This is a genomic window from Henriciella litoralis (assembly GCF_002088935.1).
Taxonomy (GTDB): domain Bacteria; phylum Pseudomonadota; class Alphaproteobacteria; order Caulobacterales; family Hyphomonadaceae; genus Henriciella; species Henriciella litoralis.
The window spans coordinates 172324-403009 of record NZ_NCSS01000004.1 but is presented as its reverse complement, the minus strand read 5'-3'; the positions used below and the strand labels follow the sequence as shown (position 1 = coordinate 403009).

At 60.5% G+C, this 230686-nt stretch carries 213 protein-coding genes, 2 tRNA genes, 1 pseudogene and 1 riboswitch (2 of these 217 running past the window's edge); of the genes and pseudogenes, 107 read left to right on the top strand and 109 right to left on the bottom strand.

Going from position 1 to position 230686, the window contains the following annotated elements; translation table 11 throughout:
- Both arsB and B8783_RS01905 read left to right on the top strand, forming a co-directional pair.
- A protein-coding gene (gene arsB, locus B8783_RS01910) for an ACR3 family arsenite efflux transporter (protein ID WP_084418081.1) crosses the window boundary here: on the top strand, positions 1–886 show its 3' portion. 146 nt of this gene lie to the left of the window's left edge; 886 of the gene's 1032 nt are visible here — the last part of the coding sequence; its start codon lies off the left edge, out of view; the stop codon is at positions 884–886.
- Complete coding sequence (locus B8783_RS01905) at positions 883–1299, top strand: arsenate reductase family protein (RefSeq protein WP_084418080.1); 417 nt, start codon at positions 883–885, stop codon at positions 1297–1299. Before arsB ends, B8783_RS01905 begins: the two co-directional genes overlap by 4 nt.
- Positions 1300–1362: 63 nt before the next feature.
- Here B8783_RS01905 and B8783_RS01900 read toward each other — a convergent pair whose 3' ends face one another.
- The 7 genes from B8783_RS01900 to B8783_RS01870 all read right to left on the bottom strand — a co-directional run bounded on the left by B8783_RS01900 (position 1363) and on the right by B8783_RS01870 (position 10983).
- Positions 1363–1746, bottom strand: coding sequence for a hypothetical protein (locus B8783_RS01900; protein WP_084418079.1), 384 nt, complete (start codon positions 1744–1746; stop codon positions 1363–1365).
- A gap of 48 nt (positions 1747–1794) precedes the next feature.
- On the bottom strand, positions 1795–3135 hold the full coding sequence (locus B8783_RS01895; RefSeq protein WP_084418078.1) for a reverse transcriptase domain-containing protein: 1341 nt from the start codon (positions 3133–3135) through the stop codon (positions 1795–1797).
- Between the two features lie 629 nt (positions 3136–3764).
- Positions 3765–5804, bottom strand: coding sequence for a hypothetical protein (locus tag B8783_RS01890; RefSeq protein WP_084418077.1), 2040 nt, complete (start codon positions 5802–5804; stop codon positions 3765–3767).
- Positions 5801–8680, bottom strand: coding sequence for a DUF4159 domain-containing protein (locus B8783_RS01885; RefSeq protein ID WP_084418076.1), 2880 nt, complete (start codon positions 8678–8680; stop codon positions 5801–5803). The genes B8783_RS01890 and B8783_RS01885 overlap by 4 nt, the downstream gene beginning before the upstream one ends.
- Positions 8677–9543 carry a DUF58 domain-containing protein gene (locus B8783_RS01880; protein ID WP_233355639.1) on the bottom strand — a complete coding sequence of 289 codons (867 nt, stop codon included), beginning with the start codon at positions 9541–9543 and terminating at the stop codon, positions 8677–8679. Before B8783_RS01880 ends, B8783_RS01885 begins: the two co-directional genes overlap by 4 nt.
- A complete protein-coding gene (locus tag B8783_RS01875; RefSeq protein WP_084418075.1) occupies positions 9540–9992 on the bottom strand; it encodes a hypothetical protein in 453 nt (150 codons plus the stop codon). Before B8783_RS01875 ends, B8783_RS01880 begins: the two co-directional genes overlap by 4 nt.
- A 1-nt stretch (position 9993) precedes the next feature.
- The gene (locus tag B8783_RS01870; RefSeq protein WP_084418074.1) at positions 9994–10983 is read right to left on the bottom strand and encodes an AAA family ATPase; all 990 of its coding nucleotides are present in this window, start codon (positions 10981–10983) and stop codon (positions 9994–9996) included.
- A gap of 109 nt (positions 10984–11092) precedes the next feature.
- On the opposite strand from B8783_RS01870, the gene B8783_RS01865 reads away from it, so the two are divergent.
- The 4 genes from B8783_RS01865 to B8783_RS01850 are packed head-to-tail and all read left to right on the top strand — an operon-like array spanning position 11093 to position 13969.
- Positions 11093–11698: a DUF1285 domain-containing protein gene (locus tag B8783_RS01865; RefSeq protein WP_084418073.1), complete on the top strand. Its 606-nt coding sequence runs from the start codon at positions 11093–11095 to the stop codon at positions 11696–11698.
- A 4-nt stretch (positions 11699–11702) separates the two neighbouring features.
- Positions 11703–12338 (top strand): CoA pyrophosphatase, encoded by a 636-nt coding sequence (locus B8783_RS01860; RefSeq protein WP_084418072.1) that lies wholly within the window; start codon positions 11703–11705, stop codon positions 12336–12338.
- On the top strand, positions 12335–12778 hold the full coding sequence (locus B8783_RS01855; protein WP_084418071.1) for a hypothetical protein: 444 nt from the start codon (positions 12335–12337) through the stop codon (positions 12776–12778). Before B8783_RS01860 ends, B8783_RS01855 begins: the two co-directional genes overlap by 4 nt.
- Positions 12779–13969, top strand: coding sequence for a CCA tRNA nucleotidyltransferase (locus B8783_RS01850; RefSeq protein WP_084418070.1), 1191 nt, complete (start codon positions 12779–12781; stop codon positions 13967–13969).
- Here the strand turns inward: B8783_RS01850 and B8783_RS01845 are convergent.
- Positions 13966–14451, bottom strand: a complete 486-nt coding sequence (locus B8783_RS01845; RefSeq protein WP_084418069.1) for a TspO/MBR family protein — start codon at positions 14449–14451, stop codon at positions 13966–13968. The genes B8783_RS01850 and B8783_RS01845 overlap by 4 nt on opposite strands.
- Before the next feature lie 32 nt (positions 14452–14483).
- Positions 14484–15368 (bottom strand): oxygen-dependent coproporphyrinogen oxidase, encoded by an 885-nt coding sequence (gene hemF / locus B8783_RS01840; RefSeq protein ID WP_139792209.1) that lies wholly within the window; start codon positions 15366–15368, stop codon positions 14484–14486.
- Between the two features lie 278 nt (positions 15369–15646).
- Here hemF and petA point away from each other — a divergent pair, with 278 nt between their 5' ends.
- The gene (gene petA, locus B8783_RS01835; RefSeq protein ID WP_084418333.1) at positions 15647–16216 is read left to right on the top strand and encodes a ubiquinol-cytochrome c reductase iron-sulfur subunit; all 570 of its coding nucleotides are present in this window, start codon (positions 15647–15649) and stop codon (positions 16214–16216) included.
- 18 nt (positions 16217–16234) lie between these two features.
- Positions 16235–17692, top strand: a complete 1458-nt coding sequence (locus B8783_RS01830; protein ID WP_084418067.1) for a cytochrome b — start codon at positions 16235–16237, stop codon at positions 17690–17692.
- A 71-nt stretch (positions 17693–17763) separates the two neighbouring features.
- Here the strand turns inward: B8783_RS01830 and B8783_RS18805 are convergent.
- Positions 17764–17844 (bottom strand): annotated as a pseudogene (locus B8783_RS18805) (hypothetical protein); the annotation flags it as partial.
- Here B8783_RS18805 and B8783_RS01825 point away from each other — a divergent pair.
- Entirely contained in the window at positions 17843–18877 is a 1035-nt protein-coding gene (locus tag B8783_RS01825; protein ID WP_407646313.1) for a cytochrome c1, read from the top strand. The pseudogene B8783_RS18805 and the gene B8783_RS01825 sit on opposite strands and share 2 nt — an antisense overlap.
- 67 nt (positions 18878–18944) lie before the next feature.
- Positions 18945–19409 (top strand): hypothetical protein, encoded by a 465-nt coding sequence (locus B8783_RS01820; RefSeq protein WP_084418065.1) that lies wholly within the window; start codon positions 18945–18947, stop codon positions 19407–19409.
- A 3-nt stretch (positions 19410–19412) separates the two neighbouring features.
- Here the strand turns inward: B8783_RS01820 and B8783_RS01815 are convergent, their stop codons facing one another.
- Positions 19413–20213, bottom strand: coding sequence for a DUF1206 domain-containing protein (locus B8783_RS01815; protein WP_084418064.1), 801 nt, complete (start codon positions 20211–20213; stop codon positions 19413–19415).
- A gap of 113 nt (positions 20214–20326) precedes the next feature.
- Between B8783_RS01815 and B8783_RS01810 the strand changes: the two genes are divergently transcribed.
- The 4 genes from B8783_RS01810 (at position 20327) to B8783_RS01795 (ending at position 24716) form a co-directional block, all read left to right on the top strand.
- Entirely contained in the window at positions 20327–21202 is an 876-nt protein-coding gene (locus B8783_RS01810) for an S-methyl-5'-thioadenosine phosphorylase (protein WP_084418063.1), read from the top strand.
- Positions 21203–21464: 262 nt separating this feature from the next.
- The gene (locus B8783_RS01805; protein WP_084418062.1) at positions 21465–21992 is read left to right on the top strand and encodes an adenine phosphoribosyltransferase; all 528 of its coding nucleotides are present in this window, start codon (positions 21465–21467) and stop codon (positions 21990–21992) included.
- A 21-nt stretch (positions 21993–22013) separates the two neighbouring features.
- A complete protein-coding gene (locus tag B8783_RS01800) occupies positions 22014–24053 on the top strand; it encodes a hypothetical protein (RefSeq protein ID WP_084418061.1) in 2040 nt (679 codons plus the stop codon).
- Positions 24054–24125: 72 nt separating this feature from the next.
- The gene (locus B8783_RS01795) at positions 24126–24716 is read left to right on the top strand and encodes an ATP-dependent Clp protease proteolytic subunit (protein WP_084418060.1); all 591 of its coding nucleotides are present in this window, start codon (positions 24126–24128) and stop codon (positions 24714–24716) included.
- 356 nt (positions 24717–25072) lie between these two features.
- Here the strand turns inward: B8783_RS01795 and B8783_RS01790 are convergent.
- The 3 genes from B8783_RS01790 to B8783_RS01780 all read right to left on the bottom strand — a co-directional run bounded on the left by B8783_RS01790 (position 25073) and on the right by B8783_RS01780 (position 27459).
- Positions 25073–25149: transfer RNA gene (locus tag B8783_RS01790), tRNA-Met, on the bottom strand.
- Between the two features lie 50 nt (positions 25150–25199).
- Positions 25200–26312, bottom strand: coding sequence for an NAD(P)/FAD-dependent oxidoreductase (locus B8783_RS01785; RefSeq protein ID WP_084418059.1), 1113 nt, complete (start codon positions 26310–26312; stop codon positions 25200–25202).
- A 7-nt stretch (positions 26313–26319) separates the two neighbouring features.
- Complete coding sequence (locus tag B8783_RS01780; RefSeq protein ID WP_084418058.1) at positions 26320–27459, bottom strand: serine hydrolase domain-containing protein; 1140 nt, start codon at positions 27457–27459, stop codon at positions 26320–26322.
- A 140-nt stretch (positions 27460–27599) separates the two neighbouring features.
- Here B8783_RS01780 and B8783_RS01775 point away from each other — a divergent pair, with 140 nt between their 5' ends.
- Positions 27600–28337 (top strand): hypothetical protein, encoded by a 738-nt coding sequence (locus tag B8783_RS01775; RefSeq protein WP_139792207.1) that lies wholly within the window; start codon positions 27600–27602, stop codon positions 28335–28337.
- Between the two features lie 15 nt (positions 28338–28352).
- On the opposite strand, the gene trxB is transcribed toward B8783_RS01775, so the two are convergent.
- The 9 genes from trxB to B8783_RS01730 form a co-directional block, all read right to left on the bottom strand.
- Complete coding sequence (gene trxB / locus B8783_RS01770; protein WP_084418056.1) at positions 28353–29321, bottom strand: thioredoxin-disulfide reductase; 969 nt, start codon at positions 29319–29321, stop codon at positions 28353–28355.
- 101 nt (positions 29322–29422) lie between these two features.
- Positions 29423–30340: a cation diffusion facilitator family transporter gene (locus tag B8783_RS01765; protein WP_084418055.1), complete on the bottom strand. Its 918-nt coding sequence runs from the start codon at positions 30338–30340 to the stop codon at positions 29423–29425.
- A 77-nt stretch (positions 30341–30417) separates the two neighbouring features.
- Positions 30418–31521 carry a mitochondrial fission ELM1 family protein gene (locus B8783_RS01760; RefSeq protein ID WP_084418054.1) on the bottom strand — a complete coding sequence of 368 codons (1104 nt, stop codon included), beginning with the start codon at positions 31519–31521 and terminating at the stop codon, positions 30418–30420.
- Positions 31522–31677: 156 nt separating this feature from the next.
- Positions 31678–32151: a transcription elongation factor GreA gene (gene greA / locus B8783_RS01755; protein ID WP_084418053.1), complete on the bottom strand. Its 474-nt coding sequence runs from the start codon at positions 32149–32151 to the stop codon at positions 31678–31680.
- A gap of 70 nt (positions 32152–32221) precedes the next feature.
- Positions 32222–35500: a carbamoyl-phosphate synthase large subunit gene (carB, locus tag B8783_RS01750; protein ID WP_084418052.1), complete on the bottom strand. Its 3279-nt coding sequence runs from the start codon at positions 35498–35500 to the stop codon at positions 32222–32224.
- A 276-nt stretch (positions 35501–35776) separates the two neighbouring features.
- A complete protein-coding gene (locus tag B8783_RS01745) occupies positions 35777–36115 on the bottom strand; it encodes a glycine zipper domain-containing protein (protein WP_084418051.1) in 339 nt (112 codons plus the stop codon).
- A gap of 142 nt (positions 36116–36257) precedes the next feature.
- A complete protein-coding gene (locus B8783_RS01740; RefSeq protein WP_084418050.1) occupies positions 36258–37526 on the bottom strand; it encodes a TadE/TadG family type IV pilus assembly protein in 1269 nt (422 codons plus the stop codon).
- A gap of 84 nt (positions 37527–37610) precedes the next feature.
- Complete coding sequence (locus tag B8783_RS01735) at positions 37611–38810, bottom strand: acyl-CoA dehydrogenase family protein (RefSeq protein WP_084418049.1); 1200 nt, start codon at positions 38808–38810, stop codon at positions 37611–37613.
- 63 nt (positions 38811–38873) lie between these two features.
- Complete coding sequence (locus B8783_RS01730; RefSeq protein WP_084418048.1) at positions 38874–39269, bottom strand: hypothetical protein; 396 nt, start codon at positions 39267–39269, stop codon at positions 38874–38876.
- A 109-nt stretch (positions 39270–39378) separates the two neighbouring features.
- Between B8783_RS01730 and B8783_RS18435 the strand changes: the two genes are divergently transcribed.
- Both B8783_RS18435 and B8783_RS01725 read left to right on the top strand, forming a co-directional pair.
- Entirely contained in the window at positions 39379–39756 is a 378-nt protein-coding gene (locus tag B8783_RS18435) for a hypothetical protein (RefSeq protein ID WP_169711675.1), read from the top strand.
- 34 nt (positions 39757–39790) lie between these two features.
- A complete protein-coding gene (locus B8783_RS01725; protein ID WP_169711674.1) occupies positions 39791–40309 on the top strand; it encodes a Gmad2 immunoglobulin-like domain-containing protein in 519 nt (172 codons plus the stop codon).
- Here the strand turns inward: B8783_RS01725 and B8783_RS01720 are convergent, their stop codons facing one another.
- Together B8783_RS01720 and B8783_RS01715 are read right to left on the bottom strand one after the other, a co-directional pair.
- Positions 40310–41047 carry an MBL fold metallo-hydrolase gene (locus B8783_RS01720; RefSeq protein ID WP_084418046.1) on the bottom strand — a complete coding sequence of 246 codons (738 nt, stop codon included), beginning with the start codon at positions 41045–41047 and terminating at the stop codon, positions 40310–40312. It abuts the gene before it with no gap.
- Positions 41048–41052: 5 nt separating this feature from the next.
- Positions 41053–41580, bottom strand: a complete 528-nt coding sequence (locus B8783_RS01715) for a paraquat-inducible protein A (RefSeq protein ID WP_084418332.1) — start codon at positions 41578–41580, stop codon at positions 41053–41055.
- Between the two features lie 109 nt (positions 41581–41689).
- On the opposite strand from B8783_RS01715, the gene B8783_RS01710 reads away from it, so the two are divergent.
- A complete protein-coding gene (locus B8783_RS01710) occupies positions 41690–42595 on the top strand; it encodes a M48 family metallopeptidase (RefSeq protein ID WP_084418045.1) in 906 nt (301 codons plus the stop codon).
- Here the strand turns inward: B8783_RS01710 and B8783_RS01705 are convergent.
- On the bottom strand, positions 42592–43056 hold the full coding sequence (locus tag B8783_RS01705; RefSeq protein ID WP_084418044.1) for a GFA family protein: 465 nt from the start codon (positions 43054–43056) through the stop codon (positions 42592–42594). The two genes, B8783_RS01710 and B8783_RS01705, sit on opposite strands and share 4 nt — an antisense overlap.
- An 88-nt stretch (positions 43057–43144) precedes the next feature.
- On the opposite strand from B8783_RS01705, the gene B8783_RS01700 reads away from it, so the two are divergent.
- The 3 genes from B8783_RS01700 to B8783_RS01690 all read left to right on the top strand — a co-directional run bounded on the left by B8783_RS01700 (position 43145) and on the right by B8783_RS01690 (position 45796).
- A complete protein-coding gene (locus tag B8783_RS01700) occupies positions 43145–43648 on the top strand; it encodes a hypothetical protein (RefSeq protein WP_084418043.1) in 504 nt (167 codons plus the stop codon).
- A gap of 68 nt (positions 43649–43716) precedes the next feature.
- Positions 43717–44649: an alpha/beta hydrolase gene (locus tag B8783_RS01695; RefSeq protein WP_233355637.1), complete on the top strand. Its 933-nt coding sequence runs from the start codon at positions 43717–43719 to the stop codon at positions 44647–44649.
- Between the two features lie 97 nt (positions 44650–44746).
- Positions 44747–45796 carry an SPASM domain-containing protein gene (locus tag B8783_RS01690; RefSeq protein ID WP_084418042.1) on the top strand — a complete coding sequence of 350 codons (1050 nt, stop codon included), beginning with the start codon at positions 44747–44749 and terminating at the stop codon, positions 45794–45796.
- On the opposite strand, the gene B8783_RS01685 is transcribed toward B8783_RS01690, so the two are convergent.
- From B8783_RS01685 to carA, 3 genes are all read right to left on the bottom strand, one after another.
- Positions 45793–46284: a MarR family winged helix-turn-helix transcriptional regulator gene (locus B8783_RS01685; protein ID WP_084418041.1), complete on the bottom strand. Its 492-nt coding sequence runs from the start codon at positions 46282–46284 to the stop codon at positions 45793–45795. The two genes, B8783_RS01690 and B8783_RS01685, sit on opposite strands and share 4 nt — an antisense overlap.
- Positions 46285–46377: 93 nt before the next feature.
- On the bottom strand, positions 46378–46947 hold the full coding sequence (locus tag B8783_RS01680) for a 2OG-Fe(II) oxygenase (protein ID WP_233355636.1): 570 nt from the start codon (positions 46945–46947) through the stop codon (positions 46378–46380).
- 89 nt (positions 46948–47036) lie between these two features.
- Positions 47037–48212 (bottom strand): glutamine-hydrolyzing carbamoyl-phosphate synthase small subunit, encoded by a 1176-nt coding sequence (gene carA / locus B8783_RS01675; protein WP_084418039.1) that lies wholly within the window; start codon positions 48210–48212, stop codon positions 47037–47039.
- 132 nt (positions 48213–48344) lie between these two features.
- Here carA and B8783_RS01670 point away from each other — a divergent pair, with 132 nt between their 5' ends.
- The 12 genes from B8783_RS01670 to B8783_RS01615 all read left to right on the top strand — a co-directional run bounded on the left by B8783_RS01670 (position 48345) and on the right by B8783_RS01615 (position 59543).
- Positions 48345–48833 (top strand): GatB/YqeY domain-containing protein, encoded by a 489-nt coding sequence (locus B8783_RS01670; protein ID WP_084418038.1) that lies wholly within the window; start codon positions 48345–48347, stop codon positions 48831–48833.
- A gap of 143 nt (positions 48834–48976) precedes the next feature.
- Positions 48977–49399 carry a helix-turn-helix domain-containing protein gene (locus tag B8783_RS01665; protein WP_084418037.1) on the top strand — a complete coding sequence of 141 codons (423 nt, stop codon included), beginning with the start codon at positions 48977–48979 and terminating at the stop codon, positions 49397–49399.
- Positions 49399–50277: an alpha/beta fold hydrolase gene (locus tag B8783_RS01660; RefSeq protein WP_233355635.1), complete on the top strand. Its 879-nt coding sequence runs from the start codon at positions 49399–49401 to the stop codon at positions 50275–50277. The genes B8783_RS01665 and B8783_RS01660 overlap by 1 nt, the downstream gene beginning before the upstream one ends.
- Positions 50274–50642, top strand: coding sequence for a DUF4180 domain-containing protein (locus B8783_RS01655; protein WP_139792206.1), 369 nt, complete (start codon positions 50274–50276; stop codon positions 50640–50642). Before B8783_RS01660 ends, B8783_RS01655 begins: the two co-directional genes overlap by 4 nt.
- Before the next feature lie 49 nt (positions 50643–50691).
- Complete coding sequence (gene dnaG / locus B8783_RS01650; RefSeq protein WP_084418035.1) at positions 50692–52509, top strand: DNA primase; 1818 nt, start codon at positions 50692–50694, stop codon at positions 52507–52509.
- Positions 52510–52571: 62 nt separating this feature from the next.
- Positions 52572–54533, top strand: coding sequence for an RNA polymerase sigma factor RpoD (rpoD, locus tag B8783_RS01645; RefSeq protein ID WP_084418034.1), 1962 nt, complete (start codon positions 52572–52574; stop codon positions 54531–54533).
- Positions 54534–54535: 2 nt separating this feature from the next.
- On the top strand, positions 54536–55285 hold the full coding sequence (locus B8783_RS01640) for a hypothetical protein (protein ID WP_084418033.1): 750 nt from the start codon (positions 54536–54538) through the stop codon (positions 55283–55285).
- Positions 55286–55336: 51 nt separating this feature from the next.
- Positions 55337–55567, top strand: a complete 231-nt coding sequence (locus tag B8783_RS01635; RefSeq protein ID WP_084418032.1) for a type II toxin-antitoxin system ParD family antitoxin — start codon at positions 55337–55339, stop codon at positions 55565–55567.
- A 144-nt stretch (positions 55568–55711) separates the two neighbouring features.
- Positions 55712–56617, top strand: a complete 906-nt coding sequence (locus B8783_RS01630; RefSeq protein WP_139792205.1) for a hypothetical protein — start codon at positions 55712–55714, stop codon at positions 56615–56617.
- A gap of 94 nt (positions 56618–56711) precedes the next feature.
- Positions 56712–57629 (top strand): hypothetical protein, encoded by a 918-nt coding sequence (locus B8783_RS01625; RefSeq protein ID WP_139792204.1) that lies wholly within the window; start codon positions 56712–56714, stop codon positions 57627–57629.
- Entirely contained in the window at positions 57626–58543 is a 918-nt protein-coding gene (locus tag B8783_RS01620) for a hypothetical protein (protein WP_084418029.1), read from the top strand. The genes B8783_RS01625 and B8783_RS01620 overlap by 4 nt, the downstream gene beginning before the upstream one ends.
- A 196-nt stretch (positions 58544–58739) precedes the next feature.
- On the top strand, positions 58740–59543 hold the full coding sequence (locus B8783_RS01615; RefSeq protein WP_084418028.1) for a transglutaminase-like domain-containing protein: 804 nt from the start codon (positions 58740–58742) through the stop codon (positions 59541–59543).
- Here B8783_RS01615 and B8783_RS01610 read toward each other — a convergent pair whose 3' ends face one another.
- On the bottom strand, positions 59544–60191 hold the full coding sequence (locus B8783_RS01610) for a helix-turn-helix transcriptional regulator (RefSeq protein ID WP_084418027.1): 648 nt from the start codon (positions 60189–60191) through the stop codon (positions 59544–59546).
- Positions 60192–60270: 79 nt separating this feature from the next.
- On the opposite strand from B8783_RS01610, the gene B8783_RS01605 reads away from it, so the two are divergent.
- Positions 60271–60690: a VOC family protein gene (locus tag B8783_RS01605; protein WP_084418026.1), complete on the top strand. Its 420-nt coding sequence runs from the start codon at positions 60271–60273 to the stop codon at positions 60688–60690.
- 13 nt (positions 60691–60703) lie between these two features.
- Here B8783_RS01605 and ypfJ read toward each other — a convergent pair whose 3' ends face one another.
- Positions 60704–61549, bottom strand: a complete 846-nt coding sequence (ypfJ, locus tag B8783_RS01600) for a KPN_02809 family neutral zinc metallopeptidase (RefSeq protein WP_084418025.1) — start codon at positions 61547–61549, stop codon at positions 60704–60706.
- A gap of 213 nt (positions 61550–61762) precedes the next feature.
- Here ypfJ and pepF point away from each other — a divergent pair, with 213 nt between their 5' ends.
- Positions 61763–63685: an oligoendopeptidase F gene (gene pepF / locus B8783_RS01595; protein WP_084418024.1), complete on the top strand. Its 1923-nt coding sequence runs from the start codon at positions 61763–61765 to the stop codon at positions 63683–63685.
- Between the two features lie 31 nt (positions 63686–63716).
- On the opposite strand, the gene B8783_RS01590 is transcribed toward pepF, so the two are convergent.
- From B8783_RS01590 to B8783_RS01580, 3 genes are all read right to left on the bottom strand, one after another.
- Positions 63717–64187, bottom strand: coding sequence for a MarR family winged helix-turn-helix transcriptional regulator (locus B8783_RS01590; protein ID WP_084418023.1), 471 nt, complete (start codon positions 64185–64187; stop codon positions 63717–63719).
- Positions 64188–64199: 12 nt separating this feature from the next.
- Positions 64200–64625, bottom strand: coding sequence for an organic hydroperoxide resistance protein (locus B8783_RS01585; protein ID WP_084418022.1), 426 nt, complete (start codon positions 64623–64625; stop codon positions 64200–64202).
- A gap of 215 nt (positions 64626–64840) precedes the next feature.
- A complete protein-coding gene (locus B8783_RS01580; RefSeq protein ID WP_084418021.1) occupies positions 64841–66130 on the bottom strand; it encodes an O-acetylhomoserine aminocarboxypropyltransferase/cysteine synthase family protein in 1290 nt (429 codons plus the stop codon).
- A 184-nt stretch (positions 66131–66314) separates the two neighbouring features.
- On the opposite strand from B8783_RS01580, the gene B8783_RS01575 reads away from it, so the two are divergent.
- The 3 genes from B8783_RS01575 (at position 66315) to B8783_RS01565 (ending at position 68228) form a co-directional block, all read left to right on the top strand.
- Positions 66315–66737, top strand: coding sequence for a secondary thiamine-phosphate synthase enzyme YjbQ (locus B8783_RS01575; RefSeq protein WP_084418020.1), 423 nt, complete (start codon positions 66315–66317; stop codon positions 66735–66737).
- A 4-nt stretch (positions 66738–66741) separates the two neighbouring features.
- Positions 66742–67146 carry a VOC family protein gene (locus B8783_RS01570; RefSeq protein WP_084418019.1) on the top strand — a complete coding sequence of 135 codons (405 nt, stop codon included), beginning with the start codon at positions 66742–66744 and terminating at the stop codon, positions 67144–67146.
- A gap of 74 nt (positions 67147–67220) precedes the next feature.
- Positions 67221–68228 (top strand): zinc-dependent alcohol dehydrogenase family protein, encoded by a 1008-nt coding sequence (locus tag B8783_RS01565; RefSeq protein ID WP_084418018.1) that lies wholly within the window; start codon positions 67221–67223, stop codon positions 68226–68228.
- A gap of 10 nt (positions 68229–68238) precedes the next feature.
- Here B8783_RS01565 and B8783_RS01560 read toward each other — a convergent pair whose 3' ends face one another.
- A complete protein-coding gene (locus B8783_RS01560; RefSeq protein WP_169711673.1) occupies positions 68239–70014 on the bottom strand; it encodes an SLC13 family permease in 1776 nt (591 codons plus the stop codon).
- Positions 70015–70268: 254 nt separating this feature from the next.
- Here B8783_RS01560 and panD point away from each other — a divergent pair, with 254 nt between their 5' ends.
- Positions 70269–70634: an aspartate 1-decarboxylase gene (gene panD, locus B8783_RS01555; RefSeq protein ID WP_084418016.1), complete on the top strand. Its 366-nt coding sequence runs from the start codon at positions 70269–70271 to the stop codon at positions 70632–70634.
- A 94-nt stretch (positions 70635–70728) separates the two neighbouring features.
- On the opposite strand, the gene B8783_RS01550 is transcribed toward panD, so the two are convergent.
- The gene (locus B8783_RS01550; protein WP_084418015.1) at positions 70729–71496 is read right to left on the bottom strand and encodes an SIMPL domain-containing protein; all 768 of its coding nucleotides are present in this window, start codon (positions 71494–71496) and stop codon (positions 70729–70731) included.
- Positions 71497–71602: 106 nt separating this feature from the next.
- On the opposite strand from B8783_RS01550, the gene B8783_RS01545 reads away from it, so the two are divergent.
- Positions 71603–71679: transfer RNA gene (locus B8783_RS01545), tRNA-Ile, on the top strand.
- Between the two features lie 62 nt (positions 71680–71741).
- On the opposite strand, the gene B8783_RS01540 is transcribed toward B8783_RS01545, so the two are convergent.
- Positions 71742–73823 carry a VWD domain-containing protein gene (locus B8783_RS01540; RefSeq protein WP_084418014.1) on the bottom strand — a complete coding sequence of 694 codons (2082 nt, stop codon included), beginning with the start codon at positions 73821–73823 and terminating at the stop codon, positions 71742–71744.
- On the bottom strand, positions 73820–74755 hold the full coding sequence (locus B8783_RS01535) for a hypothetical protein (RefSeq protein WP_139792202.1): 936 nt from the start codon (positions 74753–74755) through the stop codon (positions 73820–73822). The genes B8783_RS01540 and B8783_RS01535 overlap by 4 nt, the downstream gene beginning before the upstream one ends.
- 102 nt (positions 74756–74857) lie before the next feature.
- On the opposite strand from B8783_RS01535, the gene B8783_RS01530 reads away from it, so the two are divergent.
- The 9 genes from B8783_RS01530 to B8783_RS01490 all read left to right on the top strand — a co-directional run bounded on the left by B8783_RS01530 (position 74858) and on the right by B8783_RS01490 (position 86382).
- Positions 74858–75736, top strand: a complete 879-nt coding sequence (locus B8783_RS01530) for a hypothetical protein (RefSeq protein ID WP_139792201.1) — start codon at positions 74858–74860, stop codon at positions 75734–75736.
- Positions 75737–75792: 56 nt separating this feature from the next.
- Positions 75793–76797 carry a hypothetical protein gene (locus B8783_RS01525; RefSeq protein WP_139792200.1) on the top strand — a complete coding sequence of 335 codons (1005 nt, stop codon included), beginning with the start codon at positions 75793–75795 and terminating at the stop codon, positions 76795–76797.
- Positions 76798–76908: 111 nt separating this feature from the next.
- Positions 76909–77358, top strand: coding sequence for a hypothetical protein (locus B8783_RS01520; RefSeq protein WP_084418010.1), 450 nt, complete (start codon positions 76909–76911; stop codon positions 77356–77358).
- A 40-nt stretch (positions 77359–77398) separates the two neighbouring features.
- On the top strand, positions 77399–77875 hold the full coding sequence (locus B8783_RS01515) for a hypothetical protein (protein ID WP_139792199.1): 477 nt from the start codon (positions 77399–77401) through the stop codon (positions 77873–77875).
- 91 nt (positions 77876–77966) lie between these two features.
- Entirely contained in the window at positions 77967–78530 is a 564-nt protein-coding gene (locus tag B8783_RS01510) for an ECF-type sigma factor (protein WP_139792198.1), read from the top strand.
- A gap of 189 nt (positions 78531–78719) precedes the next feature.
- A complete protein-coding gene (locus B8783_RS01505) occupies positions 78720–81209 on the top strand; it encodes a serine/threonine-protein kinase (protein WP_084418007.1) in 2490 nt (829 codons plus the stop codon).
- A gap of 189 nt (positions 81210–81398) precedes the next feature.
- On the top strand, positions 81399–82667 hold the full coding sequence (locus B8783_RS01500) for a helix-turn-helix domain-containing protein (RefSeq protein ID WP_084418006.1): 1269 nt from the start codon (positions 81399–81401) through the stop codon (positions 82665–82667).
- 122 nt (positions 82668–82789) lie between these two features.
- A complete protein-coding gene (locus B8783_RS01495; protein ID WP_139792197.1) occupies positions 82790–84850 on the top strand; it encodes a TonB-dependent receptor plug domain-containing protein in 2061 nt (686 codons plus the stop codon).
- 65 nt (positions 84851–84915) lie between these two features.
- On the top strand, positions 84916–86382 hold the full coding sequence (locus tag B8783_RS01490; RefSeq protein WP_169711672.1) for a PepSY domain-containing protein: 1467 nt from the start codon (positions 84916–84918) through the stop codon (positions 86380–86382).
- Between the two features lie 91 nt (positions 86383–86473).
- On the opposite strand, the gene rtcA is transcribed toward B8783_RS01490, so the two are convergent.
- Both rtcA and B8783_RS01480 read right to left on the bottom strand, forming a co-directional pair.
- On the bottom strand, positions 86474–87487 hold the full coding sequence (gene rtcA / locus B8783_RS01485; protein ID WP_084418004.1) for an RNA 3'-terminal phosphate cyclase: 1014 nt from the start codon (positions 87485–87487) through the stop codon (positions 86474–86476).
- Between the two features lie 4 nt (positions 87488–87491).
- Positions 87492–88715: an RtcB family protein gene (locus tag B8783_RS01480; protein WP_084418003.1), complete on the bottom strand. Its 1224-nt coding sequence runs from the start codon at positions 88713–88715 to the stop codon at positions 87492–87494.
- A gap of 301 nt (positions 88716–89016) precedes the next feature.
- On the opposite strand from B8783_RS01480, the gene rtcR reads away from it, so the two are divergent.
- Positions 89017–90603: an RNA repair transcriptional activator RtcR gene (gene rtcR / locus B8783_RS01475; RefSeq protein WP_084418002.1), complete on the top strand. Its 1587-nt coding sequence runs from the start codon at positions 89017–89019 to the stop codon at positions 90601–90603.
- Between the two features lie 58 nt (positions 90604–90661).
- On the opposite strand, the gene B8783_RS01470 is transcribed toward rtcR, so the two are convergent.
- The 8 genes from B8783_RS01470 to B8783_RS01435 all read right to left on the bottom strand — a co-directional run bounded on the left by B8783_RS01470 (position 90662) and on the right by B8783_RS01435 (position 99783).
- Entirely contained in the window at positions 90662–92860 is a 2199-nt protein-coding gene (locus tag B8783_RS01470; protein ID WP_084418001.1) for a S46 family peptidase, read from the bottom strand.
- A 126-nt stretch (positions 92861–92986) separates the two neighbouring features.
- Positions 92987–93934: an RDD family protein gene (locus B8783_RS01465; protein WP_084418000.1), complete on the bottom strand. Its 948-nt coding sequence runs from the start codon at positions 93932–93934 to the stop codon at positions 92987–92989.
- Positions 93934–94929 carry a stage II sporulation protein M gene (locus tag B8783_RS01460; RefSeq protein ID WP_139792196.1) on the bottom strand — a complete coding sequence of 332 codons (996 nt, stop codon included), beginning with the start codon at positions 94927–94929 and terminating at the stop codon, positions 93934–93936. The genes B8783_RS01465 and B8783_RS01460 overlap by 1 nt, the downstream gene beginning before the upstream one ends.
- Positions 94926–96239 carry a DUF58 domain-containing protein gene (locus B8783_RS01455; protein WP_084417998.1) on the bottom strand — a complete coding sequence of 438 codons (1314 nt, stop codon included), beginning with the start codon at positions 96237–96239 and terminating at the stop codon, positions 94926–94928. The genes B8783_RS01460 and B8783_RS01455 overlap by 4 nt, the downstream gene beginning before the upstream one ends.
- Before the next feature lie 135 nt (positions 96240–96374).
- A complete protein-coding gene (locus B8783_RS01450; protein WP_084417997.1) occupies positions 96375–96725 on the bottom strand; it encodes an endonuclease domain-containing protein in 351 nt (116 codons plus the stop codon).
- Between the two features lie 163 nt (positions 96726–96888).
- On the bottom strand, positions 96889–97845 hold the full coding sequence (locus B8783_RS01445; RefSeq protein WP_084417996.1) for an AAA family ATPase: 957 nt from the start codon (positions 97843–97845) through the stop codon (positions 96889–96891).
- Positions 97835–99040, bottom strand: coding sequence for a hypothetical protein (locus B8783_RS01440; protein ID WP_084417995.1), 1206 nt, complete (start codon positions 99038–99040; stop codon positions 97835–97837). Before B8783_RS01440 ends, B8783_RS01445 begins: the two co-directional genes overlap by 11 nt.
- Positions 99037–99783, bottom strand: a complete 747-nt coding sequence (locus tag B8783_RS01435) for a hypothetical protein (RefSeq protein WP_139792195.1) — start codon at positions 99781–99783, stop codon at positions 99037–99039. Before B8783_RS01435 ends, B8783_RS01440 begins: the two co-directional genes overlap by 4 nt.
- Positions 99784–99933: 150 nt before the next feature.
- Here B8783_RS01435 and B8783_RS01430 point away from each other — a divergent pair, with 150 nt between their 5' ends.
- A complete protein-coding gene (locus tag B8783_RS01430) occupies positions 99934–100401 on the top strand; it encodes a GAF domain-containing protein (RefSeq protein ID WP_084417993.1) in 468 nt (155 codons plus the stop codon).
- 83 nt (positions 100402–100484) lie between these two features.
- On the opposite strand, the gene B8783_RS01425 is transcribed toward B8783_RS01430, so the two are convergent.
- The 7 genes from B8783_RS01425 to B8783_RS01395 all read right to left on the bottom strand — a co-directional run bounded on the left by B8783_RS01425 (position 100485) and on the right by B8783_RS01395 (position 108949).
- On the bottom strand, positions 100485–101219 hold the full coding sequence (locus tag B8783_RS01425) for an HAD family acid phosphatase (RefSeq protein ID WP_084417992.1): 735 nt from the start codon (positions 101217–101219) through the stop codon (positions 100485–100487).
- A gap of 25 nt (positions 101220–101244) precedes the next feature.
- Positions 101245–101667 (bottom strand): DUF1330 domain-containing protein, encoded by a 423-nt coding sequence (locus tag B8783_RS01420; RefSeq protein ID WP_084417991.1) that lies wholly within the window; start codon positions 101665–101667, stop codon positions 101245–101247.
- 42 nt (positions 101668–101709) lie between these two features.
- Positions 101710–103479, bottom strand: a complete 1770-nt coding sequence (locus tag B8783_RS01415) for a glycoside hydrolase family 15 protein (protein ID WP_084417990.1) — start codon at positions 103477–103479, stop codon at positions 101710–101712.
- Positions 103476–104204: a trehalose-phosphatase gene (gene otsB / locus B8783_RS01410; RefSeq protein WP_084417989.1), complete on the bottom strand. Its 729-nt coding sequence runs from the start codon at positions 104202–104204 to the stop codon at positions 103476–103478. The genes B8783_RS01415 and otsB overlap by 4 nt, the downstream gene beginning before the upstream one ends.
- Positions 104204–105571, bottom strand: coding sequence for an alpha,alpha-trehalose-phosphate synthase (UDP-forming) (locus B8783_RS01405; RefSeq protein WP_084417988.1), 1368 nt, complete (start codon positions 105569–105571; stop codon positions 104204–104206). Before B8783_RS01405 ends, otsB begins: the two co-directional genes overlap by 1 nt.
- Positions 105572–105693: 122 nt before the next feature.
- Positions 105694–108087: a S9 family peptidase gene (locus B8783_RS01400; protein WP_233355634.1), complete on the bottom strand. Its 2394-nt coding sequence runs from the start codon at positions 108085–108087 to the stop codon at positions 105694–105696.
- 67 nt (positions 108088–108154) lie between these two features.
- Positions 108155–108949, bottom strand: a complete 795-nt coding sequence (locus tag B8783_RS01395) for a hypothetical protein (RefSeq protein ID WP_084417987.1) — start codon at positions 108947–108949, stop codon at positions 108155–108157.
- 193 nt (positions 108950–109142) lie between these two features.
- Between B8783_RS01395 and B8783_RS01390 the strand changes: the two genes are divergently transcribed.
- The 5 genes from B8783_RS01390 (at position 109143) to B8783_RS01370 (ending at position 114739) form a co-directional block, all read left to right on the top strand.
- Positions 109143–109859 carry a hypothetical protein gene (locus B8783_RS01390; protein ID WP_084417986.1) on the top strand — a complete coding sequence of 239 codons (717 nt, stop codon included), beginning with the start codon at positions 109143–109145 and terminating at the stop codon, positions 109857–109859.
- Positions 109860–110016: 157 nt separating this feature from the next.
- Positions 110017–111684 (top strand): energy-dependent translational throttle protein EttA, encoded by a 1668-nt coding sequence (gene ettA, locus B8783_RS01385; protein ID WP_084417985.1) that lies wholly within the window; start codon positions 110017–110019, stop codon positions 111682–111684.
- A 9-nt stretch (positions 111685–111693) separates the two neighbouring features.
- On the top strand, positions 111694–112734 hold the full coding sequence (locus tag B8783_RS01380; protein WP_084417984.1) for an NUDIX domain-containing protein: 1041 nt from the start codon (positions 111694–111696) through the stop codon (positions 112732–112734).
- Complete coding sequence (locus B8783_RS01375) at positions 112734–113510, top strand: phosphatase PAP2 family protein (protein WP_084417983.1); 777 nt, start codon at positions 112734–112736, stop codon at positions 113508–113510. The genes B8783_RS01380 and B8783_RS01375 overlap by 1 nt, the downstream gene beginning before the upstream one ends.
- A 146-nt stretch (positions 113511–113656) precedes the next feature.
- Positions 113657–114739, top strand: coding sequence for a GGDEF domain-containing protein (locus B8783_RS01370; protein WP_084417982.1), 1083 nt, complete (start codon positions 113657–113659; stop codon positions 114737–114739).
- A 3-nt stretch (positions 114740–114742) separates the two neighbouring features.
- On the opposite strand, the gene B8783_RS01365 is transcribed toward B8783_RS01370, so the two are convergent.
- The 3 genes from B8783_RS01365 to B8783_RS01355 all read right to left on the bottom strand — a co-directional run bounded on the left by B8783_RS01365 (position 114743) and on the right by B8783_RS01355 (position 116819).
- Complete coding sequence (locus B8783_RS01365; RefSeq protein ID WP_084417981.1) at positions 114743–115117, bottom strand: hypothetical protein; 375 nt, start codon at positions 115115–115117, stop codon at positions 114743–114745.
- Between the two features lie 92 nt (positions 115118–115209).
- A complete protein-coding gene (locus B8783_RS01360; RefSeq protein WP_084417980.1) occupies positions 115210–115947 on the bottom strand; it encodes a VOC family protein in 738 nt (245 codons plus the stop codon).
- A 182-nt stretch (positions 115948–116129) separates the two neighbouring features.
- Entirely contained in the window at positions 116130–116819 is a 690-nt protein-coding gene (locus B8783_RS01355) for a hypothetical protein (protein ID WP_084417979.1), read from the bottom strand.
- Between the two features lie 624 nt (positions 116820–117443).
- On the opposite strand from B8783_RS01355, the gene B8783_RS01350 reads away from it, so the two are divergent.
- Entirely contained in the window at positions 117444–118592 is a 1149-nt protein-coding gene (locus B8783_RS01350; RefSeq protein ID WP_084417978.1) for a serine hydrolase domain-containing protein, read from the top strand.
- A 19-nt stretch (positions 118593–118611) separates the two neighbouring features.
- Here the strand turns inward: B8783_RS01350 and B8783_RS01345 are convergent, their stop codons facing one another.
- The 3 genes from B8783_RS01345 to B8783_RS18695 form a co-directional block, all read right to left on the bottom strand.
- Entirely contained in the window at positions 118612–119865 is a 1254-nt protein-coding gene (locus tag B8783_RS01345; protein ID WP_084417977.1) for a S41 family peptidase, read from the bottom strand.
- 63 nt (positions 119866–119928) lie between these two features.
- Positions 119929–120423, bottom strand: a complete 495-nt coding sequence (locus tag B8783_RS01340) for a MarR family winged helix-turn-helix transcriptional regulator (RefSeq protein ID WP_084417976.1) — start codon at positions 120421–120423, stop codon at positions 119929–119931.
- 222 nt (positions 120424–120645) lie between these two features.
- Positions 120646–120771, bottom strand: a complete 126-nt coding sequence (locus tag B8783_RS18695; RefSeq protein ID WP_267889638.1) for a hypothetical protein — start codon at positions 120769–120771, stop codon at positions 120646–120648.
- Between the two features lie 314 nt (positions 120772–121085).
- Here B8783_RS18695 and B8783_RS01335 point away from each other — a divergent pair, with 314 nt between their 5' ends.
- Positions 121086–121502: a c-type cytochrome gene (locus B8783_RS01335; RefSeq protein ID WP_084417975.1), complete on the top strand. Its 417-nt coding sequence runs from the start codon at positions 121086–121088 to the stop codon at positions 121500–121502.
- 15 nt (positions 121503–121517) lie between these two features.
- Here B8783_RS01335 and B8783_RS01330 read toward each other — a convergent pair whose 3' ends face one another.
- From B8783_RS01330 to B8783_RS01305, 5 genes are all read right to left on the bottom strand, one after another.
- Positions 121518–122411, bottom strand: coding sequence for a hypothetical protein (locus B8783_RS01330; RefSeq protein WP_139792193.1), 894 nt, complete (start codon positions 122409–122411; stop codon positions 121518–121520).
- A 735-nt stretch (positions 122412–123146) separates the two neighbouring features.
- On the bottom strand, positions 123147–124424 hold the full coding sequence (locus B8783_RS01320) for a hypothetical protein (RefSeq protein WP_139792192.1): 1278 nt from the start codon (positions 124422–124424) through the stop codon (positions 123147–123149).
- A 383-nt stretch (positions 124425–124807) separates the two neighbouring features.
- Positions 124808–127600, bottom strand: a complete 2793-nt coding sequence (gene polA / locus B8783_RS01315) for a DNA polymerase I (protein ID WP_084417971.1) — start codon at positions 127598–127600, stop codon at positions 124808–124810.
- Between the two features lie 59 nt (positions 127601–127659).
- Positions 127660–128205, bottom strand: coding sequence for a hypothetical protein (locus B8783_RS01310; RefSeq protein WP_084417970.1), 546 nt, complete (start codon positions 128203–128205; stop codon positions 127660–127662).
- Between the two features lie 106 nt (positions 128206–128311).
- The gene (locus B8783_RS01305; RefSeq protein ID WP_084417969.1) at positions 128312–128890 is read right to left on the bottom strand and encodes an EF-hand domain-containing protein; all 579 of its coding nucleotides are present in this window, start codon (positions 128888–128890) and stop codon (positions 128312–128314) included.
- 245 nt (positions 128891–129135) lie between these two features.
- Here B8783_RS01305 and ahcY point away from each other — a divergent pair, with 245 nt between their 5' ends.
- The 11 genes from ahcY to B8783_RS01250 all read left to right on the top strand — a co-directional run bounded on the left by ahcY (position 129136) and on the right by B8783_RS01250 (position 142303).
- A complete protein-coding gene (gene ahcY, locus B8783_RS01300; RefSeq protein ID WP_084417968.1) occupies positions 129136–130530 on the top strand; it encodes an adenosylhomocysteinase in 1395 nt (464 codons plus the stop codon).
- A gap of 93 nt (positions 130531–130623) precedes the next feature.
- Entirely contained in the window at positions 130624–131646 is a 1023-nt protein-coding gene (locus tag B8783_RS01295) for a hypothetical protein (RefSeq protein WP_084417967.1), read from the top strand.
- Positions 131647–132006: 360 nt separating this feature from the next.
- The gene (locus tag B8783_RS01290; RefSeq protein WP_084417966.1) at positions 132007–132276 is read left to right on the top strand and encodes a DksA/TraR family C4-type zinc finger protein; all 270 of its coding nucleotides are present in this window, start codon (positions 132007–132009) and stop codon (positions 132274–132276) included.
- A 96-nt stretch (positions 132277–132372) separates the two neighbouring features.
- A complete protein-coding gene (locus B8783_RS01285) occupies positions 132373–133662 on the top strand; it encodes a parallel beta-helix domain-containing protein (protein WP_084418327.1) in 1290 nt (429 codons plus the stop codon).
- Positions 133659–134759: an SO2930 family diheme c-type cytochrome gene (locus B8783_RS01280; RefSeq protein ID WP_084417965.1), complete on the top strand. Its 1101-nt coding sequence runs from the start codon at positions 133659–133661 to the stop codon at positions 134757–134759. Before B8783_RS01285 ends, B8783_RS01280 begins: the two co-directional genes overlap by 4 nt.
- A 291-nt stretch (positions 134760–135050) precedes the next feature.
- Positions 135051–136928 carry a DUF2785 domain-containing protein gene (locus B8783_RS01275; protein ID WP_084417964.1) on the top strand — a complete coding sequence of 626 codons (1878 nt, stop codon included), beginning with the start codon at positions 135051–135053 and terminating at the stop codon, positions 136926–136928.
- 104 nt (positions 136929–137032) lie between these two features.
- A complete protein-coding gene (locus B8783_RS01270; protein WP_084417963.1) occupies positions 137033–139474 on the top strand; it encodes a PAS domain-containing sensor histidine kinase in 2442 nt (813 codons plus the stop codon).
- A 168-nt stretch (positions 139475–139642) separates the two neighbouring features.
- Positions 139643–140644, top strand: coding sequence for a biotin synthase BioB (bioB, locus tag B8783_RS01265; protein ID WP_084417962.1), 1002 nt, complete (start codon positions 139643–139645; stop codon positions 140642–140644).
- 112 nt (positions 140645–140756) lie between these two features.
- Positions 140757–141410, top strand: coding sequence for an HAD-IA family hydrolase (locus tag B8783_RS01260; protein WP_084417961.1), 654 nt, complete (start codon positions 140757–140759; stop codon positions 141408–141410).
- Entirely contained in the window at positions 141392–142006 is a 615-nt protein-coding gene (locus B8783_RS01255) for a hypothetical protein (protein ID WP_084417960.1), read from the top strand. Before B8783_RS01260 ends, B8783_RS01255 begins: the two co-directional genes overlap by 19 nt.
- 3 nt (positions 142007–142009) lie before the next feature.
- Positions 142010–142303: a 4a-hydroxytetrahydrobiopterin dehydratase gene (locus B8783_RS01250; RefSeq protein WP_084417959.1), complete on the top strand. Its 294-nt coding sequence runs from the start codon at positions 142010–142012 to the stop codon at positions 142301–142303.
- Here B8783_RS01250 and B8783_RS01245 read toward each other — a convergent pair.
- Positions 142300–143970 carry a response regulator gene (locus B8783_RS01245; protein WP_169711671.1) on the bottom strand — a complete coding sequence of 557 codons (1671 nt, stop codon included), beginning with the start codon at positions 143968–143970 and terminating at the stop codon, positions 142300–142302. The genes B8783_RS01250 and B8783_RS01245 overlap by 4 nt on opposite strands.
- A 158-nt stretch (positions 143971–144128) precedes the next feature.
- On the opposite strand from B8783_RS01245, the gene B8783_RS01240 reads away from it, so the two are divergent.
- The 3 genes from B8783_RS01240 to B8783_RS01230 all read left to right on the top strand — a co-directional run bounded on the left by B8783_RS01240 (position 144129) and on the right by B8783_RS01230 (position 146155).
- Positions 144129–144905 carry an SDR family oxidoreductase gene (locus B8783_RS01240; protein ID WP_084418326.1) on the top strand — a complete coding sequence of 259 codons (777 nt, stop codon included), beginning with the start codon at positions 144129–144131 and terminating at the stop codon, positions 144903–144905.
- A gap of 22 nt (positions 144906–144927) precedes the next feature.
- On the top strand, positions 144928–145707 hold the full coding sequence (locus tag B8783_RS01235) for a hypothetical protein (protein ID WP_139792191.1): 780 nt from the start codon (positions 144928–144930) through the stop codon (positions 145705–145707).
- A 76-nt stretch (positions 145708–145783) separates the two neighbouring features.
- On the top strand, positions 145784–146155 hold the full coding sequence (locus B8783_RS01230) for a VOC family protein (RefSeq protein ID WP_084418325.1): 372 nt from the start codon (positions 145784–145786) through the stop codon (positions 146153–146155).
- Between the two features lie 9 nt (positions 146156–146164).
- On the opposite strand, the gene B8783_RS01225 is transcribed toward B8783_RS01230, so the two are convergent.
- Together B8783_RS01225 and B8783_RS01220 are read right to left on the bottom strand one after the other, a co-directional pair.
- The gene (locus B8783_RS01225) at positions 146165–146641 is read right to left on the bottom strand and encodes a hypothetical protein (RefSeq protein ID WP_084417956.1); all 477 of its coding nucleotides are present in this window, start codon (positions 146639–146641) and stop codon (positions 146165–146167) included.
- Positions 146642–146724: 83 nt separating this feature from the next.
- A complete protein-coding gene (locus B8783_RS01220) occupies positions 146725–147951 on the bottom strand; it encodes an MFS transporter (RefSeq protein WP_084417955.1) in 1227 nt (408 codons plus the stop codon).
- Positions 147952–148114: 163 nt separating this feature from the next.
- Here B8783_RS01220 and B8783_RS01215 point away from each other — a divergent pair, with 163 nt between their 5' ends.
- From B8783_RS01215 to B8783_RS01200, 4 genes are all read left to right on the top strand, one after another.
- Positions 148115–148423, top strand: coding sequence for a YggT family protein (locus tag B8783_RS01215; protein WP_084417954.1), 309 nt, complete (start codon positions 148115–148117; stop codon positions 148421–148423).
- Positions 148423–148710: a DUF167 domain-containing protein gene (locus B8783_RS01210; protein ID WP_084417953.1), complete on the top strand. Its 288-nt coding sequence runs from the start codon at positions 148423–148425 to the stop codon at positions 148708–148710. The genes B8783_RS01215 and B8783_RS01210 overlap by 1 nt, the downstream gene beginning before the upstream one ends.
- Entirely contained in the window at positions 148703–149587 is an 885-nt protein-coding gene (folD, locus tag B8783_RS01205; protein WP_084417952.1) for a bifunctional methylenetetrahydrofolate dehydrogenase/methenyltetrahydrofolate cyclohydrolase FolD, read from the top strand. Before B8783_RS01210 ends, folD begins: the two co-directional genes overlap by 8 nt.
- Before the next feature lie 72 nt (positions 149588–149659).
- Positions 149660–149839, top strand: coding sequence for a hypothetical protein (locus tag B8783_RS01200; protein WP_084417951.1), 180 nt, complete (start codon positions 149660–149662; stop codon positions 149837–149839).
- On the opposite strand, the gene B8783_RS01195 is transcribed toward B8783_RS01200, so the two are convergent.
- Complete coding sequence (locus tag B8783_RS01195) at positions 149836–151038, bottom strand: hypothetical protein (RefSeq protein ID WP_139792190.1); 1203 nt, start codon at positions 151036–151038, stop codon at positions 149836–149838. The two genes, B8783_RS01200 and B8783_RS01195, sit on opposite strands and share 4 nt — an antisense overlap.
- An 86-nt stretch (positions 151039–151124) precedes the next feature.
- Here B8783_RS01195 and B8783_RS01190 point away from each other — a divergent pair, with 86 nt between their 5' ends.
- Positions 151125–151403, top strand: coding sequence for an HNH endonuclease (locus B8783_RS01190; protein ID WP_084417949.1), 279 nt, complete (start codon positions 151125–151127; stop codon positions 151401–151403).
- Here the strand turns inward: B8783_RS01190 and B8783_RS01185 are convergent.
- The 3 genes from B8783_RS01185 to B8783_RS01175 form a co-directional block, all read right to left on the bottom strand.
- Positions 151370–151726, bottom strand: coding sequence for a YbaN family protein (locus B8783_RS01185; RefSeq protein WP_084417948.1), 357 nt, complete (start codon positions 151724–151726; stop codon positions 151370–151372). The two genes, B8783_RS01190 and B8783_RS01185, sit on opposite strands and share 34 nt — an antisense overlap.
- Positions 151727–151846: 120 nt before the next feature.
- Positions 151847–153373: a catalase gene (locus B8783_RS01180; protein ID WP_084417947.1), complete on the bottom strand. Its 1527-nt coding sequence runs from the start codon at positions 153371–153373 to the stop codon at positions 151847–151849.
- Positions 153374–153469: 96 nt separating this feature from the next.
- Positions 153470–154663, bottom strand: coding sequence for a BaiN/RdsA family NAD(P)/FAD-dependent oxidoreductase (locus B8783_RS01175; protein WP_084417946.1), 1194 nt, complete (start codon positions 154661–154663; stop codon positions 153470–153472).
- A 92-nt stretch (positions 154664–154755) separates the two neighbouring features.
- Here B8783_RS01175 and B8783_RS01170 point away from each other — a divergent pair, with 92 nt between their 5' ends.
- Together B8783_RS01170 and pbpC are read left to right on the top strand one after the other, a co-directional pair.
- Entirely contained in the window at positions 154756–159714 is a 4959-nt protein-coding gene (locus B8783_RS01170; protein ID WP_084417945.1) for an alpha-2-macroglobulin family protein, read from the top strand.
- Positions 159711–161771, top strand: coding sequence for a penicillin-binding protein 1C (gene pbpC, locus B8783_RS01165; RefSeq protein ID WP_084417944.1), 2061 nt, complete (start codon positions 159711–159713; stop codon positions 161769–161771). Before B8783_RS01170 ends, pbpC begins: the two co-directional genes overlap by 4 nt.
- Positions 161772–161801: 30 nt before the next feature.
- On the opposite strand, the gene B8783_RS01160 is transcribed toward pbpC, so the two are convergent.
- Both B8783_RS01160 and B8783_RS01155 read right to left on the bottom strand, forming a co-directional pair.
- Entirely contained in the window at positions 161802–164036 is a 2235-nt protein-coding gene (locus B8783_RS01160; protein WP_084417943.1) for a TonB-dependent receptor, read from the bottom strand.
- 173 nt (positions 164037–164209) lie between these two features.
- Positions 164210–165706, bottom strand: a complete 1497-nt coding sequence (locus B8783_RS01155) for a hypothetical protein (RefSeq protein WP_084417942.1) — start codon at positions 165704–165706, stop codon at positions 164210–164212.
- Between the two features lie 183 nt (positions 165707–165889).
- Here B8783_RS01155 and B8783_RS01150 point away from each other — a divergent pair, with 183 nt between their 5' ends.
- Positions 165890–166681, top strand: a complete 792-nt coding sequence (locus tag B8783_RS01150; protein WP_084417941.1) for a sterol desaturase family protein — start codon at positions 165890–165892, stop codon at positions 166679–166681.
- On the opposite strand, the gene B8783_RS01145 is transcribed toward B8783_RS01150, so the two are convergent.
- Together B8783_RS01145 and B8783_RS01140 are read right to left on the bottom strand one after the other, a co-directional pair.
- Positions 166678–167331 carry a TlpA family protein disulfide reductase gene (locus tag B8783_RS01145; protein ID WP_084417940.1) on the bottom strand — a complete coding sequence of 218 codons (654 nt, stop codon included), beginning with the start codon at positions 167329–167331 and terminating at the stop codon, positions 166678–166680. The genes B8783_RS01150 and B8783_RS01145 overlap by 4 nt on opposite strands.
- Positions 167332–167451: 120 nt before the next feature.
- Entirely contained in the window at positions 167452–168660 is a 1209-nt protein-coding gene (locus tag B8783_RS01140) for an acetyl-CoA C-acyltransferase (RefSeq protein ID WP_084418324.1), read from the bottom strand.
- A 158-nt stretch (positions 168661–168818) separates the two neighbouring features.
- Between B8783_RS01140 and B8783_RS01135 the strand changes: the two genes are divergently transcribed.
- Together B8783_RS01135 and B8783_RS01130 are read left to right on the top strand one after the other, a co-directional pair.
- Positions 168819–169187 (top strand): DUF4112 domain-containing protein, encoded by a 369-nt coding sequence (locus B8783_RS01135; protein WP_084417939.1) that lies wholly within the window; start codon positions 168819–168821, stop codon positions 169185–169187.
- A 93-nt stretch (positions 169188–169280) separates the two neighbouring features.
- The gene (locus tag B8783_RS01130) at positions 169281–169673 is read left to right on the top strand and encodes a VOC family protein (RefSeq protein WP_084418323.1); all 393 of its coding nucleotides are present in this window, start codon (positions 169281–169283) and stop codon (positions 169671–169673) included.
- Between the two features lie 166 nt (positions 169674–169839).
- Here B8783_RS01130 and B8783_RS01125 read toward each other — a convergent pair whose 3' ends face one another.
- Positions 169840–171285, bottom strand: coding sequence for a carboxylesterase/lipase family protein (locus tag B8783_RS01125; RefSeq protein WP_139792189.1), 1446 nt, complete (start codon positions 171283–171285; stop codon positions 169840–169842).
- Between the two features lie 198 nt (positions 171286–171483).
- Positions 171484–171786 carry a CC_3452 family protein gene (locus tag B8783_RS01120; RefSeq protein WP_084417938.1) on the bottom strand — a complete coding sequence of 101 codons (303 nt, stop codon included), beginning with the start codon at positions 171784–171786 and terminating at the stop codon, positions 171484–171486.
- Between the two features lie 233 nt (positions 171787–172019).
- On the opposite strand from B8783_RS01120, the gene B8783_RS01115 reads away from it, so the two are divergent.
- The 7 genes from B8783_RS01115 to gcvPB all read left to right on the top strand — a co-directional run bounded on the left by B8783_RS01115 (position 172020) and on the right by gcvPB (position 180409).
- Complete coding sequence (locus tag B8783_RS01115; protein ID WP_084417937.1) at positions 172020–173330, top strand: acyl-CoA dehydrogenase family protein; 1311 nt, start codon at positions 172020–172022, stop codon at positions 173328–173330.
- Positions 173331–173450: 120 nt separating this feature from the next.
- Complete coding sequence (locus B8783_RS01110) at positions 173451–174650, top strand: TadE/TadG family type IV pilus assembly protein (RefSeq protein ID WP_084417936.1); 1200 nt, start codon at positions 173451–173453, stop codon at positions 174648–174650.
- An 88-nt stretch (positions 174651–174738) separates the two neighbouring features.
- Positions 174739–174830: riboswitch (glycine riboswitch) on the top strand.
- Between the two features lie 172 nt (positions 174831–175002).
- The gene (gene gcvT, locus B8783_RS01105) at positions 175003–176157 is read left to right on the top strand and encodes a glycine cleavage system aminomethyltransferase GcvT (RefSeq protein WP_084417935.1); all 1155 of its coding nucleotides are present in this window, start codon (positions 175003–175005) and stop codon (positions 176155–176157) included.
- A 12-nt stretch (positions 176158–176169) separates the two neighbouring features.
- On the top strand, positions 176170–176562 hold the full coding sequence (gene gcvH, locus B8783_RS01100; protein ID WP_084417934.1) for a glycine cleavage system protein GcvH: 393 nt from the start codon (positions 176170–176172) through the stop codon (positions 176560–176562).
- Between the two features lie 2 nt (positions 176563–176564).
- Positions 176565–177908 carry an aminomethyl-transferring glycine dehydrogenase subunit GcvPA gene (gene gcvPA / locus B8783_RS01095; protein WP_084417933.1) on the top strand — a complete coding sequence of 448 codons (1344 nt, stop codon included), beginning with the start codon at positions 176565–176567 and terminating at the stop codon, positions 177906–177908.
- Between the two features lie 90 nt (positions 177909–177998).
- Entirely contained in the window at positions 177999–178850 is an 852-nt protein-coding gene (locus tag B8783_RS01090; protein WP_233355633.1) for an alpha/beta hydrolase, read from the top strand.
- On the top strand, positions 178847–180409 hold the full coding sequence (gene gcvPB, locus B8783_RS01085) for an aminomethyl-transferring glycine dehydrogenase subunit GcvPB (protein WP_084417931.1): 1563 nt from the start codon (positions 178847–178849) through the stop codon (positions 180407–180409). The genes B8783_RS01090 and gcvPB overlap by 4 nt, the downstream gene beginning before the upstream one ends.
- A 7-nt stretch (positions 180410–180416) precedes the next feature.
- Here the strand turns inward: gcvPB and B8783_RS01080 are convergent, their stop codons facing one another.
- Both B8783_RS01080 and B8783_RS01075 read right to left on the bottom strand, forming a co-directional pair.
- On the bottom strand, positions 180417–181559 hold the full coding sequence (locus tag B8783_RS01080) for an acyltransferase family protein (protein WP_084417930.1): 1143 nt from the start codon (positions 181557–181559) through the stop codon (positions 180417–180419).
- Between the two features lie 90 nt (positions 181560–181649).
- Complete coding sequence (locus B8783_RS01075) at positions 181650–182846, bottom strand: acyltransferase family protein (RefSeq protein WP_169711670.1); 1197 nt, start codon at positions 182844–182846, stop codon at positions 181650–181652.
- 219 nt (positions 182847–183065) lie between these two features.
- Between B8783_RS01075 and B8783_RS01070 the strand changes: the two genes are divergently transcribed.
- Entirely contained in the window at positions 183066–183413 is a 348-nt protein-coding gene (locus B8783_RS01070; protein WP_084417928.1) for a hypothetical protein, read from the top strand.
- A 97-nt stretch (positions 183414–183510) separates the two neighbouring features.
- Here B8783_RS01070 and B8783_RS01065 read toward each other — a convergent pair whose 3' ends face one another.
- The 8 genes from B8783_RS01065 to B8783_RS01030 all read right to left on the bottom strand — a co-directional run bounded on the left by B8783_RS01065 (position 183511) and on the right by B8783_RS01030 (position 191271).
- Positions 183511–184119 carry a F0F1 ATP synthase subunit B family protein gene (locus B8783_RS01065; RefSeq protein ID WP_084417927.1) on the bottom strand — a complete coding sequence of 203 codons (609 nt, stop codon included), beginning with the start codon at positions 184117–184119 and terminating at the stop codon, positions 183511–183513.
- A gap of 4 nt (positions 184120–184123) precedes the next feature.
- On the bottom strand, positions 184124–184672 hold the full coding sequence (locus B8783_RS01060) for a F0F1 ATP synthase subunit B family protein (protein ID WP_084417926.1): 549 nt from the start codon (positions 184670–184672) through the stop codon (positions 184124–184126).
- An 82-nt stretch (positions 184673–184754) separates the two neighbouring features.
- Entirely contained in the window at positions 184755–184991 is a 237-nt protein-coding gene (locus B8783_RS01055) for a F0F1 ATP synthase subunit C (RefSeq protein WP_084417925.1), read from the bottom strand.
- Positions 184992–185099: 108 nt separating this feature from the next.
- On the bottom strand, positions 185100–185879 hold the full coding sequence (locus B8783_RS01050; RefSeq protein ID WP_233355631.1) for a F0F1 ATP synthase subunit A: 780 nt from the start codon (positions 185877–185879) through the stop codon (positions 185100–185102).
- Entirely contained in the window at positions 185879–186238 is a 360-nt protein-coding gene (locus B8783_RS01045) for an AtpZ/AtpI family protein (protein ID WP_084417924.1), read from the bottom strand. The genes B8783_RS01050 and B8783_RS01045 overlap by 1 nt, the downstream gene beginning before the upstream one ends.
- Positions 186239–186401: 163 nt before the next feature.
- Positions 186402–189863: a chromosome segregation protein SMC gene (gene smc, locus B8783_RS01040; protein WP_084417923.1), complete on the bottom strand. Its 3462-nt coding sequence runs from the start codon at positions 189861–189863 to the stop codon at positions 186402–186404.
- 27 nt (positions 189864–189890) lie between these two features.
- Positions 189891–190655 carry a DsbA family protein gene (locus B8783_RS01035; protein ID WP_169711669.1) on the bottom strand — a complete coding sequence of 255 codons (765 nt, stop codon included), beginning with the start codon at positions 190653–190655 and terminating at the stop codon, positions 189891–189893.
- 55 nt (positions 190656–190710) lie between these two features.
- A complete protein-coding gene (locus B8783_RS01030) occupies positions 190711–191271 on the bottom strand; it encodes a DUF721 domain-containing protein (RefSeq protein ID WP_169711668.1) in 561 nt (186 codons plus the stop codon).
- Positions 191272–191290: 19 nt separating this feature from the next.
- Here B8783_RS01030 and B8783_RS01025 point away from each other — a divergent pair, with 19 nt between their 5' ends.
- A complete protein-coding gene (locus B8783_RS01025; RefSeq protein WP_084417920.1) occupies positions 191291–192352 on the top strand; it encodes an A/G-specific adenine glycosylase in 1062 nt (353 codons plus the stop codon).
- Here the strand turns inward: B8783_RS01025 and B8783_RS01020 are convergent.
- The 6 genes from B8783_RS01020 to B8783_RS00995 all read right to left on the bottom strand — a co-directional run bounded on the left by B8783_RS01020 (position 192349) and on the right by B8783_RS00995 (position 198638).
- Complete coding sequence (locus B8783_RS01020; protein ID WP_084417919.1) at positions 192349–194091, bottom strand: cation:proton antiporter domain-containing protein; 1743 nt, start codon at positions 194089–194091, stop codon at positions 192349–192351. The two genes, B8783_RS01025 and B8783_RS01020, sit on opposite strands and share 4 nt — an antisense overlap.
- 128 nt (positions 194092–194219) lie before the next feature.
- The gene (locus B8783_RS01015; protein WP_084417918.1) at positions 194220–195305 is read right to left on the bottom strand and encodes a site-specific DNA-methyltransferase; all 1086 of its coding nucleotides are present in this window, start codon (positions 195303–195305) and stop codon (positions 194220–194222) included.
- Between the two features lie 190 nt (positions 195306–195495).
- Complete coding sequence (locus B8783_RS01010; RefSeq protein ID WP_084417917.1) at positions 195496–196629, bottom strand: PA0069 family radical SAM protein; 1134 nt, start codon at positions 196627–196629, stop codon at positions 195496–195498.
- Positions 196630–196713: 84 nt separating this feature from the next.
- Positions 196714–197127, bottom strand: coding sequence for a BLUF domain-containing protein (locus tag B8783_RS01005; RefSeq protein ID WP_084417916.1), 414 nt, complete (start codon positions 197125–197127; stop codon positions 196714–196716).
- A gap of 76 nt (positions 197128–197203) precedes the next feature.
- Complete coding sequence (locus B8783_RS01000) at positions 197204–197815, bottom strand: TIGR04282 family arsenosugar biosynthesis glycosyltransferase (RefSeq protein WP_084417915.1); 612 nt, start codon at positions 197813–197815, stop codon at positions 197204–197206.
- Between the two features lie 139 nt (positions 197816–197954).
- A complete protein-coding gene (locus B8783_RS00995; protein WP_084417914.1) occupies positions 197955–198638 on the bottom strand; it encodes a TIGR04283 family arsenosugar biosynthesis glycosyltransferase in 684 nt (227 codons plus the stop codon).
- 115 nt (positions 198639–198753) lie between these two features.
- Between B8783_RS00995 and B8783_RS00990 the strand changes: the two genes are divergently transcribed.
- Positions 198754–199230, top strand: a complete 477-nt coding sequence (locus tag B8783_RS00990) for a hemerythrin domain-containing protein (protein WP_084417913.1) — start codon at positions 198754–198756, stop codon at positions 199228–199230.
- A gap of 153 nt (positions 199231–199383) precedes the next feature.
- Here the strand turns inward: B8783_RS00990 and B8783_RS00985 are convergent, their stop codons facing one another.
- Together B8783_RS00985 and B8783_RS00980 are read right to left on the bottom strand one after the other, a co-directional pair.
- A complete protein-coding gene (locus B8783_RS00985; protein ID WP_139792187.1) occupies positions 199384–199683 on the bottom strand; it encodes a hypothetical protein in 300 nt (99 codons plus the stop codon).
- Positions 199680–200480, bottom strand: coding sequence for a uracil-DNA glycosylase (locus B8783_RS00980; RefSeq protein WP_084417911.1), 801 nt, complete (start codon positions 200478–200480; stop codon positions 199680–199682). Before B8783_RS00980 ends, B8783_RS00985 begins: the two co-directional genes overlap by 4 nt.
- A gap of 98 nt (positions 200481–200578) precedes the next feature.
- Between B8783_RS00980 and B8783_RS00975 the strand changes: the two genes are divergently transcribed.
- Together B8783_RS00975 and B8783_RS00970 are read left to right on the top strand one after the other, a co-directional pair.
- Positions 200579–202261 carry an electron transfer flavoprotein-ubiquinone oxidoreductase gene (locus B8783_RS00975; protein WP_084417910.1) on the top strand — a complete coding sequence of 561 codons (1683 nt, stop codon included), beginning with the start codon at positions 200579–200581 and terminating at the stop codon, positions 202259–202261.
- 23 nt (positions 202262–202284) lie between these two features.
- Entirely contained in the window at positions 202285–202860 is a 576-nt protein-coding gene (locus B8783_RS00970; protein ID WP_139792186.1) for a hypothetical protein, read from the top strand.
- On the opposite strand, the gene B8783_RS00965 is transcribed toward B8783_RS00970, so the two are convergent.
- From B8783_RS00965 to B8783_RS00945, 5 genes are all read right to left on the bottom strand, one after another.
- Complete coding sequence (locus B8783_RS00965) at positions 202813–203850, bottom strand: glycosyltransferase family 4 protein (protein ID WP_084417908.1); 1038 nt, start codon at positions 203848–203850, stop codon at positions 202813–202815. The two genes, B8783_RS00970 and B8783_RS00965, sit on opposite strands and share 48 nt — an antisense overlap.
- A 7-nt stretch (positions 203851–203857) precedes the next feature.
- A complete protein-coding gene (locus tag B8783_RS00960; protein WP_084417907.1) occupies positions 203858–204718 on the bottom strand; it encodes a 4-(cytidine 5'-diphospho)-2-C-methyl-D-erythritol kinase in 861 nt (286 codons plus the stop codon).
- Positions 204718–206520 carry a tetratricopeptide repeat protein gene (locus B8783_RS00955; RefSeq protein ID WP_139792185.1) on the bottom strand — a complete coding sequence of 601 codons (1803 nt, stop codon included), beginning with the start codon at positions 206518–206520 and terminating at the stop codon, positions 204718–204720. Before B8783_RS00955 ends, B8783_RS00960 begins: the two co-directional genes overlap by 1 nt.
- 72 nt (positions 206521–206592) lie before the next feature.
- The gene (locus B8783_RS00950) at positions 206593–208527 is read right to left on the bottom strand and encodes a tetratricopeptide repeat protein (RefSeq protein ID WP_084417905.1); all 1935 of its coding nucleotides are present in this window, start codon (positions 208525–208527) and stop codon (positions 206593–206595) included.
- A 144-nt stretch (positions 208528–208671) separates the two neighbouring features.
- On the bottom strand, positions 208672–209619 hold the full coding sequence (locus B8783_RS00945) for a polyprenyl synthetase family protein (RefSeq protein WP_169711686.1): 948 nt from the start codon (positions 209617–209619) through the stop codon (positions 208672–208674).
- Between the two features lie 167 nt (positions 209620–209786).
- On the opposite strand from B8783_RS00945, the gene B8783_RS00940 reads away from it, so the two are divergent.
- The 10 genes from B8783_RS00940 (at position 209787) to B8783_RS00895 (ending at position 220322) form a co-directional block, all read left to right on the top strand.
- Complete coding sequence (locus B8783_RS00940) at positions 209787–209996, top strand: putative signal transducing protein (protein WP_084417903.1); 210 nt, start codon at positions 209787–209789, stop codon at positions 209994–209996.
- Positions 209989–210732 (top strand): tRNA1(Val) (adenine(37)-N6)-methyltransferase, encoded by a 744-nt coding sequence (locus B8783_RS00935; protein WP_084417902.1) that lies wholly within the window; start codon positions 209989–209991, stop codon positions 210730–210732. The genes B8783_RS00940 and B8783_RS00935 overlap by 8 nt, the downstream gene beginning before the upstream one ends.
- 105 nt (positions 210733–210837) lie before the next feature.
- Positions 210838–211737, top strand: a complete 900-nt coding sequence (locus tag B8783_RS00930) for a glycine--tRNA ligase subunit alpha (RefSeq protein WP_139792184.1) — start codon at positions 210838–210840, stop codon at positions 211735–211737.
- Positions 211734–212207 carry a hypothetical protein gene (locus B8783_RS00925; protein ID WP_084417901.1) on the top strand — a complete coding sequence of 158 codons (474 nt, stop codon included), beginning with the start codon at positions 211734–211736 and terminating at the stop codon, positions 212205–212207. The genes B8783_RS00930 and B8783_RS00925 overlap by 4 nt, the downstream gene beginning before the upstream one ends.
- Position 212208: 1 nt before the next feature.
- A complete protein-coding gene (locus B8783_RS00920) occupies positions 212209–212766 on the top strand; it encodes a hypothetical protein (RefSeq protein ID WP_084417900.1) in 558 nt (185 codons plus the stop codon).
- A gap of 42 nt (positions 212767–212808) precedes the next feature.
- Complete coding sequence (gene glyS, locus B8783_RS00915) at positions 212809–215181, top strand: glycine--tRNA ligase subunit beta (protein ID WP_084417899.1); 2373 nt, start codon at positions 212809–212811, stop codon at positions 215179–215181.
- Between the two features lie 21 nt (positions 215182–215202).
- Positions 215203–215610, top strand: a complete 408-nt coding sequence (locus B8783_RS00910; protein ID WP_084417898.1) for a hypothetical protein — start codon at positions 215203–215205, stop codon at positions 215608–215610.
- The gene (gene ppdK / locus B8783_RS00905) at positions 215603–218296 is read left to right on the top strand and encodes a pyruvate, phosphate dikinase (RefSeq protein ID WP_084417897.1); all 2694 of its coding nucleotides are present in this window, start codon (positions 215603–215605) and stop codon (positions 218294–218296) included. The genes B8783_RS00910 and ppdK overlap by 8 nt, the downstream gene beginning before the upstream one ends.
- A gap of 367 nt (positions 218297–218663) precedes the next feature.
- Positions 218664–219653, top strand: coding sequence for a cell wall hydrolase (locus tag B8783_RS00900; protein ID WP_084417896.1), 990 nt, complete (start codon positions 218664–218666; stop codon positions 219651–219653).
- Between the two features lie 9 nt (positions 219654–219662).
- On the top strand, positions 219663–220322 hold the full coding sequence (locus tag B8783_RS00895; protein WP_084417895.1) for an O-methyltransferase: 660 nt from the start codon (positions 219663–219665) through the stop codon (positions 220320–220322).
- Here B8783_RS00895 and B8783_RS00890 read toward each other — a convergent pair.
- The 6 genes from B8783_RS00890 to nadA form a co-directional block, all read right to left on the bottom strand.
- Positions 220319–221128 (bottom strand): SDR family oxidoreductase, encoded by an 810-nt coding sequence (locus tag B8783_RS00890; protein ID WP_084417894.1) that lies wholly within the window; start codon positions 221126–221128, stop codon positions 220319–220321. The genes B8783_RS00895 and B8783_RS00890 overlap by 4 nt on opposite strands.
- 60 nt (positions 221129–221188) lie before the next feature.
- Positions 221189–222040 (bottom strand): carboxylating nicotinate-nucleotide diphosphorylase, encoded by an 852-nt coding sequence (nadC, locus tag B8783_RS00885; RefSeq protein WP_084417893.1) that lies wholly within the window; start codon positions 222038–222040, stop codon positions 221189–221191.
- Positions 222040–223584 (bottom strand): L-aspartate oxidase, encoded by a 1545-nt coding sequence (locus B8783_RS00880; RefSeq protein WP_084417892.1) that lies wholly within the window; start codon positions 223582–223584, stop codon positions 222040–222042. Before B8783_RS00880 ends, nadC begins: the two co-directional genes overlap by 1 nt.
- A 22-nt stretch (positions 223585–223606) precedes the next feature.
- Positions 223607–224053 (bottom strand): hypothetical protein, encoded by a 447-nt coding sequence (locus B8783_RS00875; protein ID WP_139792183.1) that lies wholly within the window; start codon positions 224051–224053, stop codon positions 223607–223609.
- A complete protein-coding gene (locus tag B8783_RS00870) occupies positions 224053–224511 on the bottom strand; it encodes a hypothetical protein (RefSeq protein ID WP_084417890.1) in 459 nt (152 codons plus the stop codon). The genes B8783_RS00875 and B8783_RS00870 overlap by 1 nt, the downstream gene beginning before the upstream one ends.
- Positions 224512–224583: 72 nt before the next feature.
- The gene (gene nadA, locus B8783_RS00865) at positions 224584–225732 is read right to left on the bottom strand and encodes a quinolinate synthase NadA (protein WP_084417889.1); all 1149 of its coding nucleotides are present in this window, start codon (positions 225730–225732) and stop codon (positions 224584–224586) included.
- Positions 225733–226016: 284 nt separating this feature from the next.
- On the opposite strand from nadA, the gene B8783_RS00860 reads away from it, so the two are divergent.
- Positions 226017–226379: a hypothetical protein gene (locus B8783_RS00860; RefSeq protein ID WP_084417888.1), complete on the top strand. Its 363-nt coding sequence runs from the start codon at positions 226017–226019 to the stop codon at positions 226377–226379.
- A 7-nt stretch (positions 226380–226386) separates the two neighbouring features.
- Here the strand turns inward: B8783_RS00860 and B8783_RS00855 are convergent, their stop codons facing one another.
- Complete coding sequence (locus tag B8783_RS00855) at positions 226387–228255, bottom strand: DUF885 domain-containing protein (protein WP_169711665.1); 1869 nt, start codon at positions 228253–228255, stop codon at positions 226387–226389.
- Between the two features lie 120 nt (positions 228256–228375).
- Between B8783_RS00855 and B8783_RS00850 the strand changes: the two genes are divergently transcribed.
- Both B8783_RS00850 and B8783_RS00845 read left to right on the top strand, forming a co-directional pair.
- Complete coding sequence (locus B8783_RS00850; protein WP_233355629.1) at positions 228376–229200, top strand: SapC family protein; 825 nt, start codon at positions 228376–228378, stop codon at positions 229198–229200.
- A 154-nt stretch (positions 229201–229354) separates the two neighbouring features.
- A protein-coding gene (locus B8783_RS00845; RefSeq protein WP_169711664.1) for a protein-disulfide reductase DsbD family protein crosses the window boundary here: on the top strand, positions 229355–230686 show its 5' portion. Its footprint extends 789 nt past the window's final position; the window shows 1332 of its 2121 coding nt (coding positions 1–1332); it begins with the start codon at positions 229355–229357; its stop codon lies beyond the right edge, outside the window.

Genomic DNA, 230686 nt, shown 5'->3' with positions numbered 1-230686 from the left:
CTGGGCCATGGTGTGGCCGATGATGATCGGGGTGGATTTTGCGAGCTTGAAACGGGTTGGCGAGAAGCCGAAGGGCCTGCTGATCACGCTGGTGGTCAACTGGCTGATCAAGCCGTTCACCATGGCGGCGCTGGGTGTTCTGTTCTTTCGGTATGTGTTTGCGGGCCTCATCCCCGAGAGCGATGCGGACGGGTATATTGCCGGGCTGATCCTGCTGGGCGCGGCGCCCTGTACGGCGATGGTGTTTATCTGGTCGCAGCTGACGCGGGGCGACCCGAATTACACGCTCGTCCAGGTCAGCGTGAATGATGCGATCATGGTGTTTGCGTTTGCGCCGATCGTGGCCCTGCTGCTCGGCATGACCGACATTGTGGTGCCGTGGGAGACGCTGCTCCTGTCGGTCGCGCTCTATGTGGTGGTGCCGCTGGTGGCCGGGGTGGCGGCGCGGCAGATGCTGAAGGCGCGGGGCGGGGATGCAGCGGTGGACGGGTTTATCGAGCGGGTGAAGCCGGCCTCTGTGCTGGGCCTGTTGCTGACCGTGGTGTTGCTGTTTGGCTTTCAGGGCGAGGTGATCCTTGAGCGGCCGCTGATCATTGCGCTGATTGCGGTGCCGATCCTGATCCAGTCCTATGGCATGTTCGCGGTGGCGTATGGGGCGGCCTGGGTGCTGAAAGTGCCGCACACTATCGCCGCGCCCTGCGCGCTGATCGGGACGTCAAATTTCTTTGAGCTTGCTGTGGCGGTCGCGATCTCGCTGTTTGGGCTGAATTCCGGCGCGGCGCTCGCGACGGTGGTGGGTGTGCTGGTCGAGGTGCCGGTGATGCTGTCGCTGGTGGCGCTCGCGAACCGTACGAGGGGCGCGTTTCGGGAGGATGCTGGGGAATGATCGTTATCCATCACAATCCGGACTGCGGCACCTCGCGCAATGTGCTGCGCCTGATTGAGGCGTCGGGCGAGCCGTTTGAGGTGGTCGAGTATCTGAAAGAGGGGTGGACGCGGCCGCAGCTGCTCGGCCTGTTTGCCGCGGCCGGGCTGACGCCGCGCGAGGCGCTGCGGGAGACGAAGTCGCCTGCTGCAGAGCTCGGCCTGCTGGAGGCGGGCGTGGATGACGCGCAGATCATCGCGGCGATGCTGGAGCATCCTGTGCTCGTGAACCGCCCGCTTGTGTGTTCGCCGCTGGGCGTACGGCTCTGCCGCCCCAGCCCAAGCGTGATTGACCTGCTGCCGGTACTCCCGCGCGAAGCTGTGCTGGACGAAAAGGGTGAGGTGTTGTTCGCGCCTCAAGGTTATTCAAGCTAACAACAGCGGCCGCGGACTCCGGGTTTTGGAGCGCGGCGGGACGTTTTCTGTTCAGGGGAAGGCTCAGGGCGGCTTGAGCGGGGTGGGGGCCGGGGGCACGAGCGGCGCAGGGACTGTCCAGACATGGTCCAGAAACAGTGCAACTTCGGATAAAGCGGACAGCGGAGGAGCGACCGCGTCGAGCGCGAGGGCCGGGCGCAGCCACGGCGTGCGGTCAAAGCCGTCCGGCAGGGCGCAGCGCCCTTTTTGCTCGGCTTCGGTCAGGCCCCATTCGGAAATCCAGATGACGCCATCCTCGCGCAAGTGCCAGTTCACATAGGCGCGGCCATCCGCCTTCGCCTCGGCAAAGCTCGCCTCGAGCCGGCGAAGATAATGAAACAGCGTCCGCCAGTGCCGCACCGGCACGCGCATCAGACAGCTCCATATGATCGCCCAGGTCAGTTCCATACGGCAGGGTTATAGACGGAGGCTGCGGGGAGGGGGAAAGATTCTGGACTATTTGATCTTCGAGCGCCGATCCATATCCGCTTCTTGAAGTGACGCAGTTGAAGGTATGCCTAAAGCGCGCATTCTCGTTGAAGCGGGGGCTGCAACAAGCAAGCGTTGCGTTATCCGGTCGTACCTACCAACCTGCCTAGAGATATCATCGTCCAAGTGCCGAAATGTTTGAGCATCAGTGCAAAAAGAAAATGACTTCTGCCAACCAAACAATCTTCGTCCCAAATTATCGAGGGTTGCACTTCGAGATTTTCGAGGGTCGAAGTTTGGATCGCCTTTTACGAATGTGTCGATTGCTTTGCGGGATGAATTCAACATCTCACGCGCTTCGGATTTCATCTTATCAACCGAAGCCTTGCTGGGAACGCATCGGTTAGGCTGAATGGTGCAACCTAAAAGATTAAAAGAATCCGTGCAAATACCGCGATTGGCCTTGGTAGACCCCTTTACAGGCGGGTACAATTCAAACTGCCACTTCTGAAGTTGTGTCTCGGCAAATTGAATAGCCAAATTCAAATTGCGATCGGTTTCACCGATAATGAACAGGTCATCGATGTACCGCACCGCCGTAACTTCAAGACCGTTCAGTTCATGGTCAAAGTCATACAGAAGTATGTTGCCGGCCAAGGCTGAAAGTGAGGAACCTTGAGCGACGCCGATGCCACCTTTTGGAAATAGGGAGGCATAAGTGTCTAGTTCGGCCTTGTTTGCTAGATTCACTTCTAAGGCAGAGGCAAACAGAGCACTTAGATCATCGTCCTGCGTTTGAGCGCGGACGATATCTATGACTTCCTTAGTAGGTATTTTTGTGAAAAAGGCTTTGATATCTGACTGATAAAATACGCGACCACCATTTTCCATCGCAATAAGGACACGCTTAATGGCAGGTTGTACTCCACCATAAGGCTTCATAAGTCCGCCTACGCCGAACTTTGATCGATTGATGTCGTTTAAAACACCAAGTCGAGCATCATGCTTGGGTAAGTATTTCGAATTGGGATTGGACGGGTCTTCGACTGCACGTGGTTGAAGAACTTGAAGAATTGCTCGTTGAACAACTCGGTTGGTCATTGTCCCGATTGCAATCGGGCGAGGATTCTTGCCTGCAGCTATCCTAGTTTTCTTATCTTTGAGCACTCCTTGGACAGCGTCGAATCCAAAGCGGCGCTCTCGGAGTTGCGTTTGAATTCTTTTTAAGTGCCGATGGCTTTCGTGCTCAAACTCTGAAGCTTGCCCCCGAATTTGACCGTTCTTCGACTGAAGCGCGCTTCGACGCACATGGCGCCAGGCCAGATGCAGGTTTTCGGTTTTTCGAACGTCATCGAATAATGTAGTCACCTCAGTCTCCGCTCGGGCCCTTCGTTCATACAATCCCGACCGTTGACGGGGGACCATCCACTGCGCACGATCTTGTCGTGACAACAGACAACTCAGCCGCCGAAGCAACTTCGATGATACCGCCTTGGCCCTTGCGCCTTGCCGATTGCTCATGCGCAGCGGTCAGTGCCAGGACGATAATGGATGCCGCGGACAAGATGATGGTCACCTTGCCGGATATCCAACCCCGAAGGGTCAGTTTTTGTGGGCTCGAATGCGCATTTCCTCAGTCTCCAACCTAACAGGTTTTTGTCAAAGTCAAGCGCTTTGCCGCCCGGCCCGGCCCGCCTGCAAATTTGTCTATCAGCTGCCGAAAGGCCACCTTGGGGTAGTGTACTCACAGCTTCATGAACAACGGTCAGGTCCGGTCCATCCACTGCGCACGATCTTGTCGTGACAACAGACAACTCAGCCGCCGAAGCAACTTCGATGATACCGCCTTGGCCCTTGCGCCTTGCCGATTGCTCATGCGCAGCGGTCAGTGCCAGGACGATAATGGACCTTGGACAGATGGTGATCAGATAGAGTGGTTCAAGACGTAATCTACAACATCGTGCTCCACTTGAGAGTGAGTACAGAATTGAAGAGCCCTACCGCCCCTCGCGTCTCCAGGCGAGCAGCAGGAAGAGGATGATGAGGCCTGCGCCGAGGAGGCCGGGCAGGAGGGGGAGGCTGGTCGAGCTGCGCACGGCATAGGCGCCGCGTTCGCGGAGGCCCAGCCAGTCTGAGCCTTCGGCATTGGCGTTTCGGGCGACGCGGCGGATGTCGGGGGCGAAGTCACCCGGGCGGTCCATGGTGAAGACGCCGCCGCCTGTACGTGTCGCGACAGGTCTGAGCACGTCCGGTGTCGCTTCGAGGGCGGCGTATTCCTTTGGATTGGCGGGGCCGTTTAGGGTCACCGCTTCAAGCCCGCCCGAGCGCGCGCGGAAAAGGCCGAGCCGGTCAATCGGGGCTTCGGCGGCGAACTCGCCGGGGCCGACGGCCTGCCAGCGCGGCTCCATGGTCTGGCCGTCAGGGGTTTCGATGGTCAGCGGCGGGGCATTGTTGGAGAGGGTGCGCAGTGTGGCGCGGACCGTGTCGCCCTGAGCTTCAAGGCGAAGCTGGCGCTCTTCAAGCTCTGGCTCTTTCATCAGCCAGTGGACCATGCGGCGGATAAGCTCTGCGAACGGGCCGCCGCCATCATAGCCGCGCGCCCAAAGCCAGATCTGGCCGGACATGATCTGCGCGACGCGGCCTTCGCCGACCCGGTCAACGATAAGGAGCGGGTCACCGTTGCGGGCCGTCATCAGGACGTCGCCTGCTTCGGCCGTGGCGCCGACATAGCGCACCCAGCTGCCCCAGCTATCTCCGTCGAGGGTCTGGGTGATGGTGTGGCGGCGCCCGGTATCGGAAAGCTCGGGTTTGAATTCGCCGACCTCAATGGCGCCCGTGGGCAGGGCCGGCAGGACGCCCGCCAGCGGCGTGTTGGCGAGCGAGGCGGGGCCGGCAAAGTCCTCCCCGGCGGCAATCAGCAGCGCGCCGCCATCGGCGACATAGCGCGCCATATTGCCGAGATAGGACATGGTGATGACGGTGCGGCGCTCATACTGGTCGAAGATGATGAGGTCGAACTCATCGAGCTTGCCTTCGAAGAGCTCTTCGGTGGGGAAGGCGATCAGCGCCATCTCTTCCAGCGGGGTCACGTCCTGTTTGAAGGGCGGGCGCAGGATGGTGAAGTGGACAAGGTCCACCGACGGGTCTGATTTCAGAAGGTCACGCCAGACCCGGCCGGCAGCATTGGGCTTACCGGTGATGAGGAGGACGCGCAGGCGGTCTCGCACGCCTGACAGGGTGGCGGCGGTGCGGTTGTTCGCCATGGTGAGCTCCTGCTCACCCTCGGGGGTTTCGACGACGACGATATTATCACCGCGACGCTCAATCTCGATGGGGAGCGGGGTGTCGACGCCGGTCTGCACGGTGATGCGTTCGGGCGTGCCGCCATTGATCGAGACAGAGACGCTGGCGCTCTCGGCGACCGGGTCATCCACGCGGACGATGAATTGCGCTTCCTCACCGACAATGCCGAAATCGGGCGACTGGACGAGGGAGATGCGGCGATCGCCGCTATCAGGGTCACCGGTGATGATTGAGTGGATGGAGCCAAGCTCTGCGAGGCGGCCAAGGTCTTCGGGCACGTCATGGACCTGCCCGTCGGTGATCATGATGGCGCCGGCGACGCGGTCACGCGGGACATCCGACATCAGCCCTTCAAGGGAGGCGACGAGATTGGTGCCGTCGGCGCTGGAATCGGTCTCGATGAGGCGAAGTTCAAGCGATGGGTCAGCCTCGATTGTGGCGCGGACTTCGGCGAGGGCGGCGTCGGCGATGTCTGTGCGCTGGCCAAAGCTCATGCTTTCGGAGCGGTCGACGACGACGGCCGCGACGGATGGCAGAGGTTCGCGTTCCTCGCGGACATAGGCCGGGTTGGCGAGGGCGGCGGCGAGTACGGTCAGCGCCGCGGCGCGGGTGAGCCAGGCGCGGCCACGCCAGCGCACATAGGCGGCAAAGGCCAGCAGGCAGACGGCCAGCAGGGCCCAGAGGACGGGCCAGCCGAGCAGCGGGTCAAGACTTATGCGGCCTGCTTCGGTCATTGTGGTGGCTCCCCACGGCGGCGGAGGATGTCTTCAAGGTCAATCTGGTCGTTCGGCGCGCCTTCTTCGCCCATCGGGAGGCCCTCATCCTCGCCGCCTTCACCGAGGCGTTCCAGAAGGGCCGGGATGTGGACCTGGTCTTCCTTATAATTGCCGGTGAGGACGTACATGATGAGATTGATGCCGAAGCGGCGGGCCATTTCGCGCTGCTGGTCGCCGCCATCGACGCTGAGCAAGGGGCGCCCGCGCTCATCGATGGCCCAGGCGGCGAGATAGTCGGCATCGCCGATAATCAGGTGAGAAACGCCATCGCCGCGCCGGTCGGCCTGATCGCCAATGCCGGAGGATTCAATCCAGAGCCTGCGGTTTGAATAGCGGCCGGGAAAGCCGTCGAGCAGGTAGAAGCTGCGCGTCATCACATGGTCATTCGGCACAGGCTGGAGCGGCGGCGTATCGAGGCCGGGCAGGACGCGTTCCAGATCATCGAAGCTATTGGCCCCGACCGCATCGCCCTTGCGCGTGTCAATGAAGAGCGCGCCGCCATTGCGCAGATATGCGTTCAGCCGCTCGACTGCGAGCGAACTGAGCGGGGTCGCGTTTTCAGGCAGAGAGAGGAAGATGACGGGGTAGACGTCCAGCGCATCTGTTTCAGGGTCTACTGCATGCGTTTCGGCAGGCTCAACGGAGGTACGGCGGAACAGGATGAGGGCGAGGCCGTCGAGCCCGGCGCGGGTGATGCGGTCCGCGGCGGCGTCGCCCGTCTCGATATAGGCCAGGCGCATGTCGAGGGCGGCCTCTGTGGCCTTGTCGAGCTCACCCGTGACGTTCACCCGCGATCCATAGCTGGGCGAGACGCCATAGCTGTACGGGTCTGGCCGGATCTGGCGTTGCTGCGCGTCCGCGCCTTGCGGGGTTGCGACAACGAACAGGCCGATGACAAGCGCGCTGGCGGCTGTGCGTGTGCGCGTTCCAAAGTGGGGGAAGCGGCCTGCAATGAAGAGCGCGACCAGAAGGTCGATGGCGATGAGCAGAGCGGCAAGGCCTAGCAGTGGGCCACCGAGCTTGTTGGTTTTGGCTTCGGCATCGCCGAGCAGTTCGGTGCCGGCAGGCCAGCTGGTCATCAGGTCTGGTGTAGCAGCATGGGCGGCGTTGATCGCGCGTGTGCCGGCCGGGCCGCGATAGAGGCCGGGGGGATGGGCTTCGGATGGGACGATGTCGGCAAACTCACTCGCGCTGACCGGGCTTGCACTGGAGTCGGGGCTGACGAGACGGCCATAACCGTTGAGGACGATGTCCGGGGCATAGGTGCCTTCGCCATCAGCGACGGTTTCGCCGCGGCCGGCGGCAATCGCGCGGCGGAGCATTTCAACGAAGGTGCCGGAATAGGGCAGGTCTGACCAGTCCGGCCCGGCGGTGACGTGGAAGAGGATCAGCATGCCCTGACCGCGCGGCGCGGCGGTGACGAGGGGTGAGCCATCTTTCAGGCGCGCCCATGTGCGGTTGACCAGCTCTGGCGCAGGGCGGGCGAGCACTTGCTGGCGGACTTTGAGGTCTTCTGAGGCTGAAAGGCCAGCGAAGGGTGAGGCATCCGGGAAGCTGCCGATGGATTGCGGTTCTTCCCATGTGAGGGCGCCGCCAATGGCGCGGGAGGAGCGGCGTAGCGGTGTCGGCACGAGGCTGTCGGCTTGCGCGGCCATGCGCGGGCCTGCGAAACGGATGAGGGCGCCGCCACTTTCGACCCAGGCGGCGACACGGGTTTCAAGCTCTGGCGCGAGCTGGCCGATATCCGTCATGATGATGGCGTCAGGGTCTGCGGCGATCAGGTCTTCGATGGAGCCTTCGGAAATCGTCGCGAAAGGCTCAAGCGCCTTGCGGACATAGTGGGTGTCGGCGAGCAGGGGCTGCGCGGTAGAATCGCCGGAAACCAGACCGACGCGGCGCGAGCGGGCGCTGGAATCCCAGAGCCAGACGCTGCCTGCGCCTTCGATCCCGGTGATCGCGAAGCGCGAGACACGGGCGAGGGCGGCTGCTGGAATGTCAAACCGCGCCATGCCTTCGGCAGAGCCCGCTTCAAATGAGGCCGTGCCGGTTGCGAGCGCTGCGCCATCAAGTGTCAGGGCGGAGACGTAGACGTCGGAGGCGTCGCCCGTGTTCACGCGGCGAAGGCGCACATTCACGCCGTCTGCATCTGAGGCGAGGCCTGTAATGGCGAAGGGGCCGCGGGGCGGGGCAGCATAAACGCTGAGCGGGGCGATGGCGGCGAGGCTTTCGGCAAATTCGGTCGCGGTCTCGCTGTCAGTGCCGTCTGTCACATAGAAGATGCGGCCGGGTGTGAAGCCAGACGCTTCGAGGCGCTCCAGCGCGTCGGCGCGGTCGACGCCCCATGGGAGCGGGTCGAGCGAATTGACGCGGGAGGAGAGTTCCGTGCGCGCAAAGGCTTCGGACGGGTCAGGATCGAGGGAGCGCGGGGCGGTGAGCAAGAGGTGCGCGGCGGTATCGCGGGCCTCACCGTCGAGGGCGGCGCTGGCGGCGGCGCGCATCTCGCTCCAGCGCGGGGCGCTGACCCAGCCATCATCAAGCACGATCAGGACAGGACCGCTGGCTTCACCGGATGGGCTTGCGCCGGGAGCGTAGATCGGCTGCGACAGGCCGATGATCGCCGCGGCGGCGGCCAGCATGCGAAGGAGCAGGATCCACCAAGGCGTGCGGGCCGGTGTTTCGTCTTGTGGTGTGACATCATCCAGCACGCGAAGTGAGGGCAGGGCGACGTCCTTGGGTGCGGGCGGGGTTGCGCGCAGGATGATCCAGATCACCGGCAGTGCGACAAGGCCAAGCAACGCCAGCGGCGCGCCAAAGAGGAACGGCCCCAGCATCATAGCCGGGCCCCGAACGTCTCTAGGGCGCGTTTGAGGGCTGCGGCGCCGTGCTGGAGCGGTGTGCCGGTGGAGTGGCGCACGAACTGCCAGCCAAAGCTCGCGGCGAGGTCTTCGATGCGCGCGATGTGGGCGGCGTAGCGTTCAAGATAGGTCTCGCGGATGCTTTCGGCGCGGCCGAAGATGCGGAAGAGCTGGGCGCCCGGACGGGAAAACTTCACCCGGCCCCGCCACGGAAATTCTTCTTCTATGGGGTCTGAGACCGACAGAAGTACGCCTTCCTTTGAGCGGGTCGCAATACCGGCCAGCCGTTCGCGCCAGACATCAACCGGATCATAGAAGTCACTCGCGACCACGAAAATGGCCTGCGATTTTGGTGGCGGCGGAAAGCTCAAGGCCTGGCGGGTGAGAAGGTCTTCGCCGAGGCGGTCCCCGGAGGCTTTGCCGAACCCGGCCGAGCGGCCACTGCCGAGGACGCCGACGCGCTCGCCTGATTTTGCGAGCAACAGGCCAGCGGCCAGCATCATGATGCGTGCAGCATCGGCCTTGGTGAGGCGTCCGGCTTGTCCGGCCCAGTCAAAGCCTTCATGGCGGTCACACCAGAAAAGGATGGTACGGGCGGTCTCAAGCTCTGTTTCGCGGACATAGAGATCATCGCCGCGGGCAGACCGGCGCCAGTCGACGCGCTGGGCCGCGTCTTCCTCGGCATAGTGGCGGTATTGCCAGAACTGTTCGCCGGTGCCGGCGCGCTTGCGGCCAGCCGCGCCGAGATGGGCGGCATCGGCGGCGCGTGCCTTGAGGCTGAGCCCCGGCAGGGCCCGAGCAATGACTTCGGCTTCGGCGCGCAGGGCCGACAGGTCCATCATTTCGCGACCTCTTCGGTGCAGTCGAGTGCGGCGTCGTAATAGCTGCGCCACGCGGATGGATCGGCCGAGGCTTCGGCAATGGTGTCCATCAGATCCTGCTGATTGATGCCGGCTTCAATGTTTACGCCGTCCAGAAAGGCCTGCGCGCGCGGGCTCTCTTCTGTGAAGTCATCGGTGAGCTTCAATTCGACGCCTTCACGCCTCGCCCAGGCCTGCAGGACTTTGGTGGAGGCGTCTTTCAGTTCGTTCTGGGCCGTGCGAATTTCAGAGGCGCTCAGCTCCTCACTATAACGCACCCGCAAATTGGCGATCTGAATGGAGCGGTAGCACTCGGTTAGCTGCTCGGTAGAGGGCTTTGCCGTTGCCTTGCCGGTGCAGGCTGACACAGCCAGCATTGCGGCAAGCAGGCCAGTGGCCAGCAAACGGTGCGGGAGGCCAACGTCGCGCATATCAGGCAGAGGCCCTCGCCAGATCGCCGATAAGGTCACTCAGGCGCGGGGCCTGTCCGGTCGGGTCATAGCGCATCGCCATACGGTGGCTGAGGCACGGTTCTGCCAGCGCTTCGACATCTTCGAGCGATGGCGCGAGGCGGCCACGCAGCAAAGCGCGGGACCGGCAGGCAAGCATCAGGGCCTGACCAGCACGCGGGCTAGGGCCCCAGTCGACAAAGCGTTTCACGCGATCATCGCCGGTCTGTTCAGGGCGGGCTTCGCGCACGACGGCCAGAATGGCGGCGAGGACTTTCTCGCCGACCGGCATCTGGCGCACGAGCGCCTGGAGTTTCTGCAATTGCGCGTCGGTGATGGCGGCCTCGACGGTGGCATCATCAACACCGGTGGTCTCGATCAGGATTTTGCGCTCAGTATCGACGTCTGGATAAGACACATCGATTTTTAGGAGGAAGCGGTCAAGCTGGGCTTCGGGTAGTGGATAGGTGCCTTCCTGCTCGATCGGGTTCTGGGTCGCGAGGACATGGAACGGGGCAGGCAGATCATGGCGCACGCCGGCCACGGTGACATGACGCTCCTGCATGGCCTGCAGCAGGGCAGACTGGGTCCGCGGGGAGGCGCGGTTGATCTCGTCGGCCATCAGGAGCTGGGTGAAGATCGGGCCCTTGATAAAGCGGAAGCTACGCTCGCCACTGGCGCTTTCGTCCAGCACTTCGGAGCCGAGAATGTCAGATGGCATCAGGTCTGGCGTGAACTGGATGCGCGCGGAGTTGAGGCCAAGCGCCGTTCCCATCGCTTCGACCAGTCTGGTCTTGGCAAGGCCGGGCGCGCCGATCAGAAGGGCGTGGCCGCCAGCGAGGATGGCGGATAGCGCGAGCTCAATCACCCGGTCCTGTCCGAACACCGCCTTGGCGATCTCGGATTTTACCTTTTCCAGCGTTTCACCGGCCGCTTCTGCATCTGCAACCAAAGCCTTATTATCGTCTGCCATGAGGTCTCCGTCTTCACTCCCGGGTACAACAGACCTAGGTCTGGGGTCTATACGCCAAAGATGGCGCCGCTGATTGTGGCTCAACAATGGAATATGAACCCTAGGCAAAATGATGGCGAAGCGCGACGTGAAATCCAATGAAAACACTGCAATCAGCCTCGAAGAGCTGTTGAAAGCGATCTCACCGGACAAATCGGCGCGCAAATTGCCGCCTGTCGACAGCTGGCAACCGGAGCGGTCCACCGACATCGACATGGAAATCCGCGCCAATGGCAGCTGGTGGCATGAGGGCGGGCGGATCAATCGCGAGAAGCTGGTGAAGCTGTTTTCCACCATCCTGCGCAAGGATGAGGATGGTTCTTTCTGGCTGGTCACGCCTTATGAGAAAGTCGTGGTTCATGTTGAGGACGCGCCGTTCATGGCGGTGCGGGTCGACCGGGCAGGCGAAGGCGAAACCCAGTCGCTGGCCTTTGTGACGAATGTCGGCGATGTGGTTGTGGCGGGCAAAGACCATCCGATCCGCATCGAGACAGACCCTGACACGCTGGAGCCATCGCCGTACTTGCTGGTGCGCGGACGGCTGGAGGCGAAGCTGTCCCGCCCGGCATTTTATGAACTTGCGGGCATGGCGGTTGAGACCCCGAGTGATGGGGGCCGTACGCTGGGTGTCTGGTCAGACGGGGAATTTTTCCCTATCGGACCGGCAGAAGGCTGAACCTATGGCATTTGTTGACCTTGAAGACTTTCTCGCGCGCGCTCGTTTGCGGCTCGATAGCGTTGAGGGCGCAGAAAAACTGTCTGAAGGCGGCGATGTGGAGCTGCTTGATAGCGATGGCATTGCGAGCATCCGCCGCGCAGCCGTGCTTGTGTCGATTATTCGCAGACCGGAAGGGCCGACAACGCTGCTGACCCATCGCCCCGATACGATGCCGACGCATGCCGGGCAGGTCGCGTTTCCGGGCGGCAAGGTTGACCCTGTCGATGCCGATGAAGTCGAAGCGGCGCTGCGCGAGGCGCATGAGGAAGTGGGCGTGGAGCCAGATAGCGTCGAGCTGGTGGCGCGGTGTGCGCCCTATATCACCGGCACCGGCTTCCGGATCGTGCCGGTGATCGGAATTTTGCCGGATGATTTTGTGCCCAAGCCAGACCCGACAGAAGTTGAGAGCGTGTTCGAGACACCGCTCTCTTTTCTCATGAACGGGAAGAACCATCATGAGCGCTCGGCTCAGTGGAATGGGCAGCGGCGCTATTATTACGAGATGCCATATCAGGGCCACCGCATCTGGGGCGTGACGGCAGGGATCATACGCGCTTTATATGAGCGCCTGTACGATCTGGGCGAGGAAGCTGCATGACCTATAGAGTAATTTTTGAGCTGGTCCTGTTCAGCCTGCCCTTTTTGGCTTTCGGTATCTGGCGGCTCGCCCGTCAGGAAGCACTGGAAGAAGGGCGCAAGCCCTGGCCGATAACAATCCTGTTCGCAGCTGGCGCCGGCCTTGCTGTGCTGGCCTGGGTCGTCCTCATCCTGATCGACCGGGGCGGCGGCGAAACCTGTATTCAGCGCGCCTATTTCGAAGATGGGAAAATCGTCCCGGCACGCGAAGTCCCCTGCGATAAGCTGAAGGACCAGATCGGTCAGCCGGCAAGCCGCGATCCGGGGGGCCAGGCGCATGGACTTGGCGAGACTGACCCGGCCGGGCCGAATGTGGCGCCGGGGCCACTGACCCCGGAGCAGCGCCTCGATCAGTTCGACCCGGAAGATGGAGAGCTGCAGAATGAGATCGACGCCCCTTAAATGACCGATTTGAGCAAGACTGACTGGATCGGCGCGCCTGAAACCCGCGCCGTCATGGCAGCGCTTAATGGCGCTGGGGCGGGCGAGTCGCGCTTTGTTGGCGGCTGCGTGCGCAATTCGCTGATGGGCCGCCCGGTCGATGATGTCGACATTGCGACCCAGCTGACGCCCGATGCGGTGCTCTATGCGCTGAAAGAAGCGGGTATCCGGGCGATCCCGACGGGGATTGATCACGGGACGGTCACAGCGATCGTCGATGGCAAGCCGTATGAGATTACCACGCTGCGCCGCGATGTCGAAACCGATGGCCGGCGCGCTGTTGTCGCGTTCACAGAGGACTGGGCGGAGGATGCCGCGCGCCGCGATTTCCGGCTGAATGCGATCTATGCCGACATATCTGGCAAACTGTTTGACCCGACGGGCGGTGGTATTGCCGATGCTGCTGACGGCCGGATCATCTTTATCGGGGATGCCGATACGCGCCTTCGCGAAGACTATCTGCGCATCCTGCGATTCTTCCGCTTCAATGCCTGGTATGGCGCCGAGATGGACGCCGAAGGGCTGGCCGCCTGCGAGCGGCAGAAAGCCGGGCTGGCGAAGATCGCGGCAGAGCGGATCTGGAAGGAGCTGCACAAGATGCTGGCCGCGCCGGAGCCGGTTCAAGCGGTGACGGCGATGGCTGAATGCGGTGTTCTGGAGCAGATTTTGCCTGTGACTGACGGCGTTGATGGTCTGCATGATCTTGTCGTCAGCGAGAGATTATGCGGGGTGTTGCCTGACCCGGTGCTGCGCCTGATGTCACTTCTGCCGCGCACGGCGCAGGCGGTGATCGATACCAGCAAGGCGTTACGGCTCTCGAATGCCGATACGGCGAGGCTGGTGGCCTGGGCGGCGGACAACCTCACCGATGTGACGAAGTTCAATGGCCGGGCGCTGCGCTATGCGCTCTATTTCCATGGCAAGCAGGCTGTGGTGGACCGGGCGCTGCTATCTGGCGCGGATGTCCGCGACTTGCTCGCGGCGACGCGGGCCTGGAAGCGACCCGAATTTCCCATCGGGGGCGATGATGCGCTGGCCGCGGGCCTTGAAGGCAAGGCGATTGGTGAGGCGCTGCGTGCGCTGGAGCTGTGGTGGATGGAAGAGGACTTCCTGCCAGAGCGCGACGCCCTGCTCGCGCGCCTCAAAGCCTAATTCGAGAAGACGATATAGGCGTTGAGATAGGCCGCAAAGCTGACCCAGAGCAGATACGGGACCTGTAGGATCGCGGCCGCCTTCGAGTAACGCGCAAACGCGCGAATCATCAAGGCGATGAGTAGCCACAAAATACCGATAATGATCAGCGCGATGAGTGGCGTCTGAAACGCAAAGAACAGCCAGCTCCAGGAGAGGTTGACGGCAAGCTGGGTGAAATAAATACCAAGCGCGGCGCTGGCGAGCGCGAATGTGCCTGCCTTCAGGCGGACAAGAATCGCACCGATCGCCATCAGCGTATAAAGTATCGGCCAGACAATGCCGAAGGTGATGTCGGGCGGATTGAGCGGCGCTTTGTTTAGCGCGGCATACCATGGGTCATCACTGCCGCCTGAGACGACGGCGCCGAGGCCGGCGACGGCGACCGTCAGCAGGATGATCAGCAAGATCGAGACGAGCGGATTGTGTTTGCCGTTTTTCATCTGATTGAACCTACATCACCTACGACGGTTGGCTATGGCCATTTCACCACAGGCGGCATGGAGGACAGGATGGAGTTCACATTGCCACCGGTTTTCAGGCCAAATGTGGTGCCACGGTCGTAAAGCAAGTTGAACTCGACATAGCGCCCACGGCGGATGAGCTGTTCTTCGCGCTCTTCCGGGGTCCAGCTTTCAGCCATCCGGCGGCGGACGATCTTCGGGTAGATATCGGCAAAGGCGCGGCCGACATCCTGGGTGAAGGCGAAGTCTGCATCCCAGTCGCCCGTATTATGGCGGTCATAGAAAATGCCGCCGGTGCCGCGCGGTTCATTGCGGTGGGCAAGGAAGAAGTATTCGTCGCAATGGTCGCGGAAGGTTGGGTAGTAGCTCGGGTCGTGCGCGTCGCAGGCTGTCTTCAGGGCGGCGTGAAACTCAGCCGAATCAGGCGCGTCCTGCGTGCGCTGTGTGTCGAGCAGGGGGGTGAGGTCTGCGCCGCCACCGAACCAGCTTTCCGAGGTGACCAGCATCCGCGTATTCATATGCACGGCCGGAATGCGCGGATTATGCAGGTGGGCGATCAGCGAGATGCCGGAAGCCCAGAACCGGCCACCGGACTTGTCAGCGCCGGGGATCTGCGCGCGGAACGCTTCTGAGAAATCGCCATAGACGCAGGAAACATGCACGCCGACTTTCTCAAAAAGCTTGCCCTTCATGATCGCCATGGTGCCGCCGCCGAGGTCCTCTGACCCGTCGCCGCGCGTCCACTCTGTTTTCTCGAAAGTGCCGGGCGCGCCCTTATAGAGCGGCGGCTCGGCCTCACGCTCAAGCTGTTCGAAGCGGGCAATGATTTCGCCCTGTAGTGATTCGAACCAGGCTTTCGCTTTGGCCTTCTGTGATTCCAGTTGCGCGTCTGACATCAAAATCTCTCCTTCAAGCCGCTGCCTTAGCCCAGCCCAGCCCGCGCGCAAACACCTTCATCGGCTTAACAGCCGCCGCAGGCGTGTGGTGGCAGACCCATGTCAGTGGCGTCGTAGCGCCGCAGGCACACATGCGTCGCTTGCAATGCGTGGATAGTCGCGCTAACCGCAGCGCAGACATGTATGGGGAGCTGGATTTTGCGGCGTTGCGCCGCAATGATTTCTTGTCCCGATATAGTATGCATCTCGGAGCAATCCTTGGCCAGAGGACCGTAAGTGTGAGCAACGCGCAGAATACGACCACCGAAGCGATCGACGAAGATCGCCGTGATTTCATCCATATAGCAGCGGCCGCGACGGCTGCGGCGGGCGCTGGAGCGCTTGCCTATATGTTCATCGACCAGATGAACGCTGCTAGTGACACCAAGGCGGCATCCAGCCTTGAAGTCGACATTTCGAAAGTGCCCTTGGGCGGCGAGATTCGTGTGCTGATTGGCGGCAAGCCTTTCTTCATCCGTCACCGCACCCAGGTCGAGATCAACGAGGCCGAGAATGTTGATGTCTCCAGCCTTCGTGATCCTCAGACCGATGATGAGCGCCTTCGCCCACTCCCGGATGGCGAGCTTAACCGCGCCATTCTCGTGACCTCAGGCAGCTGTACCCACCTTGGCTGTGTCCCGGTTGGCCCTTCGCAGGGCAACACTGGCGACTTCGGCGGCTGGTACTGCCCTTGCCACGGCTCCCACTACGATACGTCCGGCCGCATTCGGCGCGGTCCAGCCCCGGCAAACCTGCCGGTGCCGGACTACCGCTATGTCAGCCCGACCGTCATTAACATTTCGCTTTAGGAAGAGGACGGAAAAGCCATGAGCGGACACCCCTCGACATATGAGCCGAAGACCGGCTTTACCAAATGGCTCGATTCGCGCCTGCCCATCGTGCGGCTGGCCTATGACAGCTTTGTCGATTTTCCGACCCCGAAGAATCTGAATTACTGGTGGACGTTCGGCGGCATTCTCGCTGTCTGTCTTGCCACGCAGATCATCACCGGTGTCGTACTGGCCATGCACTATACGGCCTCGGTCGACGGGGCGTTTGCCTCGGTTGAACGGATTATGCGGGACGTGCCGTTCGGCTGGCTGATCCGCTACATCCACGCCAATGGCGCTTCGATGTTCTTCCTCGCGGTCTATATCCACATGTTCCGCGGCCTTTATTACGGCTCTTACAAGGCGCCGCGCGAGATCCTCTGGATCCTCGGCTGCGTGATCTTCCTTCTGATGACCGGTACGGCGTTCCTCGGTTACGTGCTGCCATGGGGCCAGATGTCCTATCACGGCGCGAACGTGATCACCGGCCTGATCGGTGCGGTGCCTGTCGTTGGCGACAGCATCAAAGCCTGGCTGATGGGCGGACCGTCGATTGGTAACCAGACGATCCAGCGCTTCTTCTCGCTGCACTATCTGCTGCCATTCATGATTGCTGGTGTCGTTATCCTGCACATCTGGGCGCTGCACGTTCCAGGCAACAACAACCCGGCAGGCGTTGAAGCCCGCAAGGACAAGGAAGGCCTGAAGCAGGACACCGTCCCATTCCACCCTTACTACACGGTGAAGGATGGCTTCGCGATCGTCGTCTTCCTGATCATCTTTGCGGCTTTCGTCTTCTACATGCCGAACGTTCTCGGCCATGCTGACAACTATATCGAAGCCAACCCGCTGGTGACGCCGGCCCACATCGTGCCGGAGTGGTATCTGCTGCCATTCTACGCCATCCTGCGTGCCATCACGTTCAATATCGGTCCGATCGACGCGAAACTGCTGGGTGTTCTGGCCATGTTTGGCTCCATCGCCATCCTGTTCGTGGTGCCATGGCTGGATACGTCCAAGGTTCGCTCGATGCGGTACCGCCCGGTGGCCCGTCAGTTCTTCATCGGCTTCGTGATTGCAGGTCTTCTGCTCGGCTGGTGTGGTGCGTCGAACCCGGATGATCCGATCATTCCGATGGGCTCCGACAAGCTGGTCGTCAGCTACATGGATGCCAACGGCAATGAAGCGACCCAGACCTATGAAGAGTATGAGGCCGCTGCCACGTTCCGTGACCAGAAGATCGGTGATGGTGTTGAGGCGACGATGTCCGTGCAGAAGGCGCCTGCCTTCCGCTTCGTGCACCTGTCGCAAATCCTGACGCTGTACTATTTCGCCTACTTCCTCGTCATCCTGCCGCTGCTCGGCCTTCGCGAAAAACCGAAGGATGAGCCAGCCTCAATCCACAAGTCAGTGCTCGGGTCGCATGACCGTGCTGCTCCGGCTCCAGCCGAATAAGAGGTCAAGGACATGAATTTCCTGCGTTTCATTTCTGTTGGACTCAGCGCGGCAGCCATGGCTGCCACCGCCCACGCCGCTGGCGGCGCGCTGCATCCGCATGAGCCTGAAGAAGGCTGGGCATTTGAAGGCCCTGTCGGCGAGCTCGATATGGCCAGCGTCCAGCGCGGTTATCAGGTTTACCGCGAGGTCTGCTCGTCGTGTCACTCGATGCGTCTGATGCACTACCGCAACCTCGGCGAGCCGGGTGGCCCGTTCTACGATCCGGAATATCCGAATGCGAACGACAACCCGCTCGTAAAGGCATTCGCGGCCCAGGATGAGATCCTGAGCACCGAGCCTAACGAAGTCGGCGATTATGATTATCGTCCGGCGCGGACGTCTGACCCGTTCAAGTCGCCTTATCCAAACGCTGCTGCCGCACGCGCAGCCAATGGCGGGGCGCTTCCACCGGATCTGTCCGTTATCACCAAGGCGCGCCATGGCGGCGCGAGCTATGTCTACAGCCTCCTGTCCGGTTATCCGGAAGAAGATGCGTTCAGCACGCGTGAAGTCGCCGCTGACCCGGTCGCTGAAGGCCAGGCAGAAGCCGAGCAGGCTGCACAAGCTGAAGCAGATCAAGCTGCAGCGACCCAGCCAGAGCAAGGCCCTGCTGAAAGCGAAGCGGAAACGAATGCGGACGATGCCGTGCTCGCCGCTGACGGGAATGTCCCGGCTGAAGGTGAGATGGCCGACGCGGCTGACACCGAAGTTGATGCGCCGGCCCCTGCTGTCGCAGCTGCACCGCAGACTGAAACCGTCATCGACGTGGCACAGGTCCACTCGCTGTCCCATGGCGGCGACCACTATGAAGGCCTGCTCGTCCAGCCGACCGGTCAGTACTACAACCCGTTCATGTCGGGCGACACGACGGCCCAGTGGCGCGGTGATCCACGTCACGCACCTCCAGGCGGCTTCCTTGCGATGCCACCGCAGCTGTCAGATGGCCGCGTAAGCTATCTCGATGGTACGGAAGCCACGGTTGATCAGATGGCCCATGACGTTGCGAACTTCCTGCAATGGGCTGGTGAGCCAAAGCAAAGCCAGCGTAAGCAGACCGGCCTTGCCGTGATGATCTATCTCCTCATCCTGGCCGCACTGCTCTGGTTCTCCTTCCACCGCATCTGGCGGAAAGTCGAGCACTAGGCGCAAGCTTGAACTTTAAAGCGAAATGCCGTCCCTTGGGGCGGCATTTTGTTTTTGGAGCACGCAAATGCTGAGACTGCTGAGCCTACCTGTTCTCGCTGCGGCTTTTGCGCTGCCAAGTTATGGCGAGTTGCTGTCGGCCAATGAAATCATCCTTGCGATAGAAGGGCGTTGGGCGCTTGCGTATGAAGATGACCCTGATCCTGAGAACAGGTTCAGATGCGATGACCTTGCCATACATATCCAGATCGATGAGATCGACGGTGATCTGGTCTATCGTTCGCAGCACGAAGGGCAGGAGGCATATGACACAAGTCCGGTCCTGACGGACGTGTTGAACAACGGCCAAACAGCCCCCTGGATCAGACTGCATTATGAGAGCGAAGATCGCCTGACAGAGGAGGGTGAGCCCGTGGAGTGGCGCCTGATCATGCCAGATGAAAATACGTTCTTCTGGGCCCGGACGGACTGGGAATGGGGGTTCACAACCAAACCGAGGCGCCGTTGTCTGACGCAGGCTCCAGGAATGTAGGGCTCAGCAATTCGGAAAGCGGTATCTGACCGACTGGACAGCCGAATAGATACCATAGACGCCAATCGCGAGCGCAGAGGCGATGAACAGCCACAAGCCGTAGGGTTGGGTTCTGATCCAGCCGAGGGTGGCGGCGAGGCCCTTGATGTCGTCCGGGTCAGCGGTCCAGCCGCCGAGGACGAGAAAGCCGCCGACAATGGCAAACAGGACGCCGCGTCCGGCAATGCCGCCTGCAATCACGTCGGTGAGCTTTCCGGCCCAGCCGCTAAGATCGATATGGTTTTTCCATTGGCCGGTCTTTGCGCGCCAGACCTGCGCGCCGCCGATGCCGATGAGGGCGAGGCCACCAAGAACGACCACCCACTCGCCGAAAGGCTGCTCCATTAGCCACTTGGCGGTCTGTTCTGTCTTGCCGCCATCGCCGCTACTATTGCTGCCGAAGGTGACCGAGACCGCAGCGACCCCGATCAGGAGATAGCTCGTGCCCGACGAGGCCATGCCAAGGCGCGAAAAGATACCCTTTGCGTCACTCCCATTGTCTTCAGGGTCGAGAATGGCCTGGTAATAGCGCCAGAGCGCATAGAGCGCGAGACCAATGGCCAGGAAGATAAGAAGGTAGCGTCCGCCAGCTTCGTTCTCCACGGCGCGGAAAGCGTCGCCGGGGCTGACGCCATTGTCTGGCTTGGCTGAGATGGCCGCGTCGATCAAAAGGCCGGAGACGGCAAAGTAGACCAAAGCCCGCGCCCCGAGACCGATCCGCGCAACGATTGCGGCGACCGGCGCCGGGATGGGAGTGTCTGTCATACAGAACAAGACGCGGCGTGAAGCGGTCTGGTTCCGTCTTTGCGGTCACGGCGACTTGATTTCAGGTAAGGAGCCTGCTTGTGCAAAGTGGCGTACAGCGAAGGAGAGTATGAATGAGCGGATGGACACTGGGCATTATCGGCGGCTCCGGCCTCTACGAGATTGATGGTCTTGAGGGGACTGAAGAGATCGCTGTCGAGACGCCCTGGGGCGCGCCATCTGACAAGCTTGTGCGCGGACATATCGGCGATGTTTCGCTTGTCTTCCTGCCGCGGCACGGCAAAGGCCACCGGCTGACGCCATCGACGGTGCCGTACCGGGCCAATATCGATGCGCTGAAGCGGCTGGGCTGCACCGATGTTCTGTCCATCTCGGCCTGCGGCTCCTTGCAGGAAGCCTACGCGCCCGGTGATTTTGTGATGCCGGACCAGTTCATTGATCGGACGGTCAGCCGCGACAACAGTTTCTTCGGCCCTGGCATGGTGGCGCATGTGTCGATGGCTGACCCGATATGTGAGCGCCTGTCGGCTATGGCTGGCGATGCAGCCGAAGCGGCCGGGGTTAAGGTGCATCGCGGCGGGACCTATCTGGTCATCGACGGGCCTCAGTTTTCCTCCCGCGCCGAGAGCTTTCTCTATCGTCAGTGGGGATGCGACATCATCGGCATGACGAACATGCCGGAAGCCAAGCTCGCCCGCGAAGCGGAGCTGCCTTACGCAACGATGGCGATGGTGACTGATTATGATTGCTGGCGGGAAGAGACCGATGCGGTGTCCGTCACCAATGTGCTGGAGGTCATGCAGAAGAATGCCAACGCGGCAAAGCAGGCCATTGCCGGGATTGTGAAGACGTTGCAGGGCGTTGAGCGCACCGGCTCGCCGCAGGGGATCGAGACATGTCTGGATTATGCGATGATCACGGCGCCAGATGCCCGCGACCCGGCTATGCTGGCGAAGCTTGATGCGGTGGCTGGGCGGCTGCTCGTATAGTTAGCAGCATCTTGCGCAAGTCTCCACGAATTGCACATTCGGCATCACAATTCGTAGATTCAATAGGTCTAGTGCGGTTGAATATTTGGGCAGGGCGAAATGTGCTGTAATATTCAGCTCGCTAAGGAGAGATGACGATGGTCTATGGGTTTGTTCGACTGACAGACCAATGTCGCCGACACGCCGGACCCTGCTGCCCGATTGGCTTGACTGTACCGGGATCCGGACGCCGCCAGCGCGCTAGATTGGCGGCCAGGACCTGATGGACTACAAGTCAAGAATTCGCACAATTCCGAACTATCCATCCAAAGGCATCATGTTTCGTGATGTCTCAACACTTATGGCTGACGCCCGGACGTTCAGTGCTGCGATTGAAGCGCTGTGTGCGCCGTTCGATCATTTCGATATCTCAAAAGTAGCGGGCATCGATGCCCGCGGCTTTATTCTGGGCGGAGCAATGGCGACACGCCTGAAGGCGGGGTTTCTACCGCTTCGCAAACCCGGAAAGCTGCCCGCCCGCACCTGGCGCGAGACCTACGACCTCGAATACGGCTCGGATGAGCTGCATATGCATGTCGACGGCGTCGAGGCCGGTGAGCGTGTGCTGCTCGTCGATGATCTGATCGCGACTGGCGGCACAGCCGAAGCAGGCGTTAAGCTCTTGCGACGGGGCCGAGCTGATATCGTGGCGGCTGTTTTCCTCGTCGAGCTACCGGATCTTGGCGGAACGCGAAAAATCAGGAGTATGGGCGTTGAAGTGAACGCACTTGTAGCGTTTGATGGCCACTAGGCTTTTTGGGGACAGTTAAAGATGAAATCGCTCAAGTGGATCGCTGCTCTTGCAGTTTCGTTCGGTATTGCGGCATGCGGAAAGAATGAGCCGCCACCGCTTCCCGATGTAGCAGGCTTCGAGGGTGGTACACCTGAAGCTGCTGATGGCATGCCCGACTGGGCCGCCACGATGGACAGTTTCGAGTCTTTCGCGGACGAGCTGTTTACAGTGAGAGATGGCCGCGAGGCTGAGCTGGCCGACATTCAGGATGCGCTGCCTGATCTGGTGAGCCTCAGCTGGGATGAGAAATCATTCAATGAGGACAATGGTGCCACCCGGCTCGAAAATCTCCGGATTACCATAAACACAGAGCCGGCCTTTGGTCTCGCAATTGCCGAAGCCGACATCTGGGGGCTCAATTCCGATTTCATCGCGGCCCGTTTGCGCGGCGAGCGTCTTGATGAGCAAGGCGACATGTTCGAGCGCGTTGTGGCGCGCGATCTTAGCTATTTTGGTGCCGCTGATGCGCTGAATTCCCTGTTCCAGACACTGGAAGACGAAATCCAGACCGATGATGCGGAATTCGCAGAGTTTGGGGTGCGCCAGCTAGACGGCACGACAGAGCGTCTGGCGATGAGCGGGGGCAAGCTGCGCCCGTTCGAATACGTGCCGCTGAGTGAGGCGCAGTATGCAGCCCTCGACGAGATGTTTAACGACAGCAGCGATTGGGACAGCGATGCCTATCCTGAAGCCGATGACCCAATGGACCTGCCCGCTGAAGACGCCGTCGATGAGGTTGCGGAAGTTGATGAGGGGCTGAAGACCCTTCGCCTTGCCCAGCAAGTCATCGCCGTGTTGCGCACTATCGAAATAGAAAAGGGCGCGGTGAGCGGGACTGAGGTGCAGTTCGACATGGGCTCAGACGCGTTCAGCCAGGTCTTCTACGTCTCCATCGATTTCTCCGGTTATGAGGGCTATCGCGGCTTTGATATCGACCGCCTCGTCTATGCGGGCATCCGACAGGGGCAGGAAGTGAAGGTCTCTGCCGACGATGATGAGATGGTAGCGGCCGCCTATCCCAGCGGCCTGAACTACGCACAGGTCGAGAGTGTGGCTTTCAGCTCCTATGAGGGGCTGGAGCTCGACAAGCTTGCTGGTTTCCTCGCGCGCAGCGAGTTCCCGGGGATTCGTGAGCGCGACCTGATGAGTCTCGGCACATGGTCTGGGCAGGACTATGTGCAGACAATCAACGGCAATGAGACCTTTAGCGCGCGTAGCCTGCAGTTCATGGGCGATGACTTTGTCTGGCTCCTTCCGCGTAGCCTGGAGGGCCGTATCAGCGGCGCGATGATCCATCCCGGCGAGTATGGACGTTTTGTGATGCAGCTGATCCCGTCAGCTTCCGACGATGCAGAGACGGAAGCAGAGATGAAGGAGATCCGCGAAAATCTGGACACAGCAATTGGCCTTCTGGATGAAAACGGGCTGGCTGTCATTCCTTTCAATTTCCGCGGCGTGGCAAACTGGAACGAGAATACCGGCCGTACATCCTTCAGCCTCGCCTCAGAGGCCGACGGGTTTGGCGAAACTGCATTCACGCTGGATATCAACCTGCCTGACTATGGAGACATTCGCGCGGCCTATGAAGCGGATGAAGGCTGGTCGGAAGCGATAACGCCCGTCCTCGAAGACAAGCTGGCCTTCGTTAGCATGCGCTATTTCGACAGGGACAATGGCGGATATGACAAGCTGTTCGGCTATCTCAATGAGCTGGGCAAGGTGTATTCGAATGAGGGGTGGGGCGCGACGCTCTCGACCATGCCGCCAAAGCAGATGCGCGCCAATATCGCGACCATGGTTCGCAGTGCCAAGGCCGCTGCAAAAGCGGAATATCCACCCGCCGAGGCGTGGCTGGAGTCGATTGCGGCGTATTATCAGACGCCAGGTGGCAGCCTCGAAATCCGCGTGAAGCCGGACAAACCGCTTGGGCAGGCGCAATTTGATGCCATGGCAGAGAGCGAAGATCCGGCCGCTGAAATCAAGCGGATGGGGATTAGTGTGACCCACACGCCAGAATAGGTGAGCGCGGCGCTTGACCGGGGCGCTGGCGCGCCTCACCTATGACAACAGATTGAATGCACGGGAGTGACCATGAACCGCCTCGATGACGAGACCGAAAACAAGCCGATGAGCGAGCCGAACGCCTTTCTTGAGGAGGCGCTGTTCGATGCCCGGACAATCCTTCTGACGGGCGGCGTAGACGACAAGCTGGCGCGCCGCGTCTGTGAGCGTCTGCTGGCGCTGGACGCCAAGAGTGACAAGCCGATCCTGCTGGTGATTTCCTCGCCCGGCGGCCATGTCGAATCCGGCGACATGATCCATGACATGATCAAATTCGTCGCCGCGCCTGTGAAAGTGCTCGGCTCGGGCTGGGTCGCGTCTGCCGGCGCGCTGATCTATTCAGCCGCGCAGAAGGAAAACCGCTACGCGCTGCCGAATACGCGCTTCCTGCTTCATGAACCACGTGGTGGATTTGGGGGTCAGGCGTCCGACGTTGAGATCCAGGTCCGTGAGATCGTCCGGATGCGTGAACGCCTGAACAAGATTTTCGCGAAAGCCACCGGCCAGACGCTCGAAAAGATCAAGGCCGATACCGACCGCGATCACTGGATGAGCGCAGAAGAAGCGGTTGAATACGGCCTCGTCAGCAAGATCGTGACGAGCCGCCGCGAAGTCAGCTAGACGCGCTTTTTTCAAAAACAAATCTTACAAGCGGCAGCCTGCGGGCTGCCGTTTTTTTGTCTGGGGGAGGGGAATGCGGCAGGGAATGGAGAAGCCGACAGCGACTTTATTTCGCGCAAAGAAAAAGGGAGACCAAATTGGTCCCCCTAAGACACTCTACATATATACTCTACTAGCGCCTATCCTATACACGTTCCGGTGCAAAAAGGCCACCCTTTTTGTATCTGCGCCGAAATGATCCCCTGTTACGAAACAGTAATGTTCGTGGATAAACTACAAGCCAGTTGTGAATAGAAGAATTGGGATCGCTCTGTCGCAGCAATTATTGCGCAATATCAGGCAGGCGGTGCGCGGAATGGTGGTTCGGGGGAGACTTGAACTCCCGACCTCGCGATTATGAGTCGCGCGCTCTAACCAGCTGAGCTACCGAACCGATCCGGGCAAGCGGGCTGAATACACAGTCTGTGCGGGGTCTGCAACCGCCTATTCCAGCATCCCGGCGACGTGATCTGCAATCGCGAGCGAAGATGTCAGTCCCGGGCTTTCAATGCCGACCAGATGGATGAGGCCGGGCGCGGCGTCGATGATCATGAAGTCGCCCGAGGGCTGGCCCTTGCTGACGATCTTTGGGCGCACGCCGGCATAGTCGGGCGCAAGGGCGCCATCCGGCAGGCCCGGCCAGTAACGGCGGGCGGAGGCATAGAAATGCGGCGCGCGGGCCGGGTCGACGCGGTAATCGAAGGGCGGGGCGGCGTCCTCAGGCAGCCATTCCGCATCCGGGCCAAGCTTGCCGCGCCCGGCGAGATCTACGGTGAGGTGAAGCCCAAGGCTCGAGCGGCCCGGCATGGGATAGATCAGCCGCGAGAAAGGCGTCTTGCCGGTGATGCTGAAATAGCTGCCTTTGACGTAATGCGGCTCAGGCAGGCCGTCTGCGCCGCCTTCAATATGTTTTGCAAGCTGGATGGCGGTATGGCCGGCGGCATTGATGACGGTGCGCGCAATGACCGTGGCGGGCATGGCGCCGCCTGTGACGAGCTCAACGCCGCCGCCTGGCAGGACGCTGCCGCGCTCCACCGGCGTGCCAAAGGCGATCATGCCGCCATGGTCCTCAATCTCGCCCTGCAGCGCAAGGAAATAGCCATGGCTGTCAAATATACCGGAGACGGGCGAATGGATGGCATCCGTTATGCTCTCGGCCAAAGCTGGCTCAAGGCGGCGGGCCTCGACGCCGGGGATGATTGAGAGGTCTTCAACGCCATTGTCGCGGGCGCGGGCTAAGATGCCTTCGAGGTCCGGTGCTTCGTCCGCATGGGCAACGACAAGCTTGCCGCAATTCTTGTAGGTGATGCCTCTGGTTTCGAGATAGTCGTAAAGCTTGCGGCGGCCTTCGACGCAGAACCGGGCCTTCAGCGACCCCTTGGCGTAATAAAGCCCAGCATGGATGACTTCTGAGTTGCGCGAGGATGTATGCACAGCGATGGCGTCCTCGGCCTCCAGCACGATGACATCGCGGCCAGCCAGGGCGCAGGCGCGCGCGATGGCGAGACCAATGACGCCCGCGCCGATCACAACAAGGTCTGCTTCGAGTTTTTCCATGAGACGCCTAGGCAGCGGCGAGAACTTGCCAGGTGGCGGCGGCAAGTCCGATGGCGCGCATATCGCCAGTGGTTGTACCTGCCATCCGGTTCATGGCGTAGGCGATTGTCGTGCGGGCGGCCATGTCGATGAGGACAATTGAGCCGCCATATCCGCCCCAGAACATAGCTTCTTCGTGAAGGACAGGCGACATCGGGCCGGAAAGACCGAAACCCATGCCGAAGCGTACCGGCATGCTGAGGACCAGGTCCGTTCCCTCTATCTGACATTCTAGCGCCTTGCGGCAACCGGCGTCTGAAAGGAAACGCTTGCCGCCGAACGTGCCGCCATTGGCGAGAATGGTATGAATTTGAGCCACAGAACGGGCATTGCCGGTACCACCCGCTGCCGGAATCTCGGCACCTCGCCAAGCGCGGGTTCGGGTTTCTGATACGTCGATCGGAGGCCGCGTAAAGGCAGCTTTCTTTATGGCGCTGTCGTAGGACAGGCCGCCGCGCACACCCGGCGGTGGCGTCAGGTCTGCGACCCGATGATCTTCTGAGGCCGGTAGCCCTATATGGAAGTCCAGACCCAGCGGATCGGCAAAGTCCTCGCGAAGAACGGTTCCGACAGTGCGGCCACAGGCCCGCCGAATGACTTCACCGACCAGATAGCCTTGCGAGAGCGCGTGATAGCCGGAGGCTGAGCCCGGCTCCCACATCGGCGCCTGTTCGGCCAGAAGGCTGGTCGCGCGATCCCAGTCGTACAAAACTTCCTTGTCCACAGGCTCTGCCCAGCCTGGTAGGCCTGCCGAATGGCTCATCAGGTGCGAGACTTTGACCGCCTGCTTTCCATTGGCAGCAAACTCCGGCCAGTAGTCTGCGACCGGCGCATCGAAGTCGATAAGGCCTTTGTCCGCAATATAGAGCGCTACGAGCGCGGTGACCGTCTTGGTGGTTGAGTAGACATTGACGATTGTGTCTCTTTCCCAAGGCCGGGTTTTCGCCTCATCCGCAAAACCGCCCCAGAGATCGACGACCGTTTCACCATCCTTCGTCACACAGAAGGACGCTCCAATGTCGGCTCCATTCCTGAGATTGTTTTCGAACTGTTCGCGGACGGCGCCAAATCGCTCATCTGCAATACCGTGGGCGATTACATCCGTCATATTCGTGGTGCTCCCTGTTCAGAACTTAAGTCGGGCAGGGGCACGTTGCAACTGCATACCGGGGGTGCGATTGGGTGAAGCGCGAATACAGATTGGGCACGGCTTTGAAACGCGCTAATGTCGTCTACATGCGAACGATTTTGAGCCTGATAGCCCTTTTTGTCCTGCCGTTCCTCGCCACGGCGAAAACGCCGGAGGATGCATTTGCGGCCGGCCAGTACAGCGAGGCCGCGGGGCTGGCGGAGAAAGATGGCAGTGCCGACAGCCTGGCGCTTGCCGCGCGGTCCCTCCTCGCAGAGCAGGTCGTCAACGGGACGCTGGACAAGGTTCAGCTCGACAAGGCCGAGAGCCTCGCCCGGCAGGCGATTGCGCAGGACGCTGACCATATTGAGGGACGTCTACAGCTGGCGATCGCCCTGGCGATGAAGGCGCGCTCGATGAGTACGCGGGCGGTGCTTGATTCCGGCTATGGCAAACAGGGACGGGAACTCGCCGAGAGCGTCATCGAGGATGACCCTGACAATGCCTATGCGCACGGCTTTCTGGCCGTCTGGCATGTCGAGGTTGTCGGGAAGGGCGGGGCGCTTGGCTCTGCGATCATGGGCGCCAGCATGGATGATGCAGAGGCTCACTTTAAGGCGGCAGTTGCGGCGACCCCGGATGATCCGGCGCTCTATTGGCAATATGCACGCGCGCTGGCGGCCAGCAATCTTCGCCGGTATCGCGATGAGGTGTACGCCAATCTCGACCTCAGCCTGAAAGCGACCGCGAAGACATCGCTGGAAAAGCTGATGCAGCAGCGCGCGAGAGCTTACTGGAATTATACGGTCGATCACAATTTGCGCGAGAGCGAGGCCCGCGCGGACGCATTGCTTTAGGCAAGAGCGCTCGCTCTATTCGGCCGCGACAGCGTCCTCGATGGCGACCTGTTCTTCCAGCCAGTGTTCCGCTTCCAAAGCAGCCATACAGCCCATGCCAGCGGCTGTGACGGCCTGACGATAGGTCTCGTCCGTGACATCGCCCGCCGCATAGACGCCGGGCACATTGGTCTTCGTCGTGCCAGCTTCGGTGATCAGATAGCCATTGGCTTTCATGTCCAGCTTGCCCTTGAAGAGCTCTGTCGAGGGGGCGTGGCCGATGGCGATGAACACGCCGTGCGCATCGCGGGTGAACTCCTCACCGGTCTTTACGTTTTTCAACTTCGCACCGGTGACGCCGAGCGGGTTTTCGTCGCCGATGACTTCTTCCAGAACCGTGTCCCAGAGGATTTCGACCTTTGGATGTTTGAACAGGCGGTCCTGCAGGATCTTCTCTGCGCGGAAGCTGTCGCGGCGGTGCACAACGGTGACCTTGGAGGCGAAGTTTGTAAGGAACAGCGCTTCTTCAACGGCCGTATTGCCGCCGCCAATGACGAGGACTTCTTTCCCGCGATAGAAGAAGCCGTCGCATGTCGCGCAGGCCGAGACGCCAAAGCCCTGGAATTTCTGCTCCGATGGCAGGCCAAGCCATTTGGCTTGCGCGCCGGTGCAGACGATCATCGCGTCGCCTGTATAGGTGACGCCGCTTTCGCCGACGGCCTTGAAGGGACGGCTTTCGAGATCGACTTCGCTGATATGATCTTCGGAAATGTGCGTGCCCATCTTCTCGGCATGCTCACGCATCTTCTCCATCAGCTCAGGGCCCTGGATTTCGGAGAAGCCCGGATAGTTCTCGACCTCGGTCGTGATGGTTAGCTGGCCGCCCGGCTGTAGACCGGCAACAACGCGGGTCTCACGCATGGCGCGCGCCGCATAGATGGCGGCTGTCCAGCCAGCAGGTCCGGACCCGATGATCAGGATTTCGGAATGGATTGTCTCACTCATCGCCCAAGGCTCCGGTCTTTTATTCTCGGTAGCCCCTAGGTATGGGGATTCTTCGGCGTTGAATAAACCCCCGGGCCTGCTCAACCGCGCGTGTAGCAGAACTATTGCACAGGCTTGCGCACTTCGACCGTGGCGTGGCTGACCCCGAATTTTTCGTCCATTCGCTGCTTTACGGCGACGCGCAACGTGTCGAGGCATGCGCCTTCGCGAGCGACCACTTCCAGCGTGACGAGGGGCTTTTGCTCATTCAATGCCCAGGCGTGGACATGCGTCACCTCAGCGGCGTTCTCAAGATGGCTCTCAAGGTCCGTCTTGATGTCGGCTGGCGTCATACCGGCCGGAACGCCCTCAATCAGGATGTGGGCAGACTTCATTGTGATGCGGACCCCGCCAATGACGATCAACAGCGCGACGAGGACGGACAGGATCGGGTCGATCGGCATCCAGCCCGTGAAGATGATGATCAGGGCCGCCGCGATGGCAGCAACCGAGCCGAGAAGATCGCCCGCGACATGCCAGAGGGCGCCCTGCAGATTGAGGTCTTCGCTGTCGCCGCCGTGCATGAGGGTGAAGGCGATGATGTTGACCAGAAGCCCTGCAATCGCGACGCCCATCAGCACGTGGCCCATCACTGGTTCCGGCGCCATCAGGCGATGGATGGCCTCGAAGACAATCCAGGCGGCCAGCACCAGAAGTGCGAGGCCATTGACGAAGGCGGCGAGAATCTTGAAGCGCGCCCAGCCGAAGCTGCGATGCTGATCAGCGGGACGCTCGGCAAGCTTGAAGCCGAGCCAGGCGAGCGCGAGGGAGCCGGCATCGGTCAGCATGTGCGCAGCATCAGCCAGCAGGGCGAGCGAGCCTGAAATGACCCCGCCAATCACCTCGGCAAACATGAAGCCGAAGGTCAGGAAGGCGGCAATGGCGACCCGGCGGCGCGCGTCGGCGCTGTCGGTAATCACATGGTCATGTGAATGGCCGTGTCCGGCGTGCGAATGGCTATGATCGTGAGAGTGGCCCATGAGCCCTATCTCGGATGACTCCGGGCGCGAGTCAATAAAAATAGATAAAAAACAACAGCTTAGAATGTTATTCCATATCAATCGTTGAGCCAGTCAGGGAGTACAACCTGCTGATCTTCAACGGATTTCATGGCAGGTTGAGGGTGCCGCTCAATGAGGTGACGGACGATTTCATCGGCCACGCGGTCTGCTTCTCGCAAGGGCGGATAGGTCCAGTCGGCGAGGTCCCCATCAAACCATCGGGCGCAGCCACGCTCGATCAGGCTTTCGTGCAGACGGTCAAATTTCGGCGATGAGCCTTCCAGACGCGCGATATGGATGGGCAGGCCGTGCCAGGCGGCATCTGACAGCATATTGGCGCTGTCTTCGGTGACGATGGCGGCATCTGAATAGATGAGCCATGCGAGATACGGGTTTGGCCCGTCCTGCGGTCCGGCCCAGAAGCGCGCGCCGACCTTGTCTGCCAGAGCGCGCATGCGTGCGATGACGGGTAGGGGCGTGCGCCGCGATGTGGTGATGCGAAGACGCCAGCCGGCCTGCGCAAGGGCTTCGAGTTGACCTGCCAGCGTTTCAGCCGCCGCTTCGGTGAATTTGTGCGCCTTGGAGTCGCCGCCCAGAATGACGATGCAGGATTTACCCGCCCCATCGGCAAGGTCCGCAAAGACCTGACCGGCTGTTTCGATGTTTTCTGGCGCAAAATAGGAGGGTGACCCAACCGTTGAGATGACATTGTCGCCGCTAAGGCCGTCATGGCGCGGGGTGACGACAAGGTCGTAGCGGGAAAGGTCTGTCTTCGGATCGAGGATCTGGACGCAGAACGTCTTGCCGCCCGACAGCTCTTTCACCAGCGCGGTGTAGGGCGCGCTACGTCGGCCGGCCGCGATGAAGACATCGGGCCAGGGCGGGGTGAAGAGTTTGCGTTGTTCTGGTGGCAGCGCTTTCAGGGGCGCCGGCCATTTGCCGCCCGGAAGCCACGTCCAGGGCGCGCGAGGCGAGAGGACGATTGGGTCGCTGCGGTGGCCCTCACCCTGAATATGGCCAAGCTGCATCCACCGCCCGGCACTGGAGAGGGCCTGCACAATCGCGCGCACCTGCGCCGCATTGCCTGCGCGGCCATCCGAGACCGCCCAGATGGATGGGCCGTTTGGTGTGTCGTCTTGCGTGTCGGGCTGGCGGACCATGCGAGCAGGGGACCTTTCTGGAGAACTGATCAGAGCAGGGTGGCAGAATTTGCTGACAGTTGCATGACCCTAGCCACAGATGCCCATAGCAAACGACAGCTCACCGGCCGGTAAGCTGTCGCTTCATGTGCAAATTTTGCGATGGGGCAAGCGAGCCTATTTGAACTCGACTTCCTCAATCTCGTAGACGCGGGCACCGCCAGGCGCGGCGACTTCGGCTTCGTCGCCAACCGTCTTGCCAATCAGCGCGCGCGCAATTGGGGACGTAATCGAGACCTTGCCCTTGGAGATATCGGCTTCGTCTTCACCGACGATGCGGTAAGTGGCCTGCTTCTCGGTGTCGACATCAGTCAGCGTGACGGTCGCGCCAAAGACGATCTTGTCGCCTTTCAGCTTGGTCACGTCGATGACTTCGGCCCGGGCAAGCTTGTCCTCGAGTTCCGCAACGCGGCCTTCGATGAAGCTCTGCTTTTCCTTGGCAGCATGATATTCGGCGTTTTCTGAAAGATCGCCGTGCTCGCGGGCTTCTGAAATAGCCGCGATCACAGCCGGACGTTCAACCGACTTCAAATGCTTGAGTTCTGCGTCGAGGGCGGCGTGCCCTTCGGCGGTCATAGGTGTTCTTTGCATATTCTGGGTAACCGTCTTTAGAAGCGAGCTAGCGTCTGACTAAACGCATTTTTCGTCAAGTGGTGTTGGTTCAGGCCTGCTGCAAGGGCTTAACCGTAAGTTCGCGCTCGCGAAGCGTCCGGATAGCCTCAACAGAAGCCCGCGATGCGGCGAGCGTCGTAAAATAGGGGATCTTGCGCGTCAATGCCGTCTTGCGGATGGAGGCGGAGTCCTTGAGCGACTGGGCGCCCTCCGTCGTGTTGAAGACCAGCTGGATATTTCCATTGATCATCTTGTCGACAATGTGGGGCTGACCGTCGATCACCTTGTTGATGGACGACACGGTCAGTCCCTGCTCGCGCAGGAAGGCAGCCGTTCCGCTGGTCGCGAAGATGTTGAAGCCCATGGAGAGCAGCTCACGCGCCGGCTCCAGAACGCCGTCCTTGTCACCGTCCTTGACCGATATGAAGACATTGCCTTCGGCTGGCAGGTGCACATCGACAGCGATTTGCGACTTCAGGAAGGCGGCGCCGAAATCATCATCCCAGCCCATGACTTCGCCGGTGGAGCGCATTTCCGGGCCAAGCACCGGGTCAACGCCCGGGAAACGGGCAAACGGGAAGACAGCCTCTTTCACGGCGACGCGGCGTGGGCGCGCATGGGTGAGGTCAAAATCGGTCAGCATCGAACCGGCCATTACCTTGGCGGCGATGCGGGCAATCGGCGCGCCGACCGCCTTGGCCACGAATGGTACGGTACGCGAGGCGCGTGGGTTGGCCTCCAGCACGTAGATCTCGTCGCCTTTGACCGCGAACTGGATGTTGATCAACCCGCGAACCTTGAGGGCCTTGGCGAGCGCGATGGCTTGCTCTGACAGACGGCCGACCATGGCAGGCGACAGCGTGTAAGGCGGCAGGGCGCAGGCAGAGTCGCCAGAATGGACGCCGGCTTCCTCGATATGCTCCATCACGCCAGCGACATGCACATTCACGCCGTCGCAGAGGGCGTCGACATCGACTTCCTTCGCGTCTGACAGATAGCGGTCGAGGAAGAGCGACTGGTCGCCGGAGACTTTCATCGCTTCCTTTGCAAAGGATTTGATGTCGGCGTCGTCGCGGCAGATTTCCATCGCGCGGCCCCCGAGCACAAAGCTTGGGCGCAGCATGATCGGATAGCCAAGCTCGCGCGCTTTCTCGAGCGCTTCTTCTTCAGAGCGGGCGGTGGCCGATGGGGCTTGCTGAATGCCGAGCTGGTCGAGCAGGGCAGCAAACTGCTGACGGTCTTCGGCAAGGTCGATGCTAACCGGGCTGGTGCCGAGGATAGGGACGCCGGCATTGTGCAGCGGTGTCGCGAGCTTCAGCGGCGTCTGGCCGCCAAACTGGACGATCACACCGGCAAGCTCGCCTGCGGACTGTTCCTTGGCGATGATTTCAGAGACGTGCTCTTCGGTCAGCGGTTCGAAATAGAGACGGTCCGAGGTGTCATAGTCGGTCGAGACGGTTTCCGGGTTGCAGTTGACCATGATCGACTCGATGCCGACCTCTTCCATCGCGAAAGCGGCGTGGCAGCAGCAATAGTCAAACTCGATACCCTGGCCGATGCGGTTTGGTCCGCCGCCAAGGATGATGGCTTTCTTGCGGTCCGAGACGCCTGCCTCATCATCGGCCTGGTCCTGCCCATAGGCGGGGTGTTCATAGGTCGAGTAGAGGTAGGGGGTCCGCGCTGCGAACTCGGCCGCGCAGGTGTCGATACGTTTGTAGACAGGGCGCACGCCGATATCGTGGCGCTTGGCGCGCACGTCGGTTTCGGTTGAGCCGGTAAGTTCAGCCAGGCGCGCATCTGAAAAGCCCATGGCCTTGATGTCTGTCATCTGGCGCTTGCCGGTTGGCAGGCCGTCGCGGCGAAGGTCCGCTTCGGTTTCGATCAGCGCAGCAATCTGGCGCAGGAACCAGTGGTCAATCGAGGTGATGGCGTAGACATCTTCCACCGTGAAGCCCTGACGGAAGGCCTGGGCGACATGGCGGAGGCGATCTGGCGTTGGGCGCGCAAGGGCAGAGCGTAGCTCGTCTTCGGTCGTCTCTTCGGTCTCGTTGAGACCGGTGAGGCCGGTTTCGAGTGAGCAGAGGGCCTTTTGCAGGCTTTCCTGGAAGTTGCGGCCAATGGCCATGGCTTCGCCGACGGACTTCATGGCTGTCGTCAGCAGGGGCTCAGCGCCTTTGTACTTCTCAAAGGCAAAGCGCGGGATCTTGGTGACGACATAATCAATCGTCGGCTCAAAGCTCGCCGGGGTAGAGCCGGTGATGTCGTTCGTCAGCTCATCCAGCGTATAGCCGATGGCAAGTTTTGCGGCGATCTTGGCAATCGGGAAGCCTGTGGCTTTGGAGGCCAGCGCCGAGGAGCGCGAGACGCGCGGGTTCATCTCGATCACGACGAGACGGCCATTTTCAGGATTCACGGCGAATTGGACGTTCGAGCCGCCCGTCTCAACGCCGATTTCACGCAGCACCGCAATCGAGGCGTTGCGCATGATCTGGTATTCCTTGTCCGTCAGCGTGAGGGCAGGGGCGACCGTGATCGAGTCGCCGGTATGCACACCCATCGGGTCAATATTCTCGATCGCGCAGATGATGATGCAATTGTCCGCCTTGTCGCGGACGACTTCCATCTCGAACTCTTTCCAGCCGAGCAGGCTTTCATCGACGAGGACCTGGCCCACAGGCGAGGCTGCGAGACCTGAACGCACGATCTCTTCATATTCCTCGACATTGTAGGCCACGCCGCCGCCTGTGCCGCCCAGCGTATAGGCAGGGCGGATAATGGCGGGCAGGCCGACCTCTTCGAGGACTTCCATGGCCAGGCGCAGGCCTTCAATCCGGTCATAGCGGACAATCTTGCCCTCATCATTGCGGATTTCCGGGGCGGCGATAATCGCGGCTTTCGGGTTTTCCAGACCGATCCGGTCCATCGCTTCGCGGAAGAGCTTGCGGTCTTCGGCCATTTCGATAGCGTCGGCGCGCGCACCGATGAGCTCAACGCCGTATTTGTCCAGCGTGCCAGCTTTGTAGAGGTCGAGCGCGCAGTTCAGCGCCGTCTGTCCGCCCATGGTGGGCAGAAGGGCATCTGGCTTTTCGATCTGGATGATCTTCTCGACGAAATCTGGCGTGATCGGCTCGACATAGGTCGCGTCGGCCATGTCCGGATCGGTCATGATGGTGGCCGGGTTCGAGTTCACCAGAATGACCCGGTAGCCCTCTGATTTCAGGGCCTTGATGGCTTGTACGCCGGAATAATCGAACTCGCAGGCCTGGCCGATGATGATGGGACCGGCTCCAATGACGAGAATTGATTTCAGATCGGTGCGTTTTGGCATCTCGTTTCCTCGTCATTTATGACCATTGGTCAAACGGGTGCGCTATAGCGGTGAGTCAGGGGAGGATGCAAGGTCACGGACCGGCAAAACTGCGGCTCGATCCCGATTTTATCACGCATATATTTCTGTGATGCGGAGAGGGACGCCAGACTCGCAGGCTTGGCGTCGCTGTCATCACCGGGCCTTCGTGTTTAAACCTCAAAAGAAAAGCCTCCACGCGATTGGGCGTGGAGGCTTCACTGTCAGCCCGATCTGACCGGGCCTTTTATTTGGGCGCTACCAGGAGCGCGCGTCGTATGGATAGCGGTCATATGCGTCGGCATAGCCGTCACCGTCGCTGTCCTTCTCGTCTGGCTGGTCTTTCACGCCGGGCGTGTCGCAGTCAGCAGCTTCCGTACAACCCTTGGCTGCACCGGCAAGGCCACCGAGCGCCGCGCCAATCGCTGCACCGCGTCCAGCATCGCCGTCGCCTGTATTGTTACCGATCACGGCGCCAGCAACGGCACCACCAGCAGCGCCAATCGCGGCGTTACGTTCGGTGTAGCCCGACTGGGTACAGGCGGCCATCATCAGGCCTGTTGCAGCAAGAGCGGTCGTTTTCAAAAGTGTCTTCATGGGATCATCCCCTTTCATCGTGTGGTGCGACAATAACGAGGGGTGTTCGAGACGGTTCCAGACGAAAAGCGCCTGAATCGCTCTTTTCTCATTACACTTGTGTTAGTCTCGACTGTATTCGGGGAATACTATGAACAGCTGTTCATTCCAGCAGTCGGGCCTGCTTTTCCGGCGCAATCACCATCGGCAGGTCAGTGGCGCTCATATCGAAGTCGATGTCGAGACTGCCCCGGCCAGAAATCTCTACACTGTTGGCAACAACCTGCAGATAGGGGGACTTGGTCGTGCCGCCCCCGAACTTTCTGACACTGACGTCGTATGACGGCATATAGACCACGCCTTCGACGTTCACTTGCCCGTCAATTTTGAAATTTTTTGTGTGTTTGAAGGGGCCTTTGAGCTCAACGAAGGCCATGCCTGCTGTGGGGCCTGTGCTTGGCGCAACAACATTAAGCCCGGAATTGCCTTTGATATCGATATTGCCGACTTCGTTGTCTAAAATAAAAGTGACGCCCTGGGCCTCAAGTGCGCCGCGGGCAATGATTTTCAGGCCGCCGCCACGGATGTGATAGATGCCAGGGTCCATCGTCACATTGCGCGCATGAATGATCAGCCCGCCACAATAGATGCCCGGCTGTAACCGGGTTGACCCAATTCTTTTGATGTTGGCGTTCGTGCTATCGCAGATGCCGCTGAGCGGTATCGAATAGCCTTTCAGCGGATCCGGCAGTTGCTGGCATCCGGTTTCCGGTAAGGGCGAAACACTGGCTTTTGCATCGCGCCGATAGCCGCCATGCGCGCAGAAAGCTTTTGCGTCTGCGCTTCCCCCGTCAAATTTCATCGCCTCACCGGCGCTCGAATTGGACCAGACGATGCAGCCCTTCGCGCTTAATCTGCCATAGTCTCTAATTCTTATACCGGGATTATTTTCATCAAGTGTCAGCACGCAAAGCGGAAAGCCCCAGGTGGCAGACGCGACGGCGCGGCGACGGACGGGGGCGGTGGCGGACCCGCCTGCAATCTTGGCGAAATAGTTGACCGGCTTGAATTCCAGTTCGACTTCAATCCTGGTGTGCTGGCCATAGGCGTCTTCACTGACGGCGCCGATGTCCATGTCGGCGAGCTCGTAATCGGAGTTTTGCCGCGCCAGAGCGCTCGCCTGTACGCGCGCGGCCGCGAGTCTGACCTCGGCTTTGGGCGAATCCGTGTTGAGGAAGGCGGTCGCGCCGCCGAGGGCGGAGGCGTCGGCAGCCTGCTGCAAGGCGTGGCCGGAGCGCGAGTCCATGCCGAGCGCAATCGTCGCCCCCACCAAAGACAGGATCGCCATCAGCGAAATCGCGAATATCGGCATGGTGCTGCCACCAGTGGCCTTCGCGAACCGCTTGGAAAGGATGTGAAACTGCGCGCCCATCACCACAGCTTATGGCATGAGCATCTTTAAGAGATGTCTATGTACATGAATGAAATTTCACGGATTTCTGCGCTTGCCGGCCATTTATAGCTCCAGCACCCGTTTGGCGATGATATTGTGCTGAATTTCATTGGTGCCGCCATAGATCGATTGCGCACGCGTGCCGAGATAGGTGGAGACACCCGGCGCGGCATGTTGCGTGGCCAATCCGCCTTCCAGCCAGGCGGGGCTGACAGAGTCGGCAAAACCCCGATTGGCGTTGAGGCCTGCCGTATCGAGGTAGAGCGTCGTGATCTGCTGGGCGGCCTCGGTGGCGAGGATCTTGATGATCGAGGCTTCCTTGCCTGGCGCGCCGCCATCCTTCACCGCCGAAAGAACCCGAAGAACGGTCATTTCCAGTGCATCCACCGCGAGATTGGCCTCGGCCAGCTTGCGGGCAAAGGCATCATCATCGATGAGGCGGGAATTGCCGCCATCCGGCACCGCGCTTGCAATGGCGCGGATATGAGCAAGCTGTTTGCGCTTGCCGCCAATGCGCGCATAGGAGGTGCGCTCATGGCCGAGCAGGAACTGGCTATAGGTCCAGCCCTTGCCCTCTTCGCCGATGCGGTAATCGGCCGGCACGCGGACATTGTCGAAGGTGACCTGGTTCAGCGCATGCTTGCCATCGATCGTGATGATCGGGCGGAGCGTAACACCCGGCCGGTCCATCTCGGAGATGATGAAGGTGATGCCTTCCTGCTTCTTGCCGGAATTATCGGTCCGCGCGAGGCAGAAGATCCAGTCGGCATGCTGGGCGGCGGACGTCCAGATCTTGGTGCCATTCAGGACGTATTCGTCGCCATCGCGAACAGCGGAGAATTGCAGGGAGGCGAGGTCTGAGCCGGCTTCAGGTTCGGAATAGCCCTGCGCCCAGCCTTCACGCCCTTCGCGGATGCCCGGCAGCCAGCGGGCTTTCTGCTCATCGGTGCCGAAGGTGTAGAGGATCGGGCCGACATAGACGACGCCCATCGGCGTGACGGTCGGTACGCCCGCGCGCTCCAGCTCCTCATCGAAGATGTATTGTTCTTTCAGCGACCAGCCCGGCCCGCCATGCTCCTCAGGCCAGGCCGCAGCGAGCCAGCCCTTTCGCCCCAGCGCGCTTTCGGATTTGCGGATTTCTGCCGTCGTCAGCGAGGCGCCGCGCGCGGTCTTTTCCAGAATGTCCTGTGGGAAGTCATTGGCGAAGAAGGCGCGCACATCGGCGCGGAACTCTTCGAGCTTCGGGTCTGTTTTGAGGTCCATGGAAGAAGGTTAGCGCAAGCGGATGGAGAGGTCAGCCAGTGACGCAAGGGGAAGTCCGGGGGCTCAGCGTTTTTGAGCTATTAATCGCCAGAACATCTGCAGAATGGCCAAAGCAAAAACGAAGGTTGCGAGCATGACCATTCCAATGATGATGTACACGAGGATCATCAGCCAGACGGGAAATCCATCAATTACGAGCGGGGCTTGCATGTGGTGGAATGCGAAAGGTAGAGCGATCAGAGGCGAAATCAGAACGATCACCATCAACACTCTCCAGAACGAACCGTCATTGCCGGGTTTGAAGCTGACCTCACTGTATTCAGCCCAGCTTTTCTGGACCGTGCCCGGATTGGCTCGCGATTTGTTTGCGCGGGCGCGGTGCCGAAGGATGAAGCGGATGCTCTCGCGGCGTTTGGCCTCTTCAGGCGTCAGGGCTTCATCAGGGTCAATGTTCGACATCTCAGGTTCAATCTAAGGCATCAAATCATGGAGCGCCAGAAAATTCGGACTGAACGAAAGAGTGTGCTATTCTGCGCGCAGGACGCAATTCAGACGATGTGGGGACATCATGAAACTATTGATCGCCAGTGCGGCGGCAACCCTTTGCCTGTCGGCCTGTGCGGCAGACCTTGCACAAGGCTATCGCTCAACGCCGGACTATCCAGCCTATGCGAACGCGCGCGATGGGCATCTCGATGCGGTCGATTGTGCGACGACGCTGGGACTGATGGGGTATGCCGCCTCGACGGCCAATGACATCTCTCGCCAGACCGGGATTGATATTGACAGTGGAAATCCGAACCGCAGCGACTGGATCAGTGGCATGGTCATGTCGCTCGTCTTCGCCATCGCGGAGATGCGTGAGTATACTGTGGCTGATGCTTGCGCAGGCGCGGCGGCGGCCGACTCGTCAGCGAACCGGCGGCAGGGCTATTTACCCTATTGAATGCGGCGCCTTCTTTGTGCTTTCTGATCAAATGATGACACGCACACTGATCCTTGCCGCTTCGCTGGTCTTTGCAGCGGGTGCCTGCTCGCCAAACGACCCGGATGAACAGGTGGCGCAGCCTGGCGTCGATGCCGGTCAGGAAGACGGCGGTTCCGCTTTGGACGATGACGCCATGGCGCTGACGCTTGATACGCCGGTTGAGGGCGCAGATGTCACGTCGCCACTCACATTCTCCGGCAGCGCTTCGGGGCTCTGGTATTTTGAAGGGGATTTCCCGGTTCGTCTTGTGGATGGCAGCGACACGGTGATCGCCGAATCCTATGCCTCGTCCCAGTCCAACTGGATGACAGAGGAACAGGTGCCCTTCAAAGGCGAGATTGAATTCGATGTGTCAGAGGCCACTGAAGCAACGCTCATCCTGCAGGCGGACGATCCGAGTGGCATGAAAGTGCCGGTGGAGAAGAAGGTCGCGCTGACGTTGCTGCCCTTGAAAAAGGGACGTCTTGTTATCGAGGCTGACCCGCCTCCATGGAAACCAAAACAGGACTAATCAGCTATAGCGCTTTGACAGCTTCTGATCGATTTCGCTTGCGGCCTGTTTCTCCGCGCCCGCATAGCCCGTCACAGCGTCGGCGACGAACGGGTTCGACTGGCGCTCATGGCCAAATGTGCTCATCGGGCCGTGACCGGGGACGAAGCGGATGTCCTTGCCCAGCGGCCAGAGCTTGCTCGTGATGGAATCGATCAGCTGCTGGTGATTGCCGCGCGGAAAGTCTGTCCGGCCGATGGAGCCCTGGAACAGCACGTCGCCGACAAAGGCGAGCGCGCCGCTTTCATTGTAGATGACAACATGACCGGGCGTATGACCTGGCGTATGCGCGACGCCGAATTTGACCCCGTCCAGCTCCAGCTCATCGCCGTCTTCGAGATAGCGATCAGGCGTGACGTTCTTGCCATCGGTGATGCCATAGCGACGGCCCGAGGATTCAATTTCGTCCAGTAGCCACTGGTCATCTTTGTGCGGGCCGATGATCTCGCATCCGGTGCGTTCTTTCACGGCGGCGGCCGCGCCCGCATGGTCCATATGGCCATGGGTCAGCCAGACGCCGACGATCTTCACGCCGAACTGCTCGGCTGCGCCCATCAGTTTTTCAATGTCGCCGCCCGGATCGACGAAGACGCCTTCCTTGGTGTCGATGGACCAGATGAGGCTGGTGTTCTGCTGCAGCGGCGTCGTCGGAACGATGCGGATTTCGAGCTTGGGCTTGTTCTGGACTTGGTCTGTCATGGTGCCTATTTAGGGTCTGGCTTCCAGCGTGAAAAGGATAAACGCAGCGTCGCGATATTGTTGAGGATGACGCCGGCGGTGAAATAGTAGAGGCCGATGCGCGGATAGAAGCCGACATAGGCCATGGTCTGCGACAGGCCGATCAGGATGGCAGCGAGAAAGACATCCAGCATCGACCATTTGCCGAGCACGTTGAGCCACCAGGCAAGTTTCGGGCTGGGCGGGGCGCCGCGCCGGAAGATGATGGCGGCGAGCAGGGTCTTCGCCAGCGGGAAAATCCCGGAGAAGAAAATGACGACAAGGCCCATGAAGACGAGGTCAAACTCAAACAGGGTCCGCACCACGCCCCAGAGATTGTACTCGATCATCAGGCCCACATAATTGGGCTTCATGATTGAGGGTTGCGAGATGCCCATGATGATCAGGGCAGCCGACACGTACAGCATCCATTCGGCCAGCACATCAATGATCTTGCTGGACATAGGTGCGCGCTCTGGCGCTGGCGTTTCGGCGGGGGCGGGCGTGTCGCTCATGAGAGGCAGACCTTTGTCAGGGAAAACAGGCGTGTCAACGCTTCCAACATTCACCGATCAGCCCTAGTTTCCACAAAGAGCTGAATTTTTGCCTGACCGGAGGGCCTTCATGGGGCGCGGAATTATCATTCTTATCGGCGTTGTTGGGCTGGCGGCTTACTATTTCAGCAACCAGCAGGTGAACCCGTTTTCGGGCAAGAAAGAGTTCAACGCTGTCTCGATTGATCAGGCGAGCAAGCTGGGCGCGCAATCCTATGCGCAGATCCTGCAGAAGGAGGGCGGCAACGTCCTCTGTGACCGTCGGTGTAGCGGCGAGGAGGCCGAGATTGTTCAGACGGTGCGCGACATCGGTGAGCGATTGCAGGAGGCCGCGATTGAATATGAGAATGACCTGCTCGCGGAGGGCTGGGACTTCACGCCCGTCGCGACGGATTTTTCATGGACGTATAATGTCATCGCCTCCGATCAGCCGAACGCCTTTTGCCTGCCCGGCGGCTATGTCGCCGTTTATACCGGCATCATGGATGTGACCGGCAATTTCGATGGCGAGGTTACGATGGCTGACCTTGATGACCCCGACAAGCTGGCGGTTGTGATGGGCCACGAAATTGGCCACGCCATGGCGCATCACGGTGCCAAGCGGATGAGCCAGGGACAGCTGGCGCAGCTTGGCATGGCGGCGGTCGCTGCCGGGGTTGGCGATATGGATGCCGGCCAGCGCCAGCTTGTGATGCAGGCCATGGGCGTCGCCGCGCAAGGCGGGCTGATGGCGTTTTCCCGCCAGCATGAGACCGAGGCTGACCTTATTGGCCTGGAGCTGCTGGTGCGCGCCTGCTTTGACCCGCGCGAGGCCCCGGAGCTTTGGGAGCGGATGGGCTCACTCGGCGGCGGCCAGCGGCCCCCGGAATGGATGTCGACCCACCCGGCCTCAGAGACGCGCGCGCAGAACTTCCGGGACTGGATGCCCGAATATATCGAGAAATATGAGGCCCAGTGCGGCAGGCCACTGCGCTAGACCGACCGGCCCAACGCCGCGCCATAGGCCTCAATCAGCGGGCCCATATCATCGGCTCCGGGAAACTCAGGGAAGCTGTGTGGCGTCGAGGTGTCCACCCAGGCGAGCTTCGTGCTGGCGAAGGTTTCGGCGAAGGGGGCATACCAGTCCGTGTCGTCGAACAGGGGCGCGCGGATATTGACCATGAAATCGAGTTGAGGCGGGCGGGTGAACATCCAGCTCATACAGTCCGGGCAGAAATGATGCGGGAGCTCCTGCTTCAGGCCGCCTAGCACCGTCTCGCCTTGAATGACCTCAAACGCATCAGCCGGAAAGGCGGCGCTCGTCGAGAAGGCGCTGGACGACATCCTCTGACAGCCTTTGCAGTGGCAGAGCATCGTAATGATCGGCGGCGCGGTCACGCGGAACCGGACTTTGCCGCACCGGCAGCCGCCTTCGAGGGGCAGGTTCGGGTCTTTCAACTTTCTAACTCCGTGCGATGATTTGAGGGCATAGCTTCCCTGAGGGGCAGTGTTGCGCTTTAGTCGGGCGCGACACAACCGATGAGGGATGCTCAAATTGTTGAAAACCATGTTCGCGGCCGGTCTGCTTGCCGTGTCGGCGTCATCGGCGATGGCCGAGACCCGCACGGTGAAGACGGTTGTAGGAGACTTGCCCGGCGAAGCTGAGTTTGAAGCGCTGCAGGGCATCGGGGAGCTCGCTGATGGCGACGTTGTCTTGCTGGACCTCAGAATGCTGCCGCTCGCATGGCCGGTCGTCTCAGACGCGGAAGGCAATGTCTCGACGCCGCAGACCTGCGCGTTCGGGATGATCGAGGGCGTGGAGAAAGTCTCCGTGCCGACCGGGTCCAACCATTTATTGATGACGGTCTGGCTGGGGGACCGGGTCCATCATGCGGCGAATGGGCTCTCCTGCGAATATGTGGGGGCAGCGCTCGATGCGCCGCAGATGCGCCTGACAGGCTGCTACCTTGCCCGCGAGATCTCCATTCCGACGGCGCGGTCTCTCAACCTCAATCCATTGCCCGCCTCGGCTTGCGGGCTGTACGATTGAGCCGGCCGATCTATCTGTTGTGGCGGGGCCCCGAGGCCCCTCAAGGCTGACATGGAAGAAGGCGAGACATGATGACAGGTGGACGGATTGGGGCTGGCGGCCTTGTGGGCCTGATGATGCTGGCAGGTGGCTGCCAGATCACGATGAGCGAAGACAGCATTTTTGGTCCACCGACACCGCGCGGCGCGCAGACGGTCGCCGAGATGGATTTTCGGGGTCAGGAAAAGCTCACCGATCCACAATCGGAGCTTGCCCAGTCACCCGCGCTGGAAGGATTGCTGCCTGCCACCGTTGAGCATGGCTTTGTCGATTATGAGGGCGGCCGCATCGCCTGGAGCCTGACATCGGCTGCCGGGGAGGACGCTGACCGGCCCGTCATCGTCAATTGCGTCGGGCGAGGCGGTGACCGGCCAAATGGCGGGGTCTATTATGCCCGCAAGGTTTTGCCCTGGGGCGATGTGCTCCAGTTCGATTATCCGGGCTATGGAGACAGCACGGGCACGCCCAGCATCGATGCGATCAAGGCGAGCACGCCAGCCATTGTTGAGCTGGCCGAAAGCCGCGCCGGTGAGCGCCCGCTGATCTATTGGGGTCATTCGCTTGGCGGGTTCATCTGCCCGCGCTTCGTGGCGGCGTCCCCTCAAGCCGATGGGCTTGTCTATGAGGCGACGGCGCTCAGCGTGGAAGAAGCCTCTGAAGTCTGGAAGCCCTGGTATCTACGCTTTCTGCCGATCGAGATGGTGCCCGAGAAGGAAAGCGAGGACGGCGACAATGCCGATCCGGTGCGCGGGTTCAAAGGCCCGATCCTCGTTGTGGCAGGTGGCGAGGACCATGTTCTGCCAGACTTTCTCGGTCGCTCTCTTGCGGACAAGCTGGAGCGGCAGGGCAATGATGTCACCTATGTGCACATGGAAGAGGGCAGCCATGTCGATATTCCACTGCAGCCGGGTTTTGCTGAGGCGGCCGGGCCGACGATCCGCCGGATGAAGAATATCAACTGAGCGCTCGCCCACATCTGACATTTGTGTGAGCCCCCTCGACCCTGCGGGCGAGGGGGGCTAGCTGTGACTGTAGCCGTTATTGTGGAAGGGCGTATCTGTGCAATCAATCTACTGGGTGATGACCTGGGCCTGCCACCGCAAGTGCAAGCACTGCTATGACGACCGGTTTCGGCCCTATGTGCGCGATGCGCTGAGTGAGGTTGTCGGCGAAGGGCAGGCGGCCTTCAACGCGGTCCTCACCAATCTGCCCGACGATATGAGCTGGCGCGATCCTGCGACCGGCAAGCGCCAGCGCACCAACCTCATCCTTGCCGGCGGGGAGCTGTTGATCGATGGCGTTCGCGAGGAGCTGTTCTATCCGGCGCTGCGCGCCATCAAGGCGCGCTGGGGCGATAAGGCCCCGAAAATCTCGATCCAGACAACCGGCGATGTGCTGACGCCTGACTATCTCGATGCCTGTCTTGAGCTTGGCGTTGAGAGCATCGCGATTGCTTCCATCGACGACTACCATGTCGGCATGAAGGGCGAGAAGAAGTTCCAGTTCATGCGCGACATGCGTGAGCTGATGGCTTCGCGCGGGGTGTCTGAGGTCTCGCTTGGCGGGGCGAAGTCGAAGAAGCTCAACATGCCGGACGCGAAGGCGCCGCGCCCGGAGGGGCCGAACTTCTTGTTCTTTGGCGCGCAGGAAGATTTGTGGATTGGTGAGCTCTGGCCACGCGGTCGGGCGTGGATGAATGGCCTCTCCAATGCCGACTATGCGACGAATTTCTGTTCGCGCTGGTCTGGCGGCAAAAACTTCCTCCATATCGGCGAGGCTGGATCAGAGATTGCGATTGAGCCGGACGGGTCAATCTATCCCTGCTGCATCAAGACCAAGGCGCCGCTTGGCAAGCTGACCGAGGAGCGGCTGGAGGATATTCTCGCAAGCGTTGGGAAACTCCCGGCCATTCAGGCGATCAATCAGGGTGATCCGGAATTGATGGCCGAGAGCCGGGAGGCGTTCCGCGCGGTCTCAAGCGCAGAGGACGGCAAGGGCCGGACGGTGGAGAATGTCTGCCTGGGCTGCGACCATTTCTTCCAGCATCAGGTCGGCCCGGAACTGCGTCGTTTGCGCGATGAGCGGCTGGCTGCCAAGGTCAGGGCCTAAGGTTCAGCAGGCTCGTCGAACAGGCCAACATCGAGGATCGGCTCTGAATCGGTAATCTCCGAGCGCGCATCGACAATCTCGGCGACCCGTTCCAGCGAGGCGACGATCATGGATCGTTGCCATTCGGGCAAGTCGGCGAAGAGAAGCTCAAAATGGTCCTGAAGCGGGTTTGGCGCGCTGCGCAGCACGTCGAGGCCTGCAGGCTCCATCTGCACGATAAAACGGCGTCCGTCGCTCGGGTCTCGCTTGCGCGAGACAAGGCCGCGCTTTTCCAACTTGTCGACCAGTGACGTCACGGACGCATTGCTGAGGGCCGTCATGCGAACGAGGTCCCCCGGCGCGGCTTTTCCGGGGCCGGAGAGCAGTTGCAACACTTTCAGCTGTGAGCCGCTGAGGCCCGTCGCCTGCGCGAGCGAGCGGGCATAGAGTTCGATCCGGCGCTGTATCCGCCTCAACGAGATCAGGGCATCAGTTGTCTTCTGGTCCATGGGGTGGCTTATCGCGTGACTGTGAAACCGGGGGAGGGGTTCACATTTCACACACACGGGCGCGCTGCAAGCCGGGCCGCGTCGAGGCGAAGCCTAGCTGATCGGGTCGATCCGGTCGACGCCTGACTGGTTGACCCGCCACCATCCGGCAAGGCCGAGGCGCTTTTCATGGGTCACTTCGACCGCGTGGGGAATGTCTTCCGACAGCATCAGGACAACGCCGCCCGCTTCCGGGATGACGCGGTCTGATGGGGTGTCGGTGTCGCCTGCGCCAGCTGGCCAGAGCGCCAATGCGCCGCCTTTTTCGGCGTGCCAGTCCTCGGTGAGATAGGCGACCAGCGAGATCACACGGTTCCGCGCCCCGGCAAAACTGTCGAGATGGCGGTCATAGAAGCCGCCGGGCGGATAGACGGCGAAGCAGACTTCAAACTCGAACAGGCCGAGCATCAGCTCACGATTGAGCGCGATACGAAGCTGGTCAGACCAGTCCAGAAACGCTTTCTGGGCGGCGCTTTCGCCATCGAACCAGGTAATGCGTGTGCGGCGGATCTGACGGTCGATCGTGAAATCGTCCTGGCGGCCAATGCCGGCCGCCTCAAGCTCTGCGGCTGCGTCGAGGGCGAGCAATTCATTGCGAAGGGCGAGTGTCAGCTCATCCGGCAACAGGCCGGGCGCCCAGGTCCAACCTTTGGTCGCGAGATCATCTGCGATGGCGCCGATACGATTGTCGCTCGGCGCAAGACAGGCGGCGTTCAGCTGCGCTGGTCCTTCATGAAGCCTGCAAACCGCTTGAACAGGTAGAAGCTGTCCTGCGGGCCGGGGCTGGCTTCGGGGTGGTGCTGAACCGAGATGATTGGCTTGCCTTTGACGCGCAGGCCTGAGTTCGTGCCGTCGAAGAGCGATTTGTGGCTCTCCTCGACGCCTTCGGGCAGCGTGTCGGTGTCGACGGTGAAGCCGTGGTTCATCGACACGATCTCGACCTTGCCGGTCTCGAAATCCTTCACGGGGTGGTTCGCGCCGTGATGGCCTTGAGGCATCTTTTTCGTCTTCGCGCCGAGGGTGAGGGCGAGCAGCTGGTGACCAAGGCAGATGCCGAGAAGCGGTTTGCCGCTGTCGATCAGTTGGCGAATGGTGTCGCCGCTGCGCTTGATCGTGGCGGCCGGGTCGCCCGGGCCGTTGGAGAGCACGACGCCGTCCGGATTGAGCTTCATGATCTCTTCAAACGGTGTGTCGCCGCGCACAATGGTGGCGCGCGCATTCACATGGGCGAGATTGCGAAGGATGTTCTTCTTCACGCCAAAGTCGAGCACCACGACGTGAAAGTCTGTGTCGTCATTGTTGGAAAAGCCGGTTGCGAGATCCCAGAGACGCTCTGAATTGTCATAATTCGGATCGCCGACGACGTTGAGCGCGAGGTCAGCCGCTTCAAGGCCTTCCCAGGCGCGGGCAGCCCCGATCAGGGCATCGATGTCGATATTGCCATCCGGCGCATAGGCGACCGCACATTTCGGCATGCCTTTTTCGCGGATGATGCGGGTAAGCGCGCGTGTATCGACGCCGGAGACGGCGGTGATGTTCTTCTTGGCGAGCCAGGCATCGAAATGATCGCGCGCGCGCCAGTTGGATGGCGAAGTGATGGCTTCGCGGAAGACGGCGCCCGTCGCAGCCTTGGCGGCGAAGGTGGATGATTCTTCGTGGTCATCAGGATTGGCGCCGACATTGCCGACATGCGGGAAAGTGAACAGCACGACCTGGCCGGCATAGGACGGATCGGTGAGGATTTCCTGATATCCGGTGATCGACGTATTGAAGCACAACTCGCCGACAGCGATACCGAGTTTACCGGAACCGTTGCCCAGGAAGACCGTTCCATCTGCCAGAGCGATCGCGCCTGTGGCTGGTGATTCCGGTTGATTTTGATTGGCCATGAGCGTATCTCCTCGCGTCCTGTCGGGCGCCATTAGGATTTGGGTCATTTTGATACCGCATCCTCGGCTGGCGTGAGATAGTCGTGTGGTGACCTGACCGTCAAGCGGAAGGTCCATGTGAAAAGAGCAGGTATGGGACAGACAGACGTTTCTCCAACTACCAAAATTCGCGATCGGCTGATCGCGGCCCTCCATTCAGCTGAATCTGATGACCCGCAAGGTGTGCGTGCGCGCACGCTTCGTCTGGTCCAGTGCGCCATGCGCGACCGGGACGTAACGGCCCGCGGCGAAGGCAATTGTTCAGGCTGCGAAGAGGCCGACATTCGCAAGTTTCTTGAGATCATGGTCGCCCAGCGAGAGATATCCGCGCGTGAATTCGACGAATCGGGCCGCATCGCGGAAGCCGAGCGTGAGCGCGAAGAGATGGAAATTCTCGAATCCTTCCTGCCACAGCCCCTGCAGGGCGAGGCGCTGGAAGACGCTGTCGACGATGTCGTGAACGATCTGGAAGCCAGCAAGCTGAAGGATATGGGCCGCTGTATGGCAGAGCTGCAAAGCCGCTATCCCGGCCGCATCGAAACCGGCCCAGCCAACAAAGCCGTCCGCCGCGCGCTCGGTTAGGCAAATCCAGATTCAGTAAGGTTCAACGCTCCTCCAACCGGGGGAGCGTTTTTTTTGTAACAAGAGAGTCCGTATTGTTACATAAACATACTCATTGACTCGCTCATTACGGAATAATATGGATTTACCATGGAGGATGTCTCATGACAGAGCCGTTGATGAGTGTTGATGATGTTGCCGCCCGGCTGGGCCTGCATCCGCGGACGGTGCGACGCTATATCCGCGACGGCGAACTGGACGCGCAGAAGATTGGCAAGTCCTACCGGATAACCGCTTCGGCGCTGCAGCGGCTGACGGGCATCGCAGATGCTGGTCCGCGCCCGGCGCGCCGTCATATCGAAGCGTCAAACATTATCGAGATTGAAGGCGTGAGCCGGGATGACGCGATCCGCATCACCAATGCTGTTGTCGCCGCATCCAACGGCCAACGCGCAGATGATCCGGCCTTTCGTGTCGAAACGATGTATGATGAGGCACGCGAGCGACTGAAAGTGGTCTGTCTCGGAAGCCTCAACAGCAATATCGCCATGCTCCGGCTCATCGAGCTTTATTCGGGTGGCGCATGATGGCGCGGTCGCATTTCTACAAAAGCGATGCGGGCAGACAGATTGTCGAAACGGCGTATCGGGACATTCTTTCGCGCTGGCCAGTCGCAAGCGAGCAGCGCTGCATCCAGACGCGGAGCGGCGAGACATTCGTGCTGGCTTGCGGGCCGGAATATGGCCCAGCGCTCATCCTTCTGCACGGCTCGGTCGCGAACTTGGCCAGCTGGATGGGTAATATCGAGACCTATGCCCGACATTTTTGTTGCTATTGCGTCGACATGATCGGAGAGCCCGGCTTTTCGGCGCCGGTGCGCGAGCCGCTGGACAGTGAGGCACATGCGCTTTGGCTGGATGATGTCATGGATGGGCTGGGCCTCCACGCGGCGGTCTTTGTCGGCCTTTCGCTGGGTGGATGGCTGGCGCTCGATTATGCGCGCCGTCGCCCTGATCGCGTGAGCGCAATCGCCGGGATCGCGCCAGCCGGCATCGGCAAGCAGAAGAACATCCTTCTGAAGGCGCTTCCATTGCTGTTCATGGGCAAGAAAGGCGCGATGAAGCTGCGCGACATGGTCCTCGGTCCGCAAATGCGCCAGCAGCATGAGCGACCGCTTGTCGAGCGCTTCGTCGCCTTCAATGCGCTGGTCATGGACAATTTTCGCGGCCGGATCGTGAAGATTCCGCTGCTCTCGGATGAGGAGCTTGCCGGGCTGAAGATGCCAGTTCTCGTCATTGCCGGGGGCAGGGACGTGCTGATCGATTCCGACCACACAAGGACGCGCATCGAGACAGTCGCGCCGCAGATCCGGCTCGATTACAGGCCTGAGGCCTATCACTTCATCCCCGACACGGCTGAACAGATCTGCTTTTTCCTTGAAGCGTCCGGGGCGCTCGACGAATGACCTTGTCCACGATGTCTGTCGCTGGCACCACCGTGCTGGTGATCGATCCAAGCGGACCGAAGCTCGGGAGCGAGGCGGATGCCGCCAGCCTGCTCTCGGATGCATTCGCGGCCGGGGCCGACTGGATTGCCATCCCGGTGGCGCGGCTGGACGAAGATTTCTTCGAGCTGTCGAACCGGAAAGCCGGGTTCTTCCTGCAGAAGATCATCAACTATCAACGCAAGGTCGCCATTGTCGGGGATGTTTCGGGCGCAGTCGAACAGAGCAACGCCTTGCGGGACTTTGTGCGCGAGTCAAACCGTGGCCGCGATGTCTGGTTTGCCGAAACGCTTGATGGCCTTCGCAAAAAGCTTGAACAGCTTTGAGGAAAATTGGGTCGTGAAAGACCGCCTTGTTGCGCTATAGTCCCCGCCAATGTCTGCACCCATTCGTATACCCGATGGCTTCGTTGATGAGCTGAAGGCGCGCCTGCGTCCGTCAGACGTGATCGGGCGCAAGGTGAAGCTGAAGAAGCAGGGCAAGGAATGGGTGGGCCTCTCGCCCTTCACCAATGAGAAGACGCCGAGCTTCTACGTCAACGACCAGAAGCGCATCTTCAAATGCTTTTCCTCCGGCATGGGCGGCGATGTCATCTCCTTCGTCATGGAGACAGAGCGCCTGTCCTTTATGGAAGCGGTCGAGAAGCTCGCCGATGAAGCCGGGATGCAGCTGCCAAAGGCGACCGCCGCGGACGAAGAGACCTATGACCGCCGCAAACGGCTCTACGAGTGCTGCGAGGCGGCCTGCAAATTCTATGAAGACAGGCTCCGCGCGGCTGAAGGCACTGAAGCGCGCGAATATCTCGAAGGCCGCGGCCTTGGGGCAGGCGCCTGGGCGCGCCACAGGCTGGGCTTTGCGCCCGATGACTGGCGAAAGACGATCGATCACTTGAAAGCCGAGAGTTTCGGCATGCAGGAGATCATTGATGCTGGCCTTGCCGTCCAGAAAGAGGGCGGGGGTGAGCCCTATGACCGCTTCCGGGGGCGGGTCATCTTCCCGATCACCGATGTGCGCGGGCAGGTCATCGCGTTTGGTGGGCGCGGGCTGCAGCCGGATGCCAAGCCGAAATATCTCAATTCCAGCGACACTGAGCTCTTCCACAAGGGCCGCGTGCTCTATCGCTACAAGGATGCGCGCGAGGCGTTCGGCAGCACCGATGAAGGCGGCCTGATCGTCACCGAAGGCTATATGGACGCCATTGCGATGACGGAGGCCGGTATCGGCCATGTCGTTGCCCCGCTCGGGACGGCGCTGACCGAGGATCAGCTGACGCTGCTCTGGCGCGCCGGGCCTGAGCCTGTGCTCTGTTTTGATGGCGATGCGGCCGGGCTTCGCGCCGCTGACCGCTCGATTGAGCGCGCCCTGCCGCATCTTGAGCCGGGGCGGTCGCTTTTCTTCTGTCTTCTTTCAGGCGGCATGGACCCTGATGATCTCATCCGCCAGTCCGGCCCCGAAGCGATGCGTCAGGCGCTCGCAGGCGCTCTGCCGCTGGTCGAGGTGCTATGGCGGCGTGAGCGGGACGCTGAAGCCATCGATACGCCGGAACGTCAGGCCGGGCTTGAGGCGCGGTTGATGCAGGCGGCCGGGCAGATCAAGCATCAGGCGGTGCGCACCGCCTATGAACGTGACCTCAAATCACGCATGAATGACTATCTCTGGCAGCAGAGACGCGCGCGACGCACCCCCGGGAAAACGCCCGGGCCGGCCCAAAAGGGCGCGCAGCAAAGCTCGACACCGGCGAAAACACGTGGCCTTGGCCTCATTGTGCGCGCGATCGATGCGCCCCATCTGATCGATATCGGATTTGAGACGCTTTCCATGGCAATTTTCAAGGATGAGGACGTCGCGACCCTCCGTGATGTGATTATTTCCTTGCCACAAGCAGGTGAAGGTGTTGACCGCAAGGCAATCGAGAACCATTTAACTGAATTAGGAAAAATGCGCGCTGCTGAATTGCTCAAAAACTATCCCGAAATTCCTGCTATTGCCCCAGATGGGCCCGAGGAACGGGAATGGCTGATCGCCCTGGAGCAATATGTGGCCCGAGATGAGACCGGCCTTTATGGTGGCGGCGGCGGAGAAGAGGTGACATCGTCACCTGAGAACTGGCGTCGGCTTCATCATGAAGTCTCGGAACGCAAGGCAAGGGCGGCGCGTCTCAATGAGGCGGCAGAGCAAGCAGATCAGGACTGATAGGCTTGTGTCAAATGGTTTGATTGTTGCAGGAGAGAGACTGCGACAGGCGGGAGAAATACATGGCGAAAGCTAAAACGACCGAGCACGAAGACGGCGACCTGGAGACAGAAGACCGTCCGGTGCTCGATCTGAATGACTCCAAGGTCAAGAAATTCATCAAGCAGGCGAAGACCAAAGGCTATGTCACCCATGACGAGCTGAACGCCGTGCTTCCGTCGGACGAGCTGTCATCGGACCAGATTGAGGATACGATGTCGGCCCTGTCTGAAATGGGCATCCAGGTCGTTGAGAATGAAGAGGAGGCGGAAGCCTCCAAGACGACGGCTGTCGCCAAGACCGGCACGACCGCCGTTGCCAAGAAGGGCAATGCGCGCGGCTCTGATCGCACCGATGACCCTGTCCGCATGTATCTGCGTGAGATGGGCGCCGTCGAGCTGCTCTCGCGTGAAGGCGAGATTGCGATCGCCAAGCGTATCGAGGCCGGCCGTGACGCGATGATCCGCGGCCTCTGCGAGAGCCCGCTGACCTTCGAAGCCATGATGGTGTGGCGCGACGAACTTATGAATGAGCGCATTCTGCTGCGCGACCTCATCGATCTTGAAACCACTTATGGCGCGGAAAACCCGACGCCTGAGCCGGAAGAAAAGACCGAAGAGGAAAAGGAAGCCGAAGCCAAGGCCCGCGAGAACGAGACGACCGAAGAGCGTCTTGCCCGCGAAGAGCGCGAGGACGAGGAAGAAGGCGCCGCGATGTCGATGTCGGCCATGGAAGCCGAACTTCGCGACGGCGTTCTCGGCAAGCTCGACGAGATGGCGCTCGCCTTCCATCAGTATCGCAGGCTGCAGGAAAAGCTGGTCGACAAGCGCCTTCAGGGCAAACGCCTGACGCCGGAAGCGCGCGATGAGTATGACGCGCTGGCCCAATCCATCGTCGACAAACTCAAGACGATGCACATCAACAATGCGCGTATCGAAGCGCTTGTTGAGCAGCTCTATGCGATTAACAAGAAGCTGATGGGCCTTGAAGGCAAGCTGATGCGTCTGGCCGATGCCAAGGGCGTGCCGCGCAAGGAATTCCTCGACAGTTACTTCAACAATGAGCTCAATCCGAACTGGAAAGAAGAGACGCTCGAGGGCGCCAAGTCGAAGAAGAAATGGGAAAAGTTCTTCAATGACGAAGCCGAGCAGATCGACGAAATCCGTGAGGAAATCTCGGCTGTCGCGCAGGAAATCGGCGTGCCGATTGATGACTATCGCCTGATCGTTCAGCGTGTCCAGAAAGGTGAGCGCGAAGCCCGCGTCGCCAAGAAGGAAATGGTGGAAGCGAACCTTCGCCTCGTGATCTCGATTGCGAAGAAGTACACCAATCGCGGCCTGCAATTCCTCGATCTCATCCAGGAAGGCAATATCGGCCTGATGAAAGCGGTCGATAAGTTCGAATATCGCCGCGGCTATAAGTTCTCGACCTATGCGACTTGGTGGATCCGCCAGGCGATCACCCGCTCCATCGCGGACCAGGCCCGCACGATCCGTATTCCGGTGCACATGATCGAGACGATCAACAAGATCGTCCGTTCCCAGCGCCAGATGCTGCATGAGATTGGCCGTGAGCCAACGCCGGAAGAACTCGCTGAAAAGCTCGGCCTGCCGCTGGAGAAGATCCGCAAGGTTCTGAAGATCGCAAAAGAGCCGATCTCGCTCGAAACCCCGATTGGCGACGACGAGGACTCCAACCTCGGCGATTTCATCGAGGACAAGATGGCGCTTCTGCCGGTCGATGCGGCGATCCAGTCAAACCTTCGCGAAACCACGACCCGCGTGCTCGCCTCGCTCACCCCGCGTGAAGAACGTGTCCTGCGGATGCGCTTCGGCATCGGCATGAACACCGATCACACGCTGGAAGAAGTCGGCCAGCAGTTCAGCGTGACCCGCGAACGTATCCGCCAGATCGAAGCCAAAGCGCTACGCAAGCTGAAGCACCCAAGCCGAAGCCGAAAGCTGCGGAGCTTTTTGGATACGTAGCAATGGAGTTTGCCAGCTTAGTCCCCGAGCGAGATACTCCGAAGGAACTGGGCTGGCTGCGTTGCATCACGAATTTTGTGTCGGCCGAATGCGCGGCTGGGACAGATTGGGCTCGTCGATACAAAGTAGCCAAGTTTAAACAGCACCCCGACGTTAAAGCGTACTGTGACGAACTTCGTCCCTTCCGCTATTTTGCTGAATCTCTTGGATTGTCAGACGAGACTACATTTATTCTTCGAGAAACGGGCCATCGCATCGACCTGTCGTATTGCGTAAATGGTACGCAAAAGGATTTGCAAATCACCACGTCGTTCTCGGACGTGACTGATTTGCACCCCAACTTATCGGGTGCCGGAAAAAACAATTTCGACGCCGGCTATCAGCGAGCACTTGCTACTGAAGTCACGCGCCGTGACGGCTTTTCATCTCCGACTTCTTTGTACGTGCGAAATACGCAGGGGCGTGCGGTTGCGCTCGAAGAATCGAAACGGATGCACACGGCTGAGCAACTTGCAGCAGCACTTGTGTCGGGATTGAAGACCTCTGCAGCCAGCAAAATGAAGCCCAACTACAATAATTGCGATCTGCTCGTCTGGCACACTGGCTATGAAGACTATTATAACCCGGACTACAGTGCGATCGTGCAACGGGCTTGGGATCCTGAGTTCGTGGGATACTTTAACGCTGTCCATTTCATGGTCGACTATGCTCTCATTAGCTTTGACGCCAATGGTCGATGCGTTAAGTCATAGTTTGACAACCTTTGCCAATCTGCCCGCCTTCTGCCCCTGAAGGAGACGCGCATGGCCACGATGAATATCTCTCTGCCGCAGCAGATGAAGGACTGGGTTGAGGCGCAGACGGCGGATGGGGCTTATTCCAACACATCCGATGTCGTGCGTGACCTTATCCGGCGTGAGCAAGTGAAGCGCGACAAGCTCGCGGCGCTCCAGCTGAAGCTGGATGAGGGGGAAACGAGCGATTATGTCGAGATCGATACGCGGCGCTATTTCGAGGATTGGCGGCAGGACTGAGCGGCCTCTAGCGATACGCTTCAGTCAGTTGGGCAACCGGCCTCAACCCACTTCTCCACCCTAAATAAACTCGATTGACGGTTTTTCGGGCGCAGATTACTTGGGATTTGAGGGTTGAGATAATAATAATGCGGGGGGGAATCCGTGACATCACGATCAATGGTGCGTCGGCTATTGGGCATGGCGGCGGCGGCACTGGCGCTGACCGGATGCGTCTCAGGGCCGTATACTGTCTATCCACTTGGCCAGACGAGCGAATTGGGGGCGGCCTTCAAGGCAGACCTTGCCGCCTCGGCGGAAGACACGATCCGAACGGCCAAGTCTGGCGAAATCCTGTTTGAACAGCCGATCAGCTATGCGCGCCTCATGGTGCTTGAAAACACGATCCAACCGGCGAAAAATCTCGATAATTCGCTCCAGAGCCGCGAAGTGACCTTCAATGAAGGGGATGTGTACTTCCAGGCGATAGATGCCGCTGACCAGCTGAATCTGGTGGCGTGCTCCACGCACGAGCCCGTCAAACTCACCCGTTATCTGGCCAAAGATACGCCGACGTATCTAAAGCTCTGTTTCGTTCTCGAGCCTTTGAGCGGAGACGTGAAACTCAACGATATCAAGACGGATCGCGAAAGCTTCTCTTCATCCCAGTTTTTCTTCGTAACCGCACCATCGTCCTTCAATGACTTTGGCGCGCCCTATCAGGCCCTGACCTACTGGCCGATCGATCACATTCTTGAAACGACGGAACCGGCAAGGTTCAAACTTCTGGACGCCGATGCCGACGCGTCTGAAAAACCAACGACCGTTGCGGTCCGCTTTCTCAAGGACGGCGGCAAATACAGCCTTGAGCCGGTGTATTCAACGGGGCAGGCGTCGAGTGTGATGCGGCATGAGCCGGTCCTGATCGATCCATCGGAGACGTTTCCGAAAACGGTCAAGCTGCAGGAGGCGGAAATCGAGCTTCTGGCTCTGACAGATGACACGCTGGCTTACCGCATCCTGTCAGGCTTTTCGCCCGACCGGACGTACATTCTCGACCTGCCGGAATGATGCGTTTCGCGTCACGCTAAAATTGATTTGACGGTTTTTCAAGACAGGCGTACGGCAGAATCCGAGGAATATTTCAAAAAAAAGGGGAGGCGATTTGAGCGCAGTTTCCGGTATCGCGTCGGCGGTTAGCAACAGGCTGAACGCGCGTCGCACTTGGGGCAGGACGGCCGCTATTGCGGGCCTCGTGCTTTCATCATTTGCCGTGACAGGGTGCGCGACAGCGCCGACCAATATCAGTTTTGACGGGGCGTCCGGCACCGAACTTCAGACCGGCTTCGACGCAAGCGGTGCGGACGAAGCGATCCTGATCGTGGCCGTCGGCCCGGTTGGCACGGGCGGCGCCTATGAGTTCCGGCCCGTTGATCGGGAGAACGGGACATTTCTCAGTGGGCCGATTTATCTCGGCTTCGGCTCGTGGGGCATTGGCGACAAGATGCAGCGCCCGGCCGATGAGGCGTCGTCTATCTGGGTGCTGCAGGATGAGATCAACTTCCTGATCAAGAAAGTGAAGCCCGGCCTCTATGCGGCGAATAATGCAAGCTGGAACACGTTTAACGGCGTCTCGTCCGGCTCTGCCTGGCTTTGCCGCAAGGACGGCGCCGCCTCGTTCGAGATCAAGCCGGGAACGATCAACCTCGTCTCGTCGCGCGACGCTTTCCCGCCGGGGATCGTGACGCGGCTCAGCTCAACGCATTCAATGGAAGACGTGCTCGCGCAGTTTGAGCGCACGCGCGTCAACTATCCGGATCTCAAAGGTGAGCCTGTGCTTGTCCCGCCCACGTTCGAAACCCGCTGGGAGCCAAAGCCGGGCTTCTTTTCCGATGCCTGCAATTCGGTCGCCGACGGCTCTCTGACGGTGACGCCGATCCGGCTATCGGTCGAGGATGGCGAACCAGATGAGGCGGACAAGGCAGCCATCGCGCTCGCCCTGAAGAATATCGAGAACGCGGCGCAGGCCGAAACCTCGGAAGAGCCAAAGCCCGCCCCAGCAGATATGGAAGGCCAGCCATGAAGACGATGTCCCTGAAACGTGCCGGTCGCCCCGGCCTGATCGCGGCGGCCGCGCTTATGGTCACTGGCTGCGTGATCAGCCCAGACATTATCCTCCCCATGGGCGCCAGCGCGCCGATTGATCCAGCGCTGCTGGCGGACCCGTCACGGCCATCGGCTGAGACGATCCGGACCGCGAAATCAGGCGAGCTTCTGTTTGAGCAATCGGTTAGCAATGCTGCCGTGCTTGAACTTCTGAATACGGTCGTGCCCACAGAAGACATCAGCATGAATGTCTCCAAGCGGACGGTGGAGATCACCGAGGGCATGAAATTCTATACCGCGCTCAATATTGGGTCTGAGACGGCGATGGTGGCGTGTTCCTTCGAGAGGCCCGTAAAATCGGTCGCGAGGCTCAACCCCAGCGCCGTCGGACACGAGAAACTCTGCTTCACGCTGGTGACACTGGACGACAAGGTGGACCCTGACAGTATCGAGCGCGACCCGGAGACGCTGACCTCGTCGACCTTTTATGTCGCCAGCGGCCCCATTGGAGCCATTATGGGGCCGCCAGGGCCGTATCAGAAGCTCTATCGCTGGGAGCCTAATCTCTTCACCTATCAGACGACAGAGCCGGCCCGGTTCAAGAAACTGGATGCCGATGCGGAACGGGGCGAGACAGGGCCGGATGTGGCCGTCAGATTTACGGCGACGCCAGAAGGCGGCGAGCTTCAGCGGGTCTACATTACGGGCTCTCAGGTGAAGGCGACGACAGGCGAGCCGGTCCTCATCAAGCCTGACATGACCTTTCCAGCCGTGAGCAAAGTTGGCGGGGCAGAGATTGAACTGCTCGCGCTCAATGATGGCGTGCTGGCTTACCGCATTCTCTCAGGGTTCGACGATCAGGCCGTCTATTTCATCGACCTGCCGGAGTGAAGCCCTCGGCCCGGTAGAGGATTGGGCTAGCGCCGCTTGCGAGCTTCGGAGGGGCGCTCGCCAAATGTTTGCGATGACTGTGCTTCGTGCATATCAGCGCTTTGGTTAAAGCAACCAAAGCCTGCTGCTGACGTTGTGTTGATATAAGCGTGGCTCGCCTGTAGGGGCCGCGTTCCCGCACAGGAAAGTCAACGCAATGCGCATCCAGATCGACGCACAACTCGACTATAATTTCCCGCAGCCAGCAGATGTCTTGCTGGCACTGAAGGCGCGGCCGCTGGATGACCAGATCATCGTGTCGGACTCGCTGGATATTAGCGGCAATGCTGACCTGGGCTTTCTTGCCGATGCGGACGCGTCAGACACACGTTGCTGGATGGCCGCGGCCGGGCCGGTGAGCATTCGCTACACCGCGACCGTCGATGTGACCCGTGGCCCGGTGGAGCTGGCTGGCAAGCATGTGCCACCGCGCGCCCAGCTACCCGCGGACGTCATCAGCTATCTGATGCCGAGCCACTATTGCTGCGGCGCCGATGTCGAGGCGTTTGCACGCAATCAGCTGTCTGACGTGCAAGGCGGTGATCAAGTCCTGAAAATGGCGGACTGGATCTTCAACAATTTCGAATATGTGCCGGGCGCCAGCGATGCCGATACCACGGCAGAGGACACGTTCCACGCGCGCAAGGGCGTTTGCCGTGACTATGCGCACGTCCTCATCACTTTCGCCCGCGCGGTCGGCATTCCGGCCCGCATGGTGTCTGCCTATGCGCCGAACATTCAGCCGCCTGATTTTCACGCAGTTGTTGAAGTCTGGCTCGATGATGGTTGGCATCTGGTCGATCCGACGCGTCTGGCGCGGCCCGACAATATGGTCCGCATCATCACGGGCCGCGACGCCATCGATATCAGCTTCATGACCGTTTTCGGCATCGGCCAATTGAACGCGCAAAACGTCTCAGCGATCGTGCTGGATGACGCTGAGAGCGAACAAGCGGCCTGATCAGGCGGCCTTGATCCGATAAACGCAGCGACGCGCGCCGGCGAGGATGTGGTCTTCCCGCGTGACCTTCGTGTCCGGGCCCAGCGCGTCCTGAAACACCTGCAGCTCGTTCTTGCAGAGCCGTGTACAGGCCTTGGCGGCTGAACAGATCGGGCAATGGTTCTCAATCAGCAGGAAATCATCGCCATCCTCAGCGGCGGTGGCCATATACCCCTCGGCTGAGCGCAGTTCAGTGAGGCGTTCGACCCTCTCAGACAGCTTATCATGCCCGGCCATATGGCCGCGATAGGCGACGAGCTGTGTGTCGCTATGGCGGTCTATGACGCGAGCGAGGCCCTCTTCGCCGAAAATCTCCCGGATCGTGCCGATCATTTCCAGCGCAAGGCCCTGATGGGCATCAGGGAAGGCGCGGGCGGCGGCTTCGGTCAGCGACCAGATCTTGGTTGGCCGACCCCTGCCGCTCGGCTTCGAGGTCTCTTCGATCAAGCCTTCCTCAGCGAGTTCATAAAGGTGCAGGCGTACCGCCATCGCTGTCACGCCGAGGGTCTCGGCGAGCGCGCCGGCAGATTGCGGCCCCCCACGCTTTAGCAGGTCGAGTACCGTATTGCGGCTGGGCGTCAGGGCAGGTTTGGTCGCGGTCTTTGGCATGAATTATTTATAAAAGGGATTGCTTTCGAAAACAAGCGGGAATAAATAAAGTAAAATCTTTCATAAATGGAGATCCCTCATGGTCCGCCTCGAACACGCCAATCTCGTCGTCACTGACATAGCGCCCACACTGGATTTCCTGAAAGCGGCCTTCCCGCACTGGCGCGTCCGGGGCGGCGGCAAGGGGGAGTGGTATGGCAAGCCGCGCGAGTGGCTGCATTTCGGTGATGACGAGTTTTACATTGCCCTCTCCGACAATGGCGAAGGCGCGCCGCGAGACCTCAAGGGCCATGAGCCGGGACTGGCTCATCTGGCGTTTGAGGTGTCCGATCTCGACCGGACGATCGAGAAGCTCGAAGCGGCCGGATACAAGATTACAAATCCCGGCGCGTATACCGAACATCGCCGCAACGTCTATTTCATCGACGGCAACAATATCGAATTCGAGTTTGTGCAATACCTGTCAGATGATCCGGCCGAGAAGAACCGGTATGACTGACGCGCCGCCCCGATCAGAGCTCGGCGAAGGTGTCACAGCTGTCTGGATTGCCGGAGCGGTAGCCACGCAGCAGCCATTCCTTGCGCTGAGCGGAACTGCCATGGGTGAAGTTTTCCGGGTTCACATTCTGCCCGGCGCGGCGCTGGAGCGCGTCGTCGCCGATAGCGCTGGCGGTCTCGAGGCCTTCACCGATATCACCTTCTTCAAGCGAGACGCGGCCATTCGAGGCGGCGCTGGCATTGGCGGCCCAGACCCCGGCATAGCAGTCAGCCTGAAGCTCCAGGGCGACGCCATAGCGATTGGCTTCCGCCTTGCTGCGGGCTGATTGCTGGGCCTGGCGCACTTTCTGCGAGGCGCCGGTCAGCGTCTGGACGTGATGGCCGAACTCATGCGCGATGACATAGGCTTTGGCAAAGTCAGCGCCGGAAGCGCCGAGCTGGGTTTCCATCTGTTTCCAGAAGGTGAGATCGAGATAAACCGTCTGGTCGGCTGGGCAGTAGAATGGCCCCATAGCAGCCTGACCATAGCCGCAGCCTGTATTGGTGCCTTGCGTGTAGAGAACGGTGTTCGGTGGGCGGTAGCCTGACATCGCGCTGGACCAGACATCATTGATGTTGGAGCCGATCACATCGACAAACACGCCGGCCTCGTCTTCCGGCGTGCCGACCTCGCCGCGCTCCTGCTGGCCCGCGCCGCCAAACTGGCTGGCGACCTTCTGCGTGGTCTCAGGGTCGATGCCAAACACGAGATAGCCGATCAGGCCGAGCACTGCGACGCCAAGGCCGCCGCCGACAGCTGTCGATTTCATGCCGCGTCTGTCCTCGATACGGCCCCCGCGGCGTCCACCTTTCCACTTCATACTGATCTCCTGTTGAGCCGCGTGCAAATAAGCGTCGGGCTACGTGTTTGTTCCTGTTATGATGGCAATCCTAGACCCGGTCGCCCTGATCGTCATCATCCAATGCTGACGGGCCGACCTCCAGACCCGGAAAATTTGATTCCGACTTGTCAGTCTCCAAGGTGCGTGGTTAATTCGATTTATCGTTTAACGGAAAACATGGGGCCTCGACACATGACCGGACTGAATAGAATTCTGAAAAATAGCGCCTGCGCGGCCGCAACCCTGGTTCTTGCAGGCGGCGTGTTCAGTGCATCGGCGCAAATCGAGTCAGACCCCTCGGAATCCAGCGTCGAAGCGCCTGCTGAAACCGTCCGTTATGTCTGGGACCTTTCCGACCTCTATGCCACCCCGGAAGACTGGGAAGCGGCGTATGAAGACATCAGCGGGCAAATCGGCACGATCAAGGATTTTCAAGGCACACTGGGCAATAGCGGCGAGGACATGGCGACCGCGTTTCGTACCGTCTCTGATCTTGCCCGCAACGCCGTTCGCCTCTCGACCTATGCCAATCTGAAGTTCGACGAAAACCAGCGCGATGCTGACGCGCAGGAGCGCCAGGGCCGCGCGCGCAATCTGTTCCAGCAATTCGGGGAAGCCACCAGCTGGATGGACCCTGAATTGCTGAGCGTCGGTGAGGAGAAGGTCCGCGTATTTCTCGATGAAACCCCTGAGCTTGAGCCGTTCCGCCATTCGATAGAGAACACGCTGCGTCAGGCGCCGCATACGCTGGATGCGAAAGGTGAGGCGCTTCTCGCGCAGGCGGGTCTCGCGCTCTCGCAGCCAGGCCAGATCTACAGCCTGTACGCCAACGCCTCGATCCCATGGCCGACGCTGACCCTGGCTGACGGCACCGAGGTCAAACTCAATCAGGCTGGCTATTCGCGCTATCGCGGCACAGCGAACCGCGAGGATCGCAAGGCGGTGTTCGACACGTTCTGGGGCGCCTGGGACACCTATAAGAACGGCATGGGGGCGACCCTCAATGCGCAAGTTCAATCAGCGGTCTTCCGGGCTAAGGCCCGCAATTATGACAGCGTCCTGCAGCGGGCCTTGTTTGACGATGCCCTGCCGCCAGAAGTCTATACCGAGCTGGTCGATCAGGTGAATGAGGCGCTGCCGGTCTTCCATCGCTATCTTGAGCTGCGTGGCCGGATGCTCGGCGTTGAGGATCTTCGCTATTACGATATCTATCCGCCGATCATTGAAGCCGATACCGGCGTCTTTGACCTCACCCGCTCTGAAGAGCTGACCTTTGAGGCGCTGAAACCTTTCGGTGAGGAATATCTTGGCCTGCTTCGTGAGGGGCTTGATGGCCAATGGATGCATTCGCACCCGCAGGAGGGCAAGGAAACGGGCGCCTATATGTCCGGCTCTGCCTATGATGTGCACCCTTACGTCCTGCTCAATCACAATGACGATTACGATTCCATGTCGACCTTCGCGCATGAGTGGGGACATGCGGTTCACACGCTGCTCGCCCAGTCCGAACAGCCATGGGAGACAGCCGGATATTCGACCTTCATCGCGGAGATGGCCTCCACCATCAACGAGATCCTGCTCGAAGAATACATGATCGCGAATGCCGAGACGAAGGAAGAGAAGCTCTATTATCTCGGCTACGCACTGGAGAGCCTGCGTGGCACCTTCTTCCGGCAGACCATGTTTGGCGAGTTTGAACTGGCGATCCACGAGGCCGCCGAACGGGGCGAACCTCTGTCCGGCACCAAGCTGACCGAGATCTATGGCGAGCTTCTGCGCAAGTATCACGGCGAAGCTGAAGGCGTGATGACCATCGATGATGTCTACACCAATGAGTGGGCCTACATTCCGCACTTCTATTATGAGTTCTACGTCTACCAGTATGCGACATCCATCTCGGGCGCGGCCTGGTTCTCCGAACAGTTCCTGGCCGGAGATGACGAAGTGCGCGAGAACTTCATCAATGTCCTGAAGGCCGGTGGGTCTGACTATCCGGCCAATATCCTGATCAATGAGGCGGGCCTCGACATGACCAAGCCGGATGCCTATCAGGCCGCCGTGCGTCGGATGACCAGCCTGATGGACCGGATCGACGCGCTGCTCGAAGAGGAATAGGGCGTCGGATTGAGTGCGCGGCGTCTGGCCGTCAGGCGCCGCGGTCCCGCTTTCCGTGATTTGAGAGGGTCGACACAAGCGCCTGTACGCTTTCGCGCAGGCGGTCGACTTCGGCCGGGTCGCCGTCGAAGCCCTGCGTGAGCGTCTCTGGCACCTGTTCGGCCTGTTTGCGAAGCGCGCGACCTTGATCGGTGAGGGACACCTGCACCCGGCGCTCATCTTCCGGGTCACGCTTTCGCTCAACGAGGCCTGCCTGTTCCATCCGCTTCAGCAGCGGGGTCAGCGTGCCGCTGTCGAGATAGAGCGCCTCACCCAAGGCCCCGACCGTTCGCGGTGAGCTCTCCCACAGGGCGAGCATGACGAGATATTGCGGATAGGTGAGGCCGAGTTCGGACAGCACCGGACGATACAGCCTGTTGATCAGGTTGGAGGCCGCATAGAGCGGGAAACAAATCTGCCTGTCGAGGCGGAGCGGATCGTCCGGTGTCTGTCTATCAGTCATGTCGGCAGACTATCACCGCGTCTTAACGGTGTAGGCAACATCGATATTGCCGCGCACGGCGTTGGAGTAGGGGCAGGTTTTCTCTGCCGCATCGACTAGGGCCTCTGCTTGCGCCTGTTCGAGGCCTGTAATCGTGGTCTCGAGCGCCACGCTGAGGCCGAAACCACCTGACCCGTTCGGTCCGATGCCGACTGTGGCGACGACGTCGACATCCTTGTCTTTGACTGGGAATTTCTGGGCACGCGCGGTGTGGATCACAGCATTGCCGAAGCAGGCTGCGAAACCGCCAGCGAACATCTGCTCTGGATTGGTTTTGCCGCCCGGGCCGCCAAGACCGGCAGGCGGAGCGATGTGCAGGTCCAGGATGCCATCCTCAGATTGCACATGACCCTGCCGTCCACCGGTTGAGGTAACGCGCGTCGAATAAAATTCACTCATGATTGTCTCCATTGTTGGTAAGCAATTAAATTGTGCGCAACATAAAAGCTTCAAGAGCCTTTCTGTCTTAAATCATCATTGGTGCGCAAAACCGGTTCGGCTTGAACCGCATAGGTGGGCTGATCGACGCTGGTCCGGGCCACACAATTCCGCAAAAGAAAGCGCCCGCAGGACAGTGTCTTGCGGGCGCCTTTTTATTTGATTTGTACCGGGCGCTAGCTGGCGGCGTTCAGCGCCTGGTCGAGGTCTGCGATAAGGTCGCTCGCCCCTTCAATGCCGATAGAGAGGCGCACCACGTCTGGTGCGGCACCGGCGGCGACCTGCTGCTCTTCGGTCAGCTGACGGTGGGTGGTCGAGGCCGAATGGATGACCAGCGAGCGCGCATCGCCGAGATTGGCGACATGGCTGAACAGCTTCAGGCTCTCGACGAACTTCACGCAGGAATCGTATCCGCCCTTCAGCTTGATGGTGAACAGCGCGCCTGCGCCTTTCGGACAGAGGCGTTTTGCCCGTTCCTTGTAAGGCGAGGAATCAAGGCCCGGATAAGTGACGGCGGCGACGGCGGGGTGCTTTTCCAGCCATTCGGCAATCGTCTGCGCATTCTCGACATGCTTTGCCATGCGCAGCGACAGCGTCTCGATGCCAAGCAGGGTGTAGTGGGCCGCTTGCGGGTTCAGCGTCATGCCGAGATCGCGCAGGCCGATGGCGATGCCGTGGAACATGAAGGCGGCCGGCCCGAACGTCTCATGGAAGTTCAGCCCGTGATAGGCAGGCTCTGGCTGTGACAGGGACGGGAACTTGTCAGAGGCCGACCAGTCAAACTTGCCACTATCGACGACCACGCCGCCGGTGACGGTGCCATTGCCGGTGAGGTATTTCGTCATGGAGCTGACGACCAGCGTCGCGCCATGATCGATCGGACGGCAGAGATAGGCCGTCGCCGTGGTGTTATCGACGATCAGCGGCAGGCCCGCGCCATTGGCAATTTCCGCAATGGCGTCGAGGTCGGTGACATAGCCGCCGGGATTGGCAATCGTCTCGCAGAAGATTGCGCGCGTATCCTCATCGATTGCGGCTTTGATCGCGTCGAGATCGTCGAAATCGACAAAGCGCGCCGACCAGCCGAAGCGTTTGAAGGTCTGGCTGAACTGGGTGATCGTTCCGCCATAGAGCCGGGTGGACACCACGACATTGCGGCCTGGCATCATCAGCGGGAACAGGGCCATGATCTGCGCCGCGTGACCGGACGAGCAGCAGACCGCGCCGGCGCCGCCTTCAAGCGCGGCCATACGGGTCTGCAGGGCGCCAATCGTAGGATTGGTCAGGCGCGAATAGATGTAGCCGACTTCCTGCAGGCCGAAGAGCCTGGCCGCGTGCTCTGCATCGCGGAAGACATATGAGGTTGTCTGGTAGATCGGTGTCTGAACCGCGCCCGTGGCCGGGTCCGGCTCGGCGCCGGCGTGGATCTGCAGCGTATCGAAGTCATTCATCGGTTTGTCAGTCATCTGGTCGTTTCCCTCAGTTTGATGGTGTCGGTGTGGCGTCCGGTTACGCCCTGCGGCCGTTTTCTGCATTGGGGGACGCAAATGTCCAATGCTTTCTGGCGGGCTGTCGCGGAGGAACGCGGTGAAGAGACAAAATATCGCGATAGCTGACAGAGGCGCGCGGCGTACCTATCTTTGCAGGTGCATGATCAAGACACTCACCCTCAAAAGCACGGGCCCCGGCCTTTATGAGTTTACCAGCGCCGCGCGCGACTTTGTTGCAGGCGCAGGCCTATCCGAAGGCCTGCTGACGGTCTTCGTGCGCCACACCTCATGCTCTCTGATCATTCAGGAGAACGCCGACCCTGACGTGCAGGCCGATCTGCAGGCCTTTTTCCGCCGTTTGGTGCCGCCCTCAAATGATCCATCGATGAGCTGGATCGTGCATGACATGGAAGGGCCAGACGATATGCCGGCCCATATCAAGGCCGCGCTGACGCAGACATCCATCGGCATCCCCGTCTGCGAAGGCACCATGATGCTCGGCACATGGCAGGGCCTCTACTTGTTCGAACATCGCGACCGGCCGCACACCAGGCAGGTCGTGCTGCAACTCATCGGAGGTTAGCCCTATGCGCATGAACCAGGTCACCGTGCCGTGCGTCGACTATGCGGCGAGTGTCGCTTTCTACAAGACGTTGGGCCTCGTCCAGATCGTCGACAGTCCGCCGCGCTATGCCCGGTTTGAATGCCCGGCAGGCGATGGCGGCGAACCAGCGACCTTCTCACTTCACCATGTCGATGGCTGGCCGGGCGCCGATGACCCCTTGGTCTATTTCGAAGTGGATAATCTGGATGCTGAGTATGCACGGCTGAAAGCGGCGGGCCTCGACTTCATCAGCGCGCCGGAAGACCAGACATGGGCGTGGCGCGAGGCCTTTCTGAGAGACCCTGCCGGCAACCGCATATGCCTCTATCAGGCCGGGCCCAACCGGCGGTTCCCGCCCTGGCGTCTGAAGGACGCGCCAGAGCAATAGGTGTCCTCGGCTTGCCTCACTTGCCCCGCGCCCCAATGTCAGGCGGTGAAACGAGACAAGCCAGGAGAGATGCCATGAAAGCCGTGAAGATTGCCGCCCCGGGCGGATTCGACAAACTCAACCTTGTGGACATGGATGATCCGGGCCAGCCCGGCGCGGGCGAAATCCGCGTACGCCTGCACGCCACCTCGCTGAACTTTCACGATCTGATCGTCACTTCCGGCCAGAGCAAACCGGCCGACGGCCGTATCCCGATGTCTGACGGCGCGGGCATTGTCGAAGCGGTGGGCGAGGGCGTCACGGACTTTGAGGCTGGCGATCATGTCGTCTCGACCTTCTTCCCCGAATGGCTGTCTGGCCCGGCAATGATTTCCGATTTCTCCGGCACGCCGGGCGACGGGATCGATGGCTATGCCCGCGAAGCGGTGGTGGCCAAGGCAACGTCGTTCACGAAGGCCCCTGAAGGCTGGAGCCATGCTGAAGCGGCTACCATCACCACGGCAGGCCTCACCGCCTGGCGCGCGCTGGTGGTCGATGCGGGCCTCAAAGCCGGTGACACGGTGCTCGCGCTCGGCACAGGCGGGGTGTCGATCTACGCCATCCAGATCGCCAAGATGATGGGCGCGAATGTCATCGTCACATCTTCATCGGACGAGAAGCTGGAGCGGGCGCGCGACATCGGCGCGGACCACACCATCAATTACAAATCAGATGAGAAATGGGGCAGCACCGCGATGAAGCTGACAGGTGGACGCGGCGTTGATCATGTCATCGAAGTCGGCGGGCCGGGCACGCTGGCCCAGTCCATCAAGGCCGTGCGCGTCGGTGGCCATATCGCGCTGATCGGCGTGCTAACCGGGGTCAATGGCGATGTCCCAACCGCGCTTCTGATGCAGAAGCAGGCAAAGATCGAAGGCCTGATTGTCGGCTCACGCGCGGCCCAGCAAGACTTCGTTCGCGCGATCGAAGCTGGCGGCATTCGCCCCGTGATCGACCGGAGCTTCGGGCTTGATACGCTCGGCAAGGCGTTCGAGCATCAGGCGAGCGGCGCCCACTTCGGCAAGATCGTCGCTGAATGGTAGGCGCGCGGGCCTAAACGCCGAAGAAGAGATAGATCGCCGAACAGGACGCGAGGCCTGCAATGATGTTCATGGGCAGGCCCGCCTTTACGAAGTCGCTGAACCTGTAGCCCCCAGCGGTGTAGACGATGGTGTTCGTCTGATAGCCGATGGGCGAGGCAAAGCTTGCGCTGGCGCCAAACATCACCGCCAGCACAAGCGCGCGCGGGTCCATCGCCAGCGTGTCCGCCAGCGTAATGACAAGCGGCGTCATGATGACGGCCACGGCGGCATTTGTGACAAGTTCGGTGAGCACCGATGTCAGTCCGTAAATGATCAGCAGGACAATAAAGGGCGAGGCGGCGAGCAGGAGCGGCGAGGTCGCGTCCACGATCAGCGAGACAGCGCCGGTGTTTTCCAGACCGCGTCCGACGATGAGCATGGCGACAATCAGGGCGAGAACGCTGGCCTGAAGTGAGCGCCAGGCATCATCGGCGCTGATACAGCCCGTCAGAAGGACAATGCCGACACCGATAAGCGCTGCGACTGCCAGCGGTGTGCCGAAGATGGCGCTCGCAATGATCACACCTGCAAGGGTCGCCATGGCGAGCGGGGCGTGCCCCCGGCGGAACGGCACCGCATCAATCTCCCGGTCAATCAGCAAGGGGGTGGATGTGGCGAGCGATCTCAGCGTGCCTTCCGTGCCTTCCAGAAGAAGCCGGTCACCGGCCCGGATCCGGCACCCGGCGAGCGTCGGCCCAGGATTGTTGCCGGGCCGGGAAAGCCCGCGCACGGTAATCTGATAGTTGGACAGATAGGTGAGCTGTGACAGCGGACGGCCGATATTGGCGTCGGTCGGCGAAATAGTGGCTTGCGCCTGAATGGGTTCTTCAGGATGCGCCTTGCGCTGGCGCAGCCCTGTGCGAAAGCTCTGCCCAGTGGCGAAGGTGAGCAATTCTTCCAGTGTCGAGCGGATCGTCAGCCGGTCGCCCGCTGCGAGGGCGCGGTCTTCGTCGCTTGCGTTCACGATACGGTTGCCGCGCCGGTGCGAGACAAGCGTGACGCCCTTCACCTTGAAGTTCGGCAGATCCTCGGGTGTCGTGCCGATCACCTTGCTGTCTTCATTGGGAAAGATGTCGGTCAGAAACGTTTCCGGGCGTGCATCTGCATCGTCAGATGCTTCGCCAGACGGTAACAGCCATCGACCAAGCAGCAGCATCACAGCCAGACACGTCACCAGTGTTGCAACGCCCACAATCGTGATTTCGAAGATGCCGAACCGCTCAAGGCCGCGCGAACTGGCGACACCGGCGACGATCAAATTGGTCGAGGTGCCGATCAGGGTCAGCGTGCCGCCGAGAATGGAAATGTAGGAGAGCGGGATCAGGACCCGCTTTTTCGAGATCGACAGCTTCTGGGCAAGGGCGATGACTACTGGCACCAGGATGACGACAACAGCGGTATTGTTGACGAAAGCAGAGCCAATGATCGTGACGATGGCCACCAGCATCAGCGCGCCAATCCGCGACGTATCGGCGAGCGCCAGGATATGTGAGGCCAGAAACTCAAGCACGCCTGTGCGCTGCAGGGCCGCCGCAAGGATAAACATGGCCCCGATGGCGATCGGCGCGCTGTTGGCAAAGGCGCCAAGCGCCAGATCCTCACTGACGAAACCGAAGGCGAGAAAGGCCGCAGCGCCGGCAATGGCCGTTGCAGCTGGTGGCAGGCGCTCAGCCATGAAGCTCACCAGCATCACGACGAGAATGCCGATCGCAATCCAGGCCGAATACGCGTTCACAAAGTCGCTCACTAAGAACCCCTCAAACTGACCCCCAATAACGCCGGGCGCCGGGGTCAGTTGCAGCCGCATAATGGCAAGGTCGAGGCAAGCCACGAAAAGTATGCAAATTTTCATGCCTGCTTTAGCGGGGAGCCTTCACCTGCTTGCCCGATTATGCTTTAAGTCGCGCATATTGCGGTGCGGATTGAACCTTTACGCAAGGGAAGCTCGTTCCTATTTATGTCTCGCGGCGAGTGGCCGTAGTTTTCGACGGAGGGTAGTTAATGCTGCTCAACATGCTGAAAGCCAAACTTCATTCTGGCACGGTCACCCAGTGTGACCTGCACTATGAAGGCTCGGTCTCGATTGATCAGGAGTTGCTCGATGCGTCGGGTATCCTGCCGAATGAGCGTGTGGACATCTGGAATGTCACAAATGGCGCCCGCATTCAGACCTATGCGATTGAGGCCCCGCGCGGCTCCAAGACAATCGGCGTGAACGGCGCAGCGGCCCGTCACTTCTCCGTTGGCGACAAGGTCATCATCGCGGCTTTCGCCTCGATCGAGGCAGACAAAGCGCGTCAGCATGCGCCAACCGTTGTGCTGCTGGACGATGCCAATGAGATGAAGACGCCCAGCGCGGCCTATTAGAGTTTTCGCCAGCCAAACGAGGCAGACAGGCGACAAAGAAAAACCCCTCATCCGCCGGATGAGGGGTTTTGTTTTGGCGCAAGCCTGTGTGGGTCTAGCGCAGCTCGAAGGTCACGTTGACGTTCACCGTATAGCCAACTTCGCCGCGAGCGATCTTGGTTGAGGCGTCCGAGGCAGCCATGCGCATTTCGGCCATGGGCTGCGGACCTGAAAAGCCGCTGGACTCATTGATGGTCACGATGCGGGCGACCTGCATGCCGACGGCGTCCGCATAAAGCTCGGCGCGGGCCTGGGCTTTGGCGATGGCATCGCGGCGGGCCTCATCGCGGGCGGTGTCTTCATCCGAGAGGCCAAAGCTCAGCCCATTGAACGTATTTCCGCCCGAGGACACCATCGCGTCCAGCGTCTCGCCGAGCGTGTCGAGATCACGCACTTTCACGCTGAGCTGATTGGTGGCCTGATAGCCGGTGATGCGCGGGGGCTCGCCATCTTTGCGGCTGGAATAATCATATTGCGGCTGCACCGAGAAATTCGAGGTCTGCAGGTCGCGGTCGGCGACGCCGGCTTTTTTCAGCGCAGCGAACACGCCGTCCATGGCCATTGCATTTTCAGCGACAGCCTCGGCCGCACTGGCAGCCTGGGTGGTGACGCCCGCATTCAGCATGGCGGTGTCGGGCTCGCGGCGTACTTCACCTTCGGCTGAAATCGTGAGGGTCGTTTCCGGCTGGATCGAGTTGGCATTGGCCGCTGGCGCAGGAGCCTGGGCACCTGTGCCAGATTGCTGGGCAAAGGCTGCACCGCAGGCAATGACAGCTCCGGTCGCCGCCACGGCGATGATTGGGTGGGGTTTCAAAATTTTCATAGCAGTCTTCCTTTCAGGGGATTTTTTGACTTGCAGTGCCAATTCAATTCCTGCATTGCGGCGTGATCGTGACATTGCCATGATACAAACCGCACTTTTCTGTGCCGGGCCTGTAGCTCAGTTGGTTAGAGCGGACCGCTCATAACGGTCTGGTCGGGGGTTCAAGTCCCTCCGGGCCCACCACCAGTTATGCCGGATTGCGACTGGTCGGCGTTCGCCATGCAGGGCGATTGCCAGTCCAGACCCTAGGGTCGCGGGGCAAGTGTCGCCGTCGCACGCACCAGTTTACCGTAATAAACAACGTGGATCTGATAGGTCTCTTCCGAAGGAAGTCTGATCTCGACCGCGCCGGACTCCCGGCTGCTCGTGAAGTGGCGTTCGACCTGATTTCCGGCCTCATCGAAAATTTCAATGGTGGCGTTTATCTCAGGCATACCCTGCCATGCGATTTCCCGCTTTGCTCCGTCGCTCCGGTCAAACAGTTTGGGGCGTGCATTCTGGGTGCCGGGAACGAGCCATACGAAGTTGAGACACTCCGAAAAATCCTTCATGCTTTCGGGAGCGGCCCCATCGGGAACATGGGGATGGATACACAGCGCCCAGCGCCCCGTCGTGTAACTTGGCATCGAGACTTTCAGTTCGGGGTTCCGCCCCGAAACGACCGGAAAGCGAGCGGTGAATGGGTGGTCAGGGTCATCATCGTCGAGAAAGAAACCATATGCGAAGTATGACATGTCACCGGAGTCCCGAAGTATGAAGGTGGGACGTTCGAGATCGCTGACGCTCATGCCCGTGAGGTGCGGTGTCTCGACCGGTTCTGGTGTCATCTCCGGGTAGGTCATCGCCAGCGCTCTTCCGCGGTCCCGGGCCTCGTCTTCTCCAGTTTCGGAATCAGGAGCTTCGATCACACGAATGCTCTCCTTGACCGGGGCCGCCCGAACCGCCCCAGCCGCATAATCGCCATCACCAGTCGCTGCGACGTCCAGAAGGCAGGCCAGGTGAGCAAAGTCACTGACTTTCATCCGGTCGCAGATATTGCGGGCAAGATCGAGAGCCTGGAACCGAAAATCCTCAAGACGTCGCAGAGCCGCAGGCGCCGAAGCGGTCAGGCCTTCTCTGGAAAAGACTGACTTCCCGTCCGCAGACCCTGCTTTCCAGGCCTCGATCAGCGGCGCGTAGAAATCATCCAGGACAATGGGCGCTTCCCATGGCGCGTCCCCGAGATGAGGAAGATCGTTGGAAATGTCGCCATCGACCTGTCCGAGCAACCCGCGCAGCGCCGCACCGTCTGCAGGCTCAAACCCCATCTGAAGGGCACGGCGGGTCCGCGAGACGACGACGCGGCCAATGCCCGGTTCGGTCAGGATCAGCCGATCGGGCTCGATCGTGATCTCGGCTCCATCGGGCAGGTTGTCCTGACCTGATTGTGCAGACTTCCCGGCAACGAGAATATCCAGATGATCTCCAAAATAGACTTCGATGGGGCCGAAGGATGACTGAATGGCGAAAGCCGACGCGAAGGTCAGATGGTCCGATGCCGGCTCGAAGCGGCCAATGAGCTGGAAGGCAGCATTCCCGGATTGAAGCAAGATGTAGTCGCCAGTCGCGTGAAAATCGAAGGCAAGACCGTCTGGTGTCACCATGTGGGGATCGCCGAAGACGTTGACTGAGGTGCAATCTGGATTGTCGGGATCCGGCGCACACTGGCCGTCATGGCATATCGTGCACGCAGGACAGCCCATCAGGAAGTCCTGGCCGTTCTTCTCATTTCTCGTATAGGCAAATGTCATCTTGCCATCGGTTACTCCGTGACCATCCGCCCAGTCCCAGACAAGGTCCCATGGGGTATAGAGCCCGCTCGCCATATTTTTGCGGCCCTCCGGGGTCTTTTGCAGCACTTCGCCAGCAAAGTCGTAGGCTTCTGCATGGCACTTCCTTTGGCAGGCTCCGACAAGGAAATCGACTTTCTCGCCCGCGGCGCCGAGTATTCCGGGATCATATTTATCAAAGCACCGATCCAGGCAGTCGTCGTGTATCCGGCAGCCATCATGCGTTCCGCACTGATAGAGTTTGGTGACCTGGATCATCATCGGCGAGACGCAGACATATTTCTCGCGATAGTCGCATGTGTCAGGACAGTCACTGCCGCACGCTCCACGGCAGCGGCTGTTCATGGAGCCGAACTGGTTGGTGATCGGATCATCCCAGTCGGAATGCGGCGCCGAAACGCTGTCGACGGACTGGCGGGCCTGCGCCCCGGGCAAAGCCAGGAACAGTGCCAGCCCGAAAGCGAGAACCGCGACGCGAAGCGTACTCCGGGCACTCATTGCTGGCCCCCATTGGACGTCTCTGCCGCGACCGTCTCGAGGCTGAGCGCGCCTTCGCTGTCGAGCGGGAAATAGCCAAAGGCGGCTGGAATGAGGCTCTCTGACGGAACGCTGACCATGACCTCGGATGGGGCTGGTCGGCGGTCTGGATTCTCGGCGGGCTGATAGCCGCAGGCGGACGCTTCAGCGTAGTATTCAAACGCGCCCTTCCGGTCCGCGATCTTGTGCTTCAGAACAAGCTGCAGCGGTAGAAGCAGCGCGGCGGACGTGGCCGGCGGCAGACGCTCGGCTTCCGGTGCGCAGGCCAGATCGAGCGCGGCGAACACCATTGCTTCGAACGCCGGGGAATGCGCAAGGGCATCGAGGGCTTCGGTCTCCGGGCCCAATGGGCCATGGGACGAAATAAGCACATCCCCCTGCTGCAACGTCCCGGCCTCGGGCGTTACGGAAACGCGCCATTGCACGCCGTCGACCTCAAACTCCGCCTGGCCATCGGGAAAAGGGACGCCGGCACCAACGCTTGCCCGCACGCTGAAGTCCGCCCCGCTGATTGAAATCTGCGAAGGGCTGAGGCGTTCAAACTTGAGCGGCTCGTGGTGCGCGGGAGGAACGGTGATTTTCTGGAAGACGGTTTCCTCGCCCGCCGCCTGACCGATCAGCGAAATTGTCCCCGGCCGACCCGGCGCAATTGCGTAGAGGCTCTCACCGTCTGTCGCGAGTTCACCTCCCCCAGCCAGCCTGACCGCCTTGGCCCATTCTGCCGGCACGACGACAGCCTCGCCGGGAAGGGCCATAACTTCATCAATATCGGCAGGTGGCGTTTCGGGGGGTAAGCCGGTCTCGCCGCTGCGCTCCTGGGAGCACGCGGCAAGAAGGCAAAATGCCAGGAGGCTGATCGAAGCGTGAACTCGACCGGCGTTCGGAAACGACATGCAATCCCCTTCGCTGCTGAGGCCTGACCTCATTTGGCAAACGCGGTCGCCCGGAAATCTCCGCCAAAAAAATTGTCAGCGATGGCGGAAATGGACGGACGAATGCGTGTCCTTGATTGGCGGGGAAAGCCGGAGGACGTTTTGCAACAGAGCTCACTTTACGGTTCGGTTCCGCCGCTGGGACGTTTGATCCTGATTGCCGGGATGGTTATGAGCGTGGCGCCATCTGCGCTCGCCGCCCCTGTCGTGATCGACCTGCCGCCTCTCGTCTATGCCGGACGAAGCGCGGGTGCGGCGGTCATCACCCTGCCAGGCGTAACCTACACAGGACGAGCGGCCGGCACGCCGCAGAACCAGCCAGCGGCCCTGGAGTACTTCGATCCACCAACTGAGCCTCGAATTTCAGAATATCTCTCGATCGAGAGCGCGGCAGTCGACGTGTCCTCGGGGCTCACCCTCACCTATGACAATCTCCCCGATGAAAGAGGATATGGCGCGCTCTTCTATGTTGGCGGCGCTGAACCGAGGCTCGCGGGCTGGTTCTATACACAAGCTGGACAGTTCAGCGGCGAATTCCGACGCGCCAGCCTGCCGTCCTACACAGGTGACTGGAAAGCCTGTATTGGCTTCGCCCCGGCGATGACGGCGCCCGACCCAGACCCGTCGCACTATGATGACTGTCTTGATTTTGTGGCGATCGGACCGGGCAGTCTCGGCGTCCATCCCGTTGTCGAGATGGATCCCGGCCCTCTGCGCGCGGGTGAAACCGCCCGTCTCGTCTACTCCGGTATGCCGCCTTGCAATTGCGAGCTGTCGATCCACGACGACGCCGGTGTCGAGCTCTCGCGAGGCTTCACCGGAAACAAGCCCGCGGGCGACTGGACTTTCCGTATCGACCAGCCCGGATCCTACGAATTGCGCCTGACCTATCATGGCGACGCCGTGCGTGCGCGCCTCCCGTTCGAAGTCACCAGACCATGACGCAATCTTTTTTGACCGCGCCCACAGCCCATTCCACCAGATTATCGAGGCCCATCATGAAGCAAGTTTGTGCCATCCTTACCGGACTGATGACCTGTATGGCGCTGGCCGCGCCCCTGCCTGCGATAGCCCAGGCCTCCTCCGGCAGCGACGCTGAACGGGATGCTCTCATTGAGAGCTGCCTGCGGTGGCGAAGCAGCACCGATGCGGACACCTATTGTCCAATGTATGCAGACACTATGCTGAAGATGACGCCGATGCAGACGCAGGCCTACTTGGTCGCAAAGGAAGACTGCTTGCGCAGATACGCTGAAGGCACCTCGAAATATATTTGTGAAGAAGAAGCGATCGAGGTCGCGCGGAACACCTATCCGAATCCGCAGGTCGACATCGCACGGTCGCCCCTGTCGGGCATCGGCAAGCCGATCGTCATGCCGGACCTCTCGGGGAAGTTGCCGTCTGGCCCGCTGGTGATCGACAAGACGGTCCTGGAGAATGCCAAAGCCGATCAGGAGGCTGGGCTCACACTCCGTGTGCCGGTGACTTTTTCAGGCCTTCCGACGATCGGTGAGATGGAAAAATACTATGGCAAACCCGCTGGCGTGAATGGCGGCGAACCGTACTTCATCATCATGTGCGAAATTGCGACCAATGTCGCAGCTGACGGGACGCTGCGCGCGGCCGCAGGGGTGCCGTGGGTCGTCAATGGAGGGGAGAAAACCGAGACCGTTTCGCTCCGCTTCTCCGACCGCTTCAACAATGGCGCGCTCGCCTCAACGGCCAGGACGCTAACCTGTTCGCCGTGGTTCGGGCTCAAGCTGAAGACCGGCGAATACTATCTGCGCGGCGCGGAGACTTTCGTCGGCCCCGGCTACGATGTGGCCAGCGAATTTTGCAAGTCACCGCCCAATTTTGAAGTCGGCCATGATGACACGTGCAGCTGGCTTCAGGGCAAGATCGAGAATGGCCAGATCACATCGGTCGACCGCCACTATGGCGGGAAGCTTCCGGACGGCGTGACACCGGCGGCGCCGTTCAAGAAAGCAAACCTCGGCAACTAGCCGAAACGACAGATGTCTCGTCTTCCCAGGGCGCCATCCCGGGATTTTTGGCGGAGTGCGGCCCAGCTTTGCGTGTTCCAGTTTGAAGCAAGATCCAGAGAGGAGTACCCTATGCAACCAGACTCACTTTCAACAGGTCGCCTGCGCGTCCTTGCGGCTTGCGCATCGGTTGCGATGATGGCGGCGTGCGGACAGACGAACGCGGAGTCGCCCGACCCGCAAGCCGCTTCCAATGGCCCGGCCACCAATAGTTGCGCTATTCCCTTTCCCACCGAAATTCCGGTTCCGGACAAGCTGACGATCGAGTCGTGCACACCCTCCGAAAAGATTACCGGCTTTCATGGAAAGGCGCCGCTCCCCGGGAATGTCGATACGGTGTTCGAGGCCCTGAAGGCGGACTATGCGGCAAATGGCTACTCGTTCTACGACAATTCGAACGGAAAGATCCGGAGCGGCATCTTTGGCGGCAAACAGCATCGCAAAGGCGAGATCCAGCTTAACCCGAAGGATGGTTATTTGTCGGTGTCGATCAATATCTACCCGCCCGACATGGAAGAATGACGCGTTTTCTGCCCCAAACCCTCACCGAAAGTTCGAACGCATGACCAGTCGCCCCGTCTTCAGGACCCTCTCCGTAATCGTCGCCACGTTCGTAGCCATAACAGGCTGCGCGCCCGCAATGGGCGTGGCCCAGGAACCACCGGTCGACGCCGACCAGGCTTCAGACTCCGGTGCAGATACGGTCTACCTGCCTGAGGGCTTTCCGGAGACCATCAATTTTCCGCAAGGAACAACGCTTCGAAGCGCGACCGGCGGAATGCCGCCGGACTATGCAAGCCGGTCGTATCTGATCGAAGGTCAGGCCGGGATGTCCAAAGCAGATATGGCCAGCTTCTTTCAGGCCATGCTTGAGAAGAAGGGTTTTGAAATCCTGAGCATCGAGGAGGGGTATGCGACGGTCATCATGTTTGCCGCTCCGGGGCTCGACGATGGAAGCGTCCAGATCGTCGATGGGTTCGACTCCGACACCTCTGCCATCTTCACGCTTTCCCTGATCATGGAAGCCGAGCCAGAATAGGTCCCGTCAGCTCTGTTGCCTTTGCTGCAGATTACGGCTTTACCTGACCCCTGTATCGAACCGTTTCCGGTTCCGCCAAGGGGACGATCTTTTGCCGGACATCAAAGGCAACATGCAACCGGAGGAAGGACGAGAGCGAAGCCTCGACCTGTCAGATGAGTTGCTGGCCGAGACCTATGATCTGTTGCGGCGTATCGCGTCCCGGCAACTCGCAGGCCGGAGAAAAAGCGCGACGCTCAACACGACGCTGATCGTCCATGAGGCCTGGTTGAAACTGTCTCACGACAAAGATCGAAGGTTCAATGATGAGGACCATTATCTGGCGACCGCCTCGCGGGCCATGCGCCAGGTCCTTGTCGATCATTCGCGCCGAAAGCTGGCTGAAAAGCGAGGCGGCGGTGCGGTGCACATCGATCTGGATGAGTATACCGCTGCGGCGCCGACGGCTGAAAGTGAGATTGTGAATCTGGACGCCGCTTTGCAGGACCTCGCCAGGCTTGATCCGGATCTTGAGCGGATCGTCGAATGCCGTTTTTTTGCAGGCCTCACCGTCAATGAGACGGCCCGCATACTCGGGCGGTCCGTCAGAACGATTGAGCGCGACTGGGTTCGCGCCCGCACCTATCTGGCAGAATATCTTGATGCCGGTCGCTGACTGGACAACGGATCGCCCGGAGCGTGACGACCAGGGCGAGCACTGGCAAAGTGACCTCAATTTATATGCGTCTGGCGGCCTTCGCCGGTGCAATACGTGTTGGTGAGGAATGATGCCCGTGAGAGCCTGGCATGTCGCGGGGGCCTTGCCGGTTTCACCAGTGGCAAGAAAGACGATTGAGGTCTCGACGTGAACGCGGAGGAACGATCCCGATGGAGCCGACTGGACGCGGCCTTCGCACGCGCCCTGGACTGCCCGGAATCTGAACGCTTTGCCTGGCTGGAAAGCGAGTATGCGGACGATCCCGAAACGCTGATGGCGGTCAGAACGCTCCTGCGCCGCGAAGCCGACAGTCGTCACCGGTTCGACCACCTCTTCAGCTTGCGTGACAGTCTCTCCGAGGAGCTGGCAGATCATCTCGGCGAGTCGAATGACGACCCTCGCATCGGCGCGCTGTATGGTCCGTGGCGCGTGATCCGCCGGATCGCGGCCGGCGGCCTTTCCGTGGTTTACGAGGCCTGTCGCAGCGATGGCCGATATGAGCAGCATGCCGCCTTGAAAGTTATGCATGGGGGGCTGCATAGCGTTGACGCAGTTCGCCACTTCCTGCGCGAACGGCGAATTCTGTCGACGCTCGATCACCCGGGCATTGTCCGGATCCTGGACGGCGGGGAAACCGCAACCGGCGCTCCTTGGCTGGTTATGGACCTCGCTTCCGGAACGTCTATCACGACCTATTGCGACGCGAATGCACTCAGCCTCAATGCCCGACTGACATTGGTCGCAGAAATTGCCGACGCTGTTCAGTCAGCTCATGCAAGACTGGTCGTTCACAGGGATATTAAGCCGGAGAATGTGATCGTCTCTCCGGAAGGACGACCCCGGCTCCTCGACTTCGGCGTCTCGTCTCTTTTGGCCGGCGAGGTGCCCGATGAGCCCGGTCACGCAATGACGCCGGACTATGCCTCACCAGAGCAACGCCGGCTGGAGCCCGTCACCACGGCCAGCGACGTCTGGCAGCTTGGCCGTCTTCTGGATGAGATCTGTGAGGGCTTCCACCCTCTGCCTCGGGATGTGCTCGCCGTCATCCGGAAAGCGACAGCAGAGCAGATAGAGGATCGCTATGAAAGCGCCTCCGGTTTTGCAGCGGACCTGCGAAAGCTCGTGCAGGGCGAGGCGCCGCTGGCCTCTCCTGATGGTCGTCTGCGAGCCGCTCTGAGGTTTGCACGGCGCAACACGGCGATCACGCTCCTTGGTATCCTGATGGTCTGCGGACTGGTCGGATGGGCCGTCACCTCGTCGCTGCAGACCCTTGAGATCAGACGCGAGCGGGCGCTGGCGGTCGCGGCAGCCGATCGGGCTGAGCGGGGCCGCGATATCCTCCTGAACCTCTTTCGCCGTCTCGACCCGCTGGAGCAGGATGGTGTGTCCTCTGTGGACACATCCACCGCTACCCTGGTCGAGCCCACCCTGGCCGATGTCCGCGAACGGCTTCCTGACGATCCGTTCCTGCGTGCAGAGCTGGTGGGGTGGGCCGCCCGTATCCGCCAGCGGGACGGAAACCTTGATGAGGCCCGTGCGCTGGCCCAGGAAAGCGTGGATGTCCTCCGGCAATCCGGTGACACCGCATCGACGACATATGCTGCCGCGCTCGCCTATCTCGGCCATCTCGACATGCTGTTGGGAGCGCCTGATGTTTCGGAAGCGGAAATTTCCGAAGCCCTCGAAATCGCAATCGAGGCACCGCTGGACGACGCGGCAGCCCTCGACGCGATGCTGTCTGCCATCTGGGCGAACGAGTCTGACTGGCAGCACCAGCGCGAGCTGCTGGAGGCGGCCCTTCCGAGAACATTGGCAACCGGTTCGGCAAATGCCGAAATCGAAGTGCGGTCAGGACTGGGGCGAGTGCTCAGCAATCTCGGCCTGCTGGCGGAGGGCGAAGCGGAAGCCCGCGCAGCGCTCGCGATTGCGGAAGACGTCTACGGACCAACCCACCCCAGGCTGACCCTGCCGCTGTCTGATCTGGGACGGATACTTTTCAGCAGCGGGCAGGCCGAGGAAGCTGTTGCGACCCATCGCCGAGCCGAAGAAATCGCCACAGCCGCTTACGGCGCCCTTTCCGAGGAAGTGCTTTCGCACAGGAACAACCTTGCGCTTGCCCTGTCCGCCGCCGGGCGCGAAGACGAGGCGATCGCTGAGCTTCAAGCTGTCATAACCATCCTGGAAAGCGTCAAGGGCCCCGATAGCCGGGCCGTGGGCGAAGCCCTGCAGAATCTGGCTGCAGAGCAATCTACGACAGGTCAACTCGAACAGGCTCTGGCCTCGCTTGATCGGGCAGAGCCCATTCTGATGCAGACGCTTCCTGCCCAGAACCCCCGAAGAGGCTTTCCCGCGCTCACGCGGTCTGCGGTCCTGCTTGACTTGCAACGGTACAGGGAAGCCCGGACGGCCTCGCAGCAGGCATTCGATATATTGTCCGCAACACTGCCCGACGGCCACTACGCCGTTGAAATTGCGCGCTGTCGCATGGGCATGGCTGATCTCGGCATGGGAAATGAGGCTGAGGCGGCCAGCCTGCTGAGCCTGGCGCTCAAGGCGCTTGAGCAACAACCATCGGCGCCGGGGACCTATGTCGCCCAGTGCCGGGAAGCGGGCTCGAAACTGGGAATTGTTGAGTAGCCGAGATTACGGATATCCACAGTCGGGAGGCCGGGCGCCATCCCCACACTTGTGCCGGGAATGCCCAACTTGCCCTTTCGGCGACGAAGGTAAGCATTGCTTGGGCGCAGGCCAGAAATCACTCAGTGAACCGCTTGCCAACCGGACTTAAGGATAAGACACTATATCCAACAGATATCAGGATATTCAATGTCGTCTGCCCCTGACCCAGAAGACGCAGAAATGCTCAAGGCGCTGGCCGACGGCCTCAAAGCGGAAGGTGGGCTTGGTCGGGGTGGGCGATTGAGTGACCTGTTCGACTATCTGCTGGCGCGCACGCTCGCAGGCGATGCGCCCAAGGAACAGGAAATCGGCGTCGATGTCTTTGCGAAGAACGCCTCTCATCCTGCTGATGATGCGACCGTCAGAGTCTATGTCCACAGGCTGCGCAAGAAGCTGAGCGACTATTACAAGGATCTTGGCGAAGCTGCGCCAAGCGCCCTGACCATTCCGAAGGGTGAGTACAAATTAGTCGTTCAGCCTCGGCTGGAGCTTGATTCGGCCTCCGCTGCTGAGGCGGCGCTTCCCGCCAGATCCGTCACTTTGCCTGTCGGCGTCATTGCCGTGGCAGTCATCGCCTTTCTGGTGTGTCTGGCTGGCTGGGTTTCGGTCGCTATGGACCGGGACCAAGGTGAGACCGATCCGTATCAGTCTGCCATCTGGGCGCCGCTCAAGAATAGCCAGCGCCCATTGGTGCTGGTGGTCGGCGACTATTACATGTTTGGAGAATATCGCGACAAGCTGTTCCTGACCCGGCTGATCCGTGATTTTGAGATCAACTCCAAAGACGATCTCACGCGCGAAATGCGCGAGCAACCTGACCTGTTTTCGCAATACGCAGACGTCTCGCTCGAATACCTTCCGACATCGGTCGCCTTTGCCATGGCGGATATTTCTCCTGTCATGGCGGCAAAGAACCCCTGGACGGTTCTGGCGTCAGACCTGATGCCTGAATCGGTGAAGTGCTGCGATATCATATATGTCGGCCTGACCAGTGGCATGGGGCCGTTGCACGACGCTATTTTTGCGCGCTCCAGCTATAAGATCGGCGATACTTACGATGAAATCATCGACACGCGGACGAACGAAAAGTTCGTGAGCGAAGCGTTTCTGGCGGCGCCCGGAGAGACCATGTATCGCGACTATGCATTGTTCTCGATGTTTGAAGGCCCAAGCGGAAACACGATCTGGGCTTTCGCAGGCACGAGAGATACCGGGCTGATGGGGCTCACGGAATCCTTGACCGACCCAGACTGGGTGAGACGCAAGCTCAGTGCGAAGGCGGGGCAGCCGGGCTATGAAGCCCTGTTTGAGATCACCGGCCAGAAACACGTAAATCTCGATACCCGGCTGGTGAGCGAAGGCATTTCGTCCAAAGCGGGTGGTTGGACGTCTGAGAATTCCAGCCCCACCGACTGAAGATGTAACGTTACAGTAACGCAGAGGCGTAACCGTAATTAACGTTGTCGCGGCTTCAGCATCCGGCAAATCCCTCCCTCACAACAGCGCTTCGCAATGAAGCCGGGAATGAGGGAGAGATAATGAAGCCGAACACGAAGCTTATGTGCACTTGCAGCGCAATGGTGCTGGCGAGCATGACAGCGCAGGTGGCTCTGGCGCAGGGCGAAGCGACAAATGACGATGAGCGGCGTCTGTCCTCCATCGAAGTCATCGGTGTGACGCTCGAGGAAACGCTTACGAGCGATCTGGAACGCTATGGCTCGGATGTCGAAACCATCACCTCAGAAGAATTGCGCAATGAGAGTTTCACGGACGTCTCTTCCGCCTTGCAAATGAAGACGCCGGGCCTGTTTCTCGCGCCGCGCGGCGGGCCGTTCAGCTACATCGATATTTCGCTACAGGGCTCGCGGACGCAGGATATTCTGTTTCTCGTTGATGGGGTCCGCATCAATAACCGGCTCTACTCTGGAACGATTACGGACACGCTGCCGTCCAGCATGGTCGAGCGGGTTGAGGTGGTAAAAGGCGGCCAGGGACTTTTCTATGGCACGCAGGCTGCGGCTGGCGTCATCAATGTCGTCACGCGGGGGTACACCGATGAGTTTGACGGCCTGGTCGAAATCGGTGCTGACACGAATGGCGGCCTGCATGCTGACGGCTACATCCGAGGCGCGGCCGGGCCGGGCAACTATGTCTTATATGCGTCCCATGACGAGGCGGACGGCTTCGACACCTATACGAAGGTGCAGCCGAGCGTCACGGACCGCGACCGGAGCTATGAGGTCACCAGCTTTGGCGGGAAATACAGGCTCGAACTGTCGGACACGCTGAATATCGACGCGCGCTATCAACATAATGACGCCGCGCTCGACTATTCCGGCGCCCGGTTGACGGCATTCGCGCAAAACGACCGCGATGAAGACATTGCCAGCTTTGGTCTCAACTACGATCCGAGCAAGGATCTGGCTGTTCGCGTCAAAGCCTACTGGCATGACTGGGACACCGAATACACGACGATCAATAATGTCATCGGGTCTCCGGGCCAGACGGTCACCGTCGATGATCGCACCTATTGGGGATATGAAGACAAGGGCATCAATATTCTCGGCAAATACAAGACGTCGATGGGGGTTGAACTGGTCGGCGGCTATGACTTCCAGCAATACTCAGGTCGCGACGATGTCCTTCTAATTGAGGAGCAGGAAGAGAAAGTTCATGCGGTTTTCGGACAGGTCCGGACAACCGAAGACATGTTCAAGCGTGGCGCCCTGGCCGCAGGGGTTCGCTACAATAAAACGGGCGACGCGACCGCGACCGTGTGGAATCTGAGCGGGCGCTATGACCTGACTGATAGTCTTTTTGTTGAGGGGATTGTCGGGACGTCATTTCTGCTTCCGACAGCTTACCAGCTCTATGCGGTCGATCCGTGTTGCTCCCTCGGCAATCCTGAACTGGAGGCCGAAGAGAGCGAAAACGCCAACATCTCGTTTGGTGGCAGACATGAGGGGGCGGCGATGTTCTCATGGCAGATCACAGGTTTTGCCCGAAACATCGACAATCTGATTTCCTCATTGAGCTTCACTGACGCAGGCCTCGACCCCACAAAACCCTTTCGTGGGTATGACCCGGCTGACTTCAACTTCACTGTCTTTTCGAATGTCGAAGGCCAGGTGAAGGTGAAAGGTGTCGAGCTTTCCGGCAGCGCGGCTTTCTCCAACGGGCTCAACATGATGGCGAGCTATACGCGGTCTGAAAGCGAGCAGGAATCGGGCGGGATAACCAGCGATATCCAGCGTATTCCGCGCGACTACGCAAAGATCGGTCTGAGCTACCAGCCGGCCTCAGAACAATTCGGTCTCAGCGCAAATGCGCTCTGGACGGGCGAGCAAGTGTCGAGCGTCACAGGCTTCGGCACGGTGAATTACGGTGACTATGTGGTTGTGGATCTATCAGCGCATGTCTTCATCGATGCAGAGCAGCGTCAGAAGGTCACCATGCGGCTCGAGAACGCTCTGGATGAAGACTACATAACGCGTCCAGGGTCTGCACTGGTCGACGGGACCACAACGGCAGAGCGGTTCTATTACGGCAACCGCGGCGTGCCGCAGACTTTCCATATTTCCTATAGCCTTGCTTTTTAGGGCTTCGCCGGTCTCGCATGACCTCCCAGGTGCGAGACCGGCGTTTTTTTGAGATTTCAAACGCCATGCTCAAAGCCATTATCATTCTGCATCGATATCTCGGAGTGTGTGTCGGGCTGATCATGACGATCTGGTGCCTCTCCGGCTTCGTGATGATGTATCAAGGCTACCCGGACACTTCGTCCACCGAACAAGAAGCATCGCAACAGAAGCTGGACTTCAGCGGGTGTTGTGACACCGAGATGATCGGTGGGGCTGACAGCGCGCCCGCATCCAGTTTCCGTATCGAGATGCGTGCAGATGAGCCGGTTGTTGAGGTTCGCGGCGGAGATAATGCGGGCATCTTTTCATTGCGCTCAGGCGCGCGCGTGGAGCCGCTTGACCGCGCACACGTCGCGACCGCGATCGACAGGTTCATGGCCGCCAACGGTATAGAGGGTGACATCGTCACGCTCGAGGAGATCGAGGTCGATCAGTGGACCGTCTACATGTGGCGACGGGCCGCGCCGCTCTGGAAAGCCACGCTGAACGATCGTGCGGGCACATATCTCTATGTTTCCGGCGCCAGCGGCAAAGTCGTTCAAGATGCAAATCGGCAGGAGCGTATCGTGGCGTGGCTGGGCGCCATTCCCCACTGGCTGTATCCCCAATTGCTGCGCCAGAACCAGCCGCTCTGGTATCAGACGGTCATCTGGCTGACCGTTCTGGGCATCTTTCTCACCGGAACTGGGCTTCTGGTGGGTATTGTGCGCCTGCGGGGCCGGTCTGGTCGGTGGTTTCCCTACAGGAGACCGGTTTGGCTCTGGCATCACATGATCGGCGTGTTTGCAGGTTTGCTTGTCCTGACATGGACCGCCAGCGGACTGTTGACGATGGCCCCATGGGGCCTTCTGCAAAGTGAGCCGAGTACGCCCCGAAGCCAGGTCGCAGGGGCCATGAGCTGGGAAGAGGCCCGTCTCGCCATAGAGGCAGCGCGGCGTGCAGATATCCCTGATCTGCTCAGCCTGAAGAGCGCCCCGCTCGCCGGTCAGCCCTATCTCATTGCGAACACGCGTGATGGTTCAGCCATTAGAATTGGTCCTGATGGGCCATCGACGCTGTCTCTGCCAGACCTTCAGGCGCAATTTGAAGCACATGGCCTGAGCGTCGAAACGCTTTCGGTTCTGCGCAAAGAAGACGGCTATTATTACGGGCACAAGCGAGATGTTGAGCTTCCGGTCATTCGGATCGTCCTCAACGATCCTGATCGAACCCGGGTCTACTTACATCCTGAGACAGGCGAGATTCTGCGGTTCGTGTCCGCCACAACCAAACGCTATCGCTGGCTGGAAAATGGCTTTCACAATTTCGACTGGCCGATCCTGCGCCAGCGGCCCGTTTGGGATATCGTGGTCATCCTGCTGCTCCTCGGCGTGACCGGCGTCTGCGCGACGGGAACCTGGATGGCTTACAAGCGTGTCGGGCAGGACTTCAAACGCGCCCGAAAAGCGGTGGCAAAGCGTTCGAAAATCTCCGGCGGCGGCAGAGCATAAAAAGAGGGCCCGACATTTCTGCCGGGCCCTTTGGTATTTTCGCTAGCCGAGCGAGTTTAGCGCATAGTGACCATGTTGCCCCGTCGCCAGCTTAGAGAACCGAGCAGATAAAATGACCGTTTGCGTCTTCGAACGATATCCGGCGGCCGGTAAATTTCGACACCGTTTCGGCATTTGTCGTCGCGTGCAGGCTTGGCCGCAGCGTTGAGAAGACGCCGCCCTTGGCGAGCGCCATAGGCAGGAGAAGCTGGTCAGCCAGGTGATGGTCGACCGCCGCTGAACTGGCAGAGAAAGCCTTCATCTGCTTGGCGAGACGTTTGCCGACCTGTTGTGCGCTCACGCCTTTCTCGCCAAACTGGGAGAACAGCGTGGTGGATTTCTCATAGGCGAGACGCCCATAGAGGACGTTTCCCGGGCCTATCGAGTCGGGGGCCAGAATCGTCATTGCGGCCTCATCCTCAAGCTCGATCAGCCTTGAGGCGGTGCTGAGTTCACGCTTGGCAATGTCGGCAGGAAGGTTCGCGACAATCGCTTGCAGCGAGCGCGAGAGTTCCTCGCCGCGATCGGTCTGCTCGAACGGGCAGGGTGTCCCCGCGCCATCAATCTCGACCGTTAGCTCACCGCCGCCCGCCGGATAGAACCCGTATGATTTGAGCTCGCCGCGAACCTCGTGGCCGATTTTCCGCAGGGCAGGGAAGTAGCATTCCTGCAGATAATCAAAGGGCGGCGCCGCAGGATTGTGCGTGCCACCCTGGACGGTCACTTTCGACGGCTCGCCCGCCAAGACAAGCGCCGGAAGCACGGTCTGGAGCACCAGATTGGCGCTGCCGGCAGAGCCGACCGAGAAATGATAGTCGCCAGCCCGGACAGACCCCGGCCGAAGCGTGATTTCGCTGCTGCCAAGCTCGCCGCCAGTGACGTGGCCTCCGCATATCTCGGTGATCGCATTGAGCGCGGTCAGATGCTGGCGCAGCAGGCCGGGTCGAGAGCGGTTCGCACGGATATTGGTCACGCGCACTGCCTCGCCGGTGGCCGCGGCGAGTGTGAGGGAAGAGCGGAGGATCTGTCCTCCGCCCTCCCCGGTAGAGCCATCAATGGTGATCATTCTCTCACCCTTTCACGCAGACAATCTGCCGGAGTGTGTGGACCACCTCAACCAGATCTTTCTGGGCTTCCATGACCGCATCGATGTCCTTGTAGGCGGCAGGCGTCTCATCGAGAACACCCGCATCCTTGCGACACTCGACATGGGCGACGGCCGCGCGGTGCTCTTCCATCGACACGGCCTTCTTCGCAGCCGTACGGGACATGACCCGTCCGGCCCCGTGGGAGCATGAACAGAAGCTCTCTTCATTTCCCAGCCCGCGAACAATGTAGGACCGCGCGCCCATCGAGCCTGGAATGATCCCCATGACGCCCTTGGCGGCGCGAACGGCGCCTTTTCGCGTCACGAAGATGTTTTCCCCGAAGTGGTTTTCGCGTGTCACATAGTTGTGGTGACAGTTCACCGCTTCGGCTTCGGCCTCGAAAGGAATTGGCAGCTCAGAGCGAAGGGCCGCGATGACATTGGCCATCATGACCGTCCGATTTGCCGCCGCAAAGCTTTGCGCCCAGTCAACCGCCTCGACATAGTCATCGAAATGGTCCGTTCCTTCAGGGAAGTAGGACAGGTTTTCGTCCGGCAGGTTGATGAACCATTTGCGCATATCCTTCTTGGCCAGCTCGATGAAGTAGGACCCGATCCGGTTGCCCACACCCCGGGAGCCGGAGTGAAGCATGATCCAGACGCGGTCGCTTTCATCAAGGCAGATCTCGATGAAGTGATTACCGGTGCCAAGCGTGCCGAGATGCTTGTGGTTGTTCGACTTCGCAATCGCCGGATGCTTGTCGGTAATCAGGTCAAACTTGTCCTTCATGCCCATCCAGACATCGTCGGCAGACTTTGGTGGGTTCTCCCACGAGCCTTTGTCACGCCGTCCACGTCCTGCCGTCCGGCCATGTGGCACGGCCTTCTCGATGGCAGAACGAATAGACCCGAGCGAGTCCGGAAGCTGGCTGGCTGTGAGCGATGTGCGCACTGCCATCATCCCGCATCCGATATCGACCCCGACAGCAGCCGGGATGATCGCATCCTTCGTGGGAATGACCGATCCGACCGTCGAACCAATGCCGACATGCACGTCAGGCATCACCGCAAGATGCTTGAAGATAAACGGCATCTGCGACGTCTTGCGCAGCTGTTCACGTGCCTGGTCTTCAACAGGGACGCCGCGCGTCCACATCTTGATCGGGAATCCTGCGTCAGACGACATCACATCAAATTGACGGTCCATTTTTGCGCTCCTCTAAACAGCGGCTTTGGCATCCTCGCCGACGATCCTTGCGGATCCTCGGCGGCCGGACGAGCCGGATTGCTCGCCCGGGCTCAGCCGATCAGATCGTATGCGCTCTGATCAACTGCGCCCAACAGGTATTACAAGAGGTGTGCCAGCTTTTTGGGGTGTTTGAAAAATCCTATAAGCAATTGATACAAAACAGAAAAATAATAATAGAATGAAAGTGGGCAGCGCGAGTGGGCGGGAAATAATATACAATAAGATAGTAAGTTAGAAAAAAATATAATATTGAAATCCCATGAAAACCGTCGCTTTCAGTTTCCTCGGGACGCAGATCGATGCTGGCAAAGGGCCGGACCGGTGGAATCGCTGGCGGCCCAATGTCGCGCTTTGTCAGCAGGATGATCTCGTCATTGACCGGCTGGAGCTGATCCATGACCGTCGCCACTCAACGCTGGCCGATGTCATCTCCAAAGACGTTCGAGGTGTTTCCCCTGAGACCGAAATCGTTCGTCACATCATTGATTTCAAAAACCCATGGGACTTTCAGGAAGTCTATAGCGGGATGCGCGATTTCGCGGATGGCTATAAATTCCGTCCTGACGAGGAAAGCTATCTCGCCAATCTGACGACCGGGACGCACGTCGCGCAGATATGCTGGTTTCTGCTGACCGAGGCGAGATACATCCCCGGACGGCTTATCCAACTTTCGCCTGCGCCCAAACGCAGCACGAGCCCAAAGGGCGACTATCAGATCATCGACCTCGACCTGTCGAAATATGATGAGATTGCCAGTCGCTTTGCTGAAGAGCGCGAGGAGGGCACAAGCTTTCTGAAGTCCGGCATTGTCACGCGGAACGAAGCCTTCAACACGATGATCGACCAGATCGAGAAAGTGGTGATCCGCTCTGAGGCGCCGGTCTTGCTGCTCGGCCCGACGGGTGCGGGCAAATCGCGTCTGGCGCAACGCATCTTCGAGCTGAAGAAAAGCCGCCATCAGATCGAGGGGGAGTTCATCGAGGTCAATTGCGCGACCTTGCGCGGCGATAGCGCCATGTCGGCGCTCTTCGGGCACAAGCGCGGCGCCTTTACCGGCGCGGTGGCAGACCGCAAGGGCCTGCTGCGCTCAGCCGATAAGGGCCTGCTATTCCTCGATGAGATTGGCGAACTTGGCCTTGATGAGCAGGCGAGCATCCTTCGCGCCATTGAAGAGAAGCGGTTCCTTCCGGTCGGTGCTGACAGGGAGGTCACCAGCGATTTTCAGCTGATTGCCGGGACCAATCGCGACCTTCGCGAGGCGGTCGCCGAGGGCGAGTTTCGCGAAGACCTGCTCGCCCGGCTTGATATGTGGACCTATGAGATGCCCGGCCTGAAAGACCGCAAGGAGGATCTCGAGCCGAATATAGAGTTCGAGCTGGCGAAATATGCACGAACCGAAGGCACCAAGATCAGCTTCAACCAAGCTGCCTATCAGGCCTATTTGAGCTTTGCTCAAAGCCCGGCTGCTGCGTGGACGGGAAACTTCCGCGACCTTGGCGGATCAATCGTGCGGATGGCGACGCTTGCCGATGGCGGGCGGATATCCGAAGACGTTGTTGAGCTTGAAGTTCAACGGCTGAAATCAGCCTGGCGAACCTCTATACCGGAATATGCGTCGCTCATCGCTTGCCTCGGAGAAGAACGCGCGAGCGAGATCGACCCGTTTGACAAGCCGCAACTGGAGCATGTGCTGACGGTCTGCGCGCGCCATGCGAGCCTCAGCTCTGCCGGGCGCGAGCTGTTTGCGGTGTCGAGACTTGCAAAATCGACGTCCAATGACGCCGACCGCCTCAAGAAGTATCTCGCGAAATGGGATCTGTCCTGGGGCGATGTTTCGAACGCCTGACAAGAAAAAAGGCCCGACATTGCTGCCGGGCCCTTCTGCTTTTCGCTAGCTGAGCGGCTTAGTCGTCGCTGACGATGTCCATTTCGTCGAGCAGGCGCTGGGCACCGTCGACCTTGTCCATCACCCACAGCATGTAGCGGGAATCGACGTGGATGGTGCGCGTCGTGCGGGGGTCGAAGTCCCAGTCGGAATTGACGCTTTCAATTGTGCCGTCAAAGAGCAGGCCAACCAGCTCGCCCTTGGCATTCATGGTCGGGGAGCCGGAATTGCCGCCCGTTGAATCAAGATCCGACAGGAAGTTGACCGGCACCGAGCCGAGCGACTCCAGTTCGTAGGGGCCATAGTCGCCGGCCTCGATCACATCGAGTTCAGCTTGTGGCGCATTGAACGGGTCCTCGCCGGTGTCCTTTTCCAGGATGCCTTCCAGCGAGGTGAACGGGGTATAGATCAGCCCGTCCTTCGGGGAGCCGCCCTGAACCGTGCCATAGGTCACGCGCAGGGTGGAGTTGGCGTCCGGATAGGCTGCGAAGCCTTCGCTCGCCTGCCAGTCGATGATTGCCTGCATATAGTCAGGACGCAGCAGGGCCATGCGGCCCGCCTGGTCTTTTGCAAGCTGTTCCTCCGCCATGTCGGTGTCGTAGAGAGCGACCGCCAGCTCGATGAACGGGTCTTCGCTCGCTTCGAACCAGGCCGGGTCCTTGTCCATCAGGGCAAGGCGGGTCTCTGTCTCGTCGAGCGTGGTTTCGGCGTAGTAATCGTCGAGAATGGCCGAGACAGCGTCAGCGTCCCAGGTCTCTGGCAGGCCGAGCGCTTCGTCGAAGGCCGCAACGCGGACGCTTTCCTCGGAGGTCATGTAGTCCTTGAGGAAGAGCATCCATTCAGCCTTTTCCACGGCTGGATCAAAGCGGCGATCAAGTGCCTCCAGACCCTGACGGAAGAAGGTCATGTCCCGCTCCTGAAACCCGCTTTCGCGCTCGGCATCGGGTTTCTGGCGTTCCTTTGACAGGCGGTAAAGGCGCTTGGCGGCTGACAGCAGCTGTGAGCGATTGGCATTGTTATAGGCCCACTCGCTGCGGGCTGTTTCGGCCATTTCCTCGCTGAGGGCGTCGAGCTTCTCGAGCGTTGCCGCATAGTCGGTGTCGCCGTCCTGACCCGCGATCCAGTCATTCAGCGCGGCTTCACGGGCGGCGCGGCGGCCAACCAGATCAACGCGGCGAGCGCCTTCAATCTGACCGCCAAGGTTCTTCATATAGTTGTTGAGGCCAGCGAGACGTGCCTCGTACTTGATGCGGGCGTCAGAGCCTTCTGGCGCGGCGTCCTCAATCGTGGCGATCCAGTCCTTCAGCAGCGCTTCGAACATCGGGTACTGCCAGTCAAAGGTCTGCTCGACTTCGGCAAGGCGCGCATAGCGCGAGGTGGAGCCGGGATAGCCGGCGGCCATCACGAAGTCGCCGTCTTCGAGACCGCCCGCAGAGACTTTCAGGATGTGCTCAGGTTTGAACGGGACGTTCTCTTCGGCGTAATCGGCAGGTTGGCCATCCGGGCCAACATAGGCGCGGTAGAAGGACCAGTCGCCGGTGTGGCGGGGCCACATCCAGTTATCGATGTCGCCGCCATATTTGCCGATGCTGTCAGCCGGCCCGTAGACGAGGCGGACATCGCGGATTTCGAGCCGGTCGATCAGCTTGTATTGCAGGCCGCCATAGAAAGACGCGACCTGGCAGCGATGGCCTTCCTGTGTCTCACACTCGCTGACGATCGCTTTCTCGGCATTATCGACCGCCGCGAAGATAGCCTCGCCGGACATGTCGTCGGTGATGTCGCCGCGAACACGGTCGGTTACGTCTTCGACATTGACGGTGACATAGACGCGCGTGCCGGGGGCGGCGGCGCGCTCATCTTCGAGGGTCTCAGCAAGAAAACCGTCTGCGAGGAAGTTCTGTTCGGCGGTTGAATTATACTGGATCGAGCCGCGGGCGCAGTGATGATTGGTCACCACGAGGCCCTCGGGCGATACGAAGCTCGCTGTACAGCCGCCCAGCGAGATGACTGCGCCCATCGGAAAGCCGGTGAGGTCTGAAAGGGCTTCAGCCGGTAGCTCAAGGCCGGTCGCCTTCAGGTCGCCTGCGATGGCGGGCAGCTGGTCAGGCGTCCACATGCCCTCCTTGGCGGACGCATTCGGTGCGCCGATCGCCAGCGCGGCCGCGAGCACTGAAAGTGCGACGCCGGATTTCAGAAAGGGAGTGGCTAATGGCATGGGGACGCCTCCGTAATGTTATAATACACGATTCAGGCCTACGCCTCTCAAAAATGGCTCACAACCCGAAATAGCTGAATGAAAAGATTGTAATGCAGGTGTGCGAGGGCGCGTACCAACAGCTGATCAGCGGCCCGTGTCGAATTTGTCGGCTTTGCGTTCGCCGAACAGCATGCGCTGTTCCAGCCGGCCGCGAAGGGCGCCGTAATAGGCTTCGAGGAAGGCAAGATCACTTTCCTCCGGGGCCTTCTCACGCCCGATCTTCGCGCGGATACGCTCAGCCACGCGGGCCTTGATCTCCTTGGTGGACTGGCGAAGCACATCTTCCAGCACGTGAAGCTCATGGATGCCATAGGCGTCCAGCTCCGCCGTCGTGAACGCAAAACCTTTCGCAGCGGGCAGGGGCGAGACGGATGTGATGTCCTTCTGCAGCTTCACCTTTGGCGCATGGATCACGATCGTGCCGGCAATCAGGTCACCGACGCGCAGCTTGTCGCGATTAAACAGCGGGAACAGCACGAAGACGCCCGTCCAGCAAAAGGCCATCAGGCGGATCCAGTTACTGACGGCGTCTTCAGCGGTCATGATCAGGAGCGTCAGCGGCAGGAAGACTTCCAGCTCCCGCATGAAGTTGCGCGCAAGCACCGCATTCGCCGTCAGCCGTCCGCCACCGCGCGCGGCCACCCGAAGGCCGAGCGCCCGCTTGCCGGGCGTCGCTGCCTTTCGGCCGACCTCGAAGAAGATGAAGTAGAAAACCCGCAGCACGAATACCACGACAGCCGAAATCGACCCAGCAATCTGCCAGCCACGAAACCCGAATTCGGAGAAGGCCAGAGAGATCAGCCAGACGGACATCATCACCGCCATGAACAGCAAGGCAAAGTCCAGAAGGAAGGCGCCGGCGCGTTCTGAGGCCGTTGCGATCTTCAGATTGAGCGCGGCCCCTTCAGGCGTAATGAGCGGGCGGATGCGCTTGGATTGGCGCACTTCCTCCCGCAGGCGGATGTCGCGGCGGCGTAGCGCCTCGCGGCGGGTCTCAGCGGCGGCCTGATCCTTTGGCTTGCGTTTGGCCATCAGGTCTCTCCGCTGCGCCGTGGCCAGTAGAAATAGACCAGCCACATGCCAAGCGAGGCGAGTGCGATGACATAGCGGGCGACATCACTATTGATCAGCTGGCGGCCAAACCCTTCCAGAAGCGCCGCGATGAACAGCATCAACACCGCCCCCATGATGACGAGGGCCGCTTCATTGCCCGTGTCGCGCATGGATTGCATGCGGCTTTTCTTGCCAGGGAAGGCCGCCGCGCCGCCAATCATGAAGCCAGCCGCGCCAGCCAGCACGATGGCGAATAACTCTGTCACGCCGTGAATGAGCAGCCAGCCCGTCAGCTCTGCGCCGAGGCCTTTCTGCCAGAAGACGGCGTAAAAACTACCGAGATAAACGCCGTTATAGACCAGCAGAACGGCCGTCGGGATGCCGAAACAGAAGCCGAGCGCGAACGCAAATAGCGCGATGGCGCTATTGTGCGAGAAAAGCTGCGCGGCGAAGGCGGCGAGTAAGTCAGCGAGGCTTTGGTCGGTCGTATAGAGGGTCGAGCGGAGATACTCATAGCTCGCATCCGGATTGCGGCTGTCACCTCCAGTGTGGAACGTCCAGAACCACTCCATGTCATCGAGGCAGAGCAGGAAGGCGAGCAGGGCGCCGCCAAACAGACAGAGCGCGGACAGGAGTGTCGGCAACGCTGCGGCCGAAACAGCGCGCGGCCAGTCTCGCCGGAAGAATTGCGCGATCCTTGTGCTCATGCTGGCGCGCGTGCCGTAAACGAAGAAGTAGGCGCGCGCACACAGCGTCTCGAGATAGGCAAGCACATTCTGGTCGAGCGAGATGGACCGTGCCACTGACAGCGATGAGATCGCCTGGCGATAGAGCCGGGGCAGGGCCAGCATGTCCTCATCCGACAGCGCGCGCACACCGCGCTTTTCCGCGCGCGTCACGATCTTGTCGAGATTCGCCCACTCGTCTTCGCGTTCCTCGCGGAAGCGATAGGATTTCATCACGCGGTCGTTCACAGCAGCTCCCTTCGCTTGATGTCGAGATAGCGCGAGACAAGCTCTGAGCCGAAGCGTTCAGGCGTCGTCTCGACAATCTGCACGCCCATCCGCTGGAGTTTGCGGAACACGACTTCGCGCTCCTGCAGCAGCGTGTCGGCGATAACCGCGCGGCTGACGTCTTCAGCGGTGTCCGGCTCGGCATTGATCATGGATGAAAGCGCTTCGTCCTCGAAGGTGGCGAAGACCACGATATGCTTGTCGGTGAGGCGGCGGACATTCTCCAGCATCAGTTCAGCCGAGATCGTATCGACGAAATCGGTGAACAGGATGACCAGTGAACGCCGCTCCAGCCGTGAGGCGAGCGATGTCAGTGCGAGTGTGTAATTCGCGTCCTCAGCCGAATAATCGAGCTCAGCGGCAAGGCGCTGGATATGCGGAAAGGCGCCGGTTCCAGTCAATACATTGGAGGCAATGCCGGGCTGGGCGTCAAAGCCGAAAATGGCGGTGCGGTCGCCTGCGCGCAGGGACACATAGGCGAGCAACAGCGCAGCATTGATCGCCCGGTCGATTTTCGGCACGCCGCGCAAGGGCTCACTCATCAGCCGTCCGGTGTCGAAGGCGAAGACGATATTGTGGTTGCGCTCGGTGCGAAATTCCTTGGCGAGCAGGACGCGGTGGCGGGCTGAATGTTTCCAGTCGATGGCGCGCCGGTCCATGCCGGAGACAAATTCGCGAAGCGCATCAAACTCGGAGCCGTCCCCGCGCTCTATCTGCATCTTGATGCCGAAATCTGCGTCGCGCTGGTAAATGCGCACCGCCTCTTCCTTCACCCAGCGCGTGTTCGGCGTGATGGCGATCTCTGTGTCCAGCGTTTCGATCTTGCGGATGGCGACAAGGCCGAGCGGCCCGGCCCAACGCGCCCAGAGCCGCTCCAGCCGTCCGGGACCGCGCCGGATGGGGGTAAGGTCAAAGCTCAGCGTATGGCGGCGGTCGGCAAAGCCGCGCAATAGCTTGCGGCGCGGCGGCTCGATCAGGGCGTTGGTTTCAAGCTCGGTCTCAACTTCGCGAGGTAAACGCCCGCGTGCAAAGTGAAATTCGATCTCGATCGGGTCTTCGGCAGAAATGTAGAGCAGCTTCGGGGCGCGCACGTCGATCTTGAGGTCGCGTGCCCGCGAGACCAGCGCGGCATCTATCAGCATGAGCGCGAGGACACCCGTCAGCCAACCGGCCGAGACCGTCCAAAGGCCGGGCGCCGCCACAGCGATGAACAGCATCACGGGCAAGCCCGCCAGCATCAGGAAGATGGCGCGGAGCGTCGGTGCGATCATGGCGTCTCGCCCCCTCCGTCAGCTTCGCTGACACCTCCCCCGTAAACGGGGGAGGAAGGTTTCCCAACGCGGGCGGATTGCTTTCCTCCCCCGCGTGCGGGGGAGGTGCCCGGCAGGGCGGAGGGGGCGGCGAGGTCAGCCGCGAAGCAGGGCATTGCGGACCGCGTCCAGAACGCCGGCAAGGTTTTGGTAGACTTCGACATTGGTCGCACGGATGACGTGCCAGCCCTCTTCCTCCAGCCAGGCTGAACGCCGTGCATCGCGGGCCAGCGCCTCGTCGCTCCCATGTGTTGCCCCGTCGACCTCGACCACCAGTCTAGCCTCGATACAAGCAAAGTCTGCGATGTAAGGACCGATTGGATGCTGACGGCGGAAACGAAAGCCTTCGATCTGCCGCCGCCTAAGACGCGCCCACAGGCGCACCTCGGCTGAAGTGAGTGATTTTCGCAGTCTACGGGCCTGCGCAATTTTGGCGTCTTTTCGCATGCTCGGTCCATCTTGATAGGAAGGTTGAACTGGCCCCCTCCGTCAGCTTCGCTGACACCTCCCCCGTGCACGGGGGAGGAGGGTTTCCCGACGCTGGCGTGTGTCTTTCCTCCCCCGCGTGCGGGGGAGGTGCCCGGCAGGGCGGAGGGGGCGGGAATACCTATCATCGCGGCGCGGGCGTCTGCTCGATAATGGCGGTCAGCGTCTCGTCGGTGTTGCGGCCTTCAATCTCGGCGGCAGGCGACAGGATGACCCGGTGGCGCAAGGCCGGTGGGGCGAGGAATTTCACGTCATCCGGGATCACGAAGTCACGTCCATCGAGCGCGGCGCGCGCCCGTGCAGCCGCGGCAATCGCGGCGGCTGCCCGTGGGCTGGCGCCGGTTTCAAGCGCAGCGGTTTCTCGCGTCGCGCGGACGATATCCACGATATAGGCGACGATATCCTCTTTCACCTGAACGGCTGAGACGGATTCGACGGCCGCGTTCAGCTCGCCAGCCGTCACGACAGATGAGACGCCAAACGCCTTGGCAGTGCGCATGCCGGTCCGGTTGCCATGACCGGACACGATTGAAAGCTCTTCCTCGCGGCTTGGATAGTCGAGCACGTGTTTGAATAGGAAGCGGTCAAGCTGGGCTTCAGGCAGGGGATAGGTGCCTTGCTGCTCAATCGGGTTCTGCGTCGCGATCACCATGAAGCGGTCATTCAGCGCATGTGGCTTGCCATCGATGGTGACCTTCCGCTCCTGCATGGCTTCGAGCAGGGCAGCCTGTGTCTTTGGCGGCGTCCGGTTGATCTCATCGGCCAGCAGGATGTCGGTGAAGATCGGCCCTTTGGTCAGCGAGAATTCATTGGTCTGGAAGTTGAAGAGGTTCGTGCCGATCACATCGCCGGGCATCAGGTCCGGCGTGAACTGGATGCGCCCGAAATCAAGATCGATGGCCGAGGCAAAGCACTGCGTAAGCAGCGTCTTGGCCGTACCGGGCGGGCCTTCCAGCAGGATATGACCGGCCGAGAAGAGCGCGGTCAGCATCAGGTCAATCGTGTCGGTCTGCCCGATAACGGCCTTGGCGACTTCTCCGCGTATCTTGGCGGCAAGCGCCTGAATGGCATCAGTTCCCATGTGTCATCTCCTTGCGCCAGCGCCAGAGCGCGCGGGCCTTTTGTCTGAGGTCGTCGCGGGAGTTTGCCGCGTGTGAAAGGTTTTGATTGTGATCCGAAAAGGACTGGTCGAGGCCCGCCTGTGCCCCCATCCGGTCGAGCAGGGCGATATATTCCTCCTCACTCAGTGTGCGGGGCAGGCCAAGCTCACGTGAGAGGGCACGCCGGCTGAGCGCCAGATAGCCGGGCGCCATCCGCTTCTCGCGCCGGGCCATCGCGATGAGGCCCGCTGAATTGTCCGCCAGCGCCTGTTTGCCAAATGAGATCGCCCGCGTCTCGCGTTCGGGCGCGCCAAAGCGGATGGCCGCAGCCCAGCCGATTAGAAGGATGGTGGCCAGCGCGATCAGCGTCGCGCCAATGAAAGGCACGTCGAGCAGGATCTTGAGCAGATTGGTTGAGCGCTCAAACCCGTGCAGCGTGGCGTCGAACACCACCGTGCGACTGTCGTCGGCGAGATATTCAATCAGTCCGATCCCGGCTCGGGCATTCTCCAGCCGGGCAAGACCGAAATTGTTGATGAGGTCCGGGTCTGACAGGACGTAAATCTGCGTGTCGGGAACGCGCGCAACCAGATCGCCGCCGCGCACGGAGATAAGCGGCACCAGCGCATCGGACTGGATGACCTGCAAACGGTCTTCAAAGTCTGGACTGAACGTTCCGAAAGGCGTCTCGATCTGGCGGGGGTCATCGATCCGCTCGAGGCTCGCATCTTCCTCGATGAGGCCGAGACTGGCGTCGATCATCTCCACAGATTCAGGCTCGGTATAAATCTCCCAGGACCGCTTGGTCGGATTTGTAAAATAATCCCATTTCGGCAGCACGATCAGCGCCGGAGCCGCAATCTCGTTGATGTCCAATGTGCGCCCATTTGTCGGCAGCGTGAGAATAAGCAGGCTGCCCTGGCGCGCCGACACGGTCTCCTCAAGCCGGGACACAGACGTTGGAAGCCCGCGCGCGTCCAGCATGTCGACAAGGCCCGAATAGCCCGTGGCCGAGCGGGAATAGGGGGTCGGCCCGGCCCGGTCGCGCGAGGCGAGATCCGGTGACCAGGCCATCAAGATCAGCACGCCCGCAAGCGAGATGACGCCGACCGCCATCAGGATGGCGACGACCCGCCCGCTGAACGGGTTCGAGGCAGATGGCAGACGCTCGCTCATGCGGCCTTCGCCTCGCCAAAGGCAAACTGCTCATAGGAGGCCCGCGCTGTCGTCCAGTTCTCCTTGTCGACGCTGCGACCGCCAAAAAAGCTGTTCTCCACGATGCGAATGATCGGCGCCAAGGCCTGACGGGCACGGGCCGAGAGGTCTGACAGGGACTGGATTTCCCGCGCTGTCAGCGAGACGGGCACGCCCTCGGACCGGCTGCGGCGCAGATCCTCGATCGACCGGAAGAGCAACAGGTGGACCGCCTCGGCAAAGCGCCCCTCGGCGGCCAGCGCATCGGCGCGTTCCAGCAGGGCGGTGGCTTCACCGGCAGACGGGCGGTCGTCTTCCACGACCGAGATATCAGGCCCCGCATCTTTCTTGCGTCGCCCAAGCTGGAGGGCGGCCACATCGCCAAACATGTACCAGAGCGCATAGCAGACGGCGGCAACGATAAGGCTGATCAGCAGGATTTTCAGCAGGCCGCCAAACGTCTGGAAAACCCAGGCGAAGAATTTCGCGATCGCTTCAAGGAAGCCATTGCGCTGTCGTGGCTGCCGTTCAGGGATGTCTGGCTTGAATTCGGGCCGTTCAGACTGGATGCGGCGATTGGAGGTGTGGTCCTCGACCAGTTCCTCGATAGAGACCGGCTCGCCGCTGTCGGTCTCGCGTGCGGTTTGCGCAAGGGCCGGAGAGATGGCGCATAGCCCAAGGAGCATGGCCCAGGCGACGATGATCGTCCGGATCGCTCCTCTCACGCAGTGCCTCCTGTCCCATGGTGGTCTAAGCCACCCTTCATCCCTCAGAACCATGACTATTTCAGAGCCGCAGCGCGGCGTCCATGGGGCTATTGAGATCAGAGGCCATATCCACGATATGTGCGCCAGCAAACCAGAAGGATCACAGCGATGGACCGCGCCGAACGCTACAAGGAACTGAAAGACGAGATTGCCAGCGTGGTGGCGGGCGAAACCTATGTGCCAGCGCGCTATGCGACAGCCGCCTGCCTTCTGGCAGAGGCGTTCCGGCCGCGATATTTCTGGACGGGCTTTTACGTGGTCGACCCGAACAAGCCGAATGAGCTCGTCGTCGGGCCGTATCAGGGCACGCTCGGCTGTCTCCGGATCCCGTTCGCAAAAGGTGTCTGCGGAGCCTGCGCGACAGAGCAAAAGACGCTCATCGTTGCCGACGTGCATGCCTTTCCGGGCCACATTGCCTGCGATAGCCGGACGAATTCGGAAATCGTCGTGCCGGTGTTCAGGGCAGACGGCACGCTCGCAGCGGTGCTGGATGTCGATTCCGAACAGGCTGACGCCTTCGACGAGATCGACAAGGCAGGCCTCGAAGCGATCTGCGAGATCCTGCTGACAGCCTAGCTTTTTTTCAGCGTCCTCATCTCTTCGTCATCCCGTCCGTCCGAAGGGAGAGCCGAGCGCGCCCTGGACCTTTTAACCCCTGATCACTGCGCCATTACAGGCGCCGGAAGTTTCGCGCATGGCGTGCCATACATTTCGCCTTGGTTGATGCAGAAGAACTTGTCGTCCGGGTTGATCGGCTCCGGGCGGTCTTTGCGGTTGTCGCCGACATAGGCGACGACTTCGACACCGGGATAGCCCTGCGCCGCCAGCATGGCGGTCACCAGCTCATAGCGCTCTGTCTTGTCAGAGGGGCCGTCGGGCCGCGCGCGGGTCAGGAGGACCCGGAAATCCTCATTGCGCTCAAGTCCAACGGCGGCGAGGTTTTCTTCCGTCCAGAGCTGTTCGGTATCAGAGCGGTTCGTCACCAGCGCGATGTGCCCGCCAAGGGCGTTCACTTTCTCGAGGAAAGGCTTGGCGCCGGGGACCAGGGTCGCAGCCTTCTCAGCCGTCCACGCATGCCAGCTTTCAGGCGTAAAGCCCCCGCCGACCGCTTCGCGTCTGATCTGATACTCGACATTGTTCAGCACAGTTTCGTCGATATCCAGCGCAACGGCCCATGTGTTCGGTTCGCGGGTGGCGGCGATCTCTTCGACATAGTCACTGGCCAGGGCGTAGACCTTTTCGGCTTCTGCGCCCCATTCCGGATTGTTGGCGACCCAGCCGACGCCGGGGCTGAGCGCGATGTCGCTGCCGCCAGATGCCGGAACCGGCGCTGTGGCGCATGCGGTCAGGGCGAGCGCGGCGAGTGAGGTCTTTAAAAATGTCCAGGGTGTCATTGGGTCTTTCCTTGCTTCGCCTGTCTCAACTCTCACGACCCATCGGGTGGGTCTCGAAAAGCTCCTGATATTTGAGGCCGGCCTCGCGGTGGCGGTGGGCGGCCTGATAGCGCGGGTCGCGCATCATGCGCAGCATGTGCTGGCGGGACGGATAGTGCACGACCAGCACCCGGTCCCAGTCTTCGCCGCCGCCAATGAGATAGCCATGGCCAGAGCCTGCAAAGATAGGTTTCACGCCAATCTCCGGGTCCTTGCCCAGCTCGACCAGGCCTTGGCCATAACGGTTATAGGCCTCCTCGCCCGTCAGGTTTTCCTTCGCCTCGGGCTCATCTGGCTTGTACTCGGCCTTATCCTTGAATTTCAGCAAATTGATCATGACGATCGGGCCGTCATGCTCATCCTTGGCGAAGCGGGTCATCTGTTCGGTATTGGGCTGGACGGCTGGCATGGTGTTCTCCCTTTGCCAGCATGTGTGCCCGATCAGCGATGTTCAGACAACCTCATCCCAGTCGCGGCTGAGCCGTGACGCCGCATTGATGATCCCGACCATGGAATAGGTCTGCGGGAAGTTGCCCCAAAGCTCGCCGTTTGAGGTGTCGATGTCCTCAGACAGCAGGCCGAGCCGTGTACGGTGTGCCAACACGTCCTCAAACATGGCGCGCGCTTCATCCTCGCGGCCGATCCGCGCCAGCGCATCGATGTGCCAGAAAGTGCAGGCCGTGAATGCCGTCTCCGGGAAGCCAAAATCGTCTTCCATCTTGTAGCGGTAGACATGATAGCCATCGCGCAATTCTTCATCGATGCGCTCAACGGTCTTGATAAAGCGTGGGTCGCTCGCATCGATAAAGCCGATCTCGGCCATCAGCAGGACAGATGCGTCCAGCGCATCCTCGCCAAACGCGCCGGTAAAGGCCTGGCGTTTTTCGTTCCAGGCGAGATCGAGCACACCAGCGCGGATTTCGTCGGCCTTCGCATTCCACTCGTCCGCCTTCTCCGGCATGTCAAGGAAGGTTGCGATCCGGGCGAGCCGGTCACAGGCCGCCCAGCACATGATGGCGGAAGATGTGTGGACATGCGCGCGGCCGCGAAACTCCCAGATGCCGGCATCCGGCGTGTTCCAGACCGCATAGGCGCGCTCACCAACCCCTTCGAAATGCGCGAACTCCAGCGGGCCTGCCTTGGCGTGCAGCCGGTCGTCGAAGAAGGCCTGGCTCGCGCCGAGAACAACATGGCCGTAGACGTCATGCTGGATATGCTCGGCGGCCTGATTGCCAAAGCGGACCGGCCCCATGCCGCGATAGCCGGGCATGGCCTGCGCGATTTTCTCTGTCAGGTCGTTCTCCAGCGCGATGCCATAGACAGGCTGGATATGGCCGCCGCGCGTATGGGCCACGGTGTTTCTGAGATAGGCGAGATAGTGTTCGAGCGTGCCAACGGCCGACAGTCGGTTAAGCGCCGTCACCGTGAAATAGGCGTCGCGCAGCCAACAGTAGCGGTAGTCCCAGTTGCGCTGGGATCCGGCATGTTCCGGGATACTGGTTGTCAGCGCGGCCACGATGCCGCCGGTCTCTTCATAGACGCAGAGTTTCAAGGTGATCGCCGCGCGGATAACCGCGTCCTGCCAGTCGGGCGGCGTCGCCAGACGACGTGACCAGCCCATCCAGTGATCGGCGGTGCGTTCCAGCCATTCCAGCGCGATGACGCCGACCCGGTCTGACAGGCTTTCATCCGGCCCAAGCAGGAAGCTGACTTCCCGGTCGAGGACAAAGTCCCGCCCGTCCATGACGTAGGAAACAGGGGCATCCGTCGTGACGCGGAAACCGGCCGTCTCATCAAGGAACCTGATATGGTTCACGCCGCGCCGGGTGACCATATTGTACTCTCCCTGCTGGCTTTGCGCGAAGAGTTCGACCTTGATGCGCGGCATGCCTTTCAGCGGCGTGATCCGGCGGACCATGGAGGTGGGTCGAAACATGCGGCCCTTATCCATGAAGCGGGGGCAATAGTCCGTGACCCGGACAGCGGACCCATCTTCGGCTTCAAGCACGGTCTCGATAATGGCCGTGTTGCGCTGATAGGTCTGCGTGCTCTTGCAATGACCCTGAAGGGTGACCGCGAACTGGCCTCGCCCGCCAAGCAGCTTGTTGAAGACCGGCTCACCATCAAGACGTGGCAGGCACAGCCAGACACAGTTGGCATCCTCATCAATGAGGCCAGCGACCGTGCCATTGCCAATGATGCCGAGTTCCAGATTGGTCATGGCGTTTCCTGCTCTTTAATCCATTTCGCGACGTCGCGCGGCGTGTCCAGATGGTAGGTGGCCACTGTGTCGCCATCTCCGACCTTGATGGCAAAGCCGCCGAGGCGGTTCACCACTTTGAAGGCGTCTTCGTCTGTTGTGTCGTCGCCGACCATGACGGGGGTTCGCCCGGCAAATGGCGGGTGGCTCATCATCTGTTCCAGCGCGCGGCCCTTATTGGCGTGCGAAGGCTTGGCTTCCAGCACCATCTTGCCGGCCTGAACCTTGTACTCGGGCGTGTCGCGCAGCCAGTCGGTCAGCCGCGCCAGCAAGGTTTCGCCCATTTCGGGGGCCTGGCGGAAATGGATGGCGATCACCGGGCCTTTATGCTCGACGACAACGCCTTCGACGCCGTGTGTGATCATCTCGACGGCTTTGCAAAGGTCGCGCGGGGCTCCGGCCGGCTGCACTGGTGGGCGCTGGCCAGGCTTGCAGATTTCCAGCCCATGCCCTCCGGCGCGCCAATAGTCGAGCGGAACACGGGATGAGAGATCGCGAATGTCGCGGCCACTGATGAGGGCGATGGCTTCACCTATCAACGGCTCAATCGAGATAAGCGCTGCGGCGGCATCATCGGGCAGCATGACGGTATCGGGGTCATCCTGGATCGGGGCGAGGGTGCCGTCGAAATCCAGGAATAGCGCGTGCGAGCGCGTCAGCGCGGGCGGCGGTTTCAGATCAGCCATTAGTCGGTCTTCGCGTCCAGATCGTCGAGGAATTTCTGACGCCACCATGAGATGTCCTGCTCAACGACAGTCTTGCGCAGTTTTTCCCAGCGCGCTTTGCGTTCTTCGAGGGGCATTTCCAGCGCCTGATAGATGGTTTCGGCGACTTTATCGCTGTCATGCGGATTAACGATCAGCGTGTCTGACAATTGCTCGGCCGCGCCCGCAAACTGCGACAGGATCAGCACGCCGGGATTTTCCGGGTCCTGCGCCATCACAAATTCCTTGGCGACGAGGTTCATGCCATCGCGCAGCGGCGTGACAAGGCAGACGCTCGCAATCCGGTAAAGGCCAGCGAGCTCCCGCCGGTCATAGGAGCGCGCCAGATAGCGCAAGGGAATCCAGTCGAGGTCGCCATAATCTCCGTTAATCCGGCCCGCCAGCTCATCGAGCTGGATGCGCAGGTCGCGATATTCCTCGACCTTGGAGCGCGAGGGCGGCGCGATCTGCGTGACAGAGACCTTGCCGCGCGTCTTGGGGAAATGATCGAACAGCTTGCCGACCGCTTCAAAGCGCTGCGGCAGGCCTTTGGAGTAATCCATGCGGTCGACCCCCAGCACCAGCTGGCGACCCCCGAGAAACCTGCCAATGCGTGAGGCGGCGGTCATCGCGCGCTGGCTGACCGACGCCTCGGCAAAGGCTTCGGCTTCGATGCCGATGGGGTAGGCGTTCGCGCGGATACGCCGTCCGAAGACACTGATCCAGCCATCGCCTTCATCGACGGCGTCATAGTGACGAACCAGATACTGCACGAAGTTTGACCGGTCGCTCTCGGACTGAAAGCCAAGCACGCTGAACTCGCACATGGCGCGGGCGATCTGCTCATGCTCGGGCAGGGCCATGAAGACTTCAGGGGAGGGAAACGGGATGTGCAGGAAGAAGCCGATCGGCCCGTCCCAGCCGCCCTTGCGCAGATAGTCGCCCATCAGCAGGAAGTGGTAGTCATGCACCCAGACGCTGTCGCCTTCCTTCAGGTGCGGCACGACCATATTGGCAATGCGTTCATTGACGGCGGCATAGGTCGCAAATTCGGTATTGCCGAAATGGGCAAGGTCTACGCGGTAGTGGAAGACCGGCCAGATGACCCGGTTGGCGTATTGCAGATAGAAGCCGTCATGCTCGTCTTCGGTGAAATCGGTGACGACGAATTCGACGCCTTCATCCTTTATCACCTCAGGCTCGCCCACCTCATCGACGATATTGCCGCTCCAGCCGAACCACATGCCGCCCGTCGCGGTGAGTGATTCCCAGACAGCGACCGCAAGACCGCCCGCACGAGCACTCGCATCCGCTGCCGTGCGGTTGGAAATTGCAATCAGTCGTCCCATGAACGCTCCAGATCTGTTGATGTTGTGACCACAGTCACATGACGCTTCAGCGCGGTGCAAGGTTGCACTGGCCGCAAAAACGAAAAAAGCCCTATGCCGACCAAATGGTGTTCAGCCGCCGTCTATTGGCCCGGTTTCAGGTGCCGGTTGAGGAACGCCATCCGCGTTTTCATCAGGTGCGTCTGAAGCGCTTGTCCGCGAATGCCGTGGCGCTGGCCGGGATAGGTCATCATGTCGAACATCAGCCCCTTCTCCTGCATCGCGGCATAGAGCCGGGTCGAGTTGTCGAAGGTCACATTATCATCCGCCATGCCATGCATCATGAGAAGCGGGGGCAGGGCCGTCTCAAGCCGGTCGAGATGGTAGAAGACCGATGACTTTTCATAGCCGTCCGGATTGTCCTGCGGCGTGTCCATATAGCGCTCTGTGTAGAAGGTATCATAGAGCGACCAGTCGGTGACCGGCGCGCCGGACGCGGCGGCGGCGAACGTGCCTTCGGGCGCCTGCAGGATGGTCATCAGCGTCATGTAGCCGCCATAGGACCAGCCCTGAATGGCGATCCGGTCCGGGTCCACAAAGGGCTGCGCCTTCAGCCAGTCGACGCCGACCAGCTGGTCACGCACTTCCGGCCCGCCCGTCTGGCGATAGATGGCATCCTCGAAGCGTTTGCCCCGGTTCGCCATGCCGCGATTGTCGAGGCGGAAGACGATATAGCCCTGCCGGGTGAGATACTGATCCGACAAGCTCTCCCAGTCACGATCAACGGTCTGGACATGCGGGCCGCCATAGACCTCGATGATCACAGGGTACTTTTTATCCGACCGGCGGCTGAAGCCCGGCGGCGCCTGCATGGAATAGTAAAGTGGCTGGCCGTCTTCAGCTTCAAGCGCGCCATATTCAGGGACGGTATGATCGGCGAGGTATGGGAAATAGGGGTGACTTTCATCGAGGGCATTCTCCTCGATCCACGCGATCAGCTCCGTCTTGGGCTTGCATTCGACGCTGGCGCGCGCCGAGGCAGGTTCCAGGTCATAGCACCATGGATCAGACGTGAGGAGAGCGCCGACCGGCGGGACATCCGCTTCTGTGAACGGCTCGGTCAGGCGGTAAAGCCCGGTCTGTGGCGGCTGGGTCGGCGAGGAGGAGGTGCCGACATAGGACTTGCCATCCGGCGCCATCGTCACCGCCCAAGACTTGCCCGTCTCTGTCAGGCGAACCGGCTCACCGCCATCAATCGAGACGCGGTAGAGATGCTTTTCCAGCGGCGAGGTCATAAAGCCGGTGAAGTAGACCATGCGCGTATCGCCCTGGTAGGCCTTTATTGCGTCCACGGCCCAGTCACCCTCGGTTACAGGGACAAGCTGGTCAGCATCGCTGCCGTCTGGCGAAATGTAGATATGCCGGAAGCCAGACTGCTCGCTCGTTAGCAGGATCCCGTCTTCAAATGGGGAAAAGTCGTTCGACAGATTGACCCAATGGTCCTGCGTTTCTTTCAACGGCGACCAGACTCGCCATGGCAGGCCGTCCGTGCGGTTGTAGCGGATCTCGGTCTGGTCTCGATTGACGGTCTGGAACCAGAGGCTTCTTCCCGCCCAGTTCACCCGGGCGAGATAATCGTCTGGGCCGACCGTGGAGAGCTTTGCTACCCGGTCGCTGTCCAGATCCCGCACGAACAGGTCCACCACTGCATTCGGGCGGCCAGCACGCGGATAGCGCTGGTCGATAACGGTCGTCTTGTCGGCGGCGATATCAAAGCGTTCGATCACATCGACCGGGCTTTCATCGACGCGGGTATAGGCGATCTGCCGCTCGTCCGGGCTCCACCAATAGCCAGTATAGCGGCTCATCTCTTCCTGCGCGACGAATTCGGCGACGCCATAGGAGATGGCGTTGTCCGGCTCGGCGTCGGGGGTGATCTGTGTCTCTTCACCGCTCGCCAGATCGATGACGAAGACCGCGCCATCGCGCACGAAGCTTACATAATTGCCCTTTGGCGAGACCTTTGCGTCATATTCAAACGCTTCAGTTTCGGTCAGCTGACGGGTTGTTGGCCCATCTTCGCCCAGCGTCACGAGATGCAGATCTCCTCCGAGCGGGACGAGGATCGTGTCCGCCGTCCCCCAGTCATAATCGACAATGCCCTTGCGGCCCGCGATCCGCTTTCGCTCGCGCAGGGCCTTTTCCTCTTCCGACAGCTCGACCGTTTCAGGCTCCAGCAGCAGGCTGTCGACCAGCATGGATTGCGCGCCGGTCGCCACATCGAACTGCCAGAGATCATAGCGGCTGGAATCACTTTCCCGCGCTTTCAGAAAAGTCACGCGCTGGCCGTCCGGAGAATATTTAACGCCCGTCGGCGACGGCCCGTTGAGGGAAGGGGAGGCGTAAAGCCGTTCGATCGTCAGCTCCTGTGAGGGCATGGCATTTCCTTCCTGGCGGGCATGGGCAGGCGCTTGTGTGAGCGACAGGCCGGCCATTGCGAGAATGACGGCGGCGATCGCGGAAAATTTATGGGTCATCGAGGATCGTTCAGGTCTGGAGATGTGGGGCTGTCTTGTCTTTCTGTTGGCGTCGTCTCGTCGCGTTTTAACCTGTCGCCAGGTGGAACTGACCCGCCACTATTCCGCCGAGTATGCTTGAGCTGAACGACGCGACTGTATCAGCGAAGAGAACGATGACAGCAAAAAGAGCGCCGCGCCAGAGACGTGAAAAAGGCGACGCATAGGACGATTTCAGACCAAGATAGGCGGTCGCGCCATAGGCGAGGCCGCAAACGACCAGGTAGAGCGCCGTAAACAATGTAAGCTGGGCCGGCCCGATCAGCGGTGTCGCCACCAGCGAGAGATTGGCAAGGATCACGCCGGGGACGATGGCGGCAAAATAGAGCCGGACGCGCGTCACGAGTGGAACGTCCTTGCCCCAGATGCGCACGCACATTGCCATCAGGAACTGAATTGCCAGGTAGGCAAGCGGAAACACGATCGCCCAGGCGGCGAAGTAATTCTCTGCCAGCGCTCTGGAGCCGCCGTCTGCGCTGATATTCGGGGCAGCTCGCTCAATCTGCTCGAGCACGGACTGGTACATCGCGCTGTCTTCGCCGGCCCAGAAGATGCGCAGCAGCAGCATCAGCGCGACGAGAGACGAAACGAGGCGAATGGACGGCGTGTAGCGCTGCAGCCAGTCCGGCCAGCGCGCCGCATCGAAGACGAGCGATGGACGGATGACGAGGTCCCGCATCGTGACGAGCCCGCGCACGCTGAGACCGAATATATCCTCGGCCATGTCATTCCAGCCGGGCTTCATCTGTTTCTCGATGGTCGGCAGTTCAGCGGCAGGCGAACGAAAAATCGGGCCTTTGTCCGGCTTTTCTGGAACGCTCATATCTGTCTCCGCATCGAGGCAACTTCTCGTCTCTGTCCTTCCAGTATTGCCAGCCAAGATCAAGCGGCTGGCGCTGGTTCGCGGACAAACGCGCCGCTTGATGTCGATTCCATACAAGCCTGCGGGCGTCGATCCATCTAATTTGCCCGCATCGCGCCACGCGCGGCGCAAACAAGGGTGGGAGCCTTAGACAATGAAATCTGTTCGACTGATCCATATGGCATGTCTTTCAATGACAGCCGGCCTCGGATTTGCCGCACTGGCGTCCGCGGAAGAGCCGCGACCGCCATGCCCGGCAGGTGTGCAAGGCGATTGGGCCTATGAGGTCAAGACCGACACGATACGTCTGGAGAAGCGGGAGGCCCCGGTCAGCTGGACCATGTTTGACGGAGCGACCGAGACCACAAACGGCTATGCTGTCGGCTATTACTGGAGCAAACCCTGGGAGGGCCAACCCGAGCGTCTGATGGACGGCGAGATGAATTTGCAGGTCGGGCTGTACCTGCTGCACCCGCCTCAGCGCAAAATGGAATACGGCATTCTGGCATTTTCGCGCACCGAGAGCGACCAGCGTCACGATCTGGACGCGGCCTTGGACATTGATGGACAGTCTGTCCTCCTGCCGGAAGACGATGGCTGGAACCCGCAAAGCACGACCAGCCTCTATCTGTCGGCCGGTGGCAAATATGATGGCCCGGCGATGAAGACTGCGTTCGAAGAGGGTGGGCACACATTTGACGTGACGGTCTGGTTCAAACGGACCGAGGAGAGCACCCCGGCCGATTACGGCAAGGCAACGCTGGTGGTCGACAGTGTCAGCTCTGCAATCGAGGCGCTGCGTCCGGTTATGGCGGCGGAAAAGGCCCGACAGGCCGAAACCGGCATCTGGTGCCAGCCCACGACATTCTAGGGTGCGTGCAGACTGGATCTGTCGAAAATATCCGCCTGCATCTGGCACGAGGTAGATCTGGAGCGTCCCCGGTACAGTGGTTACCACTTGAACTGAGGGCGCGCCTGCGCCAAATGGCGTGGGAATCCCGAACACCTCAATCCAGGAGCAGCCGCCCATGGCCGGTCAACAATACGTCTACAATATGCAGGGTCTCTCGAAGACCTATCCGGGCGGCAAGAAGGTGTTCGAAAACATCCACCTGTCTTTCCTGCCAGATGCAAAGATCGGCGTCGTCGGCGTCAACGGGTCGGGTAAGTCGACCCTGCTGCGGATCATGGCGGGCCAGGACAAGGAATTTAACGGCGAGGCGAACGCTGCCCCCGGTGCCAAGGTCGGCTATCTGCCACAGGAGCCAAAGCTCGACGAGAGCATGACGGTGTTCGAGAACATCGCCAGCCAGTGCCCTGAAAAACAGCTCGTGGACAAGTTCAACGAGATCTCCATGAAGCTCGGTGAGGACTATTCCGACGAGCTGATGGAAGAGATGACCGCGCTTCAGGAGCAGGTCGACAGCGCCGACGCCTGGGACATCGACTCCAAGATCGAGATGGCCATGGTTGCCCTCGGCTGCCCGGATGGCGAAGCTTCGGTCACCAATCTTTCCGGCGGTGAAATCCGCCGCGTTGCGATCTGTCAGCTGCTTCTTTCCAAGCCTGACATGATCCTGATGGACGAACCGACCAACCACCTCGACGCTGAAACCGTCGCCTGGCTACAGAACTATCTGATCAACTTCCCGGGCTGCGTCATCCTCGTCACCCACGACCGCTACTTCCTCGACAAGATCACTGACTGGATCCTCGAAATCGATCGTGGCCGCGGCGTGCCGTACAAGGGCAACTATTCCGACTGGGTTGAGCAGAAGGCCAAGCGGATGGCGCAGGAAGCGCGCGAGGATGCTGGCAAGAAACGCACGCTCGCGAAAGAACTCGAATGGGTTCGCGCTGGCGCCAAAGCCCGCCAGACCAAATCCAAAGCGCGTATCCAGTCCTATGAAGAACGCGCCGCTGAGGCTGAGCGCGAGACAGTGTCGACCGCCCAGATCCGCATCCCGCCCGGCCCGCGTCTCGGCAATGTGGTGATTGAGGCGGAAGACCTGCGCAAGGCGTTCGGCGACAATCTTCTCATTGAAGACCTGACCTTCAAGCTGCCGCCCGGCGGCATTGTTGGCGTGATCGGTCCGAACGGCGCGGGTAAGTCGACCCTGTTCAAGATGATCCTCGGCCTTGAAGAGCCGGATGCCGGCTCGATCCGCGTCGGCGATACGGTCAAACTCGGCTATGTTGACCAGAGCCGCGACAAGCTCGACGACAAGAAGAATGTCTGGGAAGAAATTTCCGACGGCCTCGATGTGATCGATCTTGGTGGTATTGAAGTCAGCTCGCGGGCCTATACAGGCGCGTTCAACTTCAAGGGCTCCGACCAGCAGAAGAAAGTCGGCCTCCTGTCCGGCGGTGAGCGCAACCGCGTCCACCTCGCCAAGATGCTTCGCCAAGGCGCAAACTGTCTCCTCCTCGACGAACCGACCAACGACCTCGACGTGGAAACCCTGCAGGCGCTCGAAGAAGGCCTCGATGGCTTTCCGGGTTGCGCCGTGGTGATCTCGCACGATCGCTGGTTCCTTGACCGCATGGCCACCCACATCCTGGCCTTCGAAGGCAACAGCCACGTCGAATGGTTCGAAGGCGACTTCTCCTCCTACCTCGAAGACAAGAAACGCCGCCTTGGCGTCGACGCTGTCGAGCCGAAGAAGCTGAAGTTCAAGAAGTTTTCGCGGGACTAGGGGTGCGTTGTGGGGGACTGGTTCAACAATTTCGCGCTGAACAGCCTCGCCCCTTATGTCGTGTTCCTGGCTGCCGGGGCGATCCTGTCCTGGCTTGTCAGACGCTTCTATGTCTTCGACAGGATCAAGCATCTTGCCGTGCGCCGCTTCAATGCGCGCGACAAGGTCGAAGAGCTTGGGCGGGTTCGCCTCACGGAGGTCGATGGCCTGATCGAGGGCGGCGAGCTGATCGACTTCAGGCTTGGCGATGCGCCGCGTATGGCCGCGACCACCAGCGCGCCCGAGGATCACTGGTCGTGTGATCCCGATGTGGTTGGCGCCGCCAAGCTGGTGCGGGCCGAGCGCTATCATCCGCCAAAGGGCGAGAACCGCCCACATGGGGTCATCACCGGCTCTCCACGGTCGTTGCGGGCGACGCAGACCTATCCTTTTCTCGGGGTCGACTATGCCCTCATCACGGCGGCGCGTGCGGCTGGTCACAAACCGCACATCATGTCCGCAGGTGGCATCGTGTTCTGCCCGTCGGCCGGCAAGGTGCTGCTGCAGCAGCGCAGCGACAAGGTCGAGACGTTTCCGAGCAAGTTCCATGTGCTGGGCGGCAATTATGAGCCGGCCACACTGGTCAATGAGAATGACGACCTGAGGGAGCCGGGCCGGTATGGCCTCCGGCGCACGGCAATCCGCGAGATCCATGAGGAGTCCGGCCTTGCTGTCGATCTTGCAGACAATCACCCTCATCTGGTCTTTCACGAAGATGAGACGGGCTTCATCGGGCTTGTCTTCCTGGGGATCGCCGTGGACAGCACGCGGCTCAGCGGTGTTGTCGGCACCCACCAGGAGGGCGGGGTGAAGTTCTATAGCTTCAAGGAGATTGGAGACCTCGCCGAGGCCGGCCAGCTTGCCTTTGTGCCGACCGGTTTGCAGACGCTGATGTTCTGGCTGTCGCTCGGTGCGCCGGACGGCAACTGCAACCTGCCTTGCCGCAAGCAGGCCCTTGCGTGCTACGACAGGCTGAAAGCCAATCTTTCGAAGATCGACACCTCCATCTGATGCGCCACACCACATCCCATCTCATGCCAGCGCTGCTGGCCGCAGCCGTCTTTGCCGGCCTTGCCGTTGTCGTTCTCAATGACGAGATGATCAGCGCCGTCGATCTCGCGCTCAGTGATGGCGTGCAGGCATTGCGCAGTCCGGCGAGCGACTGGATCGTCGTTCTGGTCACGCTGTTCGGTGACGCGACCGCCCTCACGCTCATTGCGATCACCATTGTCTTCACGCTCCTCTTGCGGCGGGCTTGGTGGGCGGCGGGGATGAGTGCGCTCGCCTTCGTCACGACGCCGCTTATCGTGAAGGCGATCAAGGTGTTTGTGGGCCGGGAACGGCCGATGGCCGATCTTTATTCCGGCGTGGAGAGCTTCAGTTTTCCGTCAGGCCATATGACCAATTCGACGGTGATCTATGGCGCGCTGGCGATCCTCGCGGCGCATGCGCTGACTGGGGCGTGGAAGCGTTTGGTCATTGGCGGGCTGATCCTGCTCATTGTCCTGATCGGTATTTCGCGCGTTTACCTTGGCGCGCACTGGCCGACCGATGTGATCGGCGCGGTGCTGCTCGCCTCGGTGATGCTGTTCCTTGTCGAGTTTGGCTTTCACCAGCTTCCGGGCGAGGGACGGTTTGCGCGGCCTTTCGCGCTGGTCATGGTGGTCGTTGTGGCGGTCTGGACGGTCTATTCGGCGCTGACGCTGGGCGTAGCGCTCGACAAATACGCGGTTGATGTAACGCCTGACGGTACAATTGATCTGGAGACGGCTCCGGGACGTAACTGATGCATGACATTTACAGCATCCAAACCTGCAAAGCGCCGTCCCGAGCCTGGCTCATCAGATCATTCGATAAATTCTACGAAAGAGACTATAGATAGAAACATCGTTCTATTATTCGTATACGCCGCATCATCATTGGATGACCGCTCATGACGCCCACGCGCTCAGAGGATGATGTCACATACGCGCCGGCGGATGATTTCTTCGAGAATATCGTCGACGTTCTGCGCAATATGCTGGGTGTCGAGTCTGCCACGATCTCTGTGACCGATGGGGAGCAAAGATGGCTGAAGGCGTCGTCCGGGCTCGATCATGAAGACATTTACAGCGATGTTAAGTTCTATGCTGGCGTTCCGATCCTGTCGGCCGACAATGAGATCATCGGGACGCTTTCAGCTCTGGACTCCAAAGAGCGGACGCTGTCTCCGGGCCAGCTCCAGGCGCTTGAAGGCATTGCCCGGGTGGTTCGGGATTTCTATGAGCTGCGCCGGCTTGCCGTCAGTGATGGACTGACCGGCCTCCTCACCCGGCGGGCGTTCGAGGAAGAAGCCGACCGCCTTGCGAAACTTTGCACGCGTCACCGGCATCCCCTGCAGATGATCTGTCTCGACGTTGATCGCTTCAAGTCGATCAATGACACCTATGGGCATGCGGCCGGTGACAAGGTCCTGAAAGCTGTCTCCGAAACCTGTCGGGCGCACCTGCGTCAAAGCGATGTCTTTGGCCGTATGGGAGGCGAGGAATTCGCCGTCCTTCTGCCTCAAACGGATGGCGACGGGGCCGTTCTCGTCGCTGAAAAGTTGCGGGTCGCCATCGGGGCCATGCGGTTTGAGTTTAATGGCGAGACGATTGGTGTGACGGCAAGTTTTGGTGTCGGAACCCAGAAAGATCGCCGATACGACGTCGCCACCCTTTTAGGGTACGCGGATGCCGCAATGTATCAGGCCAAGCAAACAGGGCGCAATCGAACCTGCGTATGGGGCGAGGCCGACCGAGCTGAACGTGTGGTACGGCGCCGGGTGCTGAAGGCGGGCCAGATCGTCTTTGCCGGAAGCCACGCGTCGATTGATTGTACCGTCCGGTCACTTGGTCAGGAAGGCGCCGGTCTCGATCTTGTGACCACGATGAATGTGCCGGATGAGTTTCGCCTGCTTATCAGGTCTGACCAGTTGAGCGTTTTCTGCAAGGTGACGTCTCGCACGCGAACCCATCTCGATGTCGAGTTTCGCTAGGGCTCATCCGCCGCGCCGGAAGGGGGACTTGATGACGATGCGCTTGTCGTCTTCGCGGGCCTCGGTCCGCTCTGGCGCCGCGCCTGCAAGTTCAGACCTGTCGGCCTGAGGCAAAAAGCTCTCATTGCGAAACGCTGCGCTGCGGTTCGCGGGCGCCGTTGCTGCGACCTCTTCCTTTGGCACGATCTCAAAGCCGAGAAAGCCGAGCAGGAAATAGAAGCCGACGCCGGTCAGCACGGCCGTAAACAGGATGCGCACGATAAATCGGAGGATCGCGCCGCGTACCAGCCAGGCGATCACGGCTGCGCCGCCGCCGCCCGCAAGACCAGCTCCGCCCGCTACGGCCGAGAGGTCAAAAAGCTCGTTGAACCATTCCATGTCTTCGCTCCTCGCGGGTCGGCCCGCTCTGGCATGATTGGCGGGAGTATAGGCGGGTTTGTGGGCTGTCGGAAGTTTTGCCGGGGCGCGGCCTAGAGATTATTCACGATGAACCGCATGCCGCCGATGACAACGCCGTCGCCTGTGCTGTGCAGATTGTGCCGGTCGGCGCGTTCGAGGGACTGCATGGCATTCTTGAGCGTGATGCACGCGCCTTCGAACTTTTCGGTACCGCCAGCCTGAAAGGTCAGCACGCCATCATTGGCGAGCGCCATCCGTGTCTCGGTCTGACTGGTGGACACTGGCAGACCGAGCGCAGCAGCCCAGCGCGAGGCGAGCGATTTCGGGTCCGGGCTTTCAAACACGCAGCCTGTCAGCTCCCCCTCTATCTTCTGCTTGGTCCAGTCAGGCCCGGCCCAGCGCCAGCTCTCCCAGGGATGGGCTTCATCGAGTGAAACGATGGCGGCGCCGACATCTGCCGGGTGCAAATGGCTGGCAGCGATGTCCTCCAGATCAGCGTTCCAGACGCGGCGGATGCCTGCATTGTCGAGACGGCTGCGGGCGCTTGCGAGATCCTCGATCTGGAAAATGGCCATATAGCCGCCCTCGCCATTGCGGTCGAGGAAGCGGCGCGCGGGCGCGTCTTTGGTCGTGGGTGCGATAACTTCGATGAACTGATCGCCGACCGCGAACACCGAATTCTCCAGCCCGAATTCAGCCACGCCCGGATCGTGGTACGGCTTCTTCAAGCCGAACACCGTCTGTAGCGTGTCAGCCGTCTCAAGGCTCTCTGCGGCGAGCACGATTTGTCGCAGGCGTATCCGGGTCATTCAGAGGCAATACCACAAAAAGCCGTGGGCGGGTCAATCGAATAAAATATATAACGGCCTCTAAGGAACAGCGCTGACCAGGCCTGAGGCGGGTTAACCATAGGTTGGACGTATTGCAGGCAGGACAAGCCTCCCGGCGGCGGGGATATCGAGACGGTCGAATTCGATCGGAAGGGACCGCGTCAAGGCGGCATATAGAGACTTGGCCCGGCGCGCAGTTCGGCCCCGAATAGTGACAGCGCATCCTTCAGCCAATCCGGTGTGTGGCGGCTATACCGGCCCTGCGGCAGGCCGGGGCGGAGCGGGTTGATGCGGCGAAGGCGCAATGATCTGAAATCATGCGCGGCGATTTTGCGGGCATGGCGCAGGGCAAGGCGCGCCGGGTCAGCACAGAGGCGGGCGAGGGCGTCGATCCGCGCGGCAAGCGATGGCGGACGCGCCACCGGCTGAGGCGCGGCGGGCGGGCCGGGATAGGGCGCGGAGAGATCAAGAATGCGCGGACCGGGGCCCGTGCGGGCGGCAGGGAAGTGGCCGGTGCCGAGGATGGAGCTGAAGCTGGCCATGGGTTCGAAAAGCTTGAAGGCGGGGCGCGTGGAGGTATGCGACCGCGCAGGGCCGCTCGCCTCTTTCGGGTTCGGCCTCAGCGCGGCTCGCGCCTGATCAATCAGGCCGCGCGCCATGGTCACGATGAGACGCCGGGCCAGCGCTTCTGCCGGGCGAAGCAGGCGCAGGGCCTTGATACGCACGGCCGGCGCAATGCGTGGGAGGAAGCGACCCTCGGCGCAGCCTGCAAGATGCGCAAGGCTGGCGACAAGCGCCGCGATCTGCGTCCATGCGCTGGAGATGCGGGTGTTGAGGGTCGGTCCAGTCATTGCCGAGGAGCATAGGCTGGGGGCTGGAGGTGTGGGATGGGTTTTGTCTCCAATCGCCTGAGGTCCCCGCCTTCGCGGGGAAGATCGGAGATCGGCGCGCATCATTGCGGGGTAAGCCTGATATCCATGTCCGACCTCATCCTGAGCTTGTCGAAGGATAGGCGGCAGGACCGTCCCTGCCTGTGCCGGGCTAATTGCGTTGGTCAGGGTGCGAGGGCGTGCGCGGGACGATCGCGCGAGGCGGCTTCATCCTTCGACGGGCTCAGGATGAGGTCGGTGGAGGTTTTGCCGATCTCCCCGGCGAAGGCCGGGGTCTCGTGCGGCGGGTGTGGGGCCTTGGCTGCCTAAGATCCCCGCCTTCGCGGGGATGATCGGATGGGGAGGGGTTTGTGCGGCGTCGCCCTGTGTCCGTCCCTCATCCTTCGACAAGCTCAGGATGAGGTCGGTAAGGGGCTCGCCGATCTCCCCGCCTTTGCGGGGAAGACAGGAAGAAGGGCGGGCGTGCGGAAAGGGCGCTGAGGCCGGGAGACGCCGGCCTGAGGGGGCAGGCCGGATGCGTGACCGTTCAGGGCTTGCTTGTCTGGTGTTATCGTTTATCAATAATTCTTCATTGTGGAGAATTATATGAAACTTGCCATTTTTGCGCTGGGTCTATCGTTATCATCGGGTTTGGTCGCGTGCACCACGACACCGCCTCATTCGGAAGCCTCCAGCGCGGCGCAGCCTGCTTCGACCGATCAGGAAGATCTGGTCGACGCTTATGTCCAGGAATGGATGGAAGCGCATGATTTTAATGGCATCGTGCTGGTTCAGAAAAATGCGGACAAACATGTGATCGTCGACGGGGTGGCGGACCATGAGTCCGGGCGTCCCCTGACCGAGGATACGGTTTTTCAGAGCGGCTCAATCGACAAATTCTTCGCGTCTATCGCTGTCTTCGCCCTGGCCGAGGAGGGGCGTCTGGATATTGACGCGCCCATCAGTACATATCTGCCAGACTATCGCCGGGACACCGGCGACAGGCTGACGCTGAAGCATTTGATGGCCAATCGGTCTGGACTGCCTGACACGCTAGGCCCGATCATGGGGCGTCTGCCGATGCAACTGGCGCAAACCCCTGAGGCGAGCCTGGCAGACCTTGGCATTGATATGAGCCTTGCCGAGGCTATCGAGGCGTATGCCAGCGGTGATCTGAAGTTCGAGCCCGGCGAAAGCTTTGACTACGTTCACACAAACTGGATCCTCGTTCACCGTATTCTGGAGGCTGTCACGGGGCAGCCCTATGCGGAGATTCTGGAGACTCATGTGTTCGCACCGGCTGGAATGACGGCGTCCGGCGTTTTTTCCCTGAACCTCGAGGCAGATGAGGCAGGCACGCAGGACATTGCGGTCGGCTATGATGCGGATGACAGCTATTATTCAGGTGACTTCCCCATTCCCGCGATGATTGGCGGGGCGACCTATACCAATGCCTCCGATCTCATGAAGCTGTTCGATGCCCTGTATGGCGGCCGCATCCTCAACGCCGACTTTCTGCAGCGGTTTTCGACGATAACGACTGATGACGAAAACTACGCTTATGGCGGCCGCGTCGGTACTTATGAAGATGATCCGCTTCAGCTTTACTCCATGCAGTCAGGCTCCAACGGGGCCACGAATGTTGTCGCCATTCATGAAATCGGGGGCGAGTACACGTTCATCGCCATGTCGAACTTTGCGCAAAGCCAGGACGACATGTTTGCCCTGAGCCGCAGCGTCGAGACTCTCGGCTAAATTCGCTCGCTGACAGGTCTCAGGGCCGCGTCTGGTTTCCGGTCAGCAGGGAGAGGGCATCCTGCATCAGAAGGTCTGGTCCGGCGCCATTGTCGGCGGTGGCGTGGTGCGGGGGTGTCCATTCATGGCGCGGGGTGCCGTTGAGGTGATGCAGATCATAGGTCGGCAGATTGAGATTGATGCCGGTCTCTTCGAGTGTGATGCCTTCTGTGCCGCCGGCGAGCCTCGCCATGTCCGTTCCGGCAACCGTGCCGCGGGACATACCATCGAAGCCAACCGCCATGCCTTCGCCCATGCTGCCGGTCCAGCGCCCGACGAGCACGATAACAGGCTTATCATAGGTCCACGGGCCTGATGGCTTGATCTTCCGGTCAATGACGAGGCCGTTGGGCATGACCGTGCGCTGATAAGCGGCCGGCTCGTCGATGAACCGTCCAAGGATCGGCTCTGCGATATCGGTGCTTCCGCCGCTCGCGGTCTCCCTCAGATCGAGAATGAGACCGTCTGTCTGACGGAGAGTTGCAAGCGCGGCGTTGAAGGCGCGGACGGTGCCGCTATTTCCGAGACTATTATTGAGGCGAATATAGCCGATATTGCCGGTAAGTGTTTGGGCCGTGACCAGCTCATCTGGCTGGGCGACCTCCGGCTTTTCCATGTCGAATGAAAGAAGATCCCCCTCGCGGCGAATGTCGATCTGGCGGGGGGCGGCATGCGTGCCGGCGACGGCGGCGTTGATCGCCCAGATCAGCCGTTTGGGGGCTGGATCGGCTTTGCCCGCATGGATGCGCGACATGGCGAGCTCATGCGGTGTCTGGCTGTTGTAGCTGATCAGTTCGTCGCCGACTTTCAGGCCCGCTTTGGCGGCCCCGCTCATCGGTCTGACGGCGGTGATGATGTAGCGCCCATCGATCGGTTCGATCCAGAGGTCTGAGCCGGTCGGCACCAGTCTTGGCGAGTTTTGATTGTTGGTGTTGAGCGCGGCATGCGGCTCATAAAGGTCATCCACCATACGCTCCAGCACCGCCAGCGAGGCGCTTTTGTCGCCTGCTGACACGGCAGCTGCTTCGGCGCGGGCGCAGGTTTCCGGCCAGTAGGCCGCGCGATCTTGGAAATAGGCGTATCTCGCGGGCACCTCTTCACAGATCGTGCGGACATCGGCCAGCAGATCGACGGCCGTGGTCTCTGCGGTGGAGGGCTGGGGCTGGCTTGAGCAGCTTGCAAGTGCGAGCGCCGGGATCAGACACGCAAAGAGCGAAAACTGGGCTTTGGACATGGGCAAGTCTCCTGAACGAGAGGCAAGGGCAGGGGGATTGGATTTTGGGGGTGGGCAGGCCGGCTAGTCAGACGTCATCTGGCCGGAATATTCGGGAAAGGCGCGGCACAGCCTGTGTTCCAGGGACGTGCGCGAGAGCGCTTTTTCCATCATTTTGACGCCCTCTTCCAGATCGACACCAATCTCTTCCCAGAGTTCAGCGTAGACCTCTTCAAAGTCTTTCATGATCGAGACGATTCGGTCAGCCTCGGCTTTGAAAGCGTCGGCGATGTCGTAGATTTTCTTGCGACTGTCATTCGGGTCAGGGCGCTGGCTGAAGAAGCCGTCATCGACGCTGCCTTTCAGGCGGCTTTCGATGAGCTGGCGCGAAATGCCGATATGCCGAGAGATCTCTGTCGAGGACATCGCGCCCTTCGCATTGATGGCGAGGACGATCGAGATCTTGTTGGCGTGGAGGCTGATGCCGAGGCGATCAAAAACCTCGGCGCCCTGCGCGCTGATCAGCTCGGTGGCGCGGTAGAGGATGGCGCCAAACTGGGGGCTTCGTAGCTCAGTCATAAATCGACCCTATCTGATATGCGAAAAGATTTGCGCAAATATTTGCACAATGTCAAGCGGCATATTTTCAGGCTGGGGCCGGGACGGGCGGTGAGCTGGATTTTTGGGGATGGTCGCCGGGCGCTGGAGGGGGGGCAGCGCGAGAGGCTGAGCGCGCCATGCCAACGCCTGTCGGCATGGTCGCATCAGGCAGGGGTGGCTCGGCTGTGCAGCCGGGCCGGTCTATTTCTTGCGCTGGTCGAAGACGTTGCTGACGCCGGTCTTGAGCGACGGGTTGGAGGCGTTCGTCTTCACTTTTTCTTTTTTCGGCTTGCGGACTTCGCGGTTCGATTTTTGTTGTTTCGACATGGGGAAGGTCACTTCTCTTACACCGCGGCCAGCGATGCGGATTGCCCCTGTTGGCCGGCGCACGGCATGCGCGCTCAGGCAGGGACAGCGCCGGAATGGCTTTGCGGGTTTTTGGTGTGACGTGAGCCGCAAAAGGCGTGGAACAGATATCGTGCGCGGGAGGGCGGAATGCAATGGGCGCGGCGGTGCACCGTCCGCATGTTGTCTGGTCTGGCGCAGAAGGGACAGGGGTCAAGTCGGTATCATCCCGGATGGTGATGGATGCGCGCGGCAAACATGATATGGGGGACTGAGGAAGACCGAAGGATGAGCGCATGATGATAAGCTGGCGGCCGATGATTTTGCTGACGCTTGGCCTCGCGGCGGTGACAGCCTGCGGGACGGATGATGCGATGGCGCCGCCGCCTGCCGCGTCTGAAGTGGCCGCGCAGGAGATCGAAGACGCTGCCCTGCCAGCGCCCGCGAACGAGCTTGTCGGCCAGGGGCAGGCGATGGCTGAAACGCTCTGCTCGGGATGTCATGCGATTGGCCTGACCGGCGACAGCCCGTATCCAGAAGCGATACCGTTCAGGCAGATATCATGGGACTATCCGGTCGAGATGCTGGCCGAAGCGTTCGCCGAGGGCATCATGGTCGCCCACCCACGCATGCCCCAATGGGATTTCGAGCCTGAGCAGATCGATGCGCTGCTCGCCTATCTCGAGACCGTGCAGGTGCCCGAGGAGGGGTGAGGCGTCTCAAATCGCTTAATAACAAATCCGGCGTCCATTGCTTACATAGCAGGACCGTTGCCGGTTTTCCTGGATTGTCCTTTCCCGCTGGCAGGTGCTGTCGCACCAATCAGGATCTGATCTGGTCTGGGTCTCTACAGGCATTCGCTGACTGGCAGAGGCCGCAATGTCGGCCATGATCTGTCGCTCGAGACTTTCAGGGACCGAGTCGCACCCGTCATATTTGGTTCCAATTGACGCTCTCTGCATTCGATACCAGCGTTCCGCCAGTTCGCCAGCGCTCTTGCCGCCATCGGGCTCAAGCTCTTTGATCAACGTCCAGCATGCCTGTGTATAGATCGCCGTCAAATGTGTGAGGCGTTCCAGTTCGGCATAATGCACCTCAAATGGCTCGTCTTGATCGGGGATGGCATTTGAAGGCGGTTGGTTGCCGACGGCGCCAGCCACGTTCATCTGACCTCCGGTAACTGAGCAGTCCAGCGTTGTCTGCGCCCAATCGAGCAATGCTGACGGGGGATGGATCATCCCGGGTGTATTGGCATCTGGTTTTGCTGCGCCGTAAATCTGGTGGTTCAGGTTCGCATCCCAATAGGCGCGCCAGTCAGCAAATTCGGGCGTCTCCATGTCCAATTTGTTGCAACCGGAGTCGCTCAGGGTATTTGTGCATTGGCTGATCGCAAATTTGTAAACATCATCTTTGCTGAAGACAGACGGTCCCACCTCATTCCAGAACAGAACGCCGTAAGCACTGAAAGTGTCATCTTGGTATTTTCCGGATGTTTCTATCACTTTTTTGAGCAAGTCGCCCGTGGGGCACGCGCGAATATCACGCGAAGACTGCGCGTGGCCGTTAGGGGCAAATATTGAAATTATAAGTATTATGAAAATTGAGGAAATATTATATTTCATCTTGATCTCAAATGATTTTTATTGAAACGCGACCACATGTTTTTGGTGCAGGATTTGATCTTCAGCGAGGACAGAGTCTTCGTCAACTTGTTTGAGTTCGAGCACCCGGTCCAAACCTGCCTGGGGCGCCTCAGCGCCCCTCTTGGTCGTGTTCGCGTACGCGCGCAGGGCGGGGGAATGCAATGGGGGCAATTTATCGCCCCCTTCTCCCGGCTGCGGGAGAAGGGCCGGGGATGAGGGCTGCAAGGGGAGCATCACACGCGAGCTTGGCGTGCGGCAGCACCGTGGGCGCCCTCACCCGTGCTCCGGCGCATCGCAGTGCGATGCTTCTTCCTCCGCACCCTCTCCCGCAGCCGGGAGAGGGGAAGGCCGTGCCCTGCCTGACCTCAACTCCTTCTGCGACCTCATCCTGAGCCTGTCGAAGGATGGGCATCCGGGCGCTGATGTTCAGGAGGCTTTTTCGGGGTGGACGGCTTGGGGGCGTGGTTCCGATTTGGCCGGTCTCGCAACCCGCTTCATCCTTCGACAAGCTCAGGATGAGGTGGGGAGGGGGGGCACGGTCAGGTAAGGGAACGGCACTTGTGGCCGTGGGTGTAAGTGCCCAGCCTGTTTCAGGCCCTCAAGGCCACGCCGCTTCGCGGTGCCTTCGGCAGCCTTGACCGCCTGAAACAGGCCGGGCCGAGGCTGGCTGTTGCCGAATGGCAGGGTCTGCCATTCGGCATTGAAAAAGTAAGACTACGGAGATTTTGACGGCTCTAGATATCCGATAATCCAGTCAGCGACGTCGAGCAGGTTGGCCCCGATGAAGGACAAGCCATAGAGCGAAAGCGAAATCAGCGCCAAGCAAACGGCTAAGGCACCAAGAATGGCGACCAACAACTGGATCGCCAGAATTGTGCTGGCCCAGAAGCGGTTCAACACATCCAGTTGGGCCGGGTCCTCCGGGAGGAAGTGCTGCATGGCCAGCCTGCGCAGGGCAGGAATGCCGCGAATGGCGGCAAGCCAGCCGAGCGTGAGATTGACGAGCGATGGCACAAAGGTCGTGAAGACAGTCACGTAAATCCACCAGACCTGTGGCCCGGGATTGTCGCTTCGAAGTTCAGCCAGCAGCGGGCGCAATTGGAGCGCGGGCTGTCCGCCCCCCGCCAGCGACAGATGATTGAGAAGGCCGATATACGAAATCGTCACAAGCATGAGGAGGAAGAGAAGCGTAGTTGCGAGGACGAGATCAAGGGCGGCCATCGCGAACGGACCCGGTCCACCGGGCTCTTGACCTCTTCTCAGCAAGTAGCGTGTCGCGCTAATCGACAGCCAGTCAAACACGGCATTGAGTAAAGGCAGAGCGCCGAGAAAGACGAGCAAGACCCAGTTTGAAGCGGATACGTTACCGAAGCGAACAATGATACAAAACCCTGCTAGATGGGCAGTGATGACGATGGTCAGAACGCTTAGCCGTCGTCTGGATAAACTATCGCTATTAATCGCCACTAGGACTACGAATGCGCCTGTGATGCCGACTGCGCTTACGACTGCGCCTGCGACTGCGAGTGCGACTGCGAATGCGCCTGCGCCTGCGACTGCGCCTGCAACTGCGAATGCGCCTGCAACTGCGCCTGCGAGTGCGACTGCGCCTGTGACGGCGACTGCAACTGCGCCTGCAACTGCGCTTGCGACTGCGAATGTCGCGAAGCGTACCAAACTCCATTTGAAAGTTTGATGAACAAGCGGCGGACTCAAGGCCCAAAGAGCGCTTGCCAGCAGAATAGTCAAAGAGATGCCACTTGCAAGCCTTTGCTGAGCGCTAAGGTCAGGGGGAATATCCAGAGCGGCTCCGGCGGGACCAACAATTCCGGTCAAATGCCAGATGACCAGAAGCGTGAGGACTGGATATAAAAGAGCAATCAACAGGCACCGATCCAGTGCGGCCCAGTGCAGGTATCGCCTTAAGGCTGGCTGTTCCGGACCCGGGTCACCGAAGAAGGAATCCAAACTGTCTAACGCGCCGGTCAGCATGCGATCATAAAGGCGGCGCGGGAACCAGCCTTTCTGGAGGAAGTTTTCTCGCCAAGTTCTGTAACGGGACCGCTGTAGCGCTGCTTGCGCATTGTCTGCTTCATAAGACGGGCCGGGCTGGAAGTGAATCCAGAAATAGTAAAGCCAAACCAGAACGAGCGTTAGCAAAACAGCGCCAATCGGGATCGCCAGATTGCGGCCGAACACCTCGATCAGAACCTGAAAGATGCTGAATGGATCCATTGAACGCCCCCGGACCGCTGATGCGCCCTTGCGCAGTTTTTGGCGGGGCTGGTGTCTACGTCAAGTGGAGTATCTAAGATTGCGATCCAATTGTCTGAGGTCCCCGCCTTCGCGGGGATGAGCGGGTTGGGGGAGGGGGGTTAGTGCGCCTCAGCCCAAGTCTTTGCCGCATTCGCATCCACGTCTAGCGGGACGGACAGATCCAGCGCCGGGAGGTGGGCTTTTTCCATGGTCTTGCGGACGACGGCGATGGTGTCTTCGGCTTGGGCTTCGGGGACTTCGAAGACGAGTTCGTCGTGGACCTGGAGGAGCATTTTTGCGTCGAGTTTCTTCTTCGCGAGCGCGCCCGGCATGGCGATCATGGCGCGCTTGATGATGTCGGCCGCCGAGCCCTGGATCGGGGCGTTGATGGCCTGGCGCTCGGCGAAGGCGCGCTGGGCGCCGTTCTTTGAGCCCATTTCCTTCAGGTGGAGTTTGCGGCCGAAGGCTGTCTCGACATAGAGGTGTTCTTTCGCAAATTCCTTGGTCTCATCCATGTATTTGCGGATGCCGGGGAATTTCTCAAAATAGGCGTTGATATAGTCCGAGGCTTCGCCGCGCTGGATGCCGAGCTGGTTGGCGAGACCGAAGGCGGAGATGCCGTAGATGATGCCGAAATTGATCGCCTTTGCCTTGCGGCGGACCATCGGGTCCATGCCTTCGATGGGCGTGTCGAACATTTCGGACGCCGTCATCGCGTGGATGTCGAGGCCTTCATTGAAGGCGTTTTTCAGCGCGTCGATATTGGCGATATGGGCGAGGAGGCGAAGCTCAATCTGGCTGTAGTCCGCGCTGATCAGGACATTGCCTTCCTTGGCGATGAAGGCTTCGCGGATCTTGCGGCCTTCCTCGGTGCGGATCGGGATATTCTGCAGGTTCGGGTCGGTTGATGAGAGACGGCCGGTCTGTGCGCCGGCCATGGAATAGGAGGTGTGGACGCGGCCGGTATTCGGATTGATCGCGTCCTGCAGGGCTTCGGTATAGGTCGAGCGGAGCTTTGAGAGGGTGCGCCAGTCGAGGATGATCTGGGGCAGCTCATGGCCTTGCGCGGCGAGCGTTTCGAGCTGGCTCGCATCGGTCGACCATTGGCCGGATTTGGTTTTCTTGCCGCCGGGCAGGCCCATCTCACCGAAGAGGATTTCGCCGAGCTGTTTGGGCGAGCCCATGTTGAATTCGGTGCCCGCGGCCTTGTAGGCGTCATCTTCGAGGCCGGCCATGCGCTGTTGGAAGTCAGCTGAAAGGCGGGAGAGGAAGTCGCGGTCGACCTTGATGCCGTGGCTTTCCATTTCGGCGAGGACCGGGATCAGCGGGCGGTCGAGCGTCTCATAGACGGTGGTGACTTTTTCGGTATGCAGGCGCGGCTTGAAGATCTGCCAGAGGCGGAGTGTGACGTCGGCATCCTCGGCGGCGTATTCGGTCGCCTTGTCGAGCGGGACGCGGTCAAAGGTGATCTGCTTCTGCCCGGAGCCGCACACCTCCTTGAAGGGGACGGGCGTGTGGTGGAAGTAGCGCTCTGAGAGCTCATCCATGCCGTGGCCGTGCATGCCGGCATGGAGGGCAAAGGAGAGCAGCATCGTATCGTCGACGGGGGTCACGTCGATGCCGTGGCGGGCAAGGACGGTGAGGTCATATTTGAAGTTCTGGCCGACTTTCAGCACCGCCGGATTTTCGAGTAGGGGTTTTAGCGCTTTCAGCGCATCTTCCTGGCGTATCTGGCGGGGCGGGTCTGCGTCGAACATGTCGTCGCCGCCCGAATGGTCCGGGTCGATATGGGCGAGCGGGATGTAGGCGGCCTCATTGGGCGCGACGGCGAGCGAGATGCCGACGAGCTTACAGGTCTGGCAGTCGAGGCTGTCTGTCTCTGTGTCGAGGCCGATGACGCCGGCAGTGTGGGCGCGGGCGATCCAGTCTTCGAGGGTCTTGAAGTCGCGGATGCAGACGTAAGACTCGCGGTCGAAGCCGATCTCGCTCTGGCTTGGTTCTTCGATGACGCCTTCGGCTTCGAAGGTTTCGCGCACACGGCGGGTGATGGTGCGAAACTCCATCCGCTCAAGGAATTCGATCAGCGTTTCCGGGTCCGGGTCGCAGACGGCGAGGTCTTCCAGCGGGACTTCGACGGGCACCTTGTCTTCGAGGGTGACGAGCTTTTTGGAGATGCGGACCTGATCTGCAAAGTCGATCAAGGTCTGGCGGCGCTTGGGCTGTTTGATCTCCTCGGCGCGCTCGAGCAGTTCCTCGACGGTGTTGTATTCGGCGAGCAGAGTGGCGGCGGTCTTCACGCCGATGCCGGGGGCGCCGGGGACGTTGTCGGTGCTGTCGCCCGCGAGCGACTGAACATCGACGACCTGTTCTGGCGTGACGCCGAATTTCTCGAAGACGCCGTCGCGGTCGATGGTCTTGTTCTTCATCGTGTCGAGCATGACGATCTTGTCTGTGACGAGCTGCATCAGGTCTTTATCTGACGAGACGATGGTGACGCGCGCGCCCTTGGCTTCGGCCTGGCGGGCATAGGTCGCGATCAGATCGTCGGCTTCATAGCCTTCCAGCTCGAGCGCGTGGCAGGCAAAGGCGATGGAGGCTTCGCGCACCAGCGGGAATTGCGGGCGCAGGTCCTCTGGCGGCTCGTCCCGGTTGGCTTTGTAATCGGGGTAGAGATCATTGCGGAAGGTGTAGCTGCCCTTGTCGAACACGCAGGCAAAATGGGTCGGCCGGTCGTCGCCTTTCAGCTCTTCCAGCAGCTTCCAGAGCATGTTGCAGAAGCCCGCGACTGCGCCGACAGGCAGGCCGTCAGAGGCGCGGCTCAGCGGCGGCAGAGCATGGAAGGCGCGGAAGATGTAGGCGCTCGCATCTATGAGGTAGAGATGGCTGTCTTCATTGATCGGCGCTGTGGGCATGGGAGAATCCTTCCTGTAGCTGCGGGTTTAGCGGCACATCGCAGGAAGCGGTAGGGGTGTCAGGACCCGCCGTGCATAATCACTGGGAAATCGCCGGACATCTGGACGCATTCGAAATCTTCATAGCCAGTCCAGTAACAGAGCAAGTCCGTGTCGGATTGCCGGATAAAGCGGTAGGCCTCTTCAGACCATCCTGTTGTCACATTGTGCGCGACATGCATTGCTTCGTCCGGCATCCATTCCGGTACGTCTTCAGCGTTGAATACGAATGGTTTTGGTGCCCGATCGGATAAAAAGTTGCCGATATTGTCCGGGGCTACGTCGTCTCCGTGAACAACAAGATCAACGAGCCGAGTGGCCGAGGCATGAACGAGATGTCCATCATGAAAAATTTCCGTCAACATGGAAGTGTCAAAGCAGTTATCTGTCTGTGTCGTGCCAGGAACAGTCCGCGTTGTAAGTGAAATGTCGCCGCCGAATTCATAAGTTGCTGATGACGCGCAAATTTCCGCCGCTTCGGCGTTGGCTGGAAGCGCGAACGGAACCACGCTGACTACGGTCATCAGTGTTGTTAAACCCAAGGCATGGATCAGTGCAGTGGGCATGGGCGCGATTCCTTCGTGTGGAAGGAAGGTTTAGCGGGCTAAGCGCCGGAGGGACAGGGGGCTAGCTGCCGCTAGCCGCCTCTGACAGATCAAATGAGCCTGGCGTTCAATTTTTGGCGGTGCCGGAGCGGGTTTCGAACTGGCCTTGAAGAAGGTTCGGGAAGCGGTTGCGCTCTTCCTTCTTGGAGGCCTTGAGTGAGGCGACCGTCAATTGGGCATCCTCCTCGCCGCGATAGTCGCTCCCGAGGTCGATGATGACGCTGCTGAACTCTTCAAAGGTTACGCGGCGGTCGAGATTGGGGTCAAAGCGGGTGGGGTTGGAGAGGGAATCGTCACGTGTCGGCAGGCTGGCGGCCCAGGCCTGTTGTTCGAGCGCTGTGAGCTCACCGTCTTCGTTTTCATCTGCATCTGCGAAAGCGCGCTTGATGCCGGCCTCAAATTCGTCGGCGGAAATCAGCCCGTCCTGATCAATATCGAAAGAGGCGAGCAGGCCGCCGCCGGGTTTCAGTTTGTCAGCGTCCAGTTTCTTGCGGGCTTCTTTTGATTTCAGCTGGCCCGATCCTGGCAGCCGAACGAGGTCATCGTCAGCCGAAATGCTTGCTTTGAGTGGCTCATCTGCCTGGGCGAGCGCGATGGGAAAGGCGCAGATGCCGCCCAGGAGCGAGAGTAGAAGAAACCGGGTCATTGAACCTCCAGAGGCCAGCCGCCTTTACCAAGATAGGCGAGGCGTTGCGAAATTACCACAGCGCGATCTAAGTGCGTAGTGATGCGAACCTGACTGGAAGGTGAATGAGGCGGCGTCATGGCACCTGCGGCTGTCTGCGCCCGGCCAGCAAATGCAGTCTAGCCGACGGGCACGCCGCTCTGGCTCTTGCCTTTACGGGCATGCTTGGGTAGTAGGCTCATATAAACGTATAAAGGAACATTGATATGGCTAATGACTACGCTGTCGCCGATATCTCCCAGGCTGATTATGGCCGTATGGAAATCACCATCGCCGAAACCGAAATGCCAGGCCTCATGGCCGCTCGCGAAGAGTATGGCGCAGAGCAGCCGCTGAAGGGCGCTCGCATTGCCGGTTCGCTGCACATGACGATCCAGACGGCTGTCCTGATCCAGACGCTGGAAGCGCTGGGCGCTGAAGTGCGCTGGGCAAGCTGCAACATCTATTCGACGCAGGACCATGCTGCTGCCGCAATCGCGGATGCCGGTACGCCAGTCTTCGCCCATAAGGGTGAGACGCTGGAAGAGTATTGGGATTTCTGCGACAAGATCTTCGAATGGCCAGATGGCAAGACCGTCAACCTCATCCTCGACGATGGCGGCGACGCGACCATGTATCTGATCATCGGTGAGAAGGCGGAGAAAGACCCGTCGATCCTCGACAAGCCAGGTTCCGAAGAAGAGGTCGCTCTCTTCAAGCAGATCAAGAAGCGGATCGCGCAGAGCCCGGGCTGGTTTGCCCGTATCAAGGCTGGCATCAAGGGCGTGTCCGAAGAGACAACGACCGGCGTGAACCGTCTTTATCAGCTGGAGAAGAAGGGCGAGCTGCCTTTCCCGGCGATCAACGTCAACGACTCGGTCACCAAGTCGAAGTTCGACAACAAGTATGGCTGTAAGGAATCGCTGGTCGACGCGATCCGCCGCGGCACCGATGTGATGATGGCCGGCAAGACCGCTTTCGTCGCGGGCTATGGCGATGTCGGCAAGGGCTCGGCAGCGTCGCTGTCCGGCGCCGGCGCCCGCGTCACGGTTTCCGAAGTTGACCCGATCTGCGCTCTGCAGGCGGCGATGGACGGCTATGACGTCCAGACGCTCGACACGATGGCATCGAAAGCTGACATCTTCGTCACCGCGACCGGCAACAAGGACATCCTGACCGTCGATCACATGCGGGCGATGAAGGACATGTCGATTGTCTGTAATATCGGCCACTTCGACAATGAAATTCAGGTCGAGGGCCTCCGCAATTTCAAATGGACGAACATCAAGCCGCAAGTCGACATGATCGAGTTCCCGGATGGCAAGCGCATCATCCTTCTTTCCGAAGGCCGTCTTGTGAACCTCGGCAACGCCACGGGCCACCCAAGCTTCGTGATGTCCGCCTCGTTCACCAACCAGACGCTGGCCCAGATCGCGCTTCACAAGAATGATGGCGAGTACAAGAACTCCGTCTACACGCTGCCGAAGCACCTCGATGAGAAGGTCGCGCGTCTTCACCTTGCCAAGCTGAATGTTGGCCTGACAGAGCTGTCCGAAGAGCAAGCCGATTATATCGGCGTGACGCAGGAAGGCCCATACAAGCCTGAGCATTACCGCTACTAGTCTTGTCCCGTCTGTGAAATTTCACAGATCGGGTTCGGCATAAATCAAACCCTCCGTGATTAAGCTTCTGGCTCGATTGCGGAGGGTTTTTTTATGTGGCGGCTGACGAGATTTGCCCTGATTGCGCTGACGGTGAGCCTCTCGGCGTGTTCAGAGGCGATGCTCAAATCCGCTAGTCATGGAAATCAGATCCCGGCCGACTATCCGGTCTCAACCGTCGATGGTGCGCCAGAAGCTGTGCTGGGAGAGGTCGCGACCGGCCAGCCCGTCCTCGTCAACAAGGTGGCCCCGGCGCCCCTCGAATTTGTTGATGCAAATGCCAAATGCCGGATGCCGCGGCCATCATCCGGTGCGCGCGTGGCCTATGCCTATTTCTATGGAGGCGGGGCAAAAACTCCGCTTCAGTATGTTGCTGACGGCAAGCGCGCCGAACAGCTGCAGCAGCGAATCCAGTTGTCAGATCAGATCGCCAAAGCGATGGCCTCATCGAGTTTCGAGAGCGCGGCGATTGCGAGGCATGCGGCTGCTTTTGCCAAGGGAAACGCGGTTGAATGGCTGGGCCGCGTCGACGTGCTGGTGACCGAGACCGATGCGCCTGTTTTCCTTGTCCTGACCTCCTACGATGCCGTGCTCTGGAATATCCAGACAGCGCCGGGCGTGGAAATCGATGGCATTGTCGTCAGCGCTTATGAGGGCGGTGCAATTGCCAATGGTGTCGATGCAAAGCGTACGGGCTTCATGGGCTTTCGTGGCGCACCGAACAGGAGCTGCTACCTGAAAGGGCGCGGCCGTCCGGCGACTGTCGAGGCGCGCATTGCCGGGGCAAAAGAGCTCAATTCGAATTTCGATGTGACGTCATACCGTGACCGCTGGGCGGACGAGTACAGACAGGGCCTGGCCTTTTTCCGTACCGAGTTGCCGCGCAAGATCGGTAAGCGCCCTGAATGGGTCATCACGAATGGACCGAGTTCTGGAACCAAAGCCATCCTTGTTGGCGACGTTCCGGCCGCCCCCTTTCAGCAGCAGCCGATCACGAAAATCCAGTTGCCGTCCTATGTCTGGCCGTACTGGGGTGATCGCAGGAATGCGTACAAATATTTTGGTCTCGAAAGCTAGGCTCGCCGCCTGATATGCAGAGAGCGCCGAATGTCTCCGGCGCTCTTCCTTGTTCTGAGAGGGGGGCGTCCCGCCTGTCTGGCGATCGACCAGCCAATCTCTTCGTGACAGGTATTGTCTGCCGGTCGGTTGATTTTTCGCCGACGCAGCGCAGCTGCGACGGCGGAGGATGTGGGTGGCCTGAAGACCGCCTATTGCCGCAACCCGTATAATCACTATGCCCGGAAATTCCCTCCATCGGCCTCGCCAGACGTGGCCTCCAATGAGTGAGGCACGGGGCGGATGAGGAACAAGCGCGCTGGCCTTACGTTGGTTTGATAAGGGCGATGACGCCTCAATCAGACAGGCAGGAGCAGGCAGATGGCAGGCGGTTGGTCACGAGACGGCGCAGTCCATGAACAGATCGAGGACTCGATACAGGATGAGCTGCAGCGCCTTCGCGCCATGCGGGCCCCTGCGCGTGAAAGCCTGAAAGAGTGCGTGGAGTGCGGTGACCCGATTCCGGAAAAGCGCCGCGAGTCGGTGCCGGGCGTCCGGTTCTGTGTCGCATGCCAGTCCGAGCGCGACGAGATCATGACCCGGCGCGGCGGGATCAACAGGCGCGGCTCCAAGGATAGCCAGTTGAAATAAGCGCGGCGGCGGGCGCCAGAGAACTTTATCAATTGCGCTTGCCGAAAAGCTCAAAAAACGTGACACTCGCGTCATATAAAAATGACGGGAGATCTCATGAGACAGTCTATTCTGGGTTCGGTTGCGGCCATCACCTTGCTGGCGGCGTGCAGTGGTGGGGCAGACGATAGTGCGAAGACCGCGCCCGCCCCTGACGCAGACGCAGAGGCATCGACTGACGCCGCCGAGGCACAAACAAGCAGCGACGTCGCGCTTGAGGCTGGCGATGATTTCCAGGCACGGCTTCAGACAGCGCTGATCCAGGCCGAAGAAGGCAGCACGATCACCCTGCCGGCCGGGAAATTCATGATGACCGATGGTCTGTCGCTGGATGTCGATGGCGTCACGCTGACCGGGGCCGGGCAGGGCGAGACCATTCTGGACTTCTCAGGCCAGCGCGGCTCTGGCGAAGGGCTGCTGGTCACGTCGGATGATGTCACGCTGACCGATTTCACCATTCAGGAAACCAAGGGCGACGGCATCAAGTCCAAGGGCGCCGACCGGATCATCTACCGTGACCTGACGGTGGAATGGCTTGGTGAGCCGGATGAAGTAAACGGCGCTTACGGCGTCTATCCGGTTGAGAGCACGGATGTGCTGGTTGAGGATGTGACCGTGCGCGGGGCGTCCGATGCGGGCATCTATGTCGGCCAGTCGGACAAAATCATCGTTCGCGACTCCACCGCCGAATACAATGTGGCGGGCATCGAGATCGAGAACTCCACGAATGCCGAAGTCTATGGCAATGAAGTCACCAATAATACCGGCGGCATCCTGGTTTTCGATCTGCCGGACCTGCCTGTGATGGGCGGCAACTCCACCAAGATCTACGACAATAACATCCACCACAATAATACGCGGAACTTCGCGCCTAAGGGCAATATCGTGGCCGGTGTGCCTGCGGGCACGGGCGTGATCATCATGGCGAATGACAAGGTGGAAGTGACCGGCAACACGTTTGATCAGAACCAGACGGCGCAGGTTCTGGTGACTGCTTACACTGAAGAGTTCACCGACGAGGATTACAATCCGCTGCCGCGCAATGTTTACGTGCATGGAAACACCTATGGCGAAGGCGGCAAGAACCCGCAGGGACTGCTGGGCGAGTTTGCCATGCTGCTGGGCGGGGAAGTTCCGGCGATTGTCTGGGACGGCGTGACCCGCTGGCATGACGGCGAGGACGTGGACGTCAATCTTGTAATTGACGAGGACGAGGGCGTCGGTTTTGTCAATCTAGGGCTCGGCGCGTACCCGGTGAAACTGACCTCGGTGTCGCCAAATCAGGACCGCCCTGACAGCGAGCCGTTCGGAACGCTGGACCCGGTGAAGCTTTCCCACGCAGAATGAGACGGATCATTGCAATTGCCGCGCTGGTGGGGCTTGCCGCTTGCGGTCAGCCAGATAGCGGCCAAGGGAGCGGCGAGACGGAAAGCGGGCAGCCGCAGGCCGTGTCGTCTGAGGGCGGCCCGAATCTTGAGGTGATCCTCGCAGACAAGGCCGCGCCCAACCTGTCTGACTATGGTCTCTTCAAGGATGCCGGCGCGCGTCAGCCTGTGGCGAGCGGGGTGAAGTATGACCTCGTCAATCCGCTCTTCTCTGACTATGCGGGCAAACACCGGGTCGTCTATGTGCCGGACGGCGAGGCCGCAGCCTATGAAGAGGATGAAGTGTTCGACTTTCCGGTCGGCACGGTCCTCGCGAAGACATTTGCCTTCGCGCCGGATATGCGCACGCCGGATGTCGATGAGCGCTATCTCGAGACGCGATTGCTGATCCACAAGGCGGATGGCTGGGTGGCCTATCCCTATGTCTGGAACGAGGATCAGACCGAAGCGGTCTATGCGCCAGCCGGGGCGTGGCGGGATGTGTCCTTCATTGACCCGTCAGGTCAAAGCGTCTCGATCGAGTATCGCATTCCGAACCAGAACCAGTGCAAGACCTGTCACCATATGGGCGACGCGATTGCGCCGATCGGGCCGAAGGCGCGCAACCTCAATCATGAGGGGCCGTATCAGACCGCGCAGCTGACCGACTGGGCAGGCCGGGGCATTCTGACAGGGCTGCCGGATGTCCTGCCATCCATGCCCGATGCCTTCGATGCGACTGCGCCACTCGACGAGCGGGCGCGGGCCTATCTCGACATCAATTGCGCCCATTGCCACCGGGCCGAAGGGTCTGCCTCCAATTCCGGGCTGTGGCTCGGCTGGACGGTAGATGACCCGACAAAAATCGGGATTGGTAAACATCCGACAGCGGCCGGGCGTGGATCTGGCGACCGCACATTGGTGATTGACCCCGGTTATCCGGACCAGTCGATCATCACCTTCCGGATGGATTCCTCCGAAGCAGGTATTGCCATGCCGGAGCTGGGGCGAGCGCTGATTGATGATGATGGCGTTGACCTGGTACGCGCCTGGATTGGTGACATGACGCCGGCGCCGTGACCGGGCTTTCAGGTTTTTTGGCTGATGCATAAAATTTGATCTAAAGGTTTGGCGCGATCTCAACCCTGTCTGTGGTTTGCTCTTAAGAGGCAGACAACAGGGAGACGAGATGATGGCGACCTATTTCAAATTGTTCTGCCTGCTCGTCAGCGCTGTGCTCATGGCCGCGTGACCTCAATGCCGTAGGGCGCGCGCGGCTGAACTTCTTTCCGGCCTTGCCATTAAACCGCCTTGCTTGGTGCGTTTTCCTTGAAGAATCATCATTGATTCGACTTCGGGGATTCGCCGACCATGGACCTGCACCAAAGCACCGCGCGCAAGCTGACCCCTGGGCTTCTGGCTCGCGGCTGGAGAGGTTGTGCGTCTGTTGCGCTGGTCAGCATACTCGCGGCAACCGTGGCGGCGCTGCCCATCGAGGAAAGTGGTGGCCCGGTCAATGAGGCGTCAGGCGACTCATCCGATGAGCGCGAGCCCGATGAGCGCCAGACTAGCGAAACATCGAATATTACGCCTGCCGATGCGGGCGATACGGCGCCTGCAAGCGCGCCAAAGCCCCTGACCCCTGAACAAATGAAATTGCAAAGCGTGCTGCGTGGTGACCTGCAGCCCGGAGACGCGCTTGTTGCCATTCCAGAGGCGTGGGCCTCGCGGGCCCGTATGTATGCCGAGCCGAAGACGGTGGCGGCCCTTGACCAGATGCGCCGTGCGGCGGCGGCTGACGGTATCACGCTGACGGTGCTCTCGGCCTTCCGGTCTTTCACCCATCAGCGCGGGATCTGGGAACGCAAATGGGTGGAGCGGGAAAATAATCCGGCCTTTGCCGAGCCGAAGGCGCGGGCGCTGGATATCTTGCGCTATAGCTCCATGCCCGGCACGTCGCGCCATCATTGGGGGACGGATATCGATCTCAACTCGCTGAACAATGGCTGGTTTGAGTATGGGGAGGGCAAGGCCGTCTATGAGTGGCTGACGGAAAATGCCGCCGATTTTGGCTTCTGCCAGGTCTATTCATCCCGCGAAGATGGCCGCCGGATGCGCGGCTATGAGCCGGAGCGCTGGCACTGGTCCTATATCCCGACGGCAGCGCCCTATCTTGATGCGTATGAGGCGAACCCGCAGCTGCGTCCGTCTGGCTTTATGGGCGCTGAGGTGGCCGAAGAGATTGGCTGGCTCACCAATTATGTCTCCGGCATCAACCCTGATTGCCGGATGCCTGCGATGCGGGCTGAGCCTGCGCCAAAGCCATGGCTGACACAGCCAGCAATTGCTGGCGCGCTAACGTCAGAAGGCAATGTCGAAGACCGTCAGGCGATGATGTCGACGAGCGGGCAATGCCTGCCGGACGGCTGGACCAAGGCGTCGCTGCTGACCTGGAAAGAGAATGACTTCGCGCTGTCTGATAAAGCGAAGGCTGGCGACTATGCGCTCGTACTGGCCGGGTGTCTGGGTGATCCTGACCCGGCCATCCGTGACGGCATCGCCTATGAAGGGCTGACCCGGCTGCTGCGGGATGGCCGCGTGAATAATGAGGGCCTGCGGGAGTTGAAGACGCGGCTTTTGAAACGATTGGCACCGGGCGCCGAAGACCCGCAAGGCTTCTCACGTCCCTTTGCGGCGCTGGCCCTCTCTGAAGTGGCGCGGACCGACAGGATTGCCCCGTGGATGAGTGCTGAGGAGCGGCTTGAGCTTGTTGAGGCGGGCGCGGCCTATCTCGAACAGGTGGACGATTATCGCGGCTTTGTGGACGGCGAGGGCTGGCGCCACGGCGTCGCGCATGCCTCCGACCTGATGATGCAGCTCGCGCTCAATCCGTCGCTGCCAGACGGCGCAAATGAACGGATGCTGGTTGCGATTGCATCTAAGATCGCGCCACGTGGCGGGCCGGCCTATGTCTTTGATGAGCCGCACCGGCTCGCGCGCCCGATCATCTATCTCACCCAGAATGGCTATCTTGATGCGGGCCAGCTTCAATCGCTGTTCAATGCGTTGCAGGACCCTGCGCCGCTGGACTCCTGGGGAGAGGCGTTCAAGTCAGAAGCGGCGCTGATGCGGCGGCATAATCTGCGCGCCTTCGCCTCTGACCTGCTGATCTCGGTCAGCCAATCCGACAATCCAGTCTTCGATCCGATCCGGTCGGGCGCCCAAGGGTTACTCGCTGTCACCGGCTAAAAGGTTACTAGCGCGTTAACCCGGGCTTAACGCAATCAGCCCATTGCGTTAACGATATGTATGGCCTGCACGACTGCGAATCGGGCCGGAGGAATGTGACGACGATGGCTGATCAAGTCCCGCTGATTATTGCCGCAGGCGCGCTGGCGCTGGGCCTTGCCTTTATTCTCTGGGCGCTGCGCACCTCGGAAGGCGCGCGCGGGGCGGCCAAGAAGTATCGTGAACGCGCGTCTGAATCTGAGACGGGGCTGGCCGAGCTGAAATCCGTCCTCGGGGCGCATCCGGGCGTGATCCTTGTCTGGCAGGGCGACACGCTGGAACATGAAGATGATGATATCGCCGCGCCGGAAATCCATGGCTCGCCCGTGGCACTTGCCGGTCTGTTGCGGTTTACCGATGACGCGATTTCGCCGGACCCGGCAATCCGCATCATTGAGGGCCTTGCTGACCTCGAGGCGCGTGATGGGGCCGGGCAGGACACGACGCTGCGGGTGCGCCTGCGTGAGCTGCGTGAAAACGGACAACCCTTTTCGCTGACCTTGATTGGCCCGTCTGGCCGGTTCCTTGAAGCTGATGGCCGCACGGCGGGGGCGCGCGCGGTCGTCTGGGTGACGGATTCCACGATCAAGGGGCTTGAGGAAAGCTCTGCGCGCGGCAAGCTGGAAGAGGCGCGTCAGGTCATAGCGCGTGACCCGACAGCCTTTCTCGACATGCTGGGCAAATCGCCTTTCCCGGCCTGGCGGGTATCTGGTGTCGGACGGCTTCAATGGGCGAATGCGGCCTATATCGATGCGGTTGACGGCCAGACGCTGGACCGCACGCTGGACCGGCAGATCATGCTGGATGACCAGACCGCAGACCAGATGCGAAAGACGATGACCGAAGGGCGCGATATCGATGCGACGCGCAACATCGTCATCGGCGAGGAACGCCACTCGATGCGGGTGCTCACTTTCCCGCTATCGGGCGGCGCAGGCGCGATGGCGTTTGACGTCACCGAGCAGGAAGCAGCCCGCGAAGACCTTAACCGTCACGTGCGCGCGCATGATGAGACGCTGAACCATGTCGCCGATGGCGTGGCCATCTTTGGCCCGGACCGGCGGCTTACCTTCTACAACCGGACCTTTGCCGGCATGTGGGAGCTGGAAGATGGCTTCCTTCTGGAAAGCCCGACGCATGGCGAATTGCTGGACCGGCTGCGCCAGCACCGGATTTTGCCGGCGCAGGCCGAATATGCCAAATGGCGGGCCGAGGAGCTGTCGCACTATCTCGATATTTCCGGCATCAAGGAAGACAAATGGTCCCTGCCGGATGGGCGTATCCTGCTGGTGACGCGTCAGCGCCACCCAATGGGCGGACTGCTGCTGCTCTTCAAGGACATTACCAGCGAGCAGAATATGAAGGCCCGGTTTGCCGAGCTGACGCGCACGCAAAGCTCAACGCTCGACAGCCTGCATGAAGCGGTTGCGGTGTTCAGCAGCGATGGCCGGCTGAAACTGTCGAACAAGGCGTTCATGTCGCTCTGGTCGCTCAGCCCGCAGGATGTGAAGGGCTCGCCGGACTATGAAGACATCGTCGAGGCGTGCGTGCCGCTCTTCCATGAGCGTGAAACCTGGGCGCAGATAAAGGGCCACATTACCGATCCATCGGCGACCGCGCGTCAGATGACGACGGGCGAGATGAAGCGGGCCGATGGCTCCACGCTGACCTATGTGACCCAGCCGCTGCCGGACGGAAATACGCTGATCGCCTTTGCCGATGTGACGGCGCAGCGCGCGGTGGAAGGCGCCCTTCGTGGCCGGGCCGAAGCGTTTGAGGCGGCCGACCGGCTGAAAACGGAATTTGTGCGCAATGTCAGCTATCAACTGCGCTCGCCGCTGACGACGATCCTCGGATATGCAGAAATTTTGCAATCGGAAACCAATGGTGAACTAAATTCGCGTCAGATGGACAATGTGAACGCAATCCTGACTGCCTCTGACCATCTCAACAAGCTGATCGAGAACATTCTCGATCTGGCCTTGATCGAGGCTGGGCGGATGGACCTCGACCTGGAAGACTTCAAGCTGGCCGACATTGTGCAGGAAAGCGTGGACCTCGTCGTTGGCAAGGCGAGCGATACCGAGATCCACGTCAATGCCGAAATCGAAGCGGGCCTCGGCTCGATCTATGCTGACAAACGACGGATCCAGCAGGTCCTGTTCAACCTTCTCTCCAACTCCATGCGGTTCACCGAGCCGGGCGGCGAGATCACCGTGTCTGCGAGCCGGGTCGAGAATATGGCCATCCTGTCGGTGCGCGATAATGGCAAAGGCATCGATGCTGAACATCAGGCCTCAAGCTTTGACAGCTTTACCTCGTCTGACCAGCGCGGCGCCGGGCTTGGCCTCGCGCTTGTGAAGAACTTCGTGGACCTGCATGGCGGCAATGTTGGCATCAAATCGGTGCCGGGCGGCGGTACGGAAGTCGTCTGCTGGCTGCCCGTGAAAGCGATTTCACCGCGCCGTGACCCGCTCGACACGTCCCAGACCGGTGCTGCGGCCTGATACTGCAGGTCGGCGCGGGCAGGGCGCTCCCCTTTTTTTGAAAAACCATAAGGCCGGGGCTTGAAAGCGCCGGCCTTTCGCTTGATGAAGACGCCGTGCCAAAGACAGGCAGAAGTGCATGTCTTAAGTCCGAGCTTATTGTCAGCTGACTGACTGAAGGGATGCCCCATGACCGAGACCACGCCCCGTTTTGACTGGACCCGCGATGAGATCGCCGCGCTATACGAAGCGCCGCTGGACACGCTGCTTGGTAAGGCATTGGGCGTGAAGGCGGAAAACTGGGCGGATGGAAAGGTCCAGAAGAGCCAGCTCCTTTCAATCAAGACCGGTGGCTGCGCTGAGGATTGCGGATATTGCAGCCAGTCTGCGCATTTCGACACCGGGCTGAAGGCTGAGAAGCTGATGCCGCTTGAGGATGTGGTTGCCGAGGCAAAGCGCGCCAAGGCGGGCGGGGCAGACCGGTTCTGCATGGGCGCGGCCTGGCGTGAGCTGAAAGACCGCGACGTGCCAAAGGTGGCCGCGATGATTTCTGCGGTGAAGGCCGAAGGGCTGGAGACCTGCGTGACGCTGGGCATGCTGAAGCCTGAGCAGGCAAATGCCCTGAAGGCTGCCGGCCTCGACTATTACAATCACAATCTCGATACCTCGCCGGAATATTACGACACGGTCGTCTCCACCCGGACCTATGATGACCGGCTGGAAACGCTGTCCTATTGCCGCGAGGCGGGGATCAATCTCTGCGTCGGCGGTATTCTGGGCATGGGCGAGAGCCGGGAAGACCGGATCGGTCTGATCCATGAGCTCTCGAAACTGAAGCCGCATCCAGAAAGCGTGCCGATCAATATGCTGGTGCCGATCAAGGGCACGCCGCTGGGTGAGAGCCCGCCGATCAGTGTGGTCGAGATGGCGCGGGCGATTGCGGTCTGCCGGATCGTGTTCCCGAAAAGCTGGGTGCGTCTGTCGGCTGGCCGTGAAGGCATGACCGAGGAAGGCCAGGCGCTCTGCATGCTGGCGGGCGCAAACTCCATCTTCGTGGGCGACCGCCTGCTGACGACGGACAATCCGGGCGAGACGCGTGATGATGCCTTGCTGAAAGCGATGGGCTTTGAGCATGCTTCGCGCGAAGAGACGGCCACACCGGCGCGCAAGACGACGCTGATCGGGGCTTAAGCCGCCCCGGGCACAGCGCGCACGCTTTATTCGAGTGGCCGATGCGGCCAAATCCACAGACTTGCGAAACGGTCAGTCGACACGCTCCCGTGCAGCCGCTAGATCGGACGCCATGAGCAATGACATACAAGCCGTAATCTGGGATTTTGGGGGCGTTCTGACCTCCTCTCCCTTCGAAGCCTTCAATCGGTATGAAGCCGAGAAAGGCCTGCCCAAGGATTTCATTCGCAGCGTGAATGCCCGCAATGGCGACACCAATGCGTGGGCCAAGCTGGAGCAGTCCAAGGTTTCGGGCGCTGAGTTTGATGCGCTGTTCCGCGCAGAAGCCGAAGCGATGGGCCATAGCGTGCCGGGCAAGGACGTGCTGGGCCTGTTGTCAGGCAATCTGCGCCCGCGCGTTGTCGAGGCGCTGAAGCGCTGCAAGGCGAAGGTGAAAGTCGGCTGTATCACGAATAATGCGCCGATCGGCAAGGGCGCCTCGATGACCGATAGCGATGAGCGCGCCGCCGAGATCGCCAAGGTGTTCGAGCTGTTTCAGGAAGTGATCGAGAGCTCCAAGCTCGGCATTCGCAAACCGGACCCGCGCATCTATGCGCTGATGTGCGAAGCGCTGGATGTCGACCCGAAGCATTGCATCTATATCGATGATCTCGGCATCAACCTGAAACCGGCACGCGCAATGGGCATGACGACGATCAAGGCGCTCAATGAGGATCAGCTGCTCGCTGATCTGGAAGCGGCGACCGGATGGACATTGACCGATTGAAGCTGGCGGGTTTCCTCGCCGCAGGCTTATGCCTCGGACTGGCAGCGGGGTGCGACCGCGATCCGCCCTATGACAGTGTCCGGCTGAAAGTCGGCGAAGCGCCGGACTATATGCATCCGACCGAGAAGCATGACACCGGCCCGATCGCGCTTAGCGCTGGCGCAGAGGCCACTATCGCTGAATTACGGGCCATCATCGATCGCAATTCCTTGAGCCAGTTTGCGCGTTATGCCGATCAGCAACCGGGCTTTATCTCAAACTTTGCTGGTGCCTCCCACCGCGATCACTGGGATCTGCTGCGCCGGACGGGCTTTGATCCTCTGGCGCGGCTGGAAGAGCTTCTGGACGGTCCGTATGGCGTAAAGTCGGTCGCTGGCGACACCTGGTATATCTGGCCAGAGCTTGCCGCGCTGGAGCCAGATCAGCTTCGTCCGGAGCGCCTCAATTTCAGACAACGCGCGCGCCTTGAGGAACTCGTCGGAGAGGCAGGCATTGAAAGAGTAAGACAGGGCAGCGGCTATCCCGGCATCCGCACGGCGATCTCTACCGAAGGCCGCTGGCTCTATTATGTCCACGAAACCCCGGGCGAGGAGTAGATAATGGCTGACAAGATGGATGTTTCAGAGGCGCTTTCCGGCCTCAGCGGCTGGAAAAAGGCCGATGGCGACACGGACGCGATCTCCAAATCCTACAAGTTTGCAGACTTCATGACCGCGTTTGGCTTTATGAGCGCGATGGCGACGCAGGCCGAGAAGGCGGACCATCACCCTGAATGGTTCAACGTCTATAACAAGGTCGACGTTACGCTGACGACGCATGATGCCGGTGGGGTCACATTGAAAGATGTCGATCTGGCGACCAAGATGGACAAGCTGGCCGCGAAACTCGGCTAGGCGCTCATTTTCTGGATCAGCGTGTCCAGATCATCGAGCATCTTCATCTCTTCATTGTCTCTCTGGACCGCAATGCCAGGACCGGCCTCGGAGAGGCAACGCGACAGGACCGTGACGAGCTGGCGCTCATCTATGGGCTTGGAGACATAGTCCGACATCCCCATACCAATATAGCGCTCACGGTCGCCCGCCATCGCATCGGCTGTCAGCGCGATCACCGGCATGACCTCAAACCGGCCGCCCATCTGGCGGAGTTTGCGGAAGGTTTCGGGGCCGTCCATTTCCGGCATGTGAATATCGAGAAGCACCACATCGACGTGCTGGTTGCGCAAGATTTCGAGCGCTTCATTTCCGCCTGCAGCTTCGACAACCTTCAAGCCGACAGGTTCGATGAAGAGGCGCGCCACGCGGCGATTGATACGGTTGTCATCAATCACGAGCGCCGTCTTGCCGCGGAAGTCCACGACGCGTTCGTCCCGCGATTTGGTGACCAGTTGTGGCTCAAAGCCAGCCGAGCGCGGGGCCTCTTCGGATTCCACGCGGCCAACTTCGAAGGTCAGCGTGAAGATCGAGCCCTTGTCGGGACGGCTGACGACGGAAACGTCGCCGCCCATCAGCTTGGCGAGCTGACGGGTGATCGCAAGGCCAAGCCCGCTGCCGCCATACATGCGTGTCGTCGAGCGATCAGCCTGCTGGAACTTCTCGAACAGGCAGGCGACCTGTTCTTCTGTCATACCGATCCCTGTATCGGAGACATGGATCTTGACGCGCAGACGGTCCTCCGTCGGCCCATCCTCGCATGTGGCCGCGATGATGACGCCGCCGCTGCTGGTGAATTTGAGGGCATTGGACACCAGATTGTCGATGCACTGACGCAGACGAACCGGGTCAAACTCCATGAGCGAGGGCACGGACTTGTCGACAATCACCCGCAGGAAAAGACCTTTCTCATCAGCCTTGCCGCGGTAAAAGCGTTCGGTCCGCTTCAGCTTGTGGCGGAAATCATCGACGATTGGCGCGATTTCCAGCTTGCCGGCTTCGATCTTGGAGAGGTCGAGAATGTCGTTGAGCAAGGTCATCAGCGATTTTGAGCAATCGAGTATCGCATCGACCATTTCGCGCTCATCGGCGCCGATATTGCGGGAGGTTAGCGCCTGGGCCATGCCCAGAATTCCGTTCAGGGGGGTGCGGATTTCGTGGCTCATCGACGCCAGAAACTCCGACTTTGCCTCATTCGCCGCCTGGGCCTCACGCTTGGCGTGGCGAAGCTCGCGCTCTTTTCGGCGCATGCTGGTGATATCCGTACTGATCGAAATCACATTACCGTCGGGCAGGAGGGAGAAGGTCGCCTTCAGGACTTGCCCATTCGCCGTCTGGACATCCATGGTGCCGTAGGACCGGATCAATTCGACGAGTTTTTTCGCATAGGCTTCGACGTCAAACTCACCAATCGCGTCAGCGATTTTTGCTGTGCTGTTGAACATCGAGGTTTCAAGTGAATAGCCAAGTTCAAGGCAGCGATAGAATTCCGGGAAATGGCTTTTGGCCGTGTCATTTACGTAGAGAAGCTCAAAGTCCGGACCGTGAAGCGCGAAGCCATTATCGACATGCGAAACCGCATCGAGCATCTGGTCGAGTGTTAGATTGAGTTGTTTTCTTTGTGGCACGGTTTCCTCCCGTGGAGCCAATTGGTGCGACCGTGAGAGAAATTCGTTTAAATTTCCTTCAGTGCGCTGAGTTGGGCGCGGCATCGACGCAAGCTTGACGTGCGGGCTCGTAGCTGGAACTGACGGGTTTGAAAAAAAAACATCCGGAGGAAATGGATATGGGCCGCGTTTCAGGAAAAATGGCATTGATTACCGGCGGGGCGCAGGGCCTTGGCGAGGCGACGGCCTGGATGCTGGCGCGCGAGGGCGCCAAAGTCACCGTCACGGACATCAACGGAGACGGCGCGACAAAGGTCGCCGCTGCGATCAATAGTGAACTGGGCGAGGGCACCGCTTTTGCCTGGCAGCATGATGTGACCGACGCCGAGCGGTGGCAAAGCGTGCTGAAAGAGGCCCATGACGCGATGGGCGGGCTGAACATCCTCGTCAACAATGCCGGCATCGGCTCGCTTGGCTCTGTCGAGGACGAAAATTACGAGATGTTCCGCAAGGTGCAGAACATTGACGTCGATTCGATCTTCCATGGCTGTAAGTATGCGATCCCGCTGATGCGTCCGCACGGGCTCGGCTCGATCATCAATATCTCGTCCATCGCGGGCATCATCGCGAGCGGAAATTACATCTCCTACAACACCGCCAAGGCGGCTGTGCGGCACATGTCGAAGTCCATCGCGCTGCATTGCGCGAAGTCCACGCAAGGGCAGATCCGCTGTAACTCTGTGCATCCGGTCTTCATCAATACGCCGATCCTAGACCGCACCAAGGAGATGTTCGGCGAGGAGCAGGCGCTGGCCAAGCTCGGCCGTCAGATCCCGCTCGGCAAGGTGGGGGAACCGGACGATATCGCTTATGCGGTGCTTTATCTTGCGTCTGACGAGAGCAAGCTGGTCACCGGTATCGAGCTCAAGGTCGATGGCGGCATTTCTGCGATGTAAGCCGGGAACGAGGGGTGTGAAGATGGAATCAGCAAGATCGGTTGTTGTTGGGGCAGTGAGCCTCGTGGCGTTGGCGGCCTGTTGCAATGTGCCGCCTGAAGGCCAGCAGCAGGCGGCAATCGCGGCAGCGGACGAGGCGGACGTCTTCTCCGTTGCGGACGGTGTGGACTGCCCGGAAATGGGGCCGGGCGGCTATGTGTTCTGGATGGAGCCGCGCGCTGTTCAACCTGGCGATACGGTCGATCTGGTGCCCTACTTTACCGAGATGCCGGGGGCTTTCGAGCGGCTACCAGGCGCCTGTGTTTCAGTGGAAGAGACGATCGGGGGCGAGTATCTGACGCTGTCTCGGCGGGAAGATGGCACGCTGAGGGCGGTCGTTTCCGAGGATGTCGAGCCGGGCGTGAATATGCGGATCGACACGCTGTATGCTGGCGAGCATCCGATTGCGGCCCGTCTGGAAACCTATACGCCAGCTGCCAATCCGCTGGTCGGTCGGTGGAAGCAGGACGGGTCTGACTGTCCGGCGGAAAGCGCTGTGCGCGAGCTCATTTTCTCGGCGGGCGGGGACATCAGCGTCACCTGGACCCCGTTTGAATCCTACAAGGATTATTGGGGCGACTATACCTATGACGTCGCCACCGGCGCGTTCAGCTTTACGCCCAAGTCCGGCAACCAGATCCCTGAAGATATGGTTCAGAGCGGGACGGCGACGGTCGATGGTGACCGGCTTGTGCTGGAGACGGCTTTCCTCGGCACACCGAGCCAGGCGTCCGGCCCGTGCCTCGGGGATTTTACGCGCTAGAGGTTCCAGATTCTGCTTGGCAGACGATAGTTGTTCATGATATGTTCCATGCTCCAAAACAAGGGTGGAGATGGACATGATTGGATACGTAACTGTCGGGACGAATGATCTGGAGAAGGCTGCGGTCTTCTATGATGCGATTGCCGAAGAGATGGGTACGCCGCGCATGATGGAGTTTGACACCTTCATCGCATGGGGCACGCCCGGCGGCGCAGCCGGGATCGCGGCCACAAAGCCATTTGATGAAAAGCCAGCCACCGTCGGCAATGGCACCATGGTCGCCCTGCAGGCGAAAGATCGCGCGCAGGTCGACAAGATTTACAAGATTGCTCTAGCGAATGGCGGCAGTGATGAAGGCGCGCCCGGCCCGCGCGGTGATGATGGCTTCTATGCCGGCTATTTCCGTGACCCGGATGGCAACAAGTTGAACGCCTTCACCACCGGATAGAGCCGATTTCTAGTCGTGGATGGGGCGGATGTAGCGCAGCAGGTTTCCGCGGGCCAGATAGGTTAGCTCCAGCGTGCTGTCGGTCACATCGTTGACGGAATAGCAGAGTGCGTCGTCGCCGGTGCCAATCTCGATCAGTGTCAGCCCGTCTACGGCAGGCGCATCGGGACAGGTGTCGACGACGGCAAGCGGCTCCATCTCGATATCCTGGCCCTCATAGGTGATGGCGGCCTGGTCGCCGTCTACCAGCATGCCGGCTTGAAGGTCATCCACAGAGGCCCATTCGCCCTGCAGGCGATCAATCACGGACGCCTCGGCGGAAGCTGTTTCCGTTTCAGCAGGCGCTGTCTCTGTTGTGGCGGGCGTTGCTTCTGTTGCAGCGGGTGCTGTCTCTGTTGAAGCTGGCGTGTCGGGGGCGTCAGCACCGCCGCATGCGGCAAGGGCAAGGACCAGAAGCGAAGCGGAAGTCGTGCGAATAAAGGGCATGGGGGGTCTCCAGTGAAGCCGTAATGTAAGAGGCTGAAGGGTGCGCTGAAAGTGCCGTCGAGCAGGGGCAGGACGGTTTTTTATCAGCTGTCGCGCTTGGAACGGAGGTTGCCATAGACGCGATAGAGTAGCAGGGCGAGGATCATCCCGGCGCTCACGAAAAGCGGCAGACGGTGCTCGATCGAATAAAGCACCGCGCCGAGCATTGGCCCGAAGATAAAGCCGGTCGGCGGCGCAGCCGACAGGAGCGCCGCGGCAGCCCCCTGTTCATGACGCTCAACCGACAGGCTGCCGAGCGCGTTGGCAGCGGGCACGGCAAGCGCTGCGCCAACGCCCACGACCGTGAACGCTGCGCAGAGCGCGTAGAAGGATTGCAACTGGGCCGCAGCGATATAGCCGACGATGACACATATGAGCCCAATGGGCAGAATGCGTGACGGGTCTGGCTTACGCGGCTGAACATAGCCGAACTGGACGATGATCAGCGAGATCGACATGGCCGCGAATACGATGCCGGTCGCCTCCACCGCGTCCTTGCCGGACAGGCCGAACCGGTCAGCGATGAGGAAGGCGAGCGTTTGCTGAATGGCACCAATGGCAACGAAATAGGCAAACAGGAAGGCGAGATGCGGGAAGATCCGCATATCCCTGACACGCAGCGGCGTCGCGCGTTGCGAGGTGCGGTTGCCTCTCGACTTCGGCAGGGAAAAGGCGATCACCAGACCGGCAATGGCGCAAACGATGATAGAGCCCCAGAGCGGCACCAGGCGGCCAAAATTGGCGAGGACGCTCGCGCCTGCCGGCCCGAGAATTGACCCAAGCCCCATCGCGGCGCCGAGCATGCCGAGACCGCCCGCCCGCGTCAGCGGCGTCGTAGCATCGGTCATCGCGGCCATGGAGGCAGGCTGCAGCCCGGGTGCAAGCAGGCCGAAGAATATCCGGACAAAGACGAGCAGCAGGAAGCTCGATATCCCTGTCACCACGCCGACGAGCGCGGCTTCCAGCGCGAACAGGAAGATCATGTTCGTGCTCGCCATCGCGAAAAGGGAGAAGACCATGATGCGCTTTCGGCCGAACCGGTCGGCCCAACGCCCCCATTGCGGGATCATCAGGGCATAGATGGCCGCCGACAGCACAAGAATGCCGGCCACCTGAATTTCCGTGAGGCCAGCTTCGCGGGCAAGCGGCGAAACGACGACGAAGTTGATCGTCATCCCGGCACCCATGGCAACGCTGCCAAAGGCGATCGCGATTTTCTGAAGGCCTGAGAGCGGGCGTAGTGGCTGCTCTGTATCGGCGGTCTGTTGCATTTGCCCGTCTCCCTGATCCTGAAACTTCAAGGGTTTTGCAGGCGCCCGCAAGGCAAACCTTGGGGAAAGTGTGGTTTCCCTCGCCGATAAGGTGTGCGCATCTCGCATGTTGCGAAACGCCAGCGAAATGACGTAGTCAGTCCGAAACCGATGGAGACCGATCTTGCAAGAATTTCTCTGGGCTATTTTTCAGTATTTCATCGCGCCGATACTGACGCTGATCTTCTTTGTTCTGCTCGCTTATGTGGTGATGAGCTGGTTGTTCACGTTCAATGTTCTGTCGCCTTACGGCCCGCGGGCCCGGCAGATTTATGGCATGCTCGAATCCATCCTTGAGCCGATGTTACGGCCGATCCGGCGCATTGTGCCGCCGCTGGGCCAGCTAGACCTCTCCGTGCTCATCCTTGCTTTGCTGATCCTGTTCCTGCGGGACTTCCTGATCCCGAGGCTGATTATCGCCCTGCCAGCCTGATGCGGGTGACGGTTCGCGTCACACCGAATGCCTCAGCCGACCGGGTTGAGGGCAGGGGTGAAGATGATGCGGGACGGGCTTTCCTGAAATTACGCGTGCGGTCCGTGCCGGAAAAGGGCAAGGCGAATGCCGCCGCAGAGAAACTGTTGGCGCGCGCGTTGAAGCTTCCAAAATCTGCCGTCAAGGTGGTGACGGGTCAGACGAGCCGCATTAAGGGCGTCGACATCGACACAGAACCCGGCAGCGCAGCTGCGCGCCAGATCGAGGAGTGGATGGAGCATGGCTGAACGGATCGATGGTAAACAGGTCGCAGCGGATGTCCGCGCGAACGTCGCTAAAGCGGTGTCAGCTTTGCCGGGCCAGCCCGTGCTTGCGGTTGTGCTGGTCGGCGAAGACCCGGCCAGCCAGGTTTACGTGCGCAACAAGGTCAAGCAGACCGAAGAGACCGGCATGCGGTCTCTGCATCACCGTCTGCCTGCCGATGCGAGCCAGAGCGATGTCGAGACCCTGATCAGCCAGCTGAACGCCGATGATGACGTTGATGGCATCCTGCTGCAGCTACCCTTGCCGAAAGGCCTCGATGAGCAGAGCGCCATCGAATGCATTGATCCGGCAAAGGATGTGGACGGCCTGACCGAGGCGAGCGCCGGGCGTCTGGTTCTGGGCAAGGACGGTTTGCGGCCGTGTACGCCGACAGGATGTGTCATCCTCGCCAAGAGCGCGCTGGGCGATAACCTCTCGGGCAAGCATGTTGTCGTGATCGGCCGGTCAATCCTGGTCGGCAAGCCAGCGGCGCTGCTGTTCCTGGCAGAGAACTGCACCGTGACGATTGCCCATTCACGCACCGCAGACCTGCCTGCGCTTTGCCGCACCGCAGATATTCTCGTGCCCGCTGTTGGCCGACCGCAAATGGTCAAGGGCGACTGGGTGAAGCCGGGCGCGGTGGTGATTGATGTCGGGATCAACCGGATCGATGCGCCAGAACGCGGCGAAGGCAAGACGCGGCTTGTGGGCGATGCTGACTTTGCGGATTGCGAAGCCCATGCTGGACATATCACACCAGTGCCGGGCGGGGTTGGCCCGATGACGATTGCCTGCCTGCTGCGCAACACGGTGATTGCCGCCTGCTACCGCCGTGGCTGGAGCGTGCCGGACGGTCTCTAGGCCGCTTTTTCGCGACCGGCTGGACCCGTCTGCGACCTTGTGCGTTCAGAATGAAACGACAAGGAGACCCCGATGAAACTGCCTCAGACATTTCTCGGCTGGGCCGGGCTGGTGTTCCTGCTGACGATTGTGGCGGTTGCCGTGATGGTGGCCGCGAGTATCGCTTTTGTCTTTGTCGCCGGGGTCGCCCTGCTCGGCAGCGTGATCGCACTTGTCTTGTTGATCGCTACGCGGGGCGACGACGGTGATTAAACGTCTGCTGGCTTCGCGACGATAATGATGATCACAGCCAGAATGAAGGCGCCTGAATAGAGCGCTGCGCGGGGCCAGGCGCCGCGGCGGGCGGCGGCGCTCGCAGCCAGCAGGTTCTGAAGGGCGTAATAGGCCACAAAGGCGCGCGAGGCGTGGGCGATAATCTCGAAGATATCGAAGGACCAGGTCATCACGATGGCGACGCCTGCGGTGACGAGATAGGCGGGCTTGACCGGAATGCGTCCGCCAGAGGCTTCGGCGATCAAGCCGCCGGCGCCATTGGTGTCGGCAATTGCAGCCGATGACTGCGAGGCGAGCGCTGCCGCGATGAGCAAGGGCGTCAACGCAACTCCGAGCGGGGCCAGCATGTCGATGATCGCTGTCTCGGCGCCATCGCCGGTGAGCGAGCCGGTGAAATACGGCATGAACAGGAAAATGAAGCTGATATAGATGCCGGTCGAAATCCATTGCGCGCGGCGCATGGTGCGCACACGCGTTTCCGGGTCATACTTGTCGCCGAGATAGCGGGAGGTTTCGAACCCCTGCACCAGCACTACGAGGCCGAGAATCGTGCGGATTTCGTCCCAGCCGCCTTTGGCCGGAATGGTGTGGACCGGCGGTGTCCCCTGCATCCACGTATAGGCTGAGGTGATCACCAGCGTGGTGAGAAGGCCACCGATGACCGCAAGTTTCAGGCCGACGGTCCCGACTTCAAGGCTTTCGAGGGCCTTCAGTCCGCCAAAGGCACCAACGGCCCCAATGGTGGCGATGGCGCAGGTCGAGACAATGCGAATGGTCTCAGGGTCGGTCGTGCCGAAGAGGCGAAGCCCGAAGGCGGCAAACAGGTTGAGGTAATAGGCGACCGAGATGAAATAGGCGGCGGCAAGGACATAGTCTGCCACGCCATTGACCACTGATTGCAGCTTCGTTCGCGTCGCGCGCATCTCGATATGCATGATGTTCTCACGCACCGCAGAGCCGAACACATAGGACAGAAGGCAAAGCCCGGTCATCGCGACCCAGGCGGCGCTCCCCGACGCATGATAAAGGACTGGGCCCGCAATCAGAAAGCCCGAGCCAACGATCGAGGCGAGCGGCGTCACCGTCGCGCGCCAGAAGGGCGACTTGAGCATGGAGGGGCGAAAGAGGACGCCAGCGAAAGCGAGCGACGCGACAATCAGGATGATATTCGTTGGCATGCTGGAAACTGCCTCTGCGCCCATTGAAATGCGCCTGTAGCTGAAACGCTTTGCGCTGCGCAAGCATTCGCGTAAGTCCTGCCGGGATGAGTTATCGCGGTCCGCTTTTCAGTCGAAGCCATTTCGAGCAGTTGTGGGATAGCCAGAATGGCTGCTGTGCCCTCTGCGGCAAGCCGATGCCAAAGGGCCGCTTCCATGTCGCGCATGCCAGTATCTGGAAACGGGAGCGGCCGACCTTCGATCATATTATTCCACGCGCTGCAGGCGGGCCGGACAGGGTAGACAATCTTCAGCTCGCGCATGCCAATTGCAACAAGCGCAAGGGCAAGTCTCAGACAGGTTCGCTTGGCCGGGATGCGACATAGGCAGCGCCGCAAAGGATGAGGCCGAGCGCCAGTGCCATCCAGCCCCATCGGCCCCATAGCAGGAAGCCGGAGATGCCGCTGGCGATGGTCATGCCGACGAGTGCGCCTGTCTTGGACGTTCGCGACAGCGTGCCTCTCTCGATGAATTGCTGGATAGGGGGCCCGAGTTTCGGGCGCGCATAGATCCAGTCGCGCATGGCGGGGCTGGAGCGGGCAAAGCAGAGGGCGGCGACAATCCAAAAGACGGTCGTTGGCCAGACCGGCAGGAAGATACCGATCGCGCCAAGCGCAAGAAACAGGAAGCCGAGCAGTCGGGCAATCATCTTGCGCGGGCCTTCCTTGCCGGTGAAACAATTGAGGCCATAGCATAAAAAGGAGGACGGCCTATCCGGCAAGTGCCGGGCGGGCCGTCCTCTTGTCTTTTCGCCGACTGGCAGACGCGCCTATTCAGCGGCAACCTGCGGCGTGTCTTCGGTCACTGGCGCGGCGTTCGGCTTGTAGCCACCTTCGGCTTTCACCTTTTCCCACGCCTTGCGGACACCGGCTTCATAGTCCGGATGGACTTTCTTGAATTCTGCCAGCTGACGCTCGCAGATAACTTCAGGGACGCTGCCCCAAGTCCCGGCGATGTTCATGAAAAGGCGCTCTTTCTCGTCATCTTCGAGGACTTTCTCGAACAGGACACGGACCTGGCTGTAGTCATCATGGCCGACGCGGTGATTGTAGCGGTCAGCATCGCCATTGATGCGCAGCGGGGGCTCTTGCGCGGCGGGGACTTCCTTTGGCCCGTTGAACGAGTTCGGCTCGTAATAGGCGTTCGGATTGCCGGTCGCGATGCCGCCATACGTGTTCATCTCGCCGTCCAGATGGTAATGATGGACCGGGCATTTCGGGCGGTTCACCGGGATCTGGTCATAATGGGTGCCGAGACGGTAGCGGTGCGCGTCGGCATAGGCGAAGATACGCGCCTGCAGCATTTTGTCTGGCGACCATGAGATGCCGGGCACGATGTTCGACGGCGAGAAGGCGGCCGTTTCGATCTCGGCGAAATAGTTTTCCGCATTCCGGTTCAGCTCGAAATAGCCGACATCGATGGGCGGATAGTCGGCATGCGGCCAGACCTTGGTGAGGTCAAACGGATTGAAGTCGCAGGTCTCGGCTTCAAGCTCAGGCATGATCTGGATCTGCATCTTCCAGCGGGGGAAGTCGCCCTCCTCGATCGTGTTGTAGAGCGCTTCCTGATAGCCTTCGCGCGTCTTGCCAGTCACTTCCTCGGCTTCAGCATTGGTATAATGCTTGTGGCCTTGCTCTGTCTTGAAGTGGAATTTGACCCAGAAGCGTTCGCCATCATCATTCCAGAGCGAGAAGGTGTGAGAGCCATAGCCGTTCATGTGCATTGGATCGATCGGCAGGCCGCGGTCCGACATCAGGATGGTGACCTGATGCAGCGTTTCCGGGCTGAGGGACCAGAAGTCCCACATGGCCGTAGGGGAGCGCAGGTTCGTTTTCGGATTACGCTTCTGTGTGTGGATGAAGTCCGGGAATTTGTAGGCGTCGCGCACGAAGAAGACCGGCGTATTGTTGCCAACCAGATCCCAATTGCCTTCTTCGGTGTAGAATTTCATCGCGAAGCCGCGCACGTCGCGCTCATGGTCGGCGGCGCCGCGTTCGCCTGCCACGGTCGAGAAGCGCGCGATCATCGGGGTGCGGCTGCCGGGCTGAAGGACTTTGGCCTTGGTGTATTTCGAAATGTCTTCGGTGATGACCAGCTCACCATGCGCGCCCCAGCCATTGGCGTGCACCGTGCGCTCTGGAATGCGCTCACGGTTCTGGTGCGCGAGCTTCTCGAGCAGCTGATAGTCCTGCATGAGAAGGGGGCCGCGCTCGCCGGCGCTGATTGAGTCCTGATTGTTCGGCCATGGCGCGCCAGACGTCGTGGTGAATTTTTTGGGGGTCTTGTCGTCGCTCATGGGGAAGGCCTCTTGCTTGTATGAAGCAAGTACAACGCGCGCCTGAGGCGGTGTTTCCCGATGAATGATTGTGGGCGAGGTTAATTCGCCGACAGGTTAGGCGAGCGCGCCCGCGCAGGCCGCGGCGCTGGCCCACGCCCACTGGAAATTATAGCCCCCCAGCCAACCGGTGACGTCGACACATTCGCCGATGAAATAGAGGCCGGGAACGGTCTTGCTTTCCATGGATTTCGACGAGAGGCCATCTGTGTCCACACCGCCTGCTGTGACCTCAGCTGTGCGCCAGCCTTCGGTGCCGGTCGGGACGATCTTCCAGTGGCCGAGCGCGTCGGCGATGGCGGTGATGTCCTGTTTGGAGAGGTTTGCGAGCTGTTTGGTAGCCGGGATGGATGGCCATGCAGCGATCTGCTGGGCAAGGCGGGCCGGGAAGAGGCCGCCGAGCCAGGTCGAGAGCGCCTGCTTCGGTGCGGCGGCTTTCGCATCTGCCAGAAGATCTGCAACCGACTGGCCGGGTAGAAGGTCGATCTCGACCGCTTCGGTTTCCCGCCAATAGGACGAGACCTGAAGCATGGCCGGGCCGGAAAGGCCGCGATGGGTAAACAGCATCGCCTCATGAAAGTCTGGACCGCGCTCTGCCTTGGCATCGACGGGGCAGGCGACGCCGGAGAGGTCTGCGAAGCTTTCCTTGAGTTGGCCGGAGAAGGTGAACGGGACAAGCGCCGGGCGGGTCGGTACGATCGCATGATCGAACTGGCGGGCAAGGTCATAGGCAAATGCGCTTGCGCCCATCTTTGGAATGGAGAGCCCGCCCGTCGCAACGACGAGATTGCGGGCGGTGTAGGCCCCGGCGGAGGTTTCGACGACGAACTGGCTGTCGGCATGTGTCACGGCACCGATTGTGGTCGAGAGGGTGAGCGTGCCGCCAGCGGCTTCAAATTCGTCCATGAGGAGTTTGATGATCGCACCGCTGCGCTGGTCGCAGAAGAGCTGCCCGAGCGTCTTTTCGGTCCAGGTAAGGCCGTGACGCGCAACACGGTCGCAGAAATCCCACGGCGTGTAGCGGGCCAAAGCGGACTTGGCGAAATGCGGGTTCTCGCAAATGAAATTGGCGGGCCTGGTGTGGATGTTTGTGAAGTTGCAACGGCCACCGCCGGAAATGCGGACTTTTTCTGCAGGTTTGGCGGCATGATCGAGCACCTGCACGGACTGGCCGCGCTCACCTGCGCGGGCGCCGCAGAAGAGGCCTGCCGCGCCAGCACCGAGAATTATCGTGTCGAAAGTCCGGGTCAGGGGCCAAATCCTTAAAAAGTCTCAATCTTGCCCTGTTGGCGGCATAGGAACTTCCTGTAAAGAAGTAGTACCAGTCATGGGAGGAGTGAGGGATGACGCGCCGGACCAATCGCACAAAGGGAATGCTTTTTGCCGTCTTGGCGGGACTTCTCGCCGCTTGCGGCGGTGGCAACGACACGCCGGCCCCTCTGCCGCCTGAACAGACCGATGGCACCGTCGTTGAGCGCTCACGCTCCGATCAGGTCGCCGCCGAGCGCCGCGAGAGAGAGCGCCAGCGCCTTGCCGAGGCCGAAGAGGGCGGGTTTGTCTATTTCCGCTATGCGCCAGACACGAGCGGTCTCAAGCCGCGCGCCTGTCTCGTCTTCTCGCAGCCTCTGGACCCTGATGTCGACTATTCGACCTATGTGAACATGCGCCCGTCTGTGCGTCCGGCCTATAGCGTTGAGGGCCGTGAGCTTTGTCTCGAAGGCCTCGATTTTGCCCGCACCTACACCGCGACGATCCTTGCAGGTCTGCCGTCCGCAGATGGCACCGAGATTTACCGCCAGGAAGACGTCACGATCAGTTTTGAGGACCGCCCGGCCTATGTCGGCTTCAAGGGCGCTGGCGTTATCCTGCCGCGCGACAATGCCGATGGCCTGCCGATTGAGACGGTCAATGTCGAGAATGTCGACATTACGGTCTACCGCGTGAATGATCGCGCGCTGGCCTTCAAACGTATCAGCCAGGGCGAAGAGGCCCCGCAGGGGCGCTATTCCTATCTTTATGGTGACGATGATCCACGCGATGTGTCGACCGAAGTCTGGTCCGGCAGCATGGAGATCGACTCGGTTGCGAATGCGCCGAAAACCACGGTGTTTCCGCTCCAGGACGTTATTGGCCAGCTGAAGCCCGGCTCCTACTTCGTCGAGCTTAAGGACGCCCGCGAGATCAGTGATTATGACGGACCGGCAGCCTCTGCGCGCCGCTGGATCATGCTGACCAATCTGGCGCTGACAGGGTATCGCGGCGAAGGCGGACTGGATGTCACGCTGCGCTCCTTGCAGGACGGAGAAGTCCTGCCGAACACGCGTGTGCAGCTGATCGCGAACAATAATGAAGTGCTCGGCGAGAGTGCGACCGATGTGGAAGGCCGCGTGCGCTTTGATGCGCCGCTTCTGGCCGGTACCGGGAACTCTGCGCCGCGCATGGTGATGGCCTTTGGGGCCAAGGGCGATCTGGCCGTTCTGGACCTGACGCGCGCGCCTGTAGACCTGTCAGAGCAGAACACGGGCGGGCGCACGACGCCGGGCCCGGTCGATGGCTATATCTATGCTGAACGCGGCATTTTCCGCCCCGGTGAGACCGTTCACCTGACGGCGATGATGCGCAATCATGCCGCCCGCGCTGTTGTGAATCGTGCTGGCAGCCTGATCATCTATCGCCCGAACGGCATCGAAGCTGATCGCATGCGCTTTGGCGGGGCCAAAGGCGGCGGTGTGCAATGGGATTATGAACTGTCCACCAGCGCCGCGCGCGGCATGTGGCGGGCTGTGCTGGAAATCGACGGCGCCGGTGAGGCCGGGTCGCTACGGTTCTCGGTTGAAGATTTTGTACCCCAGCGCATTGCTGTGGAGCTGGACGCAGAGGCCGATACACCGCTGCTCGCTGGTGAATCGCGCGACATTGTTGTCGACAGCCGCTTCCTCTATGGCGCGCCCGGCGCTGGCCTGACCGTACAGGGGCAGGCACGTCTGGAATATGATCCATCGCCCTTCGAGGCCTATGACGGCTTTGAATTCGGACGCGATGATGCGCAATTTGGCGAAGAGATCGTCGAGCTGCAGGACCAGACGACCGACGGCTCCGGCCGCGCTGTGATGCGTCTCAATACCGACGATCTTGGTCTCGACGCCGATCGGCCGCTGCGGTTCAACACCAATATCAGCGTGCTGGAGCCAGGTGGCCGTGCCGTCACCGAGAGCGTGCGCATCCCTTACCGGCCGCGCGATCTTTATCTCGGCATCAAGCAGAAATTCGAAGGCCGCGCCCGCGAGGGCCAGTCGACAAGCTTTGAGCTGGCTGCGGTCGATGCCGCCGGGCAGGGCGCCGACGTCAGGCTGAACTGGAAAATCATCGAGATCGATTACCATTATGACTGGTACCGCGAAGGCAGCCAGTGGCGCTGGCGCCGCTCGCGCACGGTGCGCACCGTCAATCAAGGCGTCGCGCAAACCGGTGGGACATCGCAGGTCATTACCGATAACGGCCTCAACTGGGGTGAACACCAGCTGATCGTGACCGCCGATGGCAGCGATGCCGAAGCCAGCAGCAGTTTCTATGTCGGCTGGGGCGGCGCCGTGTCGGATGATGGCGTCGAAGCGCCAGACCGCGTGCAGGTGATTGTCGAAGATCAGAAAATTGTTGCAGGTCGTCCGGCCGCGATCACGGTGATCCCGCCCTATGATGGCGAGGCCCAGATCATTGTCGCGACGGACCGCGTGCTGAGCGTTGAAACACGGGATGTGTCGGCGAGCGGTACTCAGTTCACCCTGCCGGTGACCGAAGAGTGGGGCGAGGGCGCCTATGTGCTCGTCAACGTCTACACACCGCGTGATCCGGTGATCCAGTCGAAGCCTCGCCGCGCCGTCGGCGTCGGCTATGTGCCGCTGGACATGGATGGCCGCACCTTTGATGTGACCATCGATGCGCCTGAAATCGTACGCCCACGCCGCGAACACACGATTGAGGTCGATATCGCCAATGGCCCGAAAGAGGGCGTCTATCTGACGCTGGCTGCTGTTGATGAGGGTATTCTGCGCCTCACAAAATATCAGAGCCCGGACCCTGTCGATTATTACTTCGGCAAGAAGGCGCTCGGCGTAGAGGTCTATGACGATTATGGCCGTCTGCTGGACCCGAATATGGGCCTGCCCGCCGAAGTGCGGACCGGTGGTGACCAGCTGGGCGGCGAAGGCCTCTCTGTGGTGCCGACCAAGACGGTGGCGCTATTCTCCGGACTGGTCGATGTCGGCCGCTCAGGGACGGCGAAAGTCACCTTCGACGTGCCGGACTTCAATGGCGAGCTCCGCCTGATGGCGGTGGTCTGGTCCGATACGGGGCTTGGTTCTGCCAGCCAGCCGATGACGGTGCGCGATGAAGCGCCAGCCGAGCTTATTCTGCCGCGCTTCCTAGCGCCGGGGGACGAGGCCCAGGCTACGGTCTCCATTGACAATATTGAGCTGGAAAGCGGTACCTTCACCGCATCGCTGAACGCCACAGAGCCTGTCAGCGTCGCCGCCTCTGAGATGTCGCGGACCATCCCGAACGGTCAACGGATCGATGAAGGCTTGCGGATTTCGAGCGACAATACGGGCATTTCTCGCATGCGCCTCGATGTCTCCGGACCGGAGAATTATTCGGTCAGCCGCAATTACATGATCCAGTCGCGGTCGCCTTGGCTGCCCGCAACAACGATCTCAAGTGAGCTGATGGAGCCGGGCGAAACCTGGTCTATCCCTGAAGGTATCCTTGCCGACTATGTGCCGGGCACATCCGATGTGTCAGTGACATTCTCGAGCCTGCCGCTGGATGCGAATGCGCTCTACGCGTCTCTGGCGCGCTATCCTTATGGTTGTACCGAACAGACGGTGAGCCGCGCGCTGCCACTGCTTTACTCCGAACAGCTGGTGGCGATGGGCGCCGATGAGGACAGCCGCGACTCGGCCCGCGCGCAGGTGCAGGAAGCTGTGTCCCGCGTGCTGGATCGCGAGTCGAGCGATGGGGCGTTTGGCCTCTGGCGCGAAGGCGACCGCAATGCGAGCCCATGGCTCGGCGCCTATACGACGGACTTCATCTACCGCGCCAGCCAGGCCGGGTATGAAGTGCCACAGGCGTCGCTGGACCGGGCCTATGAGTCGCTGCGGGCGATTGCGCAGGGCGATGCCTGGCGGGCCTATGGCTATGACACCGATGTCTGGGAAAGCCGTTGGCACAGCGATACCGAAGGCAAGTTGATGCGTCGGTCCTCGGCCTACGCACTCTATGTGCTGGCCAAGGCTGGCAAAGCCGATATCAGCCGCCTGCGTTATCTGCATGACCGCGAGCTCGACAAGATTGAGAGCCCGCTGGCCCGTGCCCATCTTGGAGCCGCGCTTGCATATATGGGGGACCGGTCGCGCGCAGCGAGTGCGTTCGATGCCGCTGAAGAGGCACTCGGCTATCAGAACACCGGCGACTATTACCAGACGCCGCTGCGCGATCTGACCGGCGTGCTGGCACTGGCCGCAGAAGCTGATCTGAACGACCATGTCGCCCGTCTGGCGACCCGTCTCAGCAATGATGTGCCCGATCCAAGCGAGCTCAGCACGCAGGAGAAGGCATTTGCCCTGCTCGCGGTGAACGCGATGAACACCGATGGTGAGGGCCTCAGACTGGTGGTCGAGGGGCTTGGACGTGGCAACAATAATGAGCGCCGCTACCACCTGACCGAAGACCAGGCGCAGAGCGATGTGAGCTTCATGCTTGAGCCGAAGTCCACGCCAATGTTCCGCACGCTTATGGTGCGCGGGGCCCCGGCCAGCCCACCGCCGGCCGTGTCGTCCGATCTCAAGATCTCCAAGTCGATCCGCACGCTTAAGGGCGGCGGCGTGGACCTTGCTGACATCCAGCAGGGCGAGCAGCTCGTTGTGTCTGTTCAGATCACGCCGGTCCAGAACCGGACCAACCCTGTTATCGTGGCTGACCTGCTGCCCGCCGGATTCGAGATCGAGACGATCCTCGATGCGGGCGATGGGGCGCGTGAAGACGAGACCGATGGCGCGTTTGCCTGGCTCGGCGCGATCGATCAGGCAAAGACGGCTGAGGCCCGCGATGACCGCTTCGTCGCTGCGATTGATGTTCGCGACAAGCCGGTGCGCCTCGCCTATGTCGTGCGGGCCGTGACACCTGGCTCCTTCGCCATCCCCGGCGCGACGGCGGAAGACATGTACCGTCCTGACGTGTTCGCCCGGTCGGCACCTGGCCGCATCACGATTGATACGGCGAGCCCTGCGACAGGCGGACAGAGATGATCTGGCTGAGGCGGCTTGCAATTGCCTGCGCGGCATTGCTGGTCGCCACACTCGCCCTCGACCGCATCTTCCCGCCGCCACTGGAACGGGGCGAGGCGGTCTCGATCATGGTGTCGGACCGCAATGGCCGGCCGCTAAGGGCGATCCCGACGAGCGATAATTACTGGCGGTTTCGGGCCGATCTCGATGAGATCGATCCGGTCTTCATCGAGGCTTTGCTGGAAGTTGAGGACAAGCGCTTCTGGCGACATGGCGGCGTTGACTGGGCCGGCATGGTCCGGGCGGCGTGGAGCTCTGCCAAGGCCGGGCGGATTGTGTCGGGCGGCTCCACCATCACAATGCAGACGGCCCGCCTGCTGGAGCCGCGGCCGCGTACGATCGGGTCGAAGCTGATCGAGATGTTCCGCGCCCATCAGATCGAGGCGCGGCTTTCAAAGGAAGAGATCCTCGAGCTTTACCTGACGCTGACGCCTTATGGCGGCAATATCGAAGGCATACGCGCGGCAAGCTGGCGGTATTTCGGGCGCACGCCCGACCGGCTGTCCGATGATCAGATCGCATTGCTGATCGCCTTGCCGCAAAGCCCGGAAGTGCGCCGTCCGGACCTTCGCCCAAAAGGTGCAGATGCGGGGCGCAAATCGATTGTCTCCAAGCTGGAACGGCTTGGTTATCTCGATGAAGCGCGCGCGGAAGAAGCGCGTACCAGCAAGATGCCAACGGGGGCCTATGCCTTCCCGGCGCGCGCCTGGCATGCGACGGCCCGGTCTGCACGAGACGCCACCGCCGATACTCGCTCAACGCTCGACAGCCGGCTGCAGGCTGAAATGGAAGCGCTCGCGCTGGAGCACGCAAAAGAGTTTGGGCGCGAGACGCAGGTGGCTATTCTGGTGGTTGATATCCCGACGCGGGGCGTACGCGCGGCTGTCGGCTCGGCCTCACGCGATATTGCGGGCGGCTGGCTGGACCTCACGGCGCAGGCGCGCTCTCCCGGCTCAACGCTGAAGCCATTTATCTATGCCATGGCATTTGATGATGGCTCGGCCGCGCCAGATACCCGTATCTCTGATCTGCCCAAACGGTTTGCCTCCTATCAGCCAGACAATTTCGACCGGATGTTTCGCGGCGATGTGCGTGTCTCCGATGCTCTCCAGCATTCGCTGAACGTGCCGGCTGTGCTGGCGCTGGATCGGGTCGGGCCGGAGCGGTTTGCCGCGACGCTGGCATTGGCGGGCGCACCGCCGCGTATTCATGGCGGGGCGGACAATTCAGCCGGGCTGGCGCTGGCGCTCGGCGGGGCAGGGCTGACGGCGCGGGAGCTGGCGGTGATCTATGCTGCGCTCGGTGATGATGGCCATGCCAAGCCGCTCGCCTGGACGGTGGACGACGAAGCCAAAGTGCGGGCGATGCGCGGGTTCCGCCTGATGGGGTCGGATAGCGCGGTGAAGATCCTCAAAATCCTCAAAGACGCGCCAACCCCGGACGGGCGGATGCCCGGTCGGCTAACCGCCAATGCGCCGCAGATCGCGTTCAAGACGGGCACGTCCTACGGCTTCCGCGATGCCTGGGCGGCAGCGGTCTCTGGCGATCAGGCGATTATTGTCTGGGTCGGCCGGGCCGATGGCGCGCCGCGGCCGGGCGCGACGGGGCGGAGCACCGCGCTGCCCATCCTGTTCGAAGTGGCAGACCGGGCCGCCTATCACCTTGGCAGTGGCGGCGGGGCAAAAGCCCGCCTGATGAGCGAACAGGCCGCCGAGGCCAAGGGCGCGCTCAGTACATTCGACAAGACGGGAAACGCGCCGCACATCCTGTTTCCGCCGAAGGATGCAGAGCTCTGGTCCGGAGACATCAACGGCAAACCGGCGCGGCCATTCGTGCTCGCCGGACGGGGCAATGGTAAGCTGCGCTGGTATATCGATGGCGAGCCGACAGAGCTGGACGATGCAGGCCTGCCGGTCTGGGCGCCGCAGCAGTCAGGCTTCTATGTCGTCAGCGCCGTCGATGCCGACGGACGCGAGGCCAGCGTTAGGGTGCGGGTCATCGGCGCGCCCAGCGGATAGACCGCCGGGCGTCCGAAAAATTTGTAGGGCCTAGAAATCGTATCTGACTTCAACACCCCAGCTCAGCGGCTCTGTGACATAGCCGGCGAGGTTGTTAAAATCGATGGCGCCTGCAAGGCGTTGCTCGTCGGTGATGTTGCGGCCGAAGACTGAGAGGTCGAGGCCATTCTCGCCCGCCCAGCCAAGACGCAGGCCGCCGGTCCAGTAACCGTCTTCCCCGAACTCGATGGAGTCGTAGAGGAAGAAGTTGGTCTCTCCCTTATAGGCCCAGTCGGTGTAGGCGTAGAGTTCACCGCCCTCGAACGGGATGGCGTAGCGGCCCGTGAAATTGGCGATCCATTCCGGCGCGTTCGGGAAGGAATTGCCATCCACAAGGGCAGAGCCTGTAACCGGGTCCAGAGGATCGGTGACCGTGCATGGCGCACCGCAGACCGGGACCATCAGGCCCGCATCCTTGATTTCGGTATGGTTGTAAGAGAGGCCCGCCGTCAGCAGCAGGTTCTCAAGCGGGGCGGCCTCAATGTCGGCTTCAAAGCCATAGCCTTCGCCCTTGTCGGCATTGAACAGGGCGACCGTATTGGTCTGGCCACCCACGGCCGTGAGCTGCTGATCTTTCAACTCATAGTAATAGACGCCCGCATTGGCGCGCAGGCGGTTTTGCAAGAGCTCCGTCTTCACGCCGGTCTCATAGGAGATGACGCTTTCGCTGTCGGCGATCGAGACGGTGTTGCCAAAGACAAGACGGCCCTGAATGGAGGGCCCGCGAAACCCACGCGCGATGCGGGCGTAGACATCGACGTCTTCGGTGGCGGCGTAGCTGGCTGAGATATCCCAGCTCACCTGTTCGTCAGACACATCTCCAGTGACCGGACCGAACGGGCCAGCGCCTGACGGGCTGAGCTGGCGGGCAACGGCGAAGGTCTTGTCTTCGTCGGTATAACGCGCGCCGCCCGAAAGGGTCAGCCGGTCGGTTACATCGTAGGAAACAGAGGCGAAGATGCCGACACTTTCGGTCTCGCCTTCGCGGGAGGCCTGACCGTTGAGCGGATTGCCAGGCGTCAGCGAGTCATAGCTGACTGAGGTGATCGACAGATCTTCATCGAAGAAGAAGACCCCGGTCTGAGCGCGCAGCTTGCCGCCGCCATCATAGGCAAGACGGATTTCATGGGTGATCTGCGTCAGGTCATTCAGGCGTCCGCCGGTTTCCGATGAGAAGGGAATATTGCCGGGGCCGAAATTACCAGCGCCGAGGTAGGCCGCACCGAAGCCACCATCAATGTCGCCCAGCGATGAGATTTCTGCGGTTTCATAGCCGCCGACATAGGTCAGCGTGAGGCTGTCGCTCAGCGCTTTCTCGAGCTTCAGCGTGGCGCCGGCCGTTTCCTGCTCGAGGAAGTTCTGGCCGTCATAGTAGACGGTCTCGAAATCGTAGCTGTTATTGGTGCCGCGCTCGCCTTGGGTGATGATATTTGCGCGGAACAGGCGGGTGGTGCCATCATTCTTGCGCGCGTGCAGATTGAGCAGGGCGGAGAAAGTGTCGTCGAACGGGGTCAGCAGGACCTGGACGCGGCCGGCATATTCGTCGAAGCCTTCATACTGGTCTTTCTGATTTGTGTAGGCATTGTCCACGAAGTCATCGCGGTGCTGGTAGAGCCCTGAGACGCGCATGGCGACGGCAGGATTGAGACGGCCGCCGACCGCGCCCTCAATCTCCTGCGTATTGTGTGAGCCGATCGAAGCGCGGATATAGGCGTCGAATTCGTCGCCGGGCTTTACGCTGTCGAACTTGATGATGCCGCCGGGCGTGTTGCGGCCGAACAGGGTGCCTTGTGGCCCACGCAGCACTTCGATGGCCTCAATGTCGAAAACCGGGAAGCCTTTCAGGATCGGGTTCTCATAGGGCACATCATCATACACCATCGAGACCGGCTGCGAGGCGTTGAGATCGAAATCGATATTGCCGATGCCCCTTATGTAAAAGCGCGGGAAGGCTCGCCCGAAGGAGCTTTCGGCGATGACGCTCGGGACGCGGGCTGAGAGGAAACGCACATCCGCGCCGCCAGCTTTCAGATTGTCGAGCTTTTCGCCGGAGATCGAGGTGATGGAGATCGGCACATCCTGCAGGTCTTCTTCAACCCGCTGCGCTGTCACAGTGACCGGCGCAAGGCGCGCTTCGGTGTCCTGGGTTTCCTGCGCAAATGCGGGAGATGAAATGGCCAGAAGGCTCAGGGCAGCAGAGCCGGTCAGCAGCGTTTTGAATGACATTTGGAAGCTCACAAGGCGTAAGGAAGGGCCTCCCCCCTCATGCGGGAAGCATCACCTGCATCTTCAATCAGTATCGGCGCCGAACTCTCAAGTTTTTAGCGCAACGGGAGATGGATAAGCCCCGAAATGCATGCCTTCTGTTGCGCTGCAGCAACAAAATGCCTTCCCGAGGGTCAACTCCAGGGATTGAAGCGGGTTTTGCGACGGGGGCTGGAGGCGGGCGATTCTGCGTCGGGATCGGTATCGGCGGCCTTGTCGCCAGACGATTTGGCAGGCTCTGATGCTTCGCTTTTAGGCGCCGCCTCGACATTGTCCGGCGGCGACACGGCATCGAGGTCTTCCGGGGATACGGCGATCTCATCGTCGGCGTCAGCGACTTCGGGCATGGAAAAATCGGATGTGTCTTCTTCCGCCGCGCCATTGTCTTCGGGCGTCTCTTTAAGGTCGTCTTCCATGGCATCGATGACGACCGAACGATGTACAATCACTTCCTCGAAGAAGCCGTCATCGGTTTCGAACCGATAGCCTGAGCCGTTCGATGATTGCGCAGAGCCAAGCCCTTTCAGGCTGAGCGGTGCGCTGAGTGGCCGGTCGCCGGGCTGGGGCGGTGTGGCCTCTGCCAAGGTCGGCGCGCCGTTTGCGACTTGCCACTCGGTTTCATCTTCGCTGAAAAGTTCGTCGTCAGCGTCTTCGTCGAACAGGGTTTCGGAGTCTTCCTGAGGCAGCTTGATCGTTGAGGCGGCGGCGCCGAGTTCAGAGTCCAGATCGGCTTCCTCAGGAGTGTCCGAGACGTCCGCGCCAGCGACCTGCGCGCTTTCTGCGCCAAAGGGGACGTATTGCCGGTCAGATTTGATGGCCGTGTCTTCAGGACTTTCGATTTCTGTTTCGATCGGGCCAGAGGAGGCATCTGCGATGACATCGCCGTCGTCGACGTCCTGCTCATGGGGGGCGCCTTCTGGCGTGACCGCGAAAGAAGGCGTGGGCGCGGCGTCCTGAAGCGCATCGGGCTCAATCTCTGCGGGCGCGTTGACCTGATCTGCCAGGCGCGCCACGGCGCCGCTGACATCATCTTCATCGTGGAAGTCAAAATCGTCGTCATCCGCGGGATCGGCGTCGCGATCGTCTTCCTCGTCTTCTGTCTCTTCGCTGAGACTTTCTTCCTCTGCGTCCAGCAGCGCGGTCTCAGGGACGCTTTCGTCTATCAATTGCTCGGTGTCAGCAGGGGCGTCTTCGTCTGGAGCATTGTCTTCGGCAGCGTCGACCCGTTCAGGCTCGGTCTCTTCCTCGGGCGTTTCTTCGCTGGCCTCGACGGTATCTTCTGCGTCGGCATCCGGCGCGTCGCCGGCAAGACCGGCCAGCAAGGCGTTGATGGCGGTTTCTGTGCCACGGGCGACCCGGCTGGCCTCTGAGGCCATGCGGGCGACGATATCGCCATAGCTGCCGCCTTCAGGGGCGGGGGCAGAATTGAGGTCAGCTGCGCCAGTATCTTCGAGGATCTTGCCGCCTTCGGTCGCAAGCACGATGCGCGGGGGCTCGCCAGTCAGGGCGACGGAATAGCCTTCTGTGGCATAGACGGCATCTGCGCCATCCTTCTCGATCCAGTCGATCTTCCCTTGCGCCGTCATTTCGGCCAGGCGGTCGATCAGTTTCTGGGTGGAAGCGTGAAGCATCTTGGTATCCAGTCCGGGTTGCGGGTCAGCCACTCAGCTTGATTTAAACACTGCGGGCGTAATCTTAAAAGCCTGCATGTCGACACAATATACAGCTGCACGCCAAAGGCACTGCCAGTCAGGTCAACCAATGACACATCCCTTGCATTCCATGCCTAAAATCGATGCTCGAAAGCGGGCGCGATGAACGGTGAGCTCGCCATCCGGCTTGGCGTTTTTGCCGGCGTTTTTGTTACGCTCGTTCTACTGGAACTCGTGCTGCCAAGGCGGGCAGCGGCGTTGCCGCGTGAGAAGCGCTGGCCGGGAACCGCCGCGATTTTTATCATTGGCGCCGTGCTTGGCCGGCTGGTCTTGCCGATTGGGCTTGCCGGTGTTGCGACGTTTGCGGACGGGCAGGGGATTGGCCTCTTCAATCTTGTCGACTTGCCGGTCTGGCTGGTCGGGGTTGCCGCCTTCCTGTTGATGGATCTGGCGGTGTGGGCGCAGCATGTTCTGATGCACCGCGTCCCGTTCCTGTGGCGGATGCACAGGGTCCATCACGCCGATCCGCATATCGATGTGACAACGGCGCTGAGGTTTCACCCGGCAGAGATTCTTGTCTCTCTCTTCTGGAAGGCGGCCTTCGTTCTGGCCTTCGGGATACCTGCCTGGGCCGCGTTCCTGTTTGAAGTCGCGCTGAATGCGTTCGCGCAGTTTAACCACGCCAATATCAAGCTGCCGCTGAAGGCAGACCGTGTCTTACGGCTTCTGATTGTCACGCCGGATATGCACCGCGTCCATCACTCGACCGACTACACAGAATCCAACCGCAATTTCGGCTTCTGCCTGTCGGTCTGGGACCATCTGTTCAGGCGCTATAAGGCGCAGCCTGATGCGGGGCATGAGGACATGCTGATCGGTCAGGAGAAATGGCGAGCGCCGGAAGACCAGTCGCTCATCGCCCTGATGCGCCAACCGTTAGAGCAGCCAGACTAGCTGGCTTTATAGGCGGCGCGGACCCTGGCGATATCGTCGAGGAAGGCAGCGACCGCATCGCCGTCTGCGGCCGATAGCTCAGAGCGAAAGCCCTGCACGGTCAGGTCCGGTGCCACGAGCAGATAGCTTGGTGTCCAGGCGATCTCGAGCGCATCGCGGATCGAGGCGTCCGTGTCCATCAGCGTCGGGTAGGAATACCCCTTCTCATTGAAGTAGTCCTGCGCGCTGTCATATTTGCCGAAAGCTTCAGACACGCGCTTGGCGTTTGGCGGCGTGTGGATCGACAGGAAGGCCAATTCCGGATCCTGCGCGGCCTGCGTTGCGAATTCGGCAACATAAGGCGCGTCAGCCACACAGTCTCCGCACCAGAGGCCCCAGACGTCGATCACAGTCCACTGGCCTTCAAGGTCGGCGGTGGAGAAAGCGCTGCCATCGAGCATTGTGCCGGAGAAGGCCGGGAGGCGCTTTCCAAGAAAGGCATAAGTGAACGGGCGGCCATAGTCGTCGCGCGGGACATCGCCAGCCTCCTGAGAGGCGCCTTCGGGCACAGCTGCCCCCGGCGTGATGAAGCCTGTCGCGTCCGGTGTATCCGGGCCGCCGCAGGCGCCGAGAAGGGCAAGAGCGGCAATGGCGAGGAAGGTATGCTTCATGGGAGGACCTTTGGATGTCTGACGTCGATGTATGAGACTTAAGCAGGTCGCCGTAATAAAAAAGCCCCGACGCGGTGCGCCGGGGCTTACTCGATTGATTAGTTGTACTGGAAGCGGAGCCTAGCTGTAGATCTCGAAGAGACCAGCTGCGCCCATGCCGCCACCGATACACATGGTGACAACGCCCCATTTTGCGCCGCGGCGCTTGCCTTCGAGCAGAAGCGAGCCGGTGCAGCGTGCGCCGGTCATGCCGAATGGGTGGCCAATGGAGATCGAGCCGCCATTGACGTTGTACTTCTCAGGATCGATGCCGAGACGGTCACGTGAGTAGAGGCACTGCGATGCGAACGCTTCGTTCAGTTCCCACAGGTCGATGTCGTCAACGGTCAGGCCGTGACGCTCAAGCAGGCGAGGCACAGCGAAGACCGGGCCGATGCCCATCTCGTCCGGGTCACAACCGGCAACGTTGAAGCCTGCAAAACGGCCAAGTGGCTCAATGCCGCGCTTGGATGCTTCGCCAGCTTCCATGAGCACGACGGCAGCCGCGCCGTCGGACAGTTGCGAGGCGTTACCCGCAGTGACGTACTTGCCTTCCTTGATCGTCTGGCCGCCGGAGAAGACCGGCTTGAGGCCCTGAAGGGTCTCGAACGTGGTGCCCGGACGGTTACACTCGTCACGGTCGCAGACAACGTCCTGATAGGTTTCTTCGCCGGTTTCCTTGTTGAACAGCTTCATGCGGGTCTTCAGAGGAACGATTTCCTCAGCCATGTAGCCTTTTTCCTGGAAGGCGGCGGTGCGCTTCTGGCTTTCGGCGGAATAGCGGTCCTGGGCTTCGCGCGAGACATTGTAGCGGTCTGCCACGATCTCAGCTGTCTCGATCATGGTCATCCAGATCGCTGGCCATTCGGCCATCAGCTTCTCTTCGGTGAAGCGGAACGTGTTCATGTGGCCCGAGCGGGATACCAGCGACAGGCTTTCAACGCCGCCGCCGACAGCAACAGGGGCGCCTTCATTCTTGATCGTCCAGGCTGCGTTCGCGATGGCCTGAAGGCCTGACGAGCAGAAGCGGTTGATGGTGGCGCCCGACGTGGTCGATGGGCAGCCGGCCCAGAGCGCGGCGTTGCGCGCAACGTTGTGGCCGGTGGCGCCTTCAGGCTGCGCGGCGCCGAGATAGACGTCCTCAACCTCTTTGGCGTCGATGCCGGCGCGTTCGATAGCGCTTTTGATGGCATGGCCGGCCATTGTGATACCATGGGTGTCGTTCAGGGTACCGCGGCCGGCTTTTGCCATGCCTGTACGCGCGGTTGATACGATGACAGCTTCTTTCATTCTTTTCTCCTCCGGAATGAGCTTTGTCTTGTTGCGCTGCAACCTAACGAGGGGAGTCTCACTAGGCTAGTAAAAAACCTGTGCTTTGCAGCGGCGATCGGCCACGGGGGAACCGCAGGCCCGACGCGCCCGTTTGTTACAAAACAGAAAGGCGCTTCATGCCCACCGGAAAACGCGATGATATCGACAGGATGGCCAGGCTGCTGGACACGCAGTTTCGCCTGCCCGGGACGAAGATGCGCTTTGGCCTCGATTTTCTCGTCGGCCTCGTTCCGGGCGTCGGCGATGCCGTGACCGGCGGGCTTGGCCTGTGGATTGTCCATCGCGCGCGTCAGGAAGGTGCGTCGGTCTTTCTGCTCTTCCGAATGATCTGGAACCTGTTGGTCGATACGGTGCTCGGCGCGATCCCTCTTGTTGGCGATATTTTCGACTTTGCTTTCAAGGCGAACAGGAAGAATGCCGCGATGCTCCAGCGTCACCTGGACAAACATGAGGCGAAAATGGCGAAGGCCGCGCAAGACGCGTAGATGCCAGGGCGCCCCAGATGGCCCGCAATGGGCTGGTCTGACCTGCAAAGATCGCGCATGATCTCCGCTCAGCCAGACGTGGAGGGACAAGACATGGTAAAGGTGATCGGGGTTGGAGGGGTATTTTTCCTCTGCAAGGATACAGAAGCAACCAAGACCTGGTATCAAAAGGTGCTGGGGCTTGAGCCTACGGATTTCGGGGGATTTGCATTCAAGCAAGCCGAAGCCGCCGCGACCTTCCCTAAAGGCGCCATGACGATCTTTGCGCCGTTTTCGGACGATAGCGATTACTTCAAGCCGTCCGAAAAATCGATGATGTTCAATCTGATGGTTGATGATCTTGATGGGATGCTTGAACGCATCAAGTCGGCCGGTGTGGAGCTGACGCAGCCGAGCGAGTCGCACGATTACGGCAAGTTCGCCTGGCTGATGGACCCGGACGGCCGCAAGATCGAGCTTTGGCAGCCGGTTGAGCCGAAAGGCTAGGTTCTGATTGGCGCGGCGGTCTACAGGCAGCCATATCCCCTGCTCATAGCGATTGAATCTGAAACCCGGCGGCGCCGACCATGCGTGTCTGGATTGGCGGTTTTCTGCTCGCCAGTGCCGTCATCATGGCCGTCGCCTACCGGTTGCGTCGGCTGGGTCGCGTGCCTCAGCTGGACGGACCATCCGGAATTTCGGACGCGTCGCCAACCGTGATCTCGTCTGCGAAGACGGCCACGGCTTGATCGGCTTCAGTGTAGGCTGGCCATTCAAAGCCATCGGCGCAGCTGATCGAGGTCGATGACACATCCATTTTCATGAAGGCTGTCCAGCAGGAGTTTACGAGATCGGCATAGGCCGCATCGCTTTCATCTGTCTGGCCGCCGCCCCAGCTTGAGGTTTCAAGCGAGTCGAAGGTGTACATCAGCTCGGCTGAGTGGATTGGGCCGTTGACCCATTTCTCCTTGCGGAAGTCGGGCATCTTCTGGAAATTGTAGAGGAAGGCCGGGGCGCCCTCATCGCCCGTCATCGCTGCGACTTTGGTGGCGCTGGAGAAGCCCCGCTCGCCAGCATTGGAGCCGATGAGGACGGGCACGTCGATTTCCTTGCCCGCCTCGAAAGCCTCCTTGGCGGAGATCGTCTGGAACTGGCCATCGATCACGCCGGAGACGCCTGCGCGCAGCGATGGATTGTAGGTGAAGGTCTGCGCCGTGATGTTGCGCAGCTGCTCTGCCGTGGCATCTGCCGGGAGGCCAAGCGTCATCGCGCCTTTCTGGCCGAGGGCTTCGCCATCTTCCAGCGAACGGCCCGGCGAAACGAAAGCGCCTGACTGGATAATGGCGCGGTCAAACAGGCCTTCAGCGGATGGCGTCGAGAGAAGGTTGATGACCATGACGCCGCCAGCAGACTGTCCTGCAATGGTGACATTGTCAGGATCGCCGCCAAAAGCGGAGATGTTTTCCTTGATCCATTCAAGCGCGCCGACAGCGTCCATCAGGGCAAAGCTGCCGGTCGGCCCGCCTTCTGCGGTGAGGCCTGGATGCGCGAAATAGCCCATCGGCCCGAGGCGATAATTGATCGAGACGGTGATGACGCCATTCTTAGCGTTCGCCGTGCCGTCATAGGAGCCGAGATGGCCGGCGCCAAGGAAGCCTGCGCCGCCGTGCATCCAGAGCATGACCGGGGCGTTCTCGGCGTTTTCCGGCGCGGTGACTTCGGCGTAGAGGCAGTCCTCGGATTTTACGCCAGAGACGCCGCCGCCGTTCGGCTCGCTCGGGTCTGCCACCATTGGCTGCATGCAGGGCGGGCCAAACTCGATCACGGTGCGGTCACCATCCCAGGCATCGACCGGTTGCGGCGGCTTCCAGCGCAGATCGCCCATTGGCGGTTTGGCGTAGGGCACGCCGCGGAAGACATGCACGTCGCCAAGGTCTTCGCCGACAAGGCGGCCGTTTGGCGTTTCGACGACGGCCGTATCTATCAGATTATCCGGGGTGTAGCCGACCTGAGGCGTATGCTCGGACGGCGTCTCGCCGCCCTCATTGTGATGCGCCGCGAGGGCGGGAAGGGCGGCGGCCATAAGGGCTGCGCAAGAGACCATGAGTTTCAGTTTCATTCCAGTTTCCTCCCGTCCGGGCCTTTGTCGGCGCGGCTCTTAACTTGATGAGAGTAAACTTCATTCAACTGGTGCTATTGTCAATAGCGATTGGCGCGAAACACGGAGGGCCGTTCGCGATCTTTCGTGGTGCATAAAAAAGGCCGCCCCTGTTCAGGTGGGGCGGCCAGATATTCAGAGAGTGAGGTGGAAGCTTGATTACTTCTTTGCAGCCTCATTGCACTTTTCGAGGTCGGCTTCGGAGAGGCCGTCCTTTTCAGTGCCGAAGGCTACAAGTTCGCCAACTTCCGAGGCGACGTCCTTGCAGGTGCGCACGGTGGCCGTGCGACGATTGAGTTCTGCGACGCAGGTGTCGCCTTCGCATGACCAGACGGCCTTGGCGGCAACAACCGTGTCATTGCTGTCGAATGAATTGGCCAGTTTGGCCGTGAAGCTGGTGCCGGCGGCAGCAGGAAGAACAACGGCGCCGAGCGCCGATGCGATCAGTATGGAGCGGATCATGTGGGAGGAACCTTATGCAAGAGGTTTGGACTATTCTTGTTATCTAACTCTTATCTAATGACGGCTGAATAATTTGTCAATCGTTCAGCGATAAGAGATTTTCGTCTGGTCGCTTCGGGTGGAAGGGGGAAGGAATGCGGACCGGTTGACGCGACGGCGCTGATTGAGGTTCCGAATGCGCAGGTTATCCTGCGGCAACACTATAAAAATAAGACCATCAGGGAGCCCCGACCATGGATTTCAATATCCCGGAAGATATCGCCAACTACCTCAATGAGCTGGACCATTTCATCGAGGAGAAGATCAAGCCGCTTGAGGAAGCCGACGACAATATCCGCTTCTTTGATCATCGGCGTGAGTGGGCCCGTACTGATTTCGACAATGGCGGGTTGCCGCGCAAGGAATGGGAAGAGCTGCTGGCCAAAGCGCGAAAGATCGCCGATGAGGCTGGCCATCTTCGCTATGCCCTGCCGAAGGAATTTGGCGGTCAGGACGGCACCAATCTCGGCATGGCGATCATCCGCGAGCATTTCGCACGCAAGGGTCTCGGCCTTCACAATGACCTGCAGAACGAGCACTCGATTGTTGGCAACATGCCGCAAATCCTCATGCTGCGGGATTTTGCCCGGCCTGAGCAGAAACATCTCATCCAGGACGCCCTCGACGGGAAGTTCCGCGCGACATTCGGCCTGACAGAGCCGCATCACGGCTCGGACGCGACGCATATGGAAACCCGCGCCGTCCGTCATAAGAAGGATGGCGAGGATGGCTGGCTGATCAATGGCGAGAAGATGTGGATCACCGGCATGCACCATGCCAGCCACATGATGTGCTTCTGCCGGACCTCCGGCGAGGATGGCGACGCGAAAGGCATTTCCTGCCTGCTTGTCCCGGCAGATCATCCCGGCATTACGATCGAAGAATATATGTGGACATTCAACATGCCCACGGACCATCCGCGCCTGACGATCAATAATGTCTGGGTGCCAGAAAGCGCGCTGTTCGGCCCGCCGGAAGGCGGCCTCGCGCTCGCCCAGCACTTCGTCCACGAGAACCGTATCCGCCAGGCGGCCAGCTCCTGCGGCGCGGCAATGTACTGCATCACCGAAGCGATCAACTACGCCAATGAGCGCCGCCCCTTCGGCAAGGCGCTCGCGCACAATCAGGCAATCCAGTTCCCGCTGGTGGAGCTGTCGACGCAGGCTGAAATGCTACGTCTGCTGATCTTCAAGACGGCTTGGGAGATGGACCAGATGTCGAAGCCGGACGTCGCGATCTATCTCTCCGACAAGGTGTCGATGTGTAACTATTACGCCAACCGCCTCTGCTGCGATGCGGCCGACCGGGCGATGCAGGTGCATGGCGGCATGGGCTATTCACGCCACAAGCCGTTTGAGCACATTTACCGCCACCACCGCCGCTATCGCATTACGGAAGGCTCCGAAGAGATCCAGATGCGCAAAGTCGCCGGCCACCTCTTCGGCTTCATGGGCCCCAATAAGGGCAAGAACCGGAATGAGCCGTTCGATTTTGCGGTGCGTTAAAGGTTAATCCCGCCTTTCTGAAAGCTTACTCGCCGGTTAAGGGAAACTGGCACATGCGTTGCACTTCGTTAGCGAAGTAGGCCGGTTTGCGGCCTGTTTCGAGACGAGAGGCAGTTTCGTATGTGGACACGCATTGCACGATTTGGAGCGGACGAACGCGGCGCGAGCGCGATGATCTTCGCGCTTATTGCGGTTGCGGTTCTGGCGCTTGCGGGGGTGGCGATTGATCTGCAGCGCGGCTTCAGCGCCGATGCGCGGTTACAGTCTGCGATCGATGCGTCTGCGCTGGCTGGGGCCAAGTCGCTCGAAGACAGCTCCCTGTCCGATGCCGATATCAAGCTTGCCGTCCAGAATGCGTTTGCGGCCAACATAGATGCTGGCCCGGATGCGCTCGATTGCGACGCGCCGGGGGTCCTGATTGACCGGACAAATGGCACGGTGCGGGTGAACGCAAATTGCGACCTGCCGACCACAATCGCCAGCCTGACGAAAGTCGACAAGGTTTCAATGAGCAATGAATCGAGTGCGCGCGCCGCAATGACCAAGCTGGACGTCGCGCTGATGCTGGACGTCTCTGGCTCGATGAAGGGCGAAAAGCTCGAAGACCTGAAAGTCGCCGCGAGCGACGCTATCGATATCCTGATTACACAGCGGACGGGCGACCGTGTCCGCGTGGGCTTCAACGCCTATTCAGACTCTGTGAATGCCGGAAGCTATGCGGATGCGGTCATGGACCGCCCTCGCTGGGCGCGCCCGACCGTATGCGTCTCCGAGCGCAAAGGGGCCGCCGCCTGGAAAGACGACGCGCCCGGCAACAACAAATGGATCGGCAGTGCCGCCAGCTCGTGTCCATCGACACCGGTTGAACCCCTGAGCTCGAACGCCAGCGTGCTCAAGGGCAAGATCGACAAGTTGCGCGCGAATGGTAGCACTGCCGGACATATCGGCGTGGCCTGGGCGTGGTATCTCATCTCACCGGCCTGGAAAGACATCTGGCCAGCTGCGTCTGCACCGCGGGCCTATGATGAGCCACAATCGAAAAAGGCCGTCATTCTGATGACCGATGGTGAGTTCAACACCGAGTATGAGCGCTGGCAGGGCAACAGCAAGCAGCAAGCCAAGAAACTGTGCGGCCGGATGCGCGATGAAGGCATCCTTGTTTACGCGATTGCGTTCGACGTTCGCTCTTCGGCCAAGCGCGTGCTTGAAGACTGCGCGGGCGAAAAGAGCCGCTTTTTCGACGCCAAAAACGGTGACGAACTGAAATCGGCTTACCGTTCCATTGCGAGCCAGCTGACAAATCTCGCGCTGACTGAGTAATTCCTGCGCAGCTGGATGGAATAACCTCATCGACGTGACGAGTTGTGCTTGCCGCCATCCGGAATCCGAAATAGGTAGGGGGCAGTAGACCTCCTTCCCGGGAGAGAGTGGGCCACAAGCCCGCCGCCGAAGGCGCAACCGCCCCGGAAACGCTCAGGCAAAATGGACCGGGGGGAGACCACACGCTGGAAAGAGGCGAATGCGGCTATGCCCGTATTGTCGGCCTCGCCGAAGGAGCAAGCCGGCTCATACCAATGAGCGTCAGGCGGAATCTCTCAGGCGCCGAGACAGCGGGGGCGGCCACATCCTCGGAGGGCGAGGGCTGTGTGGCTGTTCAACTGTAAAGGGCGCCATGGCTGATCAGGCTTCAGAAAACCTCCGCAAGACACCTCTTTATGATGTGCACGTCGAACATGGCGGCAAACTCGTGCCGTTTGCCGGCTATGAAATGCCCGTGCAGTTTGAGGGCGTCATGGCAGAGCATCTGTGGACGCGCCAGCATGCCGGCCTGTTCGATGTCTCACATATGGGCCCGTGCTTCCTGTTCCTGAAGGAAGGCCTTGGAGGGCCGGGCGCGCATGAGAAGATTTCGGCGCTGCTTGAGCAAATTGTCCCGAGCGATATTGCTGCACTGAAGCCGGGGCAGGGCCGTTTGACCGTTCTGCTGAACGAAGAGGGCGGTATCCTCGACGATCTGATCGTGACGCGTATGCCTGACGATGATCTGCAGGGCATGCTCTATATTGTCGTCAATGGCGCGGTGAAGGCCGAAGACTGGGCACTGATGCGTGAGAAGCTCAGCGACCAGTGCATGCTGCAGACCGCCGATGACCGGATATTGGTGGCCTTGCAGGGGCCGGAAGCGGCTGCTGTGATCGAGCCGCATTTTCCTGAAGCAGGTGAGCTTAAATTCATGCGCTGTGCGCACGTCCAGAAGGATGGCGAGCGGTTCATGGTAACCCGCTCTGGCTATACCGGCGAGGACGGGTTCGAGCTGCTTCTGCCGAACAATGAGACTGGGCTTGGCATCGTGAAAGCACTGCTGGCCGATGACCGCGTCAAGCCGATCGGGCTTGGGGCGCGCGACAGTCTGCGTCTGGAAGCCGGGCTTTGCCTCTATGGCCATGATATGGACCCAAGTCGCACTCTGGTCGAGGCCGACCTGCAATGGGTGATCCAGAAGTCACGCCGGGCGCGGGCTGATTTTCCCGGCGCCGCCAAAATTACCGATCAGCTGACCAATGGCGCAGCCGAAAAGCGCGTTGGTATCCGCCCGCTTGAGCGCGCGCCGGCCCGCGAGGGCACAGAGATACATGTCGACGGCGTTAAAGTTGGCGTCGTGACATCAGGCGGCTTCGGGCCGAGCGTCGAAGGGCCTGTCGCGATGGGCTATATTCGCGCCGATCTGACCGAGCCAGGCACCAAGATTGACCTGATGGTGCGCGGCAAGGCCCGCGCCGGTGAGGTCGCCGCCCTTCCATTCGTCGAACCAAATTACAAACGTTGAGGACCAGTTGAGATGACCCAGAAATTTACCCAGCAGAATACGTTCTACACCGAAGACCATGAATGGGTGACGGTGCATGGCGATCTCGCGACTTGCGGGATCACCCGCTACGCTGCCGACCAGCTGGGCGATGTCGTTTTCGTTGAAGTGCCGGAAGTCGGCAAAGTGTTCAAAAAGGGTGACGACATGGCCGTCGTGGAGAGCGTGAAAGCCGCCTCCGACGTTTATGCGCCGATGAGCGGCGAAGTTATCGATGCGAACGGCAAGCTCGGCGACGCCCCTGAAACTGTGAACGAGCATCCGGAAACCGAAGGCTGGTTCTGCGTCATCCGTTTTTCTGACGGCGCTGAAACCAAGGGCCTGATGGACAAGGACGCTTATTACGAATTCTGCAAAGGCCACTAGATATGCGCTACCTGCCGCTCACGCCCGAAGACCGCAAAGCCATGCTCCAGACCATTGGGGCAAGCTCGGTCGATGATTTCTACCATGATGTTCCCGAAGCCGCCCGCCTGGGCGCGAAGGTCGACGGCCTGCCGGATCATCAGGGCGAACTGGCCGTTGAGCGGCATCTGGCGGCGCTGTCTGCGAAGAACCGGACGGCCTCTGAAGGCAAGTTCTTCGTCGGCTGCGGCGCCTATAAGCACCATGTGCCGGCTACGGTGGACCATATCATCCAGCGCTCGGAATTCCTGACGACCTATACGCCGTATCAGCCTGAAATCGCGCAAGGGACACTGCAGACCCTGTTCGAATTCCAGAGCCAGGTGGCCGCGCTGACCGCAATGGATGTCGCCAATGCATCGATGTATGACGGCTCGACCGGATGCGCCGAAGCTGCGCTGATGGCGTGCCGGGTGACCCGCCGCAAGAAAGTCATCCTGTCGGGCGGTCTGCATCCGCATTATGCGGCGGCGACGCGCACGGTCTGTGAAGCCCAAGGTATTGAGATCGTTCAGCTGCCACCAGCGGTGGACGGCGAGCTCGCGCTGGCTGATGCGGTCGATGACAAGACGGCTTGCGTCATCGGCCAGAGCCCGAACGTCTTCGGCACGGTCACGGATTTGACGCCTGTGTCAGAGGCGGCCCATAGCGACGGTGCGCTGCTGGTGTCTGTGTTCACCGAAGCGGTATCGCTCGGCATGGTCGCACCACCCGGAGAGATGGGCGCCGATATCGCTGTGGGCGAAGGTCAGTCCATCGGGAATGCGCTGAACTTTGGTGGGCCATATGTTGGCCTCTTCGCGACCAACCAGAAATTCGTCCGGCAGATGCCAGGCCGGCTTTGCGGTGAAACCGTCGATGCCGATGGCAAACGCGGCTTCGTGCTGACGCTCTCGACACGCGAGCAGCATATCCGCCGCGACAAGGCGACGTCGAACATCTGCACCAATGCAGGGCTCTGTACGCTGGCCTTTACCGCGCACATGACTCTGCTGGGCGACAAGGGCCTGTCGCAACTGGCCGAGCTCAACCATGAAGCGGCCTGTGACCTCGCCGATGCGCTTGAGGCTGTGCCGGGCGTGGAAATCCTGACGCCGCGCTTCTTCAACGAGTTCGCGTTCAAGACGCCCATGGATGCCGAAGCCGTGCTCGCCCAGCTTGACGAGCTTGGCGTGATTGGGGGCGTGCGCGCCTCGCGTCTCTTCCCGAACAAGAAGCTCGACGATGTCATCATCTGCGCAGCCACCGAGTGCACGACGCCCGAGGACATTGCGGCGTTTGCAGAAGCGCTGACGGAGGTGTTGTAGATGGCTATTGCCGCGCAGCTTACGAGGACATTCTCGTGCTCGGCGTCCTGCAGGTCAGCGCCGCCATTGTCCAGACAAGTGAATAGTTAGGTGAGTATTGGACGCTCATTCCTCGGGTTGGGTGCCGTATTGATCGGCGCCTACCTGGTGTTTGGGCTTGGTATTTATCTCTTTCAGGATGGCGCGATCTATTACGCTGATCCAGACCGTGTTGAGGTCAAATCAAGCTGGCCGATAAACGAAATAAAGATCGAAACAGCTGACGGCGAAACGCTTGTCGGGTGGTATATGGCCGCTCAGCTTGGTTGCCCCACAATGCTTATGTTTCACGGCAATGCCGGGCATGTTGGTAAAGCCGGATGGCAATATGGCAGGATCCACGAAGCAGGGGTCGGGATGCTGGCCGTATCCTGGCGTGGATATGCCGGATCAACGGGCAAGCCGAGCGAGGCCGGCCTCTACGCAGACGCGCAGGCATCCTATGACGCGTTGCGCGAAATGGGCGTGACGCCAGACCAGATCGTGATTCACGGTTTCTCTCTCGGCTCGTCGCCCGCAACGCTGATTGCATCCAGAAATCCGTCCACCGCCTTGATCCTGGAAGCTCCGTTTTTCTCGGCAGTGCGAATGGCGCGCGAGCGTCTACCGATTTATCCGACGGGTTTGATGTTGCGCCACAAATATCCGACAAATCAATATATTGGCGACGTGGACGCGCCCCTTCTGATCGTCCACGGAAGCGCCGACAGTGTCATTCCAGCGAAGCATTCTGAAGACCTGGCGACGCTTGCCAAGGCGCCCGTGAAGCGCATCGTTTTCGATGGTTCCGACCACAACACACTTGTTCGAGATGGCCTGTATGCAGATGCCGCGTGGCCGTTTCTCAAACCCCTTTATCCCGATTGTCCTTTCACCGTTTCCGAAGAGGTGACCCAGCTATGACCATGAATTCCCAAGGCCGTCCGACAACCCCTTCAGAGGCGGCGCCGATGACTGATATTTCCACCGTTTCCGGCTCAAGGGGCCTGCGCCAGCGCGAGGACCTGATCTTCGAGACAGGCGATGCTGGCCGCACCGGTGTTGATCTGCCAGACCCAAAAGGCACCGCCTCCCGGCTTGGCGGCGTCACGCGCAAGCGGCCGACGGATCTTCCGGGGCTCTCTGAGCCTGAAGCGATGCGCCATTATGTGCGCCTCAGCCAGCAGAACTACGCCATCGACCTTGGCCTGTTCCCGCTTGGCAGCTGTACGATGAAGCACAATCCGCGCCTCAATGAGAAAACGGCCCGGATGCCGGGCTTTGCCGATGTGCACCCGCTGCAGCCACAGGCGACCGTGCAGGGCGCGCTGGAGCTGATCGATCAGCTCGCGACCTGGCTGAAGACGCTGACCAATATGCCTGCCGTCGCGATGAGCCCGAAGGCCGGTGCGCATGGCGAGTTCTGCGGTATGATGGCGATCCGCGGGGCGCTGATGGCGCGCGGCGAGATCGAAACGCGCAAGCGCGTGCTGGTGCCAGCCTCTGCGCATGGCACCAACCCGGCGACGGCGGTGCAGTGCGGCTTTGTCGTGGATGAGATCAAGGCGGATGCGCGCGGCCGGGTCGATATGGATGATCTGCGCGCCAAGCTGGAAGACAGCTCGGACATTGCCGGGATCATGCTGACCAATCCAAACACGTGCGGTCTCTTTGAGACGGATATTCGCGAGATTGCTGAGCTGATCCACGCGGCGGGCGGCTATTTCTATTGCGATGGGGCAAACTTCAACGCCATCGTCGGGCGCGTGCGCCCAGGCGATCTGGGCGTCGATGCGATGCACATCAATCTGCACAAAACCTTCTCCACCCCGCATGGCGGCGGCGGCCCGGGCTCTGGCCCGACTGTCCTGTCAGAAGCGCTGGCTGATTATGCGCCTGTGCCCTTCGTGGTGAAGGATGATGATGGCTTCCGCCTCGTCGAGGAAGTCGACGGCAAGGGTGAGGATGCGTTTGGCCGCCTCTGCGCCTTCCATGGCCAGATGGGCATGTTCGTGCGCGCGCTGACTTATATGCTGAGCCACGGCGCCGATGGCCTGAAGCAGGCGGCTGAAGATGCGGTGCTGAACGCCAATTATATTCAGGCCCGTCTGAAGACCGTAATGTCACCGGCCTTTGACGGCTATTGCATGCACGAGGCGCTGTTCTCTGACGCGTTCGCGGCTGATGGGATCGATACGCTGGATATCGCCAAGGCGATGATCGACGAGGGCTATCACCCGATGACGATGTACTTCCCGCTGGTGGTGCATGGCGCGATGCTGATCGAGCCGACAGAGACCGAAAGCAAGGCTGAGCTCGACCGCTTCTGCGATGCGATGCTGTCGATTGCGGAGAAGGCCAAGGCTGGCGATATGAGCCTCAAGGGCGCGCCATATCTTGCGCCAATGCGCCGGCTTGATGAGACGCAGGCTGCACGCAAGCCGGTGCTGCGCTGGGATAAGCTCGCCGTGGCCGCAGAATAGCCCCAGCCTAGGGCCCGACCTCTTCCAGGAGTGCCGCCTTTGAGCGGTTTGTCTGGCGATGCCTGAACCGTCGGTTCAGGTAATCCAGCGTTTTGCGCTCGTAGAAATGATAGCTGAGAGCCGCAACGATGGTTGAGGCGATGACCGCGGCCAGCACGAAGAGACCATTGCCGCAGATGACGAACAGGCTGGACGGCAGGCCGAGCGATGGCGCCAGCTTCGCTGCATTCGTGAAGATCGCGCCAAGGCAGATCATGACGAGCGGATGGCAGAGATAAAGCGAGAAGGACCAGTCGCCGAGACGGGACAGAACCGAGCGAAGCCGCCCGACAGGCATGCGGACCCCGCTGGCCCCGTAGACGAGGGCGGCTGAGGGCAGGGCGAAGATCTCCACCCGCTGCCAGGGGGCGGGCGCCTTTTCGAGCAGGAAAAGCGCTGCGGCGAAACTGGCGGCGCCTATCAGGAGGATGGGGAGATGAAAATGGCGCCGCCCGGTCACGAAAAGCCATCCTGCGATTGCTCCGGCAATGAATTCGAGGCTGAACGGGCTGAAGGCAATGGCGAGGAGGCTTGAGACAGACCCAAGCTTCGGAAGGACAAGATGCACGCCTACAATCAGCGCGCTCCAGCCTAGCAGCGCCAAGAGAAGCGCCCGCTTCGGCAGAAGAAGGAGAAAGCCGAAGACGATGTAGAAATGGACTTCGTGGATCAGCGTCCAGCCGACATTGATGTGCGGCAGGTCGGGCTGGGGAATGAGGAACCACGACTTGATGAGGAAGATCCAGCCATTTGTCTCCGCGGGATCGAAGGCGCTCGGGTGCCAGAGGGTGCCGGCGATGATCAGGCAGAGGATGCTGAACAGGGCGCAATAGAACCACCATACGGGGTAGATGCGGAAGATCCGCGCCAGCCAGAATTGCAGGGTCTGGCCGGGACCGGACGGAAGCTTGTAGGTCACATAGACCATCACGAAGCCTGAAATGGCGAAGAACAGGTCGACCCCGGCATAGCCGCTATAGAAGATCTGCATTGCTGGCCTGACCGGCGTTCCGTCGAGCAGCCCATGCGCCACTTCCGTCCCCCGAATATGATGGAACAGGACGAGATAGGAGGCGAGCGCGCGCAGCGCCTGCAGTTCCGCAATTTTCATTTTCAGGATCCCCCAAGTCCAACTCGCATTTTTGCGCCCGGTGGGGGAGTAGGCAAGCTAAATTATAGACATCGCCTGCATCGCGCGGCGCTACCAGATGGCGGGCTTGATCGGCGCCGGCTTCAGCTGCGCATTGGTATCCTTGAAGAGGGCGCGCCGGGCGCGGCTCGACAGGCCGATGACGGGTCGCTCGAACAGGTAGAAGACCAGCGCCGCAAAAAGAAGGCTGAGGCTGACGCATGTGACATTGTAAAGGATGTTATCCACGAGACCGGGCGAGCCGAGGATGAACCAGTCCGCATAGGGCGTGCCGTCGAGCCGCTGTCCGATCACTGGGAAGAGGCGCCGTACGCCGCTCAGCACGAAGAGGTGGCTGAGATAGAGGGCGAAGGACCAGTCGCCGAGCGTGACGAGCCAGCGGGGCATTTCTATGCCGCCATTCGCCTCGAGGGAAGCAAGGGCATAGACGAGGGCGATGCTGGGCAGGCCGAACCAGAAGACGCGTCCCCACTCCAGCGTGAAGGGCGTTTCCTGGCCCTGGGCGATGAGGGCGCCGACAAGCGCACAGGCGCTGAGCAGAACCATGAGCGGCGGATGGAAGCGCCGGCCACTCATTACCAGAAGGCCTGCGAGGCACCCTCCGATGAACTCGAGAGACAGCGGGTGAACGGCGAGCGATAGGTAGTCAGTTGGATAGGGGCCGGTCAGCCCCGCAAGCGCGCCAGCGATCACGAGCGCGGCCCAAAGGAGAAGTACCCAGGGCAGGAAGCGGCGTGGCAGAAGGATGATCAGCGCGAAGACCAGGTAGAAATGCATCTCGTGGACCAGCGTCCAGCCCAGGCCAAAGACTGGCCAGGCTGGTTGCGGCAGGAGACCAAGCGATAGCACGATGTGCAGCCAGGGATTGTCAGCCACGAAACTGGTGCCATCGAGGGACCGTTTCACGCCGGCGTCCCAGGGCGTTCCAAGCGTGAAGAAGAAATAGGCCATCATCAAAGCCGCGAAAAGCCACCAGAGCGGGTAGATCCTTGCGGCCCGCGCAAACAGAAAGGCCAGCGAGGTCATCGGCCGCGGCAGCACCTTGCCCGTCACATAGACCATGATGAAGCCGGAGATCACAAAGAACAGGTCGACACCGGCAAAGCCGTTCTGAACGATGAGACCGGCCAGCGGATTCTCCTGAAAGCCATTCTCGGCAATTGTGCGAATCTCCAGCGAGCGCGTGTGGTAGACCACGACGAGCATGGCGGCTGCAGCCCGCAGGGATTGGATGGAATCAAGCTTCAAAGGTGGGGGCCTCTCATTGCATGCCCGACAAATTTTCAGGGGAGAGCTAAAACACTGTAATTCGTTGAATTGCGATCCCTGATGATCGACATTATGTGTGCGGCATAGCAATCGCCGTGTAACATGAAAAGGCTGCAACATTGAGGCCAGTTGCGGCGTTTTCGTTGTATTCTCTTTCTGATCTAGGCAATCTGAACTCAATGACGACAGCTTTACTGAATGCCTGACATCCGGCCTGATACACAGCCTGAAAATGCGGACGCGGAGACTTATTCGGAGGAGACTTCGAAGCTCTCGGTGCGAACCAGTGTGCAAACAGTCCTGAGGCAGTTTCTGGCGCTGCTGGGGCTGTTCCTGATCGCCATCGCCATTCCGATCGCATTCTTGACGCCGATCCTTCCGATTGGCCTGCCGATTGCGATCTTTGGCGTCGTGCTGCTGGGGCGCAATTCACTCTGGGGCAGGCGCTGGATGGAGGGGGTGCTCGACCGGCATCCGCGTGTCGAAAGATTTGCGCCGAACTGGCTGATGCGCGCGGTATTCGGGAGAGAGAAACGCGCCGGCTAAAACGTACAGGCAATAAGGCCTACGAGAAGAGCAAAGAAAAAGCCCCGCCATCGACGCCGATAGCGGGGCTTTTTGAATTGAAGGGGGCGATGAGCGCCTAGTTGAGGGCTTTCTCGATTTCGCCGAGCGCTTCGGTGAACAGGTCACCGCGCTTTGGCGAAGAGGCAAGAATGTCCTTGGAGGCGCGTGTCGCAGCATCGGCAGCGGCGCGGCGGACATCTTCGGTCGCATCAGCTTCGGCGCGGGCGATCCGGGATTCAGCCTGGGCTTCGCGGCGGGCAACTTTCTCAGCAAGATCCTTGCGGGCCTGCTCAACCATCATCTTCGCATCGGCCTTGGCCTGCTTGATCATGGCGTCAGCGGCTGCGTCGGCTTCTTTCTGCTTGCGTTCAGCGTCAGCCAGCATGGCAGCGGCTTCCTCACGCAGGGCGCGGGATTCGTCGAGCTGCTTCTGGATTTCGGCCGACCGGTTGTCGAGCATGGTGCCAATGGTCTTGAAGGCACCCATGAAGCCAGCGATCGCCAGGAAGACGACGAAGGCCAGGAAAGCAACATGCGTGGTCGGGTCCGTGAAGGGCGCGATCAGGTTATGAAAACCTGTCGTGGCCTCATGACCGGCCCCATGCCCGGCTTCTTCAGTCGCCGCCAGCGCAACGGGCGAAGCCAGCAGGGAGGCCGAAGCAAGACAGAACAGACGGTTCATCATGGGACTAGCCCTCCTGAGCGACGGTGTTGCGGGCCACGGCAGCTTTCGCCTCGGCTTCGCTGACGGTGACGCCAATACGGGACAGCATGGCCTGCGTGGTGCTTGTCGCAATTGATTCGACATTCGACAGGGCCTTTTCGCGAACCTGTTGAATACGGGATTCAGCTTCCGTCAGACGCTCAGCGAGCTCTGCATCGGCCTTCTGCGATTCGGCAGCGATCTCTGCATCGACCTTGGCGCGAGCCTTGTCGGATGTTTCGCGGGCCTTGGCGCGGGATTCAGCGAGCATGAGCTCTTGCTGGCGCTTGGCTTCCTTGGCTTCCTCGTCGAGACGTGCAGCCTCATCAAGAGCGTCGGCAACGGTGTCTTCGCGTTTCTCGATCACGCCGCCAAGCTTTGGCAGGATGAAGCGGGAGAGCGCGAGATAGAGACCGCCGAAAAGGATCACCAGCCAGAAAAGCTGTGATGGGAAATGCCACGGATCGAATGGCGGGAACGCCGCACTTCCGGGGGCTTCAGTCGCGGCTTCAGCAGCAAGTGACAGGAATGTCATGACGTGACCTTGATAACTCGGAGTCGAGGAAAATCGGCTGGCCCGTCATTGTTGAGGGCCAGCCATATTCGGGTGTGTTCGCTTAAACGACGAACAGGATCAGGATCGACACCAGGAAGGCCAGGATGCCGAGGGCTTCCGAAAGGGCCATACCGATGAAGAGGTTACCGGTTTGCTGTGGTGCGGCCGATGGGTTGCGCATGGCAGCGTCGAGGAACGATCCGAAGATGTTACCCACACCGATAGCAGCACCGATCATGCCGAGGGTTGCGAGGCCAGCGCCTACATATTTGAGGCCGAGGGTGATATCGCCTTCCATTTCAAGATCTCCTTTGGGAAAGACAGTAGATTAGCTCTGGTGCCCGTGAAGCCTGTTCGAGCGGGCGCGTCAAGGGTTGTGGTACGGCTTTAAGGCCGCACCGGCGAACTAGTGAGCAGGGTGAAGTGCGTCATTGAGGTAAACGCAGGTCAGAATTGCGAAGACATAAGCCTGCAGACCAGCGACGAGAAGCTCAAGAGCGTTGAGCGCAACACCCATGGTGAAAGCCAGCGCGCCAACAACACTGAGCGCGACAGCACCAGCAAAGGCGGCAGCGAAAAGCTGAACGGCAAAACCAGCAAATAGCTTCAGCATGATGTGTCCGGCCAGCATGTTGGCAAACAGACGCAGCGCAAGCGTAACCGGACGTGCGAAGAAAGAGATGATCTCAATTGGAACGAGCAAAATGTAGATCGGCCATGGCGCACCGGCTGGCGCGAACAGTTTCAGGAATTTGAAGCCGTTCTTGTAGAAACCATAGACAATCACGATGCTTATCACGAGCAGCGACAGCGCTGCGGTGACGATCAAGTGGCTGGTCGTGGTGAAGGCATAGGGGACCATGCCGATCATGTTCGCGAAGAACACAAAGAAGAAGAGGGTGAAGACGAAGGGGAAGAATTTCAGGCCTTCCTCACCGGCGGCGCCGCGCACCATGTCGGCAACAAAGCCGTAACCGATCTCAGCGATCGACTGGGCGCGCGTTGGCACCAGTTTGCCGTTCGTTGCGGCCATGCCGAAGAAGATAATGATCAGCGCAACGCCAAGCAGCATGTAGAATGATGCATTGGTGAAAGACAGATCGATACCCGCAATCGAGAAATCGAAAAGCTTCTGCACCTGGAATTGGTGCATTGGGTCGGCCATCTGGTGGAAGGATAGGTTCATCAGCCCTGGTTCCCGTTTTCCGGACCATCAGACTGGTCCGTTCCCTGTAACTGTATGCTCGCCGTCATCTGGCGATAGGCGCGTATAACATTGAGGATGCCAGCCGCAAGGCCGAATCCCATCATGACAAGCAATCCCCACGGCTTCGTTCCGAAAAAATGATCGATCAGAAGACCGAACATGATCCCGACAAACACCGAAGCGCCAAATTCCGCCCCATAGCGAAGCGCTTGCGCACCTGCCGAGACAGAGCCGTCAGTCTTTGCTTCGCGGGCGGCCTGTTTGGCCTCCTTCTCGGCGCGCTTGGCCTGGGCCTTTGCGATCCGGTCACTCAGATCATTCTGGTCCTGGCCTGACATGGTACGCCTGAAGGTCGCTTTGCTTAGATGACGATGGGAGGGGACTCCCTGTCGATTTGGCCGGAAACTATTGGAGGGGGCATGGCAAGTCAAGCCAAGGAAGCAATAGCTAAATATCTGAAATAATACGAAAAAATATCAAAGCAGCTTTTGACGCAGTCAGTTACTCTGCTGCGACCAGCTCTTCAGCGGCATCAAGATCAACAGAGACGAGTTTCGAGACGCCTTTTTCGCGCATCGTGACGCCGAACAGGCGGTCCATCCGGCTCATCGTGACGGGATTGTGCGTAATCACGACGAAGCGCGTATCGGTGCGCCGGCGCATTTCGTCCAAAAGGCGGCAATAGCGGTCAACGTTCGCGTCATCGAGTGGCGCGTCGACCTCGTCCAGCACGCAGATTGGGGACGGGCGCGACAGGAAGACAGCAAAGATAAGCGCCGTCGCCGTCAGGGCCTGCTCGCCGCCAGACATGAGGCTCAGCGTGCCAAGGCGCTTGCCCGGCGGCTGCGCCATGATTTCGAGACCTGCGTTGAGCGGGTCCTCATCATCGACCAGGCGCAGTTCGGCTTCACCGCCGCGGAAGAGGGTGGTGAAGAGAGCCTTGAAGTGTTCATTGACGCGGTCGAAGGCTTCCAGAAGGCGGGCGCGCCCTTCATCATTGAGGGACGCGACCCCTTCACGCAGCCGGGCGATCGCCTTGATCAGGTCTTCTTTCTCGGTCGCCTGGGTGCCGAGTCGCTCGGCCAGTTCCTCGGCCTCAGCTTCGGCTTCCATGTTAACGCCGCCAAGCTGGTCGCGGTCACGGCGCAGGAAATCGAGCTGGCGTTCAGCCTCAGACGTCTCGAGCGTTTCCAGCTCTTCCTCATCAAGCCCCGCGCGGGCGAGCGTCATCAGGCCTTCGGGCAGACGCTGGAACTGGCTGCGGGCCGAATCGATGGCATCGTTCAGACGCGATTCGGCATTTTCCACGCGGACCTTGGCGCCAGCGAGTGATTCGCGGGCATCCATGGCGGCGTTCGATGTGTCGCGCGCCTCGGTTTCAGTTTCGCGGAGGCTCGCTTCTTTTTCGGCGAGCCTGTCTGCGGCGTCTTTTCTTGAGGTTTCGAGCTCTTCGACGCGGGCCGCGAGCATTTCGAGCTGGTCCTGCATCTCTGCTGGGCGGGCGCGCGCCGCTTCTGCTTCTGCGGCCGCTTCGCGGCGGCGTTGCAGAAGGGCTGCGAGGCGCTCCTCGCTATTGGCGAGGCGGTTTTCCCAACGCTGAACGTCTTTCTCGAAGCCTTCGCGGCGGGCGATTGCCTGTTCGCGGTTGCGTGTGATGTCAGCGAGACGGCCCCGGCACTCGGTTTCATTCGCGCGGGCTGCAGAAAGGGTCTCGCGGGCGGCCGCAACTTCAGCTTCCAGCGCAGCAATGTCGGCCTCGTCACCGCCGATGGAGACAAGCGTGAGCGTTTCTTCAACACCGCGCAGGTCTGATTCGACGCGGGCGAGCGCTTCACTGGCTGATTCGCGTTTGACATCGGCGCGGTCCAGCGTCTGGCGGATGTCAGCAGAGGCTGAGCGGGCAAGATTAAGATCAGTCGCCTTGGGCGAAACCTGGCGGCGCGCTTCTTTGAGATCGCTCTCAGCGTTTGCGCGGGCTTCGCGCGCTTCGGCGAGGGCGGCAGTCGCGGTCTCCAGCGTCTCACGGGCCGGGCCGATCTCGGCCTCGGCGGTTTCCAGCCGGGCCTGCTGGGCAAGGCGTTCGGCGGCAGAGACAGGCGCGTCAGGTGTGCGGGTGAAGCCGTCCCAGCGCCAGAGATGACCCTCTTTGGTGACAAGGCGCTGGCCGGGCCGAAGTTCAGCGGCGAGCTTCTCGCCATCGCCAGCCTCAACCACGCCGCATTGCGAGAGGCGGGCATCAAGCTCTGCCGGGGCATCGACAACATCAGATAGCGGGCGCGCACCGGCCGGCAGGGCATCTGTCGCCATTTCGCGGCCGGCCCAATAGAGCGCGGAGTCTTTCTGGAGCGAGGCCTGAAGATCATCGCCAAGCGCAGCAGCAACGGCTTTCTCGAAGCCGTCATGCGCGCGGACGCGGTCAATAACGGGCGGGGCTTTCGGGCCCGTCGCCTGTTTCAGAAGGCGTTGCAGACCGCCGATCTCTGACTCCAGCGTGCGGACGGCTTTGTCGGCGGCGTCGCGCGGGCCTTGTGCATCGCTTTCCTCGGCGCGTGCTTCGGCGAGCGCTTCTTCAGCGGCATCGACGGCGCGTTCGGCGTCGTGCAGGGCAAGCTCTGCGGCTTCCTCAGCGGTTTCGGCTGTCTTGAGCCTGTCTTCGAGGGCGCCCTTGTCCGGCATGTCAGCCAGTTGGGCCTTCAGGCGGGCGGCGTCTGCTTCAAGGCTAGCCTTGCGGCGGCGCTGGGCTTCGGCGCTCGCATGCGCGGCCTGGCGTTCAGCGCGCATGGCGGCGAGGCGGGATGAGACGTCGTCAGCGGCCTGTTCAGCCTCAGCCAGTTTCTGACGCGCTGCTTCGAGATTGGTCTTGGCCTGGGCTTCAAGCTCAGCATTGGCCTCCGGGTTTTCGGTCGGCAAGGCGGCGAGATTGTCCCTGGCTTCGGCGAGCGTGGCTTCAGCTTCTTCTTTCTGCGCCTGCTCGCGGGCGATGTCTTCCATCGCGCGGCGCGCCTCGCTCTCATGACGGGCGAGGAGGTCGGCGGCGTTCTTGCGTTCCGTTTCGAGGCGGGCAAGATCAATCCGGGCCTGACCAAGCTTTCCTGAGACAACCGATTCGGCATCGCGCAAAGGCTGTAGCCCTTCACCAGCTTCGATCCGGCGTGTCTCTGCAATCGCGGCCGCCCGCGTCAGCTGCTCGACGGCGTCGCGGCAGCGGGCAAGGTCTTCATCGGCGATGGTCTTGGCTTCTTTCGCGGCCTGCCAGCGCAGATGGGCGAGGAAGGCTTCGAGTGCCGAAATCTTGTCGCTGAGCTCGCTATATTTGCGCGCCTTGCGGGCCTGACGCTTCAGGCTTTCCAACTGGCGCTCCACCTCGGCAGAGACTTCGCTGAGGCGTTCGAGATTGGTTTCGGCCGCGCGTAGCTTCAGCTCGGCTTCATGACGGCGGGAATTGAGGCCGGATATGCCGGCCGCTTCTTCCAGGATGCGGCGGCGGTTCTGCGGCTTGGAGCCAATCAGCTCGGAAATCTGGCCCTGACGCACGAGCGAGGGTGAGTTGGCACCGGTCGAAGCATCCGCAAAGATGAGCTGGATGTCCTTGCCGCGAACTGTCCGGCCATTGAGCTTGTAGGTCGAGCCTGCGCCGCGCTTAAGGCGGCGGATGATTTCCAGGGTATCGGAAGCATTAAAGTCCGGCGGGGCGGTGCGCGCGGAATTGTCGAGGACGAGCGTGACTTCTGCCAGCTCCCGCGCGGGGCGCGACTGGGAGCCGGAGAAGATCAGGTCATCCATCTCGCCGCCGCGCATCGCACGGGCAGAGCTTGCGCCCATTGCCCAGCGAAGGGCTTCGAGAAGATTGGATTTCCCGCAGCCATTGGGGCCGACAATGCCGGTCAGACCGGGAAGGATCGGGACTTCCTGCGGATCAACGAAGGATTTGAAGCCCGCAATGCGCAGCTCTGTAATGTGCAAAGCAGGCTCCCTTTCCCGTTCTGGAGATTACTCCGGCGTTGTTTCGCCGGGCGCTTCTTCTGAAGCATCGCCGTCGGCTGGTGTTTCTTCTGGCGCCGTGTCTGCGTCCGTATCTTCGACGGGGGCAGCGGCTGGCGTTTCTTCGCCAAGCGCTTCATTCAGCACGGCCTGCATGCCGGCCCACTGGCGCCAGTCATAGCCTTCAAGCTTCTCGCCATCCATGAAGACGGTCGGCGTTGCATTAACGCCAGCTTCGTCGCCTGCAGAGACCGACGCAGCAATTGCCCGGCGGATGTCTGCATTCTGGAGACAGGCATCGAATTCAGCCGGGTCAGTAATGCCGTGATTGGCGGCGACCTGCTGGAGCGCCTGTTTCACTTGTCCGCCCTGGCGCGCGAGGCTCAGAATGGCGGTCTGGCGTGAGAACAGCTCGTCGAGGACGTCGTAGTATTTGTCTTCGCCTGCGCAGCGAGCCACCGCAAAACCGGCCACGGAAATCTCAGCCGGAGCGGTCGGAAACTCGCGGAAGATGAACTTCACCTTTCCGGTTTCGACATATTCGGACTTCAGCTTGCCGACGACTTCATTCTGGAACTGAAGGCAGGCCGGGCAGGTCCATGAGGCGTATTCGACCAGCGTCACGGGCGCATCATCGGCGCCGAGCGTCATCTCTTTAAGGGCCGCTTCGGATGAAGATCCGTCGCTTTTCTCATTGTCGCCTGCAGCGCCGCAAGCGGCCATTGCGAGGAAAGAGACGGCCAAAACTGCCGTGCGACGTGAAATTACTCTCATGTTCATAACCTTTTCTTAAGAGATTGAGTCGCGAAACTTGCCAAGTTGTTAACCTTTATCCCCCGGCGGACTCGTCCTGACTGCTCGTTAGCACAGCCTCGCCCAGTGCCAAAAGCGCGGCGCGCAGACTGTTATCCTCAATTTTTGCGATAGATGCCTGCAGGCTCTCAAGTTCGTCGCGGCTCAGCGGGCGGCTGGACTTGTGAGGCTTCAGGGTTGGCGCGCGGGCCAGTGGGCCCTGAATGATCCGGATTTCGCGAACATCGCCGCCCAATGAGACCGAGACACGCTGACGGATTAGCTCTGACTGGTGCTGCACCATTGTCGAGGCCGCCGGAATACAGCGCACGGTCAGCACGCGGCCTTTGCCTTTGCCGCTGGCGCCGATCTTGTCCGGCTCACAGATGCGGGCGAGGGCTTCACCGACAATATCGGCCCACTGGATTTTCAGACGCCCGATGGCGGGGCCTTTCTCGGGCAGCTTCTTCCGCGCCAGTTGTGTCGCAGCCGTGCCCAGCGTTTTCGGCAGGGCACGCACAGGCTTGGCGCGCGCATGGCGCAGCTTCACGCGGGCGCGTGCTTCTTCCAGCGGATCGAGGCTTGACCTTGTGACCATGAAACCGATTGTGCACCCCATGAGTGCGCGAGAAAAGACCGCCAGTGTGGAATCACACCAATTTGATGGCCTGCCGGGCGCACTGCTCGACTGGTATGCGCGTCATGCCCGTGAGCTGCCATGGCGGATTGGACCGGGCAAGCGCGCAGACGGCGTCACGCCTGACCCATACCGCGTATGGCTCGCCGAGATCATGCTGCAGCAGACCACCGTGCCGCATGCGACGCGCTATTTTCATGACTTCACGCGCCGCTGGCCGAGCGTCGATGACCTTGCCGCCGCTGAAGACGCTGATGTCATGGCGGCCTGGGCGGGGCTTGGTTATTATGCCCGCGCCCGCAATCTGCTGAAATGCGCGCGGCAGGTGTCCGAGGCGGGCGGATGGCCGAAGACTGAGGCCGGGCTGCGCGAATTGCCGGGGATCGGACCCTATACGGCAGGGGCTGTCGCGGCGCTTGCTTTTGGTGAACGCACGCCCGCCGTCGACGGCAATGTCGACCGGGTTTTCGCCCGGCTGCTGGCGACCCAGGGTGACTGGAAGGCAGAGAAGGTCAGGATTGCGGCGCTCGTACGTGAGCTGGTGCCTGCCGATCGGCCCGGCGAATTTGCCGAGGCGCTGATGGACCTTGGCGCAACCATCTGCACGCCAAAGCGGCCGAACTGTTTGATCTGTCCGCTTGCAAACTGGTGTGCAGCGCGAGCTGAGGGCGAGCCGGACCGATATCCAATAAAGCCCGCCAAAAAGGCAAAGCCGGTTCGGCGCGGAGAGGTCTACGTCATCTTCAAAGACGGACACGTGCTGACGGAGCGGCGCCCGGATAAGGGCTTGCTGGGCGGTATGCTTGGCTTGCCGACGTCAAGCTGGGTTGAAGAGGGCGAGCCCGCCTCGGCGGACTGGCTGCCGGACGAGGCTGAACAGATCGGTGACGTGCGCCACGTCTTCACGCATTTCGAGCTGCGCCTGTCGGTATTTTCATCGGCAGAAGGCTTGCCCGTACATAAGGGCGACTGGACGCCGGTCGAAAAAGCGGCAGATGGATTGCCAAGCGTCTTTCGAAAGGCCTTGAAGCTCGCGCTCTAGGCTTCTGATGCTTTGCGGTATTCTTCGTCACGTTCCGCGCCGATCTTGTCGCGAACGGCATCAACCGGATAGCCGAACTGTTCGAGGGCGCGTCCAGCGATTTGCAGACCAGCCTCAATCGCATCCGGTATGACGAAGGTCGCCCCGGCCTGGCTGAGCGTGCGGCCATGTTCGACGTCACGGGCGCGGGCATAGATCGGCACGTTCGGACGAATGGCGCGAATAGCCCGCACCATCTGCTCTGCGCTCACCGGATCATCCACGGTGACGACGAAGAGCGAAGCGGTCGCGGCGCCAGCTGCCTCGAGGATTTCCTGGCGGGCTGCATCGCCGAGCGAGACCTGCCAGCCTTCCTTGCGGCCCTTCTGGACCGAAAAGAAGCTACGCTCGAGGATGACGATGTCGGCGCGCTCTTCTTCCAGAATGCGCGCAATGGTGTGCCCAACCCGGCCAAAGCCGGCGATGATCACATGGCCCTCTCGGTCTGAGTAGTCGGACACGGGCAACGTCTCCGAATCTGGCTGCTTCATCTTTCTGGAGAGGCTGAGGCCGAGCTTCGAGGTGAGCGGGATAAGCAGCATGGAAAGACCGGCAATCGCCGTGACCGGCGTTGCGATTTCAGAGCCGAAGATGCCCGCTGTTGTGGCCGCGGCCATGACCACAAAGGCAAATTCGCCCGCAGGCGCCAGCAGGAAGGATGTCTCGGTCGCGAGCGCAGGTGGGCCTGCAAAAAGGCGGCAGGCCAGCCAGGACACAATGACTTTGAGAATGAGCAGGCCAGCAAGACCGCCAAAGACGATCGGTGCGAGCTCGACGACCTTGATGAGGTCGATGCTCATCCCGACGGTCATGAAGAAGATGCCGAGCAGAAGCCCTTTGAACGGATCAAGATCGACTTCGGCCTGATGGCGAAATTCTGTCTCGCCCAGGACGAGGCCCGCCAGGAAGGCGCCAAGGGCCACTGACAGCCCAGCGACGGATGTCATCACGGCCGCGCCGATGACAACAAAGAGCGTCAGCGCCATGAGGAAGTCGCGCCCGCCCGTGCGGGCTGCGAGGCGGAAGACATATTGCAGGACGAAACGGCCGACACCGACAATAAGGACAACGGCGATTAGGCCTTCAACCAGCGCGCGGACCACACTGCTTGCAATATCAGCATCGTTTTCCGGGGAGAGGAAGCTGACAAAAATGAGGATCGGCGCGACCAGAATATCCTGAAACAGCAGCACACCCAGCGCCGTTCGCCCGGCAGGGCCTGCGGCGCGGTGTTCGCTGGTCAGGACAGGCATGACGATGGCGGTTGAGGACAGAGCGAGCGCGAGGCCGATAACGGCGGCCGCCTGGGCTGGAACGTCCAGAAACCATAGCGCGAAGCCGATCAGGACCGCGCTCAGGATCGCCTGCATCGCGCCGGCGCCGAACACGATGCGCTTCATCTGCCAGAGGTTTCGGAAGGAGAGTTCCAGACCGAGCAGAAATAGCAGGAAGAGGATGCCGAGCTCTGCAAAGGGGGCGGCGGCTTCCGGCTCGGAAACGGTGATGAACTGCAGCGGCGCCCAGAGATGTTCGAAAGTGCCCAGACCGTGCGGGCCAAGCACGATCCCGGCGATCAGGAACCCCGCGACGATGGGCAGTTTCAGGGCGCGAAATGCCGGGACGATGACGCCCGCGGCAAACAGGAACACAAGCATGTCTTTGAGAAAGATGGCCTGCGTTTCGCTGCCTTCGTGTCCCATAGGTGCCCTGTCTCCTTCAACTGCGGCCCGATAAGCCGTTGTTTCAGGGCACCATAGGCCGCCCGCGCGCAGGCGTCAGCTGCGACATAGCTTTACGCGGCGAAAACATGTGACTGCTCGACGGGCGATCAGTTCAGATTGTTTTCCTGACGGTATCTGCGGCGCAGAAGGTCAATCGGCGCAAGATCGCCCTTGGGCGACTCGTAGTGCCAGAACGTCCAGCCATTGCAGGCCGGGGCCTTCATGACATGCGCGCCAAGACGGTGGATCGAGCCGGACGCGTCGCCTGAGGCAAGGCTGCCATCGACGCGGATACGGGCATGGTGGCGTTTCTTCGGTGACCAGAGACGGTCACCGGGTTTCAGCCAGCCATTCTCGACCAGCGCACCAAACGGGACGCGGGGCAGAGCGCGGGCGCTCTTTTGTGTTTCCAGCGCGTCGCCATTCAGCGGCGTGATGGCTTTGAGGCGGGCGCGCGACAGGCGGACATAGGCTGGGTCCTGCTCAATGCCGACATAGTCGCGGCCAAGCATCTTGGCGGCGGCCGCCGTCGTGCCGGTGCCGGAGAACGGGTCGAGCACAACGTCGCCGGGATTGGATGTCGCCAGCAGGACGCGTTTCAGCAGCGCTTCCGGCTTTTGTGTTGGGTGGGCTTTCTTGCCGGTGACGGTGTCTTTCAGACGCTCACCGCCCGTGCAGAGCGGGATCGTCCAGTCAGAACGCATCTGCTTGTCTTCATTGAAGGCTTTCAGCGCATCATAATTGAAGGTGACGCGGGACTTTTCGGTCTTGCCGGCCCAGATCAGCGTTTCGTGCGCGTTCTGGAAACGGGTGCCCTTGAAGTTCGGCATCGGGTTTGATTTCAGCCAGATCACATCATTCTGGATCCAGAAGCCGGAATCCTGAAGGATCGTGCCAACACGGAAGATGTTGTGATACGAGCCGATCACCCAGATCGCGCCGTCATCCTTCAGGACGCGGCGGCATTCAGTCATCCACTGATGGGTGAAGAGGTCATACGCATCGAAGCTGTCAAACTGGTCCCAGGCATCGTCGACGCCGTCGACATGTGACTGGTCAGGCCGGGTGAGGCCATTGCCGAGCTGCAGGTTGTAGGGCGGGTCAGCAAAGACCAGGTCCACAGACTTGTCCGGCAGGCGCGACAGCACATCAATGCATTCGCCTTCAATGATCGTGTTGCGGATCAGATCCATTCTCTACAGCCTCTCAAAGCGATTCGGTTTTGAGTGCGCATCCCGCCGGAATTTGGTTTCCGCTTCGTTACACCCAGGCGTCCTGGCAGCAGTTGATTGGCGCTGAACATTGTTTCGATAGCGTAACAAATATTCGCAGGGCTGTGGACAAGTCTGTGGATAAATTTTCGGGGGGGCGGGAAAACGCAGGCTATATATCCAGCCGCATCTGCCCGTCCGGGCCTTCGGGAGGGCGGAAAAGATCTGTTCGCAGGCGTGGGCGCGGTTCATCGAGGCCAAGACGCCGGGTGGCGTTTCGGAAGCGCCGGGAAATCAGGGTTGCATGCGGCCCTCGGCCCCGGCCACGCTCAAACCAGTTGGCATCATAGTCCTGCCCGCCGCGCATTTCCCGCAACAGATTGATGACCTTCGCCGCGCGGTCCGGATAATGCTCGGCCAGCCATTCATGGACGATATCCTTCAATTCATAGGGCAGGCGCAGGATGACATATCCAGCGCTGGACGCGCCATTTTCGACCGCCGACTCCAGCAAGGCCTCCAGCTCTGGCTCATTCAGGGCTGGAATGATCGGCGCGGTCATGGCGATCACCGGGATGCCCGCGTCCGACAGCGCCTTGATTGTCTGCATCCGCCGGTGAGGGGCAGCGGCCCTCGGTTCAAGACGCCGGGAGAGGCGTGGATCCAGCGTTGTGATCGACACGCCAACGCGGGCGAGGCCCTTGGCGGCCATCGGGGCCAGCAGGTCGATGTCGCGCTGGATCAGCGCGGACTTTGTTAGCAGCGTCACCGGATGATTGTGGTCTGAGAGAATTTTGAGGAATGCGCGCGTCAGTTCCAGCCGCCGCTCGACCGGCTGATAGGCGTCGGTATTCATGCCAAGCGCGATCGGTTTGGGGACATAGGAGGGGCGCGACAGTTCCCGCAGGAGCAGCTCTGGCCCGTCAGGCTTGTAGAAAAGCCGGCTTTCGAAATCGAGACCGGCAGACAATCCATGAAACGCGTGGCTCGGCCGCGCAAAACAATAGACGCAGCCGTGCTCGCAGCCGCGATAGGGATTGATTGTTCGATCAAAGGAAATGTCGGGCGAGCGGTTATAAGTGATGATCGTCCGCGCGGCCTCACGCGTTAGCGTGGTCTCAATGCGAGGCGCCATGGTCTCAACCGTGCCCCAGCCATCATAAAAGGCTTCCTTGGTATGGCGTTCAAAGCGGCCTGCCTGGTTCGAGATCGCGCCGCGGCCGCGCTGCTCATTACGCTCACTGGCGCCTGCCACATCAATCAGTGTGACCCGGCCTTTTGGAGGAAGTTTCTGCGTCAATCTCATGCTCGGAGAAAAGCATGAGAAATAGAACAAAACAAGAACACAAAGCGCAAACCTTGTGGATGACGGGCAAACGCCTGATCGGACTCAGGCTTTTATCGTGTCGAAATTTTCCAGCAGATTACGAAAATGCGGTGACAGCGAGGATGGCAGGTAGAGGGACACATCATCGGTGACCCGAATGCCTTCAGGCGGCGTTGATGTCGACGACTTTACCGTCTGAAGCAGCATCGGATTGTCTTCAAATTCGCGCGTGACAGATTTTTCCCGCATGATGACCACAATATTTCGATGGCGTTTGTCCTTGCAGATTTTCGCCATCATGGCCTCAACATTTTCTTGAGGGCCTTCCAGCAGCTGCAGGAAATTGCTGCCATTAAACAGCATGATACCGGTCACTTTGGCGGCCCGGTTATTCTCAATGGCGGATTCCAGAATTTTCTGGAGTGAATTGGAAGAGATGTCGCCGTGAGCAGTGCTCACATAAGCAATTCGATACATAAGGCAGCTTTCAGTGTCTGCCCCGACTAGGGACGAATACAACTATTGCGTCGATAACCTAGATCAACGCAACTGCTCAAGACCTTTGTCTGCTTTGTCTCTTGTACATTTCCCAGTCACGGCTGGTGTCGATATCGATCAGATTGGGCAGCAGGGAGACACGGGCATGTGGTGGCAGATTTGACCAGACATCTTGCATCGCGTGCGGGCTGGACCATCGCACATCTTTGAAGACTGACGCGTCGCGCAGCCGGTGACTGATGCCGAACAGCCAGAAGCCGCCATCGCGGGCAGGGCCGAAAACGGCGCCGTCATGTCGAAGGGCGCGGGCGGCCTCATGAATATGCGCTGTGTTGATGTCCGGCGTGTCGGTGCCGATGAAGATGACCGGTCCGGTCGGGGCCGCCTGCATGCCGCGCGTCAGCCTGTCGCCAAGGTCGCCATTGCCCTGGACCATCCGGGGGATAGAAGACGGCCAGAGCCCCCCCAGCGTCTGGTGCAGATCCCCGCGAGGGGTCACCATCAGGATCGACCGCCAGGCTGGATCATGCGCGACGCGCATCGTCCGCCCCAGAATAAAGCGTGCAATCCGGCGCGCTTCAACGCGCCCGACATCATCGGCAAGCCGGGTCTTGGACAAGCCGATGCGGGGCGTCTTGGCGAATATGAGAAGTGTGGGTCTGGACATGTCGCCCACCAATTTCGGGCTCAGGCGCCAAACTTCAACAGAATGTCGGACACCGTTTCAAGATTCTGATTCAACGACGCTTTCTGGTCACAGTCCGATCCGTATGCAGAGGATCGAGGCAAGGAGCGCTGATGCGGGGCTAGCGGTACTGGCGGGCGAGCTTGTCCGGGCTCGCGCCCATCAGATAGCGCGTGATCAGCCAGGCATTGTGCCAGCTGCGCTTGCGCCAGCCATCGCGTTCATATTTTGCAGCGGATGTGCGCGCTTCGGCCGACAGGATCGTCAGGCGCTTGCGGCCGATGGCCTGCACGATGCGGACATCCTCCATCAGCGGCACGGCGTCGTAGCCGCCAATCTCATCGTAGAGGGCGCGGGAGATCAGCAGGCCCTGATCGCCATAGGGCAGGGCAAGCCAGCGGGCGCGGCGGTTCGCGCGGGCAGCAACTCGCTTCGCCATCGGATGGTCCGAGCGATAGGCGAGCGTGAAGACCGCCGCCTTCGAGGGCGCGTTGCGGATATGGTCGATCACGCGTTCGGCCCAGTCGCGGGAAAGGACGGTGTCGGCATGCAGGAAGAACAGCCAGTCGCCGCGTGCCTGGTTTGCGCCTTCGATCAGCTGCGCGGCCCGGCCCTTGTCAGCGGATATAAAACGCGCGCCCGCGGCCTCGGCCATGTCAGCGGTCGCGTCCGTTGATCCGCCATCGACAATCAGCGCCTCGCGCACCAGCCCGGCTTCGAGCCCCGGCATCACGCTTTCGAGGCAGACCGGCAAACTGGCAGCCGCATTCAGCGTCGGAATAATGAGAGAAATGGGCGCGGGCATAGACAAGCCTTTTGGCAACAAACCGGCGCGGCGTCGAGATCAGGTCAGACATGCGGAACGGCAGGCCCGGTAAGCGCGTTAAAGAAGGCATACGACAAGAAGGAACAAGACACACATGTCCACGATCTATCAGACCCTGAAACAAGACCATGACCGCCACCGCAAACTGCTGTCGACCATCGCTGACACAAGCGGCGACAGCAAAGAGCGCCGCACGGCCTGGGACACGTTCTATCACGATGTGAGCGCGCATGCCGCCGCCGAGGAAGAGACGTTCTACTCAAAACTCATCGCGACCGAAGACGGTCAGCCTGAAGGGCGTCACTCTGTTGCCGAGCACAAAGAGCTCGACGACATGATGGAAGAACTCAACGAAACCGATTTTTCCTCACCGGCCTGGCTGACCAAGTTCAAGGACCTCAAGCACCGCTATGAGCATCATATGGAAGAGGAAGAAGAAGACGTCTTCCCGGCCGCGAAAAAAACTGTCGGCAAAGATGGGAACGAAAAAATAGGTGCTGCGTTTGAAAAACGTAAGGCAGCTGAAATCGACCTTGTTGAAGAGAAGGCCGAGGAGAAGCTGGAAGAGTAAAGTGGACACCCAAGGAAGCTGGACTGCACATCCGGCGGACGTCCATCATAAGAGGTAAGAGCGATGCCCCCTCACGCTCTTATCTCTCAAAAAGCCCCGGAGCGCCTTCTCCCTCCCCCTCCCTTGGCGCTTCGGGGTTTTTCTATGCGCGCTTCAATCAGACCAAATGTCTTTGCACTTACGAATTGCATCAGTGAGCTTTGCTGCTCGCGAATTGGCAATTGGCGAAGGGCATAATCCAATAACATCTCGCTCAACCGCCAGAATATAGGCGACAAGCTCTTCAGAGGTTTGCCCGCGCCTGAGCCGGCCAGCGATTTGGATTAGATATTGATCATACTCGTCGGCAAAGCTTTTTTCCTTCCAATCTTCGTTGGGCTCCAGAAGATTAATCGGGTCCCAGATCAACCATCCAAAACTCCTAAGTTTTTGAAGATTGAAACTAACACTCATAGGCTAACGAGGCCCTCAAGCTTGTCCTGAATCTGCAACAAATCCCGCCAGGCGCGGCTCTTTTCTTCCGGGCGGCGCAGGAGGAAGGCCGGGTGGAAGATCGGGAAGAGGGGGGCTGAATAGCCGCCTGGTGTTTCCAGGCGGTGTTCTGTCCCGCGCAGCTTCATAATGCCGATCGGGGACTGGAGTAGCGACTTTGCCGAGACGCCGCCTGCCGCGATGATGAGTTTTGGCTGGCCAAGCTCAATCATCCGGTCAACGAAAGGCCGGCACATCTCCAGTTCTTCGTCATTGGGATTGCGGTTTCCCGGCGGGCGCCAGTAATTCACATTCGTGATGAAGGCGTTTTCGGTCCGCGACAGGCCAATGGCGGCCAGCATCCTGTCCAGCAATTGCCCCGCGCGGCCGACAAAAGGCAGGCCCTTCTTGTCTTCTTCTGCGCCCGGGCCTTCGCCGATCACCATGACAGGGGCGCCTTGGACGCCGTCAAAGCATGCGGTGTTGCGCGCGGCTTCTTTCAGGATGCAGCCGTCAAAGCCTTCAATGGCGGCTTTCAGCTCATCGAGTGTTGAGGCGGCAGTGGCGAGCGTGCGGGCCTCATCCACCCAGTCCTGATGCGTTTTCTGGGTCTTCAGGGGACGCAGCTTCTTGACGTTTTCGGGCGCTGCTTCCGGGCTCGGGCGCGACTCAGCCGCCTTCATCAGGCTGCGGATTTCGGCCTCATCAGCCTCCACGCCCATGTCTGCCCACCAGTCGCGGAGGGCATTTAGTGCCTGCGATTGTGCAGTTTGAGACATCGAGACCCTTTGGAAATATTGCAAATCGACTGTAGACCGGCGAAGGAACATGTATAGAGCGGGCTATCTAAGACGGCCATAGCTGGGAGACAAAGCGTATGAGTGAAGCGGTCGAACGCGAATCAATGGAATTCGATCTTGTGATCGTTGGGGGTGGACCTGCAGGTCTAGCCGCAGCGATCCGCGCCAAACAGATTGCCAACGAAGCCGGCGACGAGCTGGAAGTCGTGGTGCTGGAAAAAGGCGGCGAGATCGGCGCACACATCCTTTCGGGTGTCGTGGTTGATCCGGTTGGCCTCGATGCACTGGTCCCAGAATGGCGCTCCCGCGATGATGCGCCGCTGAAGACCGAAGTGACCGGCGACAAGTTCATCTGGCTCGGCCCTAAAGGCTCGATGGATATCTCCTGGCTGCCAATGCCGGGCTATATGAAGAACCATGGCAATTATACCGGCTCGCTCGCCAATGTGACGCGCTGGCTGGGCCAGGAAGCTGAAAATCTCGGCGTGCAGGTCTTTCCGGGCTTTGCGGCTTCTGAGATCGTTTATGGCGAAGCTGGCGAAGTCAAAGGCGTCGTTGCTGGCGTCATGGGCATTGCGGCCGATGGCACGCACAAGGGCGACTATGAGCCCGGCATGGAGCTGCTCGGCAAATACGTCCTCTTCGCTGAAGGCGCCCGTGGCTCGCTCTCCAAACAGCTGATCCATCATTTTGATCTCTCTGAAGGCAAGGAGCCGCAGAAATACGGCATCGGCCTGAAAGAGCTCTGGTCTGTGCCGGAAGAGAATTTCAAGGAAGGCTATGTCCAGCACACGCTTGGCTGGCCGCTTGATGACAAAACCGGTGGCGGCAGCTTCCTCTATCACTTCCGCGATGGCGGAGAGCCGTTCGTTTCGCTCGGCTTCGTGGTTCACCTGAACTACAAGAACCCATACCTCTCGCCGTATCAGGAGCTTCAGCGCTGGAAGCACCATCCGGACATTCTGAAATTCATCGAAGGCGGCAAGCGCGTTGGCTATGGCGCACGTGCGATCGTTGAAGGCGGCTACCAGTCGCTTCCGAAGCTGACCTTCCCGGGCGGCGCGCTGATCGGTTGTTCAGCCGGTTTCGTCAACGTCCCGCGCATCAAGGGCAGCCACAATGCGATCCTGACCGGCATGATGGGGGCAGAAGCCGCCGTTGCCGCGATCAAGGAAGGCCGCCAGGGCGATGAATTGACGGCCTATCAGGACGCCTATGAGGACTCCTCGGTCCGCAAGGAACTGTTCGCGGTGCGCAATGTGAAGCCACTTCTGTCGAAGCTCGGCACCACGCTTGGCACGCTGATGGGCGGCGTCGAGATGTGGACGACGAAACTGCTCGGCGGTTTCTCCTTCTTCGGCACGATGGGCCATTCCAAAACGGATGCTGCCTCGCTGGAGCCTGCGGCCAAGCACAAGCCGATCGATTATCCGAAACCGGACGGCAAGATCAGCTTCGACAAGCTGACCAATGTGTCCTTCACCAACACCAACCATGCCGAGGACCAGCCGGTTCACCTTATCGTCAAGGATATCGAGCTGCAGAAGCGGTCCGAGCATGACGTCTTTGCAGGCCCGTCGGCACGTTACTGCCCGGCCGGTGTGTATGAGTGGGTCGAGGAAGAAGGCAAGGAGCCGCGCTTCCAGATCAACTCGCAGAACTGCATTCACTGCAAGACCTGTGACATCAAGGACCCGAACCAGAACATCAACTGGACCACACCTGAGGGTGGCGGCGGTCCGGCCTATCCGAACATGTAGGCACAGTGTCGGTGGAGCAGGATGTGCAGAGTTTCGAGTTCAAGCCCGCGCTGCTGCGGGGGCGTAACAACTGGACCCTGGACAGCGGAATGCTGACCCGCAACGGTCAGCTTTTATGCAGCCTCTCCTCTATCGATTCTGCGCGCTTCGGCGAGATGCGCTCGCAACGTGCCTATAGCGCGTGGCTCGACCTGCATGCGGGCGAAAAACGCCATCGCATTGCCTGCAACATCGCACGGGGCGACAAGAATAATGTCGCCTTCATGCATCTGGCAGGCGCGATTCTGGGGGAGTTGTCCCTTCTCAAGCCCGATCTGCAAGTTCAGATGGGCGCTGGCGCAGGCGTGAAGTGGGCGATGTTCATCATCGGCTTCGTGTCCCTGATTTTCGGGGTGATGATGCTGGCGGCGGCACCGCTTGGCTTTGTCGACAATGACCGGATGCTGACCGCTTATCTGACAGGCGGCACGGCGCTTCTGTTTGGTGGTTGGCTGTGCTGGCAGTTCCGGTTCTGGAAAGGGCCGGACACGATGCCCGCTGCGTCCGCCCGCCTACACGTTCTGAGCCTCGCGCCGAGCGAGAAACCAGCCGGGCAGTAGCGCGGCTGTCATCAGCCAGAACAATAGGAAGGGCAGCGCGCCGCCACCGACTGCGCCAATCGCGGCGGCTACGGCGCACGCGGCTGACAGCCCCCACCACATCACAGCGACATCGAGATGCGCCCAGCTGGACTTCAGCAGCGCCTGATAGGCATGGTCACGGTGCGCGTTGAACAGGCTTTGCTTGCGCCGGGTCCGGTCGATAAGCGTCAGTATGATATCGACGAGGAAGGGCAGGGCCAGCGTCGCCACGGTCCAGACCGGCAAGCCTGAGATAAGGGCCAGCGTCGCGAACAGGCCGCTGACGCCGAACGCGCCTGCGTCCCCCGCGTATAGCTTTCCGGCAAGGTTGTGCACGAGAAAGCCGCCAATCGCGCCAATGACCGCAATCAGCCCCGGTGGCGGTGTCCCGTGACCCGTCAGGGCGAGACTGGCTGCAAGCCCGGCGAACATGATGGCAAGGCATCCCATGGAGAGCCCATTGCTGCCATCCATGAAGTTGGCCGCATTCGTAAACACCAGCAGCCAGAGCGCTGACCCGGCAAGCAACAGGGGCAGCGCTGTGACGTCCCCGAACGGCGTCGTCAGGACAGGCGCGGCCACGCCGAGAAGCGGCGAGGCGATGCATACGACCAGCAAGAGAGCGAGCTTCAGCTTGGCGGGCATGTCGAAGACATCGTCGCCAGCCCCGATGAGGGTGAAACAGGCTGCCGCGCCAAGCGCAACAAAGACAGCCGGCACGGCGCCCGGCAGGAAGTCCCCCGTCAGCCAGTCAGGGCGGATGGTGTGCACGATAGCGACCACCACAATGACAATGGCAAGCGCTGCCATGATGCCGATACCGCCCAGCCGAGGCACGGGCGCGGCCTGTAGTTTGCGCTCGCCATCCGGGGCGTCCACCACGCCGATCCGCATGGTGATGGCGCAGGTGAGCCAGGAAAGGCCAAACGCGGCGACAAACACCAGGATCAGGACAATCAGAGGGGCCATGCGCGTCTCAAATACCCTTCAATAGCGTCGGCGCAATCCACCAATGGGGAAAACTATTGGAAAGGGCGTCGGCGGCCGCTTTGAGGTCAGCGCGGGTCTTGAACAAGCCAAAACAGGACGCGCCAGAGCCGGACATGCGCGCAAGGCCGCAGCCGGGCAGAGACGAGATGGTTTCAAGCACGCCCTCAATCTCCGGGATGAGGCCTGTGGCAGGCGACTGAAGGTCATTTCGGGTCATGCCTGCGAGCCAGTCGATCATCGGCGGTGGCGTTTCGAAGGTTGGCATCTCAACCAGCTCAAGCGGTGCGCCGGTATTCTCCCGGTCAAAAGCCTGGAAGACTGGCCCGGTGGGGCAGGGCAGGCGTGGATTGACCAGCAGGGTTGGTAGATCCGGCAGGGACGGCGGCAGATCAAGACGTTGGCCTTCGCCGCGCATCAACCGCGCACGCGAGACGAACGCTGATGGCACGTCTCCGCCCAAGGTCGACGCGATGGAGAGCGCCACCGGGTCGGTGAGCAGTCCAAGCTTCGCCAGATGCCTGAGCATCGCGCCGGCGTCCGCTGAGCCGCCCCCGAGACCGCCAGCAACGGGAATGTTCTTGTAAAGCGCGATGGCAAGGGGCGGCACCCGAAACCCACGCGCCTGGCAGGCTGAAACGGCCTGCAGGACGAGGTTCTCAGGCGAGGCGAGCTCTGGCCCTGCAAAAGGGCCGTCGAGCGTTAGGCTCATCTCGTCACATTTGCGGGCCTCAACCCGGTCAGAGGCTTCAGGCCCGGCGAACATCACCAGCGAGTCCAGATCATGACGGCCGTTTTCCTTGACCGGTCCAACGTGCAGAAAGAGGTTCACTTTTGCCGGCGCGAGCATCAGGGCGCCTTCGGTGTCGCAGCGGTTGGGCCGGTTAGGAATTTGCTCTGGATGTCTGCAATATCCCTGTCGTCGTCCAGCAGCGTAATCGCGCGCTCCCACTGGAACCGAGCTTCGGTCCGGCGTCCGACCATCCAGTAAGCGTCGCCAAGATGATCGATGACTTCCGCAAGGCCCGGCTCAAGCTCGGCGGCGCGTTCGAGATAGACGATGGCCTTGTCATAGTTGCCCAGCTTGTAATGCGCCCAGCCCAGACTGTCTGTAATGGCGCCGCTCTCGGGGCGCAGCGTCAGGGCCTTTCGGATAAGGTCCAGCCCCTGTTCAAGCTCAACGCCGCGATCCACCCAGCTATAGCCAAGATAGTTGAGGACGTCTGGTGACGCCGGGTTTAGCTCGCGGGCGCGCAGAAGATCCTGCTCTGCTTGCGGCCAGCGGCCGAGGCGTTCCTGCAGCGTGGCGCGGGCAAAATAGAGGCGCCAGTCATGTTCATTGCTGGCTTCGTCCTCGGCGATGACTTCGCTGAAGACTGAAAGCGCCTCATCGTTCTTGTCGAGCGAGCGCAGAAGGTCTGCCATCTGGATTTTGAGGTCCCGGTCCGGATTGCCGGCAAGCGTGCGATGCGCGAGGTCCAGCGCGTCCTGATCGCGGCCTGCCCGATGGAATGCCCAGGCCAGCTGTCCAGTAGCTGTCGTGTAAAAGGGAGACGTGTCTGGGATCGACTGGAGCATGGCGATGGCGGCGTCGGTCCGGCCGCTGGCGTCGAGTGAGTCGGCCCATAAGGCGCGAGCGGCCTGCAGGTCAGGGTCCAGACGGAGCGCGATGGAATAATAGACGCCCGGCAAGTCACTGTTCGATTTCGCCGCAAGCGCCGCAGCGGGCACGTAGACTGACAGTGCGGCGCCCTGGCGCGCGTTCAGGCGGATGATTTCGGGCGTCTCGCCGGCCCGAATTTCTTCGGCAAGGGTGCGAATGAGCGGGTTGTGCCCGGTGTCCGTCAGATAGGTGTCCAGCACATCGAGCGCCTTGCCGGTTTCGCCCTGTTGGGCGAGCAGCCGGGCATAGCTATCGGCAGCCGTTGCGATCAGTGTGCCATTGGCATCCAGCCGGGCGTAGGTTTCCAGCGCGGCCTCATCAGCCTTGCCGGCAACCTCCATCAGGCCGAGCAGGTTCAGCACAATCTCGTTGAGATAAGCATCGCCGCCGGCCCCCTCCATGAGGGTGATTTCGGCCGTCTCATGATCGCCTTCGGCAAAGAGCGACCAGGCTTTTAGAGAGGACAGGATGAGGCCGTTGAAGAGGCCCGAATCAGCCCCATCTACGATTTCAGGTACGTCCCCGAAATTGCCGCGCGCCATGGCGTCTGCGGCAAGCGAGACACGCGGCAGGCTTGTTTCATCGATGATGGCGGCGCTTGTGCGTGAAGAGATCGTCAGCGCGAGCGGAAAGTCATTCGCCAATAGCGCAGAGAACACGGCACGCTCGGCGAGCGACTGGTCTTCAGGGCGGGACCTGGCGACGAGCGCGTATTTCCTGGCGGCCTCGTCCGGATCATTGATGAGGGAGGCATAGCGCGCGATCAGAAACTGGCTGTAATCTTCAGCGGCGGCGTTGATCCGCGCCTCTTGTCTTGCCGCTTCGACGCGCTGTTCAAATGACCTGCCATTGGGGTCAAGGCTCACGCATCCGGCCAGCAGACTGGCGGCCATGGCTAATGTCGAGACCTGACGCAAACTCCGCATGGCGTTGGGGGCACTTTCCTGACGACCCGTCCGCGCCGCCGAGCTTGCCGGCTGGCGCGTCACTCTACCTGTTTCCCTGATCCCAATTCATGAGGCATTGCAGACAAATTGCAATCCTGCGCACTGGGATTGGCGCTAGATATCGCGTCGGGTTATCTCGCCATCATCGCCAAGCGAGGTTTCCGGAAGCTTCTGTTTTTCAGGCGGCGGACCGGAAAGGCCGTTCTCCAGCTTGTCTTTTAGATCGGCGCGTTTTTCTTCCGTCGGATAGTCATCAAGGGCAGCCTGCCAGGCCGCCATGGCATCTTCCTTGCGGCCGAGATGCCAGTAGATATCGCCGAGATGGTCCTCGATTTCCCAATGCGTGTTCGGGGCGATCTCCTTGCGGGCGAGTTCGATGTAGCGGCGGGCGCCATCGAGATCGCCCAGCTTGTAGCGGACCCAGCCATAGCTGTCGGCGATGTAGGGGTCTGTCGGGGCGAGCGCATTGGCACGGGTCAGGACGCGGTAGGCCTCTGTCAGCCGGTCTGTGTGTTCAACAAGGAAATAACCAAGCGTATTCAGCATGTACGGGTCGTTCGGACGCCCCAGCGCTTCGGTCCGGATGAGGCGAAGCGCTTCATCGACTTCGTCGGCCTCTGCCAACGCGTTGGCGAGCGCCATGCGCCGGTCATGCGTGTCGTCGAGCTGACGGGCCGCGCGGGCATGGATCAGCGCTTCATCGGCCTGTCCGAACTGGGCATAGATCGCTGAGCTTGAAGAATGGGCCGCAGCCTTTTCGGCATCCGTTTCGGCGAGATCAGGGGTCCGCTCGGCAAGATCAGTGGCCTGTTGCTGATCATCCAGCAGGGCGTAGATCAGCATCGCATTGGAAGACGTGGCGAGCTTTTCATCCTCGTCCGCCAGTTCAATCGCGTTGGCAATCTCGTCGCGGGCCTTATCGAGGTCCCCCAGGCGAACATAGGATTGGGCAAGCGCGAGCTTCAGGCTGGCTGTCTGCTCTGGCGCCACTTCTGCCACATGAACCGCCGCGTCATAGAGCGTCTCGTCATAAAGGTCAGACACGATGGAGAGGCGCAGATCTTCATTCGACGGATCGATCAGCAGGGCCAGCTGATCGAAGGCTGATTTGGTGTCGTCAAAGCCTTCGGCGCGTTCGCCAGAGAAGGCGGACCGGATCATCCGCTGATAGGCGAGAGCAAGCGAATAGTCGGCAAGCGAGCGGGAAAAGGCTTCGCGCGCATCCATCGGCTCTTCGTCAAGGCCGCGGCCGGTTTCGATCTGGTTGAGGGCGGCGGCAAAAGACGCGGCCTGTTCAGGCTCTGCAGCTGCGAGGCGTGTGTAGAGTGTCTTGGCCTCTTCCACGCGGCCAAGTCGGCGCAGCAGCAAGGCCTGTCGTGCAACGACCAGCTTTACATGACCATAGACCAGCGATTGCGGGTCGAAATCGTGTTCGGGCGCGGTGATTTCGGTGGGCGTGATCGCGGTGTAGACGGCGAGGGCTTCTTCTTCGCGTCCAGCAACTTCGAGCAGGGCGGCCAGCGACAGCTCACCTGTCAGGCCGGGCAGGCGGGTGCCAACGCTGCGATGGGCATCAACGGCTTCGTCAAACCGTCCATCGAGGGCCAGATACCAGGCTTCCAGAAACCCGCCGACAATTGTCATGTCATCGCTATCCAGCGTGGTTTCAACCGTCTCAAGCGCGCGGTCGATATCGCCGGCGGCTGCAGCGTCGATCGACGAGATGGCCGACGCAAACGGGCTTTCATCACCGCCGCGCATGGCGGTGGATTTCATGGCGGCGACAAATGCGGCCATGTCGCCGGCTTTCACCGCATCGACGGGCGATTCGTAGGCGAGCAGGCCGACAGGTTTGCCATTCTCATTGAGCACAGCGGTCGCCATTGCGGCGGGCGAGACATCATATTCGCCTTCAAACGCTGATAGCGCGCCTTCGACTTTCTGACTGCGGTCAGCTTCGGACATCTCATTGGCGGGCGCCTGCTGATTCGCGCACGCTGACACGGCGACAAAGGCGAGCGCGAATGCGGACGTCAGATGCTGTTTCATTGAGGGTCCTTCCAAAGGTTTCGCAAACTCTGACGGGGCGGTCAGACCGTGTCCAGAGCAAAGCAGTTCACAATACAGATGTGGCGACACTCTGTCGGAACCCAGTGCCGCACTGTGAAAATCTGCAACAGCTTTGATTAAGACCTAGTTTGCGCGCTTCACGCAAAAATCGGCAAGCTCAGAGAGCGCCGTGCGCCAGCCACTTTCCGGCAGGCTTTTAAGGGCAGACTTGGCAAGCCCGGCATAGGCCTCAGCCTCTGCGATGGTCGCTTCGGCGGCCCCGGTGGTCCGGATCAGATGGATGGCGCGGGCAAGATCGCTCTCTTCCTGACGCGAGGTATCGAGGGCGCGCGCCCAGAAAGCATGGTCTTCAGTGCGGCCACGGCGGCGCGCAATAATGACCGGCAGCGTGATCTTGCCTTCGCGAAAATCATCCCCGACGACTTTGCCGATCACCGAAGTGGTGCCGCCATAGTCGAGCACATCATCGACGATCTGGAAGGCGAGGCCGAGATTCTTGCCGTAGGCGGCGAGAGCATCTGCATGTTCTTCACTACCGCCGGAGAGGGCGCCAGCGCGGCTTGCGGCCTCGAACAGGGCCGCGGTCTTGGCTTCGATGATGGCGAGATAGTCTTCTGTCGGCAGGTCCAGCTTGCCCTGTGCGGCCAATTGGCGAACCTCACCTTCGGCAATCACAGAAGACGCGTTCGACAGAATCCCGAGAATATCGAGCGAGCCGGTTTCCACCATCAGGGTGAAAGCGCGCGCGAACAGAAAGTCACCCACAAGGATCGAGGCTGAGTTGCCCCAGACCGATTTGGCCGCAGGCTTGCCGCGCCGAAGGTCACTCTCGTCCACGACATCGTCATGTAGCAGCGTGGCGGTATGGATGAACTCAACCGCTGCGGCGAGGGAATGGGTCGCCGGGTTCGCGCCGCCCACTGCATGGGCCGCTGCGAGCGTGATCATCGGACGAAGACGTTTTCCCCCCGCAGACACGATATAGTCAGAGAGGTCAGGGATTACGTCGACCGGGCTGGCCGCGCGGGCCTTCAGCAGGCGTTCGACGCTGGCAAGGTCATCTTCGAGCATCGATGAAAGCTGATCGATAATGCCATTCAGGTCAGCGGAGTCGCGGGCGGCAGCGGGTGTAGTCACGAAAGATTTCCTGTTCCGGTCCAGATGACTAGGTCATATGGATAACAATGTGTCCGCGGTCCAGCGCTGCGGTACAGAGCCGCATTTGGAGAGTGGACTGCATGGAAGAAGTGTTTCGAACCAACGACCTCGTCAAGCTGAGCTATATCAGACACCTGCTTTCCGAAGCAGGAATCGAAATTTTTGTGCTTGATGAGCACACAGCGCACATAGATGGGCGCGGCCCATTGGTGCCGATCCGTGTCGTGGTTCATGAGAATGATGCAGACCGGGCGAGTGCGGTTTTGAACGAACTGGATCAGGATGGTTGAGGCAATCACCACAGCTGACGCCTTTCTTGGCGGCGTGGTCACGGTGTTCCAGCCGCGCAAAGGGTTTCGCGCCGGGACAGACAGCGTTCTGTTGTCTGCTGCGCTCGACCCGGCGCAGACCGGAGAGGCTGCCGAGTTTGGATGCGGGGCAGGCGGCGCGCTGCTCCCGGCGGCCTGGCGACTGAAAGATACGCGCTTCACGGGGTTTGAACATGACCCGGACATGCTGGACCTGGCGCGGCGCGGCGTTGCCGAAAACGGGTTTGGCGCCCGCGTCGAGATTTCGCGGCAAGATGTCAGTTCGATCCCGCGGGACTGGGAAAACCGGTATGATCTCGTTTTCTCCAATCCGCCCTTCTTCCGCGAAGGCTCCATCAAGACGCCCGGCGCGTCCAAGCACAATGCGTATATGGAAACCGTCCCGCTGAAGGACTGGGTCGGCAATATGCTTCACGTGTTGAAGCCAAAGGGCCGCTTCATGATGATCCATCGCGCGTCGGAGCTCGCGCGTATCCTCGCCCTGATCGAACGCCGCTCGGGCCAGATTGAGGTCATGCCGGTGCGCTCCTTCCCCGGCGATGACGCCAAGCGGGTGATCGTGCGGGCCAGAAAGGGGCTGCGCTCCGGCTCGATGCGCCTGCTGTCAGGCATCGACATCTACACCAGTAAGGGCGGCCAACGCACGCGCCTCATGGAAGAGATCGCGCGGAACGGGACGGGGCTGGATTGGGGTTGAGCTGAGACTGGCTGGCAGTTTGATGGCCGCGTGCTTCTTGCAGTCGGCGGCGCACAGGGCTAGCAGGAAGGCCCAAGAGACAAGCTTACGATTCAGGCCACGCGCATGCCCGCACCTATTGCCCGAGAAAAACCGTCCTCCTTTCAGGAGGTGATCCTGCGGCTTCAGGCCTATTGGGCCGCGCAAGGCTGCGCGATCCTGCAGCCCTATGACATGGAAGTTGGCGCGGGCACGCTGCATCCGGCGACGGTGCTGCGCGCGCTTGGGCCAAAAGACTGGCGCGCGGCCTATGTGCAGCCATCGCGCCGCCCGGCGGATGGCCGCTATGGCGAGAACCCGAACCGGCTCGGCCACTATTATCAGTATCAGGTCATTCTGAAGCCGAACCCGGCTGACCTGCAGGACCTCTATCTGAACTCGCTCTACGAAATCGGCATCGACCCGATGGTGCACGATATCCGCTTTGTCGAGGATGACTGGGAAAACCCGACGGTTGGCGCCTGGGGCCTTGGCTGGGAAGTCTGGTGCGACGGGATGGAAGTCAGCCAGTACACTTATTTCCAGCAGGTCGGCGGGCTGGATGTGTTCCCGGTCTCCGGTGAGCTGACCTACGGTCTCGAACGTCTCGCCATGTATGTGTTCGGCGTCGACAATGTCTACGACCTGCCATTCAACGACCCGGCCTCTGAGACGCCGCTCTCCTATGGGGATGTGTTCCTGCAGAATGAGCGCGAACAATCGGCCTTCAATTTTGAGCTGGCCGATGTCGAGATGCTGCAGACCTGGTTTGCTGGCTGCGAGAAGCAGTCAAAAATCCTGCGCGATGCGGGCAAACCGCTTCCCGCCTATGACTATGCGCTGAAAGCCAGCCACGTCTTCAACCTGATCGATGCGCGCGGCGCGATTTCGCCGACAGAGCGTCAGGCCTTTATTGGCCGGGTGCGGGATCTGGCGCGCGGGGCCGCTGAACTTTGGGCAAAGCAGGAAGAGGAGCGTGCGGCATGAAAACCATGACGGGTGTTGCACTCGCGCTTCTGATGCTGGCGGCCTGCGGCAATGAACGCGCTGAAATGAACGGCGAACCTGCGATGGATCCGCAGGACCTGCCTGTGATCGGGACGGACCTTGTCGCGCCCATGGACAATGCGTTTTGCGCTTTCGTTCCAGTGGATGCAGAAAACGATGACACCGGCCCTTATGTGCTGGTCACGACTGTCGGCGACAATGCCTATCACGGCTATGTCTCGCTGGACGGCGAGGCCGTGAAGCTGACCGAGGTTGAGGCCGGCTTTGGCGCAGGCATGGAAACGCGCCGCTTTGTCGATGAAGATGAGAGCCTTGAGCTGGAGGCGATCCTGCTCGATGGCGGGGATGTTGATGATCGCGCGGTCTATACCGGCTCAATCCGGGTGATCTATCCGGCAGAAGGCGAGGCCGTGAAGTTCAAGGGCGGTTGCCGCCTGTCGGGAGGCTAGAATGAGCAGACTTTTTGCAACCCTGGCGCTGGCGCCCGTCCTGATGATTGCGGCCTGTGGTAATGCCTCCGACGCGAGTGACAGCACGCCCCCGGCTGGGAAAGCTGAGGCCAAGGCCGAGTACAAGAAGCACGTTGAAGACGATGAGCCTTCAGCGCCTGAAATGGCTGAAACCAATCCGCAGGCGCTGAAAATCGGCACCATGCATCAGCCTGATTCAGACGCCTACTGCACGCTGATGCGGGAGAGCCACACTTTCAATTTCGATGATCCTGATACCTGGCGGTTTGTGTTCACCACCTCGATGGAGGGCGACCCTCAACCGGCGCAGGTCAAGATCAATGACGATATCCTTGAATTCACGCGTGAAAGCCGCACCAAGTCTGAAAACGGCAATGAGACCTGGCGGTATCGCTCAGCTGATCGCGGCATTGTCATCGAGCTGAACCTCAAACCGACCGAGAGCGGTCCGGAATATACCAATTACTCCGGCAATATCGCTATCGTAGAACCAACCGAAACTGAACGCATGGGCATCAAGGGCAGCTGCGGCGTCTAGGCCGCATTGTCCCTTATCCAACAGCAAGGCACGCAGCTTTTCATGGCAGACCTTCTTCTCGAACTCTTCTCAGAGGAAATCCCGGCCCGCATGCAGGCGAAGGCCGAAGCGGACCTGCGCGACGCACTGGTCAAAGGACTGGAAGAGGCAGGCGTTACGTTTGCCAATGTAACGGCCCTGTCCGGCCCACGCCGCCTGACGGTGGCGATTGATGATCTGCCGGAAAAATCCGCCGATGTCAGCGAAGAGCGCAAAGGCCCGAAAGTGGGCGCGCCGGACAAGGCGGTCGAAGGCTTTCTGCGGGGCGCGGGGCTGTCCTCCATAGATGAGGCCGAAGTGCGCAGCGATCCGAAGAAGGGTGATTTCTACGTTGCCGTTCGGGAGATCCCCGGTCGCCCGCTGGAAGAGATCATAGCCGAGCTGGTACCTGCCATCATTCGCGGCTTTCATTGGCCGAAATCGATGCGCTGGGGCCGCGGAGAGCTGCGCTGGGTGCGCCCGCTGCAGCGCATTGTCTGCGTGTTCAATGGCAAGACGGTCGATTTTGACGTCGATGGCCTGAAATCGGGCAATGAGACGGAAGGCCACCGCATCATGGGGCGTGGGCCGTTCACGGTCGCCTCGCTCGATGAGTATCGCACCAAGCTGGAAGGCGAGGGCTTTGTCGCGCTGTCGCGCGAGGACCGCCGCCTGCTGATCGATGAGCAGGCGCATAAGGTCTGCGCAGCCGCCGGTCTTGAACTGGTTGAGGATCAGGGGCTGCTCGATGAAGTGACCGGCCTTGCCGAATGGCCTGTGGTAATCCTCGGCGAGATGGACCCTGACTTCCTGACCCTGCCGGGCGAAGTCATCCAGCTTTCCATGCGCACCCACCAGAAATATTTCGCCGTGCGCGACCCGAAGACCGGTGAACTCGCGCCGAACTTTGTCGTTGTGGCGAATGTCGAAGCGAAAGATGGCGGCAAGGCCATCGCGGCCGGCAACCGTAAGGTGCTCTCGGCCCGGCTCGATGATGCCCGCTTCTTCTGGGACAATGACCGCAATACCCCGCTTGAGAAGATGGCCGAGAAGCTGTCGACCATCGATTTCAAGAAAGAGTTGGGTTCGATTGCTGACAAGGTGGAGCGGGTTGCCGCGCTGGCGCGCGAGCTTGCCCCGAAAGTTGGCGCAGACCCGGACATGGCCGAACGCGCTGCGCGTCTCGCCAAAGCCGATCTCGTCTCGGGCATGGTCGGCGAATTCCCTGAGCTACAGGGCGTGATGGGCGGCTATTATGCGCGCGAGCAGGGCGAAGACGCCGCCATCGCGACCGCCATTGCCGAACACTACAAACCGCAAGGCCCATCAGATGCCGTGCCAACTGAACCCGTGGCGATTGCCGTCGCGCTGGCCGACAAGCTCGACACGCTGGTCGGCTTCTGGGCGATTGATGAGAAACCAACCGGATCCAAAGACCCGTTCGCGCTGCGGCGTGCCGCGCTAGGCGTCGTGCGGATCATTCTGGAGAATGAGGTTCGGTTTCGGCTTGGAGCATCGATCAGAGATTTTATAATCTCGGACATTGATCGAATGCCTGATGAAGAGTTCAACAACCTTACCGTAGAAACAGCACAAAGTTCGCTGGTCATTCAAACGCTTCGACGGGTCAAATTTTTGTACTACCGCGCGGGCGGTGATAATGGGGCTGAGGGAGTTGATTTCCGGCGAAGCGCCTCTGGCCTCTCTGAAGTTCAAAGCCGCTTCTACGACCGCATGTCCCCTTTGTTAATGCTCAAAGCCATGGGGCAAGACTTGGCAGAAGGCCGCCCTGAAGTTTTCAAAAGTTCTGGAGATCAACAAACTATACGAAGAGAGCGTGAATTTTTGCTTGAATGGGGCGTAGAGGAACCAACAGTAGACCTCCTCGCCTTCTTCGCTGATCGCCTCAAACAAGTCCTCCGCGATCAGGGCGCGCGCTTTGATCTTATCGATGCGGTCTTTGCGCTGGGCGAGGACGATCTTGTCCTGATCGTCAAACGGGTTGAGGCACTGGGCGCCTTCCTTGAAACCGAAGACGGCGCGAACCTTCTGGCGGGCTACAAGCGCGCGGCGAACATTCTGAAAGCCGAAGAGAAGAAGGATGGCGCGCCGGTAAGCGGCGAGATTGATCCATCCCTGTTCGAGCAGGATGAGGAAGGCGCGCTGCATGCCGCGATCGAGACCGCCGTTGCAGAGGCCGATGCGGCGCTGGCGGAAGAGGATTTCGAAAAAGCAATGCGCGCACTGGCGGGTCTTCGCCTGCCGGTCGACAATTTCTTTGAAAATGTCATCGTGAACGCCGAAAACCCAAAATTGAGGCAAAACCGCCTCTTGATTCTGAATTCTATCCGTGACGCTTTGCATCGCGTCGCAGATTTTTCAAAACTGTCGGCATAAATTACCCTTGGGGGAGCAAGTATGATTGTCATCCTGCTCCTGTTTGGCCTATTGGCCATGTGGATCTGGAGTTTAGTGAACATGCCGTCGAAGCAGGCGCGAGACATTTTTGAAGCGCAAGGCGAGGCCCCTTCACAGATGACCGACCGGGACAAAGCCTATGTCGTCGAGCTTCATAAGCGCTTCGGCACGGCGGATTTCCGCTTCAAGTCCATCAAGGCTCAGACGCTTGATGCAAAGATTGCATCGCGTTTTGGCGTTGCTCAAGCGCCACTGGATGACACAACCGAACTCGGCGTGCGGCTGCCGGCATTGAAAATGCTGGTATCTTTCGAGCCGGGCCGCTATCGCCTCACCGATGACGCTGCGCGGCTGGCACGGACGCTCGCAGCAAGACAGGAAAATCTGGAGAATATGCAACATGGCTGACACTGCTGATCTCAAGGCTAAGGAACAATGGGTGTATTCGTTCGGCGGGGGGACAGCCGACGGCAATACGACCATGAAAAACCTGCTGGGCGGCAAGGGCGCGAACCTCGCCGAGATGGCGCGCCTTGGACTGCCGGTTCCCCCCGGATTTACCCTGACCACCGCCGTCTGCACGGCCTATTACGACCTTGGTGAAAAGTATCCGGGCGGCCTGGAAGCGCAGGTTGATGAGGCGCTGAAGGCGGTTGAAGCCGAAACCGGCAAAACGTTCGGTGATGCTGACAATCCGCTTCTGGTGTCGGTGCGCTCGGGCGCACGCGCCTCGATGCCGGGCATGATGGACACCGTCCTGAACCTCGGTCTCTCGGAAGTCACGGTTGCAGGCCTCGCCAAGAAAGCCGGTGAGCGCTTTGCCTATGACAGCTATCGCCGCTTCATCCAGATGTATTGCAATGTGGTGCTCGGCCTGAAGCATGACACGTTCGAGCACATCCTCGACGACTACAAAGAGCGCCAGGACTACAGCCTCGACACCGAGATGACGGCTGAAGATTGGAAAGAGATCATCGTTCGCTACAAGGCAGCCGTTGAGAAACAGCTCGGCAAGCCTTTCCCGGATGATCCGCGCGAACAGCTCTGGGGCGCCATCGGGGCGGTGTTCGGCTCCTGGATGAATGACCGCGCGATCCTCTATCGCAAGCTCAACGACATTCCGGCGGCATGGGGCACGGCTGTGAACGTGCAGTCCATGGTGTTCGGCAATATGGGCGATACCTCGGCGACCGGCGTTGCGTTCACGCGCGATCCGTCGACCGGCGAAAAAGTGTTCTACGGTGAATTCCTGGTCAATGCGCAGGGCGAAGACGTTGTCGCCGGCATCCGCACGCCAGCGCCGATCTCCCGCTCCCGCGCCGAAGCTCTGTCTTCTGATGAGTTGCCGCTCGAAGAAGCCATGCCAGCGGTCTACAAAGAGCTGGTGGCGGTCGCTGAGAAGCTGGAAAGCCACTATCGCGACATGCAGGACATCGAGTTCACGGTCGAAGACAACAAGCTCTACATGCTGCAGACCCGGAACGGGAAACGCACCGCAGCTGCCGCGCTCAAGATCGCCGTCGATATGGCGCGCGAGAAGCTGATCAATGAGGAAGAGGCGGTCCTTCGCCTCATGCCGGGCCAGCTCGACCAGTTGCTGCACCCGACGATTTCTCCAGATGCGGCACGCGACGTCATCGTCAAAGGCCTGCCAGCCAGCCCCGGCGCTGCCGTTGGCAAGGTCGTGTTTGACAGCGATGAAGCCGCGGCGCTCGCCGAAAAGGGCGAAGACGTCATCCTGATGCGCGTCGAGACCAGCCCCGAGGATATTCACGGCATGCACGCGGCTCGCGCTATCGTCACGGCGCGCGGCGGGATGACCTCGCACGCAGCGGTCGTTGCGCGCGGCATGGGCCGGCCTTGCGTCTGCGGCGCGGGCGGTCTGCAGATCGATGTGAAGAATGGCGTGTTCCGGGCGAATGGCCGGGAATTCAAGAAAGGCGACGTCGTCACGATTGACGGAGCCGAAGGCGAAGTCCTGATCGGTGCAATCGACATGGTCCAGCCGGATCTCTCCGGTGATTTCGGTCATCTGATGGAGTGGGCTGACAAGGTCCGCCGCCTCAAGGTGCGCACCAATGCCGAAACGCCGCACGATGTTGAAACCGCGAAGAAATTTGGCGCGGAAGGCATCGGCCTTTGCCGCACCGAACACATGTTCTTCGATGCTGAACGTATCCCGGTCGTCCGCTCGATGATCCTGGCCAATGACAAGGCGGGCCGCGAAGCCGCGCTGTCCAAACTTCTGCCAATGCAGCGCAGCGATTTCGCTGAGATTTTCCGCATCATGGAAGATCGCCCGTGCACGATCCGCCTGCTGGATCCGCCGCTGCACGAATTCCTGCCGCATTCGGAAGAAGAGATGGCGGAAGTTGCCAAATCGGCCGGTGTCAGCGTCGAGGTGCTGAAGCGCCAGGCAGACGACCTGCATGAGAGCAACCCGATGCTCGGCCACCGCGGCTGCCGCCTCGGCATCACCTATCCGGAAATCTACGAGATGCAGGCCCGTGCGATCTTTGAAGCGGCCGTGCAGGTCGCCAAGGAAACCGGCTACAAGCCGATCCCTGAGGTGATGATCCCGCTCGTTGCGACGCAGAAAGAGCTCGACATCCTCAAAGCCAAGGTCGACGCGACCGCCAAGGCTGTCTTCGAGGAGACGGGCACAGAGCTCAACTATCTCGTCGGCACGATGATTGAGCTGCCACGCGCCGCGCTACAGGCTGGCAATATCGCAAAGTCCGCTGCGTTCTTCTCATTCGGCACGAATGACCTGACGCAGACGACGCTGGGCATTTCGCGCGATGATGCGACACGTTTCCTCAAGGCGTATGAAGAGCAGGGCATCTATGAGAAAGACCCGTTCGTCACGCTGGACCAGGAAGGCGTGGGTGAACTTGTGAAGATCGCCGCTGAGCGGGGGCGCGCAACGCGTCCTGACATCAAGCTCGGCATCTGTGGTGAGCATGGCGGCGACCCGGCCTCGGTAATGTTCTGCGACGCGCTGGGGCTCGACTATGTCTCTTGTTCGCCTTACCGCGTGCCGATTGCCCGGCTCGCTGCGGCCCATGCCGTGCTTCAGAAGCCGGAGAGCTAAAACCGGCGATTCATGGCTGAATAAGCCAGGTGAGGCGTGAAATCAGAAGACGGGCAGTGTTGCGCCAGGGCAACACTGCTATTGGTGCTACGGCACGCAGAAGCCTAGGTCGTTAACGCCTTTATACCTGATTTACCTTCATTTTTTTGATTTTCAGGTGATTCTGCAGAACTGGTTCAGGCCGGTATGGTTCCCGTCCTAACGGAAATGTAAGTCTTCAGTACGACCTTATCGTTGATATGTCCGGCTCGTGTCTAATATCGATACCGGTAGCAAAACCGGAATTTACGGCGCAGCGGACTTTGGGCAGACGAGCCGAATTGATCGCTGTGCCCGTTGGAGTGCCGGTGAAAGAGGGGGACAGAATATGTCAACCAAGACCAAAAATCAGACCCCGCGTATCTTCGCGGAGAAGTCTCTGAAGAATCGGGTCGGCCGTTGGTGGCTGGCGAAATCCGATTCAGAGCAGCGCGCCGTGGTGTCGCGCTCCATGCTTGTGTCCACATTCGCGCTGGGCCTCAGCTTTGCGCTGCCTGCCATTTCGTCCGCAAACACGCAGAAAGAGGCCGAAGCCGATTTCCGTGAGCAGACCATTCGCTTTGCCGAGACCCAGGATGGCGGCGACGCTGTGCGGGCCGATCCGCTAGCCCCGGCCGTCATGAAGCATGAGTGGATGCGCAACGTCGAATATTCGCTCGAGCGTGATCCGGAATCTGCCATGACGCGTTATGGCGGCCTTGAGCGCGACGCAGCTGTTCTGGCTGGCATGAAGAGCTTTGATCCTGCGCACCTCAAGCGCGCCGAAGAGATGAGCCACCAGATGAAATGTCTGGCGGAGGCGGTCTATTACGAGGCGCGCAGCGAGTCCAAGCCTGGCCAGATCGCTGTGGCAGAAGTCATCATGAACCGTGTTCGCGATCATCGTTACCCGAACAGCGCCTGCGGTGTTGTCTATCAGGGCGCGACGCGGACGACGGGTTGTCAGTTCACCTTCACCTGTGATGGTGCGCTTTCACGCGCCCCTCGCGGCAAAAGATGGGAAGATGCCAAAACGATTGCCGCTCATGTCTTTCTCGATCTTGATGAGCCGCGCACCGATGGCGCGACCCATTACCACGCGACCTATGTGAACCCGGTCTGGAATTCAGGTCTGGTGAGAACGTCGAAGATCGGGACGCATGTTTTCTATCGCTTCCCACGTGGAGCGGAGTGGGCGAGCGCCCGCGCTGCCCAGAAGTCGCGTCTTGCCAAAGCAGAGACCGGTGGTGGGGTCGATAGTTCGATCATGACCATCACGTCCGAGCAGACCGAAGACCTCAATGCAAAATCGCTGAGTGTGATCAGCCCGGCTCCATAAGGACCTTTCATGTCCGCAGAACACCTGTTCGAAGACGTCGATACCTACATTAACAGTCTTTTTGTGCAGGCCGATCCTGTCCTTGAGAGGGCGATAGAGCGCGCCTCCAAGGCTGGTCTGCCGGACATTCAGGTCTCGCCCGGCCAGGGCAAGCTGATTTACCTGCTGGCCAAGATGATTGGCGCCAGGCGCGTTCTCGAAGTCGGCACGCTGGGCGGCTATTCGACTGTCTGGCTGGGCCGTGCGATCCCGGAGGGCGGCGAACTCATCACCATCGAGCTCGACCCGGCACATGCCGCTGTGGCGCGAGAGACGCTGAAGGATGCTGGCCTCGCCGATCGCTGTGAGGTGGTTGAGGGTAAAGGGCTGGACGAAATGCGGGCGCTTGAGCCGTCTTTCGACTTTGTGTTCCTCGACGCCAATAAGGACGGCTACCCGGCCTATCTGAAGCAGGCCATCCGCCTGCTACGGCCCGGCGGCCTGATTGTGGCCGATAATGTCGTGCGCGAAGGCGCTGTTCTGAAACCGTCCAATGTTGATCCGAATGCAATTGGCGCGGCGGCTTTCAACCAGGCGCTGGCCGGTCACCCTGAACTGGAGGCGATTGTGCTCCAGCAGGTCGGCATCAAGGGCCATGACGGCCTCGCCATTGCGCGCGTCAAAGACTAGTCGCGCGGTTCCAGCGTTTTCATCAGCGTCTTTTTAAGGCGGTTCGGCATGAAGCGGGCCGCAAAACGCGTGCGTTCTGCCATCTTGCCGACCATGTAGTGCGTATCCTTGCCGTGGGCGGCGTCCCAGGCGCGCTCGGCGGCCATCTCGACCGGATAGACGTCAGAGCCTGACTCGCGGATCATGTCGCTCATTTTGACGTTGGCACCATCCTGGGCCCCCATGTCGAGGATTGGCGTGTCGATGAACCACGGCATCAGCGATGTGACCCGGATGCCAATATTCGACAATTCGATATCGAGCGCCTCGGTCAGGCCGCGAACCGCAAACTTCGTGGCTGCATAGACGGCGAGCTTCGGCGCGCCAAATACGCCTGCGGTAGAGGCTGTGTTGACGATGCGCGAGCCTTTGGTTTGGCGCAGGAGTGGCAGACCAGCCTGCACACCATTGATGACGCCCTTCACATTGATGTCGACAATCGCATCATTGTCTTCGCCGGAAATCTCTTCAAACCAGCCATGGCGGCCGATCCCGGCATTGTTGAATAACACGTCCATCCGACCATCTGTCGCCTCGCCGAAGTCTTTCATGGCAGCGGCCCAGTCATCGCGGGAGCGCACATCCAGCTTGGCCGAAATGCAGTTCTCCGCGCCGATCTCATCCACGACCTCTTTGAGGCCGGCTTCATTGATGTCGTAGAGACCGACAAACCAGCTGCGGTCGGCAAACAGTTTTGCCGTCGCCTTGCCGATGCCGGATGCGGCGCCTGTAATGAAGATGCTCTTGCGGCCTGACGCTTTGCTCATCGTGCATTCTCTCCCATTTCGCATGACCGTTTGATCGGCATTGCTTCCTGAGAGGCACAGTCAGGGCAGGTCGAGGCCTACGTCAAGGTTTGACGCAGAGTGAGTGAGGGCGCCCACCGAGATATAATCGACCCCGGTTTCTGCGATCCCCTTCACCGTATCGAGATTGACCCCGCCCGAGGCTTCGGCCTTGCAAACGCCGTCAATCATGGAAACGGCTCGGCGCAGCGTCTCATTGTCCATATTATCCAGAAGGACAGCATGCGGCTTCAGTGGCAGCGCTTCCTCGAGCTGGTCAAGATTATCCACCTCGATCTCGATCATACGCAGATGCCCGGCATAGGCGTGCGCGCGCTTCAGCGCTTCGGTGATCGAGCCACAGGCGGCGATGTGGTTGTCCTTGATCAGGATCGCGTCGTCGAGGCCATAGCGGTGCGAGGTGCCACCGCCGCAGCGAACGGCGCGCTTCTCGACCGCGCGATGGCCGGGCGTGGTTTTGCGTGTGCAGACGATGGTCGCGTTCGTATGTGCGATCTCTGCCACGAACCTTGCGGTCAGCGTCGCAACGCCTGAGAGGCGGCCGATGAAGTTCAGCATTGTGCGTTCAGCCATCAGGATGGAGCGCGCTGAGCCAGACAGGGTGGCGATCTTGCTGCCGGGAGAGAGCTCTGCGCCATCGCCGAGGTGCTGGTCGAGCTCTACCGATGCGTCGATCAATTTCAGGGCATAGGCGGCAGCATCCATGCCGGCGAGACGACCGGGCTTGCGCGCAGCGATGTGCGCTTCAATGCGCGTGCCAGGGGCAATCGTGGCGTCTGTGGTGAGGTCTCCGGCGCGGCCAAGATCTTCGGACAGGGCAAGGCGGACAATCGGGTCAAGCAGCAGATCGGGCAGGGCGGGCGGTGCGATCATCAGGCAACCTCCTCAAGGGGTTTCTTGGCATCGCGGCGAATAAAGGTGCGCGCGGCGAGTTCATCAGTTTCGGGGAAATCAGAGCGGAAGTGTCCACCCCGGCTTTCCTTGCGGGCGAGGGCGGCGCTGGCGATCAGGCGCGCGGCATCAAGGGCGCGGGCGGGGCCGTGCTCTTCCTCGGCGCTATCAATGTCGATGAGCAGCGAGGAGAGGCCCGCGCCGTCGCGAATGACACCGCACTTGCTGGCCATGTCGACCCGCAACTGTTGCAGGGCATCGGTTGGCAGATCGGTGGGCACTTCGCCGGAAGCGGCGCCGGGCATGGCATGGTCTGCGTCGCGCAAGCGCTCGGCGATGCGGGCGGCAAAGACGACGGCTTCGAGCAGGGAGTTTGACGCGAGGCGATTGGCGCCATGCGCGCCGGTGGAGGCGCATTCACCGCAGACGGACAGACCTTCAAGCGTGGAGCGACCCCAGGCGTCGGCGACGACACCGCCCATATGATAGTGCGCGGCAGGCGCGACTGGGATGGGCTGGCGGCGGGGGTCAATACCGGCCGCCATACAGGCGCCGAACACGGTTGGGAAGTGCGCCGGGAAATGCTTGCCCACCGCCTTTGAGGCGTCGAGGAAGGCGCCGCGTCCAGCCTTGATTTCGCTGTCGATGGCGCGCGCAACCTCGTCACGCGGGGCAAGCTCTGCCTGCTCATGATAGTCGCTCATGAAGGCGCGGCCTTTGCTGTCGCGCAGGATGGCACCTTCGCCGCGAAGGGCCTCGGTCGCGAGCGGGGCAGGGTCCAGGCCGACATCCATGGCGGTCGGGTGGAACTGGACAAATTCAGGATCAGCGATCAGAGCCCCAGCGCGGTGCGCCATGGCGAGCGCATCGCCGCGTGATTGCGGCGGGTTTGTTGTCACGCGGAATAGTCCGCCTGAGCCGCCAGTGCAGAAAATCGTCTCGCGCGCTGTAAGCGGAGCCAGGCGGCCTTTGCGGTCACGCGTGATGACCCCGGCAATAGAGCCTTTGTCATCCTGCAGGAGGCCAACGGCGAGATAGGGTGACATGAGGCGGATATGGCTCGCCGCATTCACCGCGGTGGTCAGGGCGCCCATGATGGCTTTGCCGGCCAGGTCACCGGCCACGCGGGCGACACGCGGACGCGAATGGGCCGCCTCCAGCGACAATTGCAAAGCGCCTTCAGGCGTGCGGTCAAACGGGACGCCAAGTTCAATGAGGTCGAGGACCCGCGCCGGGCCTTCCTCGGCAATCAGCCGGGCAATGACCGGGTCGACGAGGCCAGCCCCGGCGATCACCGTGTCTTTCGCGTGCGCTTCTGCAGTGTCGAGCGGGTCTAGCGCGGCGGCAAGCCCGCCCTGTGCCCAGGCCGAGGACGCCGCCTCGCCCAGCGGGGCAGGCGCGATCACGGTACACTTATGAGGGGCAAGTCTCAGCGCGAGGAACAGGCCGGCTAAACCCGCGCCCACAATAAGGATATTGCTGTCATCAGCCGGGGCATCGGCCGTTAGCCTTATCGGATCGGGCATCAGGTCGTCTCTCCGGGGAAGATCAGGATATCGCGCCGTTCGCGCGTCGCCATTCAGCCGGAAACTCTTCGCTTCCGAAAAGCTTGCCCGTCATGGTGGAAGGGTCGGTGATCGTGAGGATGAAATTGTCAGGCCGATAATTCACGCTTGGTTCGCCTTCGATGAAGTTCACGATTGTCGACTGAACGATCACGCCTTCTTCGATGATGGACGCAGTGCAAGTCTGTTCGACGACATAGGTTACATTGAGTTCCGGGCAATACTGGCGGGCGGTCAATTCGCAACCAAATTCGGCGGGGTCTTCGGTTGGGGTGAGGCGGGCTGTGCCGTCAAAGTCGCAGACATCCGGCAATTGGGCCTCAAAGTTCCAGAGACCTGCAATGTTCGGCGGCAGCGTCTGGGCGTGCGCGGCTGAAAACACCATCGCCAACCCGGCCAAGCCGATCATTGAGTGTGCAGCTCTCTGCATCAGGAAATGCCTTCTTCAGACCGGATAAATTCTGCCGGGGCCGTAGCGGCTGACACCAGTGAGCCGTACATCCGCTTTGCGCTCTGTATCGTCAACGCAAAATTGTCCGGAACGTAAACAAGGCCTTCTTCCTTGGACTCAAGGAATTGATCAATCTCCGAGCGGATCGAGACCTGATTGCCGAAGCGGCGTGCGGAGCATTTCTGAAGGACAACTGACCGCCCCCACATCGAACAGACCTCTACGGCTGTCAGTTCGCAATCATAGACGCCCTTTTCCGGATTGGGCGTCAGACGCGCTGTGCCAGACATAATGCAGCGGCCTTCGCGATATGGCTTTGTCTGGAAAGTCCAGTTGCCCAGAATATCACCGGAGTCTCGTTGGTCATCTTCCTGCGCCGATGCGGGCAAGCCAGCAAGGCAGAGGGCGGCAAGGCAGGCGGCAACGGCAAGACGCATTTGGCATGGCTCCGATTGGAAAAGACGCGGTTCGCCATCAGCAAACCGCGTCAAAACGGCGACTTCAAGGCATCAGGCCGGAGAAATGACCTCGATGTCCATCGGCTTGAGGCCGGTTTCGAAAGCAAGTGGCTTGTCCGTTTTCGGCAGGGCCAGCATCGCATCGATCGCAGCCTTGGCGCGCACGCGCACATCTTCCTCGATCTCGACCTCGTGTTTCAGCTCGATCAGGCAATCGAGAATGTTCTCCAGCGTGATCCGCTTCATGTGCGGGCAGAGATTACACGGGCGAACGAAGTTCACGCCGGGGTTTTCAGCGGCGACATTGTCGCTCATCGAACACTCGGTCAGAAGGACAACTTTGTTGGGGCTGTTATCCTTGACGTAGTTGGCAAGGGCCGAGGTCGATCCTGCAAAGTCAGCCGCTTCGAGCACGTCTGGCGGACATTCCGGGTGGGCCAGGATGACGACGCCGGGATGGGCGTCACGAAGCTGGTTCACATCATCTGCGCTGAACAGTTCGTGCACCTCACAGGCGCCCGGCCAGGTGATGATGCGAATATCGGTCTGAGCCGCAACATTCTTGGCAAGATACTGGTCCGGCACGAGGATGACGGTGTCGGAATTCCATTCCTTGGCGACCGCTTCAACAACCTGAGCGGCGTTGGAGCTGGTGCACGTAATGTGGCATTCGGCTTTCACGTCTGCCGTTGTGTTCACATAGGTGACGATCGGATAATCCGGATAGCGTTCCTTGATCAGGCGCACATCAGCGCCGGTGATCGAAGAAGCAAGCGAGCAGCCCGCTTCAAGGCTCGGGATCAGCACGGTCTTTTCCGGTGCGAGGATCTTTGACGTCTCGGCCATGAAGTGCACGCCGGCCTGGACGATAATGTCTGCATCGACCTGCGCGGCTTCACGCGCCAATTGCAGGGAGTCGCCACGAAAGTCGCCGACGAGGCTGAAAATGTCCGGCGTCATATAATTGTGCGCGAGAATGACGGCGTTCTTCGCCTTTTTGAGGCGGTTGATCTCTGCCACCAGCGGCGCAATCGCGGGCCACTCCATCGGCGTCACAAAGTCTGACACGAGCGGGTACAGCGCTTCGGTTTCCGCTTTCACCGCGTCGTCATAGACGAGGCCGCGCGCTTCGGCGGCGCTTTTCGCGCGAATTGGGGTTGGGGTCGGACAGCCGGGTCCGGAATCAATAAGTCTGGCCATGTCGCGGTCCTCCACGCTTTTGCTCAATCTGAGCATTATATAAGTACACAGATGCCCGATTTCAAGACTTTCGCGCGGAAAGAGAGGAAATCACCATCGAGCATCACCCCTTATAGGCAGGGTGAGCATAAGCGCGTTTATGGCGGCGGATACGGCTTTGCAAGCAAAATATCAATTTTGTGACGCCCATGGGCGGGGCCTCGCGGTTAAGGTTTCGTTTACCAAAGATCGCTTGCGCCGGTCCAAAAAAGGAATACCTTGGGGCGGAACAAAGGAGGAACATTATGCGCCTGCAAACCGCTTCCAGTTTCGTCGGTCGGTCCGGCAAACCTGTTACCTTCACTCATGAAGACAGCTTGATGGCGTGGACGTCGCGCACCGGCATCGCGCTTCTGGTCGCCAGCGATGCCTATGGATGGCGGGTCGTGCGTATTGTGGACCTGCGCGGGCAGGAGGGGGCGCTGGACGCCGCTTGGGCGATGATGGATGCGCGGCGCTATGGCGCTTCGGCTGTCTTTGTCCGCGATGAAGCTGATGCTGATGTCCGGCAGGCGCTGATTGCTGACCTGGAGGCGGGGCTAAGCCCGGTGCTCAAATCGATGTGTCTGCGCCCAACGGCTGCGCCAGTAAATCTTGCCGCGGCCTGAGCGCTGATCAGTCTTGCAGCAAATTGTCGTACCAGTCCTCGACATCCTTCTCGACCATGGAGAGCGGCCTTGGGCCGCCATCCAGCACGACGGCGTTGAAGGCAGGCGCGTTGAGCTGTCCGCCCAGAACCGCTTCGGCCCGAGCTCGCATTTCCAGTATCCGCCGGCGCCCGGTAAAATAGGAGGCGGCCTGGCCGGGCCAGACAGCATAGCGGGCAACTTCGTCTTCCATCTCCGCACGCGGCAAGCCGGTCGTATTGACGAGGTAGCTGACGGCCCGTTCGTATGACCAGCCCTCAGCGTGAATGCCGGTGTCCACCACAAGCCGCGCCGCCCGGAACAGGATGGACTGAAGATAGCCGATCCGCCCAAGCGGATCGTTGGCATAAAGCCCCGCGCTATCTGCAAGGTCCTCGGCATAGGTGGCCCAGCCTTCGCCAAAGGCGGTGTCCCAGATCATCTGCCGGATCAGCGGCGACCGGGTCTGATTGGCGGCTACCATGCTTTCGACATGATGGCCGGGAACGGCCTCATGATAGGCGAGCGTCGGCAGCGCATAGTCTGACCAGTTCTCGAGCCGGCGCAGATTGATCTCGATCAGAGCCGGGCTGCTGCCATTGGCGGTCGCGCCAACATAGGTCGCGCCATTGAAGGCGGCCTCTTCATAGCTCGGCATCCGTCTGACGAGCACGGTCGCGTCAGGCGCGTTCTTGACGATTTTCGGCAGATTTGCCTGGGCCTTTTTTATCAGGGTGCGAAGCCGGCGCAGGATCTGTCCGCGTCCATCGTCTTCGTCTGTGTAGATCTGCTCGGAGGAGGCCGCCAGCAGTCTGAGGCGCTCCTGCACGGAACCTGCCGTCAGGCCGAGGGCCGCAAACTGGGCATCTATTTCCGCGCGGATATCCGCGACTGCAGCAAGGCCCTCTTCATGCAACGCGTCGGCGCTGACGCCCGGCTGTGTGTAGAAGCCAAGCAATTGAAGATAATAGGCCTCGCCATCAGGAAGAGACGAGAGGCCGGGGTCGGGGCTTGCTTCGGCCTGCAGGTCGCGCACAGCATTTGCAAATTCGACATAGGCCGGGATGACATCCTTGAGCATGAGCCTTGCGGCCGCCTGGCGGTAGGTGTTTGCCGATGGACCTAGCGCCGGGTCGAGCCCGCCGACAACGCTGCCGAATGTCTGGATGAGCGGGTGGGTGCTGACCGGCTGACCAGCAAACTCCCGAAGGCGGGCTTCCAGCGCTTCCAGGACAAAGCGCGGCGGTATGATGCCGCTCGCCGCATCTGACAGAAGGCGGCGCTTTTCATCGCCCAGCGCATCGGGCAGGGCGGCCAGTCGGGCCAGATAGTTTTTCGCGTCTTCATGTGACCTCAGCGGATGGCTGGAGATCAGCATGTCCGGCACATCGACCCAGGCGCCGCTGAGCTGGTCCACGGCATAGGGGCGCGCGATGCCCGGTCCGTACCGGCCAAACCCATAGGCTTCCAGATTCGTTAGCGCCTCATATTGGGCGCGCACGATCTCCAGATGGCGCGCGAGCTGGCTGTCCTGGGGAATGTCCGGCGTGTTGTTCAACCGGTTGAGCAGCTCGATCCGCAACAGGCGCGTGCGCTCAAAACGGGCCTGGGAGCGGTCATCCAGCATGTTCTGAAACGGCTGGCGCATGGTTGATTCGCTGAGGCCGAGCCGTGTGGCGGTCTCTGGCGAGAGGGCCATCTCAGCCCGTGCCGTGTCATCGAAGCTTCGATTGATCTCCCGCACCGTCCGCCGCGCAATCCCGTCCTCATTGACTGGCGGGCCGCACGCAGCCGCCAGTAAAGCCGCCGAAAAGGCAGCCATAGCGAGCGAATGGGAGCGGGATTTCAGTCGATTCATTCCAATCTTCATTCCGGTTGCGCGGTCCGTCGGGCCGGCTGGCAGCCGAATAACTGCTCGGCGGTTGTGAGGTTCTGGCATATCCGGTAAACCGCGCCGGTCAATCAATGGAGTCTTCCCGTGGAAAATTCACAGCAATCACCGACCGCAGCGCTCAGCGGGCAAGTGCTTTTCTATTCAAACCCTCAACCACTGTCTGCTGAAAAGCATGGCGGCCTTGGCCTCAAGAACATCGAGAAGCCATTCGCCTTTCTTGGCAAGGCTCACGCTGTGCCTGTGACGGTCACCGAATTCGCGATTGCGGCAACCTCCTATCCCATCATTTTCGTGGGCGCGGACAAGACACCGATCGCCGCCATGGGCATTCGCCAGGACGAAAACCTTTTCGTTGTCGATGGCAATGTTGATGTCGATTTCTACGTGCCGGCCTTTGCGCGCCGCTATCCATTCGTCTTCGCGAACGATCCGCAGCAGGAACGCATGCTGCTTTGCGTCGATCGTGATGCCCCTATGGTCAGCAACAAGCCAGACATCCCATTCTTCGAAAATGGCGAGCCGACCGAATACACCAACAATGCGATGGCTTTCTGCCAGGAATTCGAGCGTCAGCGCCGCGGAACGAATGACTTTGTCAAAGTGATTGATGAACTCGGACTGTTTGTTGAGCGCTCGGCCAACTACCAGCCACGTGATGCGGAAGGCAATGATACCGGCCCGCCTCAGACGATTGCTCAATACTGGGCCATCGACGAAGACAAGCTGAGAGCCCTGCCAGAAGCCAAGCTGGCTGAACTGGCCCGCAATGGTATTCTCGGCGCCTGTAATGCCCACTCGATGTCGCTGCTGAACTGGTCACGCGTCATCAACCGCGCCATGCGTACGCAAGCGCCAGAGTCTGCCCCGCAGCCACAAGGCGGAGCGGGCGGTCCAGCGCTGCAGAACTAGCGCCTGCAGGTCTGACGAAAAATGAAACAGCTGATCTTTAGAAGGTCAGCTGTTTTTTTTGTGATGTGGGCAGGTGTCCAGCGTAACTTGGTCTTCGCGAATGTGTGTCCATATGTGCCGATGTTCTGATGATGTCGAAGTGCTAAGGATGCCAATGATGATCAAATGCCTCAGCTTCCTCGCAGCGCTTTTGTATCTCGGCACGTCGTTTTTCAGCGCCGTCGCTCAGCCCGTTGATGGCGGACATGCCCGTGTCGAGCTGCTGAGTGAACGTGAGACTGTCACGCCCGGCGAAACGGTCTGGTTCGGCCTCAGCTTCGAGATGGATCCCGAGTGGCACATCTATTGGAAGAATGCCGGGGATGCCGGCATTCCGCCCGCAATGTTCTGGGACGACAACACGTCGGTCGACGAAGCCGCCTTTGGCGAGATCAGCTGGCCGCTGCCTGAACTCATTCCCGTCGTTGAAGGCGAGATCATGGATTATGGCTACAGCGATACGATCGTGCTGCCATTTCCCGTCGAGATCCCGTCGGATGCGACCGAAGCGCTGCGCTTTGGCGGCACGGTCGATTATCTGATCTGCAAGGACATCTGCATTCCTGAAAGCGTTGAGGTGGAGACGTTCGTCAATGTTGGCGAGACGCAGGTGCCAGACATAGACGGCGGCGAACGGATCGCTGCGGCGCTGGCAGACGTGCCGCCCGCTTTTGAGGGCGACGCCGCGCTCAGCCGGTCTGGCGACACCTGGCTGCTCTCTATCGCAGGCGACCAGATTGCTGGATCTGTCGGCCCGGCCCGCTTTTTTCCTGAGACGCACGATATCGTACATGCCGTCGACCAGCCTGCTGAATTCGGCGAGGCTGGATTACAGCTTCAGCTGACACCGGACAGCGATGAGCGCCCGGATCAGCTGGCAGGAATCATTCGCATCGATACCGGCGAAGGTGAACCTGTTGCCTTCAATCTGGCCGCGCAGCCGGGTGAAGCGCTGGCCGGAACAACGGGCACCAAAGGGCCAGATAGCGCGGCCACATCCGGGCAGGCGGGCTCCAGCCTGATCATCCTTCTGGGCGCAGCATTGCTCGGCGGGCTTATCCTGAACCTTATGCCCTGCGTGCTGCCGGTGCTGTCGATCAAGGCAATCGGGATGGTGCAGGCTGCCGCCAGCGGACATCAGGGTGAGCTGCGCAAGCACGGCCTCTGGTATACGGGCGGCGTGCTGATCTCCTTTGCGGCGATTGGCGCCGTCTTCCTGACGCTGAGGGCAGCTGGGCAATTCGTCAGCCTGGGCTTCCAGCTTCAGTATCCAGCTGTCGTGGCAGGCCTCGCCCTTCTGATGGTTATCATCGGCCTCTGGCTGCTCGGCGTTTTCAGTCTCGGCACCTCCGTGCAGAATGTCGGCTCAGGACTGGCGGACAAACGCGGCAGTGTAGGGGCCTTCTTTACAGGTGTACTGGCCGCTGTCGTTGGGGCGCCCTGTGTC

Coding starts and splice junctions, on each gene's coding strand:
- B8783_RS01905 (WP_084418080.1), top strand. CDS start 883: ATGATCGTTATCCATCACAATCCGGACTGCGGCACCTCGCGCAATGTG.
- B8783_RS01900 (WP_084418079.1), bottom strand. CDS start 1,746: ATGGAACTGACCTGGGCGATCATATGGAGCTGTCTGATGCGCGTGCCG.
- B8783_RS01890 (WP_084418077.1), bottom strand. CDS start 5,804: ATGACCGAAGCAGGCCGCATAAGTCTTGACCCGCTGCTCGGCTGGCCC.
- B8783_RS01885 (WP_084418076.1), bottom strand. CDS start 8,680: ATGATGCTGGGGCCGTTCCTCTTTGGCGCGCCGCTGGCGTTGCTTGGC.
- B8783_RS01880 (WP_233355639.1), bottom strand. CDS start 9,543: ATGATGGACCTGTCGGCCCTGCGCGCCGAAGCCGAAGTCATTGCTCGG.
- B8783_RS01875 (WP_084418075.1), bottom strand. CDS start 9,992: ATGCGCGACGTTGGCCTCCCGCACCGTTTGCTGGCCACTGGCCTGCTT.
- B8783_RS01870 (WP_084418074.1), bottom strand. CDS start 10,983: ATGGCAGACGATAATAAGGCTTTGGTTGCAGATGCAGAAGCGGCCGGT.
- B8783_RS01865 (WP_084418073.1), top strand. CDS start 11,093: ATGATGGCGAAGCGCGACGTGAAATCCAATGAAAACACTGCAATCAGC.
- B8783_RS01860 (WP_084418072.1), top strand. CDS start 11,703: ATGGCATTTGTTGACCTTGAAGACTTTCTCGCGCGCGCTCGTTTGCGG.
- B8783_RS01855 (WP_084418071.1), top strand. CDS start 12,335: ATGACCTATAGAGTAATTTTTGAGCTGGTCCTGTTCAGCCTGCCCTTT.
- B8783_RS01850 (WP_084418070.1), top strand. CDS start 12,779: ATGACCGATTTGAGCAAGACTGACTGGATCGGCGCGCCTGAAACCCGC.
- B8783_RS01845 (WP_084418069.1), bottom strand. CDS start 14,451: ATGAAAAACGGCAAACACAATCCGCTCGTCTCGATCTTGCTGATCATC.
- hemF (WP_139792209.1), bottom strand. CDS start 15,368: ATGTCAGACGCGCAACTGGAATCACAGAAGGCCAAAGCGAAAGCCTGG.
- B8783_RS01830 (WP_084418067.1), top strand. CDS start 16,235: ATGAGCGGACACCCCTCGACATATGAGCCGAAGACCGGCTTTACCAAA.
- B8783_RS01825 (WP_407646313.1), top strand. CDS start 17,843: ATGGCCAGCGTCCAGCGCGGTTATCAGGTTTACCGCGAGGTCTGCTCG.
- B8783_RS01820 (WP_084418065.1), top strand. CDS start 18,945: ATGCTGAGACTGCTGAGCCTACCTGTTCTCGCTGCGGCTTTTGCGCTG.
- B8783_RS01815 (WP_084418064.1), bottom strand. CDS start 20,213: ATGACAGACACTCCCATCCCGGCGCCGGTCGCCGCAATCGTTGCGCGG.
- B8783_RS01810 (WP_084418063.1), top strand. CDS start 20,327: ATGAGCGGATGGACACTGGGCATTATCGGCGGCTCCGGCCTCTACGAG.
- B8783_RS01805 (WP_084418062.1), top strand. CDS start 21,465: ATGGACTACAAGTCAAGAATTCGCACAATTCCGAACTATCCATCCAAA.
- B8783_RS01800 (WP_084418061.1), top strand. CDS start 22,014: ATGAAATCGCTCAAGTGGATCGCTGCTCTTGCAGTTTCGTTCGGTATT.
- B8783_RS01795 (WP_084418060.1), top strand. CDS start 24,126: ATGAACCGCCTCGATGACGAGACCGAAAACAAGCCGATGAGCGAGCCG.
- B8783_RS01785 (WP_084418059.1), bottom strand. CDS start 26,312: ATGGAAAAACTCGAAGCAGACCTTGTTGTGATCGGCGCGGGCGTCATT.
- B8783_RS01780 (WP_084418058.1), bottom strand. CDS start 27,459: ATGACGGATGTAATCGCCCACGGTATTGCAGATGAGCGATTTGGCGCC.
- trxB (WP_084418056.1), bottom strand. CDS start 29,321: ATGAGTGAGACAATCCATTCCGAAATCCTGATCATCGGGTCCGGACCT.
- B8783_RS01765 (WP_084418055.1), bottom strand. CDS start 30,340: ATGGGCCACTCTCACGATCATAGCCATTCGCACGCCGGACACGGCCAT.
- B8783_RS01760 (WP_084418054.1), bottom strand. CDS start 31,521: ATGGTCCGCCAGCCCGACACGCAAGACGACACACCAAACGGCCCATCC.
- greA (WP_084418053.1), bottom strand. CDS start 32,151: ATGCAAAGAACACCTATGACCGCCGAAGGGCACGCCGCCCTCGACGCA.
- carB (WP_084418052.1), bottom strand. CDS start 35,500: ATGCCAAAACGCACCGATCTGAAATCAATTCTCGTCATTGGAGCCGGT.
- B8783_RS01745 (WP_084418051.1), bottom strand. CDS start 36,115: ATGAAGACACTTTTGAAAACGACCGCTCTTGCTGCAACAGGCCTGATG.
- B8783_RS01740 (WP_084418050.1), bottom strand. CDS start 37,526: ATGGGCGCGCAGTTTCACATCCTTTCCAAGCGGTTCGCGAAGGCCACT.
- B8783_RS01735 (WP_084418049.1), bottom strand. CDS start 38,810: ATGGACCTCAAAACAGACCCGAAGCTCGAAGAGTTCCGCGCCGATGTG.
- B8783_RS01730 (WP_084418048.1), bottom strand. CDS start 39,269: ATGTCGAACATTGACCCTGATGAAGCCCTGACGCCTGAAGAGGCCAAA.
- B8783_RS18435 (WP_169711675.1), top strand. CDS start 39,379: ATGAAACTATTGATCGCCAGTGCGGCGGCAACCCTTTGCCTGTCGGCC.
- B8783_RS01725 (WP_169711674.1), top strand. CDS start 39,791: ATGACACGCACACTGATCCTTGCCGCTTCGCTGGTCTTTGCAGCGGGT.
- B8783_RS01720 (WP_084418046.1), bottom strand. CDS start 41,047: ATGACAGACCAAGTCCAGAACAAGCCCAAGCTCGAAATCCGCATCGTT.
- B8783_RS01715 (WP_084418332.1), bottom strand. CDS start 41,580: ATGAGCGACACGCCCGCCCCCGCCGAAACGCCAGCGCCAGAGCGCGCA.
- B8783_RS01710 (WP_084418045.1), top strand. CDS start 41,690: ATGGGGCGCGGAATTATCATTCTTATCGGCGTTGTTGGGCTGGCGGCT.
- B8783_RS01700 (WP_084418043.1), top strand. CDS start 43,145: ATGCTCAAATTGTTGAAAACCATGTTCGCGGCCGGTCTGCTTGCCGTG.
- B8783_RS01695 (WP_233355637.1), top strand. CDS start 43,717: ATGATGACAGGTGGACGGATTGGGGCTGGCGGCCTTGTGGGCCTGATG.
- B8783_RS01685 (WP_084418041.1), bottom strand. CDS start 46,284: ATGGACCAGAAGACAACTGATGCCCTGATCTCGTTGAGGCGGATACAG.
- carA (WP_084418039.1), bottom strand. CDS start 48,212: ATGGCCAATCAAAATCAACCGGAATCACCAGCCACAGGCGCGATCGCT.
- B8783_RS01670 (WP_084418038.1), top strand. CDS start 48,345: ATGGGACAGACAGACGTTTCTCCAACTACCAAAATTCGCGATCGGCTG.
- B8783_RS01665 (WP_084418037.1), top strand. CDS start 48,977: ATGACAGAGCCGTTGATGAGTGTTGATGATGTTGCCGCCCGGCTGGGC.
- B8783_RS01660 (WP_233355635.1), top strand. CDS start 49,399: ATGGCGCGGTCGCATTTCTACAAAAGCGATGCGGGCAGACAGATTGTC.
- B8783_RS01655 (WP_139792206.1), top strand. CDS start 50,274: ATGACCTTGTCCACGATGTCTGTCGCTGGCACCACCGTGCTGGTGATC.
- dnaG (WP_084418035.1), top strand. CDS start 50,692: ATGTCTGCACCCATTCGTATACCCGATGGCTTCGTTGATGAGCTGAAG.
- rpoD (WP_084418034.1), top strand. CDS start 52,572: ATGGCGAAAGCTAAAACGACCGAGCACGAAGACGGCGACCTGGAGACA.
- B8783_RS01640 (WP_084418033.1), top strand. CDS start 54,536: ATGGAGTTTGCCAGCTTAGTCCCCGAGCGAGATACTCCGAAGGAACTG.
- B8783_RS01635 (WP_084418032.1), top strand. CDS start 55,337: ATGGCCACGATGAATATCTCTCTGCCGCAGCAGATGAAGGACTGGGTT.
- B8783_RS01620 (WP_084418029.1), top strand. CDS start 57,626: ATGAAGACGATGTCCCTGAAACGTGCCGGTCGCCCCGGCCTGATCGCG.
- B8783_RS01615 (WP_084418028.1), top strand. CDS start 58,740: ATGCGCATCCAGATCGACGCACAACTCGACTATAATTTCCCGCAGCCA.
- B8783_RS01610 (WP_084418027.1), bottom strand. CDS start 60,191: ATGCCAAAGACCGCGACCAAACCTGCCCTGACGCCCAGCCGCAATACG.
- B8783_RS01605 (WP_084418026.1), top strand. CDS start 60,271: ATGGTCCGCCTCGAACACGCCAATCTCGTCGTCACTGACATAGCGCCC.
- ypfJ (WP_084418025.1), bottom strand. CDS start 61,549: ATGAAGTGGAAAGGTGGACGCCGCGGGGGCCGTATCGAGGACAGACGC.
- pepF (WP_084418024.1), top strand. CDS start 61,763: ATGACCGGACTGAATAGAATTCTGAAAAATAGCGCCTGCGCGGCCGCA.
- B8783_RS01590 (WP_084418023.1), bottom strand. CDS start 64,187: ATGACTGATAGACAGACACCGGACGATCCGCTCCGCCTCGACAGGCAG.
- B8783_RS01585 (WP_084418022.1), bottom strand. CDS start 64,625: ATGAGTGAATTTTATTCGACGCGCGTTACCTCAACCGGTGGACGGCAG.
- B8783_RS01580 (WP_084418021.1), bottom strand. CDS start 66,130: ATGACTGACAAACCGATGAATGACTTCGATACGCTGCAGATCCACGCC.
- B8783_RS01575 (WP_084418020.1), top strand. CDS start 66,315: ATGATCAAGACACTCACCCTCAAAAGCACGGGCCCCGGCCTTTATGAG.
- B8783_RS01570 (WP_084418019.1), top strand. CDS start 66,742: ATGCGCATGAACCAGGTCACCGTGCCGTGCGTCGACTATGCGGCGAGT.
- B8783_RS01565 (WP_084418018.1), top strand. CDS start 67,221: ATGAAAGCCGTGAAGATTGCCGCCCCGGGCGGATTCGACAAACTCAAC.
- panD (WP_084418016.1), top strand. CDS start 70,269: ATGCTGCTCAACATGCTGAAAGCCAAACTTCATTCTGGCACGGTCACC.
- B8783_RS01550 (WP_084418015.1), bottom strand. CDS start 71,496: ATGAAAATTTTGAAACCCCACCCAATCATCGCCGTGGCGGCGACCGGA.
- B8783_RS01540 (WP_084418014.1), bottom strand. CDS start 73,823: ATGAGTGCCCGGAGTACGCTTCGCGTCGCGGTTCTCGCTTTCGGGCTG.
- B8783_RS01535 (WP_139792202.1), bottom strand. CDS start 74,755: ATGTCGTTTCCGAACGCCGGTCGAGTTCACGCTTCGATCAGCCTCCTG.
- B8783_RS01530 (WP_139792201.1), top strand. CDS start 74,858: ATGCGTGTCCTTGATTGGCGGGGAAAGCCGGAGGACGTTTTGCAACAG.
- B8783_RS01525 (WP_139792200.1), top strand. CDS start 75,793: ATGAAGCAAGTTTGTGCCATCCTTACCGGACTGATGACCTGTATGGCG.
- B8783_RS01520 (WP_084418010.1), top strand. CDS start 76,909: ATGCAACCAGACTCACTTTCAACAGGTCGCCTGCGCGTCCTTGCGGCT.
- B8783_RS01515 (WP_139792199.1), top strand. CDS start 77,399: ATGACCAGTCGCCCCGTCTTCAGGACCCTCTCCGTAATCGTCGCCACG.
- B8783_RS01500 (WP_084418006.1), top strand. CDS start 81,399: ATGTCGTCTGCCCCTGACCCAGAAGACGCAGAAATGCTCAAGGCGCTG.
- B8783_RS01495 (WP_139792197.1), top strand. CDS start 82,790: ATGAAGCCGAACACGAAGCTTATGTGCACTTGCAGCGCAATGGTGCTG.
- B8783_RS01490 (WP_169711672.1), top strand. CDS start 84,916: ATGCTCAAAGCCATTATCATTCTGCATCGATATCTCGGAGTGTGTGTC.
- rtcA (WP_084418004.1), bottom strand. CDS start 87,487: ATGATCACCATTGATGGCTCTACCGGGGAGGGCGGAGGACAGATCCTC.
- B8783_RS01480 (WP_084418003.1), bottom strand. CDS start 88,715: ATGGACCGTCAATTTGATGTGATGTCGTCTGACGCAGGATTCCCGATC.
- rtcR (WP_084418002.1), top strand. CDS start 89,017: ATGAAAACCGTCGCTTTCAGTTTCCTCGGGACGCAGATCGATGCTGGC.
- B8783_RS01470 (WP_084418001.1), bottom strand. CDS start 92,860: ATGCCATTAGCCACTCCCTTTCTGAAATCCGGCGTCGCACTTTCAGTG.
- B8783_RS01465 (WP_084418000.1), bottom strand. CDS start 93,934: ATGGCCAAACGCAAGCCAAAGGATCAGGCCGCCGCTGAGACCCGCCGC.
- B8783_RS01455 (WP_084417998.1), bottom strand. CDS start 96,239: ATGATCGCACCGACGCTCCGCGCCATCTTCCTGATGCTGGCGGGCTTG.
- B8783_RS01450 (WP_084417997.1), bottom strand. CDS start 96,725: ATGCGAAAAGACGCCAAAATTGCGCAGGCCCGTAGACTGCGAAAATCA.
- B8783_RS01445 (WP_084417996.1), bottom strand. CDS start 97,845: ATGGGAACTGATGCCATTCAGGCGCTTGCCGCCAAGATACGCGGAGAA.
- B8783_RS01440 (WP_084417995.1), bottom strand. CDS start 99,040: ATGAGCGAGCGTCTGCCATCTGCCTCGAACCCGTTCAGCGGGCGGGTC.
- B8783_RS01430 (WP_084417993.1), top strand. CDS start 99,934: ATGGACCGCGCCGAACGCTACAAGGAACTGAAAGACGAGATTGCCAGC.
- B8783_RS01425 (WP_084417992.1), bottom strand. CDS start 101,219: ATGACACCCTGGACATTTTTAAAGACCTCACTCGCCGCGCTCGCCCTG.
- B8783_RS01420 (WP_084417991.1), bottom strand. CDS start 101,667: ATGCCAGCCGTCCAGCCCAATACCGAACAGATGACCCGCTTCGCCAAG.
- B8783_RS01415 (WP_084417990.1), bottom strand. CDS start 103,479: ATGACCAATCTGGAACTCGGCATCATTGGCAATGGCACGGTCGCTGGC.
- otsB (WP_084417989.1), bottom strand. CDS start 104,204: ATGGCTGATCTGAAACCGCCGCCCGCGCTGACGCGCTCGCACGCGCTA.
- B8783_RS01405 (WP_084417988.1), bottom strand. CDS start 105,571: ATGGGACGACTGATTGCAATTTCCAACCGCACGGCAGCGGATGCGAGT.
- B8783_RS01400 (WP_233355634.1), bottom strand. CDS start 108,087: ATGACCCATAAATTTTCCGCGATCGCCGCCGTCATTCTCGCAATGGCC.
- B8783_RS01395 (WP_084417987.1), bottom strand. CDS start 108,949: ATGAGCGTTCCAGAAAAGCCGGACAAAGGCCCGATTTTTCGTTCGCCT.
- B8783_RS01390 (WP_084417986.1), top strand. CDS start 109,143: ATGAAATCTGTTCGACTGATCCATATGGCATGTCTTTCAATGACAGCC.
- ettA (WP_084417985.1), top strand. CDS start 110,017: ATGGCCGGTCAACAATACGTCTACAATATGCAGGGTCTCTCGAAGACC.
- B8783_RS01375 (WP_084417983.1), top strand. CDS start 112,734: ATGCGCCACACCACATCCCATCTCATGCCAGCGCTGCTGGCCGCAGCC.
- B8783_RS01370 (WP_084417982.1), top strand. CDS start 113,657: ATGACGCCCACGCGCTCAGAGGATGATGTCACATACGCGCCGGCGGAT.
- B8783_RS01365 (WP_084417981.1), bottom strand. CDS start 115,117: ATGGAATGGTTCAACGAGCTTTTTGACCTCTCGGCCGTAGCGGGCGGA.
- B8783_RS01360 (WP_084417980.1), bottom strand. CDS start 115,947: ATGACCCGGATACGCCTGCGACAAATCGTGCTCGCCGCAGAGAGCCTT.
- B8783_RS01355 (WP_084417979.1), bottom strand. CDS start 116,819: ATGACTGGACCGACCCTCAACACCCGCATCTCCAGCGCATGGACGCAG.
- B8783_RS01350 (WP_084417978.1), top strand. CDS start 117,444: ATGAAACTTGCCATTTTTGCGCTGGGTCTATCGTTATCATCGGGTTTG.
- B8783_RS01345 (WP_084417977.1), bottom strand. CDS start 119,865: ATGTCCAAAGCCCAGTTTTCGCTCTTTGCGTGTCTGATCCCGGCGCTC.
- B8783_RS01340 (WP_084417976.1), bottom strand. CDS start 120,423: ATGACTGAGCTACGAAGCCCCCAGTTTGGCGCCATCCTCTACCGCGCC.
- B8783_RS18695 (WP_267889638.1), bottom strand. CDS start 120,771: ATGTCGAAACAACAAAAATCGAACCGCGAAGTCCGCAAGCCGAAAAAA.
- B8783_RS01335 (WP_084417975.1), top strand. CDS start 121,086: ATGATGATAAGCTGGCGGCCGATGATTTTGCTGACGCTTGGCCTCGCG.
- B8783_RS01330 (WP_139792193.1), bottom strand. CDS start 122,411: ATGAAATATAATATTTCCTCAATTTTCATAATACTTATAATTTCAATA.
- B8783_RS01320 (WP_139792192.1), bottom strand. CDS start 124,424: ATGCTGACCGGCGCGTTAGACAGTTTGGATTCCTTCTTCGGTGACCCG.
- polA (WP_084417971.1), bottom strand. CDS start 127,600: ATGCCCACAGCGCCGATCAATGAAGACAGCCATCTCTACCTCATAGAT.
- B8783_RS01310 (WP_084417970.1), bottom strand. CDS start 128,205: ATGCCCACTGCACTGATCCATGCCTTGGGTTTAACAACACTGATGACC.
- B8783_RS01305 (WP_084417969.1), bottom strand. CDS start 128,890: ATGACCCGGTTTCTTCTACTCTCGCTCCTGGGCGGCATCTGCGCCTTT.
- ahcY (WP_084417968.1), top strand. CDS start 129,136: ATGGCTAATGACTACGCTGTCGCCGATATCTCCCAGGCTGATTATGGC.
- B8783_RS01295 (WP_084417967.1), top strand. CDS start 130,624: ATGTGGCGGCTGACGAGATTTGCCCTGATTGCGCTGACGGTGAGCCTC.
- B8783_RS01290 (WP_084417966.1), top strand. CDS start 132,007: ATGGCAGGCGGTTGGTCACGAGACGGCGCAGTCCATGAACAGATCGAG.
- B8783_RS01285 (WP_084418327.1), top strand. CDS start 132,373: ATGAGACAGTCTATTCTGGGTTCGGTTGCGGCCATCACCTTGCTGGCG.
- B8783_RS01280 (WP_084417965.1), top strand. CDS start 133,659: ATGAGACGGATCATTGCAATTGCCGCGCTGGTGGGGCTTGCCGCTTGC.
- B8783_RS01275 (WP_084417964.1), top strand. CDS start 135,051: ATGGACCTGCACCAAAGCACCGCGCGCAAGCTGACCCCTGGGCTTCTG.
- B8783_RS01270 (WP_084417963.1), top strand. CDS start 137,033: ATGGCTGATCAAGTCCCGCTGATTATTGCCGCAGGCGCGCTGGCGCTG.
- bioB (WP_084417962.1), top strand. CDS start 139,643: ATGACCGAGACCACGCCCCGTTTTGACTGGACCCGCGATGAGATCGCC.
- B8783_RS01260 (WP_084417961.1), top strand. CDS start 140,757: ATGAGCAATGACATACAAGCCGTAATCTGGGATTTTGGGGGCGTTCTG.
- B8783_RS01255 (WP_084417960.1), top strand. CDS start 141,392: ATGGACATTGACCGATTGAAGCTGGCGGGTTTCCTCGCCGCAGGCTTA.
- B8783_RS01250 (WP_084417959.1), top strand. CDS start 142,010: ATGGCTGACAAGATGGATGTTTCAGAGGCGCTTTCCGGCCTCAGCGGC.
- B8783_RS01240 (WP_084418326.1), top strand. CDS start 144,129: ATGGGCCGCGTTTCAGGAAAAATGGCATTGATTACCGGCGGGGCGCAG.
- B8783_RS01235 (WP_139792191.1), top strand. CDS start 144,928: ATGGAATCAGCAAGATCGGTTGTTGTTGGGGCAGTGAGCCTCGTGGCG.
- B8783_RS01230 (WP_084418325.1), top strand. CDS start 145,784: ATGATTGGATACGTAACTGTCGGGACGAATGATCTGGAGAAGGCTGCG.
- B8783_RS01225 (WP_084417956.1), bottom strand. CDS start 146,641: ATGCCCTTTATTCGCACGACTTCCGCTTCGCTTCTGGTCCTTGCCCTT.
- B8783_RS01220 (WP_084417955.1), bottom strand. CDS start 147,951: ATGCAACAGACCGCCGATACAGAGCAGCCACTACGCCCGCTCTCAGGC.
- B8783_RS01210 (WP_084417953.1), top strand. CDS start 148,423: ATGCGGGTGACGGTTCGCGTCACACCGAATGCCTCAGCCGACCGGGTT.
- folD (WP_084417952.1), top strand. CDS start 148,703: ATGGCTGAACGGATCGATGGTAAACAGGTCGCAGCGGATGTCCGCGCG.
- B8783_RS01200 (WP_084417951.1), top strand. CDS start 149,660: ATGAAACTGCCTCAGACATTTCTCGGCTGGGCCGGGCTGGTGTTCCTG.
- B8783_RS01195 (WP_139792190.1), bottom strand. CDS start 151,038: ATGCCAACGAATATCATCCTGATTGTCGCGTCGCTCGCTTTCGCTGGC.
- B8783_RS01190 (WP_084417949.1), top strand. CDS start 151,125: ATGAGTTATCGCGGTCCGCTTTTCAGTCGAAGCCATTTCGAGCAGTTG.
- B8783_RS01185 (WP_084417948.1), bottom strand. CDS start 151,726: ATGATTGCCCGACTGCTCGGCTTCCTGTTTCTTGCGCTTGGCGCGATC.
- B8783_RS01180 (WP_084417947.1), bottom strand. CDS start 153,373: ATGAGCGACGACAAGACCCCCAAAAAATTCACCACGACGTCTGGCGCG.
- B8783_RS01170 (WP_084417945.1), top strand. CDS start 154,756: ATGACGCGCCGGACCAATCGCACAAAGGGAATGCTTTTTGCCGTCTTG.
- pbpC (WP_084417944.1), top strand. CDS start 159,711: ATGATCTGGCTGAGGCGGCTTGCAATTGCCTGCGCGGCATTGCTGGTC.
- B8783_RS01160 (WP_084417943.1), bottom strand. CDS start 164,036: ATGTCATTCAAAACGCTGCTGACCGGCTCTGCTGCCCTGAGCCTTCTG.
- B8783_RS01155 (WP_084417942.1), bottom strand. CDS start 165,706: ATGCTTCACGCTTCCACCCAGAAACTGATCGACCGCCTGGCCGAAATG.
- B8783_RS01150 (WP_084417941.1), top strand. CDS start 165,890: ATGAACGGTGAGCTCGCCATCCGGCTTGGCGTTTTTGCCGGCGTTTTT.
- B8783_RS01145 (WP_084417940.1), bottom strand. CDS start 167,331: ATGAAGCATACCTTCCTCGCCATTGCCGCTCTTGCCCTTCTCGGCGCC.
- B8783_RS01140 (WP_084418324.1), bottom strand. CDS start 168,660: ATGAAAGAAGCTGTCATCGTATCAACCGCGCGTACAGGCATGGCAAAA.
- B8783_RS01135 (WP_084417939.1), top strand. CDS start 168,819: ATGCCCACCGGAAAACGCGATGATATCGACAGGATGGCCAGGCTGCTG.
- B8783_RS01130 (WP_084418323.1), top strand. CDS start 169,281: ATGGTAAAGGTGATCGGGGTTGGAGGGGTATTTTTCCTCTGCAAGGAT.
- B8783_RS01125 (WP_139792189.1), bottom strand. CDS start 171,285: ATGAAACTGAAACTCATGGTCTCTTGCGCAGCCCTTATGGCCGCCGCC.
- B8783_RS01120 (WP_084417938.1), bottom strand. CDS start 171,786: ATGATCCGCTCCATACTGATCGCATCGGCGCTCGGCGCCGTTGTTCTT.
- B8783_RS01115 (WP_084417937.1), top strand. CDS start 172,020: ATGGATTTCAATATCCCGGAAGATATCGCCAACTACCTCAATGAGCTG.
- B8783_RS01110 (WP_084417936.1), top strand. CDS start 173,451: ATGTGGACACGCATTGCACGATTTGGAGCGGACGAACGCGGCGCGAGC.
- gcvT (WP_084417935.1), top strand. CDS start 175,003: ATGGCTGATCAGGCTTCAGAAAACCTCCGCAAGACACCTCTTTATGAT.
- gcvH (WP_084417934.1), top strand. CDS start 176,170: ATGACCCAGAAATTTACCCAGCAGAATACGTTCTACACCGAAGACCAT.
- gcvPA (WP_084417933.1), top strand. CDS start 176,565: ATGCGCTACCTGCCGCTCACGCCCGAAGACCGCAAAGCCATGCTCCAG.
- gcvPB (WP_084417931.1), top strand. CDS start 178,847: ATGACCATGAATTCCCAAGGCCGTCCGACAACCCCTTCAGAGGCGGCG.
- B8783_RS01080 (WP_084417930.1), bottom strand. CDS start 181,559: ATGAAAATTGCGGAACTGCAGGCGCTGCGCGCGCTCGCCTCCTATCTC.
- B8783_RS01070 (WP_084417928.1), top strand. CDS start 183,066: ATGCCTGACATCCGGCCTGATACACAGCCTGAAAATGCGGACGCGGAG.
- B8783_RS01065 (WP_084417927.1), bottom strand. CDS start 184,119: ATGATGAACCGTCTGTTCTGTCTTGCTTCGGCCTCCCTGCTGGCTTCG.
- B8783_RS01060 (WP_084417926.1), bottom strand. CDS start 184,672: ATGACATTCCTGTCACTTGCTGCTGAAGCCGCGACTGAAGCCCCCGGA.
- B8783_RS01055 (WP_084417925.1), bottom strand. CDS start 184,991: ATGGAAGGCGATATCACCCTCGGCCTCAAATATGTAGGCGCTGGCCTC.
- B8783_RS01050 (WP_233355631.1), bottom strand. CDS start 185,879: ATGAACCTATCCTTCCACCAGATGGCCGACCCAATGCACCAATTCCAG.
- B8783_RS01045 (WP_084417924.1), bottom strand. CDS start 186,238: ATGTCAGGCCAGGACCAGAATGATCTGAGTGACCGGATCGCAAAGGCC.
- B8783_RS01035 (WP_169711669.1), bottom strand. CDS start 190,655: ATGAGAGTAATTTCACGTCGCACGGCAGTTTTGGCCGTCTCTTTCCTC.
- B8783_RS01030 (WP_169711668.1), bottom strand. CDS start 191,271: ATGGTCACAAGGTCAAGCCTCGATCCGCTGGAAGAAGCACGCGCCCGC.
- B8783_RS01025 (WP_084417920.1), top strand. CDS start 191,291: ATGAGTGCGCGAGAAAAGACCGCCAGTGTGGAATCACACCAATTTGAT.
- B8783_RS01020 (WP_084417919.1), bottom strand. CDS start 194,091: ATGGGACACGAAGGCAGCGAAACGCAGGCCATCTTTCTCAAAGACATG.
- B8783_RS01015 (WP_084417918.1), bottom strand. CDS start 195,305: ATGGATCTGATCCGCAACACGATCATTGAAGGCGAATGCATTGATGTG.
- B8783_RS01010 (WP_084417917.1), bottom strand. CDS start 196,629: ATGAGATTGACGCAGAAACTTCCTCCAAAAGGCCGGGTCACACTGATT.
- B8783_RS01005 (WP_084417916.1), bottom strand. CDS start 197,127: ATGTATCGAATTGCTTATGTGAGCACTGCTCACGGCGACATCTCTTCC.
- B8783_RS01000 (WP_084417915.1), bottom strand. CDS start 197,815: ATGTCCAGACCCACACTTCTCATATTCGCCAAGACGCCCCGCATCGGC.
- B8783_RS00995 (WP_084417914.1), bottom strand. CDS start 198,638: ATGCCCGCGCCCATTTCTCTCATTATTCCGACGCTGAATGCGGCTGCC.
- B8783_RS00990 (WP_084417913.1), top strand. CDS start 198,754: ATGTCCACGATCTATCAGACCCTGAAACAAGACCATGACCGCCACCGC.
- B8783_RS00985 (WP_139792187.1), bottom strand. CDS start 199,683: ATGAGTGTTAGTTTCAATCTTCAAAAACTTAGGAGTTTTGGATGGTTG.
- B8783_RS00980 (WP_084417911.1), bottom strand. CDS start 200,480: ATGTCTCAAACTGCACAATCGCAGGCACTAAATGCCCTCCGCGACTGG.
- B8783_RS00975 (WP_084417910.1), top strand. CDS start 200,579: ATGAGTGAAGCGGTCGAACGCGAATCAATGGAATTCGATCTTGTGATC.
- B8783_RS00965 (WP_084417908.1), bottom strand. CDS start 203,850: ATGGCCCCTCTGATTGTCCTGATCCTGGTGTTTGTCGCCGCGTTTGGC.
- B8783_RS00960 (WP_084417907.1), bottom strand. CDS start 204,718: ATGCTCGCGCCGGCAAAAGTGAACCTCTTTCTGCACGTTGGACCGGTC.
- B8783_RS00950 (WP_084417905.1), bottom strand. CDS start 208,527: ATGAAACAGCATCTGACGTCCGCATTCGCGCTCGCCTTTGTCGCCGTG.
- B8783_RS00945 (WP_169711686.1), bottom strand. CDS start 209,619: ATGCTCGAAGATGACCTTGCCAGCGTCGAACGCCTGCTGAAGGCCCGC.
- B8783_RS00940 (WP_084417903.1), top strand. CDS start 209,787: ATGGAAGAAGTGTTTCGAACCAACGACCTCGTCAAGCTGAGCTATATC.
- B8783_RS00935 (WP_084417902.1), top strand. CDS start 209,989: ATGGTTGAGGCAATCACCACAGCTGACGCCTTTCTTGGCGGCGTGGTC.
- B8783_RS00930 (WP_139792184.1), top strand. CDS start 210,838: ATGCCCGCACCTATTGCCCGAGAAAAACCGTCCTCCTTTCAGGAGGTG.
- B8783_RS00925 (WP_084417901.1), top strand. CDS start 211,734: ATGAAAACCATGACGGGTGTTGCACTCGCGCTTCTGATGCTGGCGGCC.
- B8783_RS00920 (WP_084417900.1), top strand. CDS start 212,209: ATGAGCAGACTTTTTGCAACCCTGGCGCTGGCGCCCGTCCTGATGATT.
- glyS (WP_084417899.1), top strand. CDS start 212,809: ATGGCAGACCTTCTTCTCGAACTCTTCTCAGAGGAAATCCCGGCCCGC.
- B8783_RS00910 (WP_084417898.1), top strand. CDS start 215,203: ATGATTGTCATCCTGCTCCTGTTTGGCCTATTGGCCATGTGGATCTGG.
- ppdK (WP_084417897.1), top strand. CDS start 215,603: ATGGCTGACACTGCTGATCTCAAGGCTAAGGAACAATGGGTGTATTCG.
- B8783_RS00900 (WP_084417896.1), top strand. CDS start 218,664: ATGTCAACCAAGACCAAAAATCAGACCCCGCGTATCTTCGCGGAGAAG.
- B8783_RS00895 (WP_084417895.1), top strand. CDS start 219,663: ATGTCCGCAGAACACCTGTTCGAAGACGTCGATACCTACATTAACAGT.
- B8783_RS00890 (WP_084417894.1), bottom strand. CDS start 221,128: ATGAGCAAAGCGTCAGGCCGCAAGAGCATCTTCATTACAGGCGCCGCA.
- nadC (WP_084417893.1), bottom strand. CDS start 222,040: ATGATCGCACCGCCCGCCCTGCCCGATCTGCTGCTTGACCCGATTGTC.
- B8783_RS00880 (WP_084417892.1), bottom strand. CDS start 223,584: ATGCCCGATCCGATAAGGCTAACGGCCGATGCCCCGGCTGATGACAGC.
- B8783_RS00875 (WP_139792183.1), bottom strand. CDS start 224,053: ATGCAGAGAGCTGCACACTCAATGATCGGCTTGGCCGGGTTGGCGATG.
- B8783_RS00870 (WP_084417890.1), bottom strand. CDS start 224,511: ATGCGTCTTGCCGTTGCCGCCTGCCTTGCCGCCCTCTGCCTTGCTGGC.
- nadA (WP_084417889.1), bottom strand. CDS start 225,732: ATGGCCAGACTTATTGATTCCGGACCCGGCTGTCCGACCCCAACCCCA.
- B8783_RS00860 (WP_084417888.1), top strand. CDS start 226,017: ATGCGCCTGCAAACCGCTTCCAGTTTCGTCGGTCGGTCCGGCAAACCT.
- B8783_RS00855 (WP_169711665.1), bottom strand. CDS start 228,255: ATGAATCGACTGAAATCCCGCTCCCATTCGCTCGCTATGGCTGCCTTT.